General features: G+C 54.8%; 158 protein-coding genes, 5 pseudogenes, 1 riboswitch and 1 other annotated feature. Of the genes and pseudogenes, 80 read left to right on the top strand and 83 right to left on the bottom strand.

What is annotated here, in order from left to right; genetic code table 11:
- Nucleotides 1-31: 31 nt before the first annotated feature.
- Nucleotides 32-934, bottom strand: coding sequence for a tyrosine-type recombinase/integrase (locus tag HGT1_RS15345; RefSeq protein WP_176250838.1), 903 nt, complete (start codon nt 932-934; stop codon nt 32-34).
- A 54-nt stretch (nt 935-988) separates the two neighbouring features.
- Here HGT1_RS15345 and HGT1_RS18475 point away from each other — a divergent pair, with 54 nt between their 5' ends.
- Together HGT1_RS18475 and HGT1_RS15355 are read left to right on the top strand one after the other, a co-directional pair.
- Nucleotides 989-1,243: a helix-turn-helix transcriptional regulator gene (locus HGT1_RS18475; RefSeq protein WP_176250839.1), complete on the top strand. Its 255-nt coding sequence runs from the start codon at nt 989-991 to the stop codon at nt 1,241-1,243.
- A gap of 104 nt (nt 1,244-1,347) precedes the next feature.
- The gene (locus HGT1_RS15355; RefSeq protein ID WP_176250840.1) at nt 1,348-1,608 is read left to right on the top strand and encodes a VanZ family protein; all 261 of its coding nucleotides are present in this window, start codon (nt 1,348-1,350) and stop codon (nt 1,606-1,608) included.
- 99 nt (nt 1,609-1,707) lie between these two features.
- Here the strand turns inward: HGT1_RS15355 and HGT1_RS18430 are convergent, their stop codons facing one another.
- Nucleotides 1,708-1,974, bottom strand: a complete 267-nt coding sequence (locus HGT1_RS18430; protein ID WP_308791276.1) for an HGGxSTG domain-containing protein — start codon at nt 1,972-1,974, stop codon at nt 1,708-1,710.
- 5 nt (nt 1,975-1,979) lie between these two features.
- Complete coding sequence (locus tag HGT1_RS15360) at nt 1,980-2,582, bottom strand: hypothetical protein (RefSeq protein ID WP_176250841.1); 603 nt, start codon at nt 2,580-2,582, stop codon at nt 1,980-1,982.
- Nucleotides 2,583-3,440: 858 nt separating this feature from the next.
- Between HGT1_RS15360 and HGT1_RS15365 the strand changes: the two genes are divergently transcribed.
- The 5 genes and pseudogenes from HGT1_RS15365 (at nt 3,441) to HGT1_RS15385 (ending at nt 8,543) form a co-directional block, all read left to right on the top strand.
- Entirely contained in the window at nt 3,441-4,115 is a 675-nt protein-coding gene (locus HGT1_RS15365; RefSeq protein ID WP_255200220.1) for a sugar transferase, read from the top strand.
- A 204-nt stretch (nt 4,116-4,319) separates the two neighbouring features.
- Nucleotides 4,320-5,087, top strand: a pseudogene (locus HGT1_RS15370) (transposase).
- A 122-nt stretch (nt 5,088-5,209) separates the two neighbouring features.
- Nucleotides 5,210-6,580: a phosphomannomutase gene (locus HGT1_RS15375; RefSeq protein ID WP_176250842.1), complete on the top strand. Its 1,371-nt coding sequence runs from the start codon at nt 5,210-5,212 to the stop codon at nt 6,578-6,580.
- Nucleotides 6,581-6,729: 149 nt separating this feature from the next.
- On the top strand, nt 6,730-7,590 hold the full coding sequence (locus HGT1_RS15380) for a hypothetical protein (RefSeq protein ID WP_176250843.1): 861 nt from the start codon (nt 6,730-6,732) through the stop codon (nt 7,588-7,590).
- A gap of 80 nt (nt 7,591-7,670) precedes the next feature.
- Complete coding sequence (locus HGT1_RS15385; RefSeq protein ID WP_176250844.1) at nt 7,671-8,543, top strand: hypothetical protein; 873 nt, start codon at nt 7,671-7,673, stop codon at nt 8,541-8,543.
- 56 nt (nt 8,544-8,599) lie between these two features.
- Here HGT1_RS15385 and HGT1_RS15390 read toward each other — a convergent pair whose 3' ends face one another.
- From HGT1_RS15390 to HGT1_RS15395, 3 genes are all read right to left on the bottom strand, one after another.
- Nucleotides 8,600-9,811 (bottom strand): PqqD family protein, encoded by a 1,212-nt coding sequence (locus HGT1_RS15390; protein WP_176250845.1) that lies wholly within the window; start codon nt 9,809-9,811, stop codon nt 8,600-8,602.
- Between the two features lie 106 nt (nt 9,812-9,917).
- Nucleotides 9,918-10,100: a hypothetical protein gene (locus HGT1_RS18235; protein ID WP_217902989.1), complete on the bottom strand. Its 183-nt coding sequence runs from the start codon at nt 10,098-10,100 to the stop codon at nt 9,918-9,920.
- 719 nt (nt 10,101-10,819) lie between these two features.
- The gene (locus HGT1_RS15395) at nt 10,820-12,055 is read right to left on the bottom strand and encodes a nucleotidyltransferase family protein (protein WP_176250846.1); all 1,236 of its coding nucleotides are present in this window, start codon (nt 12,053-12,055) and stop codon (nt 10,820-10,822) included.
- A 671-nt stretch (nt 12,056-12,726) separates the two neighbouring features.
- Here HGT1_RS15395 and HGT1_RS15400 point away from each other — a divergent pair.
- Nucleotides 12,727-13,686 (top strand): TAXI family TRAP transporter solute-binding subunit, encoded by a 960-nt coding sequence (locus HGT1_RS15400; protein ID WP_176250847.1) that lies wholly within the window; start codon nt 12,727-12,729, stop codon nt 13,684-13,686.
- A gap of 68 nt (nt 13,687-13,754) precedes the next feature.
- On the top strand, nt 13,755-15,539 hold the full coding sequence (locus HGT1_RS15405) for a TRAP transporter fused permease subunit (RefSeq protein WP_176250848.1): 1,785 nt from the start codon (nt 13,755-13,757) through the stop codon (nt 15,537-15,539).
- A gap of 112 nt (nt 15,540-15,651) precedes the next feature.
- Here HGT1_RS15405 and HGT1_RS15410 read toward each other — a convergent pair whose 3' ends face one another.
- Both HGT1_RS15410 and HGT1_RS15415 read right to left on the bottom strand, forming a co-directional pair.
- A complete protein-coding gene (locus HGT1_RS15410; RefSeq protein WP_176250849.1) occupies nt 15,652-16,956 on the bottom strand; it encodes a ferredoxin reductase family protein in 1,305 nt (434 codons plus the stop codon).
- Nucleotides 16,957-17,058: 102 nt separating this feature from the next.
- Complete coding sequence (locus HGT1_RS15415; protein WP_176250850.1) at nt 17,059-17,601, bottom strand: flavodoxin domain-containing protein; 543 nt, start codon at nt 17,599-17,601, stop codon at nt 17,059-17,061.
- A gap of 164 nt (nt 17,602-17,765) precedes the next feature.
- Nucleotides 17,766-17,958, top strand: a riboswitch (cobalamin riboswitch).
- 99 nt (nt 17,959-18,057) lie between these two features.
- On the opposite strand from HGT1_RS15415, the gene nrdH reads away from it, so the two are divergent.
- The 5 genes from nrdH (at nt 18,058) to HGT1_RS15440 (ending at nt 23,192) form a co-directional block, all read left to right on the top strand.
- A complete protein-coding gene (nrdH, locus tag HGT1_RS15420) occupies nt 18,058-18,279 on the top strand; it encodes a glutaredoxin-like protein NrdH (RefSeq protein ID WP_176250851.1) in 222 nt (73 codons plus the stop codon).
- A 6-nt stretch (nt 18,280-18,285) separates the two neighbouring features.
- The gene (gene nrdI, locus HGT1_RS15425; RefSeq protein WP_176250981.1) at nt 18,286-18,702 is read left to right on the top strand and encodes a class Ib ribonucleoside-diphosphate reductase assembly flavoprotein NrdI; all 417 of its coding nucleotides are present in this window, start codon (nt 18,286-18,288) and stop codon (nt 18,700-18,702) included.
- A complete protein-coding gene (gene nrdE / locus HGT1_RS15430; protein ID WP_176250852.1) occupies nt 18,684-20,810 on the top strand; it encodes a class 1b ribonucleoside-diphosphate reductase subunit alpha in 2,127 nt (708 codons plus the stop codon). Before nrdI ends, nrdE begins: the two co-directional genes overlap by 19 nt.
- 8 nt (nt 20,811-20,818) lie before the next feature.
- Complete coding sequence (nrdF, locus tag HGT1_RS15435) at nt 20,819-21,793, top strand: class 1b ribonucleoside-diphosphate reductase subunit beta (RefSeq protein ID WP_176250853.1); 975 nt, start codon at nt 20,819-20,821, stop codon at nt 21,791-21,793.
- Nucleotides 21,794-21,956: 163 nt separating this feature from the next.
- Nucleotides 21,957-23,192, top strand: a complete 1,236-nt coding sequence (locus HGT1_RS15440) for an MFS transporter (RefSeq protein WP_217902990.1) — start codon at nt 21,957-21,959, stop codon at nt 23,190-23,192.
- 51 nt (nt 23,193-23,243) lie between these two features.
- Here HGT1_RS15440 and HGT1_RS15445 read toward each other — a convergent pair whose 3' ends face one another.
- The 3 genes from HGT1_RS15445 to HGT1_RS15455 form a co-directional block, all read right to left on the bottom strand.
- Entirely contained in the window at nt 23,244-24,092 is an 849-nt protein-coding gene (locus tag HGT1_RS15445; protein WP_176250854.1) for a sterol desaturase family protein, read from the bottom strand.
- A gap of 43 nt (nt 24,093-24,135) precedes the next feature.
- Nucleotides 24,136-25,539, bottom strand: coding sequence for a multicopper oxidase family protein (locus HGT1_RS15450; protein ID WP_176250855.1), 1,404 nt, complete (start codon nt 25,537-25,539; stop codon nt 24,136-24,138).
- A gap of 78 nt (nt 25,540-25,617) precedes the next feature.
- Nucleotides 25,618-25,968 carry an SHOCT domain-containing protein gene (locus tag HGT1_RS15455; RefSeq protein ID WP_255200221.1) on the bottom strand — a complete coding sequence of 117 codons (351 nt, stop codon included), beginning with the start codon at nt 25,966-25,968 and terminating at the stop codon, nt 25,618-25,620.
- Nucleotides 25,969-26,245: 277 nt separating this feature from the next.
- Between HGT1_RS15455 and HGT1_RS15460 the strand changes: the two genes are divergently transcribed.
- A complete protein-coding gene (locus tag HGT1_RS15460) occupies nt 26,246-26,797 on the top strand; it encodes a 2OG-Fe(II) oxygenase (protein ID WP_176250856.1) in 552 nt (183 codons plus the stop codon).
- Between the two features lie 37 nt (nt 26,798-26,834).
- Here the strand turns inward: HGT1_RS15460 and HGT1_RS15465 are convergent, their stop codons facing one another.
- On the bottom strand, nt 26,835-28,055 hold the full coding sequence (locus tag HGT1_RS15465; RefSeq protein ID WP_255200239.1) for a branched-chain amino acid ABC transporter permease: 1,221 nt from the start codon (nt 28,053-28,055) through the stop codon (nt 26,835-26,837).
- Here HGT1_RS15465 and HGT1_RS18355 point away from each other — a divergent pair.
- Nucleotides 27,940-28,257, top strand: a complete 318-nt coding sequence (locus HGT1_RS18355; protein ID WP_255200244.1) for a hypothetical protein — start codon at nt 27,940-27,942, stop codon at nt 28,255-28,257. The two genes, HGT1_RS15465 and HGT1_RS18355, sit on opposite strands and share 116 nt — an antisense overlap.
- Nucleotides 28,258-28,337: 80 nt before the next feature.
- On the opposite strand, the gene HGT1_RS15470 is transcribed toward HGT1_RS18355, so the two are convergent.
- The 6 genes from HGT1_RS15470 to HGT1_RS15495 all read right to left on the bottom strand — a co-directional run bounded on the left by HGT1_RS15470 (nt 28,338) and on the right by HGT1_RS15495 (nt 34,828).
- Nucleotides 28,338-29,213 (bottom strand): glycosyl hydrolase, encoded by an 876-nt coding sequence (locus tag HGT1_RS15470; RefSeq protein WP_255200222.1) that lies wholly within the window; start codon nt 29,211-29,213, stop codon nt 28,338-28,340.
- A gap of 41 nt (nt 29,214-29,254) precedes the next feature.
- The gene (locus HGT1_RS15475) at nt 29,255-29,518 is read right to left on the bottom strand and encodes a hypothetical protein (RefSeq protein WP_176250858.1); all 264 of its coding nucleotides are present in this window, start codon (nt 29,516-29,518) and stop codon (nt 29,255-29,257) included.
- A 542-nt stretch (nt 29,519-30,060) separates the two neighbouring features.
- A complete protein-coding gene (locus HGT1_RS15480) occupies nt 30,061-30,951 on the bottom strand; it encodes a glycoside hydrolase family 26 protein (RefSeq protein ID WP_176250859.1) in 891 nt (296 codons plus the stop codon).
- A 17-nt stretch (nt 30,952-30,968) separates the two neighbouring features.
- Complete coding sequence (locus HGT1_RS15485; protein WP_176250860.1) at nt 30,969-32,831, bottom strand: glycosyltransferase family 2 protein; 1,863 nt, start codon at nt 32,829-32,831, stop codon at nt 30,969-30,971.
- The gene (gene galE / locus HGT1_RS15490) at nt 32,815-33,813 is read right to left on the bottom strand and encodes a UDP-glucose 4-epimerase GalE (protein ID WP_176250861.1); all 999 of its coding nucleotides are present in this window, start codon (nt 33,811-33,813) and stop codon (nt 32,815-32,817) included. Before galE ends, HGT1_RS15485 begins: the two co-directional genes overlap by 17 nt.
- A gap of 4 nt (nt 33,814-33,817) precedes the next feature.
- On the bottom strand, nt 33,818-34,828 hold the full coding sequence (locus HGT1_RS15495; RefSeq protein ID WP_255200223.1) for a UDP-glucuronic acid decarboxylase family protein: 1,011 nt from the start codon (nt 34,826-34,828) through the stop codon (nt 33,818-33,820).
- A 443-nt stretch (nt 34,829-35,271) separates the two neighbouring features.
- Here HGT1_RS15495 and HGT1_RS15500 point away from each other — a divergent pair, with 443 nt between their 5' ends.
- Nucleotides 35,272-35,820 (top strand): DUF995 domain-containing protein, encoded by a 549-nt coding sequence (locus tag HGT1_RS15500; RefSeq protein ID WP_255200224.1) that lies wholly within the window; start codon nt 35,272-35,274, stop codon nt 35,818-35,820.
- A gap of 95 nt (nt 35,821-35,915) precedes the next feature.
- On the opposite strand, the gene HGT1_RS15505 is transcribed toward HGT1_RS15500, so the two are convergent.
- A complete protein-coding gene (locus HGT1_RS15505; RefSeq protein WP_176250863.1) occupies nt 35,916-36,473 on the bottom strand; it encodes a hypothetical protein in 558 nt (185 codons plus the stop codon).
- 393 nt (nt 36,474-36,866) lie between these two features.
- On the opposite strand from HGT1_RS15505, the gene HGT1_RS15510 reads away from it, so the two are divergent.
- The 4 genes from HGT1_RS15510 to HGT1_RS15525 all read left to right on the top strand — a co-directional run bounded on the left by HGT1_RS15510 (nt 36,867) and on the right by HGT1_RS15525 (nt 41,137).
- Entirely contained in the window at nt 36,867-37,847 is a 981-nt protein-coding gene (locus HGT1_RS15510; protein ID WP_176250864.1) for a LacI family DNA-binding transcriptional regulator, read from the top strand.
- 111 nt (nt 37,848-37,958) lie between these two features.
- On the top strand, nt 37,959-39,287 hold the full coding sequence (gene hisD / locus HGT1_RS15515; protein WP_176250865.1) for a histidinol dehydrogenase: 1,329 nt from the start codon (nt 37,959-37,961) through the stop codon (nt 39,285-39,287).
- Nucleotides 39,284-40,045, top strand: coding sequence for an SDR family NAD(P)-dependent oxidoreductase (locus HGT1_RS15520; RefSeq protein WP_176250866.1), 762 nt, complete (start codon nt 39,284-39,286; stop codon nt 40,043-40,045). Before hisD ends, HGT1_RS15520 begins: the two co-directional genes overlap by 4 nt.
- 147 nt (nt 40,046-40,192) lie before the next feature.
- Complete coding sequence (locus tag HGT1_RS15525; protein WP_176250867.1) at nt 40,193-41,137, top strand: 3-hydroxyacyl-CoA dehydrogenase; 945 nt, start codon at nt 40,193-40,195, stop codon at nt 41,135-41,137.
- A 112-nt stretch (nt 41,138-41,249) separates the two neighbouring features.
- Here HGT1_RS15525 and HGT1_RS15530 read toward each other — a convergent pair whose 3' ends face one another.
- Nucleotides 41,250-42,635 carry a phenylacetate--CoA ligase family protein gene (locus tag HGT1_RS15530; RefSeq protein WP_255200225.1) on the bottom strand — a complete coding sequence of 462 codons (1,386 nt, stop codon included), beginning with the start codon at nt 42,633-42,635 and terminating at the stop codon, nt 41,250-41,252.
- A 356-nt stretch (nt 42,636-42,991) separates the two neighbouring features.
- Here HGT1_RS15530 and HGT1_RS15535 point away from each other — a divergent pair, with 356 nt between their 5' ends.
- Nucleotides 42,992-43,582: a rhodanese-like domain-containing protein gene (locus tag HGT1_RS15535; RefSeq protein WP_176250868.1), complete on the top strand. Its 591-nt coding sequence runs from the start codon at nt 42,992-42,994 to the stop codon at nt 43,580-43,582.
- 95 nt (nt 43,583-43,677) lie between these two features.
- Here HGT1_RS15535 and HGT1_RS15540 read toward each other — a convergent pair whose 3' ends face one another.
- Nucleotides 43,678-45,810 carry an LssY C-terminal domain-containing protein gene (locus tag HGT1_RS15540; RefSeq protein ID WP_176250869.1) on the bottom strand — a complete coding sequence of 711 codons (2,133 nt, stop codon included), beginning with the start codon at nt 45,808-45,810 and terminating at the stop codon, nt 43,678-43,680.
- Between the two features lie 125 nt (nt 45,811-45,935).
- On the opposite strand from HGT1_RS15540, the gene HGT1_RS15545 reads away from it, so the two are divergent.
- The gene (locus tag HGT1_RS15545; protein WP_255200226.1) at nt 45,936-46,526 is read left to right on the top strand and encodes an FAD-binding oxidoreductase; all 591 of its coding nucleotides are present in this window, start codon (nt 45,936-45,938) and stop codon (nt 46,524-46,526) included.
- 183 nt (nt 46,527-46,709) lie between these two features.
- Here HGT1_RS15545 and HGT1_RS15550 read toward each other — a convergent pair whose 3' ends face one another.
- The 8 genes from HGT1_RS15550 to HGT1_RS18360 form a co-directional block, all read right to left on the bottom strand.
- The gene (locus HGT1_RS15550; protein ID WP_176250871.1) at nt 46,710-47,039 is read right to left on the bottom strand and encodes a DUF2322 family protein; all 330 of its coding nucleotides are present in this window, start codon (nt 47,037-47,039) and stop codon (nt 46,710-46,712) included.
- A 155-nt stretch (nt 47,040-47,194) separates the two neighbouring features.
- Nucleotides 47,195-48,619: a gamma-aminobutyraldehyde dehydrogenase gene (locus HGT1_RS15555; protein ID WP_176250872.1), complete on the bottom strand. Its 1,425-nt coding sequence runs from the start codon at nt 48,617-48,619 to the stop codon at nt 47,195-47,197.
- Between the two features lie 22 nt (nt 48,620-48,641).
- Nucleotides 48,642-49,448 carry an ABC transporter permease gene (locus tag HGT1_RS15560; RefSeq protein ID WP_176250873.1) on the bottom strand — a complete coding sequence of 269 codons (807 nt, stop codon included), beginning with the start codon at nt 49,446-49,448 and terminating at the stop codon, nt 48,642-48,644.
- The gene (locus HGT1_RS15565) at nt 49,438-50,361 is read right to left on the bottom strand and encodes an ABC transporter permease (protein ID WP_176250874.1); all 924 of its coding nucleotides are present in this window, start codon (nt 50,359-50,361) and stop codon (nt 49,438-49,440) included. Before HGT1_RS15565 ends, HGT1_RS15560 begins: the two co-directional genes overlap by 11 nt.
- Complete coding sequence (locus HGT1_RS15570) at nt 50,358-51,341, bottom strand: ABC transporter ATP-binding protein (RefSeq protein WP_176250875.1); 984 nt, start codon at nt 51,339-51,341, stop codon at nt 50,358-50,360. The genes HGT1_RS15565 and HGT1_RS15570 overlap by 4 nt, the downstream gene beginning before the upstream one ends.
- Before the next feature lie 58 nt (nt 51,342-51,399).
- On the bottom strand, nt 51,400-52,560 hold the full coding sequence (locus tag HGT1_RS15575; RefSeq protein ID WP_176250876.1) for an ABC transporter substrate-binding protein: 1,161 nt from the start codon (nt 52,558-52,560) through the stop codon (nt 51,400-51,402).
- 136 nt (nt 52,561-52,696) lie between these two features.
- The gene (locus HGT1_RS15580) at nt 52,697-53,584 is read right to left on the bottom strand and encodes a LysR family transcriptional regulator (protein ID WP_255200227.1); all 888 of its coding nucleotides are present in this window, start codon (nt 53,582-53,584) and stop codon (nt 52,697-52,699) included.
- A complete protein-coding gene (locus HGT1_RS18360) occupies nt 53,481-54,239 on the bottom strand; it encodes an oxygenase MpaB family protein (RefSeq protein WP_255200228.1) in 759 nt (252 codons plus the stop codon). The genes HGT1_RS15580 and HGT1_RS18360 overlap by 104 nt, the downstream gene beginning before the upstream one ends.
- A gap of 317 nt (nt 54,240-54,556) precedes the next feature.
- Between HGT1_RS18360 and HGT1_RS15590 the strand changes: the two genes are divergently transcribed.
- The 6 genes and pseudogenes from HGT1_RS15590 to HGT1_RS15620 all read left to right on the top strand — a co-directional run bounded on the left by HGT1_RS15590 (nt 54,557) and on the right by HGT1_RS15620 (nt 60,545).
- Entirely contained in the window at nt 54,557-55,372 is an 816-nt protein-coding gene (locus HGT1_RS15590) for a carbon-nitrogen hydrolase family protein (RefSeq protein ID WP_176250878.1), read from the top strand.
- Nucleotides 55,362-57,026 (top strand): NAD(P)/FAD-dependent oxidoreductase, encoded by a 1,665-nt coding sequence (locus HGT1_RS15595; RefSeq protein ID WP_255200229.1) that lies wholly within the window; start codon nt 55,362-55,364, stop codon nt 57,024-57,026. Before HGT1_RS15590 ends, HGT1_RS15595 begins: the two co-directional genes overlap by 11 nt.
- 49 nt (nt 57,027-57,075) lie before the next feature.
- Nucleotides 57,076-57,771, top strand: a complete 696-nt coding sequence (locus tag HGT1_RS15600) for a YoaK family protein (protein WP_176250879.1) — start codon at nt 57,076-57,078, stop codon at nt 57,769-57,771.
- Nucleotides 57,772-57,891: 120 nt separating this feature from the next.
- A pseudogene (locus HGT1_RS18365) lies at nt 57,892-58,458 on the top strand (SDR family NAD(P)-dependent oxidoreductase).
- Nucleotides 58,459-58,575: 117 nt separating this feature from the next.
- Nucleotides 58,576-58,911, top strand: coding sequence for a carboxymuconolactone decarboxylase family protein (locus HGT1_RS15615; protein WP_176250882.1), 336 nt, complete (start codon nt 58,576-58,578; stop codon nt 58,909-58,911).
- 371 nt (nt 58,912-59,282) lie between these two features.
- Nucleotides 59,283-60,545 carry an FAD-binding oxidoreductase gene (locus HGT1_RS15620; RefSeq protein WP_176250883.1) on the top strand — a complete coding sequence of 421 codons (1,263 nt, stop codon included), beginning with the start codon at nt 59,283-59,285 and terminating at the stop codon, nt 60,543-60,545.
- A gap of 12 nt (nt 60,546-60,557) precedes the next feature.
- Here HGT1_RS15620 and HGT1_RS15625 read toward each other — a convergent pair whose 3' ends face one another.
- A complete protein-coding gene (locus tag HGT1_RS15625; RefSeq protein WP_176250884.1) occupies nt 60,558-61,403 on the bottom strand; it encodes a fumarylacetoacetate hydrolase family protein in 846 nt (281 codons plus the stop codon).
- 309 nt (nt 61,404-61,712) lie between these two features.
- On the opposite strand from HGT1_RS15625, the gene HGT1_RS15630 reads away from it, so the two are divergent.
- Nucleotides 61,713-62,282, top strand: coding sequence for a helix-turn-helix transcriptional regulator (locus HGT1_RS15630; RefSeq protein ID WP_176250885.1), 570 nt, complete (start codon nt 61,713-61,715; stop codon nt 62,280-62,282).
- A 46-nt stretch (nt 62,283-62,328) separates the two neighbouring features.
- Here HGT1_RS15630 and HGT1_RS15635 read toward each other — a convergent pair whose 3' ends face one another.
- The 8 genes from HGT1_RS15635 to HGT1_RS15670 form a co-directional block, all read right to left on the bottom strand.
- On the bottom strand, nt 62,329-64,083 hold the full coding sequence (locus tag HGT1_RS15635; protein ID WP_176250886.1) for a pilus assembly protein TadG-related protein: 1,755 nt from the start codon (nt 64,081-64,083) through the stop codon (nt 62,329-62,331).
- Nucleotides 64,073-64,480: a TadE/TadG family type IV pilus assembly protein gene (locus tag HGT1_RS15640; RefSeq protein ID WP_176250887.1), complete on the bottom strand. Its 408-nt coding sequence runs from the start codon at nt 64,478-64,480 to the stop codon at nt 64,073-64,075. The genes HGT1_RS15635 and HGT1_RS15640 overlap by 11 nt, the downstream gene beginning before the upstream one ends.
- Nucleotides 64,481-64,485: 5 nt before the next feature.
- Nucleotides 64,486-65,457, bottom strand: coding sequence for a type II secretion system F family protein (locus tag HGT1_RS15645; protein WP_176250888.1), 972 nt, complete (start codon nt 65,455-65,457; stop codon nt 64,486-64,488).
- Nucleotides 65,450-66,388: a type II secretion system F family protein gene (locus HGT1_RS15650; RefSeq protein WP_176250889.1), complete on the bottom strand. Its 939-nt coding sequence runs from the start codon at nt 66,386-66,388 to the stop codon at nt 65,450-65,452. The genes HGT1_RS15645 and HGT1_RS15650 overlap by 8 nt, the downstream gene beginning before the upstream one ends.
- Entirely contained in the window at nt 66,385-67,986 is a 1,602-nt protein-coding gene (locus HGT1_RS15655; protein ID WP_176250890.1) for a CpaF family protein, read from the bottom strand. Before HGT1_RS15655 ends, HGT1_RS15650 begins: the two co-directional genes overlap by 4 nt.
- Nucleotides 67,983-69,194, bottom strand: a complete 1,212-nt coding sequence (locus HGT1_RS15660; protein WP_176250891.1) for a hypothetical protein — start codon at nt 69,192-69,194, stop codon at nt 67,983-67,985. The genes HGT1_RS15655 and HGT1_RS15660 overlap by 4 nt, the downstream gene beginning before the upstream one ends.
- A gap of 79 nt (nt 69,195-69,273) precedes the next feature.
- The gene (locus tag HGT1_RS15665) at nt 69,274-69,483 is read right to left on the bottom strand and encodes a Flp family type IVb pilin (RefSeq protein WP_176250892.1); all 210 of its coding nucleotides are present in this window, start codon (nt 69,481-69,483) and stop codon (nt 69,274-69,276) included.
- A 386-nt stretch (nt 69,484-69,869) separates the two neighbouring features.
- Nucleotides 69,870-70,529 (bottom strand): TetR/AcrR family transcriptional regulator, encoded by a 660-nt coding sequence (locus tag HGT1_RS15670; RefSeq protein WP_176250893.1) that lies wholly within the window; start codon nt 70,527-70,529, stop codon nt 69,870-69,872.
- Between the two features lie 134 nt (nt 70,530-70,663).
- On the opposite strand from HGT1_RS15670, the gene HGT1_RS15675 reads away from it, so the two are divergent.
- The 7 genes from HGT1_RS15675 (at nt 70,664) to HGT1_RS15705 (ending at nt 78,514) form a co-directional block, all read left to right on the top strand.
- Entirely contained in the window at nt 70,664-71,557 is an 894-nt protein-coding gene (locus tag HGT1_RS15675) for a shikimate dehydrogenase (RefSeq protein WP_176250894.1), read from the top strand.
- Between the two features lie 47 nt (nt 71,558-71,604).
- Nucleotides 71,605-72,615 carry a DctP family TRAP transporter solute-binding subunit gene (locus HGT1_RS15680; RefSeq protein WP_176250895.1) on the top strand — a complete coding sequence of 337 codons (1,011 nt, stop codon included), beginning with the start codon at nt 71,605-71,607 and terminating at the stop codon, nt 72,613-72,615.
- A gap of 137 nt (nt 72,616-72,752) precedes the next feature.
- The gene (locus HGT1_RS15685) at nt 72,753-73,208 is read left to right on the top strand and encodes a TRAP transporter small permease (protein ID WP_255200230.1); all 456 of its coding nucleotides are present in this window, start codon (nt 72,753-72,755) and stop codon (nt 73,206-73,208) included.
- A 1-nt stretch (nt 73,209) separates the two neighbouring features.
- Entirely contained in the window at nt 73,210-74,487 is a 1,278-nt protein-coding gene (locus HGT1_RS15690) for a TRAP transporter large permease (RefSeq protein WP_176250897.1), read from the top strand.
- A gap of 1 nt (nt 74,488) precedes the next feature.
- Nucleotides 74,489-76,375 carry a bifunctional sugar phosphate isomerase/epimerase/4-hydroxyphenylpyruvate dioxygenase family protein gene (locus HGT1_RS15695; RefSeq protein WP_176250898.1) on the top strand — a complete coding sequence of 629 codons (1,887 nt, stop codon included), beginning with the start codon at nt 74,489-74,491 and terminating at the stop codon, nt 76,373-76,375.
- A gap of 114 nt (nt 76,376-76,489) precedes the next feature.
- Nucleotides 76,490-77,281, top strand: coding sequence for a mannosyl-3-phosphoglycerate phosphatase (locus tag HGT1_RS15700; RefSeq protein WP_176250899.1), 792 nt, complete (start codon nt 76,490-76,492; stop codon nt 77,279-77,281).
- Between the two features lie 12 nt (nt 77,282-77,293).
- Nucleotides 77,294-78,514, top strand: coding sequence for a glycosyl transferase (locus HGT1_RS15705; RefSeq protein ID WP_176250900.1), 1,221 nt, complete (start codon nt 77,294-77,296; stop codon nt 78,512-78,514).
- Here HGT1_RS15705 and HGT1_RS15710 read toward each other — a convergent pair.
- The 3 genes from HGT1_RS15710 to HGT1_RS15720 form a co-directional block, all read right to left on the bottom strand.
- Nucleotides 78,511-80,259, bottom strand: coding sequence for an alpha-amylase family glycosyl hydrolase (locus tag HGT1_RS15710; RefSeq protein WP_176250901.1), 1,749 nt, complete (start codon nt 80,257-80,259; stop codon nt 78,511-78,513). The genes HGT1_RS15705 and HGT1_RS15710 overlap by 4 nt on opposite strands.
- A gap of 150 nt (nt 80,260-80,409) precedes the next feature.
- The gene (locus tag HGT1_RS15715; RefSeq protein ID WP_176250902.1) at nt 80,410-81,027 is read right to left on the bottom strand and encodes a CpsD/CapB family tyrosine-protein kinase; all 618 of its coding nucleotides are present in this window, start codon (nt 81,025-81,027) and stop codon (nt 80,410-80,412) included.
- 185 nt (nt 81,028-81,212) lie between these two features.
- On the bottom strand, nt 81,213-82,805 hold the full coding sequence (locus tag HGT1_RS15720) for a hypothetical protein (RefSeq protein WP_176250903.1): 1,593 nt from the start codon (nt 82,803-82,805) through the stop codon (nt 81,213-81,215).
- A 342-nt stretch (nt 82,806-83,147) separates the two neighbouring features.
- Here HGT1_RS15720 and HGT1_RS15725 point away from each other — a divergent pair, with 342 nt between their 5' ends.
- Nucleotides 83,148-83,861 carry a sugar transferase gene (locus tag HGT1_RS15725; protein ID WP_176250904.1) on the top strand — a complete coding sequence of 238 codons (714 nt, stop codon included), beginning with the start codon at nt 83,148-83,150 and terminating at the stop codon, nt 83,859-83,861.
- Between the two features lie 46 nt (nt 83,862-83,907).
- The gene (locus HGT1_RS15730; RefSeq protein WP_255200231.1) at nt 83,908-84,834 is read left to right on the top strand and encodes a glycosyltransferase family 2 protein; all 927 of its coding nucleotides are present in this window, start codon (nt 83,908-83,910) and stop codon (nt 84,832-84,834) included.
- On the opposite strand, the gene HGT1_RS15735 is transcribed toward HGT1_RS15730, so the two are convergent.
- A complete protein-coding gene (locus HGT1_RS15735; protein WP_255200232.1) occupies nt 84,825-85,787 on the bottom strand; it encodes a NodZ family protein in 963 nt (320 codons plus the stop codon). The two genes, HGT1_RS15730 and HGT1_RS15735, sit on opposite strands and share 10 nt — an antisense overlap.
- 124 nt (nt 85,788-85,911) lie before the next feature.
- Here HGT1_RS15735 and HGT1_RS15740 point away from each other — a divergent pair, with 124 nt between their 5' ends.
- Both HGT1_RS15740 and HGT1_RS15745 read left to right on the top strand, forming a co-directional pair.
- A complete protein-coding gene (locus tag HGT1_RS15740; RefSeq protein WP_176250906.1) occupies nt 85,912-86,532 on the top strand; it encodes a polysaccharide biosynthesis/export family protein in 621 nt (206 codons plus the stop codon).
- A gap of 43 nt (nt 86,533-86,575) precedes the next feature.
- Nucleotides 86,576-87,796, top strand: coding sequence for a hypothetical protein (locus tag HGT1_RS15745; protein WP_217902991.1), 1,221 nt, complete (start codon nt 86,576-86,578; stop codon nt 87,794-87,796).
- Between the two features lie 2 nt (nt 87,797-87,798).
- Here HGT1_RS15745 and HGT1_RS15750 read toward each other — a convergent pair whose 3' ends face one another.
- Nucleotides 87,799-88,995, bottom strand: coding sequence for a glycosyltransferase family 4 protein (locus HGT1_RS15750; RefSeq protein ID WP_176250908.1), 1,197 nt, complete (start codon nt 88,993-88,995; stop codon nt 87,799-87,801).
- Between the two features lie 201 nt (nt 88,996-89,196).
- Between HGT1_RS15750 and HGT1_RS15755 the strand changes: the two genes are divergently transcribed.
- The 4 genes from HGT1_RS15755 to HGT1_RS15770 all read left to right on the top strand — a co-directional run bounded on the left by HGT1_RS15755 (nt 89,197) and on the right by HGT1_RS15770 (nt 94,140).
- The gene (locus HGT1_RS15755) at nt 89,197-90,516 is read left to right on the top strand and encodes an HlyD family type I secretion periplasmic adaptor subunit (RefSeq protein WP_176250909.1); all 1,320 of its coding nucleotides are present in this window, start codon (nt 89,197-89,199) and stop codon (nt 90,514-90,516) included.
- 60 nt (nt 90,517-90,576) lie between these two features.
- Complete coding sequence (locus tag HGT1_RS15760; RefSeq protein ID WP_176250910.1) at nt 90,577-91,500, top strand: glycosyltransferase family 2 protein; 924 nt, start codon at nt 90,577-90,579, stop codon at nt 91,498-91,500.
- 139 nt (nt 91,501-91,639) lie between these two features.
- Nucleotides 91,640-93,037, top strand: a complete 1,398-nt coding sequence (locus tag HGT1_RS15765) for an oligosaccharide flippase family protein (protein ID WP_176250911.1) — start codon at nt 91,640-91,642, stop codon at nt 93,035-93,037.
- A 2-nt stretch (nt 93,038-93,039) separates the two neighbouring features.
- A complete protein-coding gene (locus HGT1_RS15770) occupies nt 93,040-94,140 on the top strand; it encodes an acyltransferase (protein ID WP_176250912.1) in 1,101 nt (366 codons plus the stop codon).
- Here the strand turns inward: HGT1_RS15770 and HGT1_RS15775 are convergent.
- Nucleotides 94,121-96,205: a hypothetical protein gene (locus HGT1_RS15775; protein WP_176250913.1), complete on the bottom strand. Its 2,085-nt coding sequence runs from the start codon at nt 96,203-96,205 to the stop codon at nt 94,121-94,123. The genes HGT1_RS15770 and HGT1_RS15775 overlap by 20 nt on opposite strands.
- Before the next feature lie 462 nt (nt 96,206-96,667).
- Here HGT1_RS15775 and HGT1_RS15780 point away from each other — a divergent pair, with 462 nt between their 5' ends.
- Nucleotides 96,668-97,819 (top strand): O-antigen ligase, encoded by a 1,152-nt coding sequence (locus HGT1_RS15780; RefSeq protein WP_217902992.1) that lies wholly within the window; start codon nt 96,668-96,670, stop codon nt 97,817-97,819.
- 108 nt (nt 97,820-97,927) lie between these two features.
- Nucleotides 97,928-99,661 (top strand): type I secretion system permease/ATPase, encoded by a 1,734-nt coding sequence (locus tag HGT1_RS15785; RefSeq protein ID WP_176250915.1) that lies wholly within the window; start codon nt 97,928-97,930, stop codon nt 99,659-99,661.
- A 247-nt stretch (nt 99,662-99,908) separates the two neighbouring features.
- Here the strand turns inward: HGT1_RS15785 and HGT1_RS15790 are convergent, their stop codons facing one another.
- Nucleotides 99,909-100,262 carry a DUF2322 family protein gene (locus tag HGT1_RS15790; RefSeq protein ID WP_308791277.1) on the bottom strand — a complete coding sequence of 118 codons (354 nt, stop codon included), beginning with the start codon at nt 100,260-100,262 and terminating at the stop codon, nt 99,909-99,911.
- 121 nt (nt 100,263-100,383) lie between these two features.
- The gene (locus HGT1_RS15795; protein WP_375708112.1) at nt 100,384-100,968 is read right to left on the bottom strand and encodes an ATP-binding protein; all 585 of its coding nucleotides are present in this window, start codon (nt 100,966-100,968) and stop codon (nt 100,384-100,386) included.
- A gap of 380 nt (nt 100,969-101,348) precedes the next feature.
- On the opposite strand from HGT1_RS15795, the gene HGT1_RS18480 reads away from it, so the two are divergent.
- The 3 genes and pseudogenes from HGT1_RS18480 (at nt 101,349) to HGT1_RS15810 (ending at nt 103,987) form a co-directional block, all read left to right on the top strand.
- Nucleotides 101,349-101,594, top strand: a complete 246-nt coding sequence (locus tag HGT1_RS18480; protein ID WP_176250916.1) for a transposase — start codon at nt 101,349-101,351, stop codon at nt 101,592-101,594.
- A gap of 23 nt (nt 101,595-101,617) precedes the next feature.
- Nucleotides 101,618-101,727: a sequence feature (AL1L pseudoknot), on the top strand.
- Nucleotides 101,719-102,381: pseudogene (locus tag HGT1_RS15805) on the top strand (IS3 family transposase); the annotation flags it as partial. It overlaps the preceding feature by 9 nt.
- A 442-nt stretch (nt 102,382-102,823) precedes the next feature.
- Entirely contained in the window at nt 102,824-103,987 is a 1,164-nt protein-coding gene (locus tag HGT1_RS15810) for an ATP-binding protein (RefSeq protein ID WP_176250917.1), read from the top strand.
- Nucleotides 103,988-104,328: 341 nt separating this feature from the next.
- On the opposite strand, the gene HGT1_RS15815 is transcribed toward HGT1_RS15810, so the two are convergent.
- Nucleotides 104,329-104,829 carry a hypothetical protein gene (locus HGT1_RS15815; protein ID WP_176250918.1) on the bottom strand — a complete coding sequence of 167 codons (501 nt, stop codon included), beginning with the start codon at nt 104,827-104,829 and terminating at the stop codon, nt 104,329-104,331.
- Between the two features lie 690 nt (nt 104,830-105,519).
- Between HGT1_RS15815 and HGT1_RS15820 the strand changes: the two genes are divergently transcribed.
- Nucleotides 105,520-105,831, top strand: coding sequence for a hypothetical protein (locus HGT1_RS15820; protein WP_176250919.1), 312 nt, complete (start codon nt 105,520-105,522; stop codon nt 105,829-105,831).
- On the opposite strand, the gene HGT1_RS15825 is transcribed toward HGT1_RS15820, so the two are convergent.
- Nucleotides 105,828-107,441, bottom strand: a complete 1,614-nt coding sequence (locus tag HGT1_RS15825; RefSeq protein ID WP_176250920.1) for a plasmid recombination protein — start codon at nt 107,439-107,441, stop codon at nt 105,828-105,830. The genes HGT1_RS15820 and HGT1_RS15825 overlap by 4 nt on opposite strands.
- Nucleotides 107,442-108,236: 795 nt before the next feature.
- Between HGT1_RS15825 and HGT1_RS15830 the strand changes: the two genes are divergently transcribed.
- The 5 genes and pseudogenes from HGT1_RS15830 to HGT1_RS18370 all read left to right on the top strand — a co-directional run.
- Nucleotides 108,237-108,725, top strand: coding sequence for a hypothetical protein (locus tag HGT1_RS15830; protein WP_176250921.1), 489 nt, complete (start codon nt 108,237-108,239; stop codon nt 108,723-108,725).
- A gap of 11 nt (nt 108,726-108,736) precedes the next feature.
- Entirely contained in the window at nt 108,737-109,291 is a 555-nt protein-coding gene (locus HGT1_RS15835) for a hypothetical protein (protein WP_176250922.1), read from the top strand.
- Complete coding sequence (locus HGT1_RS15840; RefSeq protein ID WP_176250923.1) at nt 109,288-110,244, top strand: hypothetical protein; 957 nt, start codon at nt 109,288-109,290, stop codon at nt 110,242-110,244. Before HGT1_RS15835 ends, HGT1_RS15840 begins: the two co-directional genes overlap by 4 nt.
- Nucleotides 110,245-110,278: 34 nt before the next feature.
- On the top strand, nt 110,279-112,438 hold the full coding sequence (locus HGT1_RS15845) for an AAA family ATPase (protein ID WP_176250924.1): 2,160 nt from the start codon (nt 110,279-110,281) through the stop codon (nt 112,436-112,438).
- A 1,259-nt stretch (nt 112,439-113,697) separates the two neighbouring features.
- A pseudogene (locus tag HGT1_RS18370) lies at nt 113,698-114,028 on the top strand (transposase); the annotation flags it as partial.
- 125 nt (nt 114,029-114,153) lie between these two features.
- Here HGT1_RS18370 and HGT1_RS15855 read toward each other — a convergent pair.
- From HGT1_RS15855 to HGT1_RS15870, 4 genes are all read right to left on the bottom strand, one after another.
- Nucleotides 114,154-115,548, bottom strand: coding sequence for a hypothetical protein (locus HGT1_RS15855; protein WP_176250926.1), 1,395 nt, complete (start codon nt 115,546-115,548; stop codon nt 114,154-114,156).
- Between the two features lie 323 nt (nt 115,549-115,871).
- Nucleotides 115,872-118,151 carry a Hint domain-containing protein gene (locus HGT1_RS18435; protein WP_303396419.1) on the bottom strand — a complete coding sequence of 760 codons (2,280 nt, stop codon included), beginning with the start codon at nt 118,149-118,151 and terminating at the stop codon, nt 115,872-115,874.
- Nucleotides 118,152-118,579: 428 nt separating this feature from the next.
- Nucleotides 118,580-119,164 (bottom strand): SMC-Scp complex subunit ScpB, encoded by a 585-nt coding sequence (locus HGT1_RS15865; RefSeq protein ID WP_176250928.1) that lies wholly within the window; start codon nt 119,162-119,164, stop codon nt 118,580-118,582.
- A 2-nt stretch (nt 119,165-119,166) separates the two neighbouring features.
- The gene (locus tag HGT1_RS15870) at nt 119,167-120,060 is read right to left on the bottom strand and encodes a DUF1403 family protein (protein ID WP_176250929.1); all 894 of its coding nucleotides are present in this window, start codon (nt 120,058-120,060) and stop codon (nt 119,167-119,169) included.
- Between the two features lie 112 nt (nt 120,061-120,172).
- Here HGT1_RS15870 and HGT1_RS15875 point away from each other — a divergent pair, with 112 nt between their 5' ends.
- The 6 genes from HGT1_RS15875 to HGT1_RS15900 all read left to right on the top strand — a co-directional run bounded on the left by HGT1_RS15875 (nt 120,173) and on the right by HGT1_RS15900 (nt 129,675).
- Nucleotides 120,173-121,288 (top strand): tyrosine-type recombinase/integrase, encoded by a 1,116-nt coding sequence (locus HGT1_RS15875; RefSeq protein WP_176250930.1) that lies wholly within the window; start codon nt 120,173-120,175, stop codon nt 121,286-121,288.
- A 713-nt stretch (nt 121,289-122,001) separates the two neighbouring features.
- Nucleotides 122,002-123,207 (top strand): plasmid partitioning protein RepA, encoded by a 1,206-nt coding sequence (gene repA / locus HGT1_RS15880; RefSeq protein ID WP_176250931.1) that lies wholly within the window; start codon nt 122,002-122,004, stop codon nt 123,205-123,207.
- Nucleotides 123,208-123,285: 78 nt separating this feature from the next.
- The gene (gene repB, locus HGT1_RS15885) at nt 123,286-124,278 is read left to right on the top strand and encodes a plasmid partitioning protein RepB (protein ID WP_176250932.1); all 993 of its coding nucleotides are present in this window, start codon (nt 123,286-123,288) and stop codon (nt 124,276-124,278) included.
- Nucleotides 124,279-124,442: 164 nt separating this feature from the next.
- Nucleotides 124,443-125,726 (top strand): plasmid replication protein RepC, encoded by a 1,284-nt coding sequence (repC, locus tag HGT1_RS15890; RefSeq protein WP_176250933.1) that lies wholly within the window; start codon nt 124,443-124,445, stop codon nt 125,724-125,726.
- A 244-nt stretch (nt 125,727-125,970) separates the two neighbouring features.
- Nucleotides 125,971-129,249 carry an ATP-binding protein gene (locus tag HGT1_RS15895; RefSeq protein ID WP_176250934.1) on the top strand — a complete coding sequence of 1,093 codons (3,279 nt, stop codon included), beginning with the start codon at nt 125,971-125,973 and terminating at the stop codon, nt 129,247-129,249.
- Nucleotides 129,250-129,285: 36 nt separating this feature from the next.
- Entirely contained in the window at nt 129,286-129,675 is a 390-nt protein-coding gene (locus tag HGT1_RS15900) for a response regulator (RefSeq protein ID WP_176250935.1), read from the top strand.
- A gap of 17 nt (nt 129,676-129,692) precedes the next feature.
- On the opposite strand, the gene HGT1_RS15905 is transcribed toward HGT1_RS15900, so the two are convergent.
- Nucleotides 129,693-130,088 carry a flagellar motor protein gene (locus HGT1_RS15905; protein ID WP_176250936.1) on the bottom strand — a complete coding sequence of 132 codons (396 nt, stop codon included), beginning with the start codon at nt 130,086-130,088 and terminating at the stop codon, nt 129,693-129,695.
- A 39-nt stretch (nt 130,089-130,127) separates the two neighbouring features.
- A complete protein-coding gene (gene motA, locus HGT1_RS15910) occupies nt 130,128-130,997 on the bottom strand; it encodes a flagellar motor stator protein MotA (protein WP_176250937.1) in 870 nt (289 codons plus the stop codon).
- Between the two features lie 162 nt (nt 130,998-131,159).
- Between motA and HGT1_RS15915 the strand changes: the two genes are divergently transcribed.
- A complete protein-coding gene (locus HGT1_RS15915) occupies nt 131,160-131,732 on the top strand; it encodes a flagellar motor protein (RefSeq protein WP_176250938.1) in 573 nt (190 codons plus the stop codon).
- Nucleotides 131,733-131,742: 10 nt separating this feature from the next.
- Here the strand turns inward: HGT1_RS15915 and HGT1_RS15920 are convergent, their stop codons facing one another.
- The 3 genes from HGT1_RS15920 to HGT1_RS15930 all read right to left on the bottom strand — a co-directional run bounded on the left by HGT1_RS15920 (nt 131,743) and on the right by HGT1_RS15930 (nt 133,923).
- Complete coding sequence (locus HGT1_RS15920) at nt 131,743-132,879, bottom strand: flagellar motor protein MotB (RefSeq protein WP_176250939.1); 1,137 nt, start codon at nt 132,877-132,879, stop codon at nt 131,743-131,745.
- 146 nt (nt 132,880-133,025) lie between these two features.
- The gene (locus HGT1_RS15925) at nt 133,026-133,490 is read right to left on the bottom strand and encodes a MucR family transcriptional regulator (protein ID WP_176250940.1); all 465 of its coding nucleotides are present in this window, start codon (nt 133,488-133,490) and stop codon (nt 133,026-133,028) included.
- 256 nt (nt 133,491-133,746) lie between these two features.
- A complete protein-coding gene (locus tag HGT1_RS15930; RefSeq protein ID WP_176250941.1) occupies nt 133,747-133,923 on the bottom strand; it encodes a hypothetical protein in 177 nt (58 codons plus the stop codon).
- A gap of 219 nt (nt 133,924-134,142) precedes the next feature.
- Between HGT1_RS15930 and HGT1_RS15935 the strand changes: the two genes are divergently transcribed.
- The 5 genes from HGT1_RS15935 to HGT1_RS15955 all read left to right on the top strand — a co-directional run bounded on the left by HGT1_RS15935 (nt 134,143) and on the right by HGT1_RS15955 (nt 137,730).
- Nucleotides 134,143-134,862, top strand: a complete 720-nt coding sequence (locus HGT1_RS15935; RefSeq protein WP_176250942.1) for a winged helix-turn-helix domain-containing protein — start codon at nt 134,143-134,145, stop codon at nt 134,860-134,862.
- A gap of 508 nt (nt 134,863-135,370) precedes the next feature.
- Complete coding sequence (locus tag HGT1_RS15940; RefSeq protein ID WP_176250943.1) at nt 135,371-135,838, top strand: hypothetical protein; 468 nt, start codon at nt 135,371-135,373, stop codon at nt 135,836-135,838.
- A gap of 229 nt (nt 135,839-136,067) precedes the next feature.
- Nucleotides 136,068-136,472, top strand: coding sequence for a flagellar biosynthesis regulator FlaF (locus HGT1_RS15945; protein WP_176250944.1), 405 nt, complete (start codon nt 136,068-136,070; stop codon nt 136,470-136,472).
- Nucleotides 136,473-136,477: 5 nt separating this feature from the next.
- The gene (locus tag HGT1_RS15950) at nt 136,478-136,897 is read left to right on the top strand and encodes a flagellar biosynthesis repressor FlbT (protein ID WP_176250945.1); all 420 of its coding nucleotides are present in this window, start codon (nt 136,478-136,480) and stop codon (nt 136,895-136,897) included.
- 8 nt (nt 136,898-136,905) lie between these two features.
- Nucleotides 136,906-137,730 carry a DUF1217 domain-containing protein gene (locus tag HGT1_RS15955; protein ID WP_176250946.1) on the top strand — a complete coding sequence of 275 codons (825 nt, stop codon included), beginning with the start codon at nt 136,906-136,908 and terminating at the stop codon, nt 137,728-137,730.
- Here the strand turns inward: HGT1_RS15955 and HGT1_RS15960 are convergent, their stop codons facing one another.
- The 5 genes from HGT1_RS15960 to fliF all read right to left on the bottom strand — a co-directional run bounded on the left by HGT1_RS15960 (nt 137,731) and on the right by fliF (nt 142,369).
- Nucleotides 137,731-138,762, bottom strand: a complete 1,032-nt coding sequence (locus tag HGT1_RS15960; RefSeq protein ID WP_176250947.1) for a flagellar motor switch protein FliG — start codon at nt 138,760-138,762, stop codon at nt 137,731-137,733.
- A gap of 96 nt (nt 138,763-138,858) precedes the next feature.
- A complete protein-coding gene (fliP, locus tag HGT1_RS15965; protein WP_176250991.1) occupies nt 138,859-139,647 on the bottom strand; it encodes a flagellar type III secretion system pore protein FliP in 789 nt (262 codons plus the stop codon).
- Nucleotides 139,648-139,676: 29 nt separating this feature from the next.
- Nucleotides 139,677-140,036, bottom strand: a complete 360-nt coding sequence (locus HGT1_RS15970; protein WP_176250948.1) for a FliM/FliN family flagellar motor switch protein — start codon at nt 140,034-140,036, stop codon at nt 139,677-139,679.
- A complete protein-coding gene (locus HGT1_RS15975) occupies nt 140,037-140,678 on the bottom strand; it encodes a FliH/SctL family protein (RefSeq protein WP_176250949.1) in 642 nt (213 codons plus the stop codon).
- The gene (fliF, locus tag HGT1_RS15980) at nt 140,675-142,369 is read right to left on the bottom strand and encodes a flagellar basal-body MS-ring/collar protein FliF (protein WP_176250950.1); all 1,695 of its coding nucleotides are present in this window, start codon (nt 142,367-142,369) and stop codon (nt 140,675-140,677) included. The genes HGT1_RS15975 and fliF overlap by 4 nt, the downstream gene beginning before the upstream one ends.
- Before the next feature lie 133 nt (nt 142,370-142,502).
- Here fliF and HGT1_RS15985 point away from each other — a divergent pair, with 133 nt between their 5' ends.
- Genes HGT1_RS15985 through HGT1_RS16000 form a run of 4 tightly spaced genes read left to right on the top strand, consistent with a single transcriptional unit; the run spans nt 142,503 to nt 145,167 of the window.
- On the top strand, nt 142,503-143,186 hold the full coding sequence (locus HGT1_RS15985) for a flagellar basal body-associated FliL family protein (protein WP_255200234.1): 684 nt from the start codon (nt 142,503-142,505) through the stop codon (nt 143,184-143,186).
- An 18-nt stretch (nt 143,187-143,204) separates the two neighbouring features.
- The gene (locus tag HGT1_RS15990; RefSeq protein ID WP_176250993.1) at nt 143,205-144,155 is read left to right on the top strand and encodes a flagellar motor switch protein FliM; all 951 of its coding nucleotides are present in this window, start codon (nt 143,205-143,207) and stop codon (nt 144,153-144,155) included.
- Complete coding sequence (locus tag HGT1_RS15995; RefSeq protein WP_176250951.1) at nt 144,136-144,507, top strand: flagellar motor switch protein; 372 nt, start codon at nt 144,136-144,138, stop codon at nt 144,505-144,507. The genes HGT1_RS15990 and HGT1_RS15995 overlap by 20 nt, the downstream gene beginning before the upstream one ends.
- 3 nt (nt 144,508-144,510) lie before the next feature.
- Nucleotides 144,511-145,167, top strand: a complete 657-nt coding sequence (locus tag HGT1_RS16000; protein WP_176250952.1) for a MotE family protein — start codon at nt 144,511-144,513, stop codon at nt 145,165-145,167.
- Here HGT1_RS16000 and HGT1_RS16005 read toward each other — a convergent pair whose 3' ends face one another.
- From HGT1_RS16005 to HGT1_RS16040, 8 genes are read right to left on the bottom strand one after another with little or no spacing between them, the layout of a single operon-like run.
- Nucleotides 145,168-146,304 (bottom strand): flagellar biosynthesis protein FlhB, encoded by a 1,137-nt coding sequence (locus HGT1_RS16005; RefSeq protein ID WP_176250953.1) that lies wholly within the window; start codon nt 146,302-146,304, stop codon nt 145,168-145,170.
- Nucleotides 146,305-146,306: 2 nt separating this feature from the next.
- The gene (locus HGT1_RS16010; protein WP_176250954.1) at nt 146,307-147,062 is read right to left on the bottom strand and encodes a flagellar biosynthetic protein FliR; all 756 of its coding nucleotides are present in this window, start codon (nt 147,060-147,062) and stop codon (nt 146,307-146,309) included.
- Nucleotides 147,063-147,064: 2 nt separating this feature from the next.
- Nucleotides 147,065-149,167: a flagellar biosynthesis protein FlhA gene (gene flhA, locus HGT1_RS16015; protein WP_176250955.1), complete on the bottom strand. Its 2,103-nt coding sequence runs from the start codon at nt 149,165-149,167 to the stop codon at nt 147,065-147,067.
- A gap of 3 nt (nt 149,168-149,170) precedes the next feature.
- The gene (locus HGT1_RS16020) at nt 149,171-149,980 is read right to left on the bottom strand and encodes a lytic transglycosylase domain-containing protein (RefSeq protein WP_255200235.1); all 810 of its coding nucleotides are present in this window, start codon (nt 149,978-149,980) and stop codon (nt 149,171-149,173) included.
- 1 nt (nt 149,981) lies between these two features.
- A complete protein-coding gene (locus HGT1_RS16025; RefSeq protein WP_176250957.1) occupies nt 149,982-150,251 on the bottom strand; it encodes a flagellar biosynthetic protein FliQ in 270 nt (89 codons plus the stop codon).
- 36 nt (nt 150,252-150,287) lie between these two features.
- Nucleotides 150,288-150,602, bottom strand: coding sequence for a flagellar hook-basal body complex protein FliE (locus HGT1_RS16030; RefSeq protein ID WP_176250958.1), 315 nt, complete (start codon nt 150,600-150,602; stop codon nt 150,288-150,290).
- Between the two features lie 9 nt (nt 150,603-150,611).
- On the bottom strand, nt 150,612-151,022 hold the full coding sequence (gene flgC / locus HGT1_RS16035) for a flagellar basal body rod protein FlgC (protein ID WP_176250959.1): 411 nt from the start codon (nt 151,020-151,022) through the stop codon (nt 150,612-150,614).
- Between the two features lie 17 nt (nt 151,023-151,039).
- Nucleotides 151,040-151,393: a flagellar basal body protein gene (locus HGT1_RS16040; protein ID WP_176250960.1), complete on the bottom strand. Its 354-nt coding sequence runs from the start codon at nt 151,391-151,393 to the stop codon at nt 151,040-151,042.
- A gap of 61 nt (nt 151,394-151,454) precedes the next feature.
- Here HGT1_RS16040 and HGT1_RS16045 point away from each other — a divergent pair, with 61 nt between their 5' ends.
- Entirely contained in the window at nt 151,455-152,825 is a 1,371-nt protein-coding gene (locus HGT1_RS16045) for a FliI/YscN family ATPase (RefSeq protein WP_176250961.1), read from the top strand.
- A 140-nt stretch (nt 152,826-152,965) separates the two neighbouring features.
- Here HGT1_RS16045 and HGT1_RS16050 read toward each other — a convergent pair whose 3' ends face one another.
- The 4 genes from HGT1_RS16050 to HGT1_RS16065 form a co-directional block, all read right to left on the bottom strand.
- Nucleotides 152,966-153,793, bottom strand: a complete 828-nt coding sequence (locus HGT1_RS16050; RefSeq protein ID WP_176250962.1) for a flagellin — start codon at nt 153,791-153,793, stop codon at nt 152,966-152,968.
- 147 nt (nt 153,794-153,940) lie between these two features.
- Nucleotides 153,941-154,438, bottom strand: a complete 498-nt coding sequence (locus HGT1_RS16055; RefSeq protein ID WP_176250963.1) for a flagellar biosynthesis protein FlgI — start codon at nt 154,436-154,438, stop codon at nt 153,941-153,943.
- Nucleotides 154,435-154,761, bottom strand: a complete 327-nt coding sequence (locus HGT1_RS16060; RefSeq protein ID WP_255200236.1) for a rod-binding protein — start codon at nt 154,759-154,761, stop codon at nt 154,435-154,437. The genes HGT1_RS16055 and HGT1_RS16060 overlap by 4 nt, the downstream gene beginning before the upstream one ends.
- Nucleotides 154,761-155,909, bottom strand: coding sequence for a flagellar basal body P-ring protein FlgI (locus HGT1_RS16065; RefSeq protein WP_375708113.1), 1,149 nt, complete (start codon nt 155,907-155,909; stop codon nt 154,761-154,763). The genes HGT1_RS16060 and HGT1_RS16065 overlap by 1 nt, the downstream gene beginning before the upstream one ends.
- Nucleotides 155,910-156,080: 171 nt before the next feature.
- Between HGT1_RS16065 and HGT1_RS16070 the strand changes: the two genes are divergently transcribed.
- Nucleotides 156,081-156,788: a response regulator transcription factor gene (locus HGT1_RS16070; protein ID WP_176250965.1), complete on the top strand. Its 708-nt coding sequence runs from the start codon at nt 156,081-156,083 to the stop codon at nt 156,786-156,788.
- Here the strand turns inward: HGT1_RS16070 and HGT1_RS16075 are convergent.
- The 4 genes from HGT1_RS16075 to HGT1_RS16090 form a co-directional block, all read right to left on the bottom strand.
- Nucleotides 156,785-157,867, bottom strand: a complete 1,083-nt coding sequence (locus HGT1_RS16075) for a flagellin (RefSeq protein WP_176250966.1) — start codon at nt 157,865-157,867, stop codon at nt 156,785-156,787. The two genes, HGT1_RS16070 and HGT1_RS16075, sit on opposite strands and share 4 nt — an antisense overlap.
- 10 nt (nt 157,868-157,877) lie before the next feature.
- Nucleotides 157,878-159,296, bottom strand: a complete 1,419-nt coding sequence (gene flgK / locus HGT1_RS16080; protein WP_176250967.1) for a flagellar hook-associated protein FlgK — start codon at nt 159,294-159,296, stop codon at nt 157,878-157,880.
- 23 nt (nt 159,297-159,319) lie between these two features.
- The gene (locus HGT1_RS16085; RefSeq protein WP_176250968.1) at nt 159,320-160,621 is read right to left on the bottom strand and encodes a flagellar hook protein FlgE; all 1,302 of its coding nucleotides are present in this window, start codon (nt 160,619-160,621) and stop codon (nt 159,320-159,322) included.
- 129 nt (nt 160,622-160,750) lie between these two features.
- Complete coding sequence (locus HGT1_RS16090; RefSeq protein ID WP_255200237.1) at nt 160,751-162,013, bottom strand: hypothetical protein; 1,263 nt, start codon at nt 162,011-162,013, stop codon at nt 160,751-160,753.
- 659 nt (nt 162,014-162,672) lie between these two features.
- On the opposite strand from HGT1_RS16090, the gene HGT1_RS16095 reads away from it, so the two are divergent.
- Genes HGT1_RS16095 through HGT1_RS16115 form a run of 5 tightly spaced genes read left to right on the top strand, consistent with a single transcriptional unit; the run spans nt 162,673 to nt 166,117 of the window.
- Complete coding sequence (locus tag HGT1_RS16095) at nt 162,673-163,404, top strand: flagellar hook basal-body protein (protein ID WP_176250970.1); 732 nt, start codon at nt 162,673-162,675, stop codon at nt 163,402-163,404.
- Between the two features lie 22 nt (nt 163,405-163,426).
- Nucleotides 163,427-164,212 carry a flagellar basal-body rod protein FlgG gene (gene flgG, locus HGT1_RS16100; protein ID WP_176250971.1) on the top strand — a complete coding sequence of 262 codons (786 nt, stop codon included), beginning with the start codon at nt 163,427-163,429 and terminating at the stop codon, nt 164,210-164,212.
- 13 nt (nt 164,213-164,225) lie between these two features.
- On the top strand, nt 164,226-164,909 hold the full coding sequence (flgA, locus tag HGT1_RS16105; RefSeq protein ID WP_176250972.1) for a flagellar basal body P-ring formation chaperone FlgA: 684 nt from the start codon (nt 164,226-164,228) through the stop codon (nt 164,907-164,909).
- Between the two features lie 5 nt (nt 164,910-164,914).
- Complete coding sequence (locus tag HGT1_RS16110) at nt 164,915-165,643, top strand: flagellar basal body L-ring protein FlgH (RefSeq protein WP_255200238.1); 729 nt, start codon at nt 164,915-164,917, stop codon at nt 165,641-165,643.
- A 12-nt stretch (nt 165,644-165,655) separates the two neighbouring features.
- Nucleotides 165,656-166,117 carry a flagellar biosynthesis protein FlgH gene (locus tag HGT1_RS16115; protein ID WP_176250974.1) on the top strand — a complete coding sequence of 154 codons (462 nt, stop codon included), beginning with the start codon at nt 165,656-165,658 and terminating at the stop codon, nt 166,115-166,117.
- A gap of 16 nt (nt 166,118-166,133) precedes the next feature.
- On the opposite strand, the gene HGT1_RS16120 is transcribed toward HGT1_RS16115, so the two are convergent.
- The 5 genes from HGT1_RS16120 to HGT1_RS16140 form a co-directional block, all read right to left on the bottom strand.
- Nucleotides 166,134-166,805, bottom strand: a complete 672-nt coding sequence (locus HGT1_RS16120; protein ID WP_176250975.1) for a flagellar hook assembly protein FlgD — start codon at nt 166,803-166,805, stop codon at nt 166,134-166,136.
- Nucleotides 166,806-166,817: 12 nt separating this feature from the next.
- The gene (locus HGT1_RS16125; RefSeq protein WP_176250976.1) at nt 166,818-168,389 is read right to left on the bottom strand and encodes a hypothetical protein; all 1,572 of its coding nucleotides are present in this window, start codon (nt 168,387-168,389) and stop codon (nt 166,818-166,820) included.
- A 1-nt stretch (nt 168,390) separates the two neighbouring features.
- Nucleotides 168,391-169,074 (bottom strand): sigma-70 family RNA polymerase sigma factor, encoded by a 684-nt coding sequence (locus HGT1_RS16130; protein ID WP_176250977.1) that lies wholly within the window; start codon nt 169,072-169,074, stop codon nt 168,391-168,393.
- A gap of 153 nt (nt 169,075-169,227) precedes the next feature.
- Nucleotides 169,228-169,524 (bottom strand): hypothetical protein, encoded by a 297-nt coding sequence (locus HGT1_RS16135; protein ID WP_176250978.1) that lies wholly within the window; start codon nt 169,522-169,524, stop codon nt 169,228-169,230.
- 820 nt (nt 169,525-170,344) lie between these two features.
- A complete protein-coding gene (locus HGT1_RS16140; RefSeq protein WP_176250979.1) occupies nt 170,345-170,557 on the bottom strand; it encodes a hypothetical protein in 213 nt (70 codons plus the stop codon).
- Between the two features lie 428 nt (nt 170,558-170,985).
- Between HGT1_RS16140 and HGT1_RS16145 the strand changes: the two are divergent.
- Nucleotides 170,986-171,225, top strand: a pseudogene (locus tag HGT1_RS16145) (transposase); the annotation flags it as partial.
- Nucleotides 171,226-171,601 lie beyond the last annotated feature (376 nt).

Consider the following 171,601-nt stretch of genomic DNA (forward strand, 5'->3'; position numbering starts at 1 on the left):
ACTCATTTCCGATCAGCCTCTTAGTGAAAGCTTACGCCCAGACATTGAACTCCGCGTACTCGAGATACCGCGCCAGAACATCCACGCTCTTCCACCCTCCGGCACGCATTATCGCTGCCGTATCATGGCCCGCCGAGAGCAAATCTTGGGCAGCGCCCACCCGCATCGAATGCCCGCTGAAGGCTAGGGCGATGGAGCGGTCGAAACCGGCCTTTTTTGCGGATTCTCTTATCAGGCGACGCACGACCATATCTGTCAATTCCCGATTGATCGCTTTACCGTGGTAAATCGGGCAGAACAGTGGCGCGATATGCATGCCTCGATACGCCAGCCAATCCTCGAGTAGCTTCGCTGACCTGTACGACGTAAATGCGATTCGCCCGTTGCCATATTGATCGGTCTTGCTGCGGCGGATGAGAACCTGAAGCGTTCCATCGCGTCGCCAGGAAATGTCCTCTGTCCGCAGAGCTACAAGTTCGGACCTCCGCGTGAGCAGATCATAGCCGAGCGACAGCATGGCTTTGTTGCGAAGACCCCACGGGGTATCGGGTTGTACTTTGAGAAATTTATCAAGATAATCGCGCGTCATGCCTTTCGCCTGCTTGGGACGATTGGGCCCTAGGCGACGCACTTTACGCATGGCGAGGTTTACATCTTCATGCAAAGTTGGATCAGGCATATCAAGCAGGCGGTGTACTTTTCTGATGCCGTAAAGCCGCCGCTTCACGGTGCTTGGAGCAACGACCTGACCTTGAGCTTCCAAAAACGTGCAGACTGTTTCGACGGTGGCGGGAAACGGTGTAAGCGCTTGTTCATGGCACCAAGTTTCGAATATCTGGACATCAGAATAGTAACCTCGCATTGTTGAAGTGGCATAAGCGCCTTCGAGGCGCTGGAATTGAGAAACCCAGTCAATTTTCGCGTGATTATGCATGCGTAAATGATATCTATAATGCGCAAAACGCGCAAGTTATAAAAAGAGAATTGCTTGATAGTTCCATCACAAATCCGTGCCGCACGTGCCATGCTTGGTTGGTCAGCCAAGACGCTAGCGACATCGGCGGGACTCTCGCTGCGTACAATTCAGAACATTGAGACGGCTGACGATGAGTTGTCAGTTCGGCGGAGCTCAATTTTGGCAGTAAAAGCCACCTTAGAATCCGCCGGCATCGAGTTCATCGGAGCGCGTGACGACGCCCCCGGCATCCGTATCCACGCGCCAAAGCCTGACGCAACCAAATGAACAACATCACGCTCCCGCTCCTCCAGAACCGGACTGCCTAGCTTCTCCTGCCCTTTGGCCTCACAGCAACCATTGCCGCGCTGACGCTGATGCCGCAGGCGTCGATGCCCGTTGGCCCGCAAGGCGTTGACAAACTCTATCGTACGGTGGCCTTCGCCGCGCTCATCTTCCCCACGGCCCTGCTGCGGCCAAAGTGGTGCCTGCGCTTTGGATGTCTCGCGATCCTATACGGCGGGATCATCGAAGCCATCCAGCCTGTCTTTGGTAGATCTGCTGACATGTCCGATTTTTGGGCTGATGTGCTCGGCGTCGCGACTGGCATTTTTCTCGGTCTGGCGGTGCGACGGGTATTTTTCGAGCGATGATTTGCCTTTCGCCATTGCCTCTGTGATTGGCGAACCTTCGGAAGCGCCTGCCGTCAGAAAGCCTGTACACAGCATAAGGCGGATAACAAATCAGCGCCCTCAGATATCGTCTATGATCTCCTTGGTCTTTTGACTGAGCTCACGGACAAACCGCCGCATCTCTTTGGCGTCCGCCGTATAGAGCCCATGCTTCAGGGCATTGCTGTTGCCTTTGGGGGCACCTGAGCCGGCCGCCCCACCGTGCATGCGGCACCGGAGTTTGCCCGCAACAGCTGGCGCTTGGCACGGCGTTCCTTTACGGGTTTTGGCCCCACATCGGGGGCTGTTGATCATGGGGGCAGTATTTCGCGAATGGTGACCGGTCATCAGCCTTATTCCGCCTTCGGCGTACGCCGCCGATGTGGTACTTTCTGGACACTGTCATCGAGGGGAACTTCCGCCTGATGCGCGATGGCGGCTGCGTCGCCCGTAGAAGACAGCGCGCGGCTTCCAGCTTCAACATTTCCGACGATAGCCTGACCACCAGCGGCGACATGGACATGCTCCACAGTAACCTTTTGCTGGCCCTTGCCACGATGTTTGTCGAGGGCGGCAACCTGCTTGAGGTAGAGCGACATGAGTTTGGTCGCATGCTTAAGGGCCAGATCTCGGCCCTCAAACGTCTGGTTCTGAAGCGCAGCCCGGCGCAGGCATTCGGTGGCTGCCTCATGGGTGCCGACCATCTGTATAGCCAGCATGCCCTCCAGCCCATCGGCAGGTCTGAGATCTTCATAGAGTTCGATGGCGCGTGCCATCTTGGCCATCATGTCTTCTTCAGATGCGTTGGATAGGTGGAAAACCATGTCCACCACCTCTCTAAGGCGCTGTTCGCGGATGCCATCAGCGCTGGCAGCAACGCGTGTGCCGTCGGCTAGCAATTGTGTTGGGTCATTCTGCGACCTCTTTGGAACGCTCTTGCCTGCTTTGTCAGCCATGGATTACCCCGCTCGGATTGCGCCGTCCAAGGTCATGCTACCACGGAACCTCCACCCGTCGAGGGTCGGGTTCAGCTAATTTCCTACTGTGCATGGGGTTGAATTCAACTTTCTGCCGACACCCGCCCCCCCCCCCTGCATCGACTCGAACGACCGATAAAACTGAAATTCAATCACAATTTCACAATGACGCCGTCACATCGCGCGAAACAGACCTATGAATGGCACTTGAAATGCGGCGGTCTAAAAGATCCGCAATCCCTACCATGACACGCTGTCTGCGTCTGCGCAGCCGCGCACATGAGATACACCGTGGTTTGGCGAATACGGGAACCGCCTCCATTGCGGACCGCCTGCACAAGGTGCCTCACCACCGTGTTCCGGACGATCAGCGCCTTTTATGCGTTCGTAGCAACGGCTGGTAATCGTTGGCGTGACCGAAATGTTTGCCATCGTGCCTGCCCAAAAACCTATGGCCATGCTCTTGGTCTCGGGCTCAATACTGTCAATTCCATCGGATTGCGGATCCCCACCCACATCTTTTAAGGGGCAGCTTTGCAGGGTGCCGTCAGGCTGGCTGGACTGAATTCGCACATAATGCGGCATATTCTGAAATCCGTGCGCACTTCTCTCGCCGATCATTCAGAAGTGCACCAAAGCGAATCCTCATTGTGGCCCGCCTCGTTCCTCTATGCAGACTGACATTGCTCAATCCTTGGGCGGAAGGCACCTCCAAAACGGCGCATTGAAACGCGGAATAGTTATTGCGCATTGACACAAGTCTGATATGGATAACTTATATTTAGATATGCACTCATAGGTAGATTGATTTATTCTTTATTCGGTGGACATTGGTCTGTGAAGCTAGAGAGTTCCAAAAATTACGTACCCGCCTTTGCGCTGCGGATCAACGCCGGCGGTCGAAATCAGGAGGCTCGGCAAGTGCCTTTGAGCTATAGAATTACTAAGAAGCTTTTTGACATAGTGGTTTCAATCTTACTCTTGCCGGTTTTTATAATCGGTAGTCTGCTTCTGGTTGTGGCGAACCCCTTTTTAAATCGGGGGCCGCTATTTTTCATACAAAGCCGAATGGGCCGGGATTGCACGCGTTTCAATGCAATAAAATTCAGAACGATGACCTGCACGAACGAGATAGTCCGCGGTGCGCATGATCCGCTAGAAGTCAACAGGATTACGTTGCTCGGGGGCTTTCTGCGTAAGGCCCGTCTGGATGAAATTCCACAGATCATTAATGTACTGCGAGGAGAGATGAGCCTTATCGGCCCGCGCCCCGATAGTTATGATCATGCGACAACCTATGTTGAATTGATCCCCGGATACAGAGAGCGCCATGATGTTCTTCCCGGAATCACTGGCTTGGCCCAAACAGAGGTTGGGTACGTTCACGGCGTTGATGGAACGCGCATGAAGGTTGCTGCAGATCTACACTACATCCAAAATCAATCCGTTCATCTAGATTCATGGATTTTTTGGCGCACACTCCAAACCGTTGCTGGCCGGGCTGGGGCCTAATAGCATCTCAGACTGGACCCATTCGCAAGAGTAAAATATTGGATAATACAGTCATTGGTAGCATCGTGACTTTTTATATCCGGTAGCACAAGGCGCTTGGTCATGAGGCGTGGAATGCGAACCACCTGAGTTCCGATGACCGGCCTTGTTGCACAAATAGGTTGATGGAATTCACTGTATGAAGCCAGAGTGATAGCCGAAGGCATGAGCTGTTGGACCCCCACGAAGAATAAGGCCACGAATTGGTCGTCTTACAATGACAGCCTGAAGCGTCGCGGACCGTTGTCGATCTGGTTTGATCCGGAAATGGTTTGGACCTCGCCGCCAAGCGGTAAGCGAGGTAGGGAGCAACAGTTCAGCGACGCTGCCATTTTGACCTGTCTGACGCTGAAAGTCCTATGTGGCATGCTATTCGCCAGACAACTGGGGTCGTCCAGAGCTTGCTGGGGCTGGTCGGATTGGACTGGGCCAGGCCGGATTTCAGCACCCTAAGCCGAGGTCAGCAAACACTGCACGTGAGCCTGTCGTATCGTGGCTCCATGGGGCCATTGAACCTCCTAATCCCCTATCGGTATCATGCTGCGCATGACCCTGCCGGGCAATGGATATCGGCAGTGTCACCGCCGATGGTGCTTATGACATCCGCAAATACCACGAAGCAATTGCGGCCCGAGATGCCCATCCGGCCATCCAGCCGCGCAAGAACGCAAAGCCCTGAAAACCGACGAGTGCCGGAGCAATCGCCCGCGACCATGCCGTCAATGCGAAACGAGATCTGGGCCGCACCGTTTGGTGACGCTGGAGTGGATTCCACTGCCGAAGCCGCGTCGAAACGGAGAGCCTATGAAAACTCTTGGCCTATCGATGATGGCGAGGGACTTTGAAAGGCAGGTTTCGGACATCCAAATCCGTATCGATGTACTGAATCGCTACACTGCTCATGGCATGCCCGTCACTAAACCCGTAGGATAAGTTCGTCCGGGGAAAGGGGAGGAACGTCCTTCAACCGATTTGTGCAACAATGCCCCACCTTCCCAGATGACATACCCCTTGGTTGCTATACCAAGCAACCTAACCAACCAAAGGACCCTTCTATGCCCCCCAAATTTGGAACCAGCGGCCTGCGTGGTCTGGTCACGGAACTTACGCCGGACCTGATTGGTGCCCATGTCAGGGCCTTTGTCGCGTCTTGCCCGGTGGGCAATGGCATCTGGATCGGGCGGGATTTGCGGGGGTCTTCGCCTGCGATCTCAAGAATGGTGGCCGATGCTGCGCGCGAGATGGGGGTGCAGGTCACCGATGCGGGGGCTGTGCCTACGCCTGCCTTGGCTTTGGCGTCGATGAACGCGGGGTGTGCGGCGGTTATGGTGACGGGCAGCCATATTCCGGACGACCGGAATGGCATCAAATTCTACACCCCCGATGGCGAAATAACCAAAGCCCATGAGGCCGCTATTCTGGCCAATCTTGATGCGGCCCCCACCCACAGCGGCCCGGAGCCGATCACGGATACTGGCACCGAAGCGGCCTATATCGCGCGCTACACCCGCGCCTATGGCACGGCGCTGGCGGGGATGCGCATCGGGGTTTACAGCCATTCCGCCGTGGGGCGTGATTTGATGGTTAACCTGCTGACGCAACTCGGTGCGCAAATCACTGAACTGGGCCGCGCCACACATTTCGTGCCAGTCGATACCGAAGCTGTCCCCGAAGACGTGCGCGCACAATTGCGCGCATGGGCCAGCAGCCAACCGCTGGATGCGATTGTCTCCACCGATGGTGATGGCGACCGGCCTTTGGTGGCGGACGCAACCGGGACAGTGGTTCCGGGGGACGTGCTGGGCCAGATCACGGGCACCGCCCTTGGCGCGCAGATCGCTGTCACGCCTGTGTCGTCAAATTCGGGGGCCGAGCAGGTTTTTGATCAGGTGATCCGTACGCGGATCGGATCACCTTTCGTCATTGCAGGGATGGAAAAGGCCACGGGGCGCGTTGTGGGGTACGAGGCAAACGGCGGCTTCCTGCTTGGCTATGATGCGAACGGCCCCGCTGGTCCGTTGCCAGCCCTCATGACCCGCGATGCCGTGCTGCCGATCTTGGCCAGTTTGATGGCGGCCAAAGCGGCCGGCAGTCTGGCTGCAGCCGTCGCCACCCAACCCCCACGCTTTACCGCAGCAGACCGCTTGCAGGGTGTCGCCACCGAAACCGCGCAAGCCTTTATCGCCGAGCTGAGCACACACGACGCCACCCGCGCAGCTTTCCTCAAGCGCTTTGATCTTACCGAGGCTGCTGTGGACCGCACCGACGGTTTGCGGATGATCTGCACAGGCGACCGCATCGTGCATCTGCGCCCCTCCGGCAATGCGCCAGAGCTGCGTTTTTATGCCGAGGCTGACAGCCCCAAAGCGGCACAGGCCTTGCTGGATCAGGGCTTGGCCATCCTGCGTGCGCAGATGGTGGGGTAGCTCAAACGAGCACGCGGGATGGCACGAAATCGGGACACGTCCACTCCTTAACGCAATTGTCGCTATAGGTACGCGAGACGCGCTTTGACATTCGGTATAGCTTCGGTCAGGTAATATTGTAGGTGACCCATCTCCATAGGCCAGACCCGATGTACGAGAATGAAATGTGCTGTTTTGAATGGCGCGGTCATCGTGTGGTGTTGTCCGGATGCTCCCAAGAAATGTCGATGGAGCTTTCCGCGACATTAGCGCTGGAGCTTTGCCAATCCCATGATGGGGATATTATCGATATAGTCATATCTTACTCAGGTTCTGACATAGACGTTCGGTATAATCGATCTCGCGACCGTTTTAACAATCAACAAGACCTGTTAATCCATCTTGCCACTTTGGTCGCCGCAGCCTTTGTCGAGAAGGTCAACTTTCCTAATCGCTTACACGCAGCGGGTTTTATGCTGGGCGAAGGTGCTACGCTGCTTTCTGGCCCCGCATATTACGGGAAATCCAACCTGAGCTTTCTAGCCTGGTCGCGCGGCCACCAGATTTTGGGCGATGACTGGCTTTACTATTCCACCGACAGCCCCGAGGTCTCCCCACTTCCCAAGCCCTTAAAGCCGAGAGTACGCCCCGTTGATTTGCATGCCATGTCTGCGCTTTGTGCAAGCCGACCGCACACCTATGGTTCATTTCGGGGAGAGCACCGGCTTATGGTTGGGCGATCCGAGGGCTTTTACAACAACTGGGACCGACCAGTGCATGTCGACCATTTTGTTTTTCTCGAGAAGTCAGAAAGCGCAACCAGCCATATCGAAGCGATACGCGGTAGGGATGCGCTTCCCCTTCTTTTGGCGCAAACGTTGCTCGACGAAGCTACAATGACCTTGCAGGCTGTCACATTCGCGAAATCCTTGTTAGCTGCAGGCACACCTATCTATACGCTTAGCGTCGGCAGCGAGGCTTACGATGAGGCCTTCGATCTCATGGTTGGTGTTCTTTTGAAGGGGCACTGACACCATGGTTGTGGTAAAAAATTGCATGTAGGGTCGCAAATTTTGCTTTTTGTATTCGCTGACCATCACGGAGATTTCGCATGTTCACCGACCAAATCAATACAACAGACAAGATTGCGGGCCTATTGGATCGGTTGAGCGTATCACCCGGTCTAATCACTGTTCGCCCATCCCATGTTCTTTTTGGAAACCAATACATTTTTGGAATGTACGTTCCCCGCCCGGAATGGCGCACCCTTTCCGCAGTGGAAGCGGATTCGATGAGCCGCAAAGGTCTGCTTCAGGAAATTTCGCTTGTGCGCCTGGAACCGGCCGTGCTTGCGGCCCTTCGAACGGCCTCTGGTGCCATCGAATTGAGTGTATTGGAGTCTCCCGATGGCACAATGAGGCGAGGCGTGATCCCTCATGCCTTAGGGCAAAGGGTACTCGAACATCTGTTGGGTGAAAATATCCACGAGGCGCAGCTGGTTTCGTCGTTATTGCGACAGGTGGAGCCTGCCACCCACTCTGATGTCGAAGAAGACACGGGCACCGTGCCCCATGGATCGACCACGTTTTATCCGAATTCGGACAAGGCAATTGGGCTGCATCTGGATACTTGGGCGCATAAGCGCGATTTTATGCAGGGCGGTCGGCCCTTTCGCTGTATCGTCAACATAGGGTGGGAGCCGCGCTATGTGGCTTTTGTCAACGCGGCACCGGATGAAATTTCACAGATGATCTTGGACGCGAATCCCAGCATGGAGGCCGCGAAACTGCTGGAAGACAATCCGCAAGAGTGGGCGCAAAGATTTATGTCAGCAAAAGGTGATCATCCTGTGATGCGCCTGAAGATCTTGCCGGGCGAAGCCTATATCATGGACACCCACGCGTGCATCCACGACGGTTGGGCTGTCGATCGGACCTCAGCGGATATTTTTGTGATCCTGTCCTATATCAGGGATGCAGCATAGCTGGCTTGCAACTGCGTCATCAACTTTGGTTCCCAGCTGCGCAGCTGGGAATTTTACTACACTCGATCTGACGTATTTCGAATGAACCCATGCTCAAGAAATGCAGCAAAGAGAGCTTCGATTTCCGCCTCAATTTTGCTCGGAGGTTGATTTTCGAAGGCCTCCTTCATCAAGTCACAAGCCTCCGCCTTGGAAAGGCCAAACTCAAGCGCGTCCCAGAAAACTTGTGCCGTTTCATTCAGTGTCAGTACCCTATTGGTGTCCCGGGACAACAGGACCAGATCATCCTCAAAAGTTTCTGACAATATTTCACCTGCTCGAAAAAATACCGTGTTCTGATCCATAATTTCGTCCTTTTGTTTCTTGTGGTCCGACACCTTCGCCCACGGAAGCTCCTCCGCTTGCTCAATCACATAGTCCGCAAGTTCTGCGTCGCTGAACTGCAACCAAGCGAGAGGAAAAGCATACCGATCGTCCCAGATGCGATTTTCGAGGCAACGAGCCACGAACGCTATGCGGTCCAGACAGTAAGCACCCGAAAGTGCAAAGGAGCCAACCAGCAGCGACATGTGCAGTGGAATATTCAACGGCTCGGAGGCGGCTACGATTTCCGCCGGTTTCAGAAATCCGCAATGGGCAAGCGCGGCTGCAGATTCCCAACGTCTGTCACCGGCATTTGGAAATTTGGTCGCGGACTTTTCTGCCGCTTTGTAGACCTTAATCCAGTCTAGCGCGGTCGCCTTACCGATAGACGTATAATAGCGCGCTTTTGAAACAACCACGCCCCAATCATCGCTATCTTCCCCTATTGCCGTTTCGGCAATCTTTAGATTTCGCAATTCCTTGGCGTGTGTATGATCAGCGTCTTCGTAACCTGAATGAAATATGACGACCCCGCTCAGCACTGATACACGCGCTTCGGCGTGGGCAGAGGAAAGATGCAGTCTTTCGTGGATGCGCCCAGAAAAGCTCACTTCGTCCGACCGGCGATGACAGGAGGATCGCACGGAAGTAGTCTGGCCATCTTGTACTACGATTTGAACTCCGTAGATCGGATCCTTCAGGCTTTTGTGCTGCCCCGTTGGAAAAGAAAAAAGGAATTCATCGCTATCCAGCCAGAGAACATAGCGGTTCTTGCTGACTATTTGCCCCAGCAAGTTATTTCTGGCATTGGCGAAATGGTTGGTCCAAGGGACGGTATATACCGTCAGGTTCTGATCCGAAAACGGCGGTGTATCATCGACAGTTACCCCAAGGTGGACCTTCAATCCAAATCCAAGCGCCGATCGGACTGCACGCTCTGTTTCTTCCCAATTACCGTGCGATAGCAGGCATATATCGGGATCACCTTGCGGGAGTGGCCGATCAGCGGGATTAGTCTCCAACGGCATATGCATTTGCAGAGGCGCTATAGAGCAAAACTGCGGCCGGCGCGATCGTACCAGCCTTAGCAAGCCGTTGGATGAAAGCACGGCGCCGGATATTATCGATTTCGCGTCCAGGCGCACTACTCTTGAGTGCCTCATCATTCGTTTGATTGTCATCACGTTTGCGCATCGTGAACCTTCTTTGTGATTGCTAAATTGAGTTGCAAGCTAACCTGACGTCCCACACCGATGAAGTGCGACGTGAACTCTAGTAAACGAGCCAGCGCCGCATTCGAAAAAACCCACAAATGACTTGTTGCCTAGAGATGCACCAAGAAACCAAAGCAAGCAGAAAAACCTGTTAAATCTCCGACGCGTCGGCCACCAGCAGGATTAATCTCCGGCTGCGGCGGGCGTGGATGACGCGTTATAGAGCAAAGCCGCCGTCGGCGCTATTGCACCAGCTTTTGCGAGCCTTTTGATGAAAGCGCGGCGCCTTGGGTTCTCCGCTCTGTTATCGGGGGCAGTTTGCTGCACTTGACCATCAACTGATTGAGTGTCCTTGCGATCAGCCATGGAAGCATACCTTTCTGAAATTGAAGAAACGATGAAACCTTGCGTTGAGGAAATCAGCTCGCAAAAGCCATTCCGCTGGATGACGCGTCATGAAGCAATATAACTGCCGGAGCGATTGCACCCGCTTTCGCGAGGCGTTTGATGAAGGCCCGTCTTCTCGGGCACTCTATTCCATCGTCAGATGTTTTGTTCTGCGCCGGATCCTCATCAGTAAGATTTTTGCCTTGATTGTCCAATGCCATGCCTCGCTTTCAACTCAAAAAACCAGACCATTTCCCCCACGTAAAGTCAACGATCCGAAATGTGGACTGCAACGTCCTCACTCCGCAATGCTTACCATCCTGATCGCTTGGATCGATCAGACTCTAACTCTCCTATCAGTTTCATCACAATATTCCAAAATCCGGAAAGAAGACTCTTGGCTCCGGCCGTCTCACGCAAATAGTCTGGCAGATGAGGAAGTGCTTGTAACAGGCTATCGTCTGAGCGGCTCTCTCTGAAACGGCTCCATTCTGCAGAAATCCGCCCACTAAACCTTTCTGAGGCAAGGCGGCTCTTCAATGCGCGTATTTCAGTCTTATCGAAAGGAGTGCGACTTAGACGGGTCAGGACTTCGGGTGGGATATCAGCTTCCAACACATCCCTAAGGTAGCCCAAAGCCACAGTCATGATAATGGAGGAGCGCGTTCGTTCAGCGTTCGCAATCAAGCGGTCCCAATCAAAGGTTTTGTCGGCAGATTGCAAGATCCAATGCGCATCAAGCGCCCAACGCACGGGTGGGTGAAAATTCTGCGCGAGGCCATGCGCGCAGACCTGCAACAAGTGATCCTCAAGAGACAGTGTCCGAATAGTTGTGCCATTGACAATGTAGGTGGCCGTTCGTTCCCAGTAAATTTCGTCGGTTCCCGGCCAACTTGCATGGTGGTTGATATGCATGTGCAAGTCCAAGTCAAATTCATGATCAGTATGCGTCCATGAGATTCCATGACGAAACAATCGAGCAAGACTATCTGCAGACGCCGCATGTAGGGATTTTGGATGCCAACCAAGATCCTTAAGATGCGCTGCCGCACGATCGAAATCCGCCTCGCGGACCAGCATGTCAATATCACCGACACGACGACAACTAAGATGCGGATAGACGGTCGGTGCCAATGCGGCCCCTTTAAAGATCAAGAACTCCAGACCGAATTCCGCGAACTGCCGGGCAATCATCTGAAGCTGCCTCAAAAGTAGCTGATTGTTGAACGCATTTTGAACCCGCATAATTTTTAACTGCGGTTCTCTGGGGTCATCGATCAGTTTGGGCCCGAGCGAATAATGAATATGCGGCAACACCTGGTTTTGGGCGACGCTCGAGAAATCTATACTTCCCTGAGCCCTCTGAAAGGCGGCAAAGGCCTCCTTAGGTCCAAGAACGGCGGCCCGAAAAAGGTCATCTGGCAGCAACCCTCTCCAGACACGCAGTGCGGACATAAGCTTGGGGTCACGTAAATGGGCAGGCAGCAACCTGTCTATGCCGGCATTGCTTGGGATGTATTTTGGTGGGGGTATTAGATCTTTGCCCATCAGGCCTTTCTCACAACCCGAAATAGGGCAAAAGATTTCATATTGAACAACCGGATTTTGGAGTAGCCTCTCCTTAGCTGTGAGGTTTGAGGCTCAATTGAGCTTCATCAGTATTTCACTAAGACACTCGCCTTTGGGCGGTCGATAATCAAGAGCGGTATCGCATCGCTTTGAGTGATATCCCCTTCCTGCGCTTTTCTTGACCAAATTGAAGCCGTGACATGTCCAGCTTGCTTGTCCCCGCGCCTCTTTTCGCGACCCGCTTACTGTCGATGAGGTTCTGTCGAGCCGAATGGTTGCCTACCCATTCCGCAAGCTGATGTGCTGCCTCGTGACCGACGGCGGTGGCATGTTCTCTTCCTCCGGAACAGTCGTGCCGGGCAATACGGCCTGACCGGTCGCAGAACCGAGAACTGAACGTCAACTCCCGCCATGCTTTATACAATACGCTTTGTCGGACAGCCGATTTTGTGATTAATCCGTTGAACGTCTGACGATATTCTGTGGCAGATAATCAGTTGCGTGCCGAATGGTCCCTTGGTGGTAAATGCCGTGTGCGGCAAAACCAGTGCCACGTCTCATCCGACGAAAAAACCCTGCATTCCAGCTTGTGCAATCAGACCAGACAGGTCACGATTTGCGGTGAACAACTACCTAGGGGAGGATTTCAGATGAATATCGTATTAAGAACAGCAGTGGCGGCAGTCGCCCTGACAACACTGGCCGTAACAGCCGCATCAGCCGAAACGCGCATTACGTATAAGTCGGCCAAAACCGGGTCGTCCTATTACCAGATGGGCGTTGAACTGGCCGAAGCCATGAAAGCCGGCACCAACGGCGATGTGATCGTCACAGTCGAAGAAAGCCAGGGCTCCGTCCAGAACGTGATGGAAACCAAGGCGCGCGGGGGTGACTATGTGTTCACCACGCCACCCGCATTGGTCGGCCTTGCGCAAAAAGGCAAAGCCATGTTCGAGGGCAAGCAAGATCCGGCCTTTGACGAGATCCGCGCCTTGTTCCCGATCCCGTCTTTGACCATGCATTTTGTGATGTCTGCCGACAGCGGTGTGACTGATCTGATGGGCATGGAAGGCAAGACCATTCTACTGGGCAAGGGCTCGTTCGGGGCGACCGAAGGCGCAAAATATATCGAGATGTTCGGACTGACCGACAAGGTCAAGATCGCGGATGCGGAGCTTTCCAATGCGGTTGCCGCGCTCAAGAACGGTCAGATCGACGGCTTTGTCACCGCAGGTTCATGGCCCGCACCCAATGTGATCGAAGCGGCGGCATCCACGCCGGTCACGGTCTTGTCGCTCAGCGATGACCAGATCGCCCAGACCAAGCGCACGGTGCTGACGATCCCTGCGGGCACCTATGCTGGTCAAGACGCCGACATCACCACGACGTCGCTGCCAGTCGTGGCCTATACGACCACTGCGATGGATGATGACACGGCGTACCAGCTGACCAAGACATTCTGGGACAGTAAGGCCAAACTTGGCGATACCTCCCCTTGGTGGAGCGGCGTTGACCAAGCAATGTTGAGCAATATCGCCGGTAAAATCCACCCCGGTGCCGCGCGCTATTACGCCGAGGCAGGCATCGAACTGACTGACGCGCAAAAGTAAGCAGCGACCCGCTTGGCAGGCCGGATCACGCATCCGGCCTGCTGTCGCTCTCCAAAGAGACTTCCCCCATGAACACATTTCTCAATGGCCGCATTGCTGCGGCTTTCTGGCTGCTGTTGGCCGCTGGTCTGGTCGGCTATCACCTTGCGCTGATCTTCTCGGGTCTGGTTCCAAATCTGGTTAGTCGACCGTTGCATATGGCATTCATCCTGCCCTTCGTGCTGGTGCTGGGGACCACCAGCCGTGCGGGCCTGATCAGTGGTATCGTGCTGGCTGTGCTTGGTATTGGTGCAGCACTTTGGATTGCGTTGAACAATGACATGCTGGGGGATCAATACGGGTTTCTCGAGGGGGATTTCCAAAGAGCGATTGCAATCACATTGCTGGCCGTCACGCTTGAAACGGCGCGCCGTGCCATCGGCTGGCCCTTGCCATTGGTGGCGGGAACGGCCTTGCTTTACGGGCTGTATGGTCAATATATCCCCGGCCAGTTTGGCCATTCCGGCACCCCGCTAAACAGTTTTCTGGGTACGCTGACCATTGCCGAAGGCGGCATTTGGGGGTCGCTTACGGGGGTTTCCGTCGGGGTGGTGTCGATCTTTGTGATCTTTGGCGCCGTGCTGAACGCGGGCGAGGCCGGACAGGGCTTTATGAACGTCGCCGCTGCCGCTGCTGGTCGGCTCAAGGGCGGTGCTGCCAAGGTGTCGGTTATTTCCTCGGCGCTTTTCGGCTCTATCTCGGGGTCGGCATCGGCCAATGTCGCATCAACGGGCGCGATCACCCTGCCCGCGATGACCAAACTCGGCTACCCCAAACGGCTCTCCGCTGCGGTGGAGGCTGTGGCCTCTTCGGGGGGGCAGATCATGCCACCGCTGATGGGTGCGGGGGCCTTTGTGATGGTTGAACTGACGGGCGTGCCCTACACTTCGATCATGGCTGCGGCGATCCTGCCTGCCTTTTTGTATTTCCTTGCCGTCTGGGTCGGCATCAACGCCTACGCGCGGCGCTTTGACCTGAAGGGTGTGGATGCCGCCGACCGCCCTGCCCGGCGCGATGTGATCATCACCTCGCTGTTCTTTCTTGTGCCGTTTTCTGTGCTGCTTTGGGCGATGTTCGTCGCAAAATTCACACCGGAATATTCTGCGGCACTGGCCATTCTAGCGGGGGCCTTGCTGCTGTTCATTAACGCTGATCTGAAAAGCGACCGCGCCCAGATCATTGACCGCCTCACCAGCGCGGTGTTGAACGCGGCCAAACAAGTGTCGATGATCGCGGCCATCATCCTATGTGCGTCGATCATCATCGGGGTTCTGTCGATCACCGGTCTGGGGGTCAAAATCACCTCGCTGATCCTTGAAGGGTCGGGTGGGCTGCTCTGGCCTTCGCTGCTTCTGACCGCCCTCGCCTGCCTGATCCTCGGGATGGAGGTGCCGACGACAGCCGCCTATGTCATCTGCGTGTCAGTCGCGGGGCCGGCGCTGACGCAACTGGGGCTGGAACCGCTGCAGGCGCATCTGTTCGTGTTCTGGTTTGCGTTGCTGTCCACCATCACGCCCCCCGTTTGCGGTGCCGTCTTTATCGCGGCGGGCATGATCGGGGAAAACTGGCTTAAGGTTGCGATGACGGCAATGGCGCTTGGTGTCGGTCTGTATATCATCCCCTTGGGCATGATCGCGAACCCCGACATGCTGCGCCTGGCCGAAACGCCGATTGCCGCGATCATCGCGATGCTGCGGGTCGCAGTCGGGCTGACGCTTGTGTCTTACGGGTTGATCGGCGCGCGCACCCTTGTGCCAACAGTGCTGATGGTCGGGGCCGGGCTGGCCGTTGTATTTTCGGGTGTGTTCATTTGATGCAAGATTAAGTCACCGAAGAACAAACGCCAAAAGGATCAGGCAAATGACCACACTCACGACCCAAATGGAGAGGGTGATGCGCCTGCGCAAACTCATGTGCCTCAGTCGGTCAATCATAGTCAAACCTTTCTGACAGGATACGATGAGACGGCGTGCCACGCATGATCAAATGGTCTTCGACGATGTCCATCATGATTGACGGCCCACACAGGACAAAGACCCATTCTTTGAAGTGGTCGGGCGAGAAAACCCGATCCAAAAGCGCCGCATCAATAAACCCTGTTTCGCCCTGCCAAGTCTCCGGCGGTTCGGACAAGACAAAGGTCGTGCCCTCCCTTTCCAGCTCCTCGCGGTAGGCGATTTGATCGGCGGAGCGGTTTCCGTAAACCAGCTTAACCTGTCGCGGATCATCGGTCAGGCGCATCTGCCTGAGAATTCCCAGCAGGGGTGCAAGCCCCACGCCGCCCGCGATCAAGGCAACGCCCGGTTCGGTGTGGCCTTCGACATTCAGGCTGCCAAACGGGCCATCCAGATACGCAACCGTATCAGATTTTATCTGACTGATGGTCCGGGTGAAATCGCCAAGCTCCTTGATCATGAAAGTGATTTCTGGCCCTGCGGCGGGTGCTGACGAAAGGGAAAAAGGGTTCTCTTTCAATGAAAACGGGCCATGCCCCACGTTCAGCCAGACGAATTGTCCCGCTTGGTAATCAAGGCCTGAGTGACCGTCGGGCGTTAAGGTCAATTCCCATTGTTTCGGCGTCACCTGCACAACAGAGGTCACACTCCACGCGCGGGATTTTTCCCGAAGCGGCGCGAGCAGATAAACGTAGAAAAGCGACCCGGCAGCGGCGGCGGTCATTGCCAGCCAGAAACCGGTCATCACAGTCTGCGATCCATAGCGCCCCGCATAAACTGTGTGATGCAGCAAAAGCACGGCGATCAACAGCGCACCAACGCCATGCATCAATCGCCATGTCTCGTATTTATAGTCCAATTTGCTGCGCCAGATCGCAAGAATTACAAAACTGGGTAGGATCAAATACGCCGCAATACCTGTGGCAAGATCAGCAATATCAGTCGTGATCACCAGTTGGCGGGTCGTATCCCAGGGGCGCTGGCCGCCAGACGGTGTACCGCGATATAGAAAAGGGTGAAACGCCGCAAAGCCCAGTGCTATCCTTGCCATGATCTGATGAAACCGCATGGTCACATCCATGCCGATATCGTTCGAGATATTCTTGAAGCGGCCGGAAAGGACAAACTCCATAAGGATCATGGAAAACGCAAGAATACCAAGGCCGGAGGCAAGTTCCTGATGGAATGCCCGCGGTGGCCCACCGACCAGCCAGGACAAGATGAGGGGCAAGGTGACAGCCGCAATATAGCAGACAATCAAAAACAGCGGCTTCATATTCTTTTGTGATCCAATTCTTACGTCGCAGCAATTACGTCAGGGGTCGGCGCTGGCACCCAAGAGGTGTGCCTCAGCCTCTGAACCCCGTCTTTGATCTGGTTAATCAGCGCCGTTGATCCCCGCCAGCCAATCATCGGTTGTCCTGTAAAGTGAATTCCAATCCGTATATTCCTTATCGGCGTCCAAGTCTGCCTCCGGATTTCTTGCGGCCAGAATGCGGCGCATGATGAAGCGTCGGAAAATATCATACTCTGATGGAACGTATGCACCCGCGACTTGCTCAACACGGCTTGGCGTCCAGCCCGTCGCTTCGATGAACTCTTCTTTGATCTTATCCAGACCCTTCCAATCTTCGGCGTCATGCCCCGCCGCGGCAAGTGATACTGACAAGAACAGAGTGGACTTTGCTTGAAGGTCTTTGGACCGTTCCGCCGCGAAATTGGTCAGTGCCCGCTGGTAGTGACCCACATGGACCGAGGCCGCCAGAATGACGCCATCAAACCGCTGGAGATCCATCCGCGTCGCATTCGCGAGTTCCACAAGTTCGACAGAACGCCCGCCATCCACGATGTGATCGGCCAATCTCTGGGCGATCTTTCGCGTTTGCCCCTCTGTTGAAGCATAGGCTATCAGAACTTTCATGCATGTCTCCAATCATAGACGGCAATTTCAAACCGGGGAATTGCGATGCCCTAGCCGCGTTTCTGGATTTGAACATGTTTCAAGGCTGCGGCATTGATCTTGGTCAAAGCCGGAAAGTTCGACAAATAAAAACGCAGTATATTGACAGCCGATGGCAAAGCACCTCAAGATATAGATGCTTTGGTTCTTGCGACTCGCGTCGCAGGCTAAGAGGGAAGCCGGTGAAATACCGGCGCTGCCCCCGCAACTGTAAGCGGCAAGTGTTGGCCTTTTACCCACTGGTGCATCTGCACCGGGAAGGATGGCAACACATTCGAGCCGCGAGCCAGGAGACCTGCCCAAGCACGATACGATAACCGCGAGCGGAGGGCTTGGGGACGTGTTTATGGTATGGCCCTATTCAGGCGGTACCCTGCGCGCCCCTGTTCCTTTGCAAAACAACCAAAGGATATGGGCATGACCATCACTGTTTATTCGAAACCTGCTTGCGTGCAATGCACGGCCACCACCCGCGCGCTGGACATGCGCGGTCTGGACTACCGCGTTATCGACCTGACACAAGATGCAGACGCGATGAATGACGTGACCGAAATGGGCTACCGTCAGGTTCCGGTCGTTGTGGCGGGTGATGCGCATTGGGCCGGGTTTCGCCCCGATATGATCGGCCAACTGGCATAAATGGAAATGGGCGGGCTGGTCTATTATTCGTCTGCGACGGGCAATACCGCGCGGCTGGTTGCAGCCTTGGGCGTTGAGGCCATGCGCATACCGATCCGCCCATCCGACCCGATGCCATCCCCTGCTCGCCCCTTTGTGCTGATCTGCCCGACATTTGCCGATGGCGCAGGGCGCGGGGCGGTCCCCAAACAGGTGATCGGGTTTTTGAATGCCCCCGCCAACCGCGCCCTGCTGCGCGGTGTGATCGGCGCGGGGAACCGCAACTTTGGGGCGACATTCGCCCTGGCTGGCGATGTGATCGCCCAAAAATGCAACGTGCCCGTGCTCACCCGGTTCGAGCTGGCAGGAACAGACAATGATATCGCCCGCATCCGCGATGGGCTGGACAAATTTTGGAGAACGCAATGCTTGATGACGGTATAGACGCAGGGATGGATTATCACGCGCTGAACGCGATGCTGAACCTGTACGACTCTCAGGGTCATATCCGGTTTGACGCAGACCGCATGGCAGCGCGTCAATATTTCCTTCAGCATGTGAACCAGAACACCGTGTTCTTTCATTCGCTGGACGAAAAACTGAACTATCTGGTCGACGAAGGATATTACGAAGCGGCGGTGCTTGACGGATACCCGCGCGCCTTCCTGCACCAGATCTGGGAGGCCGCATTTGCGCAAAAATTCCGTTTCCCCACGTTTCTGGGCGCGTTCAAATATTACACCTCCTACACGCTGAAAACCCGCGACGGTAACCGGTTTCTGGAACGCTATGAGGACCGCGTGGTTATGACCGCGTTGACGCTGGCCCGTGGCGATCAGGTGCAGGCGATGGCGTTCATGCACGAAATCCTGTCGGGGCGCTTCCAACCCGCCACGCCCACATTCCTGAATGCCGGAAAGCAAAGCCGCGGAGAGTTGATATCCTGTTTCTTGCTGCGGCTCGAAGACAACATGGAAAGCATCGGGCGTGGTATCAATTCAGCCCTGCAACTGAGCAAGCGTGGCGGCGGCGTCGCCTTGATGCTGACCAACATTCGTGAACAAGGCGCGCCAATCAAGGGGATCGAAAACCAGTCCTCCGGTGTCATCCCCGTGATGAAACTGCTGGAGGATTCCTTTTCCTACGCCAACCAGCTTGGAGCGCGGCAAGGTGCGGGGGCGGTATATCTGAACGCGCATCACCCTGATATCTTGCGCTTTCTTGATACCAAGCGCGAGAACGCGGATGAAAAAATCCGCATCAAGACGCTGAGCCTTGGCGTGGTGATCCCTGATGTCACCTTTGAGCTGGCCAAGAAAAACGAGGATATGTACCTGTTCTCGCCGCATGATGTTGAGCGTGTCTATGGCCTGCCGTTTTCAGACATTTCAGTGACCGAAAAATACGCCGAGATGGTCGACAACAAACGCATCCGCAAAAAGAAAATCAACGCCCGTGAATTCTTTCAGACACTCGCTGAAATCCAGTTCGAGAGCGGCTATCCCTACATCATGTTCGAAGACACGGTGAACAGCGCCAACCCGATCAACGGGCGCATCGCAATGTCGAACCTGTGCTCGGAAATCCTGCAAGTGAACGAGGCCAGCACGTTTCACGACGATCTGGGGTATGACCACCTTGGCACGGATATCTCTTGTAACTTGGGGTCGCTTAACATCGCCAAAACGATGGATGGCCCCGACTTTGGCGCAACGGTCGAAACCTCCATTCGGGTGCTGACGGCTGTGTCTGAAATGTCGTCGATCAATGCGGTGCCCTCCGTCCGTCGCGGCAATGACGAAAGCCATGCGATCGGGCTGGGACAGATGAACCTGCACGGCTATCTGGCGCGCGAACGCATCCATTATGGCAGCGCCGAGGGGGTCGAGTTTACCTCAGTCTATTTCGCCGCTGTCGCCTATCACGCCATTCGCGCGTCCAACCTCTTGGCGCAGGAAAAGGGCGAAACCTTTAAAGACTTCGCGACCTCAACCTATGCAAGCGGTGCGTTTTTTGACACCTACACCACCAGCGACTGGCTGCCCGAAAGTGACGCGGTAAAGGCGCTGTTTGAGGGCAAAGACCTGCCAACCCGCGAAGATTGGGCCAAGCTGCGTGATCTGGTCATGGAACACGGGCTGTATAATCGCAACTTGCAAGCGGTGCCGCCCACAGGGTCAATCAGCTACATCAACAACTCCACCTCCTCGATCCATCCGATCGTCAGCAAGATCGAAATTCGCAAAGAGGGCAAGATCGGGCGCGTCTATTACCCTGCCCCTTTCATGAACAACGACAACCTCGAATTCTACCGCGATGCCTATGAAATCGGGCCCGAAGCGATCATCGACACCTATGCCGCCGCAACCACCCATGTGGATCAGGGCCTGTCGCTGACCCTGTTCTTCCCCGCCGATGCCTCGACCCGCGACATCAACCGCGCGCAAATCTATGCGTGGAAGAAGGGCATCAAAACCATCTATTACATCCGCCTGCGCCAAACCGCCCTTGAGGGGACGGAAGTCGACGGCTGCGTTTCCTGCACATTGTGAGGCCCGATATGAAAGACCTTGACCACGCCACCGCCGTACCCCGCGCCATCAACTGGAACCGCATCCAGGACGACAAAGACCTTGAGGTCTGGAACCGCCTGACAGTCAATTTCTGGCTGCCTGAAAAGGTGCCACTGTCCAATGATGTGCAAAGCTGGGCCACGTTGAAACCGGACGAGCGCACGCTGACGATCCGCGTACTGACAGGGCTAACGCTGCTCGACACGATCCAGAACACCGTTGGCGCGCCGTCGCTGATGCCCGATGCACAAACCCCGCACGAGGAAGCCGTTCTGACCAACATCGCGTTCATGGAAGCCGTGCATGCGCGGTCATATTCGTCGATCTTTTCGACGCTATGTTCCACGAAAGAGGTCGATGACGCCTTTCGCTGGTCAGAGGAAAACCCGCATCTTCAGGCGAAATCCCGTTTGATCTTGCAAGAATACAACGCCACAGCCGACCCGCTAAAGCGCAAAATCGCATCGGTGTTTCTGGAGAGTTTCCTTTTCTATTCGGGCTTCTATCTGCCGATGTATTGGTCCAGCCGCGCCAAGCTGACCAACACGGCCGATCTGATCCGCCTGATCATCCGCGACGAGGCGATCCACGGCTATTACATCGGCTACAAATTCCAGCGCGCCACCGAACACCTGCCACAGGCCGATCGCGATGCCCTCAAGGACTTCGCTTTTTCGTTGATGTTCGACCTTTACGAGATCGAGGCGCAATATACCGCAGAGCTTTATGATGATCTGGGCCTGACCGAGGATGTGAAAGCGTTTCTGCACTACAATGCCAACAAGGCGCTGCAAAATCTGGGCTACGAGGCGCTGTTCCCCGCACAAGTCTGCGAGGTGAACCCCGCGATCCTTGCCGCCTTGTCGCCAGACAGCGAAAACCACGATTTCTTTTCCGGCAGTGGTTCGTCTTACGTCATTGGCAAGGCCGTGGCGACAGAAGACGAAGATTGGGATTTCTGACATCCGAACATGGCAGCGCTAAATTGCATTGGTGTCCGGCGATACGACGTCGGGCACCAAATGCAGGGCCGCCGATCCAATTACCGATACTCATGCACGGTCATACCGGCTAGGAATGAACACAAGCATTCATTGAAATCCATATCCCGAGCGAGATTTTCAAATGGCCACCGCATCACCCATATTAGCGCGGATGCGCGAGATCCCGAAAGGGATCTGGGTGCTGGGATGCGTGTCCCTGTTCATGGATATTTCATCCGAGCTGATACATGCGTTGTTGCCGGTTTATCTGGTCACCGTGATGAGCGTGTCGATGGTCACGGTGGGCATCATCGAAGGCATCGCAGAGGCAACGGCTTCCATCGTCAAGATTTTCTCGGGCGCGATGTCGGACTGGCTGGGCAAGCGCAAACTTCTGGCCGTCATCGGCTATGGCCTCGCGGCCTTTACCAAGCCGATCTTCCCTTTGGCAGGCTCCGTCAACTTGCTGATCGCGGCCCGTTTTATCGACAGGGTCGGCAAGGGCATTCGTGGCGCGCCGCGGGATGCGCTTATCGCTGATATGGCCCCTGCGCACATGCGCGGCGGCAGCTTTGGGTTGCGGCAATCCCTTGATACTATTGGCGCTTTTCTGGGGCCGCTTCTGGCCATTTTCCTGATGTGGCTGACCGCCAATAACTTTCAGGCGGTTTTCTGGGTCGCTGTCATCCCCGCCTTTCTCGCCTTGGCTCTGCTGGTCTTTGCCGTCCACGAACCCCCCAGACCCACCGGCCTGCGCAAGGTAAAATTCCCTCTAAGCTTGCCCGAACTCAACAGTCTCGGGTCAAACTACTGGCTGGTGGTCGCGGTTGCGACGGTCTTCTCGCTTGCGCGTTTTAGCGAGGCTTTTCTGATTTTGCGGGCGCAAGGCATAGGGCTGCCACTGGTGCTGATCCCGATGGTTTTGGTGTTGATGAACGTTGTCTATGCGCTGGTCGCCTATCCGGCGGGGGCGCTGTCCGACCGCTATCATCGCGTAACGCTTTTGATCATCGGATTTTGCGTTCTTATCGCCGCCGATCTTGTGCTTGCATTCGCAGATGGTCTGGTTGGCGTAGGCTTCGGCGTGGCACTATGGGGTTTGCATCTGGGATTAACGCAGGGGCTGCTTGCAGCACTTGTTGCCGACACCACCCCACAGGAACTGCGCGGAACAGCTTTTGGAATGTTCCACCTGACCGGAGGGCTGGCCCTGCTGGCGGCAAGTATTCTGGCTGGCGTACTTTGGGAAGGGTTCGGCGCACAGGCCACATTCCTCTCGGGGGCATGCCTGACGGCGATTGCCTTGGCTGGACTAGGTCTGTTGCGTTGGTACCTGCCCGCACTGGGTGCTTTTCACAAACCTCAAGAAAATGCCTGATTTCCTGACGGCCCCTATCTTGTCTACGTCTGAAATTCAGGCGTGGGTATATTACTTATCACTTGCTTCCCGATTGATTGGATAACCGCTTGCAGGACCTTTGACGGGTTGAACCAACATCCGGTCGAGCCATAGATCGCGCCGCGTTCTGAACTGCTCTATGCCGATGGTCATGGCGTCATGGCCCGCAGCAGGCTGCGCCCTATAGGTGCCCAATAGCCTGTCCCACCACGGCAGGTTAAACCCGAAATTACTGTTCGTTTCCGCGGGCAGGATAGAGTGGTGGACACGGTGCATATCAGGCGTGACCATGATCAAACGCAGGAGCCGGTCCACGACCAGAGGCAGCCGAACGTTGGAATGGTTGAACATCGCGGTGGCGTTGAGCAAGACCTCGAAGATCAAGACCGCCACGGCAGGCGGACCCAAGACCAGCACCATTGCCAGTTTGATCCCCATCGACAGCACAATCTCGATGGGGTGAAACCGCAGGCCTGTCGTGACATCAAATTCAAGGTCAGCGTGATGCATACGGTGCAACCGCCAAAGGGCAGGAACCGCATGAAACATAACGTGCTGTAAATAGATGACCAAATCCAGAACGATGATACTCACAAGAACAGCAATCCAAGCCGGTGCCTCGATTAAATTGAATAATCCCCAGCCGCGTTCTTGTGCGATGATGGCCAAACCGACCGCGAGGATCGGAAAGGTCAGGCGCAAAACAATTATGTCTATGACCACCAAGGCCAGATTGTTTGACCAGCGGATCACCCGCGGAATATCGCGCCGGCGACGCGGGGCGAGCACTTCCCAAAGCGCCATGATTGCCAAAACGACAAGGAACACCCCAAGGCGCAACTGCGGCTCGGCAGCAAAGATGTGTTCTGACGTCGGCATTTTTGATCCTTCCCGTGAATCTTCGGCTCAATAACGGGCCCCTTTAAGTGACCGTGAACTGCCCCATCATCCCCGCATCTTCATGCTCGAGGATATGGCAGTGGAACATATAAGGCGTCTCCTGCCCGGCGGGTTGGTCAAAACGCGCGATGATTTCTGCTTCGCCGGGCACCAGAACTATATCTTTCCAGCCTGTGTTTTCAGGTCGCGGCGGCGCGCCGTTCTCGCTCAGCACACGAAACCGTACACCATGCACGTGGAACGGATGGGCGATCATCGTGCTGCGGATGCGCCAGCGTTCGACAGTGCCCTGCGCGACCGCAAAATCGATCCGTCCCATATCATAAGGGCGTCCATTGATGGCAAAGCCGCCACCGCGCATCATGCCGCCCATCCCCATATCAAGCGAGATATCCCGCTTTTCGACCTCGCTTCCGGCAAGGTCCTCCAACACACCGTCCAGTTTGTCTGGCAGGCGGGTGATGCGCGCAGGCAGCGTCGCGTCGACCGCAAAAGGCAGAACGCCGTAAGGTTGGGCCGGATCGCTCAACAGGACAGGTGCCTTGCCGTCTGACATATCCACTAGCACCTCGGCGCGTTCACCCGGCGCAAGGGTCAGCGTGTTCAAAGCAATCGGTTCGGGAAGGAACCCGCCATCCGTCGCGACCAGATGCATCGGCCGCGTATCGTCCAGAAATAATGTGTAGACCCGCGCATTTGACCCGTTGAGCAGGCGCAGCCGCACAATCCCCTGCGGCACGACCGCTGTCGCACCCGTTTGGCCGTTGACCAGCAAACGGTTGCCCGCAAACCCGTGCATCACGTCCATCATCGAGGGATCATAAACCATGCGGCCCGCGTTATCGAAACGGCGATCTTGCAAGACAAGCGTCAGGTCATCGACACCATAGGCCGATGGTAAACCGCGCGCGTCGTCCTCTCCGTCCGTGATGTGAATGACCCCCGCGAGCCCGAAATACACCTGTTCTGCCGTGCGCTCGTGGATATGGGAGTGATACCAGATGGTTGCGGGGTCTTGCGCGATATGCATCTCTGGTTGCCAGCTTTCGCCCGGTGCGATCGGCAGATGCGGGCCGCCGTCATGTTCTCCGGGCACCAAAAGACCATGCCAATGGGCGCTGACCGGGGCCTTGAGCCCATTTTTTACGTCCGCGGCAAGGTCCCCGTTCTTGAGGATAACTGTCGGCCCCAGATAGTCTTGGTTAAACCCAACCGTTGGTGTGGCCACCCCGCCAAGAAAGGTTTGACTGCCCGACTGCGCTTGCAAAGACAGACGCCCCGTTGAGCGTGTATCAAGAAGCGGCGGCATGGACAGACGCTGCTTGGGGGTTTGTTCTTGCGCAAATGCACGCGCAGCCCCGTGCGACAGGGCTGCTGCGGCAGCAAGGGCGGTTGCAGAAGAACTCAGGAACTGACGTCTTTTCATGGGAGCCTTTCAGCGCAATGTTTGACCAAAACCGTGCTGATCATGACCCTACATCTTAAATGTCTGCTTGCCCAAGATTTAGTCAAGTAACGCCTTCTTGCGCGCATTGAATTCTTCAGCGTCGATCTCGCCCTTCGCGAAGCGCTCGTTCAATATCGCCAGGGCGTTGGTGTTTGGCTGCAATGCAGTGCCACCATTGGGCAGGCGCAAGATAAAGATAGTGGCCACGACGATCCCGACGATCAGCAAGATCATGAATACCGGCCCAAGAAACATGCCGAAGCCGCCCCACTGACTGTCGCCCCACATCATATCGTGCCCATGGAAGGACTGCTCGTAAAGTTCTGGAACTTCAACAACTTGCGCCGCAGCTGATGTTGCCGTCACCGCGGCCAATCCTGCGATCCGCGAGATATTTTTCATTGGCATCTGACGTCTCCTATTATGCGGCTCCAACAGCCGTCATTTTCGCAGATACCATCAAACCAGAGGGGCCATTGTGATCTACATCAAGCAGACAGCAAAGGTCATGCCTTCCCGCCGAAAGAAACTGCAACCGCCTGCACCGATGTCGGCTTTATCTTTCGCACACTCGCGATCGTTTCATGTTACGAGGTGTGATTGGGCCCTTTCGTGCTGTCAGGTTGCTTGCAACCCAGCACGCTCTTCCAAGAAGTCTCTTTTACAATTCGAAAAGGTGGACGGAATGCTCTCATTACATGCGATACCCGATGCGTTTACCATCAGTGAATGTGCGCTGATTATTGCGATGGTTTCCGAAGCGTCAACCGATGAAGCTCTCCTCGTCGGTCGCAATAAAAATCACAATCTTCGTAAAGCGGAGCTGGTCTGGACTGATAACCTGGCTGGCATGGAGTGGGTGATGGAGCGCCTGATCGAGATTGTCCGGAGCGCCAACAAAGATCAGTACGGGTTTGACCTGCACGAGTTTGCCGAAAGCCCTCAGGTGGCAATCTACAAGTCGTCAGATAGCGGGCACTTCGCCTGGCACTCCGATATTGGCGGCGGTCCGGCCTCGGGAAAAAGAAAGCTCACGCTCGTGCTGCAATTAAGTGCCGCCGATACCTACGAAGGCGGCGATCTGGAAGTTATGCCTGGCGCTCAGATACTCACCGCCAGTCGCGCTCAGGGGTGTGCCAGTGTTTTTCCAAGCTTCACACTTCATCAGGTGACGCCGGTCAAAGGTGGCATACGTTATTCATTGACTGTTTGGGCGCACGGTCCGGCATTTCGGTGAAACACCATCAATACCCCTTGCAGGCCCACTTTATCGATTAATCGCAGATAGCCCGCCAAGCAGTCGACAGTGCCGGCGCATTGCGTTTGCTGATCCATATGCCGATTATCGCGACTCCGGCAGCGATCAACCAAGGGGCTGGGTTGGAGGTATGAAAGGTGATCCAAAACAAGGTCATCTCTTGCCCCCCGCGGGCAAGGTGGCGGCTGTGAAACACCAACTCAACCAAACCGCAAACGCCCAGCGTTCCGATAACAGCGGGGCCTACGGTTTTGAAATACGGGCCGAGCAATTCTGCCCATCTGTTCTGCCGGATCACAGAAAGATGCATGATCAAGACACCAGCCAGACCCGAGGGGAAAAACATCACTGCGGCCAGAAACAAAACCCCGACATATAGCTGCCACAGATCGGTATGCAGGCTAAGTACCGTTTGTAGCAATGTGAACACGACTGCCCCCAGGATCGGCCCATAAAAGACCCCGATCCCTCCCAAAAACGCAATCATCAGTATGGTTCCCGAAGCCTGTACGCTGAGGTTTTCAGCCGTGGCCAATTCATAGTTTATCGCAAACAACCCTCCGGCGACACCGGCGAAAAAGCCCGCGGCACAGAACGAAAAAAACCGGACCCACCGTGCCGAATATCCCAAATACTCCGCGCGTTCGGGATTGTCCCGGACGGCATTGGCCATCCGTCCCATCGGCGTTTGGGTGAACAAATACATGAGGCCAACAGAGACAACCAACCAGAAGGAAATCAGATAATAGACTTCTATCTGGCGCAAAAATTCTACGCCAAAGAACGGCACGCCAAGGGTCCTGTCGCCGCCGACCCCGCCGCCACGGAAGAACGAATAACCAATGATCGAATACGATGCGACCAGTTCGACCACGCCTAGCGATATCATGGCGAACACGGTGCCTGACCGGCGGGTCGAAAACGACCCGATCAGCATTGCCATACCCATGGAAAAGAAACCGGCAAACAAAGGTAGAAAGGGAAGTGGAATGGGGACACCGGCCGCCTGCAGATGGTTCATCACATGAATGCACATGAACCCGCCAAAACCTAAATAGATCGCATGACCAAAACTCAGCATGCCTGCCTGACCTAGCAACATATTGTAAGAAAGCGCGAAAATGATGGTGATCGCCATTTGGTTCATGATGGTGATCGTCGAATTTGCTGTAAAAACGGAAGGCAACATCGTCAAAATCACAACTGCGGCAACCCATGGCAACAGGGTGTTCGACAAGGAACGAAGGGCAACATCCGGACCGCGCAATACAGAGTTGTTCTTTTTCATATATTTACGCAATTCATTCCAATTCGACCGGAACCGGCGCAGATACAAGCGCCGCGGTCCTGAAACAACTGACACCAACCGTCGGGTTACTCAACGGCTGCAGGCTGATGAACTTCAATCATCTTTCTTTTGGGTAATAAAAATCGCTTAGCAGCCCCTATGCCGGCCCGTGTGATGGCAGGCGCAATAGGTGCGTTTATGGGATGTGCCAAACGAACTGCGGAAGGGCCGTCAGCGTGACGTTTGCCCGCCTTGCGGCGCGAGGCTCGCGATAGTGACCGTTGCGCCTGCGGAGATCGCTTCGGCATAGGCCGCCCCCACTGGCGTAGGCCGCATCTTGTTGTCCACCAGATTGATTGCGGGCACCTTGCCCTTCCAAGGATAGGGGTTCGCGGCGAACCAGGCGTACCGCTCGACAAAGGGCAGGTCATCCAACATGCGCACTGCGGCTTGCGCAAATCTCGCATTGGCCTGATACGTTGCGCGGCCCGGTCTGGACCAGTCGATAAAGGCGAACTCGGTCACCCAGATGGGTCGCCGGTATTCCTTGTGAACCGCAATCAGCCATTTGCGAAATGCGGCCACGTCGCCATTTTTCGAATAGTAGTGAACCGCCATGAAATCGACGCGCAGACCGCGCCGTTCGACCTCGTTCATGAAATTCCGCTGCCAGGACTTTTGGCCGAGTGTTCCCTCTTGGGTGGTTGCCGGGCTGCCAAGACGCAGACCGGATGCCTCGAGCCGTGGCCAAAGCGCGACAGCCTGTTGAACACTCATTCCGGCCTGATGGCTCCCGCCATGCCCGTCTGGTTCATTAAAGCCCAAAAGGGTGCTTGGCTTGCGGCTGGATCGGATCTGATCATCGATGTTTGCCGCAGTGTGAATCATTGGGACGAATTCGACAGAGCGGCGGCGATTGCCGTCTTGCCAGATTTCGTCTGCCCGCCAGTTATAGTACCAGCCAAGACCACGCTGGCTCTCGATCCACTCAAGCGTTGTATAACTTGGGTTTTCCCAAGCGCCTACACCGGCGCTCTGCGCCACCGCAGCTTGTGCCATCAAAATCAATGCCCCGACGAACGACGAGACCTTCCGGGCCATAGTCATATCTCTGGTCTCCTTGATTTATTCTGTCGCAATGTTGGTCCTCAGCCGCGGTAGCAGCGCGAACGCTGGCCAAAGCCGGCGGGCGAACAAATCCAGCTGCCAGAACCCATTTGCCGCACGCGCACGACAGGCTTTCCCAAACGCGGTAGGGAAAGCAGGTTGAGGCTCGCCTTGGTGGTCTGCGTCCGCGTCTTTGTTGATTTGTTCTGGTCTGCAAAGGCTGCGCCAGCGCACAACGCGGTTGCCACGATCGCGCCGGCCAAGATACGGGTGGCGGGCCGGATGCTCTGTCTGGTGATGGTCATGGTTGCTGCTCTCCGTCATTTTAGGTTGATGACCGCCCCCGCCCAAAGGGACGGATACCGTCTTGTGTGAAGGAAGATGTTCTATGATGGGGGATGATGACGCCCTTTCGCAGGCGAAAAGGCGGCGAAATTTGGGCAAATTGGGTCAGGGCCCCGATTGGCGGCCAGGCCGAATGCAAAAACATTTGTGAGAAAGTCCGCGCGGCAAAACAAATTACCTAAGTTGCGCGAGAACGCGCACTCTGCGTTTGCCATTAGACTGCTCCTCTCGACCGTAGCTCAAATTATCTCGGTCTTGCGCCGAGCTAAAACGGTGGGTAGGGGCGTAACTACAGCAAGAATGGCATCGAGAAAACAGCCTTGGTCCCGTCTATGTCGCGCACAGCAAGATTTCCGCCCCATACGGTCTGGAAAGAGGCGGTTTCAGGTCTGCTTTTACCTGATCAAATGCTACTAAATCGTTGATTTATTTAGTACACGCTATGAGTGCAGTATCGTGACGCCTGCATCGGCAGTATACCGCCGATGCAAGCGCAATTTGGTTACTCGAGGATATTGTGGTCGAAGCGCCAGTCCGGCAGACCAAACCCATCAGGCCATGGATAGACCTCGGGATAGTTGAAGTAGACAACCGCGATCAGCCGATCAAGCCCGTCGAGATCTTGGCGGATATCCTCGTTCCAGCGGTCGAAATAGGCCTGGTCGCCGACATATCCCAACTCTGCCACAATGATCGGCTTGTTGAATTGCAGCGCACGCTCATAGCGCGGATCAAGAACCTCGCGAAAGCTGCGCTCTTGCCCGGTGATCTCTTTTTCCCAGGCTTGCAGCCCAAACACCGACAAACCGATCACATCGACATAGTCGTCGCCCGGATAGTATTTTTCCATGCCTTCCAGACCAAGCGGCGACCACATGAAATCAATGTCCGATGCCTCTTTGCGGCAGACGTCGACCATGCGTTTATAGGCGGCGATATAAGTGTCTTTGTCCCAACCGGCCCAGATGAACTGACCTGACACGTCCTCCATTTCATGCGCCCAACGCACGGTTACCGCACTCTGGAAGCCACTGAAGATTTTGCAAATTTCGGCCATGTTGGTGTCGAAATCGCCGTTCTGGATACCGGCCATCAAGACAGAGGGCCGGTTGCGCTCGTTTCGCGTCCAGGTCCAGGGTTCGATCGTCGCCAGAATAGACCGGCCACGCTCGGTCGCATAGGCGTCAGCTTCCAGAAGCGATGGAAGGTAGACATCCTGCCAGGGCAGGAAAAGATGCTCGATGCGCACGTCAGCATCTTCACTGAAGGTACCTTCGGGATCGTAAACGCCAAATGGCAACGATCCGGGTGGTGCGGCCAGAGCTGTCGTTGCCGACAAAAGCGTCGCAGCTAGGATGCCTGGTAGGTGCAGGCCTTTAGGATTGCAGGTCATTGGATATCCTCCTTTTGCTAGAAATTTATAAGATTGTTCCAGAATTCGGGATTCCACCGAAATCTGACATTGTCGCCTCCGCCCATTCCGGCACCCGACACCATGTATTCGTAGGAGACAATTTCTGCGTCCACCAAGCCAACGCTGAGGGCGAGTATGCTTTCTGGGCCCCGGAATACGAGGGCCCATATTAGGAGAACCGACAACATGGGCACAGTCAGCACCTGGATCGGGATCGCCGATAGAGCGTGGCGGATCGGGATCGCGTTGTCCCTTATGTGCCGGATCACGATGACGATGGTGATCACGGCATAGATGGAACCGTTCATCAGTGTGATGAAGTAGAAACCCAGTGCCTCGTCCAACTCGTTGACCAGCAGAACCGGCAGGATACAGCCCAAGGCCAGCGCTGCGTAGGGCAGCACAACCCGGAGCGGAAGCAATGCCTCGGCGGCTTCGCCCTTGGGAGTTATGCGGAAATCGACAAAGCGGCCTGATATCCGGTCGCGCAGGGCCATTGTGCATCCCCACAGCACCCAAGGCCACTGGAGCGCGAGAAACAGCGCCTTTTCCCAGCCAAGCACTTTGGCATCGCGCGGGCGAAAGAAACCGTCGCGCTTGATCGCAAAGGCCATCATTGTCGCCCCAACGGCAGGCCAGATCGCGTGGAACACGAAGGCGGGGTACGTGACATCGGCATAGCGCATGTCGAACACGACCGCAGCAATCGGCATCAGATAGAGAACCAGCATGAATGTCGCGAACAGCGGATACCAAAGTTGGCAGAACACGAACTGAAACTTGAGCCGTGGCGGCAGCGTGGGAAGATAGCGCGACGTGTGGCTTAGCAGCAGCGTCAAAAGGCTGCGCGACCACTGGAATTCCTGCGTGCATAGGTCGGCGATGGTCGCGGGCCCGTCGCCTACAGCGAGCGCATCAATCGCATGGACACCGCGCCAGCCGCCTGCGTTTAACAGCATCGAGGTGGAATGATCCTCGGCCAGTTCGGGGCCCAGCCCGCCGACCTCGCGCAGCGCGCGGGTGCGCACGGCATAATGCGAGCCGATGCACATCGGGACCAGCGCCCCAGCATATCCCGCCTGGAAAACCCCGTGAAAACCCGCCTCGGTGTGCAGGCGTGTCCGTGCGGCCCAGCTTTGCGCCGCGTTGGCCGCGCACATCGATGGCGCACTGACATAGCCGACCTTGGGGTCCGCAAAACCGCGCAGAATTTCCGCCAGATAGGTCGGGCTGGGCACATGGTCCGCATCGAATTGCGAAACGAAATCATAGCGGTCATAGCCATAGTGATCGTAAAAAAAGGCCAGATTGCCTTCCTTGCAGCGTGTGCGCCGGGGCCATTGTGCACGATGATAATCGGGCCGGTCCTTGCGCGTTGAAATCTGGACCCCATGCGCATCACACCAGGCGATGGTGTCGGGCTGCGGGTCTTCATCGGCAAGCCATGTGTCGTGCGGATAGGTTTGCGAAAGCATCGCCTCCAGCGTTCGTTTGACCACGGAAAACGGCTCGGACGGCGTTTTGGTCACGATCATGGCGACGCGGGTTTCGGACGGGTCGGGCAGACCACCTGCGGGCACCGCTGCGCGGCGAAAGATCAGGATGAAATAGGCCTGCATGAACAAGAGCCAGGCAAAGGCGGTCGTCGCCACCCAGTATTGAGCGCCGGGCAATATATGCGCGGGGTCCAGCCACCAGATCCAGAACCACAGCGTTACCCCGCCCCAGAACAGGATGAGAAGATCGTACTTTACACGCGTTCTCCCTGTCAGCAGCCGGCGCATATATCCTTGCGCCGTGGCTTCTGGCCGGGGCGGCACCAGAGGTGCGCTTGGAAGGTTTTCAGACGTTTGTGTCATGGCGCAGGGCGAGCCCAAAATGGGGCGCGGCGTCGCGAACGATCGTGTCGAGATCGGATCGCGTGGCCCGAAAATCGAGCTTGCGGTGTGCTGACGAGGGATCGGCCACAAGCGCTGGCGGATCACCGGGGCGGCGGGGCGCGTCTACCGACGGGACAGTCCGGCCAGTGACGCGCGCGACCGCGGCGCAGACCTCGCGGATGGACTGCCCTCGCCCGGTTCCAAGGTTCAGCGCGAGAGGCTCGCCGCCCAGTTCAAGGTGGCGCAAAGCCTTGAGATGCGCAGCTGCCAGATCGCTGACATGAATATAGTCGCGAATGCAGGTGCCGTCCGGCGTATCGTAATCCGTTCCATAGACCTTGAGGCCCGGATGCGTTCCGGCAGCGGCCATCAGGGCCAATGGGATCAGCCGGGTTTCGGGATCATGCCGTTCTGACAATTCACCCTCCGGGTCGGCACCGGCAGCATTGAAATAGCGCAAGATCGCATAACGAAGCCCAAAGGCCTGTGCCTGGTCGCGGATCATCTGCTCGCCCATCAGTTTGGTCCAGCCGTAGGGATTAATTGGCACCTGCGGCGCGTCTTCGCGGATCGGGACGCTTGGCGGGATACCGTAGGTCGCGCAACTTGAGGAAAACACCAGCCGGTCAATGCCGGTCGTCTTCATCGCCGCCAGCAGCGAAATAAGCCCGCCGACGTTGTTGTCATAATATTGGTCCGGTCGCGCAATCGAGTCTGCGACGACAGCGAAGGCCGCAAAATGCATCACGGCAGTGGCCTTGTGCCGGCGCAGGACATCCGCGAGCGCCGATCTGTCGCGCACGTCAATCTGTTCCAGCGGGCCCCATTTCACCGCATCGGCATGCCCGGTGCTCAGGTTGTCGACGGTGATAGGCAGGTATCCCGACGCGGCAAGTGCCTTGCACGCGTGGCTTCCCACGAAACCTGCGCCTCCGGTCACGATGACGGCAGTTGCGGCCATGAGCTCAGCCCTCCACCGCTGAAGTTCGCGCCAGTTCGGCGTCGAAATACGGGATCGTCTTGAGCAGCCCCTCGCGCAGTGAGAATTTCGGTTTCCAGCCCAGCAGGGTATGGGCCCGCGCGATATCCGGCCGTCTCTGCATCGGGTCGTCCTCGGGAAGATCCTTAAATACCAGCCGCGACCGGCTTTGTATCAACGCGAGAACCTTCTCGGCAAGTTCCAGGATGGTGAACTCATCCGGGTTGCCAAGGTTTACGGGGCGGGCAAGATCTCCCTCGGTGTACATCAGGGTCATGAGGCCAGACAAAAGGTCATCAACATAGCAGAAGGACCGCGTCTGCTTTCCGTCCCCATAGACGGTCAGATCGGAGCCTGACAGCGCCTGCACGATAAAGTTCGAGATGACACGCCCGTCCGCAGGGTCCATCATGGGGCCATAGGTGTTGAATATGCGCGCAACCCGGATATCGACCCCGCGGTGCTTGTGGAACTCATAGAACAGCGTCTCGGCGGCCCGCTTGCCCTCGTCGTAACAGGAGCGCGGACCCATGGTCTGGACGTTTCCGCGATAATTTTCGACCTGCTGGCTGATCAACGGGTCGCCATATACTTCTGACGTAGAAGCCTGAAGTATGCGGGCACCTGTCTGACTGGCCAGCTTGAGCAGGTTCTCCGAGCCGATCACATTGGTCTCGAACGTCGCGATCGGGTCCAGCTGGTATTTCGGTGGCGACGCCGGGCTTGCCATGTTGAAGATGAAATCTATCGGTTCCGCGGACTCAAACTTTTGGATGACGTCATGCTGGACAAACGCAAAATCCGGATCATCGAGCAGCGAAGAGATGTTGCTAAAACGCCCCGTCGAGAGATTGTCGACGCAGATCACCCGTGCGCCCCGATCAAGATGGGCGCGACACAAGTGAGACCCCAGAAACCCCGCGCCACCAGCCACCATGACAGTCTTCCCGGCCATGGGCGTCGCAATATCGTACTTGGCCTTTGTGTCCGGCTTCATTTCTATAATCCTTGTCATAGCAACTTACCTTTCTTTCGGCGATTATCGCCGTGTGGGACGGGCCGAAGGGGCTTCTTGCTGCACGGTCGCTTCCCGGGCTTAAGGCTGCGCTGAGCGCGAAATGTCTGGCGACCCTGGTGCAGATGGCCGATCAGGGCGGTCCGCATTTATGTCAGTCGAGGCAAGATCCTTTGTCCAACGTGGGCCTAGGGCTATGACTGTAGCTTCATCTCAACTCGGCAACTTTGACACATATCAATGTGTTAACTTGGCCATATTGACATACATCAATGTGTCTAAAGCTCGGGCACACGAGAATTGACGGTATCAAGACGTCATATTCTGCGCGGTGGCATTGGCAGCCGGACACGCGGAATGTGGATTGGAGCAATCTGGGTGCCTGAGAAGTGGTGCCCCTTTGAGCAAACGAAAGAGGTCACGCCATGTCATCCGATTTCACAGCAACAAATGGTCCATGCGGCCCGACAGCACCCACATCACGGGCACGTCGTGTGGCATCTATCCTGGCAGTCTGCTTGGCTATTTCTGCCTGCGAGAGCACCACGGACCAGACCCCAATTCTGGCAGATACGATGAAACCTGCACCCGAAACGCTGTTGCGGATGTTCGCGAACCGGACGGAAGGCTGGAATCGGGGATCGGGAAGTTACTATGGCGCGGATGGCACCTGGCGGGCCGTCAATACCACCGAGCAGAGCTTGGGCTTGGGGCGGTGGTATGTGACGACCCAGAGCAAACTATGCACCGAGAGTATCTGGCGCTGGCGGCAGGACTTCGGCACCGAAACCGGCGAAAAGACGACAAGCTGCCGCTATTTCCGCAAGGATGCCGACGGTCAGCTCTGGTCGACCAGCGAGAGTGCCGATGGGCCCTGGTATCCGTTCAACAAGGACCGGCTCAGCCGCGGCAATCAGATCTCATCGGAGTTCACACGGTTGGCCCGTTATCTGGAGATTGCCAAAACGCCCTGAGGATCGAGACGGCCCATGTCTGAAGCAAAGGGTCGAACCAACGGTCTGGCGATCCCTAAGCGGGTTCTGAAGACCGGACACTCCTTAAAGTTCGGCTATGTCGCAACCTTCAGGGTTTCAAAGTAGTTGGCGACACCATCAAACAGTTCTGCACTCGATCCATCCACCGCATTACCAGACAATCCAAGCCAGCCTATGCGCTCCTCGAATTGTGTCTGGGCCGCTAATGCGGATTCGATTGAGGCAAGACGGCTCACGTAATCCACGTGCCATGGCCAACTGAACCAAGCTTCGTTTGTGTGATCAACAATGGTATTTTCGCCGTCGGAAATTTCATACTCCATGACCAATCCGGGCATCTGATCGCCAAAAAGCATCCCCCAATAGCTGGAGGGGAAACGTTCTTCATTTGGTGTAAAGAGAATGCGGGTCAGACAATCAAATTTGAAGTCAATTTTTCTTTCCTTGGGCGTAAGGCCAATTGCGTTGATCACCTTTGATGGCCAGTCGAGGGTCAAGACTTTGTTATCAAGCCTGAAGCCGCCACCCGACAGCGAAGCAAAGCTGTTCGTGCTGGAAACAAGGGCACGCACCGGAAGGAGCAGTCCAAATTCGGATTCCACCAAAGAATCGAATTGAGAGTCAGGGTTCATATTTGCCTCCATAGTATCCAAGGTCGTATTTGGCACCGTGTTGCTCAGGATGGCATGACATTGATCAATCAGACCACTCTGCAACCATTTTCACTATGACAATCAGCCCTTCGCGCGACAAGTGGGCTTTGATCGCAGCGCCAGCCAGATTCAATCACCAAAGAGTCCGATGAATATCTTACGCACCCGCGGTGATATCTCTTCTTTGCGTTCTTAAAGAACGGTCTCGAAGGAATTCTGCAAGGCGCGCAAACCCTTGCGGACAGTGATGCCCTGCTCTGACCATTCGAAGTAACGGGTTCGCATGCTCCGATGCCAGACGTGAATGCCGGAATGCGCCCTAGAAATCCAACATCAACACATGCAATAATTTCATAAACTTGGAGGCGTGATATGAAAGTAACGGCGAAAGACGTGGCCCTACATGCGGGGACTTCAGTGTCAGCTGTCTCAAGAGCGTTTCGCCCACAGTCCTCGCTCTCCACTGAAATGCGGCAACGGATTTTGCGTACGGCAGCAACGATGGGCTATACAATTCCTGCCCAGAGGCTTGCCGCGAAAAGCGGGTCCAACACAATTTCACTGGTCGTGGGGGATGTATTGAACCCCTTTTATCCTTCAATCCTTGAAGAATTTGCCAGCGCAGTTCTAGGTAGCGGCATGTTGCTAGATTTGCATGTCGTGCCAAAAGGCGAAAGCGTTGACAGTGTCATGGCCCATGTTTTCAATCAACGACCGAGCGCTGTTGTGGTCACATCAGCCACGCTTTCATCCGCTTTAGCCGAGCATTGTATGAAAAAGGGAATCCCAGTTGTTTTGTTTAACCGTGTCCAGATCAATACAGCAGTCTCTGCGGTGTGCTGTGACAACTACGCAGGGGCACAACAGGTGGCGAACCACTTGTTATCAAAGGGATACCGGAAGATCGCTTTTGTTGGCGGGGTGAAAAATACATCAACCCATTTGGAGCGATGGCGCGGTTTCGAAGATCGAATGACCCAAGCAGAAATGCCGGTTTTTAAATCCGTTTCGGGCCAATTCGATTACGAGACTTCATTTGACGCAGTCCGAGATCTTTTAACCAACGATGCACCTCCCGATGCGGTCTTTTGCGCCAACGACATTATGGCATTTGCTGCGATTGATGCTGCAAAATCCATAGGGCTCTGCATTCCTGATGATTTGGCAATCGTGGGGTTTGATGATGTGCCAATGGCGGCATGGCGGTCGTATCGCTTAACAACTGTGCGCCAAAGAATTCGACTAATGGTCAAAGACACTCTCACATTGATATCCCAGCTTATTGAGGATCCCGGCGCAACCGGAACGATCAGGATAACGCCCGGCCACTTGATCGAGCGGGACACCACCTGAATTTTTGCGCAATGAAATATTTCATCGTCATGTACATTTATTGCAGGGGATTAAGCCCTTCGATATCCAGAAAAGGAATTTAGCCAACGCTCTGCGAATGAGGACACCATCATGACAATCAGCTATTTGAAGACCGGCAAGCCAGAGTCAGACCGCGCCGACGAAGACGCCAAAACCCGCAGTGTTGTTGAAGCCACCCTGAAGGACATTGAAGAACGCGGCGACACCGCCGTGCGCGCACTTTCCGAAAAGTTTGACAACTACTCTCCCCTCTCCTTCAAGTTGTCTCAGTCAGAAATTGATGCTCTGATGGCTCAGGTAAGTCCGCGCGAGATGTCAGACATCAAGTTCGCGCAAGAGAACGTGCGCCGCTTTGCCCAAGCGCAGCGCGATTCCATGCAAGATATTGAAATCGAAATGCAACCGGGCGTGATCCTTGGGCATAAAAACATTCCAGTGCAATCGGTGGGCTGCTATGTGCCCGGCGGCAAATTTCCCATGGTCGCGTCGGCACATATGTCTGTGGCAACGGCTGCGGTTGCTGGGGTGCCACGGATCATCGCCTGCACGCCCCCGTTCAATGGTGCCCCCAATCCGGCAGTGATCGCGGCAATGCATCTGGGCGGCGCACACGAGATTTACGTCATGGGCGGCATTCAGGCCGTTGGGGCGATGGCCATCGGAACCGAAACAATAGAACCGGTTCACCTGCTTGTTGGCCCGGGCAATGCATTTGTTGCCGAGGCAAAGCGCCAGTTGTTCGGGCGCGTTGGAATCGATTTGTTTGCCGGGCCAACAGAAACGATGGTGATCGCGGATGAAACAGTTGACGCCGAACTATGCGCAACCGATCTGCTTGGGCAGGCGGAACATGGGTATAACTCCCCTTGCGTGCTTCTGACAAATTCCAAAAAACTCGCGACAGAGACAATGGCCGAGATCGAGCGCATCCTGAAAATCTTGCCAACTTCAGGCACAGCGCGGGTATCTTGGGAGGATTACGGTGAAGTCATCGTTTGCGATACCTATGAGGAAATGCTGCAAGTTGCCGATGATATCGCCTCGGAGCATGTTCAGGTCATGACCGATCGCGATGATTGGTTCCTTGAACATATGACCTGCTATGGCGCGCTGTTTCTTGGCCCGCGAACCAACGTGGCAAATGGTGACAAAGTCATCGGTACAAACCACACGCTTCCGACGAAAAAGGCGGGCCGCTATACGGGCGGTCTTTGGGTCGGAAAATACCTCAAAACGCATTCGTACCAGAAGATCACAACCGATGAGGCGGCCGCCGAAATCGGAGCATATGGGTCGAGACTGTGCATGCTTGAGGGTTTTGTAGGTCACGCTGAACAATGCAATATCCGTGTACGGCGTTATGGTGGCGTGAATGTCCCTTATGGCGAAGGCGCACCTTTCAAGGAGACATCTTCATGAATTTGCCACAGGTGCCTTCTTTTCGCCTGGACGGGAAACGCGCGCTGGTAACGGGCGCGAGCTCTGGCATCGGGCTGGGCTGTGCGACTGCCCTAGCGAGTGCCGGAGCCGAGGTCATTTGCGCTGCACGCGGCGCAGAGAAACTGACCCAAGTCGTGGAAGCGATTAGCGCGGCGGGTTGGTCTGCGCGCGCTCTACCGTTGGATCAAACAGATCTTGGGGCACTGGCGCAGACGTTTGAAGGGCCGGCGTTTGATGTGGTGGTAAATTCGGCAGGCATGGCGCGCCATAGCCCTGCCCTGGAAACCACCCCGCAAGACTATGACGCGGTTATGGATGTTGATCTTCGCTCGGCATATTTTTTATCCGCCTATGCAGCCAAAGCAATGAAACGGGAAGCAAGGTCTGGGTCTATCATCCACATCTCGAGCCAGATGGGCCATGTTGGCGGCGTAGAACGTGCCGTCTATTCCGCAGCAAAGCACGGGCTTGAGGGTATGGTGAAATCCATGGCGATCGAGTGGGGCGAACTTGGCATCCGCATCAATACACTTTGTCCGACGTTCATTCGCACACCATTAACCGCCCCTACGTTTGCCAACCCCGAAAGAGCCGCGTGGATCTTGGAAAAGATCAAACTTGGACGTGTTGGTGAAGTCAGCGATATCATGGGTGGCCTGATCTATCTCGCGTCAGAGGCTTCGGCGATGGTAACGGGCACAGCCCTGATGATCGACGGAGGGTGGACCGCAGATTAGGCACCAACCCGATGGCAGGCATAGCAGCGCCACTTCGGAATTCCATTTCCCCCAAATGCGAGCGTTCGGGTTGCGAAAAACACCTTTGCGGGTGGCTAAAACTTGAGCGTGCAAGCCAATTCTCACTCAAAAAGAAGAGCCACTGACATGACATCATCGACAGCAAGATCAATCGCCGTTGTTGGCGCAGGCCTCGTTGGAATGGGTTGGGCAATAGTATTTGCGCGCGCCGGGCATGACGTCCGGGTCTACGATGCCAACCCCGATCTTTTGGTTGCCCTGCCGGACAGGTTGGCAGTCTCACTTGCGGACCTGCTGGAATTTGGTTTGATCAAAGATCCTGCGGCCATCGCGGACAGGGTCAAGATCGCCTCTTCACTCGCTGATGCCGTTCGGGGGGCCACGTATATCCAAGAATCCATTCTCGAAAGAGTCGATGTAAAACAGAGCCTTTATCAGGAACTGGATACGTTGATTGATGATGATGCGATTGTTGGCTCCTCTTCATCCGGAATTCCGTCCTCCGAATTCACTGTTGGCCTCTGCATCGCCCCGCGCTGCCTTGTGGCCCATCCGGTGAACCCACCCTATCTGATGCCCGTCGTCGAATTGGTCCCAGCAACATGGACCCTACCCGAAGCGGTAGACACCGTGCATGCGCTGATGGAAGAGGTCGGCCAGCAACCGATCCGCGTGACGCGCGAGGTCCAGGGGTTTATTCTGAACCGTCTTCAAGGGGTGCTTCTGCGCGAGGCTTGGGCGCTTTATGAAGAGGGCTATTGCAGCCTCGCCGATATTGACACGACGATTTCAAAGGGCCTCGGCATGCGGTGGTCTTTCATGGGCCCGTTTGAGACCATAGATTTGAACGCGCCGGGTGGCCTTGCCGATTATGCCCACCGTTTGGGGGGCCTATATCAATCGATTGCCGCAGAGCGCCCGGTTCACGCCCCATGGAGCGAGGCGCTTATCAAGCGCGCGGATGAAGAACGGCGTGCGGCATTGCCGCTTGAGGCGCTGCCAGATCGCTGCACATGGCGCGATCGGCGGTTGATGGCCCTTGCCGCGCATCAAAGCACCCAGGAAAATTGATGGGACAGTGCCGTAGACCGATAAGGCTCTGACCTACCCAAGAATTGGTTGTCGATTATGATAGGTGTCGTGGGCTTTGCTGCGGAGGCAGGCTGGCCCTCGCCGCTTCATGTCATGCCCCTGAGACAGCAGGTCGCAAAGGCATTACTTCATGGAACTTCCCGCTCGCGGTGAATTCGGGAGGCGCATCGCTTTTGCGCACGGTGACATCATCCAACCCGTTATCGCGAAATACCTGTTTCACCGCGCCGATGACCTCTTGAAACACCGGCCCTGCCAGCGCCTCCTCGGCCAATTGTATGCGCAGTTCGAAATCTCTCTCACGCGTCTGGACCAGCTGGATGCGCCGGGCGTGGGCGTGCTCCAGATTGAAGACGAGCGGCGACAGCGTCACTTCGCCCACACGCACAAGCGTCGCCTGTCGCCCCTCCACCTGAAAACTGCGGAACGGTGACCCACAGGGGCAGGTGTCCCGGTCGTAGCGGACACAGTCGCCGAGATCGTATCGGATAAAAGGCTGAACCTCGTTAGCGAGCACCGTCAGCAGAACGGTCTCTGACACCGTGCCATCGGGAACGGGCTGCATTGCCTCGTCGACGGCTTCGAGGATGACCCAATCTTCGTTCACATGCTTCCTCCCGTGGCTGCACTCGAACGAAAGCGCCAAGCATTCGGTGCTCCCATAGGGATCGGAAATGCCGTATTTCAGCGAAGGAAAGGCCCGCCCGGCCCGCTCTCGAAGGTCATCCGTGAGTGTCTCGCCACCCGTGGTAAAAAGCGCAGGCTCGATCTGCAGCCGCCCGGCCATCTTTTCCTCGACGAGGATGGCCAGCATGCTGGGGTATGTCACGATCCAAGCGACGTTCCCGATCATATTGAGCCTGTCAACGAGTCGATCAATCGGCTGCTCGGCCTCGATGAAGGTTAAACCCAACCGCTTCGCCAGTGGTGGGTACAGGCGTTGCATCAGCTTGTTGAATCCGTTTCCGGCAAAGTGACCGTTCCCACCGCTAATTGTCACCCTCACGCCGAGCTTGCTGATGTCCCTTAGGAGCCTCCAATGGTACAATTCGAAACGCGCCATCATAATTCCATAGACATATTCCACGAAGGATGACGACAAGACGATGACTGCCGGTTCGCCCGACGTACCGGAGGTTTGAAAAACGGCAACATCTTCAACCGGCACACCGACCTTCTGCATATCTCGAAGATGCTCGTGGGCCCTTTCGAGGGGAAGAGAGCGTATCGTCAGCCAGTCGTCGAATTCTGCCATGAGGCCGGGTTTGCGGGTAACGGGCAAGTCGCGCAGTTCGATCTCGCTTGAGGGTCGCAGATCCGCATAGAGTCTGCGAAACAGAGGAGAATCGCGCCGCGCCTTTTCCACGAGACGTCGTAGATTGTGAAGTTGTCTTGCGTCTATGCGTTTTCGTCCGCCCCAAGCCGTCCAACGACCGCTGGCAAAATAACCCAATGCTCTAGGAAGACTGAAACGCATATCCGCTCACGATGCTCGTTTTTGTATCCAACGTCGAAAACGTTGTTGATCCGAAACTAAACTCTGAAGCGCTGTGTCAATTGATCAATGTCACATCCTGCAGTCAGACTGGTCGGCTGGTATCACCTTCTGATTTTACGAGCATGTCCGGTGACTTGTTTCCGATCGCGCTGTGTGGTCGTTCCTGGGTGTCGTATCTATGCGAGGTCTTCAACTTTTACGCCGACGCGCAGGACGACGAAGACCTCCTTCATGACGGTGGGCCACCTTAAGATCGGGTAAATTTTGATGACGGAGCGCCATACAAGGGGCTAAGCTTAACCACAGACCGCCGATGAACTCTGGAGGACCAAATCATGAAAAATCTCGCATGGACAATCACCCTGACATTGATCGCCGGGGCGGCGATGGCGGGAAATGAAGTGGGTATCACCAAGGACATGCCTTCGGTCACCGTGCCGACGGCGAACGGGATGGTGGAGATCGACCGGATCCAGGACACCGAAAACCAATTGAGCGGTGAATGGGCGCTGACATCCCGCCCCTGCCCGAATTTTTGCATTCAACCGCACAGCCCTGCGGAAGGAGTCACCACGATCGGCGAACTGGAACTGATCGAGATGCTCAAGGACCCCGACGCCGTGGTGGTGGACAGCCGCACGCGTGACTGGTTCGAGGGCGGCACGATACCCGGCGCGATAAACATTCCTTATACCTATGTCGTGGATGAGCTTGCACAGTTGGGCTGCGAGCCGGATTTTGACGGCTGGGACTGTGCGGCGGCAAAGCCCGTAGCGCTGTTTTGCAACGGGGTCTGGTGCGGCCAGTCGCCCGCGGCGATCCGCAATATGATCAAGGCTGGCTACCCGGCAAACCGCATTTTCTATTATCGCGGAGGCATGCAAACCTGGCGTCTGCTTGGCTTGACCGTAATTGGTGGCGAATAGCGGCCCGATGTGATCGGGCGCTTCAAGCACCGCGATGTCAACCAGTCCACGCGCTGCACCGCTGCCAAGTGTAAGTCCTACCGTGGTTTGGGATGTCAGCGCGATGGTTTCACTAGCGCAGGTTGGACAGGGGTAGCGTTCTGGCCCGGCACCAGTTGAAACACGATAGCCTTTCCATCTGTGAAAAACGGATCACCTGTCAGGTTTTGCCCAAGGATCGGTGCAACAAGTTGGATCGGTTGTTCTGACCTGACCAGCCCCGTTTTTTGAAGGTCGGTCACAAGTAAATCACGCTCTGCATCGATGTTCGGGTCGATGCGGTGCGTCAGTCCCCATTTCAGCCCGTCATCAAAACTGGCCGTACCGACAAAGATCAGCAAACCATCTTGGGTGCGAAAATCTGTGCGCCAGAACCGGGCGTGGTGGCGTATTCTCAGGCTTTCTTCCTCTGTCCCGATTTGAAACCCAAAATCGTTCGGTCGGCCGTTCCAGAATGCGGGCGTGATCGGGGCCGTGTCATACTCTTTGCTGAACCAGGCCGCGAATGCTGCACGTGACATGGTATCAATTCCCGGTCGGTCTGCGATGCGCCACCCGGCCTTGCCAAAGACTTTGACAAAGTCCGCACCATTCTCAGCCTGAACAACCAGACTGACCGGTTCCTGCGGCTGGCCCAGAATGTTTTCGGAATGGGTGGGCAACTGTCCTGTCGCAAAGGCTGTTTCAAGTGGCACATCCAGCTGCATGATCGCCGGAACGGATCGCAAGTTGCGGGTTTGCTGGTGGTCTTTCACGACCATTATAACGGCTATGACAGCGCTGAAAACCACAGCGATGGAGACGATCTTGCGCCACAGCACAACCGCAGGCCGCATGTTTATATCTCTTCTGGTCTGTAGCCACTCCGCCAGCCAGATCCCCAGCAGCGCCCAGAGACTCCCTACAAGATACCCGTTCAAAACATCGCTCAGGTAGTGTTCAACCAAATAGACCCGGCTGAGCCCGATCAGCAAAATCAACGTAGAACCAACAAGAAACGAAACGACAATCGGGCTCACGCGCTCTCGGATGAGAATGAAGAACACGAACCCAAAGAACGCGACGCTGGCAGCACTGTGACCACTGGGGAAGGAATAACTGCTTTCGGCGAATACCGCCATCTCGGGGCGCGGGCGCGCAAAGATGTTCTTGAGCAAAGTTACCGTTAACTGATTGCCGATCAATGCCAGCCAAAGGCCGGGCAGATAGTGCTGCCGCCGATGCAATAACAGCACGGCGGAAACACTGATCGCCAGTAACGCGATGACCTTCCAGCTTCCAAGGGCGGTAAACACCGTGAAAAACCGCACCAAAGCTGGGTCACGAAAGGCAGCCAGCAGGTTGGCGACACGGATATCCAACGCAACAATCTGGCTTTGCATGACGAAATCCAGCGTCGAACTGGCATAAAGAAACAGAAAATATACAAACGCAGATGCCAGAATGGTGACAGGCAAACCCGCGAAAGACTCTCTCGACACGCGCTCTGACAGGAATCTGAAAAGGATCGGATGGCGCTCTATCAGGGCGCGGACATCGGGGTTATTCTTGATCGCCGAAGCGACAGAACGCAAAACAGAAATGAAGAACGGCAAGGCTTTGCGCAGTTTGACCACAGCGAACCACAGAACCGCCAAGAGCAGCAGAACCGCGATGGCAAACAGCCCGGCCCGCGTCATCGTGGCGCTGAACAGGCCCGTCGCCGTGCCAAAGAAATACCCGACACTGATCAGCGCAACGGCGTAGGTAAAGCCCCCGATCACGTTCCATAAAAGAAACCGGCGTCGGGACATCCCCGACAACCCCGCCACCACGGGAATGATCGGCCGCAGCGGGCCAAAAAAATGGCCCAGAATGATGCTGGGCGCCCCGTATTTCTCAAAGAAACGTTTTCCGCGCTCCAGATGTGCAGGTGAGAATACCCGCCTGCCCTCTTGAAAAAGGCTGGCACCTTTGACCCCAATCCTGAAACTGATCTCGGCCCCCAGTATTGTGCCAATAGCCACAAACCAGATCATATCCCCGAAATCATAGATGCCACGGGCAACGAGCGCGCCGCCAAGAACAACGACCACAGTGCCGGGGGCAAAGACGCTGGTCAAAACCATGGCTTCGCCAAAGGCAAACAGACCGATCAACCAGTAGCCCCAAAGACCCAACGACGGGATCGAAGGCAAAATATCGTTCATATACGCCTGCATCATACCCTAGCCTGAAAACCGCTGTAGCATCGCAAGCCAGCTTAATGGAAAGCCCCCGTGTTTGCACTGACCACATGCGGGTTTGTGCGCCTTGCGTCGGGAAGCATCTGGCGATGGCTGTTGTCAGATGCCAACCGGATGACACAGGCGTCACGGCCTACACGGGGGATGGCACGGAAATCCGCGCGGGCCATCTGGCGGTGACAGCCGGTGCGAGATCGGGCCAGATCAAGGGCACCGGCGCTGAAACCCTGCCTCTGGGCACGGAGCGCGGTTATCATATCCTGTACCGCAATCACGGTGGCCAGATTTCGCGCCCTGTTGGATGGGCCGAGGCGGGGTTTTATGCGACGCCAATGGCGCATGGGCTGCGCATTGCAGGAACAGTCGAGATCAACAACATCGACGCGGCACCCAACGCGAAAAGCATCGCCTATCTGCAACGCAAATCGCACGAAATGTTCGGCCCGCTTGGCAACCCCGACGACACATGGCTGGGCCATCGCCCGACCATGCCGGATGCGCTTCCGGTGATCGGGCCATCAAGCGCCTCAAGCCGTGTCATCCTTGCCTTTGGGCACCAACATATCGGCCTGACGCTGGAGGGTGTGACCGGCAAGATTGTCACCGAACTGGCAAGGGGGCAGGTGCCCCAATGCGACATCAGCAACTTTGCCCCCCAGCGGTTTGGTCGACAGGGTTAGACTGCCAGGTGTTCAGGCGTCTAGCGTCACTATGTTCGCCCTTCGGTATCATCGCTCAAGCGCTAGCTCTCGCGGCATCCGGACGATGACCGCATGAATAATGCTGCCGATGTAACTGTGAAGCCCACCCTCTGATCCCCATGAACAAGGGCTAGCAACCTATTGCGACCCTGACGTGTCTTCTTAAGCTTCAAAAAGCCGTATGTTCAAAGGATCAGCACCATCGACGATCTCCAGCAAGCGGTCGATGTTCGGGTGCGCGCCCGGACGGTTCCTTGCATCTTCTGTGTGCTCGGCAAAAACCGCAAGACCATGTTTGGCGGCTTCTGCATTCAGGGCCCCGAAACTCTGTTCCAGATACTGATAAACGGAGAGTGAACCCTGCTTGCCGGGTTGGTTTTCGATAGACGCAGCAATGATCCCAGTCGGGTCGATAAGGTCAATACGGGCAAGGCCCTCGATTGACGGCAGAAGTTGCAGATTGTTCTTGAACGAAGCAGTTGGTTGGATCATCGCCAAATCCTTTTGGGAAAGTTTTGCTGGGAGAGGTGGTCCCAGTAATTCGACCAGTTTGCAGTCAGTCTAAGCTGGACCAAGACCAAACCTGCTTTGACGCCTCACACTCGCCTATATGCATATCACCAGTCGGCTCAATTCGTGGCACAACGCTAATGCGCGATCATCACGTGACGCACGGCAGTATAATCCTCCAGGGCATACATAGACATGTCCTTGCCGTACCCCGACTGCTTTAACCCGCCATGGGGCATTTCATTTACCAACATGAAATGCGTGTTCACCCATGTACAACCGTAGCGCATGCGGGCAGACACATCCATTGCGCGGCCCACATCTTGGGTCCAAATGGAGGAGGCAAGACCGTAAACGCTATCGTTTGCCCAGTTGACCGCCTGATCAACATCCGTGAAGCGTGTCACGGAAACCACGGGGCCAAATACCTCGCGTTCGACAATTTCATCGGTCTGCAACGCGCCCGCAACTACTGTCGGTTGATAATAGAAACCCGGTCCTTCATGCAGCGCGCCGCCTGTCGTGATCTCCATATGCTTGTGCTCGCGGGTGCGTTCCACGAAGCTCGCAACACGGTCGCGCTGGCGCATCGAGATCAGCGGCGGGATTTCGTTAAGTGTATCGTCGACATTATCATAGACGATGCTGGACACCGCGGATGACAGTTCGGCCACCAGCTTTTCGTAGATCTTTGGCCCTGCGTAAATACGGCAAGCCGCTGTGCAATCCTGGCCGGCATTATAGTAGCCAAACGCCTTAAGGCCCTCCACCACCCGACCCAGATCTGCATCGTCAAAGACGATTACTGGGGCCTTGCCACCCAATTCCAGATGGGTGCGCTTTACGGTTTTTGACGCCGCTTGCAGAACCTTTTTGCCCGTTGCCACATCGCCGGTGATCGAAACCATATCAACATCTGGGTGGCTGATCAGGGCGTTGCCCACGCTTGCGCCCTGCCCCACAACGACGTTGACGACCCCTTCTGGCAGTATGTCAGCCATGATCTTTGCCAGCGCCATCGCTGTCAGTGGTGTCTGTTCAGAAGGCTTTAACACCACCGTGTTGCCCCCTGCCAATGCGGGTGCCAATTTCCACGCCATCATCATCATAGGATAGTTCCACGGCGCGATCGATGCCACCACGCCGATCGGATCACGACGCACCATCGACGTGTGCCCTGCCATGTATTCGCCTGCCGCTGATGTATGCATGTTGCGCACGGCCCCTGCAAAGTAGCGGAAGCAATCTGCCACAGCCGGCACTTCTTCGTTGCGAACTTCATTGATCGGCTTGCCGCAATTTAGCGCTTCAAGTTGTGCCAGTTTTTCAAGGTTTGCCTCTACCGCATCGGCGATGGCCAGCAACTTTGAGGCCCGCTCAGACGGGGTGGTACGTGACCACCCGTTGAACGCGGATCTTGCGGCAGCTACTGCACGCTCGATCTGCGCCACACTTGCTTCGGGCAGGGTCAAAATGACTTCGCCTGTCCGCGGGTTAAGTACGTTTTCGTGGATTTCTGTACCGGCCTCAAACGAGCCGCCGATCAACATACTGGTGTCCATGGTTACTCTCTCCCTGAGTTTGTTATTTGCCCTGACCGGCAACGGTGTCTGTACCGCGTGTCAGGTAATAGGCGCCGAGGATCGGCAAGAATGTGACAATCACCACGACCATCGCGACCACATTTGTCACGGGGCGTTCTCGCGGCCGGACAAGTTCTTCCAACATCCAGATAGGCAGGGTTTGTTGTTGCCCGGCGGTAAAGGTCGTCACGATTACTTCGTCAAAGGACAAGGCGAAAGCCAGCATACCGCCCGCTAAAAGAGCCGTCGAAATATTGGGCAGGATTACATAGCGGAAAGTTTGAAAGCTGTTCGCACCAAGATCCATAGATGCCTCGACCAAGCTGCCTGAAACGCGCCGGAACCGGGCAACCGCATTGTTGTACACCACCACAACACAAAAAGTGGCGTGGCCTAAGACGATGGTCCAAAAGCTAAACGGAATCTCGGCCAGATTGAACGCAGACCGCAGCGAAATCCCCGTGATGATACCCGGCAAGGCAATCGGCAGGATCACCAATAGCGAAATCGCCTCGCGACCGAAAAACTTGGTCCGGCTTACAGCCGCCGCGCATAATGTGCCAAGAAACAGCGCGATCACGGTCGAAATACTTGCGACCTTGAGGGATAGGCTCATTGCCTCCCAGACGTCTGTCCGGCCCCAGGTTACGGCGAACCATTTCAACGTAAAGCCGGGGGGCGGCCACTGGTAGGATTTGTCTTCGGTGGTGAAGGCGTAGACAAAGATGAGCAAAATTGGCAGGTGCATAAACGCAAGGCCAAGACCCGCCGCAACTTTCAGACCCATTGGCGCGCGATCAGAGTGCATCAAAAGCTCCTTTGCGTTTCGCGATCCAAAGGTAAAATGCCATCAAAACGATCGGTACGACAGCAAAGGCGGCGGCCAGCGGGATGTTCCCTGCCGTACCCTGATACGCATAAACGGCCTGCCCGATAAATCGCCGCGACGAACCAACGATTTGTGGAATGATGTAATCGCCCAGTGTCAGCGAGAACGTAAAGATCGACCCCGCAATGACGCCCGGCAAGGCCAATGGCAGCAAGACATGGAGAAAGGTTTGGTAGGGCCGTGCCCCAAGATCGCCCGAGGCCTCCAGCATCGTATGCGGCACCCGTTCCAGCGATGCTTGGATCGGTAAGATCATGAAGGGAATCCAGACGTAAAGGAACACGAGAAACGTGCCTGTTGAACTCACCGACAGTGAATTTCCGCCAATGATCGGGATAGCAAGATAGGCATTCAGCAGCCATCCAAGATGCAGGGTTTCAAACAGCCAATTCAGAATGCCCTCTTTGGCAAGGATCAGTTTCCATGAGTAAACCTTGACCAGATAGCTGGACCAAAGCGGCATCATAACACCAAGATAGAAGATCGCCTTCCACTTGCCCCGCGCGTATCTCGCTGCGTAATAAGCCACTGGAAACCCGACAACTGCGGCCCCTATTGTGACGGCACCCGCCATGACGACAGTTCGCACGATGATGTCGAAATTGGCCGGGCGGAATAGTTCGCCATAGGTTTTCAAGGTCAGCTCATATTGTATGACGCCGGAAAACTCGTCGATTGAGAAAAAGCTTTGCGCCAAAAGCGCAAAAAGTGACCCTAGGTAAATGATGCCCAACCACAACGCCGGTGGCAGGATCAATATCAAAAGCAACAGGTTGGGTCTGCGCCATAGCAAGTCTGACAGACTGACGGCGGCGTTTGTGTGCCTACTCATTGGACGGCCATCAAATGCAGGTCATCATCTGCCCATGATACGGTTGCCGTGTCCCCCGCCTTGGGGATCACAGCCCCCTTGGGCACAAGCATCGTCATAGCAACACCTTGAATAGTCATCGAAACCCTTGTCGCCGTGCCGAGAAAGCTAACGCTTTTGATCTGCGCGGCATGGCCTGTCTCGGACAAGTGCACTGCTTCGGGCCTTAGGGATCCATGCGCAGTTTTGCCAGTCAGTTTTGCGACAAACTCTGGTGGCAGCACATTCGATGAGCCGACGAAATCAGCGACAAAAGGTTGCTGCGGACGGTAATAGATGTCCTCGGGTGTGCCAATCTGCACGATGCGTCCGTTGTTGAACACGGCGACACGGTCGGCCATCGACAATGCTTCGCTTTGGTCGTGGGTGACAAAGATAAACGTGATCCCAAGGCTACGCTGAAGGCTCTTCAACTCCTCCTGCATCTGCTCGCGCAATTTTAGATCAAGCGCGCCCAATGGTTCGTCCAACAACAGGGCCTTAGGCTTGTTCACCAGCGCCCGTGCCAGCGCAACACGCTGGCGTTGCCCGCCAGAAAGTTCCGAGGGTTTGCGGTCTCCGTACGCGCCAAGCGCAACCATTTCGAGCGTTTCATCCGCCGACTTGGCACGCTGTTTTTTGCCAACACCAGCCACCATCAAGCCATACGCGACGTTGTCGCGAACATTGAGATGGGGAAACAGCGCATAATCCTGAAACACTGTATTCACAGGGCGCTTGTAGGGCGGGATGCTCTGCGCCTCTTCGCCATAGATGTGGATTTCTCCAGCCGTTGGGCGCTCGAACCCTGCGATCAAACGTAGGCTTGTGGTTTTGCCAGAACCTGACGGACCCAACATGGCAAAAAATTCGCCTTCGGCGATGTCGAGGTTCACATCATCAACCGCTTTTACAGCGCCATAGTGACGCGAAACGCCTGAAAATCGGATAGCAGAATTCATTTTTTTTCCAGTAAGTTGCCCGCCACCGTTGCCAGTAGCGGGCGGAAAGACTTTAGATTTAGCGGCCGCCGATTACGCCGATGTAGTCGGACACCCAACGATAGTAGGGCACGCAGCTTTCTTGGCTCTCGCAGGACGATACTGGCGTCGTCCAGAACTTGATCCGTTCAAAGTCATCAAGACCGTTTTTGGTACAGCCTTCAGCCGTTTGCATGCCGCGGCCATCTGTACAGGCGGCGGGTACAGCAGGGTTGGCACCGAACCATACAGAAAGATCAGACTGCAAGTTTGAGGCCAGCGTGTGTTCCATCCACATGTAGCTACAGTTCGGGTTCTCGGCATCGACGTGCATCATAGTGCTATCGGCCCAGCCTGTTGCGCCCTCTTGCGGAATTGTCGAGGCGACCGGTGCGCCATCGCCTTGCAGCAAGCCAACCTGAAACGGCCATGTGCCCGACGCAGCCATACCTTCGTTCTTGAAGTCATCAATCTGGATAAATGCATCGTGCCAGTAGCGGCCAACCAATTTGCGCTGACCGCGCAACAGCTCAAGTGCCGCCGTGTATTGCTCTTCATTCAGCTCATAGGGCGAAATGATGCCAAGTTCGGGCTTGTGGAACATCAGATAGTTTGCAGCATCCGCGATATGGATCGGCCCGTCATAGGCCTGTACGCGGCCCTCGTTTGGCGCGCCGTCAGGCAAGTTCATTGGCTCGAATACAATATTCCAGCTTGTGGGTGCCTCTGGGAAAACCTCGGTCGAATACATCAAAACGTTTGGGCCCCACATATAGGGTACGCCAAAGTGGGTGCCCTCAACAAAATGCCAGGGTGCCTCTTTCAGACGATCATCGACAGTAGACCAGCTTGGGATCAAATCGATGTTGATCGGCTGAACGCGTTTACCCGCGACCATCCGCAATGACGCATCCCCAGAGGCCGTAACAAGGTCAAAACCGCCCTCATTCATCAGCGCAACCATTTCGTCGCTGGTATTGGCGGTCTTAACGTTCACCTTGCAGCTGGTTGCTTCTTCGAAACTGGTGATCCAGTCAAAATCTGGCGATGTTTCACCACGCTCAAGGTAGCCTGGCCATGCGACGATGTTGACTTGGCCTTCGCCTTGGCCAAGCTCTGTAACCATTGTTTGTGCAAGCGTCTGGCTGGCAAAAGTAAGTCCCAGCAGGATGGCGACGCTGGATTTCAAAGCGTTCTTCATAAGTGATTCCCAATGTTGGTGTGCTGTCCATTTTGGACCTTATTCCGCGCAGGATGGCGCATGGGTTCACCGGTCACAAATTCAATTATCAGAAACACACTATCGGTTTTTCCGATATCAGGAGGGAGGCCCAGCGTTAACTACCACTTATCCTATTATGCGACTGTGCAACGTCAATAAATTCCCGCGCAGCCTTGGAAAGAGTGGACCCTCTGCGCCAAGCCAGCCCCACTTGGACGACAGGCAAAGCGCCTGAAACATCACGCGCTTCGATGCGGTCGCCTTCCAAGGACCATGGTCGGTACACTAGGTCGGGAAGCAGCGCGACGCCTGCCCCCGTCGCAACAAGCGATCTTACTGCCTCGACCGATCGGGTGCGAAACGCAACCCTTGGACGGGTACCAAAAACCGACAGTAGCTTTACAGTTTCTTGCTCCATCTCATCGATGTTCAGCATAATCAGCGGCTCGTCTTTTAGGTCCGACAGGCTGATACTGTTTTGCGCTGCCAACCGATGGCCCATCGGCATCCACAACCGGTAAGGCGATACATCCAGTGCTTCGGTATGAAGGGCATGTCGCTCTGTTACCCGCGACGTCATCATCACCGCAACATCAAGCTCGCCACCGATTAGCAAATGCTCAAGATACTCACTCGACTCTTCTATTGCGTTGATTTCGACTTCGGGATTGGCGCGGCGGTATTGAGCAAGGAAATCTGAAATGACATAGCCCGCGACCAGCGACGTCATACCCAGATGCAGCTTGCCTTGCGTCTCTTGCGCCTCTCCTGCGAAAGCCTGACGTGCGCTGGCAACATCCGACAAAATAGTTGACGCATGGCGCAAAAATTGGTGGCCCCGATGGGTGATCCGCAAACCACGCGAATGCCGGACGAACAACTGCACGCCCAAATCCGCTTCAAGATCCTTCACCGCTTCTGTCACGGCACTTTGTGAAATTGAAAGCGATTGCGCCGCAGCGCTGACCGACCCATGCTCTGCAACAGCAACAAAATAGTTCAACTGTCGTATAGTAAATGCCACGTAAAGTACCCGCAGTTGTTGTGTCGATGGAAACCGATCTCAGAAGGCGAAGCTCACTGTCCCAGACTACTTGACCGAATGGAAGCCACAGCCCATGGGAAAGTATAATGATCCCATCGGACCTGCACCATTCCTCGTTCCAAGTCATCATATCATCAAGCTGTGAGTGGATATTCTGGATGCCCATCCGCTCCCCAAGCCCGCAATAGTACAAGAACAACGCGCGTTGTTCGGTGTCGGTCATCAGTCTGCGCCCGAAGCGTTCGAACCAGCGGATCGGTTCGCAAAAAAAGGTGGAAAACACATAAAGCATGTCGGAATTATTGATCCGGAACCGGCCGTGCATCGCATTCATACGCGCAATTGATCTTTGCCCTTCGGACCTGACCAACCCATGCTCAATTGTTTCCGCAAGAATGAGCTCGGTGTCGTCATAGCGTTTGCGCGGTCGAAATTCGGACTCACCCGTCTTTGCCAATAGTCCCGAAATTGATGGGGCTGCATAGGTGCGAAAAAGCGCGAATTCGAGGGCGCGCGCGATCTCCTCAAAGCATTCATCGGAGTGTAGCGCTGCAATCGTTCTCGCCGCCGCGGTGCTACGCGTTGTCTGGCTTGATGTAGTGGTGTTCGTCATGAATTTATCCGATGTCGAGAACGACGCTTTGATCAAACTTTGCCATATCCCTTGATACTCCAAATCCAAAGCTCTAGCGGCCCAGAGCGGACGTCGCCCGACGCTCGGAGCGCTGTGGTTGCCGCTACAAGAAAGGGGTCGTTCGTGTATCTTGTAGCAAACCCGGCTTTCAAAAGGCTGCCAATCCCGACGCATACAAACACAACTTGCGCCAGGATTGACGCTTTTCCTATCCGGGACCGGGGCTTATAAGTCCCGGTTAGGTCTCATTGTAAACTCAGCCTTGTCGGGCTCGACCTCCAAACACGGAAACCACAATGCGTATCGCCCTTTTGCAAATCCCACCGGTTGCCAATGGCAGCCGCGAAGCCTTGATCGAGTTGGAATCTGCCGCCAAGGCAGCGGCCGCGCAGGGTGCCGACATCTTGATTACACCAGAGATGTTCCTGACTGGCTATAACATAGGGATCGACAAAATTAGGCTCTGCGCGGAACCCCTCACCGGGGGCATGATGCAGGATGCAGGGGAAATCGCGCGACAGCACGGCATCGCGCTGGTGACCGGCTTTGCCGAACGCAGCGGCGACGCGATATTTAACACGGCGGTATTTATAGAACCGTCTGGCAAGCCAAGCGCACATTACCGCAAGACGCACCTATATGGTGACGTTGATAAAACCCAATTTGCATCCGGAGATCAGCTTTGCCGCCCGTTTCCCTACAAAGGTTGGACCATCGCCCTGACGATTTGCTATGATATCGAATTTCCCGAAGTGGCGCGTCATCTGGCGATAGGCGGGGCGGATCTGATCCTTGTCCCGACAGCAAATATGAAACCCTATGACAGCGTAGCAACGCGGCTCGTCCCGGCCAGAGCACAGGAAAACACCGTATACGTCGCATACGCCAATTATATCGGCAGCGAACCGCCCTTTGACTATTGTGGTCAATCCTGCCTGTGTGGCCCGGATGGCGAGGATATTGCGCGTGCAGGGACCGAGGCGGCAATCCTCTATGGGGATGTCTCAAAGCAGGAGTTGGCCAGCCTTCGCCAAACGGCGACCCATCTGGCCGATATCCAAGCGAACCTCTACCAACTCCGCGTGAAAGAAACGTCAGAAAATGAGCAGTAAACCGATGGCCCCCCATACCAACTTTGGCCCCGACTTCACCTTTGCCTACGACGACTGGATCACCCATCCAGATGGGCTGGGCACGGTTCCGCAGGGCCGACATGGCACGACCGTCGCCATTATCGGTGCGGGTGCTGCTGGGCTTATTGCCGGATATGAGTTAATGAAGATGGGGCTCAAGCCGGTTTTCTATGAGATTGGTGAATTTGGAGGGCGATTACGCTCGCGGGAATTTGCAGGTGCCGAAGGGGTTATCGCGGAACTGGGAGGCATGCGCTTTCCTGTCTCCTCTGCAGGGTTCTATCACTATATCGAAAAGCTCGGCATCGAGAGCCAGCCGTTCCCCAATCCACTGACAAAGGCAGCAGGCTCGACGGTGATCGACCTGCTAGGCGAGACGTATTACGCCGAAACGGCGAGCGACCTTCCGAGTGTTTTCCGCGATGTTGCACAGGCCTATGATCAGGCACTGGAGGAAGGTGCGCAGTTTAGTGATCTCAAGGCGGCCATCCGGGCAAGAGACGCAAAACGCATTAAAGAGATATGGAATCCAATCGTCCGTGCCTGGGACGAAAAATCATTCTATGATTTCATCGCCTCCTCCAGCTCCTTTCAAAAACTGGAATTCCGGCATCGTGAAATTTTCGGGCAGGTTGGTTTTGGGACCGGCGGTTGGGATTCTGATTTTTCCAACACCATGCTTGAAATTTTGCGGGTCAATGTTTGCGAACTGGACGATGATCAGCGCTTTATGGTTGGCGGCGTGCAGCAAATGCCGCGCAAGCTCTGGACCCATGCTCCGGAGAAACTGCAACACTGGCCAGAGGGGACAACCCTTTCGCAGCTCAATAGCGGAGCACCGCGATCCGGTGTCGTGCGGATTTCGCGACAGGCGGATGGGGCGTTCAATCTGGTTGATCAATGGGGGCGCGAAGACACATTTGGTTCAGTTATTGTCACATGCCAGACCCATCTTTTGACCACTGCGATCGACACGGATGAACAAATCTTTGACCAATCGCTTTGGATGGCGTTGGATCGGACCCGCTACATGCAATCCTCCAAAACATTCGTGATGGTCGACCGCCCCTTCTGGAAAGACAAACACCCCCATACCGGACGCGATGTCATGTCCATGACGCTCACCGACAGGATGACGCGCGGCACATATTTCTTTGACAATGGTCCTGACAAACCGTCGGTGATTTGCCTATCCTATTCTTGGATGACGGACGCATTGAAAATGCTGCCTCTGCCAATCGAAAAGCGGGTCTCGCTCGCACTGTCTACCTTGGCCAAAATTTATCCGGACGTCGATATCGCCAGCCACATCCTGGGTGAACCCATCACCGTAAGCTGGGAAGATGACCCGAATTTCCTAGGGGCCTTCAAAGGCGCACTGCCAGGGCACTACCGCTATAATCACCGCATGTATTCGCACTTCATGCAAGCCGAGATGCCCCCAGAACAACGCGGGATTTTCCTGGCTGGCGATGGCATCAGCTGGACGCCGGCGTGGGTCGAAGGGGCCGTGCAGACCGGTTTGAACGCGGTTTGGGGCGTTATGAACCACTTTGGTGGTCAAAGCCCAAAAACCAATCCCGGCCCGGGCGAACGCTATGCAGAGTTTGGCCCCGTGGAACTGCCTGACTAAGGAAACTGGGTCTGGGCCATCCCTCAAGACCTAATTATTAGGAAGCATGATGCTCATCAAAGTAGGCGATGCCCGCACCTCAAATATTGATCTGGTTCTGGCGGGCCTACTTTCTTCGGTTGCCGGTGCGCTGAACGCCGTCGGTTTCCTTATCGCCGGATCGTTCACGGCAAACATGACAGGAAATATCTCTGCATTTGCTGACCACATCGCGAATGGCGCGATCCCGGTTGCGTTTTCCTTCTTGGGGCTGGTCGTTGCCTTTATCTGGGGGGCAGGCATGGGGGCCCTTGCTATTCAAGCCGGCGAACGTCGACAGCTCCGCTCGGTCTACGCTTTGGCAATCGCCGCCGAGGCCATCCTTCTTCTGCTGGTTGGTGCCGCCCTTACAATGTCATCGACCACAGAACACGAGACATTTCTGGTCATTGTCCTCAGCTTTGTCATGGGTCTTCAAAACGCTGTGACCACGATGATTTCGCGGGCGCGGGTCCGCACTACCCATGTGTCGGGAATGGCCACTGACATTGGAATAGAGCTGGCAGCGTTGGTCGGGGGTGAAAAATCGCGGCAAGAGGCCGCGCCAAAGCTCCGGCTACACAGTTTGACCCTCGCCTGTTTTGCCTTCGGCGGTTTCAGCGGTGCGCTGTTGTTTCAGATTGTCGGGAGCTGGCTTTTTATAATCGCCGCAATTCTTTTGCTGATCATAGCAGTGCCGGAAGCCCTTAGAGCTCACAGTTCCTGAGCGCCTAGCAATAACCACCGTTTTTGGAAGGCTGTCGAAAGGGGCCGTTGGGGCAGCCGCAGCGAACGGCCGTAATCCGGCCTCAGTCAAACGCGCCGCAGCAGGAAATATTGTGCCCCGATGCAGTTACCACAAGCCGAGCGCCGTAAAAATCCAGGCCCAATCGATATCGTGGTGAACAATGCAGGTATGGTACAAGTGGGTCGTGATGAACCATCCGCCCCGTTGAAGGACACCAGTGATGCCGATTGGTATTACGGCCTTGATATCAATCTCAGCAGTGCCTTTTTAGTGACCCGCGCCGTTCTGCCCGGCATGGTGGCGCGAAACTATGGGCGGATCGTGTAGATGTCTTCGGTAACGGGACCGGTGGCTGGCATTGCGGGAAGCGGGGTCTACGCAGCAGCCAAGGCTGGGTTGCTGGGATTAACGCGTGTACTTGCGATTGAGGCTGGCCCGCATAACGTAACTGTAAACTGTATCGGACCTGGTTGGATCGAAACGGATTCCAGCAGCCCGCTTGAAATAGTTGCTGGAAAATACACACCTGTTGGACGCTCGGGAAAGCCTGACGAAGTTGGTCATGTTGCTGTCTTTCTGGCAAGTGAAGAGGCCAGCTATGTCAGCGGACAACTGATTGTGGTTGATGGTGGAAACACCATTCAGGAGTATAAAGTTCAGACATAGGGCCGCAAAGGCACGCGTGGCTGTTGCAAGCTAAGTCCTTTTTTTGACTTGGATCAAAGAGCACTTTGAGAATACCAGATAGCAAGGCCACAGATTTTACCTTAGTGAGAATAATCAATGACTTGGAAAGATAAACTCGGCGAAACCCGCAACGGGTTGCGCAATTTGAATGGCGCGATCCCAGATACAACCCTTGCATTCAACGCAATGGGCAAAACCGTGAAGAAAAGCGGTGCGCTGGATTTCAAGACCAAGGAATTCGTGGCACTGGGTATTTCCATTGGCATCCGGTGCGAGCCATGTATCTCGTTGCATGTCGAAGCATTGGTCAAGGCGGGTGCCACACGCGAGGAACTTGGTGACGTGCTGGCAATGTCGATCCAGATGGGTGGCGGTCCGGCCATGATGTATGCAGCAAAAGCGCTTGAATGCTACGATGAGTTGGCAGGCTGAGTTTTTGGCACAGTCAAAAGAAAACCTTTGAGGTGGGCAGCGCGAAAAAATAGCGCCGCGGAATGAAAAAACGCAGCCCCCTTCAACACTTCAATAACGCCCCCTGAGATCACCCACCTTGCCATGATGATCTATGTGTGGTCCCGACTTTCAGTAGATTCGTCATAGAACCCCGTTATGGGGGGCCTTAGAGTGGGCGATAAACCCGAGCGGTGCGGGCGACCCATGCGTGTTTGCACTGACCACCTGCGGGTTTATGCGCCTTGCGTCGGGCAGCATCTGGCGATTGTTGTTGTGCCGATTGCTCATGTCGCCGAAATCCCGCATGCTCCGCAAAACTAGCGTCCGCATGCATGAATGAGGCGACCAATATGTCCGTGCCACAGAATGACTATGATCTGATCGTCGTCGGCGCTGGTATCATTGGCATGTCCACGGCACTTTGGGCGCAAAAGGAGGGGCTGAACGTCCTGATCTGCGACCCCAACCCACCGGGGTCAGGCACGACCTATGGCTCTGCCTGTACCATCGCGACCTATGCCTGCATCCCGGTCAACAACCCGTCGATCTTTACCTCGCTGCCGCATCTGCTGACGAGCCGCGAAAGCCCGCTTAGCTTCAACCTTTGGCACGGGCTGAAGAACCCGCGCTGGATGCTGTCATTCCTGAACAATTGTCGCGCGGCCAATGTGCGCCACATCACTCAGGCGCTCGGGCAACTCCTGACCTGTGCGGATGGCGGGCTTGACCCCCTGATTGCCGAAGCAAAGGCCGAAGATCTGATCGTCAGCAATGATTGCCTTTATGTGTGGTCCAGTCGTTCCGGCTATGAAAGCGCGGAGGACAGTAACGCAATGCGACGCGCGCAAGGCGTTGAATTTGATGAGCTGTCGCCAGATGAAGTACGCCAGCTGGAGCCGAATTTGCAGATTCCAATTCACCGTGGGCTGAATTTCAAAGGCGCGCGGCACGTCACCGACCCCCAAGAACTGGTGGCCCGGATGCAAAAACGCTTTGAGGCGCTTGGCGGGAAATACCTGCCGCAGGGTGTTGTCCGGTGCCAACCGGATGACACAGGCGTCACGGCCTACACGGGGGATGGCACGGAAATCCGCGCGGGCCATCTGGCGGTGACAGCCGGTGCGAGATCGGGCCAGATCAAGGGCACCGGCGCTGAAAACCTGCCCTTGGGTACGGAGCGCGGCTATCATATCCTGTACCGTAATCACGGTGGCCAGGTTTCGCGCCCCGTTGGATGGGCCGAGGCAGGGTTTTATGCAACGCCCATGGCGCATGGGCTGCGCATTGCAGGAACAGTTGAGATCAACAACATCGACGCGGCACCCAACGCGAAAAGCATCGCCTATCTGCAACGCAAATCGCACGAAATGTTCGGCCAGCTTGGCAACCCCGACGACACATGGCTGGGCCATCGCCCGACCATGCCGGATGCGCTTCCGGTGATCGGGCCATCAAGCGCCTCAAGCCGTGTCATCCTTGCCTTTGGGCACCAACATATCGGCCTGACGCTGGGGGGTGTGACCGGCAAGATTGTCACCGAACTGGCAAGGGGGCAGGTGCCCCAATGCGACATCAGCAACTTTGCCCCCCAGCGGTTTGGTCGACAGGATTAGACTGCCAGGTGTTCAGGCGTCTTCGCCCACATTCTGGCGCTGTTTGCCCAGACCCTGGATCGACAGTTCCATCACGTCACCTTTTTTCAGGTAAACCGGTTCCGGCTTCATGCCCATGCCAACGCCGGGCGGGGTGCCGGTGGTGATAACATCGCCGGGGTGCAGGGTCATCAATCCGCTAAGGTGTTCGATAATCTCGGCCACCGAGAAAATCATGGTGCTGGTGTTGCCTGTCTGCATACGTTTTCCGTTTACATCCAATGACATATCAAGCGCTTGGGGGTTCGGCACCTCGTCTCGGGTTACCAGCCACGGGCCGGTCGGGCCAAAGGTGTCGCAGCTTTTGCCCTTGGTCCATTGCCCGGTCAGCTGGGTCTGGAAAAACCGCTCGCTGACGTCATTGATCACGCAATAGCCGGCGACATACTCCAGCGCGTCCTCTTTCGAGACGTATTTCGCCTTCTTGCCAATCACGACACCCAGTTCGACTTCCCAATCTGTGTGGGTTGAGCCGCGAGGCATGATCACATCATCATTTGGCCCAACGATGGCAGAGTTGGCTTTGAAAAACAAAATCGGATGTTTAGGGATATCGGCACCGGTTTCGGCGGCGTGATCCGAATAATTCAGGCCAATGCACAAAAACTTGCCGATGTTGCCGACGCAGGGTCCCAACCGTGGCGCACCCTCCACCTTTGGAAGCGATGCCGGATCAATGGCGCGCAGCTTATCAAGGGTCGCATCATCAAGAACAGCGCCTGTGATATCCGGTATGACGCCCGACAAATCCCGCAGGGTATCGCCATCCATCAGGCCCGGTTTCTCCGCGCCTGTTTCGCCATATCTTACCAATTTCATATCGTTCCCCCAAATTGTTGCGCTCTGTCACGCGGTGCTTTTGGCAATGTTCCTGAAATCATTGGGGCCGTCCAGCGCGTTCAAACCATGATGCCCGAAAAACGCGCAATTGCTTGCCGGAACAGGAAAATTTGACGCCACTCAAGTTTACGTTGTGACACTTAGTGCATATAGCGTTGATAAACGCTGGTGATGCGCGGTACCAACTGACCACGCATATTTATGAAAATGCATATAAATTCATAAGGCCTGAAAATTGCCTCATTTTCATGGATTTTGCGAAGGATAAACGTCGTTAGGAGCAGGTGGATGACGAAGATTTGGATGATTGCGGTGCTCTTGGTGACTGCGGTTGCAGCGCTAAAGACCTTTGTGGTGTATAAATTTGCTCTTTCCGGGACAACCTTCGACTTTGCGACAGTGGCCGCATTATTCGCTGTTTTCTTCGCGCTTACGGCGGCTGTGGCCTATGTCAGTTTTACGCAATTGCGGGCCTATCTGGAACGTCAGCGCAAGGGCAAACTGACGCCCGGCGCAGGAAAAACCGCCGCCAAAGAAACCGTCATTCTAAGTTATGCCCCGGAATGGGGCCTGTCGCAGTCCGAAGCGGATGTCGCCATTTTCGTCGCCAAAGGCTTTTCCAACAGCGAAATCGCCGAAATGCGCGGCTGTGCAATTGCGACTGTAAAATCGCAACTTAGCCGGATTTACAACAAATCAGGGCTGGATTCCCGATACCAGCTGATCGCCTTTGTCACGGACGAAGTCGTCGCGGTTGCCAATGAGCCGGAGCATTTTAAGAAGCGGATCAAGACCAAAGACAGGCTGCCCCTTGCCGGTCGAAACAAAACTTCTGCTGCTGAAACCGCCGCTTCGTAACCGGTTCTTTTCAACCCTATGCCGACACATCCTTCGACCGGCCAGATTACCGCGCAAGGCGGATGGGTTCGCAATAATGCCCGATAAGGGTGAGTTCACCAGCCCCCAGTTCCAGCCCGGCCGCCGCAAGCGTTGCGTCCAGTATCGCATCCAGCGGGCCGACCATTTCCGCCAATAACGCCCCGGGCAACGCGTTTAGCAAACCCGATAGAATGGGTTCGGCCAAACCTGTTATCAGCCCTTCCTGGCCCGGTTTCAGCCGGAATTCGGTTGTGTCGGTCGACAGCAGGCTGGTCACCCCCGCAGACAGCAGGTTTGCCGACCCAAAGCTTTTGCGCGTGACGCCCTCGCGAATATCGCCACGGGTGAACGTAACCTGATCGCTATTTGATGACCCAAGCCCGACATGCGACCGCGCCTGAATGATCACACCGGGGATCACGATGTCGGGCAGGATTGGCAGATCAACCACGATCGTCACCTCCAACAAATCCGCAAAGGCCAGATCAGCCGGGTTCACCAGCCCCGCGGCACCGGACAACTCCCCTAGGTAAAGTGCTGCGATGGATGTGCCGTTGTCAGCGTGTAGCGGGGTCGCATCGGTAGAAAACCGCGCAGCGACATCCGACGCGCCACCACCGCAGCCGATCTTTTCCAGTGACGCCACCGCCCCTGCCAATTCGGTATAGAGCGGCAACCTGATTTTGGTCACCTGCACGCCAGCGCCAAGGTTCGGCAGCAGATCAGGTTCTGCGACAACGACGGTTTTCAGACGCATGGCCGTGCGTCGCAATTGCGCGCCCTCCTCACCAAACCCGTACCACTCGGATTGCGCAGCGGGTTCATTGCCGATCATGCTGGAGTCGACCGCCAAAACCCCCGGAACATTTATATCGGCGTCCAGACGTGCAGGCGCACCATCCGCAAGGGAATAGATCACATCAATCGCTGCAATATCGGTGCCGGATAGAAAATCGGTGACGGTCAGGCCCAGTTCCGTATCAATGCCACCGATCAGAGACGCCACAGAGAAACGCACGCCGTTGACGGACCCCGCCAAACCGTTCAACCCGCTGGCCAGACCTGCGGGCAACACTGTCTGAAGCGCGGCAATCAGATCAGCGGTCGAGGTGGTGGCATTCAGGATGTCTGCCGGATTGCGTGTATCGACACCGGCCAGATTGCCCAAGGTTTCCAGCAGCGATCCAAGGTTGATGGATGTATCGGCCAGCACCGCGATGTCACCCGCATTGATCTCGGCCGAGGTGCCATATTCATTTTTCAAGGTATCGTTCAGGGCAGCAGCATTCAGGCGCAAAACATGGCTGTCCAAGGCAAAGCTGGCCGCGGCAGTGCGTGTGGCGAGCGCCGTGCGGTTCAGCATGACGTGGTCTGCCTCGCTGAAAATACGCGCGAAATGCAGGGCACCGGCATCTTTCAACACAACACGCACGGCGTTCACCGCCGCGTCTCCTTCGGGCAGCGGGGCAAAGCGGTCTTGCGGCGCAATCGCCGGATTTCGCAAATACCGCCCGGTCTCGAAGGTCTTGATCGCGTCGGCAGCACCTGCATTGCGCGCCACGGCGTGTTGCGCCCGCACATGGGCGTCATCGCGGTTGCCCATCGCGCTAACGGCTGTCAGATCAACGACCGCCTGCAAATGGGCGCGATCCCGATACAGCGATGCCACATCGACGCCCAAAGCGACAAAACCGATCAACACCGTCAACATCAGCGACACGATGATCGCAACGGCGCCGTCTTGGGCCTTGGCAAAATCTGTCAGCGGATCAATAGGCAAGATACGCGCTCCCCTTGATGTCGCTGATCCCCAGATGCAGAAACCCGTTGGCCAAATCCAGCAGGCTACCTTCGACGGAATAGGTCACCTCGACCGTGATCCCTGCGGGGCTGGTACCGTCAAAAGTGAGCTTGGGCGTCATCGCTGTTTGTTGCAGCAAGGGATAATGGCTGCCCGCTTGCGACAGATAGGTGTTTGCAAGGCTTGCACGTTCTTCCTGATCCAGCCCGGTCACGGATGCGCGCGCCGCACTTGCCGCAAGCTGGTGCACCGAATGGGTGATCCCCATGAAATAGCCAATCGAAATGACGCCCAAAAGCAGGGCGAACAACAGCGGGGCAATCAGTACAAATTCAACCGCGACAACGCCGGATTGATCACGCCAGAAACGGGTCATTTTGATCATCCTCCTGCAATGATATTGTCAAAAACGCTGAGCACAGCGGGGCCGATCAGCACGACAAAAACCGCCGGCATAATGCAGAAAATCAGCGGCAGCGTCATAATCACTGGCAACCGCGCTGCCGTTTCCTCTAGCGCCATCATCCGGTTGGCGCGCTGTTCGTTGATCAAGGTGCGCATGGCCCGTGAAAACGGCGTGCCATAGGTGTCGGACTGGTCCAGCGTCTGGGTGAATACGCCGATTTCGGGCAGGGGCACACGGATATTCAGCTTGTGATACGCGCCGCGCCGGTCATTGGTCATGCGCATTTCAGACACCATTTGCAGGATCTCCTGCGCGAGTTCAGAACTGGTCGATGCCAGCTCGACGGCCACCCTTTGCATCGCGGGCTGCGGGCCAAGCCCTGCCTCGGATGAAATCACCAACAGTTCCAGCATGTCCGGAAACCCACGGCGGATACGGGCAAGCCGCGTCGAACGCAGATGACTGACGACCATGTCGATGCCCTTTGACAGACCCAAGGCGGCAGCGATCACCGTCGCAACCGGTATCATCATGTCCATACCGATTTCCGTGGTGGTAAAGACCCAAGCCATCCCCAAGATCATCGCAGCCAGTGGCAAGACAGTTTTCAAAAACGCATAGATCAGCAAGGCGTCACGGCTGCGAAACCCTGCCGATGACAGTTCAGCCGCCGTATCGCGCGATTCACCGCCCAATATGACCGACATGCGCTCTCCGATCAGGCCGACAATCCGGCGTAGCTGTTTGCCAGCATGGGCCAGGTTGCCGCTTTGCCGTGTTTTGTCATGGGTGGCACGGGAAGGTCCCGTGCCTTTGGCCCGCATCAAGCGCGCGGCGATCAGGTTGCGCTGCCGTTCAAACTGCAACAGCGCGGCACAGCCCAACATAGTCAGAACAATCCCCCCAAGCGCCAGCCAGAATATCGGTTGAAGCACCCCCTCAGACATCCAGCTTGCCCATCCGCGCCATGATGAAAACGCCCAGAGTTATGCTGCCAAGCGCGATCAGCGAAATCATCCGGCCGCGCGGATCCGCATAAAGCGGCTCCAGATACGCGCCGTTCAACACCGCAATCGCCAAGGTCACCGCGAAAGGCAACAGCGCAAGGATCAGCGCACTTGCCCGCGCTTCCGACGACAAAGCCCGCGCTTTTTTACGCAGTTTGCGGCGCTCGCGCAGCTGGTTGGCAAGGCCCTCCATCGTTTCGATCAGGTTGCCGCCGGTTTCCGCCTGCAGCGATGTCGCGACGGAAAAAAACGACACTTCGGCCGTCGGAATGCGCAATTCCAGACGCGCCAGACTGTCGGGCAAAGTCGTACCCATGGTAATTTCATCATGACAGCGCGAGAATTCATATTGGATCGGACCTTTGGCATTGGCCACAACGATCGACAGGGAATCCGACACCGGCCGCCCGGCCCGCAGCCCCCGTGCGAAAACATCCAGCGCTTCGGGCAAATCGGCGGTAAACGCCGCGCGGTACCGGTTTCTTGCTATGCGCAAAACCAGCACAGCCCCCCCGACAGGAAGCAAGATCGCCAAGGGCAAAGCCGTTAACGGATGAAGCCCACCAAGAATGACGCCCAGCCCGTAAATACCGATGGCCGCCAAGAACACCTGTATGAAAATTTCGTTCACACTGCTGCGCAAGCTGGTCTTGGCCAGCTCTTGTTCGATCCGGCCCACCAAGCCGAATTTCCGATGCTTATCCAAGACACCCCGCTGAGGTTTCTCAAGCTGCACCGCCGTATCGGGGCGCACCCGTTTTAGCCGCGCCAGATGCCGGCGGCGCTGGCGATCGCTGCGCACAAGCAAGCCAAGCGCCAGACCCGCAAACACGAGAAATGCCGCAGCGGTCACGATCAGGGTCAATGTCATGCCGTCAGCCCCAAGATACCATCAAGGTCATCCGCGACACCGTAGTCAGCCGCTTTGACCGCAAATTTCGGACGGAAACCGGAATACAGAAATTCGCCCTTCACATGGGTACGGGTGCTGCTTGCGTCGGCTTGAAACGTGAACAATTCTTGCAGCGTCACCGTATCACCCTCAAGGCCAGCAATCTCAGAGATCGACGTCACCCGCCTTTTGCCGTCCCGCATCCGCGACACCTGAACAACCAGATGCACCGCGTCGGCCAATTGCCGGCGCACCACACCGCCACCGGGGGCAAAGCCTGCCAGTGCCGCCATGCTTTCCACACGGGTCAATGCTTCGCGCGGGGAATTGGCGTGCAGCGTGCTCATCGACCCGTCGTGCCCGGTGTTCATCGCCTGCAACAAATCCAGCACTTCGTCGCCCCGGACTTCGCCGATGATGATCCGGTCGGGGCGCATCCGCAGCGCATTGCGCACCAGCGTCCGCATCGTCACCTCGCCCGTGCCTTCGACATTGGGTGGGCGCGTTTCGAAACGCACGACATGCGGCTGCTGAAACCGCAATTCGGCGGCATCTTCGATGGTCACCAACCGTTCGCCCGCCGGAATAAACTGCGACATCGCGTTCATAAGGGTCGTCTTGCCCGACCCCGTGCCACCAGAAACAAGAATGTTGAGCCGCAGATACGCAGCCAGCCCCAGAAACGCGGCCATCTGTGCAGTCAGACTGCCGCCGTCAACCAATGCGTCCAGCGTCACAGGGTGGGCGGGAAACTTGCGAATGGTGATGGTCGGGCCATCAATAGCCAAAGGCGGTACCGCCACGTTCACGCGGCTGCCGTCTTTCAAGCGCGCATCGACCATCGGCTGGCTTTCATCAATGCGCCGGCCCACGGCTGCAACGATCCGGCTGGCCACGGCAAACACATGGGCGTTGTCGCGAAACCGGACGCCGGTCAGCTCAAGCTTGCCTTTGCGTTCGACATAAACCTGCTTGGGACCGTTCACCATGATGTCGGTAATATTTTCGTCCGCCAGCAAGGCCTCCAGCGGGCCAAGACCCAGCATATCCGCCAGGACTGCTGTCACCAAAGCCGACACTTCGCGCCCGTTCAGATGCATTTTGCGATCTTCGGACAGGGCGCGTATCGACCCATGGATCAGCTTTTCCTGCTCGTCGCGGGGCTGGCCGACAAGATCGGAAAAATCGAGGATTTCAGACAGCGCCTGCACAACCTCATTGGCCAGATTCATCATGTCACTTGATGTTTCGGCGATCACGTCACCCGTTTCTTTTACAGGTTCAGCGGCGGTCTTTTCACGCGGTTTGACCGCTTCGGGCGGTTTGAAATCGACGACATTGGCAACCGGTACCGGCGTATCCTGACCCAATTCCGCCTGCAATGCGCGCGTCGCATCAGCCAGTGCCTTGCGCTGGCGCGTCAATGACCAGGCTGTCTGCGCGTTCTCCACCACATAGGACACGGCCACGTTTGCGCGTTCGGATGTGGATAAACCTTCGGCGTCAATCTGTCTGGCGATCAAAAGAACCGATGATAAATCATCAGGGTCATGGGTGGCGGTTGAATGGATACTCATCTGAAAATCTTGCTAATAATAGAACCGGACCTGTGCCCGCTATCCTTTTTGCGCGGCGCAACAGCCGCATCCCAGATCGTGGCAACACCCTTGGCATAGGCCCCTCGGGGCTGCATTTCGATCAACGGGTGCCCTGCCCGCTGGGCTTTTGCCATCGGGGCATCACACCGGGGCAAAGTAGCCACGATCGGAATCCCGATCGTCTTTTCGATATCCTTTTTGGACAATCCTGCGTCATGGCGCAATTCTGACAGCACCGGCAGGATGTTCACGTCAGGATCGTGACTGTTGATCCGCCCGATCAAACGACTTGCCGCGTTCACACCCGAAAATCCGGCGGGGATCACCAGAACAATCGCGCTCAGATGTTGGGTCAGATCGGCACTTTGGATCAAAACAGTGCGCGGCAGATCGGTTATCAACGCGTCAAATTCTTCCCTTAAGGGGGGAAACAGCCAGGGCAGGCCTTTTCGGTAAGCCTGAACATCCTGACCGGCACGAATTTGCTGCGAATACAGCGACAGCTGATCCGTAATATGCTCCATCGTGGCTGTCATGAATGTGCTGTCCAGACGATCTGGTGCCCGAAGCGCATCAAACAGCCCAACGGTTTCGTCACGGTCCAGATCAATGGCTTGGGACCCGAATTGAAGATCGGCATCCAGCAGGGCGGTCCGGAGGTTCGGGCCTTTGGCGTTCGCCGCATAATAGGCCAGGTTTTGCGCCAGAATACTAGCGCCGACCCCGCCATTACTGCCCGTGATCGCGACCGAAGGTGCCTTGGTCACCGGCAGGGGAAGTTCAACAACAACTGATGGCTCGGGTGTATTGCGCTGCACGCTCAGAATTTCCTGCGCGCTGACAGGAAAGCTAAAGTATTCAGCCGCCCCCGCCTTGAGCAAGGCGCGATAGGTGCCGATGTCCGTCTGCGCCCCGATCACCACAACCAACGCGCCGGATCTGGCGATCTCGGTGACACATTCACAGGCCATTTCAACCGGGATATTTCCGATCTCGGTCAGAACGATTTGGGCCTGTGCCGTGCCCGAACACAACCGCGCAGCACCCGATAATCCCCCGCCATGCAGCGCCGCGCTTTCACTGCCGCTCAACTCAAGCGCCGAACGCGCGACATCGGCACCTTTGTCCGTGCAGACATAGGCGACAAGTTGCGCGGTATCGCGATTGGTGACAGCGTCAAATGGCATGGGGTTTATCCTTGTTGGGTGCATTGGGCACGGAGGGCGCGCCAGACTTGCGCGCCCCTCTTTCTCGTACCAGTCAGGATTACTGGGTGGCCGAAATTCCGTTTTCGGTCATCGCGGTGCTCATTGTGCTGAAGCCGGAGTTGGTTTGCTTGCCCAATGTGGCGACTGAGCCAACGATCACAGCGCCAACAAGGGCTGCGAACAAACCGTATTCAATCGCTGTAGCGCCGTCTTCGTCTTTTGCGAATGTGCGGGCGAAAACCTGAAGCGCTTTGCGTGTAATAGTCATTTCATTCTCTTTCAGTGTGTCGGGCCGGGAGTGACCCTGATGAGACTGAAACTGACGCGCTAATGGGCTTTTCGAAATCCTACCTAGGTGGCAAATACCGCTGTCCCCCCAAAGGGTGCAGGTGTTTCATACCAAAGTATTACGTTTTCCGGACTGCTTTGTGTCAGCGGCCAAGCCAAATTATGGCGGTGATATGACGTGGTCATTATTGCGGAAAATAGTAAGCCCACCACACGATAAGGATGACGAATAAAAAGTTTTAAGCTTCAAAAATCGGCCTGAAACGATCTCTGAAATCGGTGTTTCTGCGTGTTGGTTGCCCGGAAATCCATACGATTCGAACCGCTGAAAACAGCGTCGTGATCGGGCCTGCCATGAGTAGACAGTTATGCCAGCACCGACCCGACGATGGTGTCGACAACGTCCTGCCGGAGCGCTGCCTGACCCGCTTCCGTCATCAGGTCATTGCCGAAAACCCTGCTGAACGTGGGTTCGTTCGACACATTGAAAAAACACAGCGCGCTGATTTTCCAATGCAGTTGCTGCGCAGCGATATCCGGTTTGAACAGCTTTTGCGCCGTTCCTCTCTCAAGGATCGCGCTAAGCTGTTCGACCGCCGGAGAGTTGCCGGCACGGATGGTTTCGGATGCAGATAGATGCACCCCGCGATGGATGTTCTCGATCATCACCAAGCGGATGAAATCTTCGTTCGCGCGATGATGGGTGAACGTGAATGCAACCAGCTGGGTCAGCGCCTCGACCGGATCAAGACTGTCCAGCGCCAATGCCTTCTCGCCTTGGCGGACCTCGCGGTAGGCTTGCTCAAGCACCTCGCGATACAGGTTTTCCTTGTCCTTGAAGTAGTAGAAAATCATCCGCTTGGAGGTCTTGGTCTTTTCCGCGATCTCTTGGATGCGGGCGCCTGACAGGCCGTGATCTGCAAACTCGGCCCGCGCAACACGCAAGATATCTGCCTTTACGGCATCAGGGTTCTGTTTCCAGGACCCACGGTTTTTCACCGAGTTGGAGGCGGGCTTTGACGTCATCCAGATTTTCTAGCCTTTTTCAAAACCGAACACAATTAACCGTTCAGTACAACTCTGTTGACACACAATGAACCGCATGGTTCATTGCGACAATCCTAGTCGGCAGCAAGATTCGACAGGAAGCGGAGGACTACATGAATTCGAACGTTGTGAACGCGCCCAAGCCGGCTGTCCAAAAGTCCTATCCTGATCTGTTGATCGGGCTGGTTGGTCGTGGCATCCAAAAGTCGCGCACTCCTAAACTGCACATGGAAGAAGGTGCCGCACACGGGCAACGCATCTTGTACCAGATATTGGATGTCGATCAGTTCCCCCGCGGCGACCGCCCGCTTGAGGCGATCATAGATGCCGCCGAATTTTGCGGTTTTGCCGGGCTGAACGTCACCTTTCCCTACAAAATCGACGTGATGCCCCTGCTTGACAGCATCTCGGAAAATGCCCGCGCCATTGGTGCCGTGAACACTGTCGTTTTTCGCGATGGCAAACGGATCGGGCATAACACCGACAAATGGGGCTTTGAGGAAGGGTTCCGCGAGAACATGGCAGGCGCGACGCTGGATCATGTCTTGCAGGTCGGTGCTGGGGGTGCGGGCGTGGCCGTGGCCCATTCATTGTCTGCCCTCGGGGTGAAACGGCTTACGATTGCCGACAGCGACCATAGCCGGGCGACCGGGTTGCAAACCCTGCTCAAGACCAGCGCGCCGACAACAACGGTCGATGTGGTCACCTTGGATGACATCGCGACATTGCGCCCCGATGGCGTGGTGAATGCAACACCTGTCGGCATGGCGAAACTGCCCGGCTCTGCCTATCCGCTGGCGTCCCTGCGCCCCGAAATGTGGGTCGCCGACATTGTCTATTTCCCGCTTGAAACCGAACTTCTGGCCGCCGCGCGTGCCATTGGCTGCCGGGTTCTGCCGGGGTCCGGCATGGCCGTCTATCAGGCGGTCAGGGCCTTTGAACTGTTTACCGGGCGCACGCCCGACCCCATGCGGATGAAAGCCACGTTCGAATCTTTCGTCTCATAAAAGAACCCGCTGTTCAAACAGCACCCAAACGCAAAACGGAGGATATCATGCGTTTTAATATCACCAAACTTACGGCCGTAACGGCCCTTGCACTCGGCCTTGCCGCTGCCGGTGCCCAGGCACAAACCCTACGCATCGCGCATGTGGACCCCGACGAATGGACCGCGTCCAAAAAGGGTGCCGCAGCCCATGTGTTCAAGAACATTGTCGAAGGCGAAACCGACCTGACCGTTGAATTGTTTCCCGCCGGTGCTTTGGGCAACGAAGACGAGTTGGTTAATCAGGTCCAGGAAGGTCTGACACAGATCGCATTGGTATCGGGTGCCATGTCCAAGGTCTGTCCTGCCGCGTCGGTTCTGGATATTCCTTACACCTTCGCCTCTGCCACCATCGCGTGGGATGTTCTGGACGGCCCGTTCGGCGACGCATTGGCCGCACATTGCCTTGACAAAACCGGCCTGCGCACGCTGGCCTATGGGGAAACCGGTTTCCGGAACTTCACCAACGGCACCCGCGAAATTCGCACACCTGCGGATATGGAAGGTCTGAAATTCCGCGTGCAGCCTATTCCGCTGTATATCGAGATGGTCAAAGGTCTGGGCGGCGAACCGACCCCGATCGCATGGACAGAACTGCCAAACGCATTGTCCACCGGTGTTGTTGACGGTCAGGAAAACCCTGTCGGCGTGATCTATGCCAACAACCTGCACAAGCTGCAAAAATACATGACCCTTGACGGCCACGTTTATGCAGCCGACTTTATCATCATCAACGATGAATTCTTCCAGTCGCTTGCCCCGGCCGAGCAGGAAGTCGTTGCCAAAGCGGCACGTGTTGCAGGTACAATGGGCCGCGCAATCCAGCAGTGGGGCACAGCCGAAGGCGTGAACAAAGTCCAGGCCGAAGGGATGCAGGTTTATTCGCCAACTTCCGACGAACTGGCGATGTTTGCAGAAAAAGCACAGCCTGCGGTCGTAGAATATCTGCGCGGCGAACTGGGTGACGACGCCAAGTGGATCGACGATCTGCAAGCCGCCGTTTCCACCGCGTCTGAATAATACATCAATTTGCCGCGCTCTGACATGTCGGTGCGCGGCAATCTTACCCAAGGGAGCGAACCGCTATGGATCGTCTAAACACTTTCTTCAGACGTTTCTTTGCAACGGGTGCCGGTGTCTCTATGGCGCTGGTTTTTATGATTATTTTTGTTAATTCACTGCGCCGCTATACCTTGGGTAAATCAGTGGAATGGGGCGAGGAATTGCCGATCTACATCGCCGTTTACGGCGTGATGTTCGGCTTTGCGCTTGCCTATATGCAAGACCGCCACATTCGATTTACCATCCTTACCGATTTTCTGTCGAAACGCCGCCGCGACATCCTGTTTTGTGGGGTTGATCTGGCGATGATTGCCGTCGGGGCCGCACTTGCATGGTCCGGCTATGCCTTTGCCACCCGCCGCGCCGCTGTTGACAGTTCCGGCCTGATTGGCACAGCCAAACGGCTGGTTGAATCCACCGGCATCGAAGGCATGATCTGGATTGGCCGGGTCAGCACCTATCAATTCGCGATCGCCGTCGGGGGCGTTTTCCTGATGATCGCAGCATTCCTGAAATTCATGGAGCGCCGCGCCGCGCTGAAGGTCTCCTAAGATGGTCTATATCGTCCTTATCCTTGGGCTTTTGGCAGGCCTTCCGATTGCCTTTGCCATTGTCGCCGCCCTTAGCCTTTTCATGGCCACGGGCGACGCGCCCTATGCGCTGCGCATCGTCGCAACCGAGATGTTCAAGGGTCTAAACTCTTATCCGCTGCTGGCCATTCCCCTGTTCATCCTCGCGGGCGAGCTGATGAACGAAAGCGGCATCACAGGCCGCATTATCGCATTCGCGAATGTTCTGGTGGGCCGGATGCGCGCAGGGCTTGCGCTGGTCAATATCTGGGCCTCGGTGATTTTCGCAGGGCTCTCCGGATCTGCTGTGGCCGATACCTCCGCAATTGGCCGCGTGTTCATCCCCGAGATGGAAAAACACGGCTATGACCGCGCCTATGCTGCGGCACTGACTGCGGCGTCATCCGTGATCGGGCCGATCATTCCACCGTCGATCCCCGTCATCATCTATGCGCTGATCGTCACGGGCGTCTCAGTACCTGCCTTGTTCATGGCGGGCGTCATTCCGGGCATTCTGCTGGCGATTTTCCTGTCGGCCTATGTGATGATGACGGTCAAGATCGACCGCGCGACCGAACTTGCCGCCCAAGCCGAAGCGCCCCCTGCCCGCACGGCCTTGCTGGGCGGTGTGCTGCCCCTGCTGATGCCGGTGTTTGTTGTCGGGTCCATCCTGCTTGGCATCGTGACCCCCACCGAAGCGGCGTCCTTCGCTGTGGCTTATGCATTGGTCCTTGGGATGTTTGTGTACCGCAAGATCGCCTTCAGCGCCCTGCCCCGCATTTTCACCGACGCCATGCGCGACAGTGCCGTGATCCTGATCATCATCGCGTCGGTTTCGGCGGCAAACTGGCTGCTGACCTATAACCGCGTCCCGAACATGCTGACCGACTGGGTCTTGGGCAATGTCGACAGCAAAACCACCTTCCTGATCGCCGTGATCATCCTGTTCCTGTTTGTCGGTCTGTTCCTCGAAGGGATCGCCGCGATGCTGGTGCTGGTCCCGATCTTGCACCCCATCGCTGTCAGCCTTGGCGTTGATCCGGTGCATTTCGGCATTCTGGTCATCTTCAACCTGATGATCGGCCTGATCACCCCGCCTTTGGGCCTGTGCCTGTTCGTGGCCGAAGGCATCGCAGGTGTGGGCATGGCCCGACTGACCCGTGCAATCCTGCCGTTCTTTGCCGTCGAAGTGCTGGTGCTGCTGATCCTGACCTTTGTGCCAGAGACGGTGATCTGGCTGCCACGTGTATTGGGATATTAAGATGAAAACATCTATCGCCACCGTTTCGATTTCCGGTAACCTCCCCGAAAAGCTGGAGGCGATTGCCGCCGCCGGTTTTGACGGCATCGAGATCTTTGAACAGGATTTCATCGCCCATGACGGCAACCCCCGCGAGGTCGGCGACCTGATCCGGTCCATGGGCCTAGAGATCACCCTGTTCCAGCCGTTCCGCGATTTCGAAGGGTTGCCAGAACCGCTGCGCGCCAAGGCGTTTGACCGGGCCGAACGCAAATTCGATCTGATGCAGGAACTGGGCACCGATCTGGTTCTCGTCTGCTCAAGCTGCCATCCAGAGGCCCTTGGCGGGATCGACCGTGCGGCGGCTGATTTTGCCGAACTGGGCGACCGCGCTGCCAAACGCGGGCTGCGCGTCGGCTTTGAGGCCTTGGCATGGGGCAAACATGTGAACGACCACCGCGATGCATGGGAAATCGTGCGCCGTGCCGACCATGCGAATGTGGGCATCATTCTGGACAGTTTCCATACCCTTGCCCGCAAGATCGACCCCGACACGATCCGGCGTATCCCCGGTGACAAGATTTTCTTTGTCCAGCTTGCCGACGCGCCACAGATCGACATGGACCTGCTGTATTGGTCGCGCCATTTCCGCAATATGCCCGGCGAAGGCGACCTTGCCGTAACCGATTTCATGCGGGCCGTGATGGCCACAGGCTATGCCGGCCCGATCTCGCTCGAGATTTTCAACGACCAGTTCCGTGGCGGCAGCGCCAAGACGATTGCCAAAGACGGCCATCGGTCGCTGATTGCCTTGATGGATGACGTGCAACGCGCCGAACCAGCAGCGGCCGCCATGCTGGCCCCGATGCCCGCACGCTCCACAGTTGATGGTGTATCTTTCGTTGAATTCGCGTCACGTGGCGAAGAAGCGGACGCATTGGAGACTATCCTGCGCACCTTGGGCTTCCAACACTCCGGCACCCACATCGCCAAGAAGCTGGCCTTGTGGACCCAAGGCGACATCCGGATTGTCGTGAACCGTGAGAAAAGCGGCTATGCCAGCAGCGCCTATATGGCCCATGGCACCACCGTCTGTGACATCGGCATCGCGGTCGACGCTGCTGCTGATACCGTTGAACGCGCGCAGCGTCTGGGGGCCGCCCCCTTTAACCAGCCCGTCGGCCCCGGAGAGCTGAACATCCCCGCGATCCGCGGCCTAAGCGGCAGTGTGATGCACTTCATCGACAAAACCAGCGGTCTGAATGATGTATGGTCGGTCGAATTCACCCAAACCGCCCAAGATGACAGCGACGCAGGGTTGATGCGGATTGATCACCTAGCCCAAACCATGAGCTATGATGAAATGCTCAGCTGGTCGCTGTTCTATACAACGCTGTTCCAGATGAACAAATCGCCCATGGTCGATGTGGTTGACCCCGACGGGTTGGTGCGCAGCCAGGCGCTTGAGACACCAAACGGGACGTTCAGGATTACGCTGAACGGGGCCGAAACCCACCGCACCATGGCGGGCAATTTCCTTGCCGACAGCTTTGGCGCATCGGTGCAGCACATCGCACTGGCCAGCGACGATATCTTTGCCACCAGCGATGCGATGGCGAAACGCGGCTTCAAACCCTTGCCGATGTCCGACAACTACTATGCCGACCTCGCCGCGCGGTTTGACCTTGATCCTGCGGTTCTGGCCCGTCTCAAGGCTGGCAATATCCTGTATGACGAAGACGCAAACGGCGCGTTTTTCCAGTTCTATTCCCAGCCCTATGCCGGTGGAATGTTCTTCGAAATCGTCGAACGGCGCGGCGGGTACAAAGGGTACGGTGCCCCCAACGCACCCTTCCGAATTGCCGCACAAAAACGTCTAATGCGCCCCAAGGGTATGCCAAAACACTAGCCATAGGACCGACATCCAAAGCGCGTGATTAAAAAATAGGCGCTGGCCGGAATGCTGCCCGAAAAAAGTGCTTTGGCTGTTGTTTCCTTGGGGCCCAGACGGCAACATTTGGGTATGTCATCCGTGCCCGCAGTTCCAATTTTAGTATTTTCCGACCTCGACGGCACGTTGATTGATCATGCGACCTACAGCTGGGATGCGGCAAAACCGGCATTAGAGGCATTGCGCGCCTGCGGGGGCGGGCTGATCATGGCAAGCAGTAAAACCGGCCCCGAAATTGCAAACATTCGCGCTGCGCTTGGCTGGTCGCACTGGCCTGCGATCGTTGAAAACGGCGCGGGTCTGTTGCCGGCAAACGGGTCTGGGATGGCAGACAGTACGCAGTATTCCAAGCTGCGCGCGATATTGGACGACACCCCCCCCGCCTTGCGCCAGCATTTTCGCGGTTTTGGGGATATGACCGCAGCACAGGTGTCAGCCGTGACCGGCCTTGATGCCGCGCATGCCAGTCTTGCCAAGACGCGGGCGTTTTCGGAACCCGGCCTATGGGGCGGCACCGCCGAACAGCTGGACCTGCTCCTGAACCATCTGTCGCAACATGGCATTTCGGCGCGCGAAGGGGGGCGGTTTCTGACCCTGTCCTTTGGCCAGACCAAGGCCGACCGGATGGCCGAATTGATTGCCGAATATCAACCGGCCCACACGGTTGCCTTGGGCGACGCCCCCAATGATGTCGAGATGCTGCAAACGGCAGACACCGGCGTTATTGTGGCAAACCCGCATCGCAAAGCCTTACCCGCGCTAAAAGGCGAAGAAACCGGCGCCATTATCCGCACCGCATTGCCGGGCCCCCACGGGTGGAACGCTGCGATCCTTGGCCTCCTTATTGACCTGAACCTTAGATAGGAACGATCACCCATGTCAGATTTTCACCAAAACGGTAACATCGCGACGCTGCATAACCTGCGGACACGGTCGCTGGATGAACTGACATACGAGCTGGAAACCTTTGCACAGACCCGCAAAATGACGTTGATTTTGCCCTGCCTCTATTCTGAGCTGGAAACCGACGCGATGCCGAACATTCTGGCCGAGCTGTCCAAGGTTACCTATCTTCACCGCATTATCATCGGCCTTGACCGCGCAGACGAGGCGCAGTTCCGCCACGCGAAAGAATTCTTCAAGGGCCTGAACCAGCGCCATATGGTGATCTGGAACGACAGCCCGCGGATGCTTGAACTGGGCGCGCGGCTTGACGCTTTGGGATTGGCCCCGTCCGAACAAGGCAAGGGCAAAAACGTCTGGACGGCCCTGGGGTATCTTATGTCCTGTCAGGACAGTTCGGTCATGGCGCTGCATGATTGTGACATCGTCACCTACACCAACGAACTGCTGGCGCGGCTGATCTACCCCGTCGCAAACCCGCATTTTTCCTATCAGGTGGCCAAGGGATATTACGCGCGGGTGGGCAATGACCATCTGAACGGGCGCGTGACCCGTCTACTGGTCAGCCCGCTGTTGATCGCGCTGAAAAAGGTCGTCGGGGATCGTGATTTCATCGAATATTTACGCTGTTTCCGTTATCCACTGTCTGGCGAATTCGCCATGCGCACCGGCATTTTGCCTGATCTTCGTATCCCGTCTGATTGGGGGCTCGAGATCGGAGTATTGTCAGAGGCATGGCGCAATCTGGCACCCAAAGCCGTCTGCCAGGTCGAGATTTGCGATAACTATGACCACAAACATCAGGATTTGTCGCCCGAGGATGCGAGCGCCGGTCTAAGCCGGATGTCGACCGATATCTGCAAGGCGATTTTCCGCAAACTTGCCGCAGATGGCACGATATTTACCAACAATACGTTCCGCACGCTCAAGGCCACCTATTACCGCACAGCGCTGGATCTGCTTGAGGCCTATCACGCGGATGCAGTGATGAACGGGTTGGAAATCGACCGTCACAAGGAGGAACAGGCGATTGAACTATTCGCCAATAACATCATGCGTGCCGGCAGCTTTTTCCTTGAGAACCCCCGCGAGACGCCGTTCATTCCCACATGGAACCGGGTGCATTCGGCCGACCCCGGCTTTCTGGCTGACCTACATGCCGCCGCCGCAGCGGATGAAGCGGAATTCAGCTAGATCCGGTTTGTGATCCAGCGACACTGATAGGGCGCAAGGGTGACCGTTTCCGCATCCGCGGGCACGGTTTCGCCCGACAGCAGATCAACCCATGTTTCGTCCTCGATCATGTTCAGCGTGCTGGTCGGAACGGAAACGGTTTCATCGCTGACGTTGTGCAGCGCAAAAATCGATTGGTGGCGGTCCAGGCTTTGGCGCCAGACGGCAAACACCCGCGCGTCCTCCGGGTTCACGGTGAATTGCGTGGCGTTGGGATGGAACGCGGATTGGCGGGACCGCAGTTTTAGCCGCTGTGTCAAAGCGTCCAACACGCGCGCCTGCGGGGTCGTTTCATCGCCAAGTAATGCGCGTAGTGTTGGATAATCCCAGCGGTGGCGATTGATCGCGCGGTTCATGCCGCGATGTTCGACCTGCGCATGATCATTGGGCGTGGCCAGCAGCGAATGGATATAAAACGCGGGGATCCCTTCGAGCGACATAACAATGGTTTGCGAGCAGATAAACCTGTCGAAATGATGGGCGTCCGATCCTTTGAACGTGCGCCCCATGGCATCATAAAATGTGGTGTTCAGCTCGTAAGGGGATTGCCCGCCATCGGGCAGCGCGCGCATGGATACCAGGCCCCCGATTTCTTTAACCGTCTGGATTACTTTGTCTTTTTCAGCATCGGGCAAGACCCCTTCGGCGGGGCGCATGCCGATGCCATCATGGCTGGCGGTAAAGTTAAGATAGGCGCAGCCCAACGGGGCCGGCGGCATTGCGCGTTGCCATTTGTGCAAATATCTGGCCGACCCCGACATCATGGCATGCAAAACCAGCGGCGGCAGGGGAAAGTTGTAAATCGCATGTGCTTCGTCACGGGCCCCAAAATAGCTCAGGTTTTCAGCCTTGGGCACATTGGTTTCGGTCAGCAAGATGATCTTTTCGGGCGCATAGTCACACAGCAGCCGCATGAGTTTGATAATCGCGTGGGTCTGGGGCAGATGGACCGAAGGGCTGCCCGCCAGTTTCCAGATGAATGCAACGGCATCCAGACGGATGATCTGGACGCCATTGTCGACATGCAGGCGAATAATTCGCAAAAATTCCAACAGGACTTCGGGATTTCGGAAATCAAGATCGACCTGATCGTGGCTGAAGGTACACCAAACGTGACGCGTGCCTTTGGTCGTTTCGACCTCCTGAAGCAGCGGCGTCGTGCGCGGCCGCACTACCATGCTCAGATCATCAGCGGGGTCCGCCTCGAAAAAGAACTTGTCATAGGGGGGCTGCCCTTGTCGGTAGGCGTTGAACCAATTGCTTTGGCTTGAAACATGGTTCAGGACCAGATCCGACATTAACGAAAAATCGGCCGCAATACGGTTAATGTCTGACCAGTCGCCCAGTTGCGGGTGCACCGCCCGAAAATCGGTTACCGCAAACCCGTCATCCGATGTATAGGGGAAAAACGGCAGGATATGTACGCTGTTCACCGCCCCCTTGAGGTAACGCAGCAAGAAATCATGCAGCAAGTCCAAGGGTTTGAATGACCCGTCAATGATCGAATTCCCATAGGTGATCACCAGCGCGTCTTTTTCGGACCACAGATTGTTACCAGGCAAACGCCCGCGTTTGCGGCGCGGCGCAGTCTCGGGCCAAAAGGCTTCGACAATCAAACTGGACAGAACGTCGGCATCGAGGTCAGGATATATATCCTTAACAATCCGCGCGACTTTCACGCTTAGGGGCGGTGTTTTCTCGGCCATGGAAAGGGTACTTTTTTGATTACGGACTCTGTAATTTTGGACCACCCATCCGATAAAGCAAAGGGTTTCAGCGGGATCAGCTTGGATCACCGCCTTAGATTGGGGCGCAGGGCCTAACTATTAGGCGATCATCGCGATCAGTATTTCGTATTATTCATAAGTGCCATATCCGTAGCCGGGTCCCTGCTGTCTGCATTTGTTCAGGATCACCCCTAGCATCTGGGTTTGCCCCGACAGTTCACGTTCGCATTGGTCAATCTGGTCTGTGGTTGTCAGGTCGGCGGCGGCGATAACCAGAACGCAATCCACATGTTTCGCGATGGCCATCATATCATGGGACAAAAGCATCGGCGGGGTGTCGATAATAGTGATGTCCGTTGCGTAGGTGTCATCAAGAGAGCACAGCGCAAGGGGGAAAAAGCGGCTTGCCAGAATTTGAGCAGCGTCGGTCACCGGGTTCCGGTTGGAGGAGATCGCAAGATTGTCACCGACGCGCAATGCGGCAGAGTGGAACGGGCGGTCGCCTCGCAAGAAATGCGCCATATCAGCGGGTGGTGCACATCCCAACATGGCTGCCAACGAGGGTCGCCGCATGTCCATTTCCAGCAAGATGGTCCGACAATCGGGTTGCCATTGCAGACTAAGCGCGAGGTTAAGCGCCACAGTGCTTTTCCCACATTCAGCGGTGGGTGACGTAATCGCAACGCGCCGCCACCCTTTGGCACGCATGTGGTGCAGCAGACGGGTGCGCAGCATATCATAGGGCATCGCACCCGCGCCTGATCCATGGGTAAAAATCAGGTTTTGGGAAAGGTGGCCGGGGCACAGATCGGCAATTTTTATCCCTTCCCAAGCGGCCTGAAGGACCCGCTTTTCTTGAACGGACGGAATGGGTTTGAGGCGCGTATTCAACGCGGGCCTCTGGGTTTGATCAAGGGTTGTAAGGGGGGTATTCAATGACGTTCCGAACCTGTTGTCTGAAGGTTTTCAGTTGTTAATTTGGCAGTCGTTAATTCTGTTGGCCCAATTGTTCCGTCAACATGCGAAGCACCCACCGAATACCCCTGCAGCGCCCAAAGCCCCGCAGACAAACCGGCCAGCACAAGGGCAACCGTCACCTGTGTCGGTGTGCGGCGGCGCGATATTTCGGTTCCGGCTGTTTGATACGGCAAGGTTGCAAAGGGGATGATCCCCAAGGCATTGCTGATGTCCGCAGCGCGCCGGATCTTTTTGCTAAAATGCTCTTGAATGAAAACAAACCCAACTCCACCGAGCAACCCGCAGAGAAACCCGGCAACAAGCGCGACAAGCCGGCTTGGCCCCTTGGGGTGAAGTGGCGGCAAGGCTTTTTCGAACAAGGAAATGTGTTGCCCATGGCGCAACGTTTCAATCATCTTGCTGGTCTCGGCGCGCGTTTTGCTGGCGACGGCCTGTTCATGCTGTGCGCGTGTGTTGGCCTGTGTGCGTTCAAGATTGCCGAGGGTAATGCCGTTCGATGTGGTCGCTTCAATAGATTCAGCAAGTGCGGTCAATGAATCGCTTATCTGCGTCTTTCGGGTCGTGAGTTCTGCCAAGTCCCCTTCAATTTCGGCGCGCTCTATCTCATAACTCGATGCCGGTTCTGGCAGCAGGACGGGGTGATCGGGTGTTTTGCCCGCAGCTTGCAGACGCTGACGCAAGCCGTTCACCTGCGACAACAGGATTTTTACACGAGGGTTATCAGGGGAGAGGAGCGTGGTCTGGGTTGCCAGATCCTCTTCTAAAACGGCGAGTTGTATTTCTTCGTTCGATTGGGAGATGGAGGGTTTGATCGCATCGGCCGCAGCAAGGAGTTGCCGGCGGCGTTCCGATTTTGCCCTGAATTCGCGTAGCGTTCCAATTTGACGCTCCACTTGCAACAGTCGTTCCTGAAGCGTGGTTTGCTGGGTTCGCCGAAAGGCAAGGCTATCGGGTAAACTGTCCGTATTTTTCTGCCTGAAAGCCAGAATTGCAGCATCCTGAGCGGCAAGCTCCCTCTCAAGTCGCGCGACTTCTTGCGTGTAAAATTCGAGGGTTTTGCGCGCAATTTGCGTTCGCGTTGCGACGTCTTCTTGCATCACCATTGTGGCAATCTTGTTGGCGACATCCGCTGCAAGCTGAGAGGAGGAGGCCTCAAAACTGATGCTGATAAGGGGTACGGCGTCACGTCCCGGCGCGTGGGTCATGCGTATCCTCGACCTTAAATCGCTGACCTGCTCGTCTGTGAGGGGGGTATTTTGGCGCAAACCCTCATAGATTTTTTCATGCCACGCCAGGTCTGACAGGCTGTGGCGCACCAGGATGCGTTGCAATATCAGATCCAATCGAGACTGCGATTGTAGGGGTGCAGATGAACCTGCCAGATCGCTCGATATCTGCTCCGGCTCCACCAATATACGCGCGAGGGCGACATAGACGGGGGTTCGCAGGCTGGTCATGACGGCAGCCGAGGTGACGCCAATCACGCAGAAGACCGCAATCCAGTGCCACCGCAGGACAAGCCGAGAAATGAAGAAAGGAAAATCCATTTTCAGCCGGTACCAACGCCGGAAAGCCAGCGGAAAAAACGATGCAAACGCTGTTTGTGAGTCATTGCCTCGTGGTCCCTTCAAACTGGTGCATTAACGATCTGTGAAACATCCGAACTCCAGATTGGCCGCAGAAAGTTAAATGCTGGTTAATTGGGCTACCCTGATCGGATTGTTTTGGAGAGCCGCCGCTGACCCCCAAAGAATTTTGGTTAATTGGGCTGGTGCTTAACGGCTTGGTAACTCTCGGCGGCCTAGGGATTTAGTACTGATTAACCAGATCCCGCCGTATTCCGGAGAGGATCACTGGTTTGAAACCGCGAAACAGGGATGGGCCGACATATGATTTTTCAGGACTTCAACAGCCCGTCTTCGACCCTTGATGTCACGCGCGCAATCGTCCGGGAGCCCCCGCAAACATTAGGAAAAAATGAGGAGAATACCCGCAGCGGTTTGTACCGAAACGGTGGCAAACGGGCGCTCGATCTTTTGATTTGTCTGTTTCTTGCACCCTTGGTGATCCCCCTTGTGGGCATTTGTGCATTGATGATTTGGTTAACAGGTCAGGCACCATTTTATTCACAATTTCGAATCGGCTTTAACGGTCGTGTCTTCAAAATGTGGAAACTGCGATCCATGGTCAGCAACGGGGACACGGTTCTTGCGCGGCATCTGGCCGATAATGCAGCGGCCAAGCTGGAATGGCACTGTATGCAAAAACTGAAACACGACCCCCGTGTCACCCATTTCGGACATTTTTTGCGACGGACTTCTCTTGATGAACTGCCGCAGATCTGGAACGTGGTGTGGGGAGACATGAGCCTGGTCGGCCCGCGCCCCATGATGATTTGCCAAGAGCCGCTTTATACCGGGCGCGATTACTATGATATGCTGCCCGGGATCAGCGGGAACTGGCAGGTATCTACCCGAAATCTATCAGATTTTGCCGACCGCGCCGTGTTCGACAGTGCCTATTCTGCCAAGCTTTCCCTCCGAGAAGACCTGATGATTTTGGTAAAAACGATCGGCGTCGTTCTAAAGGCAAACGGTCACTGAAATGAATGCGTATTGCCAGCCACGGTTACGGACACAGACTGCCGAATTGACTGTCATTATCATAAGTTACAACACGGCTGACCTGACGCTGAAAGCGGTCGAAACCCTATATGCCAATACGCAGGATACCGTGTTTGACTGCGTCGTGTTTGACAACGCGTCACGGGATGATTCAGTCGCAAGAATAAGGGCTGCTTTCCCACAAGTGCGGGTCATCGCATCGGCCGAAAATATCGGGTTCGCGATGGCGAATAATGTGGTCGCGGCTGAATGCGCCACGCCTTATTTCTTGCTGTTGAACCCCGACACGGAAACCCACCCGCAGGCTGTCGATGCGCTGGTCAAATTTGCAAAATCCTATCCCGAAACAGGGATTTGGGGCGGGCGGACCGTGTTTGCCGACGGGTCTTTGAACATCGCGTCCTGCTGGGCGGCACCATCTGTCAGGAGCCTGTTTTTCAGGGCAATCGGTCTGACGACCCTTTGGCCGGAATCGGACATGGTTAACCCCGAGAAATACACCGGCTGGCAAAGGGACAGTATCCGCAAAGTCGATATTGTCGTGGGGTGTTTCTTGATGATCGGGCGACCGCTTTGGCAGCAACTTGGCGGGTTCCGGCCAAAATACTTCATGTATGGAGAGGATGCAGATCTGTGCCTGCGTGCGCGCAAACTTGGGTATCTGCCTGCCATCACCCCTGACGCCCAGATCACCCATCACGTCGGCGCATCGACCACCCGAAATGAGGAAAAGACGATTTCCGTCATGAAATCACGCGCGTCACTGATACGGGATCATTGGCCTCGCTGGAAAATCGGCAGCGGTATTTTCCTGATGTGGTTATGGGGGGCGCTTCGGTATTTTGGTACCCGCCCGTTAACCATCTCTCGCAATGCACGACTGCGTGAAACGGCGCATCATTGGCAGGTGGTTTGGGCGCGGCGGGCCGAGTGGTTGGCAGGTTACGCATAGGCCTGAATCCAACGTTTTGCGACAACGGAAGCTGTCAGGCGATCAACGTCATGTAACCGCGACGTAGGGATATTCCCCAAGTAGGACGAGGTGACCGAAAACGTCGAATGGCGCGAATAGATCAGGTGGTCGCAGCGCGACAAAAGCCACATATCAATCAGGGCATTTTCGGCCTCTTCCAGCTTTGCAATGTCGGACGTGGGCCAATGGAGCCTGCTGCCATCGGCTGGCAGGTATTTGTCTATAAAGTGCACACCGGAAAATTTCGACGCCATTTGCGCCTGAACATCCGCGTTATCCGTTGCCAAAAAGATTGACGCGTCGGGGAGTTGTCTTACCATTTTCCTGAGGGTCGTTTTGATAGGCCCCAGCGGAATCTTGCGATCCGTATAGCGGATATGAACGCCAATACTTGGCTTTGACAGCCTAGCGGCATTTTCGGTGACCTGTCCTAGAACATGGTCATTTGGTGTGAAAAACTGGCCCAGACAATCTGCAACGATCTGGCGCTCTGACTTGCTGGCAAACTCGGGATGCCGGCGCAGGTGGTGGGCGATGCGGCGGAACTTTGGCAGATACGACCAGAAAACCGCGACATCATCGGATGTGTTCAACCGCCCCAGATCAACGCAAAATTTGCGATACCCCAAGGGGTTCGAATGGCTGTAAGGCGCGTATTTTTCGATCATTTCCTGCGGCGTCAATTGCAGATTCCCAGCCCAAATTTGCGGTGAAACCGGCCCCGAAAATGCGTCGAACGCGTCGGCGCTTTGCGTGATTGGCGTGTTAAACAGCAAGGGGTAGGCATTTGTCCCGATCGGGGCGTAGCTGCCGTCGCGCCAGTCAATGACGGGGGTGCGATCGGTGAGCCGCGCATAAACAAGGCCGCACACCGCCGAGAGGATGCGATTGCCCAACCCGCCTTTGCCTTTGATCAAAAGGATCTTTTCCACAATGCCGTCCCATCCCGATGTCCAATTCAAGTCGGGATCAAGATCATGGTTAACCGTTTACAATTCTTTAACTCCTACGGGGTCAATTGGATGTGACGGAAGATTCAGGTCTGAAAGGAAACACATGCGTTGGTTGCTTGCTCGAACGATTTTTCATGTCCGGCTGACCACCGTGATATATGTGGCCGTGATCCTGGGGGCGGGCAGTGTTGCGGCGCAGTCTTACCATATCAGGCCGGGTGATATTCTGCGGATCGAAGTGCTGGAGGACCCTGAACTGAACCGGTCCGTTCTGGTCGCGCCGGATGGTAGGATTTCGGTGCCGATGGCCGGAACGATGCGGATATCCGGGCAGCCCGTCGAGGCGGTTCAACGGGGCCTTGCCGCGCGTCTGTCGGCCAGTTTCGCCAACCCGCCGAATGTATTTGTGTCTGTCGAACGACTGGCAGAAAGGCGACCCGACATGCGCCAGCCAACGGCACCAAAGCTGATTTCCGTATTCGTAATGGGCGAAGCAAACAAACCCGGACATTTCGAAATTCCGGAAAATACCAATGTATTGCAAGCCTTTGCCGCGATGGGCGGGTTCACCAAATTCGCAGCGATCAAACGCGTCCAATTGCGGCGCGCGGCCAAGATCGTGCCGCTGAATTACCAACAGATCGAAGCAGGGTCTGCGGCCGCACAGATGACATTGCAAGATGGCGACGTGATCGTTGTACCCCAAAGACGTCTGTTTGAATGAAGGCCAGGGCATGATTGGCCCGATACGATGCAGCCTTTTGACGGTGGCGATTCTGATTTTGTTCACCAATCTGGCGCAAGCCGGTGGCACGGGTGGCATCGCATTGACTCTTTCGGTCGAAACCTCGGTGCAGGGCTACTCTAACCCGGCGCTCAACACGGTAAACCCGCAAAGACTGAACCAGACAAGCACCGCTTTCCGCTTTGGACTGTTTAGCGAAACGCGCAGTCAGCATCTTGCTTTGAAAGGCGGGCTGTCCCTGCGCGCATCGGGGGGCGCGGGTGCAGGAAGCGTGGCAGATGGGGCAGTCGATCCGTTCTTGGCGATCCAGTATTTTCGACAGGCGCGCGATGCCTCGTTAACCTTTGACGCCAGTGTGAAAGAGGCTGATTTGATTCAGATGGACGCGACCGCCTTTGGGCCAGCGCTTCCTATCGGGACAGCAAGGCGCAGGCAGCTCAGTGCTGAACTAAACCTGAAATGGAGAGAAAATGCCCCCTTGGGTTTCGGTATTTTGGCGGCCAGCGAACAGGTCAAATACAAGGGCGGCACCGCAATCGGACAAGGCGGCCAAGTGCTGAGCGGCACCACACGCCAGCGGATCGACCTGATGGCACGGCTGGATTTGAACAGGGTCAGCCAGCTGACCACTACATTGGGCTATCGCGTTTTCAATCAAGAGACAGTGACCGGCCGCCGCGAGAGTTACGGCTTTGATACTACTTACCAAATTGATCGTCCGAGCGGGCCGCTGGCGTTCAAATACGGGTATGTGTCGACGGAAAACGGGCATCGCATGCACGCAATGATCGAGCGGAGCATCAGCTTGCCTGACGGGGCGTTTAGGGTCGGTGCCGGTATCGGCCGCACTGCGGGCGGCGACCGGCATGTCATCGGGCATCTAAACTACCATGCCGCACTTCCTTTCGGGGGTGTGGAAACCCGTCTGAAGCGCGCGTTAGCAAGCAGCGATCAGGATGACAGCGAACAGATCAATACAGAATTCGGGGTGGGGGTTCATCTGGATGTGACCCCATTGGACCGGCTGTTGTTTCGCCTCGACTGGGCAGAGGCGGGAAATACCCTGTCGGGATTAACCACGATGAATCGCGCAATCGCTGTTAGTTATGCGCGCACATTGACACGTGACGCGACATTCAACATCGGGCTGCGCCGCCGTGGTATCCGCGATACGGTCACGGGTGCAGGGCGATCAAACGAGGTTTTCATTTCCCTTACCCGCAATTTTGAAACGCGTTATTAAGTCTATTTTTCAAACAAACGTGCATAGGCCGCCAAAAGCGATTGCTCGGAATGCGCCCAGGACAATCGGTCCAGAACACGGTTGCGCCCTGCTTTACCCATGTCGCGTCGCAACGCGGGGTCGTCTATCAGCGTTCCAATTTTTATTGCGAAATCAATGGGGTCGTTGGGTTTGGCATAGAGCGACGCGGGGCCAGCCGACACGCGGCCTTCGGTCAGGTCAAATTGAACCACGGGTTTTTGCAAGGTCATGTATTCCATCACCTTATTCATCGTCGAAATGTCGTTCATCGTATTTTTAGGGTCCGATGCCACACCAATATCTATCGCATTCAAAGCATCCAAAAGATCAGGGCCATATAGCGCACCAGTAAAGGTAAAATGCTTTGTCAGGCCCCGGTCCGTCACATCTTGCATCATGTCACGACGCGCCGGACCAAAGCCGATAATCAGAAAATGCACATCCTTGTGAAGCGCATTCACCAGATGATCGGCGGCGCGCACCAGTAAATCCATGCCTTCTTGCTGCCCGATGACGCCAACATAGCCGACCAGAGTTTCGGCCCCTTTGCGATAGGTCACATCGCCGGTGGCGGGCAGGAATTGTTCGGTTTTTGGTGCGGACCGAACGGTGAAAACATCAGACGGGTCCATCTTGCCCCGCGTCATCGCGATCGTGCGAAAACTGTCGTTGGTTGCCATTGAAACGTCAGCAACCCGAAAAGTGATCCGTTCCAATACGCACATCAGGCAGTGTATCACGCCACGTTTTCCAAACTTGGCCTCAAATAGTTCCGGGCTGACATCATGGTGGTCGAACATATATTTAACGCCCCTGTGCCGGTACAAAAGCGCCAGCAAAAAGACCAGATCAGGTGGATTGCAGCCTTGGATCGCATCGAACCGGCGTCTTTTCCACACCTTTTTGGCAAGCCTATACCATTGCCAGATGGCATGACCGTATTCCTGAGCATAGGCGAGAACGCCGGAATGTGCTTCGACCGGAAGCGTGTATCGATAAATGTGCACGCCTTCGATAACCTCGTAGGTGGCATCCCATCCGCGCCCCATAGGCGAGATGACAGAAACCTCGTAACCTGCGCGCGCAAGCGTCGTCGCCTCGAGCCAGACGCGGCGATCCAAGGGTACCGGCAGGTTTTCGACGACGATCAGAATGTGGCGATCTGTGTGTGTCGTCATATGCCCTGCGGAGTTAAGAAAAGGTTCGTTTATTGGTGTCAAAAGAAATGAATTTTTCGTAAATCCGGGGCGAATTAATATTAATTCGTCAGGATTAGTCCTCTGTTTGACTGCTGGCTGCCGCGAAGCTGACACATCTTTCAGGCGATTTCAGCGGGCGTGTGTTGCACATACAACCTGCTGCTGCCTGAGAGGACCAATATGCCGATCAATACCCCGTCAGGGCCTGAAACGAGCCTGGCAAGACTAAGCGCTGTTGGCTTTAGCGCCGTCTTTATCCTTGTTGGAATTCTGGGCGGATGGGCTGTCACCACAAAAATCAGCAGCGCGGTTATCGCAACCGGGCAAGTCGGCGTCGCGGGGAAACCCAAAACCGTGCAAAGCCCTGATAGCGGTGCCCTGGTCGAAATTTTGGTTGGCAACGGTGATTTTGTTGAAAAAGGTCAGGTGCTTGCCCGATTGGACCCGACCCTTGTTAAAATCAATCTTGGCCGGGTCCGCACGCATCTATCTGCGGCGCTCTCCTTGCGCGCGCGATTGCACGCAGAACGCACCGGGGCGCGGCAGTTGGTGTTCGCCTATGACGAACTGCGGATTCCGGTTTCTGAACTCAGCGCCTATTTAGGCGATGCTGAAAACCTTCAGCAGGATATTTTCCAAGCCCGAAGGGACCTTAGGATCGGGTCGCGACGTCAGATGCGCGGGCGCATTGCCGATCTGGACACCCGGATGCAGGGGGTTTTGGCGCAGATCACATCGCTGGAACGGCGGCAGGTTTTGTTGGATCAGGAACTACGGAATATCAATGCATTGATGGGAAAAGGGCTGTCGCGACAGGAAAAACTGACAGATGCGCTGCGCAGGCAGGCCATCTTGGAAGGGGATCTCGCGGCCCGGCAATCCGAGCTGGCAAGCATGAAGATCAGACGGCACGAGGTGGCCGAAGATGCATCCCAAGAATTCCGCACAATTCAGGAACAAGTCACCAGTGACCTGCGCGATGTGCTTGTTGAAATAGACGAGCTGACACAACAGATTTTCACCCTTCAGGCGCAGCTTGACCGCCTGGATCTACGCGCGCCCGCAGATGGGATCGTTCATGAACTTGCGATGACGACGCTTGGGGGCGTGATCCGTGGCGGGGATACACTGTTGCAGATCATACCCCAGAATGCCGGTTTCTCCTTTGAGGTGCGCGTGCCGCCGCGCGATATAAATCAGGTACGCCAGGACCAGCTGGCACAGATCGCCCTGACAGCGTTGGATCAACAGAGCGCGCCGAAATTGGATGGAACTGTTGCTGCAGTGTCGCCGGAAACCGTTCAAGACCGCTTAACAGGCGAATATTTTTATCGCGTTACCCTCGATGTCCCACAGGCCGAGCTTGCTCGGCTGCCCAAGGCCGAACGATTGATCGCTGGAATGCCCATTGATGTATTTCTTCAGACGGGTGAAAAATCCGTTTTTCACTATCTGACCGAACCATTGTTGGCGCAAATCAGCCACGGATTTAGGGAATAAGTTTCAAATTCAGGCGCAGGCGTTAAGCAAACCTTTACCTAAAAGATGTCTTAAGACCGGATGAACCATGCGCGCGCCTTGACAGAGATTACCGTCGTGATCCCCCATCTTAACCAAGCTGGGGGTTTACTGCGCTGCCTGACTGCTCTTGATGCGGGTCGGCGGCAGCCCGTTGAAATCATTGTGGTTGATAACGGGTCTGCCCGCCCGCCCGATGGTATTTGCGCAAAGTTTGACAATGTCCGACTGCTTCACCAACCGCTGGCGGGGCCGGGCTTGGCGCGAAACCTTGGAGTAGAACAGGCAAAAGGCGCGATTATTGCCTTTATCGATGCCGATTGCATCCCGGCCCCTGACTGGCTGGCCGTTGCAGAACGGGCCTTGCAGAATCAAGGTGTCGACATCTTGGGCGGCGATGTGCAGATCGCCTATGATGACCCCAAACGGCTGACCGCGATCGAAGCATATGAAAGCATTTTTGCCTATCGAATGGATCGCTACATCCGGCGGCAAGGGTTTACTGGCACCGGAAATATGGTGGTGCGGCGACGGGTTTTTGACCGCGTTGGCCCGTTTGCGGGCCTGAAAATCGCTGAAGACCGCGATTGGGGGCAGCGGGCCACCCGATTGGGCCACACCATTCATTATCTTCCTGAAATGACGGTATTCCATCCCCCACGGCTCTGCTTCTCCGACCTTCAGATCAAATGGGACCGCCATATTTTTCACGACCTGCAAAAGGCTGGCGGACAGGCCCGCAGATTCTGGTGGATCGGCAAGGCATTGCTGTTGGTTGGATCACCCATCGCTGAAATCCCGCGCATATTATTTTGCAGAAGGATCAGCGGGTTGCATAACCGTGGCAAAGCATTTTCCTGCCTCGTCAGGATCCGGATTTATCGCGCAAGGCGGATGCTGCATCTTATTTTGGGCGGGGTTGATAGCCACCTTGTCACCCAGTGGAACAGAACTGATGCGAATTAACCAACCGTCTTTGCGAAAGGCTGAAACCCCTGCCCTGCCCCGCCACGAGGGCTTGAAACCTGTACCGGATGAAAAGCGGCAGAATAGACGAAATTTTGACCCGTTTTCCATGCGCTCCGTCAGAGCGGGTTAGCGCAAGATGTTCCGCTCCCTTGGCTTGATCCTGTCCGGAAACGTCGCAAGCGCCGCCTTGATGATGGCGCGCACTCTTTTGGTGTCGCGCCTGATCAGTCTCGAAGATTTCGGGGTGGGATCAATATTCCTCCTGACCTTGGCCATGATCGAGATGATGACCGCCCTGGGGTTGCAACAGCAAATGGCCCAATCGGCTGACGGTGATAGCCCGTCTTTCCAAAATGGCCTGCAAGGGTTTGCTGCGATAAGGGGTATTTTCTGCGCAGGTCTGCTGCTGCTCATCGCATCACCCCTCGCCTCATTTTTTGGGATACCACAGGCGCTTTGGGCGTTTCAGTTGATTGCTTTTGTGCCGCTGGTTCTGGGGTTTACCCATTTTGACGCGCATCGTTTCGGTCGCCAGATGGCGTTCGGCCCGACTGTTACCCTTGGCTTGCTGCCGCCCGCCGCGTCGCTGCTTTCTGTGTGGCCCTTGTATCAGCTGTTCGGTGATTACCGTGTTCTGCTGTTTTCAATTTTGGTGCAAACCGCACTCTCGTTCATCGTCTCGCATGGTGTCGCAAAACGGCCATATCGCCTTTGTTTTGATCGCTCTGCGATGCAGCAATCGCTTCGGTTCGGGTGGCCGTTGATGGTAAGCGGGGCATTGCTGTTCTTGGTGTTTCACGGGGAACGCAGCATCATCGCACTTCGGTTCAGCCTTGAAACGCTGGCGCTTTTTTCGATGGCGCTGTCGTTAACCCTAACCCCGGCCTTGGTGATATCGCGCAGCACGATGAGCTTTTTCCTGCCGCAGCTTTCAGCCGCCCGTGGGACGCGCAGCTATGCAGGTTTAGTGACCGCCACCTTGCAGGCGCATATTCTCATGGGCTGCGCGATGGTTGTCTGTGTCGCGCTGTTTGGTGGGCCTTTTTTGCTGACAGTGCTGTCGGAAAAATACGCGGCCGCGATCCCGTTGCTGGTCTGGCTGGCCACATTATACGCGTTTCGCGTTTTCGCCGGGGGCTGCGCAATCGTTGCCTTAGCGGCAGGCCACACCAAGAATGAAGTTATCACAAATCTTGTGCGGGTGTCCCTTTTGCCGGTCGCATGGCTGATCGTCAAAGACGGGGGCAATGTCATGATATTGGTCTGGATCGGCATCGTCGGGGAAGCCGCTGGTTTTGGGGTCGGGTTGTCATTAGTCCTGGGTCGTCAGACCTTGCCGCTGCGGCCGCTCCTCATGCCGCTTGCCGTCGCCATGCTTATTCTAGGCACTGCCGTTATGGTCGTTAACCACCTTAGCTGGGGGGCTGCTGCGGCCCTTTTTTCTGCGAGCTTGGCTGTTCTTGCCCTAACGATGGCTGAGTTGATGACCTATCTGCGCTGCAATACCGCCACCGGATTTATGGCGGAGACATGAACATGGGGTTAAAATCTAATTCAACACGCACCCGTTTCAGGCAAAACACCACAATTCGCCTGCATTCCGCCGCGCACGGGCGGAACAATAATTTCAACCTGATCCGGTTTTGCGCAGCCAATGCTGTGCTTATCTCTCATGCATGGCCCATATCGCTTGGACCGCACAGCATCGAGCCGCTGGAATCCACAACCGGTCACACCATGGGGGAACTGGCCGTTTATGTCTTTTTCGCGCTGTCCGGTTTCTTGATCGCGGGGAGTTTTGAGCGGTCACGTTCGCCTGCGGACTTTATCCTCGCACGCATGGGCCGGCTGTTTCCCGGCCTCGCAGCCTCGCTGGTGTTTGTGGCCTTTACGCTTGGGCCCTTGGTGACGACTTTACCCGCATTAGACTATCTATCAGACCCTAACACCTTCTCTTTTCTTGCCCGAAACGTCACCTTGATCGCCCCGCAATATACCCTTCCGGGCGTATTCACTGATTTGCCCTACCCTACAGTCGAAGGGTCAATCTGGACGTTGGCGCATGAGGTCGCGTGTTATTTCGGGCTGTTTATCTTGGGCCTGACCGGCGTGCTGTCGTCACGCGTTTCCTTTGGCACCGTGTTGATTTTCTATGCGTGTCTGGCGGCCTTGCCGTTCGACTGGCCGCCGCGATTGATCCAGTTACAAACGCTGTCGTTCCCGTTTTTGGTCGGTACCATCTTTTGGGTCTGGCGCGGTCAGATCACCTTGTCTGTGCCGGTCATGCTGGTGCTGGTGGCGATTGCCTGGCTCAGCCATGAAACCCGCCTTGCCTTTCCGACGCTGATATTGGCGCTCAGCTATACGGTATTTTGGCTGGGATATGCGCCATCGGGCGCTGCCAAAAGCTTTAACAGATTTGGCGACTATTCTTACGGGATCTATATCTATGCATTCCCGATGCAGGGCCTCGCAATCTGGCTCTGGGGGCCAATGGGGCCACTGTTGAACATCGCGCTGTCATTGCCGATGGTCCTGCTCTGTGCCGTTGCATCGTGGCATTGGATAGAGCGGCCCGCGCTTGACTACGTGCGGGCCGGCGCGTTTCAGCGGCCCGTCAGGCGGGCGTGGCGATAGCCCCGATATAGGCTGCGGTGCCGATACTATTTCCCATCAGGTCAAATGAATATGCAGCGGCTCCCAGCGGAATGACCGGCACGGCAGTGCCCGCATTTGGCGCATAGTCTCCGTTGCCCGTGTTTGTCCCCTGATGCGACTGATCGGCAACGAAGTCCGGCTGAAGACCCGTCACCTCCCCCGTCGAACCGATCTCCCCAAGCCACGAAGCCGGCCCGTAATCTGTGGCGTTATTTGAACCGTTCAACATCGCATTGAACGACCAGCCGACCTTGTATCTGACCGGCCAGTTCCCCGTATTCCCGCTTTGACTCGCAAATACATCGCTTTTCATATTCAGCCGTTCAAACAGATTAAACTTAACATGTGCGGATTTAGCCACGTTCACAGCGCCATCCAGATACAGCAGATTGACGCGCTCTCCGACGACAGTGTTGTGTTGAACAACGATGTTTTCCGCCGGATTTGCATCGCTATCTGCATTCAACCGGATCGCGGCATTACTGCTCGTACCCCAACTTTCAACGACATTCCCGACAAAGGCGAGGCCACGCGGCCCAATCGGGGCGCTGACACTGATAATCGGGTTGGTCGTTGTCCCGTTAGAGAACTTATTCCAGCCAAGGAAAATTCCTGTCATTTCAGGCCGGGCGGTTGTGGCATCGCGCCAGGTGAACTCTGGCAGGTCCGAACACCCCGCCGCTTGATAGGTGATCGACCCCGCACAGCGCTCGCAACCAATGGCCGTTACCATCGTGGCTTCGGTCGAGAAAAAGTTGCCCTGCTGTGGATCGCCCCCCGCACCAATGCTACAGTTTCTTTGAAAGAACCGACCAACGCGATAAACCCACGCGCCATAGTAATTGGTGTTATTGGCATCCCAAATGCAGTTTTCCGCCACGAAAAGACTGCTGGCCGATGACGCGGCACTGTCCAGAAACACCACGCTTGCGCCCGTCTTGCGCAGGGTCAGATTGCGTATCTTCAGCAGGGTTGGAATGGCGTTGAACTTGCTGCTGCCCCCATCTGTCAGAACGGTCGTTTCCCGCGCGGCAGGATCGGCGGCCTCCAAGATCAAGGGAACATCAACGCTGCTGCCTTGGCTTTTGAACGGGCTCAAGCTGTGTACCCCTTCGACCAGCCGGATCACGCCACCACCCGCATCATTCACGCGGCCATATGTGGTCGAGTTGAACGCGCGAATTTCCGTGCTCGCCGCCGCAATCGACGCAAACGGGAGTGCGGCGGCATGCGCCGGGTTGGCTGAAACGACACCCGCCCCATCATCGCCGGCGGTTGGATCGACATAGGCAAAGGCGGTTCCATAAGCACCGGAGCGATCATTCAACAGACGCAATGTGGTCAAGTTCGGGGAAGGGTAAGGATCGGCGTGCAGCGAAATCGTAAACGCCTCGCCGACCCAAGGATAGATTACTGCATCAATTGTCAGAACGGCGCCTTGCGTTAACAAGGACAGATCCATGTCAGTGGCAAAATGCGGCACATGCAGGCCAGAGGCATCAAAGCTGATCTTCGTCATTGCCGACACTGTTTGCGCGACGCTGGTAACCCCGTCACTGGCAATAAACTGCACCGCAGCAACTGGGCGTCCTTGGCGCGCAAATGCATGTGCGACAGCAAGACGAAGCCTATGGGTCGGTCCGGTGGCATGTTCGCGATCATGGTTAAGCCACATCGCGATCGGTTTGGGATAGGCACGGGTGCTTGTGTTGGTCGCGCCGGCTACCGTGTCGGTCGCGAAAACATAGTCCGACAAAGCCACATCACCATCCGTCAGGGTTGCGTGATTGGGGTAAGGGGCGCGAACGCGGGCGGAAATTGTGATGGTTTCCATATGCATGACCTGCGCGCCTGACCCGTCAAACCCCTGTCTTTCTACCGCAATAGGGTCGGCTATTTCCCCTGCAATATCAGGATAAATTGCGCGCCAGCCATCGGACAAAATTTCCGTCACCCCTGCCGGTGGCGTGACCGCTGGCACCGTCCGGATGTCGCCAACTCCTGTTTGCCCAAGCTGCGTGCCGATCCCGATTGTCATTTGCATGGCAAACCTTCCTGTTGCTTATCAATTCAGGCTCCGGGGTATAGCAGCGTGCAGATTGGCGTTGCGTCGGCGTCACCTTGATCGTTGGCATGGTTAATCTTCACTAAATCTTAAGGCTCTGGGGGTTTTCTGACTAACACGCGCAAGTGAAGTCATCGGGTCGCGACAGGGATTTAGTGGATGAGCCCCCAAAACCGTTATTGCCGCGATCAAGACGCTCTTGCCATCGCGCCCCGCGCGCCACGGACCTATGCCGCGATTAGCGTGGGGGTGTTTCTTGCGCTCATTATTCTGCCCATCGGGTTCAACGTCGGATCCCTTTTTCTGTCAGGGGTTCGCTTTTTCCTGGTCACGCTGAGTGTGCCGCTCGCCGTGAATTTGCTGCGCGGTCATTACGGGGCTTTGCGTTTACCGGATGCGTTTTTTGCACTCCATTTCGGTTGGATGGTTCTGGCGCTTTGGATGAACAACCCCGATCAGATGGTCCAGAATGCGGGCGCGACAGGGGCTGAATTTTTCGGGGCTTATCTGTTGGGTCGGGCCTGTATCCGCAGCAGTGATGATTTTCTCACTCTTATCCGTGTGCTGGTCGGGTGTATCGTCCTTTGCTCCCCTTTCGCGATCTTCGAAGCGATCACCGGAACGTCCCTGTTGATTGAAATTGCGGGGAAAATTCCGGTTATTTCCGCACCGACCGACCTTTCTATCGACAAGCGGCTGGGGCTGGAGAGAGTTCAACTTGGCTTTGAACATCCGATCCATTGGGGGCTGTTTTGTTCAATCGGAACGGCCCTGTGTTTCGTCGGCCTCGCCGGTCAATTGACGTTGCCAAAACGTGTGGCCCTCACCCTTATAACCTGCATTGCAGGCCTGTCGGCGCTTTCCAGCGGTGCAATTCTCGCGATCGCCATACAGGTCGGACTGATCCTCTGGGCAACGCTTTTTGAAAAAACCGCCAAACGTTGGGTGATCCTGCTGGGGGTGCTTTGTCTGTGCTATCTCGTTGTGGATTTGGCATCGAACCGAACACCCCTGCGCGTCTTTATGACCTACGCGACGTTTTCCGCACATAGCGCATACTGGCGCGCCACGATCTTTGAATGGGGGATGGTTAATGTGTGGGCAAACCCGATCTGGGGCCTAGGCCTCAAGGACTGGGTGCGCCCGATCTGGATGCACACCCCCAGTGTCGACAATTTCTGGCTGCTGATTGCCATGCGTTACGGCCTGCCCGGTTTCAGCCTTTTGGCAGCCGGCTATATTTATGCCCTTTGGCGCATAGGCACACGATCATTACAGGTGGACAATCCGCAATGGAAATTTCGCCGCGCGTGGATGTTTTGTATGCTCGGCCTGACATTTGCCTTGATGACAGTACACATCTGGGGGGCAATATACGCCATGGTGTTTTTCATATTCGGTGCTGGCATGTGGCTTTGGCCCCAGAAGGCCGAAACCGCCAAAAATTCAAAAATCCACTATATTCAATTTAACCCATCCTTTCCCTTTCACAAACCATCGCAGGCCCCCTACACACGGGCTGTCGTTCAGGGATTTGGCTATAGTAAAAACCCTAATTCGAGACTAACTCTGGCTCTAATCATGCTAAATTAATTTCACAAAAATCGATCAACTTATCCGTAAAAAGATTTGGGCCGCTTGCCAAAGATAAAGGGTTTTCGCCTAGCTTCAGGATCAATCAGTATCCAAGGAGCAATGGGAATGGCGGGGGCGAAAGCGTCAAATAAATATGCTATTGCACTGCGCCGCCAGAAAGCAGGCTTTGCGGTTATCGTGCTTTTCAGCGGCCTGATCAGCATTTTGATGCTCACCGGTTCAATCTATATGCTTCAGGTCTATGATCGGGTCCTGTCCAGCGGGTCAATCATCACATTGGTCGGCCTGTTCAGCATCGTCGTGGTCCTTTATCTTTTTTACGGGCTGTTTGATCTGCTGCGCCAACGCATGTTGTCACGGATCGGAACGCGACTGGAATTCGATCTTGGCCGCGACAGTTTTGTGGCTCAACTACAGGCCTGTCAAAGCCGCGAAAACATCAAGGTTGATCCGCTTGGACAGCTCTCTGTCCTTAACCAGTTTTTGTCCGGCCCCTCTGCATCCAGCCTGTTTGATGTGCCATTTGTCCCGCTGTTTCTGGGCGTTCTTTTTATTGTCCATCCGGTTCTTGGATTGATCGTCGTGGGCGGCGCTATGGCTGCCGCGCTTTCTGGGGTTCTTGCAGGGGTGATTGCGCGGCGGTGGCAAGACCGGCGCACTCAAGACGCGACAGTTCAGTCTGAATTCTCGACCGAGGCGATGCGAAATTCCGAAACCGTATTGGCGATGGGCATGCAGGGTTGCCTTGCGGATCATTGGCGCTCCATGCAGATCAAAAACCTCGGCACCCAACAGCGGTCAGCCCGTGGGACTGAAATTCTTGCATCCTTTAGCAAAACTTTCAGGGTGCTGCTCCAGTCAACTATTCTGACCGTTGGCGCGGTGCTGGTTCTAAATGATCAAATCACACCGGGTATGATCATCGCTTCCTCGGTCCTTTCGGGCCGGGTTCTGGCACCGATTGATCAGGCGATCAGCCAGTGGCGCAGCATCGCAAAGACCCTGTTTGCCCATAGATCGCTGCATGATTTCTTTGAAAACACCCCTGATCGCGAAAGCAATATTGACCTCCCCAAACCTGCGGGACGGATTACGGTAACGTCGCTTACGAAATTTTCCGACAATGCGGCCCATACGCAGCAAGAGCTTCTGCTGCAAAGTGTCAGCTTCAATCTTGAGCCGGGGGACGGGCTGGGCGTGATCGGCAAATCTGCGTCGGGCAAGTCGGTATTGGCCCGTCTTTTAGTCGGCGCATGGAAGCCAGATCGCGGCGAAGTGCAAATCGATGGTGCCGCCTTTGACAAATGGCCTGCGGGTGCAATCGGACGACATATCGGGTATCTGCCTCAATCCGTGATCTTGTTGCCCGGCACAATTGGTCAGAATATTGCCCGCTTTGACCCGCTTGCCACCGATGCCGACATTATCGCTGCAGCCAAGCTCGCGCGGGTCCACGACTTGATCCTGCGTCTGCCCAATGGCTATGCGACCATGGTCGGCGGCAGATCCGGGACGCCCTTATCCGGGGGGCAAATCCAGCGCATTGGCCTTGCACGCGCGGTCATTTTTTCCCCTGCGCTGGTGGTCTTGGACGAACCCAACGCAAATCTTGACGGTGCTGGCGACGACGCCCTTGAAAGGGCGATTTCGGATTTACGGGCTGCGGGCAGCACGGTGATCGTCATGGCCCACAGACCAAGCGCTATTGCCGCAGTGAATAAAATTCTCGTTCTTGATCAAGGGCGTATGACAAGGTTTGACACGAAAGAGAATGTTATGGGTACCGCCAACACCCCGCGGGCGACACATGTTCGAGAACAACTCTCCAAGCAAGCCTGATGAGTTTTCATATGCTTTTTGGCTTTTAGCATGGCCATTCCTCCAACCCGGATCGCGCAGGGGGCCCGCTTGTTCTAGCTGTCAGGTCGCGGTATTTTGGCCAGCACCTTGGTAGAAAGCGGCCCAAGACCCTCCGGGTGTTCGACCCTCGGGTAACGACCGATTTTGACCATCGCAAAAATATCATGAAAGCCGGGTTCGGGGCGTGGCTCCCAAAAAACCTGTAATGCAGATGGACCGTGTCTTCTTAAGCTTCAAAAAGCCGTATGCTCAAAGGATCAGCGCCACCGACGATTTCCAGCAAGCGGTCGATGTTTGGATGCGCGCCCGGGCGGTTCCTCGCATCTTCTGTGTGCTCGGCAAACACGGCAAGGCCATGTGCGGCGGCTTCTGCATCCAAAGTGCCGAAGCTCTGCTCCAGATACCGATAGACGGCGAGCGAACCCTGCTTGCCGGGCTGGTTTTCGATAGACGAGACAACGATACCAGTCGGGTCGATAAGGTCGATGCGAGCGAGGCCCTCGATTGACGGAAGCAGTTGCAGATTGTTCTTGAACGAAACAGTGGGCTGGATCAGCGCGAAATCCTTTTTGGAAATTATTGCAAGGTGTTAAGCAGTTTTTGAACGCTGATACTAGGCCATATAGACTGATAGATAATTTCGATGGGAGGTTGCGTTCAAAGTGGATCATGACTGGGTTGATAAAATCTGAAATAGCAACTCAGACTTTGACCTCATTCCAAAGGGCACTCACCGGGAGAGCAAACCTTCGGTCACCAAAGGTGAACTTTTCTTGACCCGGGTAAAAGACAATCCCTGTACATGTCCTGCTGCGACCGGGCCCGTCTTTTGAGAACCATTTGAGGTGTTTGAAGTCATCACTGCAGACCGATGCAGACGCTTTGATTTCAACACAGACAAGAAGGCTGCCGCCGTCGATCAGGATGTCAATCTCGCGCTGGTCAGCAACCTGCATCGGGACAGCGCGCAGCAGCTCGTTCAAAACAAAGCTCTCCAGTAGACCGCCCAAGGCCTGCCAATTGTTTTCGATGGAGAAGGTATCTTTGGTGAAACGACGCAAGGCACAGGCGATGCCTGAATCCGCGAAATGGTATTTTGGGTTCTTAATTTCCCGCTTGCTCACACCTGATGTCCAGGCTCCCAGCTTGATAGGCATCGACAACCGTATCAGGATATCCAGATATTGTTCGACCGTAACAGGTTGCAACCTGCTCAGTTTGGCAAGTTCCGAGATGTTGATTTCTTGAGCTGAGCGCGCCGCCATCTGGTCGATCACGATACGCAGGCCATCAGGCTTTCAAACCAGGTTGATATCACCCACATCGCGCTCGACGACCGCATCTATATAATCCCAACACTGCGGCTGGCGGGATCTAAGTGGCAGCATTCAGGCTTCAGGAAAGCCACCTTCCAGAATGAGATCAATGTAATCGCTTCGGCTGGCTGGCTCTGGGTCTGCCACTTGCCCTAGCTTCGGGTCTTTTTGCATCGCCCAATCCAAGAGGCGACTGACGGGCGCTCTTTTGACTTCCGCGACTGACGAGGGCCAGAGCTTGAGTGTTCGGCTTGTTTTTGATGTTGCAAGCGGCGTTGCCCACTGCCCGCAGGATATTGCGGAGCAATGCACGAGAACGTGAGTGCCGCGAACGTGCGGTGCGGTTGGCGATGGAACACCGTGATGCGTATCGGAGCGAAGCTGCTTTAGTCACAGCGATTGCAAGCAAATTAGGCTGTTCGCCAGACAGTCTTCGCGTTTGGGTCCGGCAGGCCCGGCGTGGTGGTGGCGAACGGTCGGGCCAATCCAGCGCCGAGAAGGCGCGGATCAAGGCGTTAGAGCGCGAGGTGCGCGAACAACGGCAAGCCAATGAGATTCTGAAGAAAGCATCAGCGTATTTTGCCCCCCTCTGGTGACCTTGCTGCGCAAGGCACTGCCGGGCATTGGGGCGGAGCTCGACCGCCCGTTTGGCAAGCAACTGCTTTCATTGAAGAACATCGCGGTGCGTTCGGGGGTGAGCCGATGTGAAAAATACTGCAAATCGCCCAGTCCACATATGATGAACGGCGCGCCATCGCGCGTGATCGTGATCGTGATCGGGCTTCAGCTCGGGCGATGGCGAACGCTGATCTGTGCGTTAAGATCAATGCTGCCTGGGAAGAGAACCGCAAGCTCTATAGCGCGCAGAGGATCTGGCATGTCTTACTGCGCGATAATCAGGAGATCGCACGATGCAAGGTGGAACGGTTGATGCGCAGTCCGGGCATCAAGGGCGTGGTCTGCGGCAAAAAAGTTGTCACGACCAATTCGGACACCTCACAGCCGTGCCCTGACGACAAGGTAAACCGCTTGTTCAAGGCAGATCGGCCCAACCAACTCTGGGTCTCTGACTTCACATACGTCCCGACGTGGTCCGGAACGGTCTATGTCGCTTTCGTCATTGATGTCTTCGCCCATCGCATCGTCGGCTGGCGCGTATCTACGTCAATGGCAACGCAGTTCGTTCTCGGCGCTTTGGATCAAGCAATCTGGCAAATAAAAACACCTGATAACAATGCCTTGGTTCACCACTCAGACCGTGGATCGCAATATCTCTCGATCAAGTATACCGATCGCCTTGTCGAATTCGGTATTGATCCATCGGTTGGAACAGTCGGCGATTCCTATGACAATGCTCTCGCTGAATGCGTCATTGACCTGTTCGGCCGGACTCCGAACTTGCTCTGGCGGGTCGGCCATCCTTCTGGCCTTTAAGCGACACCGGCGCGGACATCCGCGATCCCGCCAAATCCATGTAATCATTATAAGAGTATCCCGCAGCCGGTACCATTTTTTGCAATTCCTCATAGCCCGTGACGAACGTAATAGCGGGGCGGCCTGTCGGCCGGGAAACACTATGGCAGAAACGAACAATACCACGAGACGGCGCAAGAAAGCGGAGCGGGGCAACCGCGTGGATATACCAACTGGCAGCCGTCGTCCGTCAGGATGCTGCCGGAACGGGCGGAGCGACTTCGATTAGTTGAGTGAATTTTAGGGCAAAGCCTATTTGTTACTTCAAGTTACATTTGAAATTGGCCTGTAACACTAACTGCACACCAATTTAACCTTGCAAACCTTCCATTGCATGGAATAATTGCAAGGTATGTATATCCGCCAAACTCACCAACTTGTGCAATCCGCACTGGAGGACCAAGCCGCTGTAGTCCTCCTTGGCCCCCGACAGGTAGGGAAAACCACGCTTGCTCTCGACGTCGCTTCGGAGCGACCATCGGTATACCTCGATCTTGAACGTGAGGCGGACCGGCAGATCCTGACCGAACCGGATCTCTATCTGGATGAACAGGCGGGAAAACTCGTCATCCTCGACGAGGTGCAGCAGATGCCTGGCCTCTTCAAGACACTGCGTGGTCAGATCGACCAGCGCAGACGGGCCGGGTTTCGGACGGGACAGTTTCTGCTTCTGGGGTCAGCCTCAAATGTCCTCTTGCAACAATCGGCAGAGTCCCTTGCCGGGCGTGTACGGTATATCGAAATGCCCCCTCTGCAACTTACCGAGGTGGGCGCAGATCAGTTGAATAGGCTCTGGCTGCGTGGCGGCTTCCCTGACAGTTTTCTGGCTGGGAGCGATCAGGCCAGCATGGACTGGCGTCTGGATTTCCTGCGCACATATCTGGAGCGTGACATCCCTGCCCTTGGGCCGCGTATTCCCGCCGCGACATTGCGGCGCTTTTGGACCATGTTGGCGCATGTCCAAGGCGGCTTGCTGAATGCCGCCGCACTTGCTGAAGGGCTCGGTGTGTCGGGCCAAACCATCGGTCGTTATCTCGATCTGCTCGTCGATCTCATGCTGGTCCGGCGGCTGCAGCCGTGGCATGAGAATGTCGGAAAGCGCCTGGTGAAATCGCCAAAAATCTATGTGAGGGACAGCGGGATCGTGCATGCGCTGTTGAGTATTGGTACGACCGAGGGCTTGCTCGGGCACCCTGTCGTTGGCGGCAGTTGGGAGGGGTTCTGCATCGAGGCCCTTCTGGCGGCGGCACCCGCTGGCACCGAGCCCTTTTTCTATCGTACCTCTGCCGGAGCTGAACTTGATTTGGTCCTTCGTCTGCCCGGTGGCGAGATTTGGGCCATCGAGATCAAACGTACGACGACACCCAAGGTCTCGCGCGGATTCCACACGGGTGCGGAAGATATCAAGGCCAACCGGAAGCTGCTGATCTACGCTGGAGAGCGTGACGTTCCCGTAGCTGAAAACATTCGTGCAATGCCTCTTGAACAGGGAATCGGGCTGTTGAAAGAAATCTAGCGCCGCGTCTGTTCGTTCCGAGCGGCGCATGCTTAGGACGCGTTGGACTTAGACAAAGGATTGAGTCTCGACGGCTTCCGGAAGTTTGCAGGATCACGCAAACAAACGGCAGGTACTCGTGGTAGGCGGCTTTCGCGCTTCGCATGTCTACCGATGTGCCCGTTGGCATGAACTACTGGTCGCAGCGGTCGGCCCGTCCAAATCGGGTATCTCCAATCGTCCACCCATACCCAGACCACAGGGTTCGGGTATCGCTCAGGCCAGCCACATTCAAGGCGAGCGTCCAGCAGCGATGCATCTGATCTGCACGACAATCGCCAAGAAGACGCCGTTCCAGATCATCAGAGGTCGTTGTAGCTCCGGAACATATCGTAAATTGTCTTAATGCAAAGTTCGTAACCGCCAGCTTCTCCCTCCATGTACATCTGTTGGACCTGGATCTTCAGTTCGTCTTCCGTCTCAATCTCAAACGCCGCATCGTGCGCAAATTTTGAGATGAATTGCTCAGTTTCATCCTCCGAGAGATCGTAAAGATTACCGGGAGTGAACCATTCAACGACCGAAGAACCATCAATCATGTCATGCAGGCTCCGCAGCATCGTTCCATGCGCCGAAGGTGGGCGACAGTACATGTCATGCATGGCCCTCAAAGCGTCGGTCAGCTCGTCATGCTCGCCGATCAGGCGCAAATCAGTGTTGGCATTCAGGCCACGGCGAGAAGCTTCCGGAGGGGAGGTATGGACAGCACGAGGTGGCATATTGCAGATCGCACTGAACACCATGTTGTCGTGGAGCGGGTGTTCGGGCTGTTCGCGTTCATAAGCTGCGACAAGGTAGTACATTTAAGTCCTCTCAGATTGCCGGGTGTTGGTCGGCGTTACAACAAGCAGAGATCGGTGGCCGGACCTGTCTGTCCAGAAATGTCTCGGCTTCACCCGATCTCTTAAATGTATAAAGGAGCAGATTTTCGAGTTTACTACGGCTGCGAAGGTCATGGGTGATGGCTTTATGTGGATAACCTGCAAAGCAAGGTATTTTGACTAGGGAGCAGTCTCCGAAACGGGTGCCGGCTCGCGGATCATACTGCAATTTGTGAACCGGGCGGCACTCGCGCCGACACTGAACAGCCCAAGGTCAAAGACCAAGATTAGCTTGCCAGATCCGCGGCAAAGGCCCCTGAATCTTTGAGAACTGTCGGGTCCTGCTTTGTCATTACCGTTGCGCGTGAGAAGATCGGCGCGACGGCCATCGCGTGGCGGCCCCAATTCGGCCCCGCCGATTTTGACCAGCGTAAAGGAGGACCGCTCCACGTTGATGAGAATCTTTATTTACAACTGCGACCGGAATCCAGACATGCTCTGACGGATCGACTGATCCTTCTGGCCTTCAAGCGGCCCCGGCCTAGGCAATACCGTTCCCCTAAATACAGGTTATCCACATAAGGGTATCCCCCAGTCGATACCGTTTTCTGCAATTTCTCATAGCTCAGCGACGAACGAAACAGCGGAGCGGCCTGTTGGCCGGGAAACATCATGACAGAAACGGTAAAACCTGCGAGGCGGCGGACAAAGGCGGAAAAGGTAGACCATGCGATGTATGCGCAGCGGTCCACGGACCGGAAGCGGGCGGCAGATCTGACCCGCCTCAGCATTTGGGTGCCGGCAACGGAGAAGACCGCCTTCAAGAACGCGGCGGACGCGTCGGTGGCCCGGTTTATGGGAGAAATGTCCCGTCAGACGTGCGGCGTCTGCGCAAAGCCGCTCGCCTCGCGGACCGCCAAGCCGAAGCCCAAGCCAAGGCGCAGGCTGCTCGATCCGCGTCAGATGGTGCTGGACCTCGGCTAAAGATCCGGGTCGACATCACCGGTGCGATCCAGAACATCCGCCAGACTGCGCTCGGGCGGCAGCCCCATTTCTGCGCGAATATTTGTCAGGATAATTGCGTCTGCGCTGATCTGTCCCTGCGCTCGACCAAGGGCCACCCATGCCGCGCGTGAAATCGCCTTAGCAACGCGTAGGAACAAGGGGCCCGCTGTCCGGACGGTCTGCCTAAGGGTTTCCCTGTCTACGGGCACCAGTTCAGCATCCAGCGCAAACCTTTGCGCGTGTTCATCCCAGGCAATCCCGCCACCGATGATATACGAGATGCCACGCTCCAGCGCCTCTGCCGCTTTCTCGCGCAAAGTGAGTGCATCTTCGCGCCGCTCCAGGTCGCGCTGAGCTGCAACGAGTTTGCTTTCGATCCGACGCGAGGTGGTCAACAGTCCCGTCTGCGTCTCCCTGACCTTACGCGTTTTACGCTCCTCTTCCAGCCGGGTTTCCGTCGCCCGGATCGCCCGCTGCTCCATCGCCGCGCAGTGTCTCGTGATCTGCACAGACGCCTCTTCCAGTCGTGTGACGGCGTCCTGAGCGGCAGCACGCTTCTGGACGGCAACGTCCCGGTCGAGGGTTGCAGTCCGCGCATGTTCCCGAGCAGCTTCAGCAATCGGCAGGTATTTTTGTGCTTCCCGGGCCGCAGCGGCGGTGCGTTCCGCTGCCCTAAGGCTGGCCCTTTTCCGAGATTTACGCAATGCGCGGGCCGTCAGATCGCGCGTGCGCTGGACAACGCGCGCTCCTTCTTCATGTGCCGCATCCAGAATGGCTTTTACCTCCACCTGAGCCTTGGCAACCTCTCGTGCCCGCCACTCCGATGGTGGTACATGAGAGCGGGGTTCGGCCGACGGTTTGCCAGCTTCTCTTGCCGCACGTATGGCTGCGGCCCGCCGCATTCCGCGCTCCAAACCGATCTTTCCAAAATGCTCCCCAGCAAGGTCCTGCGCATGCTCGTAGCTTGCCAAAAGCGGGTTGGCAGCCGGTCGCAGCAGGAACTGCTGTCCCCGGTTTGCAGTCGTCTTTTCTGTCCAGACGGCGATCACAAAGTGAATGTGGTAAGCTTCTTCATCCATGTGCCCGACGGCATATCGCAACTGCTGTTCAGTAAAATGCGCCCAAAGAAATCCCAGTGAAGCGTCCCTGAATTGCGCAATCCGGGGTCCATCCCAACACGCTGCACCTGTTCCACCGCACCACGTTTTGCTTACAGACAGGATCCCTTCCCGCAGAGGCCCTGCGGTGGACTGACGCCATGGCTGCGAAGGGCCGGCCTCCTCGACGCGGATAGCCTCTGCGACACGGGATTTTGCGGTTAGCGCCGCGATCTGACGTTCTTGATTCAAGTCCGACATTTCCTTGATTTCGGATCGCAGGGTTTCAATCCAGTCCTGCCTGCCAAAGAGGACATGATTGCCCTTTGAACGGGTTTGATCGACGTGGGAAAGATCTCCCCCGCCGCGCTGATCATGCATCCGGAACCGGCCCAGGTTCTGAGGCCAAAGGCCCTTGAACCGCAGAACGACCGGCGCTGTGTCAACCTGCGGGACGGGCGCGGGCATATTAATTGATCTGTGGATGGACATGTATCACCTTCAAGAATTGCTGCTCTGAAGGATAAGATCGACTGGGTCCCAGAAAGTTCTGAGAGCCATTTTTGAGATAAGTGCTGTGCTGGGTTTTACTCATTAGCGTTTCTGCAATCGCTGCCCGGTCTCGCAGCCTTGTTCCCAAGGAGAATACCCTCCCTTCTGCCAGCACCTCACCGGAAATTTCGCTCTGCCGCAAAAATGACGACCGCCATCAGTATGCCCGACCCGTCATTGCAGAAACGCTTGTTATCCATTTGCTATTTGGCGGAGAAAGTAGATGAGACTTTTTTAGATCGCCTACCTGCCCCTGTTGCCGACATCAAAAGCCGAGGTCTCACTGCGCCTTGGTCGACACTGTTTTCAACGAGCACGTGTCGGTGCGATTGAGCTTGCGCTGCGCGCTACCCAGTCAACAATCAGTCGATCCATTCTCTCACGTCGTACCCCTTTTCAGTTAAGCTCGCCTTGACCAGACGCCTGATCATTTCGGGCCGCGACGGCTCATCATCTTCCTTCGATATGAGGTCATCTATCGCTGCAATTGTATTCGCGTGAAGGCGAACGAGAATGCCAGTTGTATCTCTCTTCGGAGGTGCCATTAAGTTTCCCAGTTTCTGCTGTGATTTCAATATCGGTATCAGAAAGAGTTGTCCCTCTGCTACATTTTTTAGCTCGGCCTATATATTCTTTATTGCAATTGCGATATTGATATCTATATTGCAATCAAGGCGATGACAGAGTTGCAGCTTCGTCACCGCCTTGACCACACTGATCTGTGAGGAGATCCGCATGACTGACACCATTTGTACCATGCTTCTCGGCTGCCCCGTACCCCAAAATTCTGACCTGACTGCAGAGCAGTCAATCGACACTTTCGAAGCTCTTTGCGATGCGCTGTTTCGCGCTTTCCGCGCCGACTACCAGTACTTCTGCGCCCAGACTTCGGCGGGACGTATCGAACGTCATGCTGATGCCTACGCCGCTTGGCACACCGTACATGTTTCTTTGTCCGCTGTTGCGCGGATCACGTCTTTGATGCCAGCGCTTGAGACAGCCGTAGACCAGCTTTCGAACGTGTTTGTCATGCGCCTGACAAAGACAAAGCGCCATACCGTCGACAGCGCGGCCCTCGTCCGGGAAGCAGGCCGCCTGCGGTCGGAACGCGGACAGGATGACCGCCTTGCCGATCTGCTGATGCAAGCGGGCAGCTATGTGCAGTACAGTCATGATCCCGGTTATCCGATCCCGGACATCAACGACCTGCTCGACGAAGCCTGAGACAAGGTTGCATGAATTGCGTCAAAGCGACGGCGGCCATTGCGACGCTGTCGGCTGCGACCGCGTTCTATTCTCCGCCCAAAACAAAGGCCTGTCTCATGATGGTGTATCCTGACCCCAGATCTTCCGAACCTATTTATGATGTTGATGTCGCTCTCGACGCAATCATCTCCATGATGGCCGAGGCCCATCGCATCGACATGGACCTGTCTGGTGCAGACTTCGACCCGGCATTATCCGGTCTTCGGGACGAGGCGGAGCAGCTGTGGCACGTTGTTGCATCCCGCCTGTGGCATCTTGCCCGCCAACCACTGATCCCGGTTCCGTTCGCGGCAGCTGCACGGCACCTATTTGCGCTCCAGCGGTCAGATGGCACTGATTCCGAACAGGATCGCCAACATCTCGCCGACCTCGCATCGTTAGCAAGATCAATGGCAATTCCGGGGTCTACCCGTGCGCGCATTGCACACGCCTCTTTTATGATGTCACGCGCCTTTCTTCCACCGACCCCTTTCGACCCTATCGACACCCCCCCTTTTTCAGCCTCTCCAACCCAAGGATTTTGATATTCAGCACCTTTTCTTCACCTTACGCCCGCTTCAACTTTCGCATTGGTGATGACCGAATTCCGGTCCACGGCCCACTAAAACGCGACGACGTGCGCGCCGCAGCACTCGCGAAAGGCTTCGATGCCATCGCCGTCGTAGTGGACCGAAGTCGCCTGATCATCCGTTGCCACACTTGCGGTCAACACCAGGTGAAACGCGCAAGCGTGATCTCAAACAATCAACCAGAATGCCCCCACTGCATTCGAAATCGCCGCATTGCCGCGGCAGCCCGCATCGGCGTCTCGTTCGTCCGCCATTCGCAAAAAAGTCAGCGTCACGGCCACTTTGTCCTGCCCTGCGGTCACGAGATTCACCGGCAGTATTACCGCGTGGAGAGCGCCGCACGTGGCGACCACGCCCTTGGATGCGATATCTGTCGCGAGAACCGATACGCCGCACAATCTCTACGCTTTGGCTGGACGTTGTCCGGCGCGGCACATAGCGGCAGACAAGGGTATCGTCGCTATCGGCACACCTGCGGCCACGGCCAGGATATCATGGTCGGCAACATACTATGGGGTGACTGTGCCTGCGCCGGATGCAGCCCGGGCCGGACATCGCGCCCGTCCCATATTTACATGTTTCGCATCCACCTGCCGGGGCTTCCGGTCCTCAAACTCGGCTACAGCGCGCGCCCAGCGAAGCGATTGCGACATCAGCTCGGGATCGCAAAAACTGTCAAGACAGAGGTCATCCGAGCGATCCGCCTTCCCACAGGTCACGTAGCGCGCTCAGAAGAGACGCAATGCCACACCATCCTCAAGCGGGACCACCCGGAGTGGCTGGTCCCGAAGTCAGCGTATGGCGACGCGATCAATACCGTCTCTGAGATTTACTACCCCATTGCCGAGGCTCGGATGCACGCTCTGCTCGACGACATCGATGCAAGGCATGCGGAACGATCAGCCTGAACATTTCCCAAATTCTTTATTCCTGAGGCATCCTATGCAAGCCAATCCCACAGCCTACACCAAACAGCTCACCCACGACCTGCTCCGCCGCATCCTCGAACAGTACAACGAGCACTACAACGGGTTTTCCGCCGTATCCACGGATGACGCCGAGGCAGATGCTGATGAACTACATGATAATGTTGAGGGCCACGGCACGTCGACAGCCCATGATCAGAAGCCAGCTGAGGCCGCGAAGTTTCTATCGGAAACGGAGAGCTATCGAACCCGCGACGCAGACCGGGCGGGAACACAGCGCGCCGCACGGGTTCCCCTTGCCAGAATGCTTCTGGCAGCCCGCTTCGCCGCCTGTTTTGACACCCCTGCGCAACTGCTTAACTTAGCGGCACCCCAGTCCCTGACCTGCTTGGAGCTCCCGCATCGCGCGGAACGTCAGCGCGCGTGGGACGACCTGCCAAACGTCTTGGTTCATCTCGGCCACCTGGCCTCGCCTCACCGCAAATCCTTGTCTTCGGTGCAAGCCATCGTCTTAGGATACCGCGGCAAGACACAATCTGATCAGGAACGGGCGCTGAAGGATTTCGAAGATGGCCTGGAGACTGCGATTGAATGCGGCCGAAGCATCGTCGCACTTGTGCCAGGGCGCAGCTATCTTTCGGAGCACATGCAACCGCTCGTCACCCGCTCCATCACGCTGCCGCCACTCTGCCGGACCATGGTCATTGAGATCCTGCGGCACACCCATGCCTTGGGCGACGACATCACCGGGGCCGCTTTGCGGGATCTCATGCCTTCGGATACGGCACTGGCAAAGATGCCGTTGCCGCTCTTGCACACCGCGTTTCACGGCGAGACCGCGCAAAAGGTTCTGAGCCGATTGTCCAAACTCTCAGACGCATCGGTGGCCGCGCCTCCGTCAAACCGGATGACCCTGCAACAGATCCACCTGCCACTGACAGCTGCCACTTTTTGCGACGGGGTGCTGACAGATCTACAAGACTGGCAGATCGGTAAGGTATCGTGGTCCGAGGTGCCCTGCTCCGCCCTCCTCTACGGGCCGCCCGGCAACGGCAAGACAAGCCTCGCCGCAGCCCTCGCCGGATCGGCAGGCATCCCGCTGGTCTCCACCAGTTATGCCGACTGCCAGCGGGCGGGACATCAGGGCGATTTTCTGAGGGTTCTCTCAGACAAGGTGACAGAAGCAATCAGCTCTGCACCTTGCGTGTTCTTTCTCGATGAACTGGATTCATTTGGGCTTCGCAATAAACCAACCCGCAATTCTGACTACATTGTCGGCGTCGTGAACGGGCTGCTGGAACATCTGTCACGGCTCAATGACACGCCTGGCGTCATTGTCATCGGTGCCACCAACCATCCGCATCTCGTCGATCCAGCCATCTTGCGCCCCGGGCGCTTCGACGCCAAAATCCACCTAGGCAACCCCGATTGCGCAGGCATTCTGCGTATCATGGAAATTGAGCTGGGTGCCAATGCCAAGGAACTTAGCGCAGCCGATATCGCAAGCCGCTTGCTCGGCGTATCAGGCGCTCAGGTCAGCGCTGTGATCCGCGACGCGCGCGAAAAAGCCCGACGCTCAGGCAACCCCATGCGGCCAGAGCACTTATCGTCTGCCGTCGATCACATTGCACCGCAAAGACCTCCCGAGCTCCTGCGTCGTATTGCGATCCACGAAGCGGGGCATGCCGTAGTCGGGCACCGGCTGGGCCTGCCGCCTCCTCGTCATCTGCAGCTGACGGCTTTTGGCGGCGAATATGGATACGCTATTCCGGACACATTGACGGAGCGGACAGCGCAAGACCATCTGGCGACTTTACTGGGCGGGCGCACCGCCGAGATTGTCCTGCTCGGAAACTGCTCCAGCGGAGCGGATAGCGATCTGGCAGAAGCCACACAACTGGCGTTCAGTATGCGTTATCGCTGGGGCATGCGGCACAACACAATGATCTCGATCTCACAAGACGCCGGACTTTTACCAAACCTGCCATCCACTGCTGTGCAAAAGCTGAACGCCGACTTACGACGCGCCGGTACGGTTTCCAAGAAGATCATTAAGGATAATAGGGCTTTGGTTCATCGCGTAGCCGACGGTCTGTTGCAGGAAACCGAGTTGAACGGCAAGGACTTGCTACGCATTCTGCACTCGGGCCCAAGATCCGTCGATAGCGGAGCATAGAGGGCCCCCCTGACCTCAGCACGCACATCAGCGCTGAGGTGCGTGCTGAGGTCAGTGCTTGGCTCACCGGCACGGGTAGTGCTCAGATCACTACCAGGGTCAGTGATGATAGCAGTGCGCAGAAATCCCGCCAGGGGGTCACGACAGACCCTCGCTCAGCGCGGCGGCAGGGCACGCTGGATATGCCGCGCCGAAGATGGTCGTGGCTTTACTTCCAAACCCCAACCCTCCCATCTCTCCGGATCAGCATCGTGCGTCAGGACGGTTGTCAGAAAAGTCACCGCAGCGCAGAGCGGCGGGGAGCGCGGCGCTTCCGATGCTCCGGGTCCAATCTTCCATCTTTGTCTCCGATGGCAACCGAAACACCCGGGTCGCGTCCGGCGCGCGCGGGTCCTTACCAAACAACCCCCTGCTTCGAAGCCGTGAACAGTTGAGGTAGAAAACCTGTCTCGGTCAGGCCGGACGGATCGGTAAGAGGGGTAGACCAGGCTGAAACTGTCACAGATTTTTTGTAATTCAGAAGGCTGTGACATGACTATTAAATGAAAACAATGAGTTAGCTTGTGTCACGTGTCACACCCGAATGAGTGTCCTTGTGTGTGTGTGCGTGCGCATGTGTGTGCGTACGTTAATACATTTATATAAATTCTGTGACATAGATAGATAAAGAGATATATCTTAGTTAAATCAATGGCTTACGAGTGTCACTTAACGTGTGACACATGCCGAATTCTGTTACACGATTGAATTCATTGAATAAAAGCGATATTTCTCTGGAAATAGCGACGAAAAGACCGATTGTCTGTGACAAAACTCGCCCACGAAGGCAGAAAAGCGATCGCGAATTGCACCGCAGGGACGTTTTCTAAGGGGATTGCGAGCCCATCGGAAATTCTTTAATCAGTCCCGTCCGCCACACACGGCGCTCAATCACGCGCGGTCCCCTATTCGATCCTGTGATCGATCTTGCCGATGCTCCCGGAATGACAGGCACTTTAGACTTTCCGCGAAAAACTATTTCCTACAGGCATGGCGTGGCAGTCCACATGCGCCACGTTTTCCCGAAACCTCAGCACAAAACTGCACTTTTCTGGGAAACCCTGCTCTCATCAGGCCTGATCCAAGCCGTATATGTGGATAACATCCCCGGACCCGTATCAACGGCCCCTTTCGGCGCATAACTTTTTGGTGTCACACTAGGAAGGATAACTCATGACGAACACCACGCCCTCTCACGAAGCCGTAGCAATGGTAAGGGACTGTCTCTGCAAGCTGGCCTACTCCCCTGCTTTCAACGTTGGGTCATCGGATTTGCCGTTTGGGCCTACCACCGTTTCGCCCTCAGCCTGCGGGACGTTGAGGATTTGTTGGCAGCACGCAGCATTACGGTCAGCCATCAGACGATCCGAGATTGGGTAGCGGAATTTGGAACACCAATTGCGGCCAAGATCCGACGTAATCGACCTCAGCCCGCCGACAAGTGGCACCCGGGACGAAGTTGTGATCCCGATCCGCGGGAAGAAGCACTGGCTCTGGCGTGCGGTCGATGGCAACGGATACACGCTCGAAATCCTTGTGCATTCGCGCCGAACACGAACAGAGGCCCATAGCCTCTGGGTTGGCTGCGTAGGTGAATTCGTGGTCTGATGCTACCGCATCAGTTCCATATCAAAGCGTTGGGACATAACCTGACAAAGCCCTGAGGCACCTAGAAACTAGATCACAAACGCGTAGATCAATACCCACGCCGACAACGCGACACCACAGATCAGCGTATATGCACCGTTCCAGACCAGCCCCACACGAAGCGCACTGATCCCAGCGAATGAACCAATAAGCAGCGTGGTTGCCGTGAAAGGCGAACTTGCGCCGCTCAGCGCCCACCCCGCCGTCAGTGCAACCACAAGCGCCGTGGGTTGCACACCCAGACTGGCCGCGTCAGGTATCAAAGGTGCGATCAGCGTAACGGCAAGGATCGGGTTCATGCCAATCTGACCCGCCAGCGGAATAATCCAAACAAAGGCAACCAAGATGATCCAAGGCGGCACCGTTGAAAGATCCAACCCTGCTTTGAGCATCAAAGGCCCCAACAACTGCGAACCGACAGTGCCAATATAGCCGGCCATCATCAGCAAAATCAGCTCACCACGATATCCGGGTAGTTCCACTAGAACATAGCTTTTGATTTGGGCCCCGGCACTGGCAAACGGGGCATCAGACCAGTGCTGGATCAGCATCCAGACCAAGGCGATAGAGGGCACCAAAACGGCCACCAAACCAACGATCCGCGCATCCGAAACTTCGTGCAAACTGACAACGCCGACCACCAGAACCGTCAAAAGCGCGAGCAACGGTAACATCGTAGACCAGGTTCCGGTCGGCTCTGTTCGGGTTGGCGTTACCGCCAAATGCGGCTTGAATACAGTATCCAGACCCCAGCCGATGCCAGCCAGAATGAATGCCGTCATGAGCCCCGGGACCAAGACCTGCGTCCATGTGGTATTCGGAATGACACTTATGGTAATTGCCATCGCAAACGAAAGCGGTGACCACGGTAAAGATGAGACAAAGCCACGTTGGATGGCCAGCAACATCCGCCTGATACGATGCCCGCGAATTTCGGCATCGGGTTCACTTTTCGCATTTGCCATCGCCAATGTACCCAGAAGTTGAATGGAACCATAGTTCAGCAACAAGGCGAATGCTTGCCCCCCAAGCGTCAGCGCGGCATAGCGACGGCCCGGCTTTTGCTCGGCCAGAAAGGTTCCTGCCCGTTGGATAGCAGGAGACGTCTGGGCAACAGTTCTGAGCGTCGAAAGCGCCGCAAAAAACGCACCGATAAACGCAGCCGTACTCAGGCCTTTTACGACAATATCAAGCCAGTCACGGTTCGTGGCCGCCAGCGCAATACTCAAAATCAGCCCCACCAGAACGAAAGCCTTGCGCGACAATCGCACCTGAGATGTCAGGATCGCGACCAAACTCAGAACGAGAACCAGCTTGAGAGGTTCACTCCACTTGGCCACCCCCCATTCATTGCAGATCACAAGCACCGTCATCGCGCAAAGAAGAAGCCCTGAAGCTTTGTCGGCAAATGCGCGTGCTTTCATAATCGTCTCTATTGCTTGATCAAAGGGCTTCCGAGCCGCTACCGTTTCAGGGGCAGTGAGGGAATTCACTAAGATGATCTTAGACCAGTGTCTGGACCCAGTGCCAATATCCGATTGAACGATGATCGCTGACACGTTTCGTGACGCTGCTTTTTTCTTGCACTTGGCCAATGGGGGGCTTTCGGCGCGCACTTCTCAATCAGGGATTTTATCCCTGGGAACCGAAGTGTCGCCCATCAAGTCATCGATAAACAGGGTGTTGTTGCAGAGATCATCTGCAGATCGAATCCGGCCCTACCCGAAATGAAATTCAGGTGATGCGTTTAAAACAGGACGGCCAAGTCGCGCCGTCTGATCACCTCGCGTGCAGGCCCGCCGTACCAGCTTGCCGGAAAAGCGCGCAAGCTCGGGTCTGCCCGAAGATCGGGGAACAGCGATAGCAGCTCCGTTCGAGGCTCATGCCCCATCATCTTGAGACTCATCGGTCCGGGATAAAAACTCTCCGACAGGGCGTTTTCGGCAAAAATGATCTGATGGGCGTCGAACATCAGATGGACGTAGCAGACCGACCGCTTGCCGATGGCGATGCGCACGCCCGGCATATATTCGGCAAGATGTTTCGCGCGCACCAGATTGCTTTCGCCAACCATCATGGAATGCTGCGGAGAGACGAACAATGACCGCACGTTGCCCAAGGCATCTGCCTTGATCAGGATCGGCCTGAGGTTTGGCGCAGCGCGCAGGGCCTCGTGATCCAGTTGCCGTGTGCCGATCCAGCGGATGGGTTGCGGACCATTGTCGGCCGTGATCACCAGATCGCCGACCCGAAGGTCTTCGATCAGGACATCACCGCGCGGTGTGCGAATGGCAGTACCGGTCGTAAAGCAGACAACGCCGGTGTTTTCGGAGGTGAAACTGGGATTATCCGCGCTGGCACCTGAAAAGATAAGGCCGCCGGTGCCAAAGCTCGCATTGTTAGAGTAGTCGGCACCGCCGATCCCGTCGTTGGACTGGTTTAGAATGCCATCATCGGCTTGGTCGGCGTGCAATTCCCAGATGTCATCATAGAAAGCCGACAGATTGATGAAATCGTTGTTGGTGCTGTCACCGTCATTCAGCGTGCCCGTATTGCCGGTGTTGAAATCGGTGATCGTGTCTATGCCGTCGCCTGCGGCATAGCTGAACGTGTCGCTGCCATCACCGCCGGTAATCGTGTCGTTGCCCTGCCCGCCTGCGATGGTATCGTCACCGGTGCCGCCATCGATAACGTCATCGCCCATTCCGCCCAGAACCGTGTCGTCACCCGCCGCACCGGACAGTTCGAGCCCCGACATATCAGCGGACGCATCCAGACTATCGGCCAGATCCGTTCCAGAAACGGCCTCGATCTCGTAGAAGGTGCCGGTCGTCCCGTCGAAATTGAACGTGCCGAATTCCCATCCACCGAAACTGACAATGACCCCATTCGTTGCAGCACCGGTATTGAAGTCCAGCGTATCGGTGTCGCCGCCTTCGTCGCTGGCATAGACCGTCACCGACCCGTCCCCATCGTCGATGACGAACCGATCCGATCCGGAATCGCCCCAGACCGTGTCGGCACCGTATCCGGTATAGATCAGATCGTCGCCCGCCCCGCCCGCAACCGAATCGTCGCCCGCCTGCCCGGACAGCGTATCGTTGCCATCCTCGCCTCGCAGGCTGTCATTGCCCGCGCCGCCGAGAATGTAGTCGTTGCCGCCCCGGGCTTCGATGTACATGCCTGCGGTGTCGGCAGAGCCATCGACTGTGTCCGCCTGCTCGGTCAGTACCAGATGCTCAATCTCGGAGAATGTGATTGTGTTCGTGCCATAGGTGATCGTCCCGGCCTCGGCCCCGGTATATGTCACCGTGACCGGACCCGTCAGAGCCAACAGGTCCATCGTGTCGTAATCAGTCCCGCCCTCGCCCCCGACGATGGTATCGTTGCCAAAGTCATCCTCGATCACGAAGGTATCGGCGTCATCACCACCGGAAAGACTGTCGTCGTCACTGACCGTCGGCTGCGTCGTCGTAAATATCTGATCGGGGCTGATCGGGCCTGTTCCGTTCAGTTCGATATTGAAGGTTTGCGTGTTCCCGTTTGCATATGTGACTGTGTAAATAACGCCGTAGGTGGTCGGCGAATGCTGAGTGACCGAAGATGTGATGCCGGTGTAGTTTTCCTGCAGGACGATCTTGTCCGTGCCATAGTCGAATCCACGCAAGGCAAGGGTATTGGTCGTGTTCGTCGTCTCGACCAGCACGTAATCCGCGACATTGTCACCATCATTGTCGCTACCGCCCCCGTCATCAAGACGGATGGTCGCAATGGAGCCATCTTCGGCGGCCCAACGGAAATAGTCCTGGCCGGTGGTCCCGTTAATTGTCTGCCCGTTATTGACCGCCGTGTAGCTTGGCGGACCCTTTTGCCCGCCATAGATGGTGTCGTTCCCGGTGCCTCCCGCAATCGTATCATTGCCGGAAAGGCCACGCAGAGAGTCGTTGCCGCCGTTGCCTTGGATGCTGTCCGCGCCCGTCGTACCGGTCAATGTATCGTCGCCGGTTCCGCCGGTCACAGTGGCCATGTTCAGCCCCTCACTCTTTAAGTAGTCACCTTTCTGAAGTCGATAAATTAAATTGAGGTAAAAAATATGTTTGCTTTGCGTCAACCTTTTGCACATCCAATCAATCAGTTGGCCGGTGTGTTTTGTTGGATCTGTCGTAAATTTTTCTGGTTCTTTCCCTTTCCGGCTGATTTTCGGACATGGTGCCAAAGCAAGCGCCTTGCCTCGTATGCGTGGGCTAGAACACAAGTTTTTTATTCCGCTGGCCGAGTGCCTGCGTCTTGATATTCTTAATTTTCAGAAGATAGGCGAGGTCATAGCAAACGCTTCGTTCTGCTATGGGTATGCCGAAGGACTGATCCGCCCCGATCAAGACTGAAGTCTCGCCGTCGTTTGGAAGTCAGGGCTAGCAGGCGTATTCCGTATGATACCACGGCAGACCTGCCCTACTACAGCGCGATTCCCGCATCTTGCAATTGCTCCTTGTCCGGCAAATCCCGCAGGCTCTCCAACCCGAAGGCCACCAGGAACCGGTCGGTTGTGACAAAGGTGTAGGGCGCGCCGCGCCGGGGGCTGCGGGGGCCCGTCCCGATCAGACCCAGACCGTTCAGCCGTCCGATCAGATCGCGGCTGATCTCCTTGCCGAAGATGTCTTTCAATCCGTCGCGCGTGATTGGCTGATGATAGGCAATGGCGGCCAGCACCGCGGTGTCAAATTCGCTCAGGTCAAGATCCTGATTACCCACCTCTGCTGCCGCGCGGATTGCGGGCGCGTAGACGGCGCGGGTGCGCAAAATCCACCCGTCGGCAACGCGGGCAACCTCGAACGCCCGCCCTTCCAGGTCGGCGGCGAGATCCTCGATCAGCAGATCAACCGAAGCATCCCCCACTACCCGCGCCAGATCCGCGCGCGGCACCGGTGCAGAACTCGCGAACAGCACCGCTTCGATCCTGCGCATCCATATGCGCCAGCGCTGCTCTGGCGGCAGATCGGCAAGGGCGCGGTCCAGGTCAGCGGGGTGGTGTTTTGCCATATTCACACCCCGTAGAGGCGGAAACTGTCGCGCCCCGTCACTTCGCGCAGCGCACCCAAACTCACCAGCCGATCGCACAGCCGCCGCGCCGCCCGATCCGGCAACGGCAAGGCAGACGGAGCCACGGCATCGCGGGTCAGAAACATCTCAACCGCCTCCCCTGCGCCCTTGGCGCGCAGCCTGGGAGCCACCGCGTGAAGACGCGCCGCGCGCCGCGCCAGATCAGCCGCCATCCGGGTTGTCTCAATGGCCGATGCCACGACAGCGCGGTGACAGGCAAGCCGCAGATCATCACCGGTCTTGCGCAGATCGCGCGGTGTAAGCCCGACCCCCAGCAACGGCACCGCATAGTGCCATCCCAAGGCCTGCGCCAGCGCCGCATCCGCCAGAAGGAGCGCCACATGCTCCGCGCGCGGATGATCCGACATCACCGCCTCAAACACGGATGACGCACGCCCCACCGGGCCACCCTGCCCCGCGCCAGGTCCGCCGAGCCAGACCGCGAGTTCGGTCTTAGAATAGGTCGGTAGGGCACGGTGCAGCGCGGTGACCGAGATCGGTCGTTCGATCGCTTGTCGCCAGTGCTGATAAATCTCCCCCGCGGGGCCGGGCAGGTCGCCGGGCCGCATCAGATGCAGGGCATCGCGCAGGTCTGCGGCCCGCTCTGGCCGTCCCGACTGGGCCACACTGGCCTCTGCAGCGCGCAGCGCCAACCGCTCGCGCAACAAGGTTTGGGGGACGTCCGCCCGCGCCACCACAAGATGCAGGTGGCCGAGCGCCGCACCTGACAAAAACGCCACATCTTCAAGAGATTCATTGCGGGCAGAGGTGACCCACCCCGGCATCGGGGGTAATGTCTTTTGGTCCGCATCAAGTGGGGTTAGCGCGTGTTTCATATGCGAAGCCTAACCTTGGGCGGCGCTTTTAGCCAGCATATAGTGCTATAACCGCCCCATCCTGTACGACCACGTTATGTCCAATAAGTTTGCATTATCGGACATAACGGGTATGTTCAGCAGCATGACAGAAAACAACGACAAATCACGCCTGAATATACCTAGGCCCGATGAAGCAAACGATGCGCTTCCGTCTACTGATGAGCGCTTGAGCCTGCCTAACGATGTGGCGGGGTCGGGTCCTCTCGACCGTCTTGTAGATACCGCGCGCGATTATGCACGTCAGGCAACGGCTGAGAACACCAATAAGGCGTATGCTAAAGACTGGGCGCATTTTACGCGTTGGTGTCGCAGGCGCGGCGCAAACGCGCTGCCCCCCAGCCCGGAACTGATCGGGCTCTACATTGCGAACTGTGCAGCGCCCGACACCGAGACCCCTGCCCGTCCAGCACGACCGCTGTCGGTATCGACCATCGAGCGCCGCCTGTCTGGCCTTGCCTGGCACTACCAGCAGCGCGGCTTTACGCTTGATCGTAAGGACCGGCATATCGCGACTGTTCTGGCTGGCATCCGGCGCAAGCACGCGCGGCCGCCCGTTCAGAAAGAAGCGGTGCTGGCTGAAGACATCCGCGCCATGGTAGCCACCCTGCCCTTTGATCTGCGCGGATTGCGGGACCGTGCGATCCTGCTGATTGGCTATGCGGGTGGGCTGCGTCGCTCCGAGATTGTCAGCCTTGATCATAGCCGCGATGATACGCCAGATAGCGGTGGTTGGGTTGAGATCGAAGATAACGGCGCGATCTTGTTCCTGCGCGGAAAAACCGGCTGGCGCGAGGTCGAGATTGGCCGGGGATCGTCGGATCAAACCTGCCCAGTCCATGCGCTGGAGCAATGGCTGCAGTTCGCCAAGATCGACTTTGGCCCCCTCTTCCGCCGGACCACCCGTGACAACAAGCGCGCCCTCGATGCGCGCCTCTCTGACAAACACGTCGCACGGCTTATCAAACAAACTGTATTGGACGCGGGCATCCGTAGTGATCTGTCCGAAAAAGACCGGCTTGCCCTGTTCTCGGGGCATAGCTTGCGGGCGGGTCTGGCGTCGAGTGCAGAGGTCGACGAGCGCTACATCCAGAAGCACCTTGGCCATGCATCGGCTGAGATGACCCGCCGGTACCAGCGGCGCAGGGATCGGTTCAGGGTGAACCTGACGAAGGCTGCGGGACTTTGATTTCGATGGGGTTGTCTGGGCTGGCATTGTCATGAACCCTCTTCGACTGCCTCATTGAAAGCAAATTGTCTGCGGACAATTTCTGGCTCAACCGCAACGCTACGGTCAAAATGATGTCGGTAGGATTATAAACCGAAATGGCATGCACCTGTTTACCATGGCTCGCCTCCGCTTCAAAGAAGCAGACAAAAAATTGCGGGATGGAGGTGATCTGTGATCCTGGGTGGGTCTATCGGAAGGTTCTGAGATCGGGTGAACCGCTCTGCTTGCGAAAGAGAATCGCCGGGAGTGCATTCCGCGAACCGCACATTTTTTCCTTGGTCCCACCTGCGGATTGCGAGATTTTTGCATTTAAACTCACTCTGACGACCAAACGGACCAATCATAGGGCTGATACCACCTCCTAGCCGGCCAAAATTCAGCAGAATGGTCCGAACGCTGCAGTTTGACAGCCGTGCAAATCTAATAAATGGATTAATACCAGTATCTTAGATGGTGCTGGCTTGTTATTCCCGCCTTAACCTCAGGCAGTGCGTATGCTGAAATTGCGCCACGACATCGGCGCGCCACAAGATGTGGGGCTCCCTACAATATTTACACTGTCTGGCGTCCCGGGATGAAAACTTGTTGCCCGACTCGAAAATCCCCTTTAGTGACACTTGTGTAAGTGAAATCGCGCTAAAAGCGATATTTGATAAGAGCGGGCAGTCAGTATGCAAAAATTTGAGAACAACGAGGCTCCAAAACCTTTCGACGAGATCATTCTCGAGCAAGGGGAACTGATTTCTGACAGGCTCAATATGTTGCGTATGGAGCAGTATCCCCCCAACGCACAAAAGAGTCTACGCCAGTTCAGCCTGGCTGAAGTCGCATACTTCCTCGGGGTCACTCAATCAAACATCAAGAAACTCCACCTTGAAGGCAAAGGCCCTGAGCCAACGACGTCACCGTCAGGACGGCGGACATATTCCGCAGAGCAAATGCTTGAATTGAGAGCCTATCTCGACAAGCATGGGCGTTCCGGAAAGAAGCGGTATGTGCCGCATCGCCAGGACGGCGAAGATATGCACGTCGTGTCAGTAGTGAACTTCAAGGGCGGCTCGGGAAAGACCACAACCGCTGCGCACCTTGCCCAGCACCTTGCCTTGCGCGGCCACCGGGTTCTGGCGATTGATCTGGATCCTCAAGCATCGCTTACGGCGCTTCACGGTATCCAGCCGGAGCTCGATGAAGTCCCCTCTCTCTATGAGACATTGCGCTATGATGGAGAGCGGCGCCCGATCTCGGAAGTCATCCGCAACACAAATATCCCAAACCTTGACATCGTCCCTGCAAGCCTAGATTTGCAGGAGTACGAATACGATACGCCCGTCGCATTAACGAGCAAAGACCCTCAGGCTGGCCGCGCGTTTTTTACCCGGATATCCGAAGCCCTGAAGGAGGTAGATGACCGATACGATATCGTCGTTATCGATTGCCCTCCACAGCTGGGGTATTTGACTCTTACGGCGCTGACTGCATCGAGTTCGGTATTGATTACCGTTCATCCGCAAATGCTGGACGTCATGTCGATGAGCCAGTTCCTTTTGATGTTGGGCGGGATCATGAAGACGATCCGCGATGCGGGAGCACAGATGAACCTCAAGTGGTTCCGCTATCTGGTGACACGGTTTGAACCAACGGACAGCCCGCAGAAGCAAATGGTCGGCTTCATGCAAGCCATGTTCCCCGGACAAATGCTGCAATCTCATATGGTCAAATCTACGGCGATATCTGACGCGGGCATCACCAAACAAACCCTTTACGAGGTGGAGCGGTCTCAGTTCGTGCGTGCGACCTATGACCGTGCGATGGATTCTCTTAACGCGGTTAATGATGAAATTGCCGATCTCATTCACGAAGCTTGGGGGCGCCCATAATGAGCGTTTTTGACAGCCGTGCAGATTTTAGAATTTCGATCAAACATTGCCTCTGGGGAACCGATTTGGAGGGCCATCATGGCGCGTAAAGATCTCTTGAAAAGTGTAATGGATCCAGCCGGCGATAAGGCGCGCGATGGCAGTCGCACAAATTACGCGATGCGCGGCGCCTCAAAGTCTATGAAAGTGTCCATCGACAGTCTTGCGGAAGATGCGCGCCGGATGATGGAGGGCGAAACGATTGTTGAAATCGCCCCAAACCTAATCGACAGCTCTTTTGTCAGCGACCGGCTCGGGCTGGATGACGAGGCGTTTCAAGAGCTCAAGGCGTCTATCGCAAAAGGGCAACAAGACACACCCGTGCTGTTGCGCCCGCATCCAGAAACCTCTGGACGTTTCATGGTCGTTTTTGGCCACCGACGCGTACGTGCTGCCGCAGAGCTGGGACGTATGGTCCGTGCTGTCGTCAAGCCAATGGATGATGTTGCGCATATCCTTGCACAAGGCCACGAAAACACAGCACGGGCCGATCTGTCGTTCGTAGAGAAGGCAGTTTTTGCCAGAAGCCTGTTAGAAATTGGTCAGCCAAAAGATGTCATTATGTCTGCGCTAACTGTAGATGGCACGCTGCTGTCGCGGATGTTGTCCGTCGCGCAGCAAATCCCTAACGACATCATCGATGCCGTTGGCCCGGCAAAACAGATCGGTCGGGACCGTTGGGAAGGCTTCAAGAAATTGATGTCTGAGCCGGAAAACATAAAGTTGACGCAGCAATTGGTGGCAGAGCCCAGCTTTGCCGAGTTGCACAGTGACGCGCGATTCGAGCTTCTTCTGAGCAAACTCTCTGAAAAGGGCAGGGTGGTTCGGAATAAAGCGAAACGCGCGGGCCCGCAAAAGCGGACCTGGACCGCCAATGGCGGACGGATAAAAGGTGTTTTGGGGAAGTCTGGCAAAGCGTTCAGCGTTTCACTGACATCAACAGATGCCTCGGAATTCGGTGATTATCTCGCTGAAAACCTTGACGGCCTCTATCAAGCATTTCTCTCGTCAAAACAGGAGAAGATCGAGTGAACTAAAGGCAAAAGAAAAGCCCCCAAACCAAGCGGCCTGAGAGCTGATCTAATCAATTTGAACACCTGATAGATACCTCTCCCGCGAATCGCTGTCAACAAAGCAACACCGATTTGGTGAACGGATTTCTTTTGCCTCCACATATATGGAGGTGAGACACAGGTATGAAACAGTCAGGTTGGCGCAAGCCGACACCGGGTCTTGGGGTTGCAGCGCAATTTGCCCAAGCCGGTGAACAGATTTCTGCATCCAAATCAAAGGCATTCGTCGCGGTAAAACGTGTAGGTGCACATATCGGGCTGAAGGCCGGCGATATGATGCTTTTGGATACGCTGGGGGCATTTACACAGGCTCAGGACTGGGAAGAGGGCAGGCGCCCGATTGTCTGGGCCTCTAACGCTTATCTGATGGACCAAACGGGGTTCTCACTGTCAGCGCTGAAACGGCACTCCAGGCGCCTTGCGGAAGCCGGTGTTATTGCTTTCAAGGACAGCCCAAATGGCAAACGCTGGGGGCGTAGGGACGCGGATGGTGTCATCATCGAAGCCTATGGTTTCGATCTGGCACCGCTTTCGGCGCGTGTCGAAGAGTTCGAGCAGTTGTATATGGAGTTGCGCGCCGAACGCGAGCTTTGCCAACGCCTCAAGCGCCAGATTACCGTTTCCCGTCGGATGATCCGCGCACAAATCGACGCTGCCCTGTCAGGGGGCTACAGCGGCCCATGGACGCAACTTACAAATCTTTTCGAAGAGCTGCTCAGCAAGCTCCCTCGGCGCCCAACGGCATCTGATGCATTGCAGCAGCTTCTTGCGTGGTTCAGAGCCCTTCAAGCCCGTGTTGAGCGGACCATTTTCGAAGAAACCGAGGTGATTGAGGCTGTTGATAACTTCACGATAATTAAGTCAGAAACACCTGAGAAAACACATAAAATGAACCCCACGGAGGTCATTTTTGAACCTGACATACTAATTACAAATAAACTTAAACCTGTAATTAGTAGCCGCCTAGATAAAGAAAAAATGGCTGATGCCGTGATAAACACAATGGGTGATTACAAAACCGAGATGGTTAAGGAGGATTGGGCAGCCAAAACGCATAAATTACGCGCTACCTCTCTTGATCTGCCAACGGTCATGCAAGCCTGTCCAGAATTCGCATCATGGGCTCAGGATATGGCTGGATACCTCAAGGATTGGTCTGACGTTCACCGCGTGGCGGGTCAGCTCAGGCCAATGATCGGCATTTCAGAACACGCATGGCACGTGGCGCAGGACCAGTTGGGCAAGCAAGTGGCGACAGCAGCCCTTGTTCTTGTGTTCGAAAAACACTGCACGGGCGAAGTGGTTTCTCCGGGGGGCTATCTGCGCGGGATGGTTGAAAAAGCCGGGGCAGGGGAGTTGCATCTGGAGCGCAGTTTTTACGGGCGGTTGAATGGGCCGGCCTCGTGATAGTGCCCTTTACACTGAAGGGAGTTCCCTTTCAGAAGGGTATTTCGGGCACAGATCGTGTTAATGATACAATGCTGGCTCTGAAACGTCATTGTTTCCGTCGTCAAACATTTGCCATAAACGTAAATTAACGTTTTAACTACTGTGACGAGCCTGTCCTGCGGTGTGATCGGCAAAATCAATATTCTTGGGTACGAAAATGCTATCGAGACGATGCTTAGATTCCGATAGAGCTGCCCAAGATTTGGTAGGCCTGCGGTCCAAGCTCGGGCAAGTATTCAGATTAGTTTTTCTCGCCCTGAGCATTATTATTACTTCAATCGGGCCTTTGCAGTCTCAAGAGGTAACGAATGATCCTTCTGAAATAGCCGAACTTACGATTGGGGTCAGCGCCTCAGAGGGTGTTACACGCGCTCTGGAAGACTGGAAGCTGACCAAGGAATTTCTGGATGCCTCAGCGCGGGATCGGGGGCTGAATTACCGTTTCAAGATCGAACCATATTTCGCACAGTCAAACTACACGGCTGAAGAGACATCAGGGTTTGACCTGATTTTCACCGATGCTGCCGGTTTCGTTGCCGCCGAAGAAGAGATGGGCGCGCGGGCTTTGTCGTCGATCGCGCAGGTGTGGGACGGAAAAAGCTATGACAAGACCGGTGCTGTGATTTTTACGCGCCAAGATAGCAATATCAAGACATTGTCTGATGCCGTTGGTCAGCGAATTATGGGCATCGATCGAAGCGATTTTATTGGCTGGAAGTTGGCCGTTCAACAGTTTCGCGCGCAAGGGATTGACGAAGCATCTGTATTACAAACGGCCATATTCTCCGGCGGCAATCAGCTGGAGGTCGTTTCGGCTGTTCAGTCCGGGCTTGTGGATGTTGGCGTTATTCGTGCCGGTGTTCTTGAAAAACTGGCCCGCGAAGGGCGGTTGGAACTTGATGAATTACGGCCAATCTCGGCTATTAAACATGCCGATTATCCGTTCTGGGTGAGTACCCCGATTTTTCCAGGGTCGGTTCTGGCCGCGCTTCCAAGCCTATCCGAGGAAGCGATGGCCATTACGATTGAATCCCTTTTGCAGATCAACGGCCAAACCGCTGAATCCAAAGCGATGGGCGGAGTTGTCTGGCAGGCCCCACAAAATTACCAGCAGGTGCGCAAGCTATTGATGGCCCTCGGGGCGCGTCCCTATGAAAGCCAAATGCAGCTTGCCGCGACCAATATCCTTGAACGATATAAATGGATCGCCATCGCTGTTGCCGCCCTTATCATCGGTTCTTTTGTTTTTCTTGTAAGAGAACTTGTTAAGAGTGCGCGGCTTGCTGAAGAGCGCAGGAACGTACTGGCGTCCGAGCTGCGTTCAAAGGAGTTTTACAGAACTGCGGTGGAGGCCCACTCTGTCTTCTGCATGTTGTCGCATGACGGCGTTATCACCCACGTGAATGAACAATTCCAAGATGTGATGGGCCTGAAGCGTAACCAACTGATCCAGCACGCGTTGAGCGACTTTCTGGTGCCGGAAAACAAGGCCGCCTTTGATGAAGAAATCGGATCGATGGTATCCAAACGTCGCACATGGAAAGGCGTGCAGCAGTTTTTGAACAGAAACGGCAAGCCGGTCTGGCTCGAGTGCACATTTATTCAGGTGCAAAACCCCAGCCAGGAAATGGTCGAAATCGCCATGGTGGCGTCGGATGTCACCAAAACCCGCGAGGGTATTTCCGAGACACGCTTTAACAATACTCTTGAGCTGCTTCAGGACCTGGTCATCGTCGTTCGGCCCAAAACCTATGAATTGTCTTATGTGAACGCAGCAGCGCAGGAAATCTTGATAAATGGCCGCGGGAAAGGCGGTTGGAAAGGCAAGAAGGTTTCCGACTTCCTTAACTCCGAAAGGTTCGAGGAGTTTAAAGAGCGCTGTTTGGACCTGATCGAAAAGGGGTCTGGTCGTGCCACATGGGAAGTGGAGGCCAAGACCGGCGTCACCTTTGAGATTAACTTGGAATATGCGACGCCGCCGGGGGACGAGCCGAGGTTCATTGTGATCTATCGTGACATTACGGAGCGAAAGGTAGCGGAGCGCGCAAAGAAAGAATTCATTGCAACGATCAGCCATGAATTGCGTACGCCGCTCACGTCAATCAAGGGTGCGTTGGGGATCATCGGGTCAAATGCAGTAGGTCACGTTCCGGAAAAGATGGGCAAACTTGTAAAAATCGCGACCCTCAATTGCGACCGGCTGATCAAGCTTATCAACGATATTCTTGATATCGAAAAGTTCGATGCGAAGAAAATGGACTTGAAAATGGAGGTTTTCGACCTGAGTTCATTGGTGAACCAGGCCTTGGAAGCCAATAGTATCTACTCTGGAAATTTGGGCGTCAACGTGCGCCGGATCGACGTAAACATTGACGCCCCTTTGCTTGCTTATGGTAACCCTGACAGTCTGGCCCGCGTCATGGATAACCTGATTTCTAACGCTTCAAAGTTTTCCCAAAAGGGCGACGAGATTTTCGTGTCACTGGTCGAAAAGGACAACATGCTCAGGCTCAGCGTTAGGGATTTTGGCGTGGGGATCCCACAACATTTGCACGGCACGATATTTGAACGGTTCGTGCAGGCCGACAGTTCCGATACCCGTTCAAAAGGTGGGTCTGGTTTGGGTCTTTCGATTGTAAGAGAGATCATCGGCAAGCACCAAGGCCGCGTATATTTTGTGAGTAAAGAAAAGCAAGGGACGGAGTTCTTTGTTGATCTGCCAAAGGTCGCCGCGAATGGTGAAGACGTGATTCCGCTACAGATTGAAACCCCTGATGGCCAACCGATGCACGACTTTACAGGACAGATATCCAACAACATCCATCCAATTGATAGCATCCTGGGCAGTTCCGCGATCCAAAGGCTGATCGATCAGTTTGGTGAAGATGACGTGAAGGTTAATCTTGAAACTGGCAAGCCAAGTCTGAAACAGTTTTCCAAGAGTAAGGGGGTCGTCGGTCAAGTGCATGCTAAGAATTGGTTCAATGACGCGACCTATAAATTCCTTGATTCAGCGCTTGAAAACAAGGTTCTTCGCAATTCGGACGTCTATATAATCGAGGTGCCGGCGCACGTGGTCGGCAATGTTTTTCAGGGGTCGATTGCAGCGGAAAGTTCAATTCAAAGGTGGCTCAACAATACTGGTGGCCTGTTGGGCGACGTAGCCGACCTTAAGGTTTTGACTGAATGTACCGAAGCAAATGTGAAAACTTGGCTGGCAGAAAACAGTAGAGCGACAGTCACCAGCAACCTATCGACAGTTGAAGACAGTAATTTAATCAAATATGATCTATTAGCAAAGTTCTTAAGAACTGACGATATAGTCGGGCTGGCAATTTTTCCAGTTCAAAACGGCAAATTGCCAGAAGGGTGGCCGACTTGCATCTTAGGCTATTCAGTCGCCGCTCCATCGGCTGGCCATGGGGTTGTTTCCAAGTTTTCCACCTCCGGCGGTGCCTCAAGCAAGCGTATCGCCTCATAGATTTAGCTGAAACGATCAATATTTGGACTGTTGAAATTGGACACCCTTGAAAGAATTTTGCACGTTGATGACGATCAGCAGCTTGTTGAGATCGTTGGCCTTGCTCTTGAGCTTATTGGCGGATTTCAGATTAAACAGGCCGAAAACGGGACGAGCGCAATCGAGCTGTTAAACGGGTTTGCGCCACAGCTTATTGTTACAGATGTGCAGATGCCCGGTTTGACGGGGCCGGAAATGATGGAGCAGGTTAGAAAACTCCCTGATTACAAAGACTGTCCCGCAATCTATCTGACTGCGCGCGCCGGGCCGGAAAACCAGAAGTTGCTGTCTGATCCGAACGATTTGGCCATCATCGTCAAGCCGTTCGATCCGATGACGCTCGCAGACGAAATTCGCGAGATTTGGAAAGCCAAATACTCAGCCTAGCGGCAATGCTGCTGGGCTTAAATAGTGTGTTTGAGCGCCGACAGGCTCCGCGTTGCGTCATCCAGGGCTGAGTTTTCAGTGCGCTCAACCTCCAAATCGACCGCTTGGGATAGCCGCGAAAGAACATTTTCTTTGGTTTTTACATCGCGAAATGCATCCAGCAAACTGGTCTGTAGCTTGGAAATCCCGGCTTCAATGTCTTCGCTTTTCCGGCTGAGCAGTCGTTGGTGATGGTCAACAGAAGCCAGATAGCTTGGAAGATATGGGCGCGTATCTGTTGTGGAATTGGCAGTTTCCTGGGACGCGGTTTTGGCCAAATCTTCACTTTGATTAACAACGTCATTCAGGTTGGCACGAAGCCCCGACAGTTCCGCTCCGATCGCCTCAAGCTCGTATTGCTTGATACGGCTCACCAATCGCAGTGCTCTTAGGCGGTCCCGCGTTGGCATGGATTATGCCGCCTCGGAGAGGGATTTCCGCGCTTCTTCCATCTCATAGAAGGAGGGTTGAAGGCTGGTTGGAATGTTCCCGCGGCCAATTTCCGTACAAATCCCGGGTGAATGATTGTGCAGGATCGCGATGAAAATATCGCGGATCACCGCATAATAAATACCGTCCTGATCTTCGATCGCTTGCAGACGGTTCGCAATTGGTGAAACAAAAAGATAAGCCAAGAATACGCCAAGAAAAGTTCCGACCAATGCCCCACCAATCATGGCCCCAAGCACCGCGGGTGGCTTGTCGATGGAAGACATGGTTTTGATAACACCAAGAACAGCGGCAACAATCCCGATCGCCGGCAAAGCATCTGAAACAGTTGTAAGGCCATGCGGGGCGACAGACGCTTCGTGGTGGTGCTTCTTGAGCTTCCTATTGATCACGTCTTCGGCTTGGTATGGATCGTCAAATTGCATGGCCAGCATCCGGAAGCTGTCAGTGATCAGGTCAATCGCAAAATGGTCTTTCTGAAGCTTTGGATATTTAGAGAATATCGCGCTTTCCTTCGGGTTTTCGATATGTTCATCGAGGGCTAACATCCCGGATTGCTGATACATTTTCGCGAGGGTATACATCAGGTTCAAGAGATCAACGTAGTCAGTTGATTTCCATTTGGGACCTTTGAATGCTTTTACCAACGCCTTCCCTGCACCGGCGATGTTTGCAAAGGAGTTTGCGGCAATAAACGACCCTAAAGCCGCGCCGCCAATCATCATCCCTTCAAAGGGGAGGGCATGTGTGATGATGCCCATGTCACCGCCCGACAGCATATAGCCGCCGAAGACCATGCCCATCACAACTGCAAATCCAATGATTATCGTCATTTTTTATCCATGCTATTTTGGCTAAAGGTGCCACTTAATCTTGCAGTTCGCAATAACAGTTCAACAGTTTTTGCTTTTGATATTGTTCTGCTTGGTTGATTATAGTTAAATGAACTTAGATAATACACTAAATCTAACTTTTTGATTCCGGAGCTCGCAAGCATGTCTGATACTGAACGCGTCTTGGTTGTTCTCATTGACGCGGATGATCTCAAGTATATTTTTGCGGGCTGGCCTGATCACATTTGTCTGGCGACATGTCTTTACCAGTCTGGTGAGTGTAGTCTGAACGTTTTCCGGCGTGATGAACGTGCCTCGATGCCAAAGCGGCTTGTCGAGAGGCTGAAGCTTCAGGATAATAGCGTTTATTTTGTGCCTCAGGTACCGGGTTATGAGACAAAGACATTCTTCTATTCTGATGAGCGTCGCTTGATGACCTTGATCGCATCTGACCAAGGGATCTTGGAAGACGCTTTGGATTATTCGGTTAACTACAATTATGCACTGGAAGAGGGGCTGGATCCGGCCCTTCTTCTTGGGTTGAAAGGCTCCGAGCGGCCGACCCCCCAATGTGCGACGAACCGCTTTGCCGGTTATCGAACTGGGAGAAAAACGCAAACGGACAGCACCAATTCACTGCTGCCCGAATTCTTGCGCCGGTCTGCGGAAAGATCCCGCCGCCCGCAATTCTCAAGCCGGCGCAGCGGAAAGTCTGTATCCTTCGCGCAGGCGTAACGATGGGCGATTACCGTAGCACGTTAAGCAGGTTTTCGAACACCTGATCATCGACAGCTGCTAGGTTTTCCTCTTTTACATGGTCGGCGGTAGCGTCTGCGTGCTGGCTATCCTTTTGCTCAACATGACCTGTGGTTTCAGGTTTGTCTTTCACAATGTCATTGGTCTGCGGTGCATTTTTTGGCGCATTATACTTGAGCAGAATTGAAATCCGCCTGTTCGATGGGTCCTCGGGGTTTTCCGGAACGAGCGCTTGGGTGTCGGCAAGGCCGGAAACACGAATGATCCGGTCCAGCGAAACGCCCGAGCTTTCAAATACTCGACGTGTGGCGTTGGCGCGATCCGATGAGAGATCCCAGTTATCGTACACTTTGCTATCCTGAAACTTTATGGAGTCTGTATGGCCGGATAACACGATTCTATTGGGCAGCTTTGACAATGAACTTCCCAGGCTCTCAATCAGCTTCAAGGTCGAAGTTTGCATTTCTGCCCGTCCACTTACGAACATTGGCTGACCTTCCTGGTCAATAATTTGAATGAGGAATCCGTCTGGCGTTTTCTCGAACATGATGTTTTTCATCAGGGGCTCAAGTTCAGGATGCTCTTGCATCGCCTGAAGCAAGTCTTTTTCAAGCTCCGCAAACTTCTGTTCGTCGAGAAGCCGTTCCTGCTTGATCATATCTTGAAGAATCGCATCGTGTGCTGCGTCAGCTGCCGAAGAGGAGCTGTTTTCATGCTCGTCTGCTGCGCCGTCTTTAGATTTCATTTCTTCATCTGACTGCTGCACATCGCTCGACTGGGTTGTGTCTCTGATCTCCCACTTGGCCGGCGCAGGATCGTCAACCATTCCCAATTGCGTACCCCGGGCAACGACCGCGCCGTTGGATGCGGTCAAAGTGCCAGCCGGGCCAAGAGTTGCACCGTCAAGAACGCCAATCCCGCCTGGCATGGAGGCATCGGTGAAATATTCTGCAATGCCACGAAGCTTTTGCTCGTCGGCGCTCGCCAAAATCCACATGAGGAGGAAGAAGGCCATCATTGCCGTCATAAAGTCAGCATAAGCAACCTTCCAGCCGCCACCGTGGTGGCCGCCTCCCTCGATTACTTCGATCTTCCTGAAAATCTTGGGCTGCGTGGTCGCTGCCATAAGTTCCGCCTCTCACAATTCGAACTCTTCGGTTCTGTTGGCAAAAAAAAGCTTCTGCTTCTTGAGCTTGAGAGACTTATCGGTTTCAAAAGTGAAACTAGATGGACGAAACTATGTCAAAGGTGAGACGCTGCGGGGCAGGGGGGTTAAGCGCCCGAAACCGGGGGGGATTGATCGGTATTTTCCCGGGAATACTTGCCCAACCCGATACGCTTGGCGGTCGCAGCCTTCCGGATTGAATAGCTTGGTGCGACCAGAAGATGGTCGTCTGCGAGATTGAATTTCTCACGGTAGGCGGCTTCGGTCAGCCCATGCTCTGCGCGCAGATGCCGTTTGAGCATGGTGAACGCACGTCCACAACAAAGGCAAATCACCGCGTCTTCAGTAACCGAATTGGCAACATCAACCATAGGGGCGTCCGAAGGGGGGGCTTGCGGCAACTCTTTTGACGCGACTGCAGTCTTTTTGTAGCCAGCATTCTCCGCCAGAACCTTGGGAAGTTCCCGGGCCAGCGATAATACTTCTTCTACAGTTACGTGTTCACGTCCTGCAAAGGCAGTCAAAATACTGACTGTTGCCTTTGGCAGACTAACATCAAGAAAATCACTCACGCTGGCACTCACTTTCTTACATTCTTTTGGAAGAATACTCTTAAGTACATAAGTATTTGTTAATGCACATCTTTCAAGAGTTTCTCAAGTCTTTTGTTCGCAACCTGACTGTTGGTAAAACTGCAACCGGAAATTGAGAATTGCCATAAAACACCCTGTTTTCAATGTATTGAGGTCACACAAACCATGTGAACTTTCTCGACATTGTCAGATGATTGGCCCTCAAAGGCGCGTACAACAGGTCGATTGAAAACTATTAATGCATCTTCTGATTGAAAATACTAAGATCAGATGAACGCACGACTTGATTGGCTACCTTGATGGTTTCTGTCAAAAAACTGTCGTCTTTGGTCAGGGTAATCAATTTTTGCAAATGTGCAGCGGCGGCAAGCGCTGAGTTGCGCGGGGTAAGTCGGTCAATTCTATGTTTCATATCAGTGAACCTAGCCTCAAAATATTATTGGGTGCTTTCTGCAACCCTTTGATGGATACTTAGAGCTTAAAGTTAAAAAAGGTTAAACATATCAAAAATAAATTTGTCCTTGTACCTGGGCGACCGCCAAAAGGTTGTGAGAAACGTAAACACTGATATCCTTGATGGAAACGAGTCGTTAACGGGGCACTGTATGCTCAGGAGTATCTGGAAGGTATAATGGACGGTCATGCGAAAATACCCCTTCTTCTGATAAGCGCCGACGATGCTGTGCGCGCCACGGTTACGCGCATGGTCGAAACGGTGCTTTGCTGTGATCTTGATGTGGTCGACACGATAGAGGACATCCAGAGCCAGCCTCGCAAGACATCTTTACATGATTTGATTTTGGTTCAACTTCCTGAGGTCCCTGACGCGACATTTGAAGCCATCAAGGAAATCTCGACGATGCCGGACGGCCCTATGGTCATGGTTCTGAATAATACGGGTTCTGAAACCGGCGTTCTTTCGTTCTTGGCGGGGGCCGTTGATGTCTTCGACTGGCCGATCTCCATCAATGAACTTGCACTGCGAATTTTGCTGCGGTTGGGCAAGAGCCTGGACTTGGCACATTTGTATAGAAGCGAGCGGCTTGGCGAGATCGAAGCGATTGTTGCCTCTAACGCTGACCTGACCGTCAAAGAATCCCAGATTTTACATGTTCTTTTCATGCATACCGGTGAAATTGTGTCTCGTGACGCGCTGAGCCTAGAGGTGGACTCGCGGCTTTGGCGTTACGGGGACAGAAAATTTGATGTTCACGTTGCCAAGATTCGGAAAAAGCTGGTGGGCATGTTTGACGGTGCAATTGATTTGTCGACCATTCGCTCATCCGGATATCAACTCACAGTGAAACGAGACTTGGGCGAACTGTTGCAGATTGCGCGACTGTCAGTTTAGGGCAACGCTGATCAGAGCCGCTGTTGGCCTTAGCCGGAATGTCCCTATCTGAATGATGGCCGTCTTCCCCGGAATACATTACCTTCGGCCTGCAGCTGAGGGCCGAATGACGGTTCGAAGGTTATCTGAGGGCGTTTTCCTTCCGTAACGTCAATACAATCTGAAGTGGGCAATTTCGAGAGATTCGCTCCGAATCGCCCGCTCACATAATTTCCCTCATAGCAAGAATGTTAATTGTAAAAAATTCAACCATGACGATTAGGCTGTATTTTGTGCCGACCACCACAAATAGATGCTGTTGGCCTTAAGGTAGCAATATGTAGCGTATATTTTACAGGGCTCTAGCGACATTCGCGCTCAATAGACAGCCATATGAGCACATGGACCCATCGATATTTTAGAATTTTTAAGCAAGCTTTCTAGCCCAAAAGTTAACAAATTCTTCATTCATCCAGCGCGAACTTCACGTTAACCTGAGGTAGAAATATATCGATGGGGGAATGAAATTATGCGATCGATGCTGGTGGAACAAATCTGGAATAATAGCCTGCATGCCTGTCAAGATGACAGCATTTCGCCACTGGCCCGAATGCTCCAATCCCTTTTGCCCCATCCGGTGGCCTGCTTTTACTCAACAAGTGGCTACAGCTTCGATGAACCGATCGCCATGTATGGTTTGGAGGAGGTCCTACCGGGCGCGACGCTCGCGGATATTCTTGACCAAGAATGCGGCATTGAGATCAGCGATGATACTATCGTCCTCATTGAAAGCGCAAAAATGCGTAATGCCCCACATGTAAGTGCGCAGAAGATGGGCTTGGCAATGGGCAACATTCTGGTTTCTCTCGCCAAGTTTGAAGAAAGCTGTGATGCAGGTCATCACCACGAGGGGGATAGTTTCTCGGTCGCCCAAAAACACCAGATGCACAGCGTTACCTCGCACGCAGGAAGCTTTAGCGGATCGCGCCCTAACTGATTGCTTCCGTTAATAATCCCTATTTCTAGCGGTCTATTTTCGGCCACATGCCAAGCGCCACTCGACGAGTTGGCCTTGGTTTAGTGTAACATTAATACACTAAACTTATTTCTATCTTTGCAAGTCTTGATGCGAATGAGGGTAATTTCTGAATCCTTAAATTTCCCTTAACCTCACCATGTTAAATAAATCCTTGTGCAGTAGAAAAATAAAAACATGAGGCAGGATTATGAGCGTAACCGCATATAAGCGGACGATTTCTCTTACCGAGGAACCACGTCAGATTGAGCGACGTATTCTGGTTGGAGTGACATCAGAACTTGAACGGCTCTATGAAGAATTTGATACGGCCGAGGCCCGGCTGGATCGGCTTCGGATACTTTCGGGCGGCCTTCAGCATTGGCTGTGGAAGAACCAGCAAATCTGGCTGACTTTCAAGATTGACCTGATGGAAAGTAATAACGGTCTTTCCCCTGAACTGCGCGCCTCGTTGATTTCGCTTTCTGCTTGGGTCGAAAAGCACACACAAGGCGTGATGGCAGGCGGTAAACTGGTTAAGCCATTGATCGATGTTAATCGTAACATCATTGAGGGTTTGAGCGGGCGCTCCGGCCAATCCCTGGCGGCTGAGTAAATATCATGGCGCTCCGACTTACATTGAAGCCGAATGAGCGCATTTTGATCAACGGATGCGTCGTCCGTAACGCGGACAGGCGGCAGGTTATCGTCATAGAAAACCAAGCCGATGTTGTGCGCGAGGCGGAACTTTTAAAAGAAGATGAAGCGAGATCGCCTGTAAAGGAAGTATACTTTTTCATTCAGGCGGCTCTTTTGGACCCAACGATCCGCAAGAAGCTGGTGCCAATTATTCAAAAGCGGCTAGGCAAGTTAGTCCCTGTTTTTCATGATGAAATGGCCGATCATATCTTTCAGGCAGCGAGCCATGTTTCTCAGGCCGACTTCTATCGGGCGATGCGATCCCTGCGGCCGCTGATGGATTATGAGGGGCGGCTATTGCAGTTGATCGAAAACAACGCGACCGCCACTGCGGCAGAGTAGGGGGACACATGATCAGCATTTCAGGACTCAGTAGCCCCACAGCACTCAAGCTGCTTGATGCCACTCGGGACCGGCAGCTTTCAACAATGCGCGATTCACCGGTAAACAAGCGTGCTGAAGAAGCATTTCGCGAGCGTATCGGAAATATAACCTCGCCCAAAGAACTGATCGAAGATTTCGAAGTATACAGCTTTGTCATGAAGGCCTTTGATCTTGAGGATCAAATCTTTGGCAAGGGTCTTATCCGGAAGCTTTTGGAAAGCGACCCGGTGGCACCTGAATCGCTATTGAACCGGCTCACAGATAATCGCTTTCGCGAGATGCACCTTGCGTTGGGCTTTACCACGGAAACGGGCGTTCGGACTGTCGATTTTTCAACTACAGCATTTCAGGATGACATCGCATCCCGCTTTTATAACAGGCAGTATATCAGCGAGAATGACGCCCAAAACGAAACCCTCGGAACGGTCTTGGAATTCCGGGAGCAGGCCGAAGGTATTGATGGTTGGTTCGAGGTTCTTCGAGACAAGAAGATGACCAATTTTTTTCAGATAGCGCTCGGGTTGCCGTCAAAGATGTCCGGACTTGATCTGGACCAACAGAAGAAAATCCTTGAAGAAAAGTACGATATTACAAAGCTTAAGGACCCGGCCGAGCGGGATCGGCTTATCACAAAGTTCACTGCGATTTCGGATATTCTGAACCCGCAGGGGTTTCAGTCGAACAATATTGCGCTGAGCATTATGCAGTCGTCAAACTTCGGCAGTCAGTTTGTGCCGATCACCATCGATGTCGCAACCATAACGTTTTCGGCTTCACAGCTTTACCGTTAATCAGTCTGAAACCTCGGTAATAAGGTCTTCTTCGCTTTCTGGCAGCGATACCGTTCCGTCTGCGATCAGCCGCTGTGCCGCATCGACGAGTTGAGATTGCGCGTCTTTCACATCCCTTGATTTGACGGGCCCCATGGAAGACATCTCTTCCTGAAGCATGTCGCGTGATCGGGCGGGCAAAGACGCCAAAAAATGCTCCCTTACTTCTTTTTTGGCACCGCGCAGGGCGAGCGGCAGCGCTTGCGCCGACACTTCCCGCATGATCTTGCCAAGCATAACAGCGCTGAACTTTGTCAAATCATCAAAGACAAACATCTTCTGCTTGATGACCTGCAATTGATCGGGGGCGTCTTTCTCAAGAGCTTTGGTAATGGTGTTGAAAAGCTCTTCGTCCATCTTGTTAAAGATCGATACGAGCTGCCCCTCGATCTTGGCCTCGGGGCTTTGACCGACCCGAGCCATTATGCCGTCTCTCAAGGTGGTTTCGATGCTTTTGATCGTGTCGCTCGGCAGCCGCTCCATGCCCATCATACGCTGGATCAGATCTGCGGCACGGTCAGCACCAAGCAGGGGCAAAATTTTGGCGGCTACATCCGGTCTGATCCGGCTCAAGATCACTGCAACCGTTTGATTATGCTCTTTGACCAGAATGCTCAGCAACTGCTTTTCATCCAGATTTGACAGGTCTTTCCAAACGTTCCCTGCACTGTTCTGGCCGATCTCGCTCAAAATCTCGGTGACGCGTTCCTCTGGGAGGAATTCATTAAGCAGAGCTTTTGCCGCTTCGATAGATCCGACAACCGACCCGACATGGTTCACCTTCTGGTCAAATTCCGCAATTATCTCTTCGACCAAAGCTGCATCAACTTCGCCCATGTTCGAAATGGCCTTGGTGATCTGGCGGATTTCTTCTTCATCCAACTGCTGCATGATTGTGCCGCCGCGCGCCTCACCCAGACACAAAAATAGGATCGCAGACTTTTGTGCGCCTGTTAAAGCCCGGTTTTTGCTGAGAGGTGCGAATTGGTTCATGAGCTTCTTTTGATTCCAACCATGGATGAACTAGGCCCGCCAAGACTACCTGATTTCATCCACCATTAGTATTCCTTTGTGGGTCAGCGCGGCTAATTATCCGGACGCGTAAGACTGGATAAGTGAGCCAGCCAACATATACCATCCGTCGATGAGAACGAAGAAAATGACCTTGAAGGGCAGGGACACGAGAACAGGGGGCAGCATCATCATGCCCGCGCTCATCAGGACTGACGCAACGATAAGATCAATCGCGATGAAGGGCAGGTAAATCAGAAACCCGATGGTAAAAGCGCGCCGTAACTCGGAAATCATGAACGATGGTACAATGACCCGCCAGCTGGGCAGGGTGTCTGCTTCGGGATCGACTGTTTCGTTTGCAATATCTTGAAACAGTTGCAGATCTTTATCCCGGGTATTGGCGACCATAAACGTCCGGAATGGCTCCGAAATGCGTCGCATCGCCTGTTCTTCAGTAATCGCGTTTTCCATCAAGGGCACGAGCCCCCCATCCCAAGCGTCTTCGAAGACTGGTTGCATCACGAAAAATGTCATGAACAAAGCCATTGCGTTCAGCACGATGTTCGGTGGTGTCTGGTTCAGGCCAAGTGCCAAGCGCAGCATGGAAAACACGATAACGAAGCGCGTAAAACTGGTGACCATGACCAACAGGCCCGGCGCAATGCTAAGCAGGGTCACGATCGCGAACAGCTGGATCAACCGGCCCGACAGGCTTGCGCCTTGATCACTGCCTGGCGCTACATCACCAAAAGTAGCCGATAAATCGCGGATCAGGCCCCCTACATCGGTTTCCTGTGCGAATGCGGTTTGGCCGATTAGCAACAGGATACCCACGAATAGGGCGGACGCTAAACTACGGCGCAGAAATGGTGGTAAAACGATGCGCACAGCCTTCAGATCTCGGAAACGAAGTCTTTGACGATCTCACGCAAGGCAACGCCCAAAGTGTCACCTTGAACCCGAACCAAATCGCCACGCGCGACCATGCGGTCATTAATCATGATATCGACAGGTTCCCCGACGCGGCGGTCAAGTTCGATAACCGATCCTTTTGTAAGATTAAGGATTTCCGAGATGGGCATGCGGCTACGGCCCAGCACAACACGAACATCCAGCTTTACGCCAAAAATAGCGTCCAGGCTTTTGGAGTCTGCGACATGCTCTGACGTTTGCTTTGCGCTGTTCGCAGCTAGTGCAGCCTTTGTTGGTTTCGGCAGATCTGACGGCATTGCTTCGCGTTCATTTTCCGACATTTATTCCGCTTCCTTATTGGTTTCTTTCAACTGATTGGCCGCAATTTCAAGCGCTTCTCGCATGGCTTGGGCCGCTTCAGCGATGTCATAATTCAAACGACCGGCTTTCCAGTTTACCTGCGCCGCCCCCGGTGCCATCTTTGGATCGCCGACTATGGTAACCTTGGCAGTCAAGGGCTGCTCCTCCAACCAAGTGGCGGCTTGTTCTTCGAGGGCTTTCACCACATCCGGGTGCGCGTGGATGGATAAAATAGGATCTGTTCTTGCTTTTTTTACGCTTTCCCGAATTCTTGCCACAGCCAAGTCCGCTCCATGCTGGGCCAGCAGTTCTGGAACCAGTCGATCAGCAATCCCTAGGAACATTTCCACGATATCGCGCTCGGCTTCATAGGCCTGGTTGGCGTCTGTCTGAACAAGCTGGTTCAGCTGCGCTTTGATCTGTTCGCGTTCCTGTGTCAGGCGCTCAGTCTCTGTGGCGTCAAATTCAGTATGTGCATCAAGCTTTCCCACACGGCGACCGGCGTCAAAACCTTCCTGGCGGGCTTTTGCCAGCTTATCGTCCAGCTCCGAATTCGGGTTCTGTTTTTCAGGAAATACCGGCCCCGCTTCAGCGTCGAAATTGCGGTCAAACAGCTCAATCATGCCTCAGCCTCAGCGGGGAGCCATGAGCGAATGACGCGCAAGACATCATCAGGTTTTTCATCGACAAGGTTTTGAATTTTTTCGATATTCCGCTTGTGCAGGTTGCCACGGATACCTTGCGTTTTGATGTATTCCGCCGACTCCAGATCGCCGTTGTCCGCGCCAGACATTTCATTTGGCGTCAATTTTTCCGAACTAGCGCCTGCCGATGGCCCCGGCATCAAGGGCCGATAGTTTTTCTGCTCGGATTCCAACAGCCCGGCGTTCTCCGCACTCGCTGGGGGCAAGACGCCCTCTTCAACGCTATTCAATTCTTGGGGCTCGGCAAATTTACGCAGCAATGGGCGGACACCCAAGATCATAACCAGGGCCACAATCAACAACGCAAGAATACCGCGGAAAATCGGAACAATACTTTCGGTAAGCTTGGAGCCCAAAGACTGGTTGATCGGATCACCCAAATCCATTGAGTAGTCCATGAAGCGCATACTATCGACCGAAACACTGTCGCCCCGTGTTTCCTCGAAGCCGACTGCGGATTTCACAAGTTCTTCCAAACGGGCAAGTTCTTCTACGGTGCGTTCGGCATAAACGATGTCAGACCCTTCCGCATTGTAGATCCCGTTAACCAAGACAGCGACCGAGATTCGCCGGACATCCCCAGCTTCGCGGACGATTTCACGGCGCGTGTTTCCGATCTCGTATTGGACTGTCTCGCCAGTCTCGGACTTGTTATTTGTTGCAGCCGCACCCTCTCCACCAGCCAGCGCCGCCGGTATGTTATTCTCGACGCCAACGTTACCGGTCTCTTCGGTATCGCTCTGGTTTTTGGACTTGCTTTCAGTGGAGCGGACAACTTGCTGATCGGGGTCGAAAGACTGCTCTACGATCACTTCCCGCTGCGAGCTTAATTCGACGTTAACATGGACGCGGGCATTACCGGCACCAACGCGGGCGGTCAGAATGCTTTGAATTTCCTGAGCAAGGCGATCTTCTGCCGAAGTTTTCGCTGTTTGCATCCCGCTCTGACCAACGCCTTCGCTCCCTTCGGCAAGAATAGTTTCGCCACTTGCCGACAGCACGGTTACTTTTGAAATATCCAGGCCGGCAACGGAAGATGCGACAAGATTTCGGACGGCCTCAGCCTGTTTGCGGCTCACCGCGCTACCGGCCTCTGGCCTCAGAATGATTGACGCCCGGGGTGATGGAGTATCCCGCGAGAAAGGCTCCCGATCGGGCAAAACCAAATGCACACGCGCAGAGGCAATTCCATTAAGCGTTTGGATAGATCGTGCAAGCTCACCTTCCATCGCGCGCATCTTGTTAATCTTCTGCAAGAACGAGTTCATCGCCAAGCCGCTGCTTTCGTCAAACAGTTCCCAACCTGGATCGCCGTCGATTGGAATGCCGGTTTCGGCCAGTACCATACGTGCACGGCCTGCGTCGGAACGCGGCACCGAAACGCTGGACCCATTGTCGGTTATCAAGGCCTTGAAGCCGGCGTTTGTGAGCGTCGCTTCAATGGAGCCGGCCGATGAAGCCGAGAGATTCGAATAGATTGGCGTGTAATCCGGCTTGGTTACCGCGCTTAATCCCAAGACCAGCGCAAGGACCATAGCAGCACCTGCGCCAAGCAAGATAGCCAGCCTTGTCCGGCCGAGCGCCATCAGATTTTCGAACAATCCCTGCATAGTATATCCATTCTTCTGCCCTCTCATCTTAGATCATGTATATCAGCCAGAGATCAAGTATTAAAGAAAATTTAACCTTGTTATTTTTGACGGTAGGTGGCAATTATTCTTGATATAGATTGCAGGTGTAGGTGTGGCAAAAAAAGAAAAACGTGTTTCGGCCGCGAAGGATGCGCCCGAGGGGGGGGCGGAAAAGCCGCGCGGGTCAAGAAAGATGCTTCTTGCAGCTGCATTGATGTGCGTGCTGTCGCTTGGCGGCGGGTTTTTCCTCGCGCGGACTGCATATCTCCAGGAGGTCGAGTCGCTCGTTGAGGAAGTTGATTCTGATCATGCTACGACGGATGAGAGCGAAGCAGACGCGCATGGAAATGATGCTGACACGCACACTAAAAAATCAAATTTGGTTGAGGATCCGTTGGCCAAAGATGGGCATCCTGCCGAGAATGCGATGGCGCTTCAGGAAAAACCGAAGGGCGGAGACGGGTCTGAGGCCGTCGATGACGGGTTGTTGGACATCGGTGATTTCGTCACGAATATTCAGGAATTTGACAGTGAGGGCAAAGCTGTAAGGGTTTTTCTCAAGATCAGTATGGTTGTGGCCTATCGTACAGAAGCGGGTGCTCAGGCTCTTATGGCGGAGCGGGAGCCATTCATGCGTGACGTGTTTAATGGATATTTGCGCGGCCTTTCAGAATCCGACGTGAGAGGCATGGCGGGAATTCTACAAGTTAAATCGGAGCTTCTTAAGCGCGCACGCGCCGCAGTGGGCAATGATCTACCGCAAGAAATCCTCATTCGAGACTTGATTGTACAGTAGGGTGACGAGTTGGACAAAATGACACAAAATACTAAAGTTGATACCGCCAGCGCTAATCTTGTTGACGAGATTATCCGCATGTCGAATTTCAACTTCGAACGCCTGCCGATGCTGGACGTTATCGCCGAACGCATGGTTGAAAACCTCACGGCAGTATTCCCGGATTTGACGCGCGTCATGTGTGATGTGTCTTTGGTGTCTTTAGAATATCTTCCGATGGGAGAGATTATCGAGGGCCTGCCATCGCCGGTGTTTTTTGCGGTTGCCGATGGCGAACCGTTCGAAGGTGAAATCCTTCTGGTTCTAGACCAAAGCCTGTTGATGACCTCGGTTGAGCTTATGCTTGGGGGTAAGGCCCACCAGATCAAGAACATTGATGATGAGACGCATGAATTCACCGCGATTGAATTGCGGTTTGGAGAGCGTCTTGCTTCTACCATCTTTAGCGTGTTGGAAAGGTCGTTTTCAGTCGTGACACCAACAAAGCTGGCGCTGGACCGGATCGAAACGAATAGCGATGGGGCGATCATCACAAAGAATGCCAGCCTGTGCGCACGGTTGAGGTTTAATGTCCTTCAAGCGGGTCAGGTTGGTACCTTGGATTTGGTCATTCCATATGATGCGCTTGAACCTATTCTGCCCGATTTGGGCAGAATGTATTTCGGTGACCGGACGTCTGGTGAAAATAGCTGGCAGGCAATCATCAGTTCGCAAATCAAAAGTGCCAGAATGGATATGGAAGTCGTTTTGACGGAAACTTCATTCCCAATTCAAAAGATCATGTCCTGGAAGCCGGGCGACACAATTGATCTGGGCATTGAAGACGGGGTGGAGGCGTTGATGACATGTGCAGATTCCCCGATTTTTAAAGTGTCTCTTGGCAAACGAAATAACGGCTTTGTCGCCGTTCAAATTACTGAAAAGCTCGCAATTCTAGAGGAGTCTGAAAATGATGACGACGATAATTGATAGCGTAATTATTCTGCTTTTGATTGGCAGTATTGGTTACGGGTACGTTGTATCGCGCAAAGTCCGTGTTCTTATGGCGACGCTTAAAGAGTTGCAGCCTCTGGTGCACGAATTTTCCCATGCCGTTGAAAAGTCAGAGCTTTCAGTTCATTTGATGCGCCAGAACATTGAGGATGCCGAGAAGGCGGGCGCAGAGCCGGTCGCCAAAACTGTGGCTGTTGAAAAAGCGTTTTCCAGTCAACGCAGCGCCCCTCAAAGAGAAGTTGATACATCCTCCAAAATGCGTGTGTTGCGTGACAAGAAAGAGCTTGTGAAGGCCTTTTTCGAAAACACTCCTGCGGCTAGGGTTTGAACAGTGATCAAGCTATTAAACGGTAAGCTCATCCTCGGTGGCCTCGCGGTTACTCTCTGTGCAAAGGCGGCGTTTTCTTTTCCTTTGCTGCCTTTATTCAAAGACGCGGAAATTCAGAACCCGTCGGTTGTTATTCAAGCAGCGGCAGTCAAGGAGGATGCAGCAGCTGTTCCTCAAGAGGATGCGCCGCCCCTTGTGAGTGGTTTGGAGGAAAAGGAAACAACCTGTACCGCTCCGGAGGAAGTATTGCTTTCGCTGAACCGTGAACGCGATCTGGTTGCCCAACAAAAAGATGAAATTCAGAACCAAATGGCCGAGCTGGCGTTGGCTCAGGAAAGTCTTTTGGTTGAACGGGCGTCGCTGACAGAATTGAAAACGTCGATCGAAGAGCTGTTGGGCAAAGTTGAAGCTGCTCAGACGGACGATTTGAACCGTCTGATCGATCTGTATTCAAATATGAAACCGACAGATGCCGCACGCATCATGGATGATATGGACATTGAAACAACGATAATGGTGTTAGGCAATATGAGACCACGCACCGCAGCGCCTATTCTTGCCAAAATTCCAGCGGTCCGGGCGCGAGCTGTTTCAAAAATTATCCTTGAAAGATCACAACTGCCTGGGGATCAGGATCTGGTGGGTATCAAATTGAAATGATCAGTTTGGCTGTGTCCTAAGGGTCGATCCTTCGGGGGCTTTGCGGCCTTTACCGTCTTTCTTGAGGTCAAAAACAAAGCGGATAATCTCCGCGACGATCTCCCAATGCTCAACGGGAACGACCTGATCGATTTCAACGGTATCATATAGAACCCGCGCCAAAGGCTTGTTTTCGATCATTGGGATGCCGTTTTCAAAGGCGATTTCGCGAATTTTCTGCGCAACAGCGTCGGCACCTTTGGCGACGCAGACGGGGGCCATGTCATTTTCGGGATTGTACTTCAGCGCAACTGAATAGTGGGTCGGGTTGGTTAGAATTACATCGGCCAGCGGAACGGCTGTTATCGAGCGCTGTTGTGATAATTCACGCCGCCGTCTTGCGCGTTTGTTGCGAATCTCTGGAGATCCTTCACTCTCCTTTTGTTCATCTTGAATGTCTTTTTGACTCATCCGTTGCTTCTTGCGCCAGTCAAAACGGCGCCAAAGAATGTCAGCGATAGCAACGGGCACCAAAAATATTGCCGCAGCCAACAATAGTTTTTGCGCGGCGATGCCCAGATAGGCGGGAAGATATTCAGGAATGAAACCCGACGTCGTCCAGATGCGCCTAACGGCTTCCTCGGTCACCCAGATCGCCATCGCACCTACTGCAAAGACCTTGATGATGCTCTTGATGAACTCGACAATCGAATTCGCGGAAAAGAGCCGCTTTAGGCCCTCGAAGGGGGAGAGTTTGGACAGTTTCGGCTTGATCCGCTCGACGGCAACAACAGTTTCGCCCTGAATAACCGCGCCAATGGCACCCCCTGCAAACAAAACGGCAAATAAAGGCCCGATTGCTATGGCCAGCCGCATGAAGAAATCGCTCATGATTTGGCCTAGGCGGTTAACGCCTGGGTCGCCGGTTGCCACGTCAAAGTTAGAAGTCTGTTCGATAAGAATACTCAGGGCGTAAATGATCTTGGGTGCCTGCAAGGGAAGAACAAGCGCCGTGATCGCCAGAAGCGCAAGAATCACGACCATGTTCCCCGTCTCTTTGGAGGAGGGAACATCGCCTTTCTTGCGCGCGTCCTTCAGCCGCTTTTCAGTCGGTTCTAACGTCTTTTCTGTGCTGTCGTTGTCGCCACCTTGTGCCATGGCTAAATCTTAAAGCCAAAAAGCCACTCTTGGAAACGCTCAATGAAGAAATCAAGAATTGAGGGCATCGCGATGGCCAAGATTAGCAGGCCGGCACCGATCAATATGGATGCGGCGACAAAGAATACAGGGAGCTGGGGCATCATGCGGTTCGCAAGACCCATGCCAAGGTTTAAAACCACGCCCATGACAAAGAATGGGGCCGCAATAGCTGTCCCGATATAGAGACTTTTGCCCGCAACCTTGAGCAGTTCATCGGTCAAATCGCCGATCATTATTTGCCCCGGTGGAAAGATTTCATAGCTCGACAACAATGCCCGAATAATGAGGTGGTGGGTGTCTGTCACAAAGATCATGGTCACAGCGCTTAGCAGCATCAAGGTCGCTACCATCGTTGCGCCCTCAAATGACCCGAAGGACGGCCCAAAAGCGTTTGCCAAGCCTGACACCTGCCCAACCTGGAAACCCGCAAATTGCAGCGCTGACAATAGGATACGCGCGCACATTCCGATCCATAGGCCGATTGTCACTTCTTTCGCGATCAAAAGAACGGCGCTGACGGGGCTGTCGGGCATGGCAAGTGAAATTGGGGCCAACGGCATCAGAGCAACGCTGATGAGCAACGCGATAGACAGGCGCGGCCGAAGGGGAATCTGCGCCTCTCCGAAACCGGGCATGAACATCAAAGCAGACCCGATGCGCGCGAAAACGACGAGGTAAGAAAAGAAGATTGATGAAATAAAGGCATCCAGCGACACGATTAGTTTCCGATCTTGCCAACCGTGCGCAAGGACGCTTTGCGGTGGACCTCGTTGTGGGAAATCACCTGGGTCATGGGGCTAACCCGTTCAAGAATTGAACGTACATACGGGCGAGCATGTGGTGTCACAAGAATTGCCGGCCATTCATCCGCGTTGGAGAATTTTTGTACTTCTTTTCGGGCCGCCAAAACAAAATCCTGAACCCGCGAGGGCGACATTAAAAACGTCTCTTCGCCGTTGGCCGTAGAGATGGATTTTACCAATTCACTCTCCCAGTCGCCACCAAGACTGATAACAGGAATATAACCTTGGGCGTCTTTCAACGACTGGCATATTTGCTTGGAAAGCTTGCCACGTACATGTTCAATAATGGAACGGATATTCTTGGTGTTGGCACTCGCCTCCGCGACGGCTTCGATGATCCGGGGGAGGTTCCGAATTGAAACCCGCTCTGAAAGCAATGCTTGCAAGACGTGCTGCAAGACGATTGCCGGACTATTGTCAGAGCTGCTGGAAAGCAGTTTTTGATAGTCTTTGTCCTGACCTTCAATCAATTCTTGGGTCGCTGCATAGGTTAATATGTCCGGCATGTGCTCTTTGATGACTTCTGTCAGGTGGGTCGTCACCACGCTTTCAGGGTCAACAACGGTTAACCCCAGCATCTCAGCCTCGGCACCGCGCGCTTCATCCACCCATATAGCATCCAAGCCGAAGGTCGGCTCACGTGTCCGTTTGCCGGGCAGGTCGATCTCCCCTCCTGTGGGGTTGATGACCATCATCATCAGCGGGTCAACCTCGCCACGGGCGGCCTCTACACCTTGCAAAGAGATTGTGTAAGTCATTGCAGGCAAATCAGAATCGTCCTTGATCCTGACCGGGGGCAGGACAAACCCGTAGTCGTTGATAAACAGTGAACGAAGGCTTTTGACCTTGCCGGGCAATGCCGCATTTACCGAGGTGATCATTGGTACAAGTGCCGATCCCAAATCAAGACGCAAGTCGTCGACGCGGAGCATCTCGGAAATCTTGTCTTCGGCGGATTCTTCCGGAGCGGCCTTCTTGTCAGCTGCAATCTTTGCAATCGCGTCTCTTTCGCCGATCTGTTTTTGCATGATGTAGCCAAACCCAGCCATGCCCATCGAAAGCGGCAAGAAAATTGCCAAGGGAAAGCCGGGCAGCCAGCCAATGCAAAATGTCAGACCTGCGGCCATGTATAGCGCGCGGGGAAAGTTGCTAAGCTGGCCCAAGACCGCTTCGTTTGCCGCGCCCAATGTGCCGCCCTTGGTCACCAACAAGCCTGCTGCCAGCGAGACAACAAGCGCAGGAATCTGCGTGACCAAACCGTCACCGATGGTCAGGACAGTGTATTTGTTCATGGCTTCGCCAACGCTCAGCCCGTGGCTCATCATGCCGATCATGATGCCGCCGAAAACGTTAATCAGCGTGATAATCAGACCGGCCACGGCATCGCCGCGTACAAATTTCGAAGCACCGTCCATGGCACCGAAGAACGAGCTTTCCTCTTCTACCTTCTTGCGGCGGGCTTTGGCTTCATCTTCGGTGATGGCCCCTGCGCCCAAGTCGGCATCAATTGCCATCTGTTTGCCGGGCATCGCATCAAGAGAGAAACGCGCAGCGACTTCGGCGATCCGGGTGGAACCCTTTGTGATGACTATAAAGTTGATGATCACCAGAATCGCAAAAACAACGATGCCGATTATGAAATCACCACCAAGAATAAATTGCGCGAAACCTTGTATCACATCGCCCGCGGCATCGGGCCCGTTGTGACCCTCGCTTAGGATCAGCCGCGTCGATGATACGTTCAGCGCCAACCTGAGCATGGTCACAACAAGCAACAGGGTAGGGAAGGAGTTGAACTCCAAAGGTGTGCCAATCCACAGGGCGACCATCAGGATAAGAACCGACAGCGACAAAGATATCGCAAGGCCAAGATCAAGAAAAAACGGGGGCAGGGGAATGAACAGCATGGTAAGGATAAGAACCATACCAAATGCAAAACCGATGTCGCGGTTGTTGCCGCCCAGCTTGGTAAAACTAAAGCCCGACCGGCTTGGCAGATTTGTATCAGGCGTTGCCATGGGTCAGTTCACCTTTGCATAAGATGGTAGGATCGGCTGCAATATTTGGGCCGAATATATCGACATCGCGCCCACCGAGCGCCCTGAATTGGCATCTGTCATATCCGCGCTCCAGTTGAAACCGGGTTGTGCAGATGGTGCGACGACAGCCAGCGTAACTTCGTCGGTGGTTTGCGCATAGTCTGAAAATTGGCTTGCATTTCTTTGCGCAACGCGCTGGTTTTGAACCAGTTTCTTCAGGTAAGCGGTTTTATAAACTTCATTTTTCGAATGGTAACGCCCTGCTGCTTCCCACCAGTCACGCGTCTGCGCAAACAAACCCTTTAGAAAGCGCGCCGCGTAATCGACATTTGCATGCGGATCAGTCGCCGCTTCGAGCGAGGTAAACTGATCCGCATGCCAGCGCTGGTTGATCTGCATGCACCCGACATCGGTTGAAAAAACGCCTTCGCCTTGGGTTTTGCGCACATAGGCATCAAGAGCTGCTTTGCTGCCAAAAAACGCGCCCTTGCCGTTTGTATTTGCTGTCCAGGGCCAGATCACCAGTTTGCCGCTGACACGGCGCCCGGATTCCTGAAGCCCGATCGCCAAGAGCAGGTTGTCAGGTATCCCGTATTTCTTTTGCGCTGCCATTATTTGCTGAAAGCAGACGGAGGACGGCGCGAGACTTGTTTCTTCCAGGATAACCACAGTATTGGATGGCTCAGAAGATGTGTAAAAACCGGATGACCAAGTATTTGCCTCTGCACTTGCGTTCGAGGCGCTGAAAAACACCAAGATTAAAAATGCTAAGGTTTCTTTCACGCGCGGCACGTTAGATACCGCCATTGGAAATGAGGTCGAAAACGCGGTTCGAAAGCGCGTTTAATGTCGAAAAGATGAACGGCAGTGACAAGGCTAGGGTGACAAATATCGCGGCAATCTTGGGGACGAAGGTGAGTGTCATTTCCTGAATTTGTGTCAGCGCTTGAAAGAACGCGATGATCAGGCCAACCCCAAGCGCAACGACCAAAACAGGGGCCGAAGCGATGAGTGTGGTTGTGAGCGTCAGCCGCGTAATTTCATAGATTGTGACGGAATCCAAAACGAACCTCCAGACGATGCCCCAGCGTGCGACCCATCAGATCGGCATGCGCATAATGTCTTGATAAGCCTCGACAAGTTTGTCCCGCATCGCGACAGAAACCTGGACGGTACTTTCCATTGCCATTGTTGCTTCAACCACCTGCTGAAGCCCTGCCTGACCGGTCAGACCCTTCATCGCCATGCTGTCGCCTTCGCGAACATTATCAATGGCTTGACTGGCTGCATTCGCAACCATCTGGGAAAAATCTTTGCCATCCGGTGCGGCGGGGCCAGTGCTGCGTTCGCCCTGAACGGTCTTGGCATAGGCTGCCTGAACGTACGTAGACCGGACCGCTGAAAAATCAGTCATCGTAATTCCTTACTTCAAAAGCTCTACAAGCTGGCGGCGCATGTCGCGGGCATTTTCGACCATCGACAAGTTCGCCTCGTAGCTGCGGGCTGCTTCGCGCATGTTGCTCATCTCGATCAGTGGATTAACGTTGGGCAGCTTCACATAGCCGTTTTCATCTGCAGCGGGGTGCGACGGTTCGTATTGCAATGTAAAAGCGGATTCATCCCGCTCGGTGCTTGTGGCCTCGACAATTGCCGATCCAGTGCGCTCATCCGTGCCGTTTTCGAACGAGATAATCTTGCGTCTGTAAGGATCACCGCCAGCTGTTTGCGAAGTCGAGTTTGCGTTCGCCAGATTCTCTGAGACAACGCGCAGTCGATCACCTTGGGCGCGCATGGCACTTCCCGCCGTCACTGATATTGCTGAAAGGGCGTCCATTCAATAACTCCTAATGCTTAACGGCGGCCGGCAACCGTATAGATCATCTCGTGGGCCTTACGGTACAGGTTCGCGGCGATTTTGAACTGGCTTGCGTTGGAATTGGCTTCCATCATCTGTTCTTCCAAAACGACGTTGTTTCCGGTCATATCCGACTGCCAGCTTACAGAAGCCTCAACCACATCAGCCTCTTCAAGGGCATTACTGGCCCGAGTGTCGTTGAGGTAGCTTGCGAAGCTCTCGATGTCTTTCGCCTGATATTCAGCGACATCTGCGTTGGCGATGTTCTCGGAAACGACCTTTTGACGTGTCGAAAGCCACTGCAAACGTTTAGTCGCGAGATCAAACAAAGATGTGGATTCTGTATTCATTCTAGACTCACAATTTATACTTGATATATACCAAGTATAAAAAATTAAGGAAGGGTTAAATTTGCATTCTGCCTTCTCTAATCTACAGAGCAGTATTTATTCTTGCTCAAGTGTACAGGTAACAGGCACCGTAAAAGCTATTGTCGGGATGACCCTGACCGTGGGGGGGCTTGAGTCTCTCGCGGGGATCGGCAGCCGGTGTCGCGTGCATTCAAAGAACGGGATAATCGAGGGAGAGGTGGTTGGCGCGCAGGGGTCCGAGCTTTGCCTTCTGCCCTTTGGCACCTGGAACGGGGTTGCGATTGGCGACCCGGTCAAACTGGTAGAGCATGACGACGTTATCCACCCGGACGATTCATGGATTGGCACAGTCGTTGACGCATTGGGGCAACCGTTGTCCGCATTTACCCGCGTCCGTCGTCCGCAGCGCAAATCGAAATTCCGCGCAGATCCGCCACGGGCATTTGACCGCAAAAAAGTGGGCGAGAAGCTCGAGACCCAGATCAAATGTATCGATATCTTCACACCGATTTGCCGCGGGCAGCGAATGGGGGTCTTTGCGGGCTCGGGCGTTGGGAAATCAACGATGATGGCGATGTTGGCGCGAAATACCGATGCCGATGTTATCGTCATTGGGCTGATTGGGGAACGCGGTCGCGAAGTTCAGCAGTTCATCCAGGAAGATCTGGGCGAAAAAGGCATGGCACGCGCCGTTGTTGTTGTATCGACCGGCGACGAGGCCCCATTGCTGCGCAAGCAGGCCGCATTGACGACGACAGCGATCGCAGAGCACTTCAAATCACAGGGCAAGCAGGTCTTGTTGCTGCTTGATAGCGTCACGCGATTTGCTATGGCTCAACGTGAAATCGGGCTTGCCCGAGGTGAACCGCCGACATTGCGTGGCTATCCACCTTCGGTCTTCAGCGAGCTGCCACACCTGCTCGAGCGCGCAGGGCCGGGTCGGGCCAATGAAGGGGACATCACGGGGCTATACACCGTTCTTGTCGACGGGGACGATATGAACGAACCAATCGCAGACGCTGTTCGCGGGATCGTTGACGGGCATATCGTGCTAGACCGTCACATTGCAGAACAAGGCCGTTTCCCGGCCGTTAACCTGCAAAAATCGCTCTCCAGAATGTTGCCCGGGTGCCATTCACCAGAAGAGTTCGAGATCACAAAAGTGGCCCGTAAAGCCTTGGGAACATATGCGGACATGGAAGATTTGATCCGCCTTGGCGCTTACAAAGCCGGCTCTGATCCCGAGACAGATGAGGCGATCCGGTTTTTCCAGACGGCAACGCCATTTCTCTCTCAAAGCCGTGGCGACAAGACGCTGGCCGCAGAAGGTTTTGCGGATATTTACCGGATGATACTGGAAGCCGGCATCAAAGACCCGCTGCAAAGATTCTTTGAAACCCAGCCGGAGTAACGCTGAATCTTACCAGTCTCCAAAACGAAATGACCCGGCCCGCAATCAATGCAGGCCGGGTCGCTTGGAGGTACTCAATAATCCATTTAGCGAAACGGTAAAACGTTAAGCCGCGAGATTATTTAACATAACTAACCTTATTAGCGGAACAGGCTCAGGACGTTCTGTGGCGCTTGGTTAGCGATCGACAGTGATTGTGTCGCGAGCTGCTGCTGTACCTGATAGGCTTGCAGGCGCGCGGCCTCTTCTTCCATGTCCGCATCAACCATCGAGCTTACACCGGAATCCAGTGTGTCTGTCAGGCTGTCAAGGAACTCCATCTGGTTGTCGAGCGTGTTCTCGGCAACGCCCATTTCGGTCGCAGCCGTGATCGACAAAGCCAACTGCGCTTCGGCATCTGCCAATTCTGACGCTAGGTCCACTGCAGGTGTTTCAACGCTCAATGCCGCGAAAGCCGTCTGGATGGACTGCAAATCAACGGAATTGAAAGTGATCGACGTAGTGGAGAATGTACCACCTGCGCGGCTCACACCGGTGACAACGCTTACAGCCGCAGCAGCACCGCTGACCAGATCGTCGCCGTTAAAGGTCGACTGATCAATGACGGCCTGCATGTTTTCTGCCATCGCGTCGAGTTCGAGCTGAACGTCAGCTTTGTTCACGCCATCGCTTTGGGCAAACGCAATACGTTCGACCATTTGTTGCGCGATATCGCTTACTGTTTCAGCACCAAGGCGGGCAGTTGCGACAGAGTTCTTTGTCGCTGTCATGCCTTCGTTGATGGCTTTGAACATGCCGCTATCGCCCTTCATCGTCTCGGAGATGGCGAAGTAAGCAGCGTTGTCCTTGCCGGACGCGACTTTCAGACCCGTGGAAACACGGGATTGAGTTTCGTTAAGCCCACGGTTCACATCTTTGAGTGTGGCCAGAGCTGTCATTGCGGAGTGATTGGTGAGAATGGACGACATTTAATGTTCTCCTTTATTCCCTTACTGTTCAGTCTTCTGACTGATAGCCCAGTCTTCTGACTGAGATCGGCGTTAGCCAACAGAACCTATGTAAGGGCTGAGGTTAACGCACGGTTAAAGAATTTGGAAAAATTGTCAGGGCGTCGGTCAGAATTTCTGATCGACGCTCATTTGAAGCGTGCTTGTCTTCCCCAGTTTTTGCCCGGTTTTTCCATATACGCCATTTAACCCATTGCGATTGATGATTTTTTCAAATTCTCGCAATATGGTACGTGCGGCAATCGCCATGCGCGACAGCATGGCGTCATCTTCCTCAATATTTTTTTTCAGCTCGGATAGGTTTTTCCGGATCATAAGATTTTCCGAAAATTCGTGGTTTAAAAAGGGTTCGATCAAGGGTGTGCGCAGCTCCAGCCACTTTAGCGCACGCTCCTTGCGTTCAAACACTTCCCCAACAACAGCAAGATCACCCTTCTTAATTGCGGCGATCTCATATTGAAGGATGTCGACGGTCTCTTTGATCTTGCTCATGTAGTCGAGAAGATTGGTCTCGTCTTCGGGTGTGAGCGTCAGCTCCCCTGCCGGTGCATTTTGCTGTGCAGCGTTTGAACGATCGCCAAAGCGGAATTTTTTCATTTGTGTCATTTTCCACCCATATTTTCATCGGCCACAGAAGACGCCTGCCCGTAAGCGCCCAGCATATCGCTGACGTTCCCGGCAAGGCCCAGACCGCCCTGTTCAACCAGATTTTTCGCAATCTCTTCCGACATGAACGACCGCCACATGTCGGCTTGTTGCTTGCCACCAAAGGCTGTGGAGCCGGCGGTTTTCATCATCTGGTCAACAAACTGGGTCAAAAACAGCGCTTCGAAATCCTTGCCTGTTTGAACTTCCTTGGCATCTTTTACTTGCAGGTGACTTGCCGCAGGCATCAAAGCCTGGAGAGGATTTGCGCTGATATCATCCATCAAATGATCTCCAAATCCGCATGCAGGGCACCGGCAGCCTTGATCGCTTGCAAGATCGCGATCGTTTGCCGCGCACCTACGCCAATAGCATTCAGCCCGTTTACCAGTTCTTGCAAGCTGACATCACCATCAAGGATGGTAAAACTGGCGTCCTTTTCAGTGATATCAATTTCCGTTTCGGGAACGATGACAGTCGTACCGCCTATACTGATTGAACCGTCGGCAATCACTGTCGTATCGCCGCCCAGACTGACGGGGCCGGGCTGGCTGACATTGTAGTTTTCACGCACACGAACCGTTAACCCGCCTTGGCTTATAGCAACCTGTGCAATCCGCACATTCGCCCCCATCACAATCGTCCCCGACTTTTCGTCAATGACGACGCGGGCCACGGCATCTGGCGCGACCATCAGGTTTTCCACGGCCATAATGGTTTGAGGGGCGTTTTCCTTGCCGCCGACCCAGACTTCGATCGTCCCTGAATCGAGGACCTCGACCTGGCTAGACCCAAGTTCATCGGCAATCGCCTGGCGGACCCGGTCGGCTGTTGTGAAATCGGGTGTGTGGAGTGCGATACGTATGCTGTCGAGCTGGAAGAGGCTGAATTCAATTTCACGCTCAACGATGGCACCGTTGGCGATACGCGCAATGGTCGGAACACCCTCTACTACGGACTCGGCGTTGCCTTGGGCCAGGAAACCGGATGCAGCGACTGCACCCTGCGCCACGGCATAAACCTCGCCGTCTGCCGCAGTCAGTGGCGTGATCAAAAGCGTCCCGCCGCGCAGGCTTCCTGCATCACCCAGTGACGAAACCGTCACATCAATCGGCGATCCACGGCGCGCGAAGGGCGGTAACTTGGCCGTCACCATCACAGCTGCAGTATTTGTTGTCTTGAGGGTGGCGCTGTCCAGATTGGCAACGCCCAACCTTTCAAGCATCCCGCGAATGGATTCACGTGTGAAGGGGCTTGAATTGAGCTTGTCACCGGTGCCCTGCAGGCCGACGACCAAACCGTATCCTATCAGGTGGTTTTCACGAACGCCTTCAAAACTTGCGATATCCTTGATCCGGACATCTGCACTTGCAGGAATGGCGACCATTGCCAGCATCAGCGCGCAAAGGCTGCTTCTCAGTGTTTTCCGCATGAGATGGTAAGTTGTCATCTATAAATCCCAAGCCACAAGAATACCTACATATACAGTAAGTTTATTTATTCTTGCAAGCTTAAGCACAAGTAAAAAATTTCTTTAAATATTGTTAAAAAAATATATTCTTGTTAAACACATGAATAACATAATCAAAAGGGCCTACCAAAAATGCGGATGTACGTCTTTGAGCAACGACAGGATCGCCATAGTGGGCTGTCCAAGGAACTACGTACCGCAGGTCTTGAGGCGATTTTTGTAACAGACGAATTTTTCGTTACAGGCATAGGTCAATTGCTGCAGCAAGGCCACGAAACCAGCGCCATTCTGATCGGTGAAAGTGAAGACATGCGGCGCCAAATCCAGGTAACCCGCGCGGCTGGATGCGTTAACCCCATCATCGTTATCCGTGACTTCCGAAATGCCCAAGACACCTCTGAACTTTTGAACATCGGTGCGGATGATGTCATCGTTAGCCCGATCAAAGGGACTGAACTTCTGTCGCGCACAAATTCGATCATTCGCAGGCTGTATGGCCACGCGGGGGAAAGCGTTATCGTCGGTGAACTGACGGCCTATTTCGACGGTCGCGATCCGGTTGTCTCGGGCAGCCAGATAAAGCTCTCAAAGAGAGAATACTCAGTTTTTCAACACCTTGCGTTGAATTCTAACCGGGTGATTTCCAAGGACGCCATCTATGATGCGATCTATGGTACCAGTATCGATCAACCTTTCGACAAGGTGATTGACGTGTACATTTGTAAATTGCGCAAGAAGTTTGCCACAGCATCCGAAAGCGGCTGGCAATATATCGAAACGGTACACGGGCGCGGCTACAAGCTGAGCTCGCCGCAATCGCATTCGCAGATCGCCAGTTAACGCAGGAAGTTCAGGATCGAGAGGCTGGAGAGGCGCGCTGTCACTTGATAGCTCGCTTGCAGCTGGGTTTCCAAATTATTCATGCGCGTCACGGCCTCGTAAGGATCAACGCTTTCGTAGTTCGAGATTTGAGTGCGCTGGACAAGAGACACATCGACTAGCTGCATTTGCGATTTTTCGACGATTTGTTGATTAAAACCAATGCGTGCGGAAACATCCAACATGCCTTCTTGGGCCTTGGTCAGGTTTTCAACCACCTTCCCCATCCAGACGGAATAACTTTCCTCGTCCATTTTGCTCACATCGGTGACAGCAAGCATCGCAAGGCCTTTATAGGCATCTCGAAAGGCCGTTTCGTTCCCGCTGACGCCATAAACAAGATCCTGACCGAAGTTTATTCTTGCAGACACCTGTTTTGCTGGCGCGCCTCCGGTTCCGAATTCGGGTGATCCCGCGTAAAATGTCTCTTCAAAATTATTTGACGGGTCGGCAGCGTCATTTGATGCAAAGGCAAGGTCAATCTGGTCGATAATGGCCACAGCGCTTGCTGCATCTGTCGGGCCTGAACCGAAAATTGCCGTGGTCACATCTTTTGGTGATCGGCCTGTTGTCGCATTTTCTTTTTGCCACTCAGTAAACGGTGGCTTGCCTGACTCCAGCCCCGAGAACAGATGATCGCCGTTGAAGCTGATGTTGAACGTGGAAATCAATGCCTCGAGGGCTGCGTTTGCCTGAAGCTGCAACACCTCTGCACCGTTTTGTGGGCGGGTCGCGTTAATAACTACGGTTTCAACGACTTGCTGCAACTGGTTCCGCGCGGCATCAACAGACGTCAACATCGCTCCAAGCTTGGCATCAAGAACTTCATTCGAGGTAATATAGGTTTGTGTGTTTGCCTCTTGCCCGTGAAGTTTGATCAAGTTCGCAGCGTGGGGCCCCAAAGCGGAATAGACATCAGCCTTGCGCCCTGTTGCCGCTTCCTGGCCCGCACGCTGAAGATCGACTGTCGCGCGCTGAACACTTTGCCGGTTGAAAAGGTTAAACTGGAACGAAGAGAATGTGTTGATGCCAATTACCATTTTATCTTTCTCACACCGCTGCGATGAGCGTGTCGATCATCTCTGACACTGTCGTGAGGATACGGGAGTTTGCGGCATAGCTTTGCTCGATCAGCATGAGCTGCTGCATCTCGTCATCAATACTCACACCTTCGGAGTTGCGCCGCGCAGCCATGACAACTTCTGCCGCCGAGCTTGCTGCGTTAAAGTCGTTTTGCGACCGCGCGCGCTCGGAAGCCTGGGACGCAATCATTTCGGCAGCAAAGCTTTTCAAGTCGATCTGCGTCGGAATGCCTGTATCAGGATCAGCACCGACAGGATTAGCCAAGGCTTCTACAAAAAGCACAACTTGCGATGAATCAGACGCCGGACCCGGCTCTGTCGCGCCCAGACCATCGCGAATGCGCCAGACCTCTCCGTCACCCGACAAGGATACTTTGTCGTTCAAGCGAAGACGGCTTGCCAGACCAACACTGTTCAACGGGTCAAAAGCAAGGCCGTTGTCGGTAAACAGGCCCGGCTCCCCTGGTGACAAGGTAGCGTCGGCATTTTCAAAGGATTGGACCAAGCCGCGGGCATATTCATCAAGCTGCAAACTGAACCGGGGGATCACTTCGCGCTTGAGCTGGGTAAGCCCGACAAGGCTGCCGTGCCGCAAACCCCTGACGCCCTCTTTGAACGGTGTGATATCCTGCGAGCCAGCCATCAACGTGCCGTCGCTAGGAAAGAATTTCACATCTTGTACAAAATCACCCTCAAGCAAGGCGGCACCATTAGCGGTATAAATGCTGATCGAACCGTTAGATGATACAGCCACGCGCGTATCAAGGATGCCTGATATCTGGTCCATCAGGCTGTCGATTTTTTCGTCGATCTGCGCACTTTGCAACGTGCCGCCGCCAAAATCGCGGCGGTTAACGTTCAGATCGCGCAATTGATACAGCGCCTGGTTCAAATCCGCGACTTCGTAGCGGATTTCCATGTTCACGTCGTTCAGTGTCGTTCCAAGGGTTGTCGCCGCCCCACGCACTGACTGAACCAGATCTTCTGCCGATAAAACAGCCGCGGTCTGTGTTCCGTTGGAAGAAGGCATATTCGCCAGGGTCGTCAGACTGTTTTGGAAGTCGTTAAAACGATCTGCGGGGGATGTGCCATCACCGGGTTGGCCCAGATACGCGGTATACCGGTTCAACCCCTCTTGGATCACCTGATATTGCGCCATTTTTCCGTTCTCAAGACGGGACAGCCGCTGAAGCGATGCGTCTACCTCCCGTCTCACTTCACCGATAACCGGGCCCCCTTGACCGGGGCCGGGGGACACAAGCATACCTTGGCGCCGGACATACCCCGGCGTCATCGCGTTGGACACGTTATCAGCCGCAATTCGAGAGAGGCCTTGCGTCGTCTGCAAACCCGATACGGCTGTATTAAGTGCGCCTGAAAGGCTCATGTCTTCCTCCGGCTAGTTACGATCTATCGCTTGAGCCTTGTTGTCTCGTCCATCATGTCGTCAACGGTGGTAATGATCTTGGCGTTGGTCGAAAACGCCCGCTGCGCTTTGATAAGGTCGGTCATTTCCTGGGCGATATCGACGTTTGACGCTTCAAGGGCACCCGCATTTACCGACCCGACAACCGAAGAATTCGCGCGCAAAGCCGAAAACGATCCCGTTTCACCGGACAATCTGTAGGCGTTGCCCTTCACCTCGACCAAGCCGTTGGGGTTGGCGACGATCGCGACAGGGATTTCATAAATCGCGCGTCTCTGGCCGTTGTCGAAAATTCCGTAAAGTGTTCCGTCCTCGGCGATTTCACTGCGCACCAGTTCACCAACGCTTGACCCGTCGCGGTCAAAGGCGATGCTGTAATCGCCCGCAAATTGAGTCACCCCTTCGAAAGTACCGGGTGCGCCAAAGTTGATTTCAATTTCTTGTGGTACAACACCGTTATTCAACGTCAGGCTCGCTATGCCTGTCGCGGTGTCAAAAGCAAAGGCCGATGGCGCGACGGCTGCCGAGGTCACATTGGAATATGAAAGCGGCGCACCGGCCTGAGGCCCGGAGTCCGAGAATTCGAGGGTCATGCCGCCCAATGCGGTCCCCTCATGGTCAGAAACCGCGATATCCCACATGTTTGTCGTCGTGGTCGGCGTCCATGTGAAAGAAAGTCGCTGGCTTTCGCCAAGCGCCGTGAATATCTCGGAGGAACTGGAAAAAGGCGCGCCGGCAACGGCAAGGCCGGTGTCCTGGGATGGCAGGTTCCCAAAGGATTCAACGGCCGTGGTGACATCAGCAGAAATGTTCAAGTTACCGATGTTAACGGTTTCCATCTGCTGGAAAGAGCTCCGGTCTACGGATCCGACTGTACCGTCCACACCCACTGGATAGCCGGCCAGAAAATAGCCCGCAGCGTTCTTCAAGTTCCCATCCTTGTCAGGAAGGAACGACCCTGCGCGGGTCAACATATAGTTTGTCGGGACTTTCTCGTTCGGTGACAATGAAACGGCAAAAAAGCCGTTACCGCCAATAGCCATATCTGTTGGTGAGTTGGTGGAGATCAGCCCGCCGGCCGTCGAGATATCGATTTGATCAACCGCTGCTACAGAAAGGACGCCTTCGCCGAAACCACCCGATGCGGTCGTTGTGACCATGTGCGCAAAGCCGCGGCGATACCCGACGGTGTTGGAGTTCGCGATGTTTTCAGAGATGCCGCCAACTGCTTGGGAGTTTGCCCGCAAGCCACTTACGCCCGTCTGAAGCGCGCTTGAAATACTCATTTGACCACCTTTTTTTGTCTTTTTATTCCTGCCTGTCTCATTACTTACATGTTTAAGATTTAAGGAAAGTTAAAGATTTCACTTTTGTCCTTGTTATGGACATGTTTTCAAAAAGAAATCTGCGTCATCTCATGGAGAAATCCCGGATTTCTTAATGCTATCAAGTGCAGTATCCAGGCGATCCAGCCGCTCCTCGGCACCTTTAACGCGCAGGGGTAAAAGGGGAGACGGCGATGAATCAATATTATTTACCAATGATATCAGATGTTTGGACTCGGTCAGGTCGGGAAAGGCCCGTACAATCCTGTCTAATGTATCAAGATCACCTGATCTATTTACAGCAATCAACAAACGCGCAGCATCTTGCAGCTCAAATTTCTTTGGATGGGACTTCCACATCTGCAAATAAACATCTGCAGATTGCTCCCACTGTTCTTCTTCGGACAAAGCCATCCCCATATTGCGAAGATGGTCGACAGAGGGGTTTTCAAGAAAAACCCCAAGGAACTCGCCACGATCATCAAGACCAGACAGCACGCGCGCCCTTAGAACGCGATAATCTTCGATCGAATTCTTGCCCGCATTCAGGTCCATCAGCTCGAGCGTGACCCGCGCATGGTCAAGAAGTCCGCCGTTCAGCTGCGCTTGGGCCAGCTTCATGTTCAGTCGGAACAAGTCGGCACCAAAATCAGCTTGCTGTGCTTCTTCTTGTTCTTGGATGATCCGGATCGCGCTGCGATATTCCCTTGCTGCCAGATCAGTGGACCCAAGTTTAAGGACGTAATCCGCCAAGATTTCAATCTGGCCTGCGAATCCGGGCAGCGTGCGGAAAACGGGCAACAATCTAAGGTGCAGATTCATCCAGTCTGATAGCGGGTACTTTCCGTCCGCACCTTTTTGGTAGATGGACGCTAGCCGCTCTTGCGCTTCCCTGCGGATTTCTTCAACGTCCGGGTCCGACGGAAATCTGGCCAGCATTTTCGCCAAGGTTAGCGCCTCTTCGACCTCGTTGTGCAGCAGCTGATAGATGCGTGCCATTCTCCGGTGCAATTCAAGCTCATAGTGGCCGCCGCGCCATGACTCGGATCCATTCTCAAGGGTGCTCTGTGCCGCGAGCAAGGCCCCCCTGCCCCCATTTTCCAGCGCCATATCGGCAATCGCCAGCCGCGCGCGCGCAGCATAGATATCCTTCCCTTCAGCGGCCTCAAGATATGCGACAAGTGCCGCTGCATTATTGCTGCGCGTCTCGTTTGCGCGCCCGATCAGGAATTGCTCGGTGGGTGTGCCGGCCAGATCGGGCAGTTCTTTGATCAAGCGCAGCGCGACATCAGCGTGCTGGGTCAAGTCAAGTTCCACCATAGCCTCGACAAATAATGGCAGCAGCTCTCGCAACACCGCCTTGGATTGCTGGCCAAGCCCGGTAAAGCTCGACTTAACATTCGTCTGCAAAAGCTGACCGTCGGAAGATGAAATTGCCTGAAGGCTGGACCAAAAGGCCATATCCGTCCGTGCAGGGTCACTTAGGGGGGACGTGGCAAACGCCGCAACCGGATCGCCCTTCAGCAAGGCGGCAGCGTCGCTTAATGCCCGGTAGCGCCTGGCGTCTACCGGGCTGTCCGGCACCACCCTATCAAGGACAGACGATGCCTCGTCTAATAGCATATGGGTCAGGTAAAGCTCCGCCGTATCCATCAGCGTCTCGGTGTGCTCGGACCCGCTTCCGGCACTTAGCTTTGCGATTAATGCGCTCAGGTCTTCTTTGAATGTGCTCGCCTGCCAATACTGCAAGTCTAAATCAGCGCGCCTTTGGCCTGTTGCCAAAGGATGTGTGGTCGATTTGCCTGCAAGTTCAGTTGCAGAAGCGCCCGAATAACCCACCGGTCCAGCAAGAAGCAAAGCGACACAGCCGCATTTTACACATGATCTAACCATTACATTGTTCTTGCTCTCAAGTTTAAACCCTGTATTAAACTTGTAGTCGCCAAGATATAATATTGCAACAGTCTGCTAGCTGTTCAAGTCGGGTGATTGTTGCCACGGGGGGATTTCAAATGACCAATATCAGCTATGTTTCCCTTTCTCAAACTACTCTGCTTGAGAGGAACCTGAACACGACTGCGCATAATCTCGCGAACGCGTCTACTTCGGGTTATAAGGCCATCAATCCTTTGGTTGAATCTGTTGAGTATGGCAGCGGTGAAAACACGATCAGCTATGTTCAGGATCGCGGAAGCTACCTTGATCTTGCGAGCGGCCCGCTGACGCCCACGGGCAACCCGTTTGATATTGCCCTCTCTGGCGACGGTTGGCTTTCCTTCGGGATGGAAAATGGTGAAACCGACTATAGCCGCCATGGTCGCCTTGTGGTGGATGCGGACGGGCAGCTTAAGACTTCGGCTGGATTGCCGGTTCTTGATGCGGGCGGCGGGCCGGTGCTGTTGCCCGATGATATCGGGGATCAGGTTGTCATCACGCAAGGCGGTACGATTACAGATCAGAGCGGTGCCGTTCTTGGGAGCATTGGGATTCTCAAGATACAAAATGCAGCCGGATTATTGCCGCTTGGGCGGGGCATGTATCAACTGCCTGAAGGTGCAGCGGCCCCTGTAGCCGCCGAAGATGTTAAGGTAAATCAAGGCTTTGTTGAGGGCAGCAATGTCGAGGCCGTGCTTGAAATGACACGCCTTATTTCAATTCAGCGGGCCTATGAGAATTCCATAAAGCTAATGACGCAAGACGATGAATTGACGAAAGCAGCGATCCAGAAACTGGGACGCATCTGATGAGATTGAATGGGAGCATCAAATGAAAGCACTTGGTATCGCCGCGACAGGTATGCTCGCGCAACAAACAAACGTTGATGTCATCGCCAACAACATCGCCAACGCCAACACCACCGGTTTCAAAAGCGGGCGCGCGGCGTTCAAGGATCTTGTCTACCAAAGCCAGAACAGCGCCGGATCGCTGACCTCGGCAGAGGGCACAGCACGGCCGGTTGGGACCGACATTGGCCTTGGCGTGCAAGCGGCGGGTGTCATCCGGCACAACGCTCAAGGCGGGTTGATCCAGACAGAAAACCAAATGGATCTCGCGATCGAGGGAAGTGGTTATTTTGTGGTTAACCGTCCTGATGGCACGCAAGCCTATACCCGCGACGGGAACTTTGAGCTGAGCGCCGAAGGGCAGTTCGTAACCCTGAATGGGTACGGTGTTGAGCCGGCCATTATTGTTCCAGAACTAACCCGGCAAATCGAGATTAACCAAGCCGGTATCGTCATGGCCTATGTTGAAAACCAAACAGACCCGGTTGAACTTGGTCAGCTAACCATGGCGACTTTCATTAATGATGCGGGGCTTAAGCCCTTGGGTGACAACATGATGGAAGCAACACCCGCGTCGGGCGAAGCCGTGCAGTCGAACCCGGGAGAGCCCGGTATCGGCATCCTGAGACAAGGATATCTTGAGCAATCAAACGTGAATATCATTCAGCAGATCACCGATTTGATACAGGCGCAGCGCGCTTACGAGATGAACTCCAAGGCGATCGAGACTGCTGACCAAATCATGACCACGACGAACCAAATCAAGTAATGAGGTCGGGTAAATGAAGCTGATCAGAAGTTTAACGCGCCTTTATCTTGGCGTCCTTGCCGCCGTCATCTTGGCGTCGGTAGCGACGGCAGAGAGTATTCCGGTGACGGAACTGGTCGAAGAGCGCACGATGGCCGAGCTTGGTGCCACGATCCCTGTCAATGGACGCATGGATATCCAGATGGCAGAAGGCATGATTAGCAGTGGCCGTTTTATCCAGGAGTTTTGGATCGATCATAAAACCGGTCAGTTTATTGCGAATGTCATGACTGACGCCAATATCCCTCAACGGGTTTGGGGGGTTGTGATCATTAACCTTTCTGTTCCGGTTCCAAATCAGCGCCTGCAACCTGATCAGATCGTGAGCAGAAGCGACATCACCATGGTGGATATGCCAATGCAGCGCTTGGGGTCTTTTGCCATAAGCGATGTCGATGAACTGGTTGGCCAGCAGGTGCGCCGGATGCTTGTGGCCGGCAGACCGGTGCCACGGCAATCTGTTATGCCGCCCCGGATTATTACCCGCGGTGAAGACGTGAAAATCCAGTTAAATTATGGCGGCTTGCGCCTTACAGCAAAGGGCAAAGCAATGGCTGACGCACATGCAGGGGAAGAAATTCGTGTGGTTAATCTCTCCAGCAACAAAGCAATCTCGGCCATCGCGACAGGTGCCGGAATCGTAGAGGTCGTAAGATGAAATTGATGCGGTTAATCGACCTTAAGGGTTTGCTAATCTTGCTATCCGTTGTTGCAGTGTCCGCCTGCGAGCAGATCAATGAAACGCGCAATCCAACAGTCAGTGATCTGACCCTTGATCCTAATGCGATGGGTGAAGTTAACCGGATAAGCATTCCAATGCCGCCCCCGGTCGCGCCTGCAGTCGCAACACGTGCCGAAGCGTCGAGCCTGTGGGATTCCCGCAAACCCCAGCTTTTCCAAGATCGCCGCGCCGGAAATGTCGGTGATCTGGTGACGGTCCTGATCGACATCAACGATCGCGCCCAGCTACAAAATGCTTCGGGACGTAGTCGGTCTGCATCGCAAAGTGTTGCAGATCCGGATATCCTTAACCTTGATATATCGACTGATAGCGGCAAGTTGTTGGGCCTGGACAGCAATTCATCGGTCAACGGTGAAGGGTCTATCCGCAGGAATGAATCGATCCGCTTGCGTGTGGCCGCGCTGATCATCCAAACGCTTCCGAACGGAAACTTTGTGATCGCCGGGCGCCAGGAAGTCAAAGTTAACGCTGAACTGCGGGAGCTAAGGATTGCCGGCATTATCCGTCAGGCGGATATCTATGTTGATAACACCATCGACTATGACAAAGTTGCCGAGGCACGGATCACCTATGGTGGGCGCGGACAGATTTCGACGGTTCAAACACCAAGATACGGGCAAGATGTGCTTGAAGTTATCCTTCCATATTAGAAGGTACCTCCAATGATGAAAATCATGATTATCGGTGCCCTCGTTTTGGGAATGGGGGCGGCGGGCTATTTTGGTGAGCAATTTTTGCGCCCGACCCAAGCCCCTGTCTCAGAGGCCGCTGCCGTCCATAAAAATGAGCTTTTGTTCAAGATGCCTCTGGGCAATTTCACTATGCAGATCACGCAGCCTAGTGAAGTTATTAACATGACGATTAATCTTGATGTCTATGTGATGGGCGCTGCGGCATTTGCCAAAATCAATGGTGCAAATGGGCGAGCTTTGCTGCGCGATGGAGCTGTCGCGGCCATAGCCGAGGTTGCGACGACAAACTTGGGGATCACTGTGACCGACGAAGAAGACGTCATGAAGCTTGATCTATCAGAGCAGATCGTGCGCAAGCTTTATGTCAATTTCCCCTATGTGCGCACGGCAAGGATCAATGCCATTTTCATGAGGAAAAGCGTAAGAAAATAAGGTTTTAATCTAGGGATCAGCTTGCGGATTTTACGGTAATCGAGGAAACGGTTTCCCCGCCATCCAAGCCAAAAATGATCTCACCTTCATGAAACCTTACATCTTCCACCTTAGCGTTCCGGGAAACCTGCACATCAACGGCATTTCCTGCGGAATCTTTGGCGATCATCTGTACGGTATATTTTCCGGCAAGTAGATCGTTCCCGTAGCTATCTTTCCCGTTCCATTCCAAGGGGTTGGCGGTTCCGGTCAAGGTGGATAAGCCTGACAATTTGCGCACGACACGCCCCAGATTGTCGATGATATTGGCGGTTACTTCTGTTGCACCCGGCCCCACTTCGTAGGTTGAACCGTTTGTCCCGTTTTCCATGATGACTGTATTTGATGCCACGTTCACATCGCGCCCCAAAAGATCAAGGCCACCAAGATTCATCAAGCCACTGATTTGACTTGTTAATGTCTCCAGACGTGTGTTTGTCTGAACCGCTTGTTCGACCTGCGACAACTGGGCCAACTGCGCCACGAATTGCGTGCTATCAACCGGTTCAAGCGGATCCTGGTTCGAAATCTGTGCCGTCAAAAGCGTCAAGAATTTGTTATAATCATCACCAAGTTGGGACAGGGATGAATTGGCCTGATCGGTTTTCGATGCGGTAACACTGCTCAGCAACGTTTGGCTCGTTAACATCGGTAATCTCCCTTAGGTGAACAAATCGAGCTGACCGTCTGCGACGATATCAACATGTTCAGATTTGGTATCAGCTTCGAACATCATGCTACCCTGATTAACAGAGTTTTTGGACTGTTGTTGGCTTTGACCACCAGTATCATTGGTGTCACTTTGCTCAAAGTCAAAATTACTCGCGTCAGACATGCCAATAGCATGTGCTAACAGTTGCCGCTCATCGCGCAAAGCTTGAAGAACCATTGAGTTTTCGACTCTAACCATGACCCTTGTAGTATTATCCTTTTCCGTGAGGATTTCGATATCTATCTTTCCAAAACCTCGGGGTAAAAGGCTAACCATTGTACGGCCTTTACGGACGTCAAATGACTTCACTTGGGCAACCAAAGCTTCGGCGAAATGCTTTGGTGCCGTCTTGGGGTGTGCGTCCAGCCCGTCAATTGATCTGCTGGAAAGCATATTCTGTGACGCCGCCAGCGCTTCGGTCTCATTGATCGACTGAAGTTGGAGGTCCGTTGTCATTTCAGTAGGGATTTCACCAAGGCCGATTCCTTTTACCGATGTCATGTCAAACGTCAGCTTGTTGAAAATATCTGGTGTCTGTGTGATTTGCGCTGTGGTTGTCGCCATGGCGAACTTGCCCGAAATTTGCTCAGGCGGTTCATCAGCGGCTGTTTCCGAAGTTACCGAAGACGCCGTTGGCTGCCTATTGGTTTGAAAAACATCGCGCGTTTTCTTGAAGGTTTGAGCTTTGATATCCTTGATCGGTACGGTGGCAACCGGCCCATCTGCCTGCACCGTCGCAGCCGCCTGCTGGGGAGTTTTCGAGGTTTCAGTAGCACCGGTCAAGTTTTGCAAAGCCCCCTGCCCTTCTTCTTGCGAAGGTTCGGAAACTGTATTTGCCATTTTCGGACTGGCTGCAGCTTGCGTAAGAAGCTGAACCGCCCCCGGTGGTTTTTGCTCACCCGTGCTTGGTTTGACTTGTACCGCTGTTGAAGATTGAAGTTGCTGCAAAGGATCGGCTGTTTGGATACCAAGATCAGTCTGGATGCCATTTGAGGCAGACGTTTGTGCGAGCTGCGGGGCGGTTGCCGCCACCAGAGAAAGCCCATCAGAACTTTCGACATCGCCCTCTGTCAATAACGCACCGGTTTTAAGAGCCGCCGGATCGACCGTTACCGGAACAAGAAGGCCCGCCTCAGGCATCATTCCCATCAAGACGTTCGCGGCTTCATCGCTCAGAGGTGGCTGAGCGGGGGTAATCGGTTCTGCTGATATCAGGCTTCCAAGCGATGCGCCGGTGCCATCCAGCATTTCCAGATTACCCAACGTAAAAAGATCATCTTTCCCGGTCACATCAGAAAATAACGCGGCAAGGCTGCCTGATAGACCGACTTTATTTTGACCTTCGCCGGCACCAGTCACATTCGGCGTCGCACCCGATTTTGTGGGTGTGACGGCAGCGCCTGATTTTGATACTTGGCCGTTTCCGACCAAAGCAGAGAATGCGCCTGACGAAGCTGTTGATGGTTTCGCGGCAGGGCTAAAGCCAGTATCGGTACCAGTCGGTGGGAGAATAAAATTCACGTTAACTTGCTCTACTTGTTACGACGCCGCGCGACACCAGTTCAGTTTTTAGCCGTACCATCGCACGACGTTCAAGTTGGCGTAATTTGTCAGAGTTAACGCCAAGGCGAACTGATAAATCCTTAACTGATTCAGGGGGTTGCTTGATCATCCGGCATTGCACGACTTCCCGGTCAATCGCATCAAGACCTGACATCGCGTCAGAAATATTCTTGCACATTATTTGGTGGGAAGATCGGGTAATCAAATGCTCTTCGGGACTTTGGTCTTCAGACACCAAAGACAGAAGCGTGTTTTCGTCATCAACCGAATGGCGGGTCGGTGCTGGGGCTTCTTTGGATGTGCCTTCGGGCGTGTCAACGATCGCATGAAGTCGGTTACGGGCCGTGATCGTTGCGTTTTTCACCCACCAGCGGGCATAGGTCGAAAACCGAACGTCCCGATCAAGATCAAACATTTCTGCTGCCTTGATCAAACCGATTATTCCTTCCGAAATAAGGTCTTCCCGGTCAGCTTGGTCACTGCTCAACTTGCGCGCCCAATAATAAACAATGCGCGCATGGGACAAAAGAAGCTCTTCCAGTGCGCTTGGATCTTTGTTCGTTTGCCAGCCTTCAATGAGAGCCCGTTCTTGTTCCCACTCTAAAAAGGGCGCTGAACGCGCCAACGCGTACGAGATTTCCATGTGCCTGCCCAACTTTTCTTTTTTCTCACAACAGCACACTTTTTTGTTCTTTAGAAGAACATTTCAGTTAAAGCATGATTAATTTTGGACAGAACTTAGATGCTCATGTAAAATAAGGTGCATCCCCCTAAAGGATCTTGTCGGTTTGGAAGGCTAAGTTTGCGGTGGCACAGCTCTTCGCGAGACGATCACCCAATATTCGGATGGCAGCCCTATCATCATTGGCAAAATGCCGCTGAATTTCTGTTGGATCGCCTTCTTATGTGCCGCTTTATGGTTAATTACCGTGATTTGATGGCGCATTGGCACAGTTGCTACCCAAATCAGATCGTTGATCTGGATTAACAGAAGTTGGTTGATGACCCTGCCGTAGTAACGAAAGCCTTGGCTCCGGCGACCGATCTTGATTGGTCCACAGACCGGCTCGCGCCAGAGCAGGCAGTTAACCATGTTTTGACTGCAAGCTCGGATCAGGTTCGCAAACCGATCTACCGGAACAGTGCTGAAAAGTGGAGGAAACATGAGGAAGAATTCAGGCCAATGACCGAACTGATGAAATCGGCCAAGTTAATCTGAAATATACCGTCAGGGCCGGTTTTTGGTTTAACCTAGCACTTAACCTGACTTCTTATTTATCCTTGAGGAGGTCATCGAGGGCAGAAGACACATCTTTCAACCGCACGAGCCCGGAATTTGACTGCGATTGGAGGTATTTCAAGACACCGATCTTAAGCTCTCTTGTCGACCTCACATCTCTGTCCAGCGGTCTGCTTGCTCTGGCCGCGTCCAAAGGCTGTACTGGCCCAGAAGATTTGTTCTGCCGCGCCACGCTTTGTCCCTGCGCTATTTTATAGGCGTTCGCGCCAACGCGTGACGATGAAATCGCAGGGTTGCCCGGATGTGTGCCACAAAGAGCTTCGGTAGGCAGTGACCCCGCAATCATGCGACCGGAAAGAAAGTTGATTTCCTTCACATCTTGCTGCCAAGTGTAGCTTATGCGCATTGTTCGTCTAGTCATCCGAGTCGTCGGCCCATTCAATTTCCAGCCCATCTCCTTGTGGGCAGAGTCATATCCTTCGGCGTATCGGATTTGATTGCAAATATTTTCCCACTTTTCGCCACATTCGCGCCTTAATCGCCATATTTCGATCTCCAAAGTAGGTGATTTTCCGCGATTACAGTCAGTTCGGGAAACATTGTGGTTGGTTGGGGCTTGGGTTTTTGAGAATCGGTTTGGTGGGGGAACTGGCGCTGAACCAATCACCCAATCTCAACCATACTCTCCTCTGACATCAGCACTCATGTCAGCGGGAACGTAAACCTGGGGAGCAAGGAGGCCGACTTCAGAGGTGTGACGTTCGTGGTCGTAATGATCGGCGAAGGTCTTGATTTGAGTTTCGTGGTCACCCAGCAGGAAGTAGTTTTTTACCAGAATACGGTTCTTCAAAGTTTGATCTTCACTTCTGTGGTAACGATGAGCCAAAAACACTCTCTTATCAAACACCGCTATTTGGCCACGTAGGCGTTGACGTTTGATAGTTTATATTATCGGGCGTTTGGGCCAGTTTGGGTGTTGTCACATAGACCATCTCAGGTTGCCGTTTGCAGCATTTGTAAGGGGCGAATTTTGATGAGCGCCTCATTTATCCGCTAGAAACGGCGTCGGCTTCCACGTGAAGTTATCTGCCAGCCAGTTTGGTCTCTGCTGCCGTTTTAATCCCAGCCTTCGGGAAGTTTGAAGAGATGTCTATCACACAAGGCGCTCAACAATCGGACCGTGACCAGCCATTTGTCTTTCTGAAAGCGTAAAAGGGCAATGCAAGAATATCGGTTACCCGAAAGCTGCAGTGGACCCGTCGCGGTTTGATGCCGCTCCTTTGATAGCATTTACTGCAACAAAGGAGATTGACTATGGGACTGAAACGGACGGACGAATTTCGCCAGGATGCGGCGCGTATCGCATTGACCAGCGGGCTTACACGCAAGCAGGTCGCTGACGATCTTGGTGTTGGGATGTCGACGCTGAACAAATGGATCACAGCGCATCGAGACACGGGTGTGTTGTCGAAAGATGATTTGGATCTCGCCAAAGAGAATGATCGGCTTCGGCGCGAGAACCGTCTTCTCAAGGAGGAGAGGGACATCCTAAAAAACCGTTCCGGGTTGGGGCCCGCTTGTGCGCGGTAGAAACAGCCTGTGCTACAGTCGCGCCATGAAGGGGAGCGGCCGTTCGCTTATTGGTGGTCCGTCTGAGGGCGGAACCCCGTTAAAAAACGTGGTCCATGGGTTGATGCGAACTTGAGAGTGGTGACGCTGCTTTGGCAGTGATCCCGGTTAGGAAGATGACGGATTTGCATAGCCCACGCCCTTCTGTTGCCAACAGGAGGATAGACAATGGCAAAGCAAAAGACCCGCAAGATTCCTACGATTGAGACTGTGAACATTGGCGCTGCCGCCGTTGATATTGGTTCACGCGAACACATGGCGGCTGTAAACCCAGAGGTGACAGACTCACCGGTGCGCGCGT

Source organism: Sulfitobacter sp. HGT1 (assembly GCF_013282155.1).
Lineage (GTDB): Bacteria > Pseudomonadota > Alphaproteobacteria > Rhodobacterales > Rhodobacteraceae > Sulfitobacter.

Excerpts from the sequence above, each read along its gene's own strand:
- HGT1_RS15345 (WP_176250838.1), bottom strand. The coding sequence starts at position 934 with ATGCATAATCACGCGAAAATTGACTGGGTTTCTCAATTCCAGCGCCTC.
- HGT1_RS15355 (WP_176250840.1), top strand. The coding sequence starts at position 1,348 with ATGCCCGTTGGCCCGCAAGGCGTTGACAAACTCTATCGTACGGTGGCC.
- HGT1_RS18430 (WP_308791276.1), bottom strand. The coding sequence starts at position 1,974 with ATGACCGGTCACCATTCGCGAAATACTGCCCCCATGATCAACAGCCCC.
- HGT1_RS15360 (WP_176250841.1), bottom strand. The coding sequence starts at position 2,582 with ATGGCTGACAAAGCAGGCAAGAGCGTTCCAAAGAGGTCGCAGAATGAC.
- HGT1_RS15375 (WP_176250842.1), top strand. The coding sequence starts at position 5,210 with ATGCCCCCCAAATTTGGAACCAGCGGCCTGCGTGGTCTGGTCACGGAA.
- HGT1_RS15380 (WP_176250843.1), top strand. The coding sequence starts at position 6,730 with ATGTACGAGAATGAAATGTGCTGTTTTGAATGGCGCGGTCATCGTGTG.
- HGT1_RS15385 (WP_176250844.1), top strand. The coding sequence starts at position 7,671 with ATGTTCACCGACCAAATCAATACAACAGACAAGATTGCGGGCCTATTG.
- HGT1_RS18235 (WP_217902989.1), bottom strand. The coding sequence starts at position 10,100 with ATGCGCAAACGTGATGACAATCAAACGAATGATGAGGCACTCAAGAGT.
- HGT1_RS15395 (WP_176250846.1), bottom strand. The coding sequence starts at position 12,055 with ATGGGCAAAGATCTAATACCCCCACCAAAATACATCCCAAGCAATGCC.
- HGT1_RS15400 (WP_176250847.1), top strand. The coding sequence starts at position 12,727 with ATGAATATCGTATTAAGAACAGCAGTGGCGGCAGTCGCCCTGACAACA.
- HGT1_RS15405 (WP_176250848.1), top strand. The coding sequence starts at position 13,755 with ATGAACACATTTCTCAATGGCCGCATTGCTGCGGCTTTCTGGCTGCTG.
- HGT1_RS15410 (WP_176250849.1), bottom strand. The coding sequence starts at position 16,956 with ATGAAGCCGCTGTTTTTGATTGTCTGCTATATTGCGGCTGTCACCTTG.
- HGT1_RS15415 (WP_176250850.1), bottom strand. The coding sequence starts at position 17,601 with ATGAAAGTTCTGATAGCCTATGCTTCAACAGAGGGGCAAACGCGAAAG.
- nrdH (WP_176250851.1), top strand. The coding sequence starts at position 18,058 with ATGACCATCACTGTTTATTCGAAACCTGCTTGCGTGCAATGCACGGCC.
- nrdI (WP_176250981.1), top strand. The coding sequence starts at position 18,286 with ATGGGCGGGCTGGTCTATTATTCGTCTGCGACGGGCAATACCGCGCGG.
- nrdE (WP_176250852.1), top strand. The coding sequence starts at position 18,684 with ATGCTTGATGACGGTATAGACGCAGGGATGGATTATCACGCGCTGAAC.
- nrdF (WP_176250853.1), top strand. The coding sequence starts at position 20,819 with ATGAAAGACCTTGACCACGCCACCGCCGTACCCCGCGCCATCAACTGG.
- HGT1_RS15440 (WP_217902990.1), top strand. The coding sequence starts at position 21,957 with ATGGCCACCGCATCACCCATATTAGCGCGGATGCGCGAGATCCCGAAA.
- HGT1_RS15445 (WP_176250854.1), bottom strand. The coding sequence starts at position 24,092 with ATGCCGACGTCAGAACACATCTTTGCTGCCGAGCCGCAGTTGCGCCTT.
- HGT1_RS15450 (WP_176250855.1), bottom strand. The coding sequence starts at position 25,539 with ATGAAAAGACGTCAGTTCCTGAGTTCTTCTGCAACCGCCCTTGCTGCC.
- HGT1_RS15455 (WP_255200221.1), bottom strand. The coding sequence starts at position 25,968 with ATGCCAATGAAAAATATCTCGCGGATCGCAGGATTGGCCGCGGTGACG.
- HGT1_RS15460 (WP_176250856.1), top strand. The coding sequence starts at position 26,246 with ATGCTCTCATTACATGCGATACCCGATGCGTTTACCATCAGTGAATGT.
- HGT1_RS18355 (WP_255200244.1), top strand. The coding sequence starts at position 27,940 with ATGATGGTGATCGCCATTTGGTTCATGATGGTGATCGTCGAATTTGCT.
- HGT1_RS15470 (WP_255200222.1), bottom strand. The coding sequence starts at position 29,213 with ATGACTATGGCCCGGAAGGTCTCGTCGTTCGTCGGGGCATTGATTTTG.
- HGT1_RS15475 (WP_176250858.1), bottom strand. The coding sequence starts at position 29,518 with ATGACCATCACCAGACAGAGCATCCGGCCCGCCACCCGTATCTTGGCC.
- HGT1_RS15480 (WP_176250859.1), bottom strand. The coding sequence starts at position 30,951 with ATGACCTGCAATCCTAAAGGCCTGCACCTACCAGGCATCCTAGCTGCG.
- HGT1_RS15485 (WP_176250860.1), bottom strand. The coding sequence starts at position 32,831 with ATGACACAAACGTCTGAAAACCTTCCAAGCGCACCTCTGGTGCCGCCC.
- galE (WP_176250861.1), bottom strand. The coding sequence starts at position 33,813 with ATGGCCGCAACTGCCGTCATCGTGACCGGAGGCGCAGGTTTCGTGGGA.
- HGT1_RS15495 (WP_255200223.1), bottom strand. The coding sequence starts at position 34,828 with ATGAAGCCGGACACAAAGGCCAAGTACGATATTGCGACGCCCATGGCC.
- HGT1_RS15500 (WP_255200224.1), top strand. The coding sequence starts at position 35,272 with ATGTCATCCGATTTCACAGCAACAAATGGTCCATGCGGCCCGACAGCA.
- HGT1_RS15505 (WP_176250863.1), bottom strand. The coding sequence starts at position 36,473 with ATGAACCCTGACTCTCAATTCGATTCTTTGGTGGAATCCGAATTTGGA.
- HGT1_RS15510 (WP_176250864.1), top strand. The coding sequence starts at position 36,867 with ATGAAAGTAACGGCGAAAGACGTGGCCCTACATGCGGGGACTTCAGTG.
- hisD (WP_176250865.1), top strand. The coding sequence starts at position 37,959 with ATGACAATCAGCTATTTGAAGACCGGCAAGCCAGAGTCAGACCGCGCC.
- HGT1_RS15520 (WP_176250866.1), top strand. The coding sequence starts at position 39,284 with ATGAATTTGCCACAGGTGCCTTCTTTTCGCCTGGACGGGAAACGCGCG.
- HGT1_RS15525 (WP_176250867.1), top strand. The coding sequence starts at position 40,193 with ATGACATCATCGACAGCAAGATCAATCGCCGTTGTTGGCGCAGGCCTC.
- HGT1_RS15530 (WP_255200225.1), bottom strand. The coding sequence starts at position 42,635 with ATGCGTTTCAGTCTTCCTAGAGCATTGGGTTATTTTGCCAGCGGTCGT.
- HGT1_RS15535 (WP_176250868.1), top strand. The coding sequence starts at position 42,992 with ATGAAAAATCTCGCATGGACAATCACCCTGACATTGATCGCCGGGGCG.
- HGT1_RS15540 (WP_176250869.1), bottom strand. The coding sequence starts at position 45,810 with ATGAACGATATTTTGCCTTCGATCCCGTCGTTGGGTCTTTGGGGCTAC.
- HGT1_RS15545 (WP_255200226.1), top strand. The coding sequence starts at position 45,936 with ATGGCTGTTGTCAGATGCCAACCGGATGACACAGGCGTCACGGCCTAC.
- HGT1_RS15550 (WP_176250871.1), bottom strand. The coding sequence starts at position 47,039 with ATGATCCAACCAACTGCTTCGTTCAAGAACAATCTGCAACTTCTGCCG.
- HGT1_RS15555 (WP_176250872.1), bottom strand. The coding sequence starts at position 48,619 with ATGGACACCAGTATGTTGATCGGCGGCTCGTTTGAGGCCGGTACAGAA.
- HGT1_RS15560 (WP_176250873.1), bottom strand. The coding sequence starts at position 49,448 with ATGCACTCTGATCGCGCGCCAATGGGTCTGAAAGTTGCGGCGGGTCTT.
- HGT1_RS15565 (WP_176250874.1), bottom strand. The coding sequence starts at position 50,361 with ATGAGTAGGCACACAAACGCCGCCGTCAGTCTGTCAGACTTGCTATGG.
- HGT1_RS15570 (WP_176250875.1), bottom strand. The coding sequence starts at position 51,341 with ATGAATTCTGCTATCCGATTTTCAGGCGTTTCGCGTCACTATGGCGCT.
- HGT1_RS15575 (WP_176250876.1), bottom strand. The coding sequence starts at position 52,560 with ATGAAGAACGCTTTGAAATCCAGCGTCGCCATCCTGCTGGGACTTACT.
- HGT1_RS18360 (WP_255200228.1), bottom strand. The coding sequence starts at position 54,239 with ATGACGAACACCACTACATCAAGCCAGACAACGCGTAGCACCGCGGCG.
- HGT1_RS15590 (WP_176250878.1), top strand. The coding sequence starts at position 54,557 with ATGCGTATCGCCCTTTTGCAAATCCCACCGGTTGCCAATGGCAGCCGC.
- HGT1_RS15595 (WP_255200229.1), top strand. The coding sequence starts at position 55,362 with ATGAGCAGTAAACCGATGGCCCCCCATACCAACTTTGGCCCCGACTTC.
- HGT1_RS15600 (WP_176250879.1), top strand. The coding sequence starts at position 57,076 with ATGCTCATCAAAGTAGGCGATGCCCGCACCTCAAATATTGATCTGGTT.
- HGT1_RS15615 (WP_176250882.1), top strand. The coding sequence starts at position 58,576 with ATGACTTGGAAAGATAAACTCGGCGAAACCCGCAACGGGTTGCGCAAT.
- HGT1_RS15620 (WP_176250883.1), top strand. The coding sequence starts at position 59,283 with ATGTCCGTGCCACAGAATGACTATGATCTGATCGTCGTCGGCGCTGGT.
- HGT1_RS15625 (WP_176250884.1), bottom strand. The coding sequence starts at position 61,403 with ATGAAATTGGTAAGATATGGCGAAACAGGCGCGGAGAAACCGGGCCTG.
- HGT1_RS15630 (WP_176250885.1), top strand. The coding sequence starts at position 61,713 with ATGACGAAGATTTGGATGATTGCGGTGCTCTTGGTGACTGCGGTTGCA.
- HGT1_RS15640 (WP_176250887.1), bottom strand. The coding sequence starts at position 64,480 with ATGACCCGTTTCTGGCGTGATCAATCCGGCGTTGTCGCGGTTGAATTT.
- HGT1_RS15645 (WP_176250888.1), bottom strand. The coding sequence starts at position 65,457 with ATGTCTGAGGGGGTGCTTCAACCGATATTCTGGCTGGCGCTTGGGGGG.
- HGT1_RS15650 (WP_176250889.1), bottom strand. The coding sequence starts at position 66,388 with ATGACATTGACCCTGATCGTGACCGCTGCGGCATTTCTCGTGTTTGCG.
- HGT1_RS15655 (WP_176250890.1), bottom strand. The coding sequence starts at position 67,986 with ATGAGTATCCATTCAACCGCCACCCATGACCCTGATGATTTATCATCG.
- HGT1_RS15660 (WP_176250891.1), bottom strand. The coding sequence starts at position 69,194 with ATGCCATTTGACGCTGTCACCAATCGCGATACCGCGCAACTTGTCGCC.
- HGT1_RS15665 (WP_176250892.1), bottom strand. The coding sequence starts at position 69,483 with ATGACTATTACACGCAAAGCGCTTCAGGTTTTCGCCCGCACATTCGCA.
- HGT1_RS15670 (WP_176250893.1), bottom strand. The coding sequence starts at position 70,529 with ATGACGTCAAAGCCCGCCTCCAACTCGGTGAAAAACCGTGGGTCCTGG.
- HGT1_RS15675 (WP_176250894.1), top strand. The coding sequence starts at position 70,664 with ATGAATTCGAACGTTGTGAACGCGCCCAAGCCGGCTGTCCAAAAGTCC.
- HGT1_RS15680 (WP_176250895.1), top strand. The coding sequence starts at position 71,605 with ATGCGTTTTAATATCACCAAACTTACGGCCGTAACGGCCCTTGCACTC.
- HGT1_RS15685 (WP_255200230.1), top strand. The coding sequence starts at position 72,753 with ATGATTATTTTTGTTAATTCACTGCGCCGCTATACCTTGGGTAAATCA.
- HGT1_RS15690 (WP_176250897.1), top strand. The coding sequence starts at position 73,210 with ATGGTCTATATCGTCCTTATCCTTGGGCTTTTGGCAGGCCTTCCGATT.
- HGT1_RS15695 (WP_176250898.1), top strand. The coding sequence starts at position 74,489 with ATGAAAACATCTATCGCCACCGTTTCGATTTCCGGTAACCTCCCCGAA.
- HGT1_RS15700 (WP_176250899.1), top strand. The coding sequence starts at position 76,490 with ATGTCATCCGTGCCCGCAGTTCCAATTTTAGTATTTTCCGACCTCGAC.
- HGT1_RS15705 (WP_176250900.1), top strand. The coding sequence starts at position 77,294 with ATGTCAGATTTTCACCAAAACGGTAACATCGCGACGCTGCATAACCTG.
- HGT1_RS15710 (WP_176250901.1), bottom strand. The coding sequence starts at position 80,259 with ATGGCCGAGAAAACACCGCCCCTAAGCGTGAAAGTCGCGCGGATTGTT.
- HGT1_RS15715 (WP_176250902.1), bottom strand. The coding sequence starts at position 81,027 with ATGCCCTATGATATGCTGCGCACCCGTCTGCTGCACCACATGCGTGCC.
- HGT1_RS15720 (WP_176250903.1), bottom strand. The coding sequence starts at position 82,805 with ATGGATTTTCCTTTCTTCATTTCTCGGCTTGTCCTGCGGTGGCACTGG.
- HGT1_RS15725 (WP_176250904.1), top strand. The coding sequence starts at position 83,148 with ATGATTTTTCAGGACTTCAACAGCCCGTCTTCGACCCTTGATGTCACG.
- HGT1_RS15740 (WP_176250906.1), top strand. The coding sequence starts at position 85,912 with ATGCGTTGGTTGCTTGCTCGAACGATTTTTCATGTCCGGCTGACCACC.
- HGT1_RS15750 (WP_176250908.1), bottom strand. The coding sequence starts at position 88,995 with ATGACGACACACACAGATCGCCACATTCTGATCGTCGTCGAAAACCTG.
- HGT1_RS15755 (WP_176250909.1), top strand. The coding sequence starts at position 89,197 with ATGCCGATCAATACCCCGTCAGGGCCTGAAACGAGCCTGGCAAGACTA.
- HGT1_RS15760 (WP_176250910.1), top strand. The coding sequence starts at position 90,577 with ATGAACCATGCGCGCGCCTTGACAGAGATTACCGTCGTGATCCCCCAT.
- HGT1_RS15765 (WP_176250911.1), top strand. The coding sequence starts at position 91,640 with ATGTTCCGCTCCCTTGGCTTGATCCTGTCCGGAAACGTCGCAAGCGCC.
- HGT1_RS15770 (WP_176250912.1), top strand. The coding sequence starts at position 93,040 with ATGGGGTTAAAATCTAATTCAACACGCACCCGTTTCAGGCAAAACACC.
- HGT1_RS15775 (WP_176250913.1), bottom strand. The coding sequence starts at position 96,205 with ATGCAAATGACAATCGGGATCGGCACGCAGCTTGGGCAAACAGGAGTT.
- HGT1_RS15780 (WP_217902992.1), top strand. The coding sequence starts at position 96,668 with ATGAACAACCCCGATCAGATGGTCCAGAATGCGGGCGCGACAGGGGCT.
- HGT1_RS15785 (WP_176250915.1), top strand. The coding sequence starts at position 97,928 with ATGGCGGGGGCGAAAGCGTCAAATAAATATGCTATTGCACTGCGCCGC.
- HGT1_RS18480 (WP_176250916.1), top strand. The coding sequence starts at position 101,349 with ATGGAACACCGTGATGCGTATCGGAGCGAAGCTGCTTTAGTCACAGCG.
- HGT1_RS15810 (WP_176250917.1), top strand. The coding sequence starts at position 102,824 with ATGTATATCCGCCAAACTCACCAACTTGTGCAATCCGCACTGGAGGAC.
- HGT1_RS15815 (WP_176250918.1), bottom strand. The coding sequence starts at position 104,829 with ATGTACTACCTTGTCGCAGCTTATGAACGCGAACAGCCCGAACACCCG.
- HGT1_RS15820 (WP_176250919.1), top strand. The coding sequence starts at position 105,520 with ATGACAGAAACGGTAAAACCTGCGAGGCGGCGGACAAAGGCGGAAAAG.
- HGT1_RS15825 (WP_176250920.1), bottom strand. The coding sequence starts at position 107,441 with ATGTCCATCCACAGATCAATTAATATGCCCGCGCCCGTCCCGCAGGTT.
- HGT1_RS15830 (WP_176250921.1), top strand. The coding sequence starts at position 108,237 with ATGACTGACACCATTTGTACCATGCTTCTCGGCTGCCCCGTACCCCAA.
- HGT1_RS15835 (WP_176250922.1), top strand. The coding sequence starts at position 108,737 with ATGAATTGCGTCAAAGCGACGGCGGCCATTGCGACGCTGTCGGCTGCG.
- HGT1_RS15845 (WP_176250924.1), top strand. The coding sequence starts at position 110,279 with ATGCAAGCCAATCCCACAGCCTACACCAAACAGCTCACCCACGACCTG.
- HGT1_RS15855 (WP_176250926.1), bottom strand. The coding sequence starts at position 115,548 with ATGAAAGCACGCGCATTTGCCGACAAAGCTTCAGGGCTTCTTCTTTGC.
- HGT1_RS18435 (WP_303396419.1), bottom strand. The coding sequence starts at position 118,151 with ATGGCCACTGTGACCGGCGGAACCGGCGACGATACATTGACCGGTACG.
- HGT1_RS15865 (WP_176250928.1), bottom strand. The coding sequence starts at position 119,164 with ATGGCAAAACACCACCCCGCTGACCTGGACCGCGCCCTTGCCGATCTG.
- HGT1_RS15870 (WP_176250929.1), bottom strand. The coding sequence starts at position 120,060 with ATGAAACACGCGCTAACCCCACTTGATGCGGACCAAAAGACATTACCC.
- HGT1_RS15875 (WP_176250930.1), top strand. The coding sequence starts at position 120,173 with ATGTTCAGCAGCATGACAGAAAACAACGACAAATCACGCCTGAATATA.
- repA (WP_176250931.1), top strand. The coding sequence starts at position 122,002 with ATGCAAAAATTTGAGAACAACGAGGCTCCAAAACCTTTCGACGAGATC.
- repB (WP_176250932.1), top strand. The coding sequence starts at position 123,286 with ATGGCGCGTAAAGATCTCTTGAAAAGTGTAATGGATCCAGCCGGCGAT.
- repC (WP_176250933.1), top strand. The coding sequence starts at position 124,443 with ATGAAACAGTCAGGTTGGCGCAAGCCGACACCGGGTCTTGGGGTTGCA.
- motA (WP_176250937.1), bottom strand. The coding sequence starts at position 130,997 with ATGACGATAATCATTGGATTTGCAGTTGTGATGGGCATGGTCTTCGGC.
- HGT1_RS15915 (WP_176250938.1), top strand. The coding sequence starts at position 131,160 with ATGTCTGATACTGAACGCGTCTTGGTTGTTCTCATTGACGCGGATGAT.
- HGT1_RS15920 (WP_176250939.1), bottom strand. The coding sequence starts at position 132,879 with ATGGCAGCGACCACGCAGCCCAAGATTTTCAGGAAGATCGAAGTAATC.
- HGT1_RS15930 (WP_176250941.1), bottom strand. The coding sequence starts at position 133,923 with ATGAAACATAGAATTGACCGACTTACCCCGCGCAACTCAGCGCTTGCC.
- HGT1_RS15935 (WP_176250942.1), top strand. The coding sequence starts at position 134,143 with ATGGACGGTCATGCGAAAATACCCCTTCTTCTGATAAGCGCCGACGAT.
- HGT1_RS15940 (WP_176250943.1), top strand. The coding sequence starts at position 135,371 with ATGCGATCGATGCTGGTGGAACAAATCTGGAATAATAGCCTGCATGCC.
- HGT1_RS15945 (WP_176250944.1), top strand. The coding sequence starts at position 136,068 with ATGAGCGTAACCGCATATAAGCGGACGATTTCTCTTACCGAGGAACCA.
- HGT1_RS15950 (WP_176250945.1), top strand. The coding sequence starts at position 136,478 with ATGGCGCTCCGACTTACATTGAAGCCGAATGAGCGCATTTTGATCAAC.
- HGT1_RS15955 (WP_176250946.1), top strand. The coding sequence starts at position 136,906 with ATGATCAGCATTTCAGGACTCAGTAGCCCCACAGCACTCAAGCTGCTT.
- HGT1_RS15960 (WP_176250947.1), bottom strand. The coding sequence starts at position 138,762 with ATGAACCAATTCGCACCTCTCAGCAAAAACCGGGCTTTAACAGGCGCA.
- HGT1_RS15970 (WP_176250948.1), bottom strand. The coding sequence starts at position 140,036 with ATGTCGGAAAATGAACGCGAAGCAATGCCGTCAGATCTGCCGAAACCA.
- HGT1_RS15975 (WP_176250949.1), bottom strand. The coding sequence starts at position 140,678 with ATGATTGAGCTGTTTGACCGCAATTTCGACGCTGAAGCGGGGCCGGTA.
- fliF (WP_176250950.1), bottom strand. The coding sequence starts at position 142,369 with ATGCAGGGATTGTTCGAAAATCTGATGGCGCTCGGCCGGACAAGGCTG.
- HGT1_RS15990 (WP_176250993.1), top strand. The coding sequence starts at position 143,205 with ATGACACAAAATACTAAAGTTGATACCGCCAGCGCTAATCTTGTTGAC.
- HGT1_RS15995 (WP_176250951.1), top strand. The coding sequence starts at position 144,136 with ATGATGACGACGATAATTGATAGCGTAATTATTCTGCTTTTGATTGGC.
- HGT1_RS16005 (WP_176250953.1), bottom strand. The coding sequence starts at position 146,304 with ATGGCACAAGGTGGCGACAACGACAGCACAGAAAAGACGTTAGAACCG.
- flhA (WP_176250955.1), bottom strand. The coding sequence starts at position 149,167 with ATGGCAACGCCTGATACAAATCTGCCAAGCCGGTCGGGCTTTAGTTTT.
- HGT1_RS16030 (WP_176250958.1), bottom strand. The coding sequence starts at position 150,602 with ATGACTGATTTTTCAGCGGTCCGGTCTACGTACGTTCAGGCAGCCTAT.
- flgC (WP_176250959.1), bottom strand. The coding sequence starts at position 151,022 with ATGGACGCCCTTTCAGCAATATCAGTGACGGCGGGAAGTGCCATGCGC.
- HGT1_RS16040 (WP_176250960.1), bottom strand. The coding sequence starts at position 151,393 with ATGAATACAGAATCCACATCTTTGTTTGATCTCGCGACTAAACGTTTG.
- HGT1_RS16050 (WP_176250962.1), bottom strand. The coding sequence starts at position 153,793 with ATGTCGTCCATTCTCACCAATCACTCCGCAATGACAGCTCTGGCCACA.
- HGT1_RS16055 (WP_176250963.1), bottom strand. The coding sequence starts at position 154,438 with ATGACACAAATGAAAAAATTCCGCTTTGGCGATCGTTCAAACGCTGCA.
- HGT1_RS16060 (WP_255200236.1), bottom strand. The coding sequence starts at position 154,761 with ATGGATGATATCAGCGCAAATCCTCTCCAGGCTTTGATGCCTGCGGCA.
- HGT1_RS16065 (WP_375708113.1), bottom strand. The coding sequence starts at position 155,909 with ATGCGGAAAACACTGAGAAGCAGCCTTTGCGCGCTGATGCTGGCAATG.
- HGT1_RS16070 (WP_176250965.1), top strand. The coding sequence starts at position 156,081 with ATGCGGATGTACGTCTTTGAGCAACGACAGGATCGCCATAGTGGGCTG.
- HGT1_RS16075 (WP_176250966.1), bottom strand. The coding sequence starts at position 157,867 with ATGGTAATTGGCATCAACACATTCTCTTCGTTCCAGTTTAACCTTTTC.
- flgK (WP_176250967.1), bottom strand. The coding sequence starts at position 159,296 with ATGAGCCTTTCAGGCGCACTTAATACAGCCGTATCGGGTTTGCAGACG.
- HGT1_RS16085 (WP_176250968.1), bottom strand. The coding sequence starts at position 160,621 with ATGAGTATTTCAAGCGCGCTTCAGACGGGCGTAAGTGGCTTGCGGGCA.
- HGT1_RS16095 (WP_176250970.1), top strand. The coding sequence starts at position 162,673 with ATGACCAATATCAGCTATGTTTCCCTTTCTCAAACTACTCTGCTTGAG.
- flgG (WP_176250971.1), top strand. The coding sequence starts at position 163,427 with ATGAAAGCACTTGGTATCGCCGCGACAGGTATGCTCGCGCAACAAACA.
- flgA (WP_176250972.1), top strand. The coding sequence starts at position 164,226 with ATGAAGCTGATCAGAAGTTTAACGCGCCTTTATCTTGGCGTCCTTGCC.
- HGT1_RS16110 (WP_255200238.1), top strand. The coding sequence starts at position 164,915 with ATGCGGTTAATCGACCTTAAGGGTTTGCTAATCTTGCTATCCGTTGTT.
- HGT1_RS16115 (WP_176250974.1), top strand. The coding sequence starts at position 165,656 with ATGATGAAAATCATGATTATCGGTGCCCTCGTTTTGGGAATGGGGGCG.
- HGT1_RS16120 (WP_176250975.1), bottom strand. The coding sequence starts at position 166,805 with ATGTTAACGAGCCAAACGTTGCTGAGCAGTGTTACCGCATCGAAAACC.
- HGT1_RS16130 (WP_176250977.1), bottom strand. The coding sequence starts at position 169,074 with ATGGAAATCTCGTACGCGTTGGCGCGTTCAGCGCCCTTTTTAGAGTGG.
- HGT1_RS16135 (WP_176250978.1), bottom strand. The coding sequence starts at position 169,524 with ATGGTTAACTGCCTGCTCTGGCGCGAGCCGGTCTGTGGACCAATCAAG.